The sequence below is a fragment of the Extensimonas soli genome (assembly GCF_029211265.1).
GTDB classification, from domain to species: domain Bacteria; phylum Pseudomonadota; class Gammaproteobacteria; order Burkholderiales; family Burkholderiaceae_C; genus Extensimonas; species Extensimonas soli.
The window spans coordinates 1-203331 of sequence record NZ_JARGEL010000028.1; the positions used below are offsets into that span (position 1 = coordinate 1).

Sequence of the window (203331 nt, forward strand, 5' to 3'; positions counted from 1 at the left end):
CCTCGCACTATCTCTTCGTCGCTGATCTCGTCTGGTTTCATCACGTTGCCCTCCTGGCGTTGCTGGCTTACCCTCTATTGGGACACATCAGTTTGAATCGCACCCCTCTTGCAAGACGGCTTCGCATCGGTCCCGCCAGGCGCCCGCAGGGATACGGGCACCGCGGCATCAATGGAACTGCTCTTCCTCGGTCGAACCGGTCAGGGCCTTCACGCTGGAGCTGCCCCCCTGGATCACGGTGGTCACGTCGTCGAAGTAGCCCGCACCCACTTCCTGCTGGTGCGACACGAAGGTGTAGCCCTTCTCGCGCGCTGCGAACTCGGGCTCCTGCACCATTTCGGTGTAGTGCTTCATGCCTTCGCCGCGGGCATATGCGTGGGCGAACTGGAAGGTGTTGAACCAGTTGATGTGAATACCGGCCAGGGTGATGAACTGGTATTTGTAGCCCAGCGCGGACAACTCATCCTGGAACTTGGCAATGGTCTTTTCGTCGAGGTTCTTCTTCCAGTTGAAGGAAGGCGAGCAGTTGTACGACAGCAGCTTGCCGGGGACGGCGGCATGCACGGCCTGGGCGAATTCGCGCGCAAAGCCGAGGTCGGGCGTGCCGGTTTCGCACCACACCAGGTCAGCGTAGGGCGCGTAGGCCACGCCACGGCTGATGGCCTGCTCCAGACCGTTCTTGACGCGATAAAAACCTTCCTGGGTGCGCTCGCCGGTCAAGAAGGGTTTGTCGTTGGCATCGTGATCGCTCGTGATCAGGTTCGCGGCCTCGGCGTCGGTACGGGCCAGCACGATGGTCGGCACGCCCATCACGTCGGCAGCAAAACGCGCGGCAATCAGCTTCTCGATGGCTTCTTGCGTGGGGACGAGCACTTTGCCGCCCATGTGGCCGCACTTCTTCACGGCGGCCAACTGGTCTTCGAAGTGCACGCCAGCCGCACCTGCAGCGATCATGTTCTTCATCAGTTCGAAGGCATTGAGCACACCACCAAAGCCGGCCTCGGCGTCTGCCACGATGGGCAGGAAAAAGTCGATGAACTCCGGCGAACCAGGCTCGATGCCGCGGCTCCACTGGATTTCGTCGGCACGCTTGAAGGTGTTGTTGATGCGGCGCACCATGGTCGGCACCGAGTCATAGGCGTAGAGCGACTGGTCGGGGTACATGGTTTCGCTCGTGTTGCCGTCGGCCGCCACTTGCCAGCCCGACAGATAGACGGCTTCCAGCCCGGCCTTGGCCTGCTGCATGGCCTGACCTGCGGTGATGGCACCAAAGGCATTGACATAACCTTTTTTGGCACCGCCGTTGATCTTTTCCCACAGCTTTTCGGCGCCGCGCTGCGCGAGGGTGTATTCAGGCTGCAGCGAGCCGCGCAGCCGCACCACGTCGGCGGCGGTGTAGCCGCGCTTGACGTTTTTCCAGCGCGGGTTGCTCGCCCAGTCTTTTTCCAGGGCTTCGATTTGCTGTTGGCGGGTCAATGTGGTGCGAGATTGCGACATGAAATCACTCCGTGGGTTGGGAACAGGTCGGGCAGCAAGAAGTGCGCCGACAAGCTCTACTGTAAGTCTTCTATAAGACCCGAACAACATCTTATGTCTTATACAAGACAAAATTTTTTGTATTGAAAAACAATTACTTATCGCACAGTTTTCTCAATAAGAAAAAACATTTCTCATATCGAGAAATTTTGCGGCAATGCAGCATTTACTTTTCCCGCATTGCGAAAAGTAATTCTCATGATTCAGGATTGCCCAAGGTGCGCGGTCGCTCGGTAACCGTGCGCGTCAGCCATGCAAGGGCCGTGCGCTCACGACGACGCCATCGGCATCGGCATAGAGCCAGTCGCCTGGGCGTATCCAGACGCCCTGGATGCGCACCGCGACATCGCGCAGGCCGGTGTTGCGTTTTTCCGTCGGCATGGGCATCAATCCGAGTGCGCGTATGCCCACAGCAGCGGCGTTGATTTCAGCGAGGTCGCGCACGCAGCCATCGACCACCACGCCCGCCCAGCCGTTGCGCGCCGCAGCAGCGGCCAGGTTGCCGCCGACCAGGGCGCGGCGCAGCGAGCCGCCACCATCGATGACGAGCACGCGCCCCTGCCCCGGCGCATCGAGGGCCGCCTTGACCAGGCTGTTGTCCTCGAAACATTGCACCGTGCTCACCGGGCCGCAAAACGCCGCCACGCCACCAAAGTGCTGGAACACCGGCGGCAGCACGCGGAAGGCGCCGCTGTCGTCGCCTTTGTGAGCGTCGCAGAAATCACAGGTACTGAATGCACAAGCGGAGCTGGTCGTCATGGAATGAAGCCTTTCGTCATGAGAAAAACGCGGGCGATTGTCCTGCAGACAGGCGCTGCGCTGAGGGCGCATCGGCGCCTTTTGCCGATTTTCTGTCCCTTTTTTCACACAAATGGGGGCTTGCGGGGGTTGTCTCGCGTAGGAAAAGGGCTGAATTCCCTATAGGATTGAACATTGCCAGCAACAGACCCGGTCAGACCCGGTTGGCGCTGGCCCAATCCACATCCAACAAGGAATCCCGAGATGGCAACAGCGAAAAAAGCCCCGGCCAAGAAGGCCGCCGCAAAAACCCCCAGCGTCAGCCAAGCGCCTGCCAAGACACCCAAGGCCAAAACTGCCGCGCCGGCCAAGAAGCGCACCCCGAACGCCGCCTTCATGAAGCCCCTCACGCCCAGCCCCGCACTGGCCGCCATCGTGGGCTCGACTCCGTTGCCGCGCACCGAGATCATCAGCAAATTGTGGGTCTACATCAAAGCCCACAACCTGCAAGACGCAGAGAACAAGCGCAACATCAACGCCGACGCCAAGCTGCAGCCGTTTTTCGGCAAGAAGCAGGTCTCGATGTTCGAGCTCGCTGGGCTGGTGGGCAAGCACGCGTCCTAAGCCTTCACCGGGCACACCGCCCGGCACACGCGACACAAAGGCCGGCTCTGCCGGCCTTTTTTGTGGGTTTCGAAGAAATATTAATAGGAATGACTCTCATTTGTAATATTATCTCCTCCTGAGCCGTGCGTCCTCGCTTTTTCAGCAGCTATTACCGGACAGCAAGACCGGCGCATTCCATTCTTTTGCAAGGAGATCCGCTTGACACCGCCCACGCCACCTCATGCTTCGATGGCATTCGCCACCATGCTGAACCCCCGCTCGGAGGACGCTTCCCTGTCAACGGCCCCCCTGACTTGGAGCGACACAAGTCCAGCGCCGGAAAAGCTGCTCGGCGCCCTGATGCTGGCCGCATCGGCATCCATGGGCGCGTGGGCGCAAGAGGCCAGCGACGCCGGCAGCCCCACCCTCTCCACGGTCACCGTGCGCGAGAGTGTGCAAGTCCAGGCCAAGGACACGCTCAAGGTGGAAAAAACGCGCATCGGCAAAGGCGAACAGGAGCTGCGTGACATCCCGCAGACCGTGACGGTGTTCACCGAAAAGCTCATGGCCGACCGCAACCAGGATGACCTGCGCGACGTGCTGCGCAGCACTGCTGGCGTGACCTTCCAGGCTGGCGAGACGGGCGAAGAGGACGTGCGCATGCGCGGCTTTTCGCTGCTGCAGGCGGGCGATCTTTACATCGACGGCATGCGCGACGCGCCGCTGTACGAGCGCGACACCTTCAACGATGACCGTGTGGAGGTGCTCAAGGGCTCGGCTTCTATGCTGTTCGGCAAGGGTTCGACCGGTGGCGTGGTGAACCAGGTCAGCAAAATGCCCCTGCTGATGGACCAAAAAGAGGTCAGCTACACCTTTGGCACGGGGCGTGAGCATCGCCTCACGGGCGACTTCAACATCCAGACCGGCAAGGACGCCGCGCTGCGCCTCAATGCTCTGGTGCACAACGAATACAACTCTGGCGCTTTCAAGAAAAAGCGCGGTATCGCGCCCACCTACAGCTGGGGCATAGGTAGCGCGGATGAATTTTCGGTCGGCGCGTACTACCTCGAAGTGCATGGCAGGCCGCTTTACAACCATCCGTGGCTCCTGAGCAGCAAGGGCACCATCATCCCGACGCTGCCGGCGCGCAATTACTATGGGCTGGCGAGCGACTACCTCGACACTTCGGCCCAGTACGTGAGCTTTTCGCACACGCACCGCTTCGAGGACGAGGGCTTCAACGCCGACGGCACGCTGCAAACGCGCCTGCGCCATGGCCGCTACGAGCGCGACCTCTGGGCCAGCGCGATCCGCTTCGCGCCGGGCACGACGCTCGCCAACCTCAACCCCGACACCGTCATCAGCCGCACGCCCAAAGGCCGCGTGGGCATCAGCGAACTGACGCAGCTGCAAAGCGACTACAGCCGCAATTTTTCGTGGTTCGGCAAGAACAATGCCATCCTCGCAGGGCTGGACTATTACTACGACGATGCACGGCGCAACCAGAATTTTGCAGGCCCGGCGAGCGGCCTGAACACGACGGTAGGCACGCCCAACGACGGCGCCTGGCGGCCCGACACGCGCGGCAACCCCGTCTTCAACACCTATGCGGTGCACGACCTGGGTTTGTATATGCAGGATACGCTGGAGCTCACGGGCGCGTTCAAGCTCGTGGCCGGGCTGCGCTACGACCACTTCTCGGCTTCTTACCGCAGCCCCTCGGGAAAGATCAGCAACGAGCGCAACGACAACCTCTTCAGTCCGCGCCTGGGCCTGCTCTACCAGCCGAGCCCCGTGGCTTCGTACTACGTGTCGTATGGCACCTCGTACAACACCTCGGGCGACGCCTACCAATACGACATCAACCCCAGCGCCAACACGACCAAAACCGCGAATACCGGCCCCGAAAAGAGCCGCAACTTCGAAATCGGTGGCAAGTTCGACCTGTTCGAGCGGCGCGCGGCGCTGGGCGTCGCGCTGTTCTACAGCGAAAAATACAACGAGCGCAACACCGACCCCGACGTCGCCGCCGAGCAGCAGCTGCTGTCAGGCAAGCGCCACGCCGCGGGCATGGAATTCAACCTCGCCGGGCGCATCTCGCCCAAGTGGGAGGCGTTCTTCAACCACACCTGGATCCCCGACGCCAAGATCGACCAGAGCAACCAGGTGCTCGCCGCCAACGGCGGCGGCGCGCAGGTGCAGGGCGACCGCCCCGCGCTCACGCCCAGGCACAGCGGCAGCGTCTGGACGACCTACGCCCTCACGCCCGGGCTGCGCCTGGGCGGCGGCCTGAACTACCGCGGCCGGCAAAACCCCGAAGGCGCACGCAACGTCACTGCGCCCGGCTTTGCCACCATCGATGCGATGCTCGAATACACCATCGACGAGAAGAATTCACTCAAACTCAACGTGAGCAACCTGGCCAACAAGCTCTACGCCGACACGCTGTACCGCGGCTTTTACGCCCCCGGCCCGGCGCGCGCGGCGCAGCTGACGTTCAAAAGCCGCTTTTGACGCACTTCTGACCCGTTTCTGACCCGCACCATGTTCCTGCACATTCCCCGCATCCTGGACGCCGAAGATCTCGCCACGGCGCGCCGTCTGCTCGGCCCCGACGCGCCCTGGATAGACGGGCGCAGCAGCGCCGGCGCGCAGGCGCTGGCCCAGAAAAACAACGCGCAGCTCGCGCAGGCCAGCCCCCAGGCGCAGCAACTGCGCACGCTGGTGCTTTCGGCATTGCAGCGCGCGCCGCTGTTTTTCTCGGCCGCGCTGCCGCAAAAGATCTTCAACCCGCTGTGCAACCGCTACAGCGGCGAGAGCAACTTCTACGGCCCGCACACCGACGGCGCGGTGCTGCACTCACAGGCCACGGGGCAATGGGTGCGCAGCGACATCTCGTGCACACTGTTTCTGAGTGCGCCCGACGAATACGACGGCGGCGAGCTGCTGATCCAGCAGGCGCAGGGCGAGCGCCGCATCAAGCTGCCCGCGGGCGACCTGATCCTTTACCCCGGCAGCACCGTGCACCAAGTCACGCCCGTGACGCGCGGCGCGCGCCTCGCGAGCTTTTTCTGGGTGCAAAGCATGGTGCGCTCGACCACGCAGCGCGAGCTGCTCTACGACATGGACATGCACCTGCTCGCGCTGCGCCAAAGCCTGGGCGAGAGCGACCCCGCCGTGATCGGCCTCACGGGCACCTACCACAACCTGCTGCGCCTGTGGGCCGACACCTGAAAATGTCCTGAAAAATATCATTTCGATAGCTGCTTGTGCTTGATGGATAAGCACTGGAGCCCAATTTAGCTTGAAATTCAACCATGTCCACCACGCCGCAAAGGCACCCCCTGCCCGCCGACCTCTTCACCCTGGCCGACCATGAGCGCCATGCGCGCGCACGCCTGGATGCGCCGGTCTGGGCCTACTTCAGCGGTGGCGCGGCCGACGAGATCACGCTGCGCGCCAACCGCAGTGCCTGGGACGCGCTCACGCTGGTGCCGCGCGTGCTGCGGCCGCTCGCGGGTGGACACACGCGCTGCGAGCTGCTCGGGCGCACGCTCGCGCACCCCATCATGCTCGCACCCGTGGCGTTCCAGCGCCTCGCGCACCCTGACGGCGAACTGGCCACGGCCTACGCCGCCGCAGCGCTGGGCGCGGGCCTGGTGCTCAGCACGCAGGCGAGCCAGCCGCTCGAAGCCGTGGCCCAGGCCATGCTCGGCGACGCGGGCCGCGGCCCGCTGTGGTTCCAGCTCTACCTGCAACCCGACCGCGGCCACACGCGCGAACTCGTGCAGCGCGCCGAAGCCGCAGGCTACGAGGCGCTGGTGCTGACCGTCGATGCCCCGTGCAGCGGCGTGCGCGAGCGCGAGTGGCGCGCCGGCTTTCGCCTGCCGCCCGGCATACGCGCGGTGAATCTGCCTGCGGCGGCTGCGCCCTCGGCCTCTGGCGGAACCGACCCCAGCAACGGCGCCCCAGCGGGCTCCAGCGCCCTGTTCGACGGCCTGCTGCGCCATGCCCCAACCTGGGACGACGTGCAATGGCTACAGTCCAGCACGCGCCTGCCCGTGCTGCTCAAAGGCGTGCTGCACCCCGAAGACGCGCGCACCGCGCTGGCGCATGGCGTGGCCGCCGTGATCGTCTCGAACCACGGCGGACGCACGCTGGACACCACGCCGAGCACGGCCAGCGTGCTGCCGCGCATCGCCGACGCCACGGGCGGCGCGCTGCCGCTGCTCGTGGACGGTGGCATCCGCCGCGGCACCGACGTGCTCAAGGCCATCGCCCTGGGCGCGCGCGCCGTGCTCGTGGGCCGCCCCATCGTCTGGGGGCTGGCCCACTCGGGCGCGGCCGGCGTCGCGCATGTGCTGCGCCTGCTGCGCGACGAATTCGAAGCCGCAATGGCGCTTACGGGCTGCGCCACGCTCGCGCAGGCCGGGCGCGAGATACTTGCGGATGCTGAAAATTTCTGCTCCAGCACAGCAAATGAGACATATTCTCATTAATAATCGGTGCCGAACACCACGACGAGACATGCCTCATGAAACCACTCTCCATCATCACGCTCAGCCTGATCCTGGTGGCCGGCTCGGCCTGGTGGATCCTGCGCAAATGATTTTGATGTTTTTCGGCTGCTAGCAGCCTGTCGGACTTTGGGCGTCGATAGCGAGAATGGGCCCCAGCGAGGCCAGTTTTTGCCGGATTCGCTGCCCCATAGCGGGACTATGGGGCAAGAAGACGGTAAAAAATGGGCCGCTGCGGCGCATTCGCAGCCGACGATTCCAAAGTCCGACAGGCTNCAAAAATCCATCGGTTTTATCTGTCGCATCAAGCGTCGAACACTACACTAGCCCAGATTCCACCTGCGTTGGCAGCTCACTTTTTCATGTTTGAATCGCATTCTTTTCCAGCGCCTGCGGGCGCCCGCCGCAAGGCTGTGGTCGCGCTGCTGGTGTTGCTGCTGCACGGCGCGGCGCTGTGGGCCTTGCAATCGGGCCTGCAGCGCCAGGCGCCGCCCGCGCACGAGCCTTTGATCGTGCCGGCCGAGCTGCTGAGCCAAGTCGCCACCCCACCTGCCCCGCCCGTGCCGCAAAGCACCCCGGCGCCCAAGCCCGCCATCACCCCGCCCGCGCGGCCCACGCCAGAAAAGCCGCGCCCCACGCCACGCCCCCAGCCGGCGCCCAAGGCCCAACCCGCACCGGCCACACAAGCCCCATCGGAACTCGCTGCCGCGCAAGCTTCGACCGCGCCTGCGCCCGATGCACCCGTGGCGCCACATGCAGACGCAGCTGCAGCCGCGCCAGCCCCTGCGGCACCGCCCGCCGCGCCGGCGCCGCCGCGCACCGAACTGCCCTCGAGCAACGCCGCCTACCTCAACAACCCCAAGCCGCCCTACCCCGCCGTCAGCAAGCGCATGGGAGAGCAGGGCAAGGTGGTGCTGCGCGTGCTCATCAGCGCCGAAGGGCTGCCGCAAAAGGTCGAAATCAGCCAATCCAGCGGCTACGACCGGCTCGACCGCCAGGCCCAGGAGGCCGTGCAGCACTGGCGCTTCGTGCCCGGCAAGCGCAACGGCGTGCCCGAGGCCATGTGGACGCTGGTGCCCATTCAATTCGCTCTGGAGTGAGAGACTACTTCGATAGGCAACATACCCCGCGCCATGGCCCTTTGGGTTGCTGTCAGAGGCGATGTCTGCGGCGTTGCAGCGCTTGTCCAGGCCTCCAGCATGGACGGCGCGCTGCGCCTTGCATCCATCCGCCCCTGACCGCAACGCGGGGTATGTTGCCTATCGAAATAGCCTCAAAGGAGAATTTTCATGGAATCCCAATTCGGCATCGCCAACCTCTGGGCACAGGGCGACGGGGTGACGCGCGGCGTCGCCGTGCTGCTGCTGCTCATGTCGCTGGCCTCGTGGATCGTCATCCTGCTCAAGGCGTGGGATGTGCTGCGGCTGCGCCGGCACGCGCGCGCGGCGCAAGATTTTTGGCGCAGCGAAGACTTCAGCGCAGGCCTCGCACGCCTCGGTGACGATCCGGGCAATCCCTTTCGCCAACTCGCCCAGGCCGCGCAGGAAGCCAGCGCACACCACGCGCAAGCCAGCCTGCAAGACCAGCTCGACCGCAGCGAGTGGATCACGCGCAGCCTGCGCAACCACCTCGACGACTGCGGCGCGCGCCTGCAATCGGGCCTGGCCATTCTGGCCTCGGTGGGCTCGACCGCGCCTTTCGTGGGTCTGTTCGGCACGGTGTGGGGCATCTACCACGCGCTGCTGGCCATAGGCAGCACGGGCCAGTCGACCATAGACAAGGTCGCAGGCCCCGTGGGCGAGGCGCTGATCATGACGGCGTTGGGCCTGGCGGTGGCGATTCCGGCCGTGCTCGGCTACAACGCCCTCGTGCGCGGCAACAAGGCCGTGCTGCACCAGCTGCGCCGCTTCACGCACGACCTGCACAGCTACTTCGTCGCCGGCAGCCGCACCGCCACTGCCTCCGGGGCCGAGGCCGCCGGCAAAGTGCTGCCCCTCAAGAAAGGCGCATGAGCATGGCGTTCGGAATCCAGGACGATGCCTTCGGCGACGGCGACGACGAGGTCATGAACGAGATCAACATGACGCCGCTGGTCGACGTCATGCTGGTGCTGCTCATCATCTTCATCATCACCGTGCCCGTGATGAAGCACTCGGTCAACGTCGAGCTGCCGCGCGCAGCCAACCAGCCAGAAGTCGTGCAGCCGACTACCGTGCGCCTGAGCGTCGCCGCCGACGGCCGCTATTTTCTGAACGGCACGCCGGTGTCGGACGAGGCGCTGCCTGCGCTGCTGCAGGCCGAGGCCGCCCGGCAGCCGCAGCCCGACCTGCACCTCAGCGGCGACCGCGCCGTGCGCTACGAGCGCGTGGCCCAGGCCATGGCGCTGGCGCAGCGCGCAGGGCTGCGCAAGATCGGCTTCGTGATCGAGCCGCAAAACCCTTGACAGAAATAGGCAAAGGAGCGTAGGGCCATTGACATCGCACGACATGGCTTTATCTACAATGCCCGCGTCTCTACACAGACCCAGAAGGAGCCATCGATGAACCAACCCCTCTCCACCCTGAACCCCGCACAGGTTTTTGACCTGTCCGCGCAGGAGCAGCGCCGCAAAGTGCTGCGCAACACCTACTGGCTGCTCGCGCTGAGCCTGCTGCCCACGGTGCTCGGCGCCTGGCTGGGCGTGGCCACGGGCATCACGCAAATGCTGCACGGCGGGCTGGGGCTGATCGTCTTCATGGCCGGCGCGTTCGGCTTCATGTTCGCGATCGAAAAAACCAAGCACTCGGCCGCCGGCATCGCCGTGCTGCTCGCCTTCACCTTCTTCATGGGCCTGATGCTTTCGGGCCTGATCGGCATGGTGCTGGGCTTCAGGAATGGCGTTTCGCTCATCACCACCGCATTCGCAGGCACGGCCGGCGTGTTCGTCGTCATGGCGACGCTCGCGAGCGTGATCAAGCGCGACCTCTCGGGCCTTGGGCAATGGCTGTTCGTGGGCGTGCTCGTGCTGCTCGTGGGCAGCGTGGTCAACCTGTTCGTGGGCTCCACGGCGGGCATGCTGGCGATCTCGGTCGCGGCGATAGGTCTCTTCAGCGTCTATATGCTGTACGACCTCAAGCAGATCATCGACGGCGGTGAAACCAACTACATCAGCGCCACGCTGGCCCTGTACCTGGACTTGTTCAACGTGTTCCAGAGCCTGCTTGCGCTGCTGGGCATCTTCGGCGGCGAACGCGACTGAGCGGCTGCTTTTTCCATCCCAGCAAAAGGCTCCGCAAGGGGCCTTTTTGTATTACAGGTTCAAGTCCCGCAGCCCTTTGTCGATAATCCAGGCAATGCCTCGCCCCGCCATCCATCTTTTCAAGCCACGCCTCCTGCTCGTCGCCGCGTTCGGGCTGCTGCTCGCCGGTTGCGACATTCCGGGCCTGGGGCCCGATCCGCGCATTGCCCAGCGCGAGGCCGAGGCGCAGGCCATAGGGGCGGCCTGCCGGCATGCGCAGCGCAGCCTCGAAGACTGCTACGCGCTCAACGCCAAGGCGCCCAAGGCTGCCGTCTTTGCGGGCTGGAAGGACATGGACCAGTACATGCGCGACAACAAGATCGAGGGCATCCCGCCGCAGCTCAGCAAGAGCATTCCGCCAGCGAACGGCGAAGCCAGCGGCAACACCGAAGCGCCTCCCGCGGCGGACGCGGCCAGCAAGTCTTAACCCACTTAGGCCAGGAACTTCAGCCCGGCGCTTCAGACCGGCGGCTCGGGCGCTTGGGTCGAATCGGGCAACTCGAACACCGCCACGCTCTCCACATGCGCCGTGTGCGGAAACATGTTGACCACGCCCGCGGCCGCGCAGCGATAGCCCGCGAGGTGCACCAGCAGGCCCGCGTCGCGCGCGAGCGTCGCGGGGTTGCAGCTCACATAGACGATGCGCCGCGGCGGCGTCCAGCCTGCGGCTGCGGCGGGCAGCGGCGCGGCGCCCTCTGCACCCTGGCGGGCCTGCGCGATGTCGGCCAGCGCCTTGGCAAGCGCAAAAGCCCCTTCGCGCGGCGGATCGACCAGCCACTTGTCGGCCCCGCCGTCGGCTACGAGCTGCTCGGGCGTCATCTCGAACAGGTTGCGCGCTACGAAATTCGTATCTGCTAGCGCTTGTCCCATCTGCCTCAACGCCTGATTTTTCTCATAATTTTCACGCGCCCGCGCAACCAGTGTTGTGCTGCCCTCCACACCCAGCACCGCACGCGCCTGCGTGGCCAGTGGCAGCGTGAAGTTGCCCAGGCCGCAAAACCAGTCGATCACACGCTCGTGCGGCCGCACGTCGAGCAGGCGCAGCGCGCGCGCGACCAGCACGCGGTTGATGTGCGGATTCACCTGCGTGAAGTCGGTCGGTCTAAAGGGCATGGTGATGCCGAACTCGGGCAGGCGGTACGCCAGTTCCTCGCCGCCTTCGTCGAGCAAATGCACCGTGTCCGGCCCCTTGGGCTGCAGCCACCATTGCACGTGGTGCTCTGCGGCAAAGGCGCGCAGCCGCGCGAGGTCGGCCGGCGAGAGCGGCTGCAGGTGGCGCAGCACCAGCGCCGTCACGGTGTCGCCGCAGGCGAGCTCGATCTGCGGGCAGCTGTCGCGCGCATCGAGCGCGGCCACGAGCGCGCGCAGCGGCAGCAGCAGGGCGCTCACGTGCGCGGGCAGCACGGGGCAGACCTGCATGTCGGCCACGTAGCGGCTCTTGCGCTCGTGAAAGCCGATCAGCACGCCGCCCTTTTTCGCCACATAGCGCACGGACAGGCGTGCGCGGTAGCGGTAGCCCCAGGCCGGCCCTTCGATGGGGCGCAGCACCACGTCGGGCCGCACCTTGCCCAGATGCCAAAGGTTGTCTTCGAGCACGCGCTGCTTGATCGCGACCTGCGCGCCGGGGTGCAAATGCTGCATCTTGCAGCCGCCGCAGGCACCCGCGTGCAGGCCGAAATGCGGACAGCCGGGCTGCACGCGCTGCGACGAGGGGCGGTGGATGGCCGTGAGGCTGGCCTGCTCCCACTGGTTCTTTTTGCGGTAGGTCTGCGCGCTCACGAGCTCGAAGGGCAGCGCACCTTCGATGAACACCACCTTGCCGTCGGGCCGGTGCGCGACGCCCTGCGCCTCGAGGTCGAGCGACTCGACAGCCAGCCAGCCTTCTGGCAACGGATCGGGCAAGAGATGAGGGGCGCCCGCAATGGCGTTGGCGGGCATGGATGGGAGGGCGTTTGCAGACGTTTCACTCATGCTGCGATTGTCTCAGACCGCTTTTCGGAACCTTTTTGCGCCAGCCTTGAAGCCAGCCTTGAAATCGGCAGCCTGCGCCCCATCTCTGTGCACGTTGTTCCATCCATAAAAAATCGACATGTCCGACAACGCACCCAACAATCCCCCATCCGACACCTCCGCGGCCACGCCGACGGAAGAAACCATGGCTGCGCACACCTCCGACGAGATCGCGCGCCTGCAGGCCGAACTGGCCGAGCTCAAGGCCAAGAGCGCCGAGCTCGCCGACCAGTTCCTGCGCGCCAAGGCCGAGGCCGAAAACGCCCGCCGCCGCGCCGAAGAAGAAATCGCCAAGGCGCGCAAGTTCGGCATCGAGAGCTTTGCCGAAAGCCTGCTGCCCGTGGCCGACAGCCTCGAAGCGGCACTGGGCGTCAAGGAGGCTACGCCGCAGCAATTGCGTGAAGGCGCCGACGCCACGCTGCGCCAGCTCGCTGCGGCCCTGGAGCGCAACAAGGTGCTCGCCATCCAGCCCGCGGCGGGTGAAAAGTTCGACCCGCACCGCCACCAGGCCATCAGCATGGTGCCCGCCGCGCAGGAGCCCAACACCGTCGTTAGCGTGCTGCAAAAGGGCTACCTGATCGCCGACCGTGTGCTGCGCCCCGCGCTCGTGACCGTGGCGGCGCCCAAATAAAAAAACGGCAATAAAAAACGGCAATCAACCTGCAATAAATCCGCCCCTCTGACTTGAAGCTCAGGCGCTGATCCACAAGTTACGAGCCAAGCAAACCATATTTCAGTTTCAACGGGAGAATTCAACATGGGAAGAATCATCGGTATTGACCTCGGCACGACCAACAGCTGCGTGGCCGTCATGGAGGGCAACACCCCGCGCGTGATCGAAAACAGCGAAGGCGCGCGCACCACGCCGTCCATCGTGGCTTATCAGGAAGACGGCGAAATCCTGGTCGGCGCCGCTGCCAAGCGCCAGGCGGTCACCAACCCCAAGAACACGCTGTATGCCGTCAAACGCCTGATCGGCCGCAAGTTCGACGAAAAAGAGGTGCAAAAGGACATTCACCTGATGCCCTACCAGATCGTCAAGGCCGACAACGGCGACGCCTGGGTCGAGGTGCGCGGCCAGAAGCTCGCCCCGCCGCAGGTCAGCGCCGAAGTGCTGCGCAAGATGAAGAAAACCGCCGAGGACTACCTGGGCGAGCCCGTGACCGAGGCCGTGATCACCGTGCCGGCCTACTTCAACGACGCCCAGCGCCAGGCCACCAAAGACGCCGGCCGCATCGCCGGCCTGGAAGTCAAGCGCATCATCAACGAACCCACCGCAGCGGCGCTGGCCTTCGGCCTCGACAAAACCAGCAAGGGCGACCGCAAGGTGGCCGTGTATGACCTGGGCGGCGGCACCTTCGACATCTCCATCATCGAAATTGCCGACGTCGAAGGCGAAAAGCAGTTCGAGGTGCTCTCGACCAACGGCGACACCTTCCTCGGTGGCGAAGACTTCGACCAGCGCATCATCGACTACATCATCACCGAGTTCAAGAAAGAACAAGGCGTTGACTTGAGCAAGGACGTGCTGGCGCTGCAACGCCTCAAGGAAGCCGCCGAAAAGGCCAAGATCGAGCTCTCGAACTCCACCCAGACCGACATCAACCTGCCCTACATCACGGCCGATGCCTCTGGCCCCAAGCACCTCAACATCAAGCTCACGCGCGCCAAGCTCGAAAGCCTGGTGGAAGAGCTGATCCAGCGCACGATCGAGCCCTGCCGCATCGCGATCAAGGACGCCGGCGTGTCCGTGTCCGACATCGACGACGTGATCCTCGTGGGCGGCATGACGCGCATGCCCAAGGTGCAGGAAAAGGTCAAGGAATTCTTCGGCAAGGAGCCGCGCAAGGACGTGAACCCTGACGAAGCCGTGGCCGTGGGCGCAGCCATCCAGGGCCAGGTGCTCTCGGGTGAGCGCAAGGACGTGCTGCTGCTCGACGTGACGCCGCTGTCGCTGGGCATAGAGACCCTGGGCGGTGTCATGACCAAGATGATCGCCAAGAACACGACCATCCCGACCAAGTTCGCGCAAACCTTCTCCACGGCCGAGGACAACCAGCCCGCCGTGACCATCAAGGTCTATCAGGGTGAGCGCGAGCTCGCGAGCGGCAACAAGCTGCTGGGCGAGTTCAACCTCGAAGGCATCGCCCCGTCACCGCGCGGCCTGCCGCAGATCGAGGTGACCTTCGACATCGACGCCAACGGCATCCTGCACGTGAGCGCCAAGGACAAGGGCACGGGCAAGGAAAACAAGATCACCATCAAGGCCAACTCGGGTCTGTCGGAAGACGAGATCCAGAAGATGGTCAAGGACGCCGAGCTCAACGCCGCCGAGGACAAGCGCAAGGTTGAACTGGTACAGGCCCGCAACGAAGCCGATGCCGCCATCCACAGCGTCAACAAGAGCCTGGCCGAGCATGGCGACAAGCTCGACAGCGCCGAGAAGGACAAGATCACAGCGGCGATCAAGGAGCTCGAAGACGCCATCAAGGGTGACGACAAGGACACCATCACAGCCAAGACCGCCGCCCTGATGAGCGCAAGCCAGAAGCTCGGCGAAAAGATGTACGCCGATGCCCAGGCGGCACAAGCTGCGCAGGCAGCAGGTACGCAAGCAGGCGGCGGCGCGGCAGGCGCATCGTCGGCCCATGCAGACGATGACGTGGTTGATGCCGAAGTGAAGGAAGTCAAGAAAGACTGACCTGCGCAGTAAGCAGCACTCCGCGTTTGAGTGACGATTCACCGCCGCGCCAGGCCCTCGCAAGAGGCGGGCGCGGCGTTTCCATGTTCCACCCCGGCCCTGAAACATGTCCAAAAGAGACTATTACGAAGTCTTGGGCGTTCCCAAGAATGCTTCCGAAGACGAGATCAAGAAAGCCTACCGCAAGCTGGCCATGAAGCACCACCCCGACCGCAATCAGGGGGATGCCGGCAAGGCTGCCGAAGAAAAGTTCAAAGAGGCCAAAGAGGCTTACGAGATGCTGTCCGACCCGCAAAAGCGCGCGGCCTACGACCAGTACGGCCACGCCGGCGTCGATCCGAACATGCGCGGGCCCGGCGGCGGGGAAGGCTTCGGCGGCTTCGCCGAAGCCTTTGGCGACATTTTTGGTGACATCTTCGGCCAGAGCCGGCGCCCCGGCGGCGGGCGCCAGGTCTATCGCGGCAGCGACCTGAGCTATGCGCTCGAGATCACGCTCGAAGAAGCTGCCCACGGCAAGGACGCGCAAATCCGCATCCCCGCATGGGAAGGCTGCGACACATGCCACGGCAGCGGTGCCAAGCCGGGCACCAGCGCCAAGACCTGCAGCACCTGCGGCGGCAGTGGCACGGTGCAGATGCGCCAGGGCTTTTTCAGCGTGCAGCAGACCTGCCCGCACTGCCGCGGCTCGGGCAAGATCATCCCCGAGCCCTGCCCGAGCTGCCACGGCCAGGGCCGCTTGAAGAAGCAAAAGACGCTCGAAGTCAAGATCCCTGCGGGCATAGACGACGGCATGCGCATACGCAGCACCGGCAATGGCGAGCCCGGCGTCAACGGCGGCCCACCGGGTGACCTCTACATCGAAATCCGCATCAAAAAGCACGAAATCTTCGAGCGCGACGGCGACGACCTGCACTGCCAGGTGCCCGTGAGCTTCATCACGGCGGCGCTGGGCGGCGAAATCGAAGTGCCCACACTCGACGGCAAGGCCGCGATCGACATCCCCGAAGGCACGCAGGCAGGCAAGCAGTTCCGCCTGCGCGGCAAGGGCATCAAGGGCATACGCTCGAGCCATGCCGGCGACCTGTATTGCCACATCACCGTAGAAACGCCAGTCAAACTGACCGAACATCAGCGCAAACTGCTGCGTGAACTCGATGAATCGCTCAAGAAAGGCGGGCATCGCCATTCGCCCAGCGCGCAAAGCTGGACCGACCGGCTGAAGAACTGGTTCAGTTGAGCTTTTGCCACGCCGGTGTGGCCGGCGCCTGTTGCCGCGCTCGTTACCATCGGGGGCGAAAGGACTCCTCCCCATGACGGTCAATATCAGCTTTCTCGGTGGCGCTGCCACGGTCACCGGCTCCAAATACCTGGTGCACTACGACGGGCGCCGTCTGCTCGTCGATTGCGGCCTGTTTCAAGGCTACAAGCAGCTGCGCCTGCGCAACTGGCAGCCCCTGCCCGTGGCGCCCGCCGAAGTCGACTCCGTGGTGCTGACCCACGCGCACCTGGACCACAGCGGCTACCTGCCGCTGCTTGCGCGCGACGGCTACCACGGCCCCGTGCACAGCACCTCGGGCACGCGCGACCTGTGCGCCATCCTGCTGCCCGACAGCGGCCATTTGCAGGAAGAAGACGCGGCATTCTTGAACCGCCACCAGCTGAGCGAACACACGCCCGCGCTGCCGCTTTACACCCAAATCGACGCGCAGCGCTGCCTGAAGCAATTTCGTGCCCACGCGTTCCATCAGCCATTCGAGCCGATTTCCGGCTGGCGCGTGCGCTTCATGCCGGCGGGCCACATCCTGGGCGCAGCCAGCGTGCTGCTCGAAGTCGGCGGGCGTCGCATACTGTTCTCGGGCGATCTCGGCCGCCCGGACGATCTCATCATGAACGCCCCCGAGGCGCCCCCGCAGGCCGACACCGTGCTCGTCGAATCCACCTACGGCGACCGCGAGCACCCGCCCACCGACATCCTGCAGGAGCTCGGCCCGGCGCTGCAGCGGCTCGCCGAGCGTGGCGGCGTGGCCGTGGTGCCGGTGTTTGCCGTAGGCCGGGCGCAGACCGTGCTGCATGCGATCCACATGCTCAAGGCGCGCAAAGCCATCCCCGCTTCGCTGCCCGTCTTTCTCGACAGCCCCATGGCCGTGAGCACCACGGGGTTGTTCGAAAAGCACCTGGGCGAGCACCGCCTGAACCTGCGCCAGTCGCAGGCGCTCTCGCGCGAGGCCACCATGGTGCAGACCACCGACGAATCCAAGGCCCTCGCACGCCGCCACGGCCCCATGGTGATCCTGTCCGCCAGCGGCATGGCCACGGGTGGGCGCGTGCTGCATCACCTGGCGCTGTACGCGGGCGACCATCGCAACATGATCATCATCACGGGCCACCAGGCGCCGGGCACACGCGGCGCACGCATTGCGGACGGCGAAAAGCGCATCCGCATCTTTGGCCAGGAAGTGGACATCCGCGCCGAAGTGGTGGCGCTCAGCTCCGCCTCGGCGCACTCGGACGCCAACCAGACGCTGGCCTGGTTGCGCAGCATGGAGCACGCGCCCCAGCAGGTGTACGTGGTGCACGGCGAGCCGGGCGCCGCAGACGCTTTGCGCGGGCGCATCGCCCACGAACTGCGCTGGCGCGCCAGCGTGCCCGAGCACGCCAGCACCTGCCCGGCGTGAGCAGGGTTTGCATGCACCTGCCGACTGCCACTCTGTGCCCATGACGCAGCGCCGATGTTTCGCTCCGCGTCCTAAAATCGCTTTTTCCCCACACCAAGACCTTCTCGAGAACCATCCATGGGACGCACCCTCTACGACAAAATCTGGGACGAACACGTCATAGACACCGAGGAAGACGGCACCGCCCTGCTCTACATCGACCGGCACCTGGTGCACGAAGTCACCAGCCCGCAGGCCTTCGAAGGGCTGCGCCAGGCCGGACGCAAGGCATGGCGCATCAGCTCGGTCGTCGCCACGGCCGACCACAACACCCCGACCACGGGCTGGGAGCGGGGCTACGACGGCATTGCCGACCCGATCAGCAAGGAGCAGATCACCACGCTGGACGCCAACATCGCCGAATTCGGCGCGGCGGCGTTCTTCCCCTTCATGTCCAAAGGCCAGGGCATCGTGCACGTGATGGGCCCCGAGCAAGGCGCCACGCTGCCCGGCATGACCGTGGTCTGCGGCGACAGCCACACGAGCACGCACGGCGCCTTTGGCGCGCTGGCGCACGGCATTGGCACTTCAGAGGTCGAGCACGTGCTCGCCACGCAGACGCTGCTGGCCAAAAAGGCCAAGAACATGCTCGTCAAGGTCGAAGGGCCGCTTGCGCGCGGCGTCGGCGCCAAGGACATCGTGCTCGCCATCATCGGCAAGATCGGCACCGCCGGCGGCACGGGCTACACGATAGAGTTCGCCGGCTCGGCGATGCGCGCACTCAGCATGGAAGGCCGCATGACCGTGTGCAACATGGCGATCGAAGCCGGCGCACGCGCCGGGCTCGTGGCCGTCGATGACAAAACCATCGAGTACGTCAAAGGCCGCCCGCTCGCGCCCACGGGCGCCGAATGGGAGCAGGCCGCGGCCTACTGGCGCACGCTGCACTCCGACCCCGACGCGCAGTTCGACCGCGTGGTTGAACTCGACGCGGGCAGCATCGTGCCGCAGGTCACCTGGGGCACGAGCCCCGAAATGGTGCTCGGTATCGATGCGCGCGTGCCCGACCCCGACAAGGAAAAAGACGCCAACCAGCGCAATGCGATCGAGCGCGCGCTGACCTACATGGGCCTCACGCCCGGCAAACCCATTGCCGACATCCACATCGACAAGGTCTTCATCGGCTCGTGCACCAACAGCCGCATTGAAGACCTGCGCGCTGCCGCCGCAGTGGTCAAGAAATTGGGACAGAAGGTCGCGAAAAACGTCAAGCTTGCAATGGTCGTGCCGGGCTCGGGCCTGGTCAAGGAACAGGCCGAACGCGAGGGCCTGCACGAAATCTTCCGCGCCGCCGGCTTCGAGTGGCGCGAACCCGGCTGCTCCATGTGCCTGGCCATGAACGCCGACCGGCTCGAGCCCGGCGAGCGTTGCGCGAGCACCAGCAACCGCAATTTCGAAGGCCGCCAGGGCGCGGGCGGGCGCACACACCTGGTCAGCCCCGCCATGGCCGCGGCGGCCGCCATCCACGGGCACTTCGTCGATGTACGCCAATTCGCTTGAGGCTTCCACCATGAAAAAAACGACTACTGCTGTCCTCCTTGTCCTGCTGGGTTTTGTGCTCAGCGGCTGCAACACCATCCAGGGCATGGGGCAGGACGTGCAGAAAGCCGGCAACGCCATCGAGCGCGCCGCCAAGTAAGAACCTGTGCCAAGCCCCAGAGACATCGCCATGCAGAAATTCACCGTGCACCAGGGGCTCGTCGCCCCGCTCGACCGTGAAAACGTCGATACCGACGCCATCATCCCCAAGCAGTTCCTCAAGTCGATCAAGAAAACGGGCTTTGGCCCGAACCTGTTCGACGAGTGGCGCTACCTCGACCACGGCGAGCCCGGCATGGATCCGGCCAGCCGCAAGCCCAACCCCGACTTCGTGCTCAACCAGCCGCGCTACCAGGGCGCGTCCATCCTGCTGGCGCGCAAAAACTTCGGCTGCGGCTCGAGCCGCGAGCACGCACCCTGGGCGCTCGAGCAATACGGCTTTCGCGCGCTGATCGCGCCGAGCTTTGCCGACATCTTCTTCAACAACTGCTTCAAGAACGGTCTGCTGCCTATCGTGCTGCCCGAAGGCATCGTCGACCAGCTCTTCGATGAAGTGGCGGCCTTTCCCGGCTACGAGCTCACGATCGACCTGCAGCGCCAGGTCGTCGTGCGCCCGCAAGGCGAAGAAATCCCGTTCGAGATCAACGCCTTTCGCAAATACTGCCTGCTGGGCGGCCTCGACGACATCGGCCTCACGCTGCGTCATGCGGACAAAATCCGCGCTTACGAAGCGCAGCGCCTGGCCACCAAGCCCTGGCTCGCACACACGCTGCTCGCCTGAATTAGTAGTAAAAATAGCCTCTAGCCAATATAAATCAAGCGCTAGTAGCTATCAATAAAGAAGTATTTCATGAAAATCGCGATCCTCCCCGGGGACGGCATAGGCCCCGAAATCATGGCCGAAGCCGTCAAAGTCCTGCAGGCGCTCGGCCTGCGCTTCGAGATGGAAACAGCCCCCATCGGCGGCGCCGCCTACGAGGCCGCCGGCCACCCGCTGCCCGAGACCACGCTGCGGCTCGCGCAGCAGGCCGACGCCATCCTGTTCGGCGCCGTGGGCGACTGGAAGTACGACAAGCTCGAGCGCCACTTGCGCCCCGAGCAGGCCATCCTGGGCTTGCGCAAGCACCTCGGACTGTTCGCCAACTTCCGCCCCGCGATCTGCCACGAACAGCTCGTGGGCGCCTCCAGCCTCAAGCCCGAGCTCGTCGCGGGTCTGGACATCCTCATCATCCGCGAGCTCACGGGCGACATCTATTTCGGCCAGCCGCGTGGGCGCCGCAGCGCCCCCGACGGCGCGTTTGCGGGCGCCGAAGAAGCTTTCGACACCATGCGCTACACCCGCCCCGAGATCGAACGCATCGCCCGCGTGGCCTTCGAGGCCGCGCGCAAACGCGGCAAAAAGGTCACGAGCGTCGATAAAGCCAACGTGCTCGAAACCTTCCAGTTCTGGAAGGACGTGGTCACCGAAGTGCACCAGGACTACCCCGACGTCACGCTCGAGCACATGTACGTGGACAACGCCGCGATGCAGCTCGTCAAGGCGCCGAAAAACTTCGACGTGCTCGTCACCGGCAACATGTTCGGCGACATCCTGAGCGACGAGGCTTCCATGCTCACCGGCTCGATCGGCATGCTGCCCTCGGCCTCGCTCAACGACAAAGGCCAGGGCCTGTACGAGCCCAGCCACGGCAGCGCGCCCGACATCGCGGGCAAAGGCATTGCGAACCCGCTCGCCACCATCCTGAGCGCGGCCATGATGCTGCGCTTTTCGCTAGCGCAGCCAGCCGCCGCCGAACGCATCGAGGCCGCCGTCAAACAGGTGCTGGCCCAGGGCCTGCGCACCGCCGACATCTGGAGCGAAGGCACGACGCGCGTGGGCACACGCGAAATGGGCGACGCGGTGGTCAAGGCGCTGCAAAACCATTGAGGCGCGCGCAGCAAGGATCCTAAAATGCGGCAAACCTCTGCCCAACCCTAGCTACAGCCGCCGCCCATGTCCACCCAAGCCGCACCAGACGCAGCCACGGCAGCGTCTGCCTCTGGGCCTTTCGCCGTCGCCATGATCGCGCGCCAGGCCATCGTGAATACCCAGCAGGCCGTGATTGGCCATGAGCTATTCAACCGCGCGCGCTCGAGCGGCGAACACACGGCGACCAGCGACGTGCTTCTCATGTTCACGGCCTTGTCGCACACGGGCGCCGAGGAACTGCTGGGCAACAAGCTCATCTTCATCAACTGCACGCACGAAACCCTGGCCGGTGGACATCTGGATCTGCTGAACCCGGACAAGGTGGTGCTCGAGATTCCCCCACTGGGCCACACCGCCGTCGATGAGGTCAACGCCCGCCTGCCCATCCTGAGCGCCTTGCGCGAACGCGGCTTTCACCTGGCCTTCAACCACACGGTGCTCGAATCGGCCTACGCGCCCTGGCTGCCGCTGGCCGATTACATCAAGCTCGACCTGTCCGTGCTCGCCCCCGACCAGCTGGCCGTGCTCGTGCGCTACGCCGGGCGGCACTCCAAGGCCGAACTCATCGCCGAAAAAGTCGAAACCGCACAGCAGTACGACTTTGCCGCAGGCCAGGGCATCGCGCTCTTCCAAGGCTATTGGTTCGCACGTCCGGCAGTCATAGAAGCGCGCGTACTCACCCCTGCCCAAGCCTGCATCATCGAGCTCATCAACAAGGTACGCCAGCAAGCCAGCACGGAAGAAATCGAAGAGGTGCTCAAAAAAGACCCGAGCCTGGCCTTCAACCTGCTGCGCCTGATCAATTCGGCAGGCTTCGGGTTGCAGCATGAAATCACCTCGCTGCGCCAGGCAGTGCTGCTGCTGGGCCTCAAGAAGCTGTTCCGCTGGGCTGCTTTGCTGTTCACGGCCACGCGCGCCAGCGGGGCTCCGTCCTCCCTAGGACACACCGCCGTCGTGCGTGGCCGGCTCATGGAACTGCTGACATTGGAAATTCTTTCCCAGGAAGATGCCGACCAAGCCTTCGTCACAGGAATTTTCTCTTTGCTCGACGTGATGCTCGGCATGCCCATGGAAGCTGCCCTGGGCCTGCTGAATCTTCCTGCCGTCGTCGTAGCAGCATTGCTGCGGCACGAGGGCACCCTGGGCGACCTGTTGACGCTGGCCCAAGCCTGCGAGATGAACGACGATGCCGCCTTCGACCGCGCCGCGCACAACCTGCGCCTGACGAGCTCGCAAATCAACCTTGCACACCTGCAGGCATTGGCCTGGGCCGACCAGTTCAGCGAGCAGTAGCGCTCAAGCACAACCAGGTCGCGCGTCGTGGCATGGGCCATAGAATGCCGCTTTCCTGGCCCCTCACTCCGCACGCCATGCCCAGCCCTCACACCACAGACACAGCAACCGCAGACACAGCGGCGACAGAAAATGTAGCCGCCATGGAAGCTGCCGAAGCCACGAATCTGGCCATCATCGCGCGCCAGCCCATCGTCGATGCGCAGCGTGCCGTCTATGGCTACGAGCTGTTCGACCGCACCACGGCCTCGGACCACCATACGGCCGCCAGCGACGCGGCCTTGTTGTTCAATGCGCTGTCCAATGCAGGCACTGAAGCACTGGTCGGCAAAAAAACGGTGTTCATCAACTGCACGCACGAAAGCCTGGCAGGCGGCCACCTGGAGCTCGTCCACCCCGAAAAAGTGGTGCTCGAGGTACCGCCGCTCGCGGGCGAGGCCTCGGCGGAGGACATCGAGGGGCGCGTTGCCACGCTGCAGGCCCTGCGCCAGCGCGGCTTTCGCCTCGCTTTCGACCAGCAGGTGCTGCGCCGCCCCTACGCCAGCTGGCTACCGCTGGCGAGCTTCGTCAAGCTCGACATGCAAGCCTTCAAGCCGGAACTCGCTGCGCCGCTGGTGCAATTCGCGCGTGCGCACAGCCAGGCCACGCTCGTCGCCGAAAAAGTCGAAACCGCAGAGCAATTCCAGCGCATGGCAGACCTCGGCGTGACGCTGTTCCAGGGGTTCTGGTTCGCGCGCCCCGTGCTGGTGCAGACCACCATCGCCCGCCCCTCGCAAGCCATCACCATCCAACTCATCAACCTGGTGCGCAAGCAGGCCAGCACGGCGGAGATCGAGGAACTCCTCAAGCGCGACCCGGCCCTGTCCTTTAACCTGCTGCGCTACATCAACTCCTCGGGGTTCGGACTGTCGTGCGAAGTCACCTCGTTTCGCCATGCGGTGATGATCCTCGGCCTGAAAAAGCTGTTCCGCTGGGCGGCGCTGCTTTTGACGACCTCGCGCGCTGGCGGCCCGCCACCCGTCGTGGGCACCACCGCCGTGGTACGCGGCCGGCTCATGGAACTGCTCGCCGCCGAATTGCTGCCCCCCGAGGAATGCGATAACGCCTTTGTCGTGGGCGTGTTTTCGCTGCTCGACGTCATGCTCGGCATGCCGCTGGAAAAAGCCCTGGAGTCCGTGGCTTTGCCGGATTCCGTGACCGAAGCACTGCTGCATGGAAAAGGGGTGTTCGCGCCTTTTCTCGAACTCACCAAAGCCTGCGAAAGCGGCGACGAGGAGACCTTCGCGCGCCTCGCGCAGGAATTGCATCTCACCAACCGGCAGGTCAACTGGGCGCATCTGCAGGCCCTGACCTGGGCCGAAAGCCTGGACGAAGCAGCGGCCTGACGCGCGGCCGCGGGCCGACCGTCAGCCCGCCGAACGCACCCAGCGCACGATGTCGGCCGCACCCAGCGCGCCCGAGATGCGCGCCACCTCGCGCCCGCCGCGAAACAAAATCATGGTCGGGATGCTGCGAATACCGTAGCGTGCAGCGATGTCCTGCTGCGCTTCGGTATTGAGCTTTGCCAGGCGCACTTCGGGCTCGAGCTGGCGCGCAGCCTCGGCAAAGGCTGGCGCCATCTGGCGGCACGGCCCGCACCAGGGCGCCCAGAAGTCGACCAGCACAGGAATCTGGTTGCGCCCGATATGGCGCTCGAAGCTCTGTGCGTCGAGCTCCAGCGGCGCGCCCGTGAACAGCGCTTGGTGGCATTTGCCGCAGCTGGGCGCGCTGCGCAGCTGCGTGGACTGCACGCGGTTCGTGGTGTGGCAATGAGGGCAAACGATGTGCAAGGCTTCGGTCATGGTGGTCGGGTAGTCGTGGGGTGGATCGCTGCCTTGCATATCGGGTTGCCGGCGCGTGGTTCAATACCAATCCCTACGCCCCCTATCCATAGCGAATTTTCATCGCCAGGATGGCCCCCGCCAGCGCGAGCGTGACCGCATTCGCGGCGACGAGGGGCCAGGCCTGCAGCAGCAGGCCATAGACGAGCCACAGCGCAATGCCCACGGTGAACGCGGCGTACATGCCCAGCGAAATGCCCCGCACGTCGCGCGTGCGGAAGGTGTGCAGGGCCTGCGGCACGAAGCTGCAGGTGGTGAGCGTGGCGGCAAGGTAGCCTATCCAATCCGTCCAGTGCATAGCTCAGGGCTGCGCGCGCACCCACTCGACGAGGCGCTCGAGCGCCGGGCGCGCGGCCGCGGCGCTGGGGTGATTGACGAGCGCCACGAGCACCCAGCGCCGGCCGCTGGGCGCATCGACGTAGCCGGCGATGGCCACCACGTCGCGCAGGCTGCCCGTCTTGAGGTGCGCCTGGCCCGCGGCGCTGGCCTGGTTGCGGCGCAAGGTGCCATCGACGCCAAGAATGGGCAGCGACGCGGCGAGCTCGGGCATCACGGGCGCGCGCCAGGCGCTTTGCAGCATGCGCCCGAGCGCTTGCGCGCTGACGTGCGCGCTGCGGCTCAGACCGGCGCCGTTGTCGAGCTGCGGCGGCGCGGCGTCGGGCAGGCGTTCCTGCCACCACTGGCGCATGATGGCGCGCGCCCCCTCGCGCGTGGCGACGCCGTTTTTTTGCAGCGCAAGCGTGAGGAAAATCTGCTGCGCCATGACGTTGTTGCTGAACTTGTTCACGTCGCGCACCACCTCGGCCAGCGTGGGCGAACTGGCGCTGAAAATGGGCTGCAGCCCCGCCGGCACGCGCCCATCGCGCACGCCGCCGTCCAACGTTCCTCCGAGTTCGCGCCACAGGCCCGCGATCGCCTGCGCGGCGAAGTTCTGCGGATCGGCCGCCGCCACGGGCCAAACGCGCTCGCCGCAGGCCGCCGGGTAGCTGCCGCGAAAGACGGTGCGCCGCGCATCGGAGAGCTCGGCGCGCAGGCCCGCGCGCCAGTCGCCGCAGGGCGTGCCGGCAGGCGCGAGCGGCACCTGCGTCTGGCGCTGCACGCCCGCAAGCGGCAGGTCGTAGTGGATGCGCGCCACGCCCGCGGCCTCGTCGGGGATGAAGCCCATGCCCACGGCCTGGTAGTTGAGCAGCAGCGCATCGGGCGCGGCGTTGTAGGGGCGCAGCGGCTCGCCGTCGAAGTCGGCCGGGTCTTGCGGCGGCAGCTCGAAGGCCGTGCGGTCGAGCACGATGTCGCCGGCGATGCGCACTATGCCTTGCGCCTGCACGCGCTTGAGCAGCAGCCACAGGCGCTCGGCCACGAGCTTGGGGTCGCCCTGGCCGCGCAGGTACAGGTTGCCGTGCAGCGTGCCGCCCTGCACCGCACCGTCGGCATAGACGGGCGTTTGCCAGATGAAGGACGGCCCGAGCAGGTCGAGCGCCGCGTAAGTGCTGACGAGCTTCATGACCGAAGCCGGGTTCATGGGCACCTGCGCGCGGTACGCCAGGCGCGGCGGCTGGCGCGTGTCCTGCGCGTCAGCCACCCAGACGGCCAGCGCCTCACGCGGCAGCTGCGCACGCGCCAAAGCGGCTTCCACGGCCGCGGGCAAAGCCGATGCAGCTACGGAAGCAGGAGCGCCCGCCGCAGGCTGGGCCCTGGCCGCGCCCAGGCACAAGACCAGCCCCGCCGCAGCCACACAAAAAACCCGCGCGGCCCGCAGCAAAACGCCGGTGCCCACGCAGGTGGTGAAAGAAGAAAGCGCACAGCACATGGGGCGAGTGTAGAACGCCCCCACATGGCCCCGCGCTTGCGGATTGCGCCCGCGCTTCACTCCACCGGCACGGTCATGGGCAGTGGTTTGCCGGGTGCGGCCTTGGGCAGCTCGACGCGCAGCACGCCGTTTTTGTACGTGGCACGGGCCGCGTCGGCGCGCACCGGCACGGGCAGCGGCACCTTGCGCTGAAAGCTGCCATAGGCACACTGCATCACGCGCCAGCGGCCTTGCGTACTTTCGCGCTCGAAGCGCTTCTCACCGCTGATGTCCAGCATGTCGCCGTGCACCTCGATGCGCAGGTCGCTCTTTTCCAGCCCCGGCAGTTCAAGACGCACGACCAGGCGCTCTTCATCCTCGAACAAGTCGGCACCGAGCACGGCCCAGTTGCGCGAGGGCAGGAAGAAGTCTTCGTCCATCTCGAATTTGGCCGGCAGTTGCGTCTGCGCGCCAGGCTTGAAGCGCGTCAAGGCCCCCGCGGCAAAGCGCGTGAGACTGCGCCAGCCTTCGGACAGGTTGTCCCACAGGGCGCCCACGTTTTCCTTCAAGGATTCCACTTTCATCGCAACCTCCGTTTTGTAGAAAAAACGCCTGGCAATCTACCAGGCGTATGCGTCTTCACCCCCAGCAAGTAGCTCAGGCCACCTGCACTTCGATGCGCCGCGGCTGGGCATGCTCGGCCTTGGGGATGCGCAGAGTCAGCACGCCTTGCTCGAACTTGGCCTGCGTCTTGGCGGGATCGAGCTCCTTGGAGAGCGTGAACACGCGGCGGTAGCGCGGCAGGCCGACCTCGGCGTGGCTCGCTTCCATACCCTGAGGCACGTCAAGCGCGAGCTCGCCTTCGATCGTGAGCGTGTCGGACTCGATCTGCAGGCTGAGCTTGTCCTTGGGCACGCCAGGCAGGTCGGCGTACAGGCTGATGCCGCCGGCATCCTCGATCACGTCCACGGGCGGCAGCAGCGTGAAGTCCTCTGGCGCCTTGTCTGCCGCTTGGTTCACCGCGTTCGCTGCGGCTTGGGTGACTTGGTTTTCGCTCATGGTGCAAACCTCCTCAATCATTCGATGGTGATGCGGCGCGGCTGGGCTTCTTCCTTGCGCTGTATGCGCACGTGCAGCACGCCGTCGCGGTACTTGGCGGCCACCGAGGCCGGATCGATGTCGTCAGGCAGCGAGACGACACGGCGGAAACGCCCGGCAAAACGCTCGTTGATGTGCACGGTGGCTTTTTCGGGCACATCGGCAGCCTTGCGCTCGCCCGAGAGCGTCAAAATGCCTTTCTCGATCTGCACGTCCAGACTCGCAGGGTCGAGCCCAGGCGCGAAGGCATAGATTTCCACCGACTGCGGCGTGCCGCCGACGTTGAGCGTCGGAAAGCCGCGCGCCAAGCCTCGAATGCTCGGTCCGAGGCCGAACACCTGCTGCACTTCACGCTGCAGCCGGTCGAGGTCCGCAAACACGGAACTCGGAAAGAGAGAGCGGTAATACATGACTCAGGCTCCTTTCTGTGTTTCAGGCATCAGCGCTGCAAGCAGCGCCATCGTCACGCAAACTATGGTGGCCCGCATTTTTTTCAAGATCGAGTCAGCATAGTGCTGCACTGCGCTTTTTGCACTGCATCAAAATGCGCCCTGCGCCGCTCGGATGCACGGCTCCACCCCGGTGCCGACATTGGGCGGTTTTTCAATGATTTTGCGCTCAAGCGCCCATACATAAAGCGTAAGCAGCTATGATTTTTATATTCCTCCCAGCCGCCATCACGCCATGAAGCTGCTCGCCTTCGACACCAGCACCGACACGCTCAGCATCGCCGTGCAGCACGGCACTGCCCTCTGGGAGCACAGCGGCCCGGGCGGCGCGCAGGCGTCTGCGACGCTGATCCCCACCCTGCGCGCGCTGCTCGCGCAAGCGGGGCTGTCGTTCGACACGCTGGACGCCATCGCCTTCGGACGCGGGCCGGGCTCGTTCACGGGGCTGCGCACGGCCTGCGCGGTGGCGCAGGGGCTGGCGCTGGGTGCGCGGCAAGGCCAGGGCGTGCCCGTGCTGCCCATGGACACCTTGCTCGCCGTGGCCGAAGAGGCACGCCACCAGCACGGCTGCACGCAGGTCGTCGCAGCGCTCGACGCGCGCATGGACGAGGTCTATGTCGCACCGTACCGCTGGAGCGCGGGGCACTGGGAATGCACGCTGCCGGCCCACCTGAGCGCCCCCGAAGCCGTGCCGCTGCCGCCCGGCTGGGCGCTCGCCGGCAATGCCGCCGCCGTGTATGGCGCACGCCTTGCGGCCCACAGCCGCCACGAGAGCGTGGCCGCGCCCGTGTTTGCGGTGCTGCCCACGGCCACGGCGCTGCTGCGCCTGGCGCCGGCGCTGCTCGCCGCCGGTCAGGCCGTGCCCGCGCGCGCCGCGCTGCCGCTCTACCTCCGCGACAAGGTCGCGCAGACCACGGCAGAGCGCGCCGCCGCGCGCCACGCTGCTGCCGCTACGCCATGAACGCCCGGCTCCAAGGCCCTGCCGCACCACAAGCGCCGCACGCGCTGCCGCCCGAGGTGCGCCTGGCGCCGCTCTCGCTCGAGCGGCTCGACGCCGTGCTGGCCATCGAAAACGTCGCCTACTCCCACCCTTGGAGCCGCGGCAACTTCATGGACACGCTCGCGGCCGGCTACCAGGCGCAGGTGTTACTCGGCGGCGATGAAGTCATAGGCTATTACGTCGCCATGCTCGGGGTCGATGAGGCGCACCTGCTCAACCTCACCGTGGCACCGGCGTTCCAGCAGCAAGGCTGGGCGCGCGTGCTGCTGGACGCGCTCGGCCTGTGGGCGCGCGCACGCGGTGCGCAGTGGCTGTGGCTCGAAGTGCGCGTGAGCAACCTGCGCGCCCAAAAAATCTATGCCGCGCACGGCTTTCAGCGCGTGGGCGTGCGCAAGCGCTACTACCCCGCGGCCGGCAGCACACGCGAAGATGCCCTCGTGATGAGCCTGCGCTTGTAGTACCGCTGCGTCGCCTCCTGCCTCGGCCGCCACCTTGCCCGCCACCTCGCCATCTTTCTCGCCCCCGCACGTTTACCATCGCCCCATGAGCCTGCACCTCGATGCGCGCCAGCGCGCCATGCTGCAAGAAATGGGCATTGCCCTGTGGCTGCCGCAGCCCGCGGCCCAGCCCCCGCAGCCTGCACCAGCGGCCCGTCCTGTCCGCCCTGCCCTGGCCGGCACCCCCGTGCCCGGCGCCGCGGCAAACGCGGCCGTGGCTGCGGCCGTGGTCGATGCCGGCGCCCAACCAGAGCGCGCAGCAGCGCCCCCCACCCCGCCACCGCAGCCACGGACGGCAGACGCCATACGCCCCGCCGCCCCGGCCGCAGCGCGCTCTGCCGCGCCGCGCAGCCCGCCGGGCGCACCCGCCACTTCCCGCGCCGGTGCAGCCGCCGACACATTGCCGCCCACCCTGTACGTGCATGCGCTGCAGGCGCTGTACCCGCAGGCCGATGCACAGCAGACGCCACCCGAACTCGGAGCCGGCTGGCTCGTCGTGACCGAAACGCTGCCGCCCACCAACCCGCACGCCGCAGCCGCGCGCAAGCTGCTCGACAACATGCTGCGCGCACTGCGCCTGCACCTGCACCCGCGTGTGTTCCTGCTCGCGCTCGAACGCCCCGCGCCGCACGCCGGCACAGCAGCTGCATCCGCCGCTGCAGGTGCCGATCCAGCCCCCGCGTTGACTGGCAACGTCGCCCCTGTCGCCCCCGTCAGCACCTGCGCGCCCAGCCTCGTCGCCAGCGCCGACATCCCCGCCACACTCGGCGCCGCCGTGGCCGAATTGCAGCCGGCGATGGTGTTGCTGCTGGGCCTGCTGCCCGCGCGCGTGGCGCTGGGGCGCACCGACCCCCTGGGCGCGCTGCGCGCCAGCGCGCACCAGATAGGCCCCGCGCCCGCCGTCGTCAGCTACGCGCCGGACTTCCTGCTGCGCTCCCAGGCCAGCAAGGCCGCCGCCTGGGCCGACCTGTGCCACGCGCTGGCCTTGGTGCGGGGGCGTTGCACATAACGCGGGGCTTCGCTTACCCACTCGCGCGGCCCGTTTTGAGCTACGTCAAGCGCCATTCATAGCAGCGCTTGCTTTTCATCGTCTGTTCTCCTTTCCTGACTTACCATCGAGTCCAATTTCCCCCCAAATACCACCAGCGGTACTCCGTGAACGGTCTTCGCTCCGTGTTGCCCATCACCTGAAAGCACTACGATGCCCCAATCACTTACCACGTCAACTGTCACAAAGATCCTCGGAACCATCCCCCTTGTGCTGTTAGGGGCCATTGGTTATGGCAACCTGTTCGCGCAGGGGCAGCCGCAGCCCCGACCAACGCCCGGCCCGCAGTCCTCCCTCAACGCCTCCGCGCCACAGGTCATTGACGACTTGCCCGCAAGTTACGCGGCTGGCCTGGATGCTTCAACCAAGACTTTGGTCGATAAAGGCCGTTACGTTGCACGCCAGGGCGACTGCGTGGCTTGTCATACGGGCGACAAGAGCAAACCTTTGGCGGGCGGACTGGCGCTGACCACACCTTTTGGCAAGTTGTATTCGACCAACATCACCCCCGACCCGAAAACCGGCATCGGCCGCTACAGCTTCGAGCAGTTCGAGCGCGTGATGCGCAAAGGCGTTGCGTCGGACGGCCACAACCTCTATCCAGCCATGCCCTATCCGTCGTATGCCAAGATGTCGACGGACGATCTGAAAGCGCTCTACGCCTACCTCATGAAAGGCGTCAAGCCAGTCGAACAAGCCAACCTGCCTTTGGGTATGTCGTTTCCATTCAACCAGCGCTGGGGGATTGCTCTGTGGAACTGGGCATTTCTCGACGAAAAGCCCTTCGAGTCCAACCCGCAGCAAAGCGCGCAATGGAATCGCGGGGCTTACATCGTTCAGGGCGCAGGCCATTGCGGCGCCTGCCACACGCCGCGGGGCATAGGTTTTCAAGAAAAGGCCATGTCCGAAGCCGGCCCCAAGGGTATTTACTATCTGGCTGGCGAGACAGTGGAAAACTGGCGCGCCCTGAGTCTGCGCGGATTGTGGACCCCGGAAGAAACGGCTGAAATGCTCAAAACGGGGCGCAATCGCCACGGCGCCGTCGCAGGCAACATGGTTGACGTGGTGCAGCACAGCACACAATACTTTACCGATAGTGATCTGCTGGCGATCGGCATCTACCTCAAGTCGCTGCCGCCCAGCGAATATGACAAGCCCATGCAGGTGGCGCCAAATCCCACTTTAGCCATTGCGCCTCCAGCCCGTCAGGGCCCTATAGCGCGGGCCGCGAACGTGCCCGTTGATCTTTATACGAGCCGCGGTGGCCTGGGTTATCTGCAGTTCTGCAACGATTGTCATCGCAGCGACGGCGCAGGGGTGGCAGGAGTATTTCCACCCCTCAGCGACAATCCTGCGTTGCAGCAAGACAATCCCGCAACCTTCGTGCACATCATGCTCACAGGGTCGAAATCGGCACAAACACAAACTTATGCGCGTGTATTGACCATGCCCTCTTTCTCCCGCCTGAGCAACGAGGAAATTGCCGAGATCGGCAATTTTGTTCGCAAGAGCTGGGGGCGCTCCGAGTCCAAGCCGATCACGACAGAAGTGGTGGCCGATATGCGCAAAGAGCTGGATGTCAAAAAAATCGACAACCGCAAATTCGAAACGCCGCGGCTTGCCAACATGCTCAAGGAATCCAATGCACCGCAACTGGTGCAGGGCGCGCGCCTGAATCTCGAAACGCGCGATCTGCTGCCTCACAACGTCGGCAATGCGCTCAATTGCACCAGTTGCCATTTGAACGCTGGCACGGTGGCTGACGGCTCGCCCTACGTCGGCGTCTCTGCCTTCTTTCCGAGTTATGCACCACGTTCTGGCCGGGTGATTACTCTGGCCGATCGCATCAATGGTTGCTTCCTGCGTTCTATGAATGGCAAGGCTTTGCCCGTGGATTCCGCAGAAATGAAAGCCATGATCGCCTACTTCGACTGGATGAAACGCGAAACCAAGCCAGAAGACAAAGTGGAAGGCCGCGGCGTGGGCAAGATTGATACGAAACTCATTCCCAACGTTGCCAACGGCAAGCAAATTTACACAAATCAGTGCGCGCTATGCCATGGCAAGGACGGCGAGGGCATTCAAAATGCAGGGCGCTGGATCTATCCGCCGCTGTGGGGCGACCAGTCTTTCAACATCGGCGCTGGAATGGCGCGCACCTATACGGCCGCTGCCTTCGTCAAACGCAACATGCCCATTGCGTTCCATGACAATTTCCCATTAGGGCAAGGTGGACTGACAGACCAAGAGGCCGTTGATGTCGCCGAATACTTTACCCACATGCCGCGGCCAGACTTTGCCGCCAAGGCAAAAGATTGGCCAAAGGACAAAAAACCTTTCGACGCTCGATATTGAGACCAGCTATTGAGATATGGACGTCTGAATTGGCGCTTGCTTGCGCCTGCCCGACTTGCGCAAGTGGGGAAAGATCATGCCCCTTTCTCACACAGGACACGCAATATTTTTTCAAGCGGCGCTAATGCAGCTTTCGGATTTTTTTCGATCTGCGCGCGCACGATCGCGCCATCCACTGCAATCGCTGCTGCCTGAGCAAGTTCGGCACGTGCTTCATTGGCAGGAAGCAGGGCGGCGATTGCGTCCTCCATGTCTTTTTTATGGCGTAAAACGGTAGCTGTCACCCATGGTTGCGTGCCGCCGAGTTCGACCGCGCTGTTGATGAACGCGCAACCTCGATAGTGGGGATCGCCAAACCATTCGGTCAGCGCAAAAACGACGGGCTCGAGAAGATATTGCCGATTTGTGGGCGCCCGCTCCAACGCCTCCTTGAACCATGCAAGCCATTTTTGGTGCCGATACTCGAGAAAGGCAGCCACCAAGTCGTTCTTGCCTGGGAAGTGCCGATAAAAGGTCACTTTGGTGACCCCGGCCTGCTGGATGACGCGATCCACCCCGGTTGCGCGTATGCCTTCCCGGTAAAACAGATCATGCGCAGCCAGAAGAATGCGCTCACGTGCGGGCAGTCCTGCCGCGGATGGTTTTTCTTGCTGCACTGCTACCTCCCATGTAGACAGACCTGTCCACATCTTCTATCCTCCGCAATGTAGACAGATTCGTCTACATCAAACTCATGCAGGAGGTGGTTCATGTCGTTCATCGAATTCAAAAAAGGGGGCGGCGCGGCAACTGCAGCGGCACCCAGTTGGAAAAACATTGCGCTGGCATGGCTAGGCGGCGCACTCGCCATTGCGGTCATCGCCAAGACGGGGGAATGGGCGTCCCTGCCATTGATCCTCGGCTCCTTCGGCGCGTCCTGCGTGTTGGTGTTCGGCTTTCCAGACTTGCCATTTTCGCAACCCCGCAATGTGCTGATCGGGCATCTTTTGAGCTCTTTCATCGGCTTGGTGTTCCTGAAGCTGCTCGGCGCACACTGGTGGGCATTGGCGCTTGCCGTTGGCACAGCGATCTCTGCCATGATGTGGACGCGCACCGTGCACCCCCCAGCGGGCTCCAATCCGGTCATCGTATTTTTGTCGCAGCCCTCCTGGAGCTTTTTATGGTTCCCGACGCTGACAGGGGCACTCATCCTTGTGGTCGTTGCCCTGGCTTACAACAACGTCACCCGAGGGACGAAATATCCCAAATACTGGTGACCATACTCCGGACGGGGTATGACACGGTAGTCACTCCTGTGAATCCTGCTCCCCGGCGCGCAGGTATCATGCCGCGATCTCACTTTTCAGGAGCGCTCGCATGGCCCTCATGGACTTCATCAAGAAACAGTTCATCGACGTCATCCAATGGACCGAGTCGGGCGACGGCACGCTGGCCTGGCGCTTTCCGATGGCGGGCATGGAGATTCAGAACGGCGCCATGCTCACGGTGCGCGAATCGCAGGTGGCGGTGTTCGTCAACGAGGGGCAGGTGGCCGACGTGTTTGGCCCCGGCATGCACAAGCTCGGCACCCAGACGCTGCCGGTGCTGACCTACCTGAAGAACTGGGACAAGCTCTTCGAGTCGCCCTTCAAGAGCGACGTGTATTTCTTCAGCACGCGCCAGCAGCTCGACCAGAAATGGGGCACGCCGCAGCCCATCAGCATCCGCGACCAGGACTTCGGCGCCGTGCGCCTGCGCGCCTTTGGCAACTATGCGTACCGCATTGCCGACCCCAAGGCCTTCCACATCAACGTCTCGGGCACGCGCGACAGCTACACCACGGCCGACCTGGACGGGCAGCTGCGCGGGCTGGTGCTGCAAAACATCAGCAACGCCATTGCCGCAAGCGGCCTGCCCTTTTTGGACCTGGCGGCCAACCAGAGCATGTTTGCCGAGGCGCTCGCGCGGCAGTTGCAGCCTGAATTTGCCAAGCTCGGGCTGCAGCTCGACGGCTTTACGGTGCAAAGCGTGTCGCTGCCCGAAGAGCTGCAAAAAATCCTCGACCAGAAAATCGGCATGGGCATGGTCGGCAACGACATGGGCAAATTCATGCAGTACCAGACCGCGCAGGCCATCCCCAAACTGGCCGAAACCGCAGGCGCGGGCGGCGGCATTGCGGGCGATGCGATGGGCCTGGGTGCCGGCGTGGCGCTGGGGCAGGTGCTGGCGCAAAACCTGCAGGCCGGGCTGCAAGGGGGTGCCCCTGCCGCCACCGCCGCCCCAGCCGCCGCGCCCGCGGGCGTGAAGCCCGAAGAGGTGATGACCACGCTGGAAAAGCTCGCCGAGCTCCAGTCCAAGGGCATCCTGACGCAGCAGGAGTTCGACGCGAAGAAGGCCGAGCTGCTGAAAAAGCTCGTCTGAGGGCCCGCCGCCGCTGCGCTATTGTTTGAGTAGCTGCTAACCGTTGTCTTACCTTCACTACAGCCCCAAAACGTTCGAAATTTGCCGATGGCCCTTGACGCGACCCAGCGCCACTACCGCGCGCCCTGCCCTGGCTGCGGCGCGCCGGTGGAGTTTCGCAGCGCGCAAAGCACGCATGCGGTCTGCGCCTATTGCCAGAGCACGGTGGTGCGCAGCGGCGAGGTGCTGGCGCGCCTGGGCAAGATGGCCGAGCTGTTCGACGACCACAGCCCGCTGCAGCTGGGCGCGAGCGGGCGCTTTCAGGAGGGCGGCAAGGCGCTGGCCTTCACCCTCGTCGGACGGCTGCAATACAAGTCCTCCACGGGCGTGTGGAGCGAGTGGTACGCGCTGCTGGAAGACGACAGTATCGCCTGGCTGGCCGAAGACAACGGCGCCTACGTCTTCACGTGGCCGCTGGCGCCCACGCGGCCCCTGCCCGACGCGGCACGGTTTCGCGTGGGCACGGGCACGGCGATCGAGGGCAAGCCATTCAGCGTCACCTTCAGCGAGCAGGTCGCGCTGATCGCGGCGCAGGGCGAGCTGCCCAAGCTGCCGCCGCTGGGCGTGCCCTTTGCCGTGGTCGAACTGCGCAGCGCCGACGGCGAGGTGCTGAGCCTCGAATACAACCCGGCAAGCGCGGGCGTGCCGCCCGCCAGTACGGCGGCGCCAGACCTGGCCGCCCCTGCGCCCCCGCAACCTGCCGCACCCAGCGTCTCGCGCGGGCGCGCCGTGCTGCTCGAAGAACTGCAGCTGCAGGGCCTCAAGGACGAATCCGCGCGCGAAGAAAAGGCGCGCCAGTTCAGTTGTCCGCACTGCGGCGCACCGGTGCAGGTGCAGCTCGAACGCAGCAAAAGCGTCACCTGCAGCGCCTGCCACAGCATCATCGACCTGAGCCAGGGCCTGGGCGGCGAGCTGCGCCACGCCCAGCAGGACGAGCCCGTGCAGCCGCTCATCCCCCTGGGCGCGACCGGCCAGCTGCAGGGCGTGCCATGGCAGGTGGTGGGGTTTCAGCACCGCATGGGGCAGGTGGCCGGCGAGGACGAGCTGTTCGGCTGGGACGAATACCTGCTCTACCACCGCCAGCGCGGGTTTGGCTTTCTGGTGGACTCCACCGAGGGCTGGAGCCTGGTGCGACCCACCACGGGCGCCCCCACGCTCGCGGGCAGCAATGCGCGCACCGCCACGTATTTGGGCAGCACCTACACCCTGCAATACAGCTACGAGGCCGAAACCACCTACGTCGCGGGCGAGTTTTACTGGCCCGTGGCGCGCGGCCAAAAAACCTTCAACCGCGACTTCGCCAGCGCCAAGGGCCTGCTAAACATGGAACAGACCGCGACCGAGGTCACCTGGTCGGCCGGCAGCAGGCTCAGCAGCGACACCGTGGCCCAGGCCTTCGGTCTGCAGGGCCAGGCCGCCATGTTCCGGCGCGACGATGTCAAGCCCTTTTCCGCCGCGCCCCAGCTCAGCCTGCGCACCATCGTGATCGTGGTGCTGCTGCTCATCGTGCTGCTCATCCTCCTGCGCTCGTGCGGCCCCGCGTCCGTGGGCAGCGGCATACGCAGCGCGGGCGGCTCGTATGGCGGCTATTCGAGCGGAGGCGGACACAAGTGAGCGCACCCATTTTTTCCCTCTGGACTTACGCAAACAAGGAAGCAGCAAAGTGTTTTGCCATGGGGCGCTCGCTTTGCCTGCCCCCGATTTGCGTAAGTCATGTCCCGTTTCCCAGGAGGTTTCCATGGAACTTGAATGGCTCAAGCCTGCGGCATTCTTCGGCTCGGTGGTGTACGCGCTGATCGGCGTCGTCGTTTTCTGGCTCTGCTTCGTCGTCATCGACAAGATCACGCCCTACGACCTGTGGGCCGAAATCGTCGAAAAGCAAAACCGCGCGCTGGCCCTGGTCGTGGCCGCAATGTGCCTGGGCATATCGATCATCGTGGCGGCGGCGATCCACGGGTGATGATTTTGCTCCGACTGCGCAGACGCGGACGCACGCCCCGCCGCGCCAGCGTGGGCTGTGTCCGGCCTGCCCGCTCTTTCTGACATGAGCCCCGACACCATCACTGCAACCCACCCAAGCGCTGCCTCCGCCCCGCGCCCCGTCGAAATCGCCCTGCTCGCGAGCGTCTTCGTGGTGGCGGCGTGCGGACTGCTGTACGAGCTCGTGGCGGGCACGCTCGCGTCCTACCTGCTGGGCGACTCGGTGCTGCAGTTTTCCACCATCATCGGCAGCTACCTGTTCGCGATGGGCCTGGGCTCGTACCTGTCGCGCTTTTTCGAGCGCCAGCTGCCCGCGCATTTCCTGCGCATCGAGCTGCTCGTGGCGCTCGCGGGCGGCATGCTGCCGGCGCTGCTGTTTCTGGCCAATGCCTACGTGCCGGGCGCGTTCCGCTTTGTGCTCTACACGCTGGTGCTGCTCGTGGGCATGCTCGTGGGGCTGGAGATTCCGCTCGTCATGCGCATGCTGCGGCGCCATGTGGCGCTGCGGGACCTGGTCTCGCAGGTGCTCACCTTCGACTATCTGGGCGCGCTTGCGGTGTCGCTCGCGTTTCCGCTGCTGCTGGTGCCGCGGCTCGGGCTGGTGCGCACGGGGCTGCTGTTCGGGCTCATGAACGCCGGCGTGGCGCTGTGGACGCTGTGGATGTTCCGCCACGAGCTGCGCCACCTGCGCGCGCATGCGCTGGCCGGCCTGCTGACCTGCGCGGCGCTGGGCGCGGCCCTGTTCGGCGCCGAGCGCATCAGCACCCTGGCCGAAGACAAGTTCTACCAGGCCCCCATTGTCTTTGCCGCCTCTTCGCCCTACCAGCGCATCGTGGTCACACACGGGCGCGCCGGCTACCGCCTGTTTCTCAATGGCAACCTGCAGTTCGCGCAGCAGGACGAATACCGCTACCACGAAGCCCTGGTACACCCCGCGATGGCCGCCCACGGCGCCCCGCGGCGCGTGGCCGTGCTCGGCGGCGGCGACGGCATGGCGGTGCGCGAAATCCTCAAGTACCCTTCAGTGCAGGAAGTCGTGCTGGTGGAGCTAGACCCGCGCATGACGCAGCTCTTTTCCACGCACGAGGCGCTGGCCGCGCTCAACCACTACGCGCTGCGCTCGCCCAAGGTCAAAATCATCAACACCGACGCCTTCCAATGGCTGCAGGACGGAAACGATACCTTCGACGTGATCGTGGTGGACTTTCCCGACCCGACGAACTTCGCCATCGGCAAGCTCTACACCCACAGTTTCTACGCCCTGCTCGAGCAGCGCCTGGCCGCGAGCGGCTACGCCGTGATCCAGACCACCTCGCCGCTGGTGGCGCGCCAGAGCTTCTGGACCGTGGTGCAGACCGTCGAATCGGTCGGCCTGCGCGCCACGCCCTACCATGCGCACGTGCCCAGCTTTGGCGAATGGGGCTTCATCCTCGCCAGCCACCGTCCCTGGCGCCCGCCCGAAGCCCTGCCCGCAGGCCTGCGTTTTCTGAGCGTGGCGACGCTGCCGCTGCTGTTCGACTTCCCGCTCGACATGGCGCGCGTGCCCGCCGAGGTCAACCGCCTGTCGAATCAGGTGCTGGTGACGCGCTACGAGCAAGAGTGGGGGAAGGTGGCGAGTCACTGATGCAGCGCCGCGCGTTTTTGCACCTGCCTGCAGCCGCGCTTGCTCTGAGCGGCTGCGAACCCGCGCCCGCCATCACCGGCGGCTTTACCGGCATCAACGTCGCGCGCGGCCATGCGTTGCGCGATCTGGGCACGCCGCCCGCGCCGCGGGCCACACGGCGCACGCAGGTCGTCATCGCGGGTGCGGGCGTGGCCGGGCTCGCGGCGGCGCGGGCGCTGCGCCTGCGCGGCATCGAGGACTTCGTGCTGCTGGAGCTGGAGGACGATGCCGGCGGCAACGCGCGCGGCGCTGCGGTGGGCGGCATCGCCTGCCCGCAGGGGGCGCATTACCTGCCGCTGCCAGGTGCAGATGCGCACGAGGTGCAAGACCTGCTCGAAGAATTCGGCCTGCGCCGGCGCGTGGCCGGGCGCTGGCAGTACGACGAACTCTCCTTGTGCCACAGCCCGCAGGAGCGGCTTTTCTTTCGCGGCGCGTGGCAAGAGGGCCTGCTGCCACTGGCCGGCGTGGGCGCCGACACGCTCGCGCAGTACCGGCGCTTTGCCGCGCAGGTGGATGCGCTTGCGCGCGCGAGCCGTTTTTGCATTCCGGCACTGCGCGCGCCCTTCACTGCGCAGCATGCGGCGCTCGATGCGCAAACGGCCGACGCCTGGCTGCGCGCCCAGGGCCTGACCGATGTGCATCTGCGCTGGTACCTCGACTACTGCTGCCGCGACGACTACGGTGCGGGGCTGCAGCGCGTGTCCGCCTGGGCCTGCATCCACTACTTCGCGAGCCGCCACGGCTTTCGCGCCCCGCAGGCCAGCGCGACCCCCGAAGACCTGGGCGCCCAAGGCGGCGCCGATACCGAGAACGACGCCGTGCTCACCTGGCCCGAGGGCAACGCCTGGCTCACACGCCGGCTTGCCGCGCCCTTGGGCGAGCGCCTGCACACCGGCCACAGCGTGCTGCGCATCCGCACGGAGCGCCACGGCGTGGCCGTCGATGCGCTGCGCCATGCCGACGGCAGCGTCGTGCGCTGGCAGGCCGCGCAGTGCATCGTCACGCTGCCGGCGTTCGTCGCCGCGCGCGTGATCGAGCAGCCGCCGGCCTGGCTCGTGGACATTGCGCGAAACCTGGCCTACGCCCCGTGGCTGGTGGCCAACCTGCACCTGGCGGCGCCGCTGCAAGACCGCCCCGGCGCTGCGCCGGCCTGGGACAGCGTGGTCTATGGCGAGCCCGGCGGGGGCCTGGGCTACGTCGATGCGCGCCACCAGAGCCTGGACCCGCGCCCCGGCCCCACGGTGCTCAGCTACTACCGCGCGCTCGGTGACCTGCCCGGCGCGCGCCAGCAGCTCCTGACGCAGCCCTGGGGCCACTGGCGCGACGCCATCCTGGCCGCACTGGCCGCGCCCCACCCCGATTTGGCGCAGCGCCTCACGCGCCTGGACATCACCCGCTACGGCCACGCCATGGCCATCCCGCAGCCCGGCACGCTGCGCCGGCTGCGTCAACTCTCAGCCGCCATCACGGACGCACGTGGCGCGCAAACCGCAAATGTGCGCAGTGGCCGCCTGCACTTCGCCCACGCCGACTGGTCCGGCTATTCGATCTTCGAGGAAGCCTTCACGCGCGGCCATGCAGCGGGCAGCGCGGTGTGAATCAGCCGATGAGGTGCGCAGGCAAGGTGCCGCGCTGCAGCGCGTGGCGCTCGGCGTGCCGCGGCTCGAACAGCGCGAGCAATTCCGCCATGAGCGCCTGCGCCTTGGCGCTGTGGTCTGCGCCGAAATTGCACACGTACACATCCAGCGTCACGGCCTTGCGCTCGGGCCAGGTGTGCACGCAGACATGGCTTTCGGCAAGCAGCAGGGCCGCAGTCACCCCGCCGGGTCCGTGGCGGGTTGCGGCAAAGGTGTGCAGCAGCTCGCCCACCACCTGCAGCCCCGCGGCCTGGGCCGCATCGCGGCAGGCCGCCCCGAGCAGGCTTGCATCGACGAGCCAGCGCGCGGCGCAGCGGCAGTCGTGAAGGTCGGCGGTCAGGTGCAGGCCGTGCATGCGCGCACTGTAGCGGATCGGCCGTCACGAAAGCCGCAGGCTGCAATGCCATAATCCGCCGCTTTAACCCAGATTGCCCATTAGGACGCGGGATGATGGCGAGGCGGCTGGCGCGGCAGTTTGGTCGCGGCTGAGAAGTCCATGGCCGGTGCCATGGACGCCGAAGCAGCGGCCAAAATGGCCGTCAGCCGTCCGCCAGCGCCCGCGTAGGCGCGCAGCGCCGCCTAATGAACAATCTGGGTTTAACCCAGATTGCCCATTAGGACGCGGGATGATGGCGAGGCGGCTGGCGTGGCAGTTTGGTCGCGGGTGAGAAGTCCATGGCCGGTGCCATGGACGCCGAAGCAGCGGCCAAAATGACCGTCAGCCGTCCGCCAGCGCCCGCGTAGGCGCGCAGCGCCGCCTAATGGACAATTTGGGTTTAACGGAGACATCCCATGGAAACCTACCCTAGTCGGTAGCTTTCAACTCCCGGCCTGCAAAAAGCGTGGAGGGTTGAAAGCACCACATCCCCCCTTCGCCAGTTTTCGCAGACGCACCCCGGGAGTGAGCCCATGCTCAACATTTTCACGCTCGTCAACGGCCGCCTGTTCCAGGAAGAGATCGAATCCCTGGAGGAGCTCGCCAAATTCCAGCCGATCTGGGTCGATCTGGAAGCCCCAACGCTCGAAGAAAAGCGCTGGATCAAGCAGCACTACGGCCTGTCCATCCCCGAGGACGCGATGGACGAGGACATTGAAGAGTCCGCGCGCTTTTACGAGGAAGACAACGGCGAGCTGCACATCCGCAGCGACTTTTTGATCGACGACGACGAAAACCCGCGCTCGGTGCGCACGGCCTTCATCCTGAACCAGCACAACACCGACCTGAAAAGCCGCGGCCTGCTGTTTTCGATCCACGACGAGGACGTGCCGGTGTTCCGCCTGCTGCGCCTGCGCGCGCGCCGTGCGCCGGGCCTGATCGAGGATGCCAAGGACGTGCTGCTCAAGCTCTTCGATGCCGACGCCGAATACTCGGCCGATACGCTCGAAAACATCTACGACGAGCTCGAAAAGGTCAGTCGGCAGGTGCTCGCGGGCGACGTGACCGACGCGCGTGCGGGCGAGGTGCTTTCGGCCATCGCGCGCCAGGAGGACTTGAACGGGCGCATCCGCCGCAACGTCATGGACACGCGCCGCGCCGTGAGCTTCATGATGCGCAGCAAGATGCTCAACGCGAGCCAGTTCGAGGATGCGCGCCAGATCCTGCGCGACATCGAGTCGCTGGACAACCACACGGCCTTTTTGTTCGACAAGATCAACTTCCTGATGGACGCCACGGTGGGCTTCATCAACATCAACCAGAACAAGATCATCAAGATCTTCTCGGTGGCCAGCGTGGCGCTGCTGCCGCCGACGCTGATCGCGAGCATCTACGGCATGAACATGCAGTTCCCCGAGCTCGAACTGCTCGGGCCTGCCATGTACCCCTACGTGCTCGCGCTGATGGTGGTGTCGGCCATCGGCCCGATGTGGTACTTCCGCAAGCGTGGATGGTTGATGTAGGGAATGTCTAAAAAACCCCTTCACCCCTGACTCCACCCATGCTTTATTTTCTGTTCTAACTCACTGTGGTCACGCTGACGGGACAGCGACGATGGATAGCATGGCGGCCTTGCGACCTCCCCAACCGTTGGAGCCCATGCAAAACATTTTCGTCATCGTCTTGCACACCCCACCTTATGGCAGCGCATGCTGTCTGTCAGCCCTGCTCCACTCCAATATGTTGACAGATGAGGTAAACAGGCCCTGAATTTGCCAACATTTTCATACCCTACATGAGCGAGGCTGCCTTTCTCCGTGCACTGGTTGTGCATCCCGAGCCACTGGTCGGGCGGGCTATGGCGCAGTTCCTGCGCCTGCAGGCGGGTGTGGAAGTGGCCGACTTTGTGCGCACCCTTGCTGAAGCGGCGCAACACCTGCGCCAAGCGGGAGCCCCGGCGGTCGTGCTTGTGCATGAGCAACTGCTGACACCCAATGCTGACGCCCTGGCCCGCGACGTCCGGCCATTGGCCCTTGGCAGCCGGTTTTTGCTCCTAGTCGATTCCACACTGAACCAGGCGAGTGGCAATTGCCAGGCTCGTCGCTTGGCGCGTCAAGTCCAACTGGACGGCGTGGTGTTCGGCGACCAACCGCTGGCGGCGCTGGCGCAGGCAGTGGGTGCTGCCGTCAAGAGGCCGACGCAGGATGCGCGCACCAACGCTTCGGTGCCGCCGGAAGATGGCAGGCCAGAGAGCTTTACCCCGCGTCAGCACCAGGTGCTGGAACTGCTGCTGCAGGGGCATTCCAACAAACTCATCGCCCGTCAGCTGAATATCACCGAAAGCACGGTCAAGGAATACGTGAGCGCACTTCTGAAGAAGTTTGATGTGAAGCGCCGGGCTGAGCTGATGGCCCATCTGCAGCAACTGTAGGCCCGGCCCTTTTCCAAGGGCCGGCGGCCCAGACGCTCAGGGCCACAGCGTGATGGGTCCCATCAGCACGTGCCGGTCAGCCGAATCGAGCACGGCAATCTGGATCGATGTGGCGCGGTCCAGTGACCCGTCGGCGATGATCCGCAGGATGGCCGGTTGATTCGTCCAGGTGCCATTCACCAGCAGTTGCGTGGTGCCGGTCAGGAAGGCCTGATGGTTCTCGTCCAGCGCCCACGGGCCCTGAAAAATGAACCTAGCGCACGGCGTGTCGAGCTGTGCCGAATCGGCGGTGAGTTCCAAGCGGGCTGGATAGCAATTGTTGATGTCACCCGTCGGGCTGACTGGCAGCACCAAGCCTGGCGGCACGTTACCTTGAGAGGCATTGAGAGCAGCAAACAGGTGGAGTGGCCCGGTCCCGGTGCCACCACTGCCTGGATAGCCATCGCCACAGGCAGAGAGCGCCAGCACGCATGCTGCCAGCATGGTCCAGCGCCAAGAAACCCCAAGGGTTTCAAACAGCCTGGTCAGAAACTTCATGATCGTCGCTTTCGAAGAAATAGGTGCCGAACCTGGCGCGGTGTGTGCGCTCCGCAGCCGGGGTATGTCGTTGGTCGTTGGCATGCAGCGCGCGGGCCTCGCGCATCACAGTCTGGAACGCCGCTTGCCAGGCCTGAGCAGCACAAACGTGCAGCTGGTAGGCGGAAGCCGCACTGAGCTCCTCGACAAAAATGGCCTGCTCCAGAAAATTGTGACGACCGTCCAGATTCAGCGTGGCCGCCGCAAGATGGTCGCGCACGTTCTCGCTCATCAGTGTGGTCATCTCGGCGAAGCCCTGGCGTGGCACAAAGCCGGGCTCCAGCAGGCGTACGCGGTCACCCTCGACGGCCACCATGCCGAGCCGCTCCAACTCGTTAAGAATGGCGCGCGGACGCACGTCGGTGCTGAGGCTGCTGGCCAGTTCGTCGAAGCTGGCCGGGCGCGCCTGGCCGGTTGTGGTTCCTGCCGACGCCACGCGTGGCAACGTTGCCGGACGGCCATCTCGCGTCAGGTAGCGCTGGTCGCTCAGCCAGCGCGACACCACCTGGCTGGCCAGGTTCAGATCCTGTTGCGCTTGACGGTCCTGGGCGTTAGGCGCGACGGCGAGCTTGCGCACATCGCACCTGTGTATGCCGGAGAGGATAGCCAACGCGCTCAGGTTGACCTGCTGGCCCGCCTGCTCCAGTTCATCGCGCGCCTGTTGTAAAAACAGCTCCTTGGCCGCCGCAGCGAAGGCGGGGTAGGCCACGCCGTGCCGGATCAGAAAGGCGATCGCGGGCCGCAGCAGGTGCACAACCGAAGTCAATGCCAGTAATGAACGAGTGAGCATGAAGATCGAGACCGAACCGGGCACCTCGGAGAAAACGTGGAATATTTTTCCACATAATTTGTGCGACCCGAATCGGGTTCAGCTCAGCATATTCATTAGCAGCCTAAATTGACGCATGGGAGAAATTTTTCCCTTGTTTAGCCTTGTATCCAGGACGGAGCTTCAGTGCAGTCACCTCGTCCGCGGAGCCGGCTGTAGCCCGACGCGCAGGGCCGCTTTCAAATCGTCCGGCAGACTTGATACACCTTTGACGACACCCGGCCCGCCATTGCGCCAGTGAACGCTGAACTCTCTAGATACTGCAAACGCGGGCGCCTGGTACGTCGTGACATACAAAACGACCTCCGTGGCGCCATCCACGAAGGCGGGGAAGCTCAACAACCTGATCACCGGGCCGAGTTCACGCACGCTGATAAGAACGACGGAATCGAACTGCGAAGCAGCCGGATCGAACTGCGTTGCGATGGTTTCTGGCGCCAAGTCAGGAAGGCGCCGCAATTCTGAGCGAGCAAAGCACTGCGACTCGGAAAGAAAGTCTTGCAGTCCTGCGTGCGCCACCGCTTCTCGTTGGGAGGCATCCTTTTGGTCTGGGCGCCATTGCGGCGCCCAGAGAACCAGGGCAGACGCAGCCGAATTGCAAACTGGCGCCTGCGACGGAGGAGTCAGCGTCACGGTGGTGCTGGCACATCCCGCAAGAAGCGCCGTGAGAAGCGCACTGAGGCGCAACTGCCTTTGCATACGAGGTCCTTATCTACGTGCCGTCGCGGTCGATCAGGATGACATTGAAAACGTGTGCGCCTTAGCCAAACCAGTAGTATGTGATGAGCCTGCGCGCCGTTTTCACCCTCACCTCAAGAATTTTGCGGCGAGTTGTGCTCAAACGGGTTCGACATGTCTGCACGACCCCTCACTGCTTGGTATAGCAGGCGCCATTCGGGATCATCAGATTGGCATAACCTTCCACGTCCGCTGCCGTAGGCAGGGCACTCGGAGTTGCATCACCTATTTGGCACAGCTTGCTATTGACCTTGACGGCCCAGATGATGGGGTGTTGCGTGTTCGCAGCGGTCCAAACTCCCCAGTTGGCTGCCAGCGTGGCGGTACTGCCGGAACGCGAAAACACCACCTGTCCAGCGGAAAAGATAGACCCAGGCACGGTTGAACCAGTACCGGAACAATTGATGGCGGCATACGACATCATTCCCTGGTCAAACGTGATGGCGTTGTCCGCCGTTTTGGTGACGCTGACGTACTGCCGATTGCCTTTGCCATTGGCCGCAACACAAAGATCCTGAATCCACACCCCCAGCACGCCTGCCACGCCTTGGATTGGGCTGCCGTTGCCTGTGTCCGGAGGGGTGCTACCCGTCGAACATGCCACGCTGACATTGCTCACGTCGGCTGCAGTGTTGCCGGTGCCATGGGTCACGGTGCACGTTTGACCATCCGGCTGCACTTTTATGGTTACTGCGTAAGCAGCGCCGCCGGTCAGTGATGTCGAAAAGTTGAACGTACCGTTGCTGGTTACGGTCAGGTCATCTCCGCCATTGTTCTGCAACACCACGCGCTTTCCCGTGCCAAGTCCAGACACCGTACCGCCGATTCGGTAGCTGACGACATTTAGTGCGTCGTCGCCGCCCCCGCCACAGGCGGCAAGGCAAGCCGTCGTCAGAATCACGAGGACCAAATTGCAAGAAAAACGCGAAACATGCATGACTCCACTCCTTAGTTTGGTAGAAGTCATCGATTCTGTAGGCCGAGTCTGCCCGGCGAAACCCTACTGAAGTAGGGTTGAACGGAGTGCGCGAGATACGCCATCATCGCGAGCCCCTCGCTTCGGCCGGTGGCATACCAGACCAGTTGTTTCACTTTGCGGCTCGATCAAGTGCAATTTCAGACCTCTGGATGGCGCCGCGCGCTCGAAAGTCTGATTTGACTGCAGCGTGACTTGGTAGCCCTAGCAGGCTGCTGAAATACTGCCAGAAGGTTCGAAAAATAACGGTTGTGAGGGTGCCCTACCCCTTGCCAAGCCCAAGAAAATCGCTTGTAGCCCGTTCTGGGCGGTCATTGCTCTTGGCGGTAGGCAGGCAAACCAGTATTTCAGCAGCCTGCTAGAGAGCGGTAGTCGCGCCCAGTTCGAGGTGCCTGAATGGCGTTTGTCCACGGTCTAGCCGTCGGCGGCGTTCGAAGAGCTCCAGGGTTCACAAGCCCAACAAGCCTTTGGCAAACAGCAGGAGAGCGCAAACAGCTATCGCATTGATAGTTTTCGACTCGATGACCGCGACGAACGGTGGCGGGCTGGGTTGCATGGAGATGTTGTGACACCGTTACTCACCATGCAAAACATTCTCATCATCCTGCTCTTTCCATCTATGGCAGCGAACTCTGCCTGTCGGCCTTGCGTCTAGCCAACATGCTGACCGGGGGGATGACAACCCGAAGGTGCAGGCATACGCCACGGTAACGATGCGAATGATGGTGGTCTTCTACAACATTTAAGCAGCTATTCTTTTCAGAAAACCCTGCACGATCAGCTCGGCGTAGCGGCTGGCCACGGTGCGCACGAATTGCGGGAAGTCGATGTGCGCGCTGTCGTCGGCGCGGTCGGAGATGGTGCGCATTGCTGCAAAAGGCAGGCCGTAGTCGTGGCAGACCTGGGCCACGGCGGCGCCTTCCATCTCCACGGCCAGCACTTCGTGGCCGCCAGTGAGCAGCGCGGCGCGCAGGCCCTGCGCCTCGTGCGCGCTCGCGACGAAACGGTCGCCGCTGGCCACCAGGCCGTGGTGCACGCGCGGGCGCCCGGCCTGGTATTCCAAGCCAAAATGGCCTTCAGCGCTTGATACGCAAGCACAAGCAGCTTCCAATAGCAGAGCAGACAGCGCCGCATCGCAGGCCAGGCGCTGGCGGCCGTAGCCGGGCAGCTCCCAGCGCGCGAACAGCGGTGAGGCGTCCATGTCGTGCTGCACGTAGTCCTGCGCCACGATCACATCGCCCACCTGCACGCCCGCGCCCACGCCGCCGGCCACGCCGGTGAACACGATGCGCGCGACACCGAAGCGCTCGATCAGCGCCGTGGCCGTGGTCGCCGCGGCCACTTTGCCTATGCCCGAGAGCGCGAGCACCACGCGCTGGCCGTGCAGCGTGCCGCGCCAGAAGCTGCGCCCCGCGTGCTGCAGATGCTGCGGCTGCTGCAGCTGCGCGAGCAGGCCGCTTTGCTCCTGCGGCAGGGCGCTGAGGATGGCGGTGGGCATGAAATCAAGCCGCTGCGCGCACGGGCAAGGCAACGCGCAAACGCATGCACAACTTACGCAGATCGGGGTGAGGCAAGGCGCTCGCCCGTGGCCAGACTCTCTGTTGCCTCCTTGTTTGCATAAGTCCAGTCATGTTTTGTGCAGCTCGCGCCGCAGCACCTTGCCCACCGTGGTCTTGGGCAGTTCGTTGCGAAATTCGATCACCTTGGGGCGCTTGTAACCCGTGAGGTTTTCGTGGCAGAAGGCGCGCACCTGCGCTTCGGTGAGGCTGGGGTCGCGGCGCACGATCACGAGCTTGACGGCCTCGCCCGATTTTTCGTCGGGAATGCCGACCACGCCGCATTCGAGCACGCCGGGGCAGCTCGCGACCACGTCTTCGATCTCGTTCGGATAGACGTTGAAGCCGCTCACGAGGATCATGTCCTTCTTGCGATCGACGATCTTGAAGTAGCCGCGTGCGTCCATGGTGCCGATGTCGCCCGACTTGAACCAGCCATCCGCCGTCATGACCTTGGCGGTTTCGTCGGGGCGCTGCCAGTAGCCGGCCATGACCTGCGGCCCGCGGATCGCGATCTCGCCGGGCTGGCCCAGCGTGGTGACGTCGTGGCCGTCGTCGTCGAGCAGCTTCATCCAGGTGCTGGGCAGCGGCACGCCTATGGTGCCCGTGAATGCGTGCGTGGTCACGGGGTTGCAGCTGGCCGAGGGGCTGGTTTCAGAAAGGCCGTAGCCCTCGCAGATCGGGCAGCCGGTCTTTTCGAGCCAGCGCTGCGCCACCGCCCTTTGCACGGCCATGCCGCCGCCCACGCTGACCTTGAGGTGGCGCCAATCGACGGTGTCGAAGTCGGAATGGTGCAGCAGCCCGTTGAACAGGGTGTTGACAGCGGCAAAGATGTGAAAGCGGTGCTGCGACAGCTCCTTGAGCACGGCGGGCAGGTCGCGCGCGTTGGGCACCATGATGACCTTGTTGCCCGTGCGCAGCGGCAACAGCAGGTTCAGCGTGAAGCCGAAGATGTGGTACAGCGGCAGCACGCAGGCCGTGCCGGGCTGCTCGCCGGGCGGAATTTGCGCCATGGCCGGGGCGTTCCAGGCTTCGGACTGCAAGGTGTTGGCGACCAGGTTGCGGTGCAGCAGCATCGCGCCCTTGGGCGTGCCCGTGGTGCCGCCCGTGTATTGCAGCACGGCCAGATCTTCGGGGGCCAGCGGCGGCGGCTGCAGGCGCCCGCGCCGCCCCTGGCGGATCGCCTGGTTGAAGCGCACGGCCGCGGGCAGGCTGAAGGCCGGCACCAGCTTTTTCAGGTGCCGCACCACGAAGTTCACCGCCACGCCCTTGGGCCGGCCCAGCAGGTCGCCGAGCGCACACAGCACGACATGCTGAACGGCGGTCTGCGCGATGCAGTGCTGCAGGGTGTGCGCAAAGTTTTCGAGCAGGATGATGGCCTTGGCGCCCGAGTCCTTGAGCTGGTGCTCGAGCTCGCGCGCGGTGTAGAGCGGGTTCACGTTCACGACCACGCAGCCCGCGCGCAGCACCGCCGCCACGGCCACCGCGTACTGTGGCATGTTGGGCATCATGAGCGCCACGCGGTCGCCTTTGACCAGGCCCAGCCCCTGCAAATAGGCCGCGAGCGCACGCCCGAGGGCGCCGGCCTGCGCGTAGCTGAGCTCTTTGCCCATGAAGCTGTAAGCCGGGCGTTCGGCGTAGCGCGCAAAAGCCTCGTCGAACAGGTGCACCAGCGTGGGAAAGCGCAGCGGGTCGATGTCGGCGGGCACGCCCTCGGGGTAGGCCGCGAGCCAGGGACGGGCTGTCATGGTTTTTTGCCTCCTGTTTCTTCTTGCTTGCTGATCATTCGAGCGCTTTGGTGATGTCCTCGACCACCTTTTTCGCGTCACCGAACACCATCATGGTCTTGTCCATGTAAAAAAGCTCGTTATCAAGCCCTGCATAGCCTGCGGCCATGGAGCGCTTGTTGACGATCACGGTCTTGGCCTTGTACGCCTCCAAAATCGGCATGCCGTAGATCGGACTGCCCTTTTGCAGCGCGGCGGGGTTGACCACGTCGTTCGCGCCCAGAACGATGGCCACGTCGGCCTGGCCGAATTCGCCGTTGATGTCCTCCATCTCGAACACCTGGTCGTAGGGCACCTCGGCCTCGGCCAGCAGCACGTTCATGTGGCCCGGCATGCGCCCGGCCACGGGGTGGATGGCGTATTTCACGTCTATGCCCTTTTCGGTGAGCTTTTGCGCCATTTCCTTCACGGCATGCTGCGCGCGCGCCACCGCCAGGCCGTAGCCGGGCACGATGATCACGCGGTCGGCGTTGCCGAGCACGAAGGCCACGTCGTCGGCGCTGCCGCTCTTGACGGCGCGCTGCTCCCGGGTCGCGCCGCCGGCACTCGCGGCTTCGGCGCCGAAGCCGCCCAGAATGACGCTGAAGAACGAGCGGTTCATGGCCTTGCACATGATGTAGCTCAGGATCGCACCCGAGCTGCCCACGAGCGAGCCCGCGATGATGAGCATGCTGTTGTTGAGCGAAAAGCCGATGCCCGCCGCAGCCCAGCCCGAGTAACTGTTGAGCATGGACACGACCACGGGCATGTCGGCGCCGCCGATCGGGATGATCAGCGTCACACCGATCACGAAGCCCAGCACGCACACCGCGGCAAACGGAATCGCGCCCTGCGTCTGCCAGAACAGCCCCACGCCCACGAGAGCCAGCACGCCCAGCAGCAGGTTCAGCCAGTGCTGGCCCGCAAACACCACGGGTGCGCCCTGGAACAGCCGGAACTTGGACTTGCCCGAGAGCTTGCCCCAGGCGATCACCGAGCCGCTGAAGGTCACGGCGCCAATGAACGCGCCCAGCGCCAGCTCGATGCGGTTGCCCGGCGGGATGCCGCCTTGCTCGCCCGCGCCTTCCATCACGCTGAAGGCCGCGGGCTCGGCCACCGTGGCGGCGGCGATGCACACCGCAGCCAGGCCGATCATGCTGTGGAAAAACGCCACGAGCTCGGGCATCTTGGTCATCTCGACGGTCTTGGCGCGCCAGGCACCGTAGCCGCCGCCCACGACCAGCCCGAGCAGCACCCAGCCCAGGCCCTGGGCCGAGCCAGCGAGCTCGACGATCAGCGCCGCCGTGGTCAGCACGGCGATGGCCATGCCCGTCATGCCGAACACGTTGCCGCGGATCGAGGTGGTCGGGTGGCTCAAGCCCTTGAGCGCCTGGATGAAGCACACGCTGGCGACGAGGTACAGCAGCGTGACGAGGTTCATGCTCATGGGTTTTCTCCTATATTAATAGCTGCTTATGCTTTATTTATGTGCCTCAGAGGCCGATTTCTTCTCTTTTTTCTTGAACATCTCGAGCATGCGCCGCGTGACCAGAAAACCGCCGAAGATGTTGACCGCGGCGAGCGCCACCGCGGCCACACCGAGGAACTTGGCAAAGCCGCCCTGCGTGAGCGCGGCCGCGAGCATCGCGCCGACGATGACGATGGCCGAGATGGCGTTGGTCACCGCCATCAGCGGCGTGTGCAGCGCGGGCGTGACGGTCCACACCACGTGGTAGCCCACGTAGATCGCGAGCACGAAGATGGTCAGGTTGATGAGGGTGGGCGAAACGGCTTCCATGGGGGCCTCCGTAAAAAAGGGTTGGGTTGGGCTGACAACGCGCCCGTGGCGCGCGCCACGGACAAAATCCAGGCACGCGCCGAGCGGGGCGCGGGCGGGTTATGGGCGCCGTACCGCGCCCTGGTGCGCCACCAGGCAGGCGGCGACGATGTCGTCCTGCAGATCGATCTGCACGCCGCCCTCCTTGGGCAGCACCAGCTTCAGAAAGTCGAGCACGTTGCGCGCATACAGCGCCGAGGCGTCGGCCGCGACGAGCGCGGGCAGGTTGGTCTCGCCGATCAGCGTCACGCCGTGCTTGAGCACCGTGCGCCCCGCTTCGGTGAGCGGGCAGTTGCCGCCCTGGTGCGCCGCGAGATCGACGATCACCGAGCCCGGCTTCATCGCGCGCACCATGTCCTCGGTCACGAGCACGGGCGCGGGCCGGCCCGGAATCAAGGCCGTGGTGATGAGCACGTCGGCCAGCGCCGCGCGCTTGGCCACTTCGGCCTTTTGGCGCTCGAGCCAGCTTGGCGGCATGGGGCGCGCGTAGCCGCCCACGCCTTCGGCGGCTTCCTTTTCCTCCGCGGTCTCGAAGGGCACGTCGATGAACTTTGCGCCCAGCGATTCGATCTGTTCCTTGACGCTGGGGCGCACGTCCGAAGCCTCGATCACCGCGCCCAGGCGCTTGGCCGTGGCGATGGCCTGCAGGCCTGCCACGCCCGCGCCGAGCACGAGCACGCGCGCGGCCTTCACGGTGCCCGCCGCCGTCATGAGCATGGGAAAGAAGCGCTGGTAGGCATTGGCCGCGAGCAGCACGGCCTTGTAGCCCGCGATGTTGGCCTGGCTCGAAAGCACGTCCATGCTCTGCGCGCGCGTGGTGCGCGGCGCGGCCTCGAGCGCAAAGGCACTGACGCCCGCCTGCGCGAGGTGCTCGAGCCCCGCGCGGTCGAACGGATCGAGCATGCCCACGAGCACGGCGCCCGGGCGCAGCAAGGCCAATTCGGCCACGCTCGGCGCGCGCACCTTGAGCACCACGTCGGCGCCGAAAGCCGAGGCGGCATCGACGATCTCTGCGCCTGCCGCCTGGTACGCCGCATCGGGCACGCTCGCCGCGATGCCGGCGCCGGCCTGCACGCAGAGATGGTGCCCCTGGGCACTGAGTTTTTTGACTGTCTCGGGGGTTGCCGCGACCCTGGTTTCTCCTGGCATCGATTCTGCAGGCACACCTATGCGCATCTTGTCTCCTGTGCGTGGTTCGTGGATGGGCGAGACACGAGCTTACATGATGCCCTGTCCCGAATCCCTGAAAATGGCTGGAATCGCTTGTTTTGTCATACGTTCGAGCCCCTCTTTGACCTCATCCTATCCTTGCTTTACCACTGCAATGGGGTGCATCCCCACTACTTACTGGAGGCCGGCATGAAAGTCATCGTTCTCGGCAGCGGAGTAATAGGCGTCAGCACCGCGTACTACCTGGCGCGCGCCGGCGCCGAAGTCACCGTGATCGAGCGCCAGAGCGGCCCGGCGCTCGAAACCAGCTTTGCCAACGCGGGGCAGATTTCGCCCGGCTATTCCACGCCTTGGGCCGCACCGGGCATTCCGCTCAAGGCGCTGAAGTGGATGCTGCAGCGCCACGCGCCATTTCGCTTTCGCCCCGACGGTTCGCTGTTCCAGCTGCGCTGGATGGCGATGATGCTGCGCAACTGCAGCAGCGCGCGCTACACCGTCAACAAGGAACGCATGGTGCGCGTGGCCGAATACAGCCGCGACTGCCTGCGCCAGCTGCGCGCCGACACGGGCATCGCGTACGACCAGCGCACGTTGGGCACGCTGCAGGTGTTTCGCACCGCCAAGCAGCTGCAGGCCGCGCAGCGTGACATCGCAGTGCTCGAGGCTTGCCACGTGCCTTACCGCTTGCTCGCCGCCGACGCGCTGCCGCAGATCGAGCCCGCGCTCGCACACGCGCGCGGCCTCACCGGCGGCCTGCACCTGCCGGGCGACGAAACCGGCGACTGCCACCTCTTCACCACACGCCTGGCCGAGATCGCGCGCGGTCTCGGCGTGCAGTTCTCGTTCGACACCACGGTGCGGCGCTTGCTCTGCACAGGCACTCGCATCACGGGCGTCGAAGTGCAGACGAGCGCGCAGGGGGATATACGCAGCCTGCACGCCGACCAGGTCATCGTCGCGCTGGGCTGCGCCTCGCGCGAATTGCTGCAGGCGCTCGGGCTCGACCTGCCGGTTTACCCAGTCAAGGGCTACTCGCTCACGGCGCCCATCGTCGACACCGAGCGTGCACCGCGCTCCACGGTGCTCGACGAGAGCTACAAGATCGCCGTCACGCGCCTGGGCGCGCGCATCCGGGTGGGCGGCATGGCTGAACTCGCCGGCTATGACCTGCGTCTGAACCCACGCCGACGCGCTACGCTCGAAATGGTCACGCAAAGCCTGTTCGCGGGCGCGGCCGACCTGCCCGCCGCGAGCTTCTGGACGGGCCTGCGCCCCATGACGCCCGACGGCACGCCCATCCTGGGCCGCGCGCCAGGCTGGGACAACCTGCTACTCAACACCGGCCACGGCACACTGGGCTGGACCATGGCCGCCGGCTCGGGCAAGCTGCTCGCCGACCTCACGCTCGGCCGCCAGCCCGACATTCGCACCGACGACCTCGGGCCGCAGCGCTACGGCCGCGCAGCGCAGGCTGCCTCCACCGGCGCGCAAGAGCAGCGCTCGGCACGTGCGTGAATACCCCTTCGACGCCCCCTGCAGGCATAGCGCAAAAAAACAGCGCCGGCGGCAAACCAGCCCCACCGGCGCATCGCCATCACGGCAACCGTGAGGCTGCCGCGAGCAAATGGTTCAGCGCACCAACTGCGCGAGCTCGCCGCGCGCGTAGCGCTCGGCCATCACGGAAAGCGGCAGGCCCTTGACCTTGGCGCCCTGGCCTTCGCAGCCGAATTCGAGGTAGCGCTGCTTGCAAATGGCTTTGGCGGCCTCGCGTGCGGGCTTCATCCATTCGCGCATATCGAATTTGTCGGGGTTTTCGGCATGGAATTTGCGCACCGCGCCGGTCATGGCCAGGCGGATGTCGGTGTCGATGTTGATCTTGCGCACGCCGTACTTGATGGCCTGCTGGATTTCTTCGATCGGCACGCCGTAAGTCTCTTTCATCTTGCCGCCGTACTGGTTGATGAGGGCGAGCAAGTCCTGCGGCACGCTGCTCGAGCCGTGCATCACCAGGTGCGTGTTCGGGATGCGTGCGTTGATTTCCTTCACGCGGCCAATGGCCAGAATGTCGCCCGTGGGCTTGCGCGTGAATTTGTAGGCGCCGTGGCTGGTGCCTATGGCGATCGCGAGCGCGTCGAGCTGCGTGGCCTTGACGAACTCGGCCGCCTCCTCGGGGTCGGTCAGCATCTGGCTGTGGTCCAGCTTGCCTGCGGCGCCAATGCCGTCTTCCTCGCCGGCCTCACCGGTTTCGAGCGAGCCCAGGCAGCCGAGCTCGCCCTCCACGGTCACGCCCACCTTGTGCGCCATTTCGACCACCTGGCGCGTGACCTTGACGTTGTAGTCGAACGACGCAGGCGTCTTGCCGTCTTCGAGCAGCGAGCCGTCCATCATCACCGAGCCGAAGCCCAGCGCAATGGCGCCTTCGCAGACCTTGGGGCTGGTGCCATGGTCCTGGTGCATCACGAGCGGGATGTGCGGGTACGCCTCGGCGGCAGCCTGGATCAGGTGCTTGATGAAGCTCTCGCCCGCGTACTTGCGCGCGCCGGCGCTGGCCTGCAGGATCACGGGCGCCCCCACCTCGTCGGCCGCGGCCATCACGGCCTGCACCTGTTCGAGGTTGTTGACGTTGAAGGCTGGAATGCCGTAGCCGTTTTCGGCGGCGTGGTCCAGCAGTTCGCGCATGGAAACGAGTGGCATGGTTTGGCTCCCTGAATCTAGTGGATCGAATATGAAAAGAAAGTGGTACGGTTTTCGAGTTTAGCCGCGCGCGCGGCCTGCACCAGTGTGGGGAAACAGACCGAATGGCCCATCCTACAGCCGGTGCGTGCGGTCGCCGCGCGCAAAGCCCAGCGCATCCCAGGGCGCGCCCTTGGCCAGCGCCAGCACCTTGAACAACTCGCCCATTTCGTGCTCCATGATCAATTTGGCCGCTTGCGCACGCCCCGCCTGCGTGAGCTGCTCCATTTTTGATACCAAGCCGCAATTGATCAGAAAGTGCGCCTGCGTGGTGTAGCCCAGCACCGCAAAGCCCGCTTCCTGCGCCGCGAGCGCGATCCCCGTGAAGTTCACGTGCGCCGTGATGTCTTTGCTGCCCACGTCGGCCAGCGGGTCGGCATCGACCTGGTGCGCGCGGTGGCACACCAACGTGCCCATGTGGCGCTGCGGGTGGTAATACTCGCTCTCGCCAAAGCCGTAGTCGAGCAACAACACCGCACCGCGCGCAAGCCGCTCGCCCAGCGTGCGCACGAAGGCTTCGGCCTGGGGGTGGATTTCGGTCAAATAGTCGTGCGTGCCCGCAATCTCGAGCGGCGGGCGCAAGTCGGTGGGCCGATCGCGCCAGACGAAGCGCGCCGCCGCCGAGCCCCATTCCCAGCCCACGCCACGCTCGTGCCACACGCCGCCGCTGCGCTGCAGCAGCTTGACGGGCATGGCGTCCAGCACCTCGTTGCCCAGCACCACGCCCTCGAAGCGCTCGGGCAGCGTGTCGTGCCACTGCAGCTTGTGCGCATGGCGCGCGAGCAAAGCCTGCTGGCGCACGCGCAGGCTGGCCGAAAGCTCGACGATGTGGTAGTGCTGCACACGCACGCCCAGCGCATCCAGCGCGTCGAGCAGTTGCAAGGCCAGCGCGCCCGAGCCCGCGCCGAATTCCCACAGCTCCTGCGTGCCGGTCTGATCGAGCGCCTCGGCCACCTGCACGGCCAGGGTCTGCCCGAACGCGGGCGAAAGCTCGGGCGCCGTGACGAAGTCGCTGCCCGAATCCGGCAGCAGGCCAAACTTGGGCGCCGCGCCCGCGTAGTACCCGAGCCCCGGCGCATACAGCGCCAGCGCCATGAAGCGGTCGAACGGCAGCCAGCCGCCAGCGGCGGCAATGGCCTGCACGATCTGGGTTTGCAGGGAATTTTGCGGGGCGCTCGCTACACTGTCGGGTTTATTCATCACGCCCCGGATTGTCCCTGAATGTCGCCCCCCGCCCCCCGCCCCCGCACGGTGCTGGTCACCGGCGCCGCCCGGCGCCTGGGGCGCAGCATTGCGCTGGCGCTCGCGGCGGGCGGCTGGCAAGTCGCCGTGCACTACCGCAACTCGGCCCAGGAAGCTCTCGAAACCGTAGCTGCTTGCGCCGATCTGTCGGGCGCAAGCGCCCATTTCGATGCGGATTTTGCCGATGAAACCGCGGTACGCGCCCTGCTGCCGCGCGTGTACGCGCGCTTTGGCGCCGTGGATGCCGTGGTCAACAGTGCCTCGCTGTTCGAATACGACAATGCCGCGAGTTTCGGCTTTGCCACGCTGGAGCGTCATGTGCGCAGCAATACCGGCGCGCCGGTGCTGCTGGCGCAGGCGCTGCACCAGCATGTGCAGGAGCGCGCGGCCGCGGGCGAGGCCGATGCGCAGGGCGTGGTGGTGAACCTGCTCGACCAGAAGCTCTGGAACCAGAACCCCGATTTTTTCAGCTACACGCTCTCCAAGGCCGCGCTCGAAGCCGCGGGCACCATGCTGGCGCTGGCGCTGGCGCCGCGCGTGCGCGTGGTCGGCGTGGCGCCGGGGCTCACGCTCACGAGCCCTTTTCTGAGCGAGGAAAAATTCCAGCGTCTGCACGCTCTGAGCCCGCTGGGGCGCTCTTCGAGCCCCGAGGACGTGGCCGCTGCGGTGCGCTTTGCGCTCGACAACCGCGCCCTCACCGGCACCACGCTGCTGGTCGATGGCGGCCAGCACCTGATGAAGTTCGAGCGCGATTTTTCGCTGATGTGAGCCTGCCATGACCCACGCCGCCGGCACCCAAGTCCTCAGCCTCACGGGCTTGCGCTTCAACGCCAACCTGGGCATCCTCGCGCACGAGAAGAACGCGCCGCAGCCCATCCAGGTCGATGCCGAGCTGCACCTGGGCCTGCAGCCGCTTGCGCCGCGCGACGACCATATCCACAACGTGCTCGACTACCGGCGCGTGCGCCAGATCATCATCGACGAGTGCACGGCCGAGCACGTGAACCTGCTCGAGAGCCTGATCGGCAAGCTCGCGCGGCGGCTGCTGCAGTTGCCCGGCGTGCTCGGCGTGCGCGTGAAAATCGCCAAACTCGAAATTTTTGCCGACTGCGAAGTGGCCATTCGCGTCGAAACCGGACAGTGGTAAACCCATGCACACAGCACACACCTCCACCTGGGGCGAGATCGCGGACGACATCCTCGCCGACGCCCCCAACGACATTTCCAACGACACCGTCACCGCCAGCGCCGACGCCGCGGCCCAAGACGCTGCGGGCGGCGCCGCGCACACCGCGCCGCGCCTGAAGATCGAGCGCGAGGCGCGCAAGCTCGAAAAGCGCCTGTGCCGCGAGGTCGGCCGCGCGATCAGCGACTTTCGCATGATCGAAGAAGGCGACAAGGTCATGGTCTGCCTTTCGGGCGGCAAGGACAGCTACACGCTGCTCGACATTCTGCGCAAGCTGCAGGCGCGCGCGCCCGTGCGCTTCGAGCTCGTCGCGGTCAACCTCGACCAGAAGCAGCCGGGCTTTCCTGCGCACGTGCTGCCCGAATACCTGCGCAGCACCGGCGTGCCCTTTCACATCGAAACCGAAGACACCTACAGCATCGTGCAAAAGCTCGTGCCGCCGGGCAAGACCACCTGCAGCCTGTGCAGCCGGCTGCGCCGCGGCATCCTGTACCGCGTCGCGAACGAGCTGGGCGCAACCAAGATCGCACTCGGCCACCACCGCGACGACATCCTGCAGACGCTGCTGCTGAACATGTTCTTCGGCGGCCGCATGAAGGCCATGCCCCCGAAGCTCGCGAGCGACGACGGCGAGCACGTGGTCATCCGCCCGCTTGCCTACGTGCCCGAAAAAGACACGGCGCGCTGGGCCGCGTACCGCGCATTCCCCATCATCCCGTGCAACCTCTGCGGCAGCCAGGAGAACCTGCAGCGCAAGCAGATCGGCGACATGCTGCGCGAGTGGGACAAAAAATTCCCCGGCCGGCTCGAGAGCATGTTCCGCTCGCTGCAGCAGGTCGTGCCCTCGCACCTGCTCGACGGCGCGCTGTTCGACTTTCAGAACGTACGCGCCACCGGCGTGGCCGATGCCGAGGGCGACAAGGCCTTCGACGCCGAAGAACTGCCCGCCATGCCCGGCCCTTCAGGGCTGCCCGGCGTGCAGGTGGTGCAACTCGGTTGACCGCGGCTTGACCTCTTCGGCATCGGCGCCTACCCTGCAATCCCCATGCCGCCACGAGGAGTTCCCATGCGCCCGCTACGCTCTTTCTTCATGCTGCTGTGCCTTGGCATCTTCGGCTTGCTGCTGGGTGGCTGCGCGAGCACGCGCCTCGTCGATTCGGACGTACAAGCCTTCTCGCAGCTGCAGGCGCTGCCCGTGCCCGCCACCTACCGCTTCGAGCGCCTGCCCTCGCAGCAGGCTTACAGCGCGCAGCAGGACAAGGTGGAAGCGCTCGCACGCGAGGCACTGGCCAAAGTGGGGCTGGTCGAAAACCCGCGCGCACCGAACTTCAGCGCGCAGGTCTATGCGCGCACCGACCGCCTGCTCTCGCCCGACTACTGGTATGACCCGTTCTGGGGTGGGTGGGGTGGGTGGGGCGGCTGGGGTGGTTGGGGCAGCGGTTTTTACGGCGGCATTTCGATGCGCTTTCCGCCGCCGACCGAATACCGGCGCGAGGTCGGCCTGATCCTGCGCGACATCGCGAGCGGCCGCGTGGTCTATGAAACCCACGCCCAGCACGACGGCGTGTGGAGCGACGACCTGCCCGTCTTTGCCGCGATGTTCGACGCTGCGCTGCAGGACTTTCCCATGCCGCCCGCAGGCCCGCGCCGCATCAACGTCGAGATTCCGCGCTGACCACGCGAAGATCGCCCCAAAGATCATCGCCATTCCCATGCAAGCCACCCGCATCCTCGCCATCCGCCACGGCGAAACCGCCTGGAACGCCCAGGCGCGCATCCAAGGCCACCAGGACATCGCGCTCAATGCCACCGGCCTACGGCAGGCGCAGCGGCTCGCGCAGGCTCTGGCCGCCGAACCCGTGCGCGCCATCTACGCAAGCGACCTGCAACGCGCCTACCGCACCGCGCAGGCCGTGGCCGATGCGACGGGCGCGCCGCTCGTGCCCGAGCCCAGCCTGCGCGAACGCGGTTTTGGCGCCTTCGAAGGCCGCACCTTTGCCGAAGTCGAGGCTGCCTGGCCCGAACAGGCGCGCCGCTGGCGCGAACGCGACCCGCACTACGCGCCCGCGGGCGGCGAGTCGCTGCACACGCTGCGCCTGCGCGTGACCGAAACCGTGCAGCGCCTGGCCGCGCGCCACCCCGGCGAACTGATCGTGCTGGTCGCGCACGGCGGCACACTCGACGTGCTCTACCGTGCCGCCACGGGGCAGGACTTGCAGGCCCCGCGCACCTGGCAACTCGCCAACGCCGCGATCAACCGCCTGCTCTGGACGCCGCAAGGCCTTACGCTCGTGGGCTGGGCCGACACGCAGCACCTCGAAGGTGCAGCACGCGACGAGAACGCGGGCTGAAGCCTTGACCTGCACTGCGCAGTGCTACGGATGCGCTTCGGCATACATGCCGCACGCAAGCGGAAGTTTTCTATGACTCGGCTGCGTCTGTCGTCGCCAACGGCACATGCGCGCTTGCCACACCATCGCGGCCGGCTTTTTTGACCTGGTACAGCGCCGTATCGGCTTCTTTCATCCATTCGCCCAGGTCGTCGTGGTGCTTTTCGATGCAGGCCACCCCTACGCTACAGGTGATCTGCAAATCAGGCAGCTTGCGCAGGCGCAGCGTCGCAACGCGTTTGCGTATCCGCTCTGCCATGACCAGAGCATCTTCCAGGCATGTATCGGGCAAGAGGATGATGAACTCATCGCCACCAAAGCGCCCCGCGCAGTCCGTGGCGCGTATGCTGCCGCGGATCACATGGGCCAGCCCGCGCAACACCGTGTCGCCTACGTCATGACCGTAGGTGTCGTTGATCTGCTTGAAATGGTCTATGTCCAGCATCAGCATGCAGGAGGGCGTGCCACTTTGGAAAAATTTGCGCAGCGAGACTGCGGCCTGCTCCTGCCAAAAGGGACGGCAATACAGCCCGGTGAGTGCATCGACGCGCAGCATGGCATGGAGTTTTTCATTCTGCCGCGCAGTTTTTTCAATCAACCCTCGGCTCGTCAGGCTGAGCACGAGGGTGTGCACGATCAGCAGAGGCAGGCACGCCAGAATCACGCGCATCGAACTCTCGGGCGCCCAGTGGTAGCCACCCAACCAGCCGCCGCCCAGGATTCCCGCACACAAGGCCAGCAATGTAGCCAGCCGCAGACCACGGGCACCCGAAGCAATGCGATCCATCAGGTGCAGGGTGACGATGAGCGCGCTGGGCAGCAGGTTGAAACGCATCAGCGGCAGCCCAAGGCCGATGAAAACGGTGTCGAGCACCATGCTGAAAAGCTCGGTGCGGTGGCGATTGCTGCTGAACTTGCTCAGCAGGCAGGCCAAGTGCGGCCAGAGGTAGCAGACAAAAACCAGCAAGATCCAATCTATGGGCGGCGCCCGGACTTCCCATAAAACGGCACCGACCGCCAAGCCGCCCAAGCCCATGCCGAGCACGCGCACCCTGTAGGCTGTCCGGTAAAAATGCCGCCCGTATGAAGGGTGGTTTTCGGACGGTTGCGTAGTATTCGTTTGCTGCATGAGCAAGGCATGAGTGGAGCGACGGCCTCATCGTAACGCAACAAATGGTTACGATGCGCTCTATTTTCGCTCTATTTTTCTATTTTGTATCCTCCCTGCCCTGCACCTGCAGGAAACGGCACTCAGCAAGCCGTCATACCGGCCCCGAAAACAAGCCACCCGCCGCCTGCGGCGGCGCCACGCCCAGGTGCCGGTACGCCGCAAGCGTGGCGGTGCGCCCGCGCGGCGTGCGCTGCAGGTAGCCTTGCTGGATCAGGTAGGGCTCGATCACGTCCTCGATCGTGCCGGACTCCTCGCCTATGCTCGCGGCGATGTTGTCCAAGCCCACGGGGCCGCCGTCAAAGCGGTGGATCACGGCCTCGAGCAGCTTGCGGTCCATCACGTCGAAGCCCAGCGGATCGACGTCGAGCAGGGCCAGCGCGCGGTTTGCGATCTCGGCGCTGATGCGGCCGTCGCCCTTGACCTCGGCGTAGTCGCGCACCCGGCGCAGCAGGCGGTTGGCGATGCGCGGCGTGCCGCGCGAGCGCCGCGCGATCTCCATGCCGCCGGCCGCGTCCATGGGCACGCGCAGCAGGCCCGCGCTGCGCTGCACGATCAGCGCAAGCTCCTCGGGCGTATAAAACTCGAGCCGCGCAACGATGCCGAAGCGGTCGCGCAGCGGGTTCGTGAGCATGCCCGCGCGCGTGGTCGCGCCCACCAGCGTGAAGGGCTGCAGGTCGAGCTTGATCGAGCGCGCCGCGGGGCCTTCGCCGATCATGATGTCGATCTGGTAGTCCTCGAGCGCGGGGTAGAGGATTTCTTCGACCACGGGCGAGAGGCGGTGGATCTCGTCGATGAAGAGCACGTCGTTCTTTTCAAGGTTGGTGAGCAGCGCCGCGAGATCCTTGGGCTTTTCGAGCACGGGGCCGCTGGTCTGGCGCAGCTGAACGCCGAGCTCGGACGCGATGATGTGCGAGAGCGTGGTCTTGCCCAAGCCCGGCGGGCCGAACAGCAGCACGTGGTCCAGCGCCTCGCCGCGCTGGCGCGCCGCGCCGATGAAAATCTCGAGCTGCTCGCGCGCCTTGGCCTGGCCCACGTATTCCTGCAGCAGCTTGGGCCGCAGCGCACGCTCGAGCGCCTCTTCCTGCGGCGAGGCCGGCGCCGCCGAAACCACGCGCCGCGCGGCAGAAGGGGATGGTGCGGAACTGAAATCGTCGGTGTGAATGCTCATGGGCGCAAGCATGCCACGGGACGTGGGTACCGCCGTGGGATTTTGCCGCGCATGCGGCGAGTCAAGGTGATCAGGGCGATCAGGGCGCCTTCGCGCCGCTCACGCAGGCGCTGCTCGCGGGCGCGAGCCACTGCTTGAGCCCTGCCGCAAAAGCCAGATCGAAGCGCCCGAAAAAGTCCGTGCCGCCGCTGACCGAGCAGCTCGCGCTGCCCGCCGTGAGGTGCGCGACCAGATAGCGCGCGCCGTTTTGGCTCGTGAACAATGCGCCGCCGCTGCTGCCCGGCGCCGTGGCGCCGCTGCTCCACTGCACGCCGAGGTAGTTGTCGCTGACCGACGCCGCGCCACTGCAGCTGAAGCTGCTGCCATCGGCCGAGAGCGTGCAGCTGCTGAACTGGCGCAGGCTGCCCAGGCTGAGCTTTTGCCAGTCGCCGTTCGGGTGGTGCAGCAGCGCCGCTGCCTGGCCAAGCACGGGCGTGTGCGCGTCCCAGCCCGCAAAGACGGTGCCGCTCGGCGGGGCATCGTTCAGGCGCATCAGGGCCGTGTCGGTCGCACCGTCGGTGGCGAGCAGCGTGGCCCCGCCTTTGAGGCTGCTCGCGCGTGCGTCCAGGCTGGCGCCGTTGCAGGCCGCCGCGCGGTAGAACCAATACGTGGTGAGCGTCGAAGCCACGGTCTGCGACGCAATGCAGTGCTGCGCGCTGAGAAAATACGGCGTGCCGCTCGAAGCCGTGTCGTTGAGCAGCGTGCCCGTGCACAGATAGCTCGTGCCTTGATCGACGAACAGCATGCGCGCGACGGCGTTGCTCTCATTGGCATAGTCGGCGTTGCAGGCGGTATCGACTTCACAGAAGTCGGCTGTGCCGGCCTTGGGCACGAGCGGTGCAGCGCCGCTCGATCCGGCCGTGGAAGATGCCGCGCCCGCAGCAGCGCCCGCCAGCGCTTGCGGCGCGACGCGAAAGTGCGACAGCTGCGGCACCGCGATGCGCAGCGCGGCGGGGTCTGTGCCCGCGGGCAGCTCGATTTCGAGCACCACCGTGTCGCCGCCGACGTCGGGGCTCCAGTAGGTGCGCGCGGCGGTGCTGGCGTCGCCCGCCTGCTGGTTGCGCGCGATGGCGGCAAGGATTTCGCCGCCCGTTACGCTGTGCAATACAGCCCCATCGGGCGGGTAAAAACGCAGCTGGGCCGCGGCGGGCAACTGCTCCACCACGATACCCAGACGCATGCCCTGCGCGCCTGCCGACTGAAAGCGCAGCGCCGCGACTTGGCTGCCGTCAGCGAGCGTCTGCCAAGTGAGCAGCGCCGCCATCGCCTGCGCGCTCGCGCTTTGCGGCAGGCTGCGCGCCGGGCCTATGGTCTGCACGCCGGGCAGGTCGGCGACGCCGCCTTCTTCGGCGCCCAGCGCCTCCAGCTGCACCGTGCGCAGCGCCGCACCGGCGGGCATGCGCGGGCGGGCGGCGGCGCTGGCCGCCTTGGTCTGGACGATGCTGGGGCGATACGCGTCCACACGCAGCGGCGCCACTGTCGCGGCCTTGCAGGCGGCATCCGTGCCAGAGGCCACATCCGAGCCCCCACCGCCCCCGCAAGCCGCAACCAGCGCTGCGAGCGCGATGCTGCCCACGGCCCTCCACCGCCGCCCACACACCTGCGCAGCGCCACGGGTGGAGCTGGAAGTGGCGAGTTTCATCGTGCGAAGCAAAACGGCGCGGCTGGACATAGGGGGCCTCCGACGAAGAGGGGATGCAAGGGGCAGGCAATCGTACTGCGGGGCGGTGACGCAAGGCGTAAGGATGTAACGCATGCCGCGCCGGAGCCCGTTGCGACAGGGCTTGCGACAGCGCACCTACCGTGCACTGCGGCCAGGTACGGGAGCGGGTTGCAGATCGGCTTAGGCTGCAAGGCCCTCACGCCAGCGTCTTGAGCGCGAGCTTGATGCCCTCGCTCACGCCCACGTCGGGCGGCAGGGCCTTGAGCGCGGCGTTCGCTTCCCTTTCGTTGTAGCCGAGCGCGAGCAGCGCCTGCAGGATGTCAGTGTGCGCGTCGCTGCGCGCCTGCGCGGGCGCCAGGCCCAGATCGGGCGCGAGCTTGCCTTTGAGCTCGAGCAGCAGGCGCTCGGCCGTTTTCTTGCCGATGCCGGGCACCTTGACGAGCCGGCCCGGCTCCTGCTGCGCGATCGCCTGCGCGAGCTCGGCCACGCTCAGGCCGCTGAGCACCGAAAGCGCCGTGCGCGGGCCCACGCCCGCGACCTTGACGAGCTCGCGAAAGGCCGCGCGCTCGGTCGCCGTGGCAAAGCCGTAGAGCAGCTGCGCGTCCTCGCGCACGATGAACTGCGTGAGCAGGCTCACACGCTCCCCCACGCCGGGCAGGTGGTAGAAGGTGCTCATGGGCACGAGCACCTCGTAGCCCACGCCCTGGCAGTCCAGCAGCACCTCGGGCGGGTTCTTTTCGAGCAGGGTGCCGGTCAATTTGCCTATCATTGCGATCCTTTGCCGGTGGCGGCACACGGCGTGCTGCCACCATTTTTGTTCTGATCCTGGCGTCCGAAAGGCTGCGAACAAGCCTTGCAATGGCCGGGAATGCGTCCCAAATTATCCGCGTGATCCTGCGCCATACCTTCACCCCCCACAACAACACCCGGCTCACGCACCTGTGCGGGCCGGCCGACGCGCACCTGCGCACCATAGAAGCGGCGCTGCAGGTGCGCATAGCGCACCGCCACGAGCAATTCAAGGTCGATGGCCCCAAGGCCCAGGCCACGCAGGCGATGGAGCTTTTGCAGGCGCTGTACGAGCAGGCCGAGCACCCGCTGGGCGAAGACCTGCTGCAGCTCATGCTCGCGGGGGACAGCCGCCCGATCGAGCCGCCGCAGGACGCCATCGTGCTCAACACGCGCCGCGCCGACCTGCGCGCGCGCACGCCGCGCCAGGGCCTGTACCTCGACAACATCGCGCAGCACGACATCACCTTCGGCATAGGCCCGGCCGGCACGGGCAAGACCTACCTGGCCGTGGCCTGCGCGGTCGATGCGCTCGAGCGCAGCGCGGTGCAGCGCATCGTGCTCACGCGCCCAGCCGTGGAAGCGGGCGAGCGCCTGGGCTTTCTGCCCGGCGACCTCACGCAAAAGGTCGACCCCTACCTGCGCCCGCTGTACGACGCGCTCTACGAGCTCATGGGCTTCGACAAGGTGCAAAAGGCCTTCGAGCGCAACGCGCTCGAGATCGCGCCGCTTGCCTTCATGCGCGGGCGCACGCTGAACAACGCCTTCGTGATCCTCGACGAGGCGCAAAACACCACGCCCGAGCAGATGAAGATGTTCCTCACGCGCCTGGGCTTTGGCGCCAAGGCCGTGGTGACCGGCGACGTGAGCCAGATCGACCTGCCCAAGGGCGCGCCCAGCGGCCTGATCGACGCCGAACACGTGCTCAAGCGCGTGCAGGGCATCGCGTTCACGCACTTCACGAGCGCCGACGTGGTGCGCCACCCGCTGGTCGCGCGCATCGTCGATGCCTACAACGCCCCACGCAGCCGAGGCGCGCCGGCATGAGCGGGGCCGTTGCGCACGCTCCATGAAACTCTCTTTTCGATAGCTGCTTGCGCACGTCCTACCTGCGCTAGAGGCCATTTTGACCATGAAAAATCTGACCCTGTCCCTGCAGTTCGCGCGCTTTCCCGACGTGGCCGCGCACCGCGCCGCGCTGGCGCGCCACCGCGTGCAGCGCTGGATCCGCCACGCGCTCGCGCGCGACGCCGAGATCACCGTGCGCATCGTCGGCAGCGATGAAGGGCGCGCGCTGAACCGCGACTACCGCCACAAGGACTACGCGACCAACGTGCTCACCTTCGACTACGCGCAGGAGCCCGTGGTGCTGGCCGACCTGGTGCTGTGCGCGCCGGTGGTCGAGAGCGAGGCGCGCGCGCTGGGTAAGCCGCTCGCCGAACACTACGCGCACCTGATCGTGCACGGTACGCTGCACGCGCAGGGCTGGGATCACGAAACCAGCGAGGCCGATGCGCAGGCCATGGAAGCGCGCGAGTCCGACATCCTGCGCAGCCTGGGTTTGGCCGATCCTTACCAGCGCAGCGATCGGTAAGCGCCACGGCGCCGTAAGGCGCGTCGGACAAGGCAGCGCCGCTGGGCGAAGGCGTGTGAGCAGGCCTGCGGGCCTGCAAAATGTTACCGTTATCATCGCGCAACCGCTCTCCCCACTTTTGCCATGTCCTCCTTCGCGCCCGGGCCCACGCGCCGCTGCATGCTGAGTAGCGCGGCGGCTGCCGTGCTGGGCACCTCTTGGCCCGACCGCGCCGCGGCCGCGCTGGGACGCGTGGCAGACCTGCGCATTCTGGCCTGGCCCGGTTACACCGACAGCGGCCTGGTGCAGGACTTCGAACGGCGCCATGGCTGCCGCGTGGCGGTGAGCATCGTGGCGTCCGACGAAGTTCTGTGGCAGCGCATGCAGGCGCGGCAGGGCGGAGACTTCGATGTGCTGGCGCTCAACACGGCCGAGCTGCAGCGCTATATCCAGGCAGACCTGGTGCAGGCCGTGCCGCGCGCGGCGCTGCGCTCGCAGCCCGAATGGCAACCGCGCCTGCGCGATCTTTCGGCCATTGGCGGGCTGGTGCGGGGCGTGCAGGTGTTTGGCGTGCCCTACGTGTTTGCCGACATGGGCCTGATCCACGACCTGCGCCAGATGCCGCAGCCGCCCCAAAGCATCCGGGCGCTATGGGATCCGCGCTGGCGCGGGCGCGTGCTGGCCTACGACAGCGGCACGCACAATTTCTCGCTCACGGCGCAGGTGCTCGGCGCGCCTTCGCCGTTTCGGCTGCGCGCAACCGATTGGGTGCCCGCCGTGGAGCAGCTCGTGGCCTTGCGTCGCAATGCCATGGGTTTTTATGCCCAGCCCGAGGAGTCGGTCGATTGGTTCATGCGCCGGAAAGCGGCGCTGATGTTTGCCAATTACGGCACCCAGCAGTTGCAATTGCTGCGTGCGGCGGGCGCAGAGGTGGGGTACGCCCTGCCGCGCGAAGGCGCGCTGGCCTGGCTGGACTGCTGGGCCATCAGCCGCCAGGCGCGCGACACGCAGCTCGCTGCCGCCTGGATAGACCACATGCTGGGCACCGCTTCCGCCGCGGCGATGGAGCAACGCCATGGCTTGTCGCACGTGCGCACCAAGGCTGCGCCAGACGGCGCGCAAGGCTTGTGGTGGCTGGAGCCCCCCGAGGACACCGCGCGGCGCAACCGGCTCTGGCGCCGCATCCTGGCCGGTGACCGCGTTTCCCGGGTCTTGCTGCCATGAAGCTGCGCATGGCCCACAAGCTCGCCCTGCTGCTGGCGGGCATCGGACTGGCGGCGGCTTTGCTGATGGCCGTGCTGGCCGAGCGCGTAGGCCGCACATTGCTGGTCGAAGGAGCCCAGGAAGCGCTGCTCACCTCCACGCAGGTGTTGGCGCGGCGTGTGGAGGTCATGCAGGCCAATGTGGCGCGCGATCTGCGCATTGTGGCCGAGCACCCGCTGACACTGCGAGTCCTCAAAGACAACGAGGCCGATGCTGCCGACAGGCTCGCACGATGGTTCGAGGTCAGCATGCACAGCCAGCCGGCGTACTTTCAGATGCGGCTCATCAGCGCCGCCGACTACGGCCTGGAGCGCGTGCGCATAGACCGCCACCAAGGCCAGCTGCTACGCATCGAAGATGATGCCTTGCAGGAAAAGGCCCACTTTCCCTACGTGTCCGAGGCGCTCGCGCTGCCCGCGCAGGAGCTGTTCAGCTCCGAGATCGCCATCAACCACGAAGACGGCGCACACGATGGCCTGGAGCAGCCCACCGCGATCTTCTCCATGCCCGTGTACGCACCGAACGCACCAAATGGCAAAGCCCTGGGCGTAGTGGTGATCAATGTGGACTTGCGCAATACCTTCGCCCTGCTGGCGCAGGACCTGCCCAAGCCGTACCAGCTGTTTTTAGCGAATGGAGAAGGGGACATCCTGCTGCATCCCGACGCAGCGCTCACCTTCGGCTTCGACCGTGGCGAACGCCACCTTATCCAAAGCAGCATGCCGGCCCTCGCAGCCGTGGTGGATGGCTCCACCGACCATGCAGTGCTCGACTTCAACATGGATACCAGCCACCCCATGGTGGCCGCATTCACGCGCATGGATGGTGCGCCCCACACAGCGCCACCACGCACGCTGATCCTCGGTCTGGCCCAGCCTGCGCGCGAGATCCTGGCCCGCGCCGAACAGTTGCGCCGCACCTTGCTGGGCCTGGCCGTGCCGGTAGCCTTGGGTGGCCTGGTGCTCGCGTTCGTGCTGGCGCGCACCTTTACCCGGCCGCTTGCGCAACTCGAGCGCGCAGCGCACGGCTTCGGCCAGGGAGACGTGGCCACCGATCTGCCCATCGATCGCCACGACGAAATCGGCACGCTCGCACGCAGCTTCGTCCATATGCAGCACTGCGTGGGCAATCAGCTGCAGACTCTGCGCGAAAACCAGCAAACCCTGGAGCGCCTGTCGCAGCATGACAGCCTCACCGGGCTGCCCAACCGGCGCTTTTTCATGCAACTGCTCGAGCAGGCTCTGGTGCGTGCACAGCGCCACGGGCAGACGGTGGACCTGATGTTCATCGACCTCGACGGCTTCAAGCCCGTCAACGACCAGTTTGGCCACGAATGCGGCGACCAGGTTTTGCAGACCGTGGTCCGGCAATTGCGCGCCGGCCTGCGCGAGGCCGACATCCTGGCGCGCCTGGGCGGCGACGAATTCGTCGTGCTGCTCGACGGCGCGCTGGAGCAGGACACTTGCGCGACCCTGGCCGCCAAGGTCATCGAACTGATCAGTGCCCCGATTGCGATCTGGCAGGGGCACACCACGGTGCGGGTAGGCGCGAGCATTGGCCTGGCGCGCTACCCGCAGGATGGCCGCACCGCCTACGAACTGCTTCGAAGCGCAGACCGCGCCATGTACGCCGCCAAGGAGGCCGGCAAGGGGTGCTGGCGCTTTGCCACCTCGGGCGGCCAGAGCGCATCCTGAAACCTCGACTGCAACTGCCCACTTCAACCCAGACTGCTCATCCGTCTTATTGCTTTATAAATCAAGACATTACGCAATAATCTTCGCGCAGGAAGAGAGTCTTGATGGACGAGTTGCAGGCATTCGATCGCTACCTCAAGCATCTTGGAGCCGGCCTCGGACACGCGCATCGGTAAGCCGGGCTGCGCGGGTACTGCACAGGGCTGATGGACCGCTGGCGCGCAAGAGCGTAGCGCCGATGGCAGCGCATCTGGCCCCACAAGCCACACGCTCGCGCCACCAATCGCTGCACCACTTCGTGGCCGACTCGCCGTGGTCGCACGAACGCCACGTGCCCTCATCGTCGACCACCAGTTTGCGGCTGCGTATCGCCGCAGCCTTGATGCAAACGCTAGTGCAGTGCCCGTGCTGCCTGCACGTCAATGCAAGGTGAGGTTGCGACACAGTAAAACTAGGGCAAACCCCGAGCAAACTAACGATCGTTCAACACTACCATTGCGCCTCCTTCTACGGAGCCTCTTCCTTACGGGGTTCGCGCGTTGGCTTCCGATGCCGCGGCAACGATTGGCCTGTGGCATCGACCGATTTCTTCAACTCTTATAAAAAAGCGGATACCACTACATGCATGCGGAACAGCAGACAGCGGTTCCAGTCCTCGAATGTCGGGGAGTGGAGCGCCGCTTCGGTGGACTGGTTGCCCTCACGGGGGTGAACATGCACATCGAGCGCGGCGAAATTTTTGGCCTGGTTGGGCCCAATGGCAGTGGCAAGACGACCATGACCAACGCCATCACGGGATTTTTCCCGCCCCAGGTCGGCAGCATTTGGCTCAATGGACGCGAGATCACGGGCATGGCCCCGCACAAGGTGGCCGCGCTGGGTGTGGCGCGCACGTTTCAGAACCTTGCGCTCTTCAATGGCATGAGCGTGCTCGACAACATCCTGCTCGGGCGCCACATCCACATGAAGCCAGGCGTGCTCAAGACCGCCTTGTACTGGTGGCTGAGCCGCGATGAGGAGATCGCGCACCGCCGCAAGGTCGAAGAGGTGATCGACTTCATGCAGTTGCAAAGCGTGCGCGACGAGCTCGTGGACAGCATCCCCATCGGACTGAAAAAGCGCGTTGAACTGGCGCGTGCGCTGGTCGCGGAGCCCAGCTTTCTCGTGCTCGACGAACCCATGGCCGGCATGAACCAGGAGGAAAAAGAATACATGGCCCGCTTCATTCTCGACGCACGCGACGAACGCGGTGTCACGGTGCTGCTGATCGAGCACCACATGGACGTGATCACCGGCATTTGCGACCGCATGATGGTGCTGAGCTACGGCGAAACGATAGGCACCGGCATTCCCAGCGAAGTCATCCAAGACGAGCGCGTGATCAAAGCCTATCTGGGGGGTGCGCATGCAACGCGCTGAAAACCGCTCCGCCACCTGGGACCTCGGGGCCGACACCACCCTCGTGCGCATTCTGGCGCGCAACGCCGAATTGCTCGGCGACCATGTCGCCATGCGCGAAAAGCACCTAGGCATCTGGCAAGAGACCACCTGGGCGCAAATGCTCGACGCCACGCTGGCCTTTGCAGCAAGTCTGCAAAGCATGGGCTTTGGCCAGGAAGACGCTTTGCTGGTGCTGGGCGACAACCGCCCCAACCTCTACATGGGCATGCTTGCTGCGGGCGTGCTCGGCGGCTACGCCATGCCGGCATATCCTGACGCCACGCCCGATGAAATCCGCCATTTCATGCATGAGGCGAACGCGCGCTTCGTGCTCGCAGAAGACCAGGAGCAGGTGGACAAGGCGCTGGACCTGGGCGAGGTCAGTTCCACCATCGAGCACATCATCTACGACGAGCCGCGCGGGCTTGCAAGTTACCAGCATCCCGGACTCGTCTCCTGGGACAAGCTGCAAACCCGTGGCATAGAACGCCTGCGCGCCGAGCCCTCCCTGCGCAAGACCTTGATCGAAAGCGCCAAGCCCGAGGGCCCGGCCGTTTTCGTCCACTCCTCGGGCACTACGGGCAAGCCCAAAGGCGTGGTGCTGAGCCACAGGAACATTCTCACCGGCGTGGGCAACGCCTTTCGCGGCGGTGCTTTCGACTTTGGCGAAAGCGTGCTCGCCTACCTGCCCATGGCCTGGGTGGGCGACTTTGCCATCACCATAGGCGCGGGCGTGGCCCTGCACTTCGTCATCAACATTCCCGAACGCCAGGAAACCGTCTTGCATGACCTGCGTGAAGTGGCGCCCTCTTTCTATCTGGCCGCACCGCGCAGTTGGGACAACATGCTGACCACCATCCAGGTGCGCATGGAGGACTCCACGCCGCTCAAAAAGTGGCTCTACGACGTGTTCATGAATTCGGCGCTGACTGCGGAGCGCCAGAAACTCGAGGGCAAGCCCGTCTCCCTCAAGAATCGTCTGCTGCGCCCCCTGGGCGAATGGCTGGTTTTTGGCCCCATCAAGGACCAGTTCGGCCTGACCCGCCTGCGGCACGCCTTCACGGGCGGCGAAGCCATCGGTGAAGACACCTTCGTGTTTTACCGTGCGCTGGGCGTCAAGCTGCGCCAGTTCTACGGCCAGACCGAAAGCAGCGCCTTCAACGCCTTGCAGGACCCCCAGGAAGTGCGCCTGCACACGGTGGGTAAACCCCTGCCTGGCGTGGAAGTCCAAATTGCCGACAACGGCGAAATCATGCTGCGCTCAGGCAGTGTGTTCTCGGGGTACTACAAGCTCGAAAAGGCCACCCAGGAAGCCCTGGAAAACGGCTGGCTGCACACGGGCGACGCGGGCTACCTGGAGCCGGACGGCCACATCGTGGTGCTCGGGCGCCTGTCCGAAGTGGTTTACACCGCCAAGGGCGAGCGTTTCATCCCGAACTACATCGAAAACCGTCTCAAGTTCAGCCCCTACGTCAAGGATGCGGCCGTGCTGGGCAAGGACAGGGACAGCCTTGCCGTCATGATCTGCATCGACAAGGAAACCGTGGGGCACTGGGCCGAAGTGCGTGGGATTTCCTATATGTCCTACGCCGACCTGTCGCAAAACCCCGAGGTCATCAAGCTCATCACGCAAGCGGTGCAACGCGTCAATGGCATCTTGCCCGACGCGCTCAAGCTGCGCCACTTCGTCTCGCTGCACAAGGAGTTCGATCCGGACGACGGCGAAGTCACGCGCACGCGCAAGCTGCGCCGCAACGTGATCGAGCAGCGTTACGCGCCCATCATCGACGCCATTTACAGCGGCAAGCAGTCCGTCACGATGAAGGCGCAGATCACATACGAAACCGGCGAGGTCGGCTCCATAGAGCGCGAACTCACGGTACAGGAGGTTTGAGGCATGGATTTTTCATTGTTTGCCGAGCTGGCCATCAACGGCGCGCTTTCCGGGCTCATGTATGCGCTGGTCGCGATGGGCATCGTGCTCATCTACAAGTCATCCTCCGTGCCCAACCTGGCGCAAGGCGCCATGACCATGCTGGGCGCCTACGTGGTGCTTGCCATTGCCCGCGGCCTCGGCGTCTCGTTGTGGCTGGCCATTCCCTTGGCCATGGTGGTGATGTTTTTCGTGGGCATGGGGATAGAGCGCGTGGCCCTGCGGCGCCTTGCCGGCCGGCCCGTCATCATGATTCTGATGATGACGCTGGGCATAGACATCTTCACGCGCGCGGCCGCCATGTCCCTCTGGGGCAGCACGGGCGCACCGATGGACATCGGCATCAGTGACGAGCCGCTGTTTCTCGGCCCGCTGCTGATCAACCGCGCCTACGTCGTCGGGGCCGTGGTCGCTGTGGCGCTGTTCCTCATCTTTCTGTTTTTCTTCCACACGCGCCGCGGCATCGTGCTGCGCGCCATCTCGGACGACTACATCGCGTCCTGGTCGGTTGGCATCTCGGTGGAACGGGGCATCGCCACGTCCTGGGCCATGGCCTCGGTGCTTGCCACCACGGCGGGCGTGCTCTGGGGCTCGGTGCAGGGTGTGAACCAAGGGCTGGCCTTGCTGCTGCTCAAGGGCCTGACCGTTGCCGTGCTCGGCGGACTGGACAGCATTGGCGGCGCCATCCTTGCCAGCCTGCTGCTGGGGCTGCTCGAGGGTGTGGCCTCCGGCTACCTCGATCCGCTCGTGGGTGGAGGAAGCCGTGAACTGGTGGTTGCCGCCACCTTGATTTTGACCATCATGATTCGGCCCCATGGCTTGTTTGGCCGGCATGACATCGAGAGGATTTAAGCGCCATGATCTTTCGCCAAGCAGGTATTTTTCATACGAGTTACGCGCATGCCCGGGCTGTGTACCCACTGCCCGCAGACCGCTGGATGGTGGGCTTTCTGCTCCTCCTGGCACTGCTCGCGCCCTTTACGCTGAGCTCTCTGACCCTCAACACCCACATGCTGCCCTGGCTGGTGTGGACCTCCGCAGTGCTCGGGCTCAATCTGATCCTGGGATGGGCGGGGCAATTCCACTTCGGCTACGCCGCCATCATGGGAATCGGTGCCTACACCGCCATCCATGCGGCGCGCAACAGTGTTCCGTGGGAGATTGCCATGGTCCTGGGCGGGCTGATGGCCGCCATCATCGGCATCGTGTTCGCCTTCGCGGCCTTGCGGGTCAAGGGCCTGTACCTGGCCCTCAGCACGCTGGCGCTGCAGTTCGTGATGGACTGGGTCATCTCGCACGTGCCGGCGATCAGCGGCGGCACCCAGGCGACACTGCAGGCGCCCGAGCTCAAACTGCTGGGCCAGGCCATCACCTCTGAAGCGGGTTTGTATTACGTGGCGTTGGGGTGGTGCATTTTGGTCACCATGTTCATGCTCAACCTGCGTCGCACCGGTCTGGGCCGTGCCCTGGTCGCCGTGCGTGAAAAAGACTACGCCGCCGCGGTGATCGGGGTGCACAGCCTTTATTACAAGCTGGTCGCTTTCGCCACCTCCTCGTTCATCGGTGGCGTCAGCGGGGCCTTGCTCGTCTTCACGTTCTACCGCGCAGCGACTCCCGAACAGTTCGCCTTCAATATTTCCATCGAATTGCTTGCCATGGTCATCGTGGGCGGGCTCGGAAGCATCATCGGCAGCTTTTTCGGCACGGCGTTCATCTTGCTGATGCCCGGCTTCATGAACAGCCTGATCAACGGCGCGGCCAAACTCGCCGGCGTGTCCCTGAGCGTCGAAAGCCTGGCGCACATTCCGAATGCCGTCTATGGCGCCCTGATCATCATCTTCCTGCTCGTAGAACCCATGGGATTGGGCAAGTTGTACGGCAACGTGCGCAATTACCTGCTGGTTTGGCCTTTTGGCTATGTGCGCAAATAAACGGAAAGAAAACCCATGCAAGAGACATCCAGCCCCACTGCTGCAGGCCAGGCTGCCCACGGAAACACCCCCACCCCGCTGCTCTCGCTGAACAACGTCGAGGTCATCTACGACAGCGTATCGCTTGCGATCAAAGGGGTTTCGCTCGAAGTGCCGCAAGGCGGCATGGTGGCTCTGCTCGGAGCCAACGGCGCCGGCAAGAGCACGACGCTCAAGTCCATCAGCGGCCTGCTGCGCCCGGAGCGCGGCCAGGTGTCGCGCGGCGAGGTGCGCTTCCAGGGGCAGAACATCGACGCCTTGGCGCCCCAGGAGCGCGTCAAGCTCGGCATCGTGCACGTGCTCGAAGGGCGGCGCGTTTTCGAGCACATGACGCCTGACGAGAATTTGATTGCCGCTTCTGCCGTGCGCGGCAACCGCCAGGACATGCTGCGCAACAAGGACATGGTGTATTCGTACTTCAAGCGCCTTTACCAGCGCCGCACGGCGCAGTCTGGTTATCTCTCGGGCGGGGAGCAGCAAATGCTGGCCATTGGCCGTGCCCTGATGACGCAGCCCAAACTGCTGATGCTCGACGAACCCAGCCTCGGCCTCGCGCCCTTTCTCGTGGCCGAGATTTTCGAGATCGTGCAAGACATCAACAAGAAAGAGGGCTTATCGGTGCTCCTCGTCGAGCAAAACGCCATTGCCGCGCTGGAAGTGGTTTCCCATGGCTACCTGATAGAAAACGGCCGCATCGTGATGCACGACAGCGCCGAAGCCATGAAGAAAAACCCCGACATTCAAGAGTTTTATCTCGGCGGCGCCGAAGGCCGGAATTTCCACGAAATCAAGCACTATCGCCGCCGCAAACGCTGGCTCACCTGAAACTGGCAAGTGCGCGCAATTTCCCGTTCATTTCAACCACCCCAAGGAGCATTGCCATGAAGTCCAGGTTTCTCACACTCGCTGCCGGTTTGGGCATGGCCTTTTCGGTCATGCATTCAGCGCAGGCCGCCCCGGAAACCATCAAGTTTGCCGGCTGCTATGACCTGACCAAATCTTATGGTTTCGTCTCTCCGCAAGTTGCGCAGGCCGCACGCGATTATGTAAAACTCATCAATTTGCACGGCGGTATTGAAGGCCATCCGGTCGAAATGCTGATCCAGGACCATGGCAACGAGCCACAACGCGGCATCGAGTGCTATGAAAAAATGAAACGCGAAGGTGCCATGACGTTTGAATTTTTGTCCACCCCGGTCTCGCGCGCCATGGTGCCGCGGGCCATGGCAGACGGCAACGTGATGATCCAGCCCTACGCCGGCCGTGGCGATGCCGTGGACGGCGAGGTTTTCAGCTGGATTTTCCCCATGGGGCCCACGTACTGGGCACAAGTGGCCAACGACATCCAATACATCAAAAACCAATCCAAGGGCAGCCTCAAAGGGGTGAAAATCGCCTTTATTTACCCTGACTATCCTTTCGGCCAGGAGCCCATTGGCGTTCTGAAAACCCTGGCAGAACGTGAAGGCTACGAATTGATGCTGGCACCCCACCCCATGCCCGGAAACGATCAGGCAGCCGCGTGGACGCAAATTCGCCGCTTCAATCCCGATTGGATCATCGGCTGGAATCTGTCCAACATGCACGTGGTGGCCTCGCGCGAGATGAAGCGCAATGGCATTCCCATCAGCAAATACATCGCCGTGAATTGGCTCAATGAAGTCGACATCAACAACCTCGGGGCAGAAAATGCCAAGGGCATCAAGCGTGCGACCAATGTGGTGGGCGGTCAGGACCATCCGCTGATCCAGAAGATCATCAAGGAACTGTACGACAAGGGTCAGGGCAGCGGTGATCGAAAGGTGATGAACGACGTTTATTACAACTCTGGCCTGGCAAGCTATGTGATTGTCGTAGAAGGCGCGCGTCTGGCCATCAAACAATATGGCTGGCCGCTCACGCCCGAAAAGATGAAAAAAGGCCTCGAAAGCATCAAGAATTTCGATGCCGGCGGCTTCATTGCCCCTATCACCATCACCGCCAAAGACCATGGTGGCGGCGGCAAGACCCGTGTCGACATGTGGGACGGCAGCAAATGGGTTCCACAAACCGACTGGCTTTCCGCCTACAGTGATGTCGTGCAATCCATCGTCAAAAAGGAATCCGCAGAATTTGCCAAGACCAAATGAATTTTGAATTTTCCAGAAATCATTCCGACCTCCTAATAAATTAAATTCATATTTTTAATTTTTATGAAACCAAAAATTTTCTCGATCATTGCCGGCATTGGCTTCGCATTTTCCGGCCTGCAATCTGCATACGCCCAATCCGCGCCTATCAAATTTGCCGGCTGCTATGATTTGACCAAGTCCTATGGCTTCGTTACGCCTCAAATCGCCCAAGCCGCAAAGGATTACGCCAAAATTCTCAACCAGAAAGGCGGCATCGAAGGCCATCCTGTCGAATTTTTGGTGCAAGACCACGGCAACGAGCCCCAGCGTGGCATTGAGTGCTATGAAAAGATGAAGCGTGAAGGCGCCATCACATTTGACTTCCTCTCCACTCCGGTTTCTCGTGCGGTGCTGCCACGCGCCATGGCAGACGGGCAGGTGATGCTGCAATCTCTCGTCGGTCGTGGCGATGCGATCAATGGCGACGTGTTCAAGTGGGTCTTCCCGATTGGGCCGACCTACTGGGGCCAGGTGGCCAACGATATCCAGTTTGCCAAAAATCAGGCCAATGGCAATCTGAAAGGCAAGAAAATTGCCTTCATTTATCCAGACTACCCCTTCGGCCAGGAACCGATAGGCATGCTCAAGACCTTGGCCGAGAAGGAAGGCTTTGAATTGCTGCTGGCCCCACACCCCATGCCCGGCAATGACCAGGCCGCGGCGTGGACGCAGATTCGACGCTTCAACCCAGATTGGGTGATCAGCTGGAACCTCTCCAACATGCACGTCGTGGCTTCGCGCGAAATGAAGCGCAACGGCATTCCCATGGACAAATACATTGCCGTCAACTGGTTCAATGAAGTCGATATCAACAACATCGGCCCTGAGAATGCCAAAGGCCTAAAGCGTGGCACCAATGTCGTGGGCGGACAAGATCACCCCTTGATCCAGCAGATCATCAAAGACCTGTATGACAAGGGGCAAGGCAGCGGCGACCGCAAACATCTGAACGATGTTTACTACAACACCGGTCTGGCCATTTATGCATCGGTGTTCGAGGGCGCCCGCCTGGCGATCAAGCAATACGGCTGGCCGCTGACACCTGAAAAAATGAAGAAGGGCCTCGAAAGCCTCAAGAACTTCGATGCGGGCGGTCTGATTGCACCAGTCACGGTGACCGCCAAAGACCACGGCGGCGGCGGGAAAACCCGCGTGGATATGTGGGATGGCAAGAAATGGGTTTCTCAAACCGACTGGATATCCTCCTACCCGGACGTGATCAAGCAGATCGTGGATAAGGAATCTGCTGAATTCGCAAAGGGCAGCAAATAAAAATTTGTGATACTGGTGCATCAGCACCAGCGCACAAACGACAAGGGGCCTTTCGGCCCCTTGTCGTTGTGTATTTCTGAACCCTCAGTTGGATTCCTGGTGCGCCAGAATGCCGTCGAACACGACCACAGAGATCTGCCGCGCAAAATCCTGGAACGAGCCGCGCTGGGGGTTGTACCACTCGACCGTCCAGTTCAATGCGCCAATGACAAAAAGGCGAATGATGGTCGTCGAGGCATCGGTGCGCAATTCGCCCGCTGCCAACGCCGACTGAAGGAGATGATCCCAATAGTCAGCGTATTCGCGCCGCACCACGCGGTGTTTGGCTTTTGCACTTTCGGGAATCTGGCCATAAATGCGCATGTTCGCCGAAGTGAAGTCTCCGTGGTGCAGCATGCCCCACAAGTGGCCTTCGATGCCGGCAGCGATGCGGTCGCGCCAGGGCGCATCCTTGGGCAATGCGTCTATGCGCGCGCGCACCGTCTCATAGACGATTTTGATGCCCTTGTCGAGCACCTCTCCAAGGATTTGCTCCTTGGATTCGAAGTGGTAATAAATGCTGCCGGCCTTCACGCCCGCTGCGTCGGCCACCTCGCGCAAGGTAGTGGCGGCGTAGCCATGCTGGCGGAACAAGCGCGCCGCTTCGAGCAGGATGCGCTCGCGCGTGGCGTTGCCGTCCAGATCATGGCTGGCAGATTTCGAGGCGGATTTGTCGTTCATGAAAATGGTCCATCCAATGGAAAAATGGATCGTTTGTGCGAGTCCACCTCAAAATCATAGCGCCTGCGGCCCGTCCCTCGTGGGGGTGGGCCGCTTTTTCCAGCACGTCTAGCAGCCTGTCGGACTTTGGAATCGTCGGCTGCGAATGTGCCGCAGCGGCCCATTTTTTACCGTCTTCTTGCCCCATAGTCCCGCTATGGGGCGGAGAATCCGGCAAAAACTGGCCTCGCTGGGGCACATTCTCGCTTTCGACGTCCAGAGTCCGACAGGCTGCCAGTGTAGTGTTTGATGCTTGATGCGACAAATAAAACCGATGGATTTTTGGTCTGGGCAAGGCGCAAACCGCAGCGATACCGGGTGGTATCGCGAGGATTTGCAACGCGGCCCGGGCCGAAAAGACGCGGTTTTATGTCGCAGATAGCGTCGAACACTACACTAGCCCGCGCTCACTTCACCCACTGGCGGAAGTCGGGCTTGCGCTTTTCGAGGAACGAGCGCACGCCTTCTTTCGACTCGTCGGTGTTGTAGTAAAGGCTCAGCGCCTGCATGCCCAGGCTGCCGATGCCGCGGATGTGCTCGGTGGAGGCATTGAACGAACGCTTGGCGATGGCGATCGCCGTGGGGCTCTTTTCAACCAGCTCGCGCCCCCACTTGGCCACTTCGGCGTCGAGTTGGTCGTGCGGCACGACGACGTTGCACAGGCCCATGGCGAGCGCTTCCTGCGCGTTGTAGCGGCGGCACATGTACCAGATTTCGCGCGCCTTCTTCTCGCCCACGACGTGCGCAAGGTAGGCCGTGCCCCAGCCCGGATCGACCGAACCAACCTTGGGGCCGACCTGGCCAAACACGGCTTTTTCGGAGGCGATGGTCATGTCGCACAAGGTGGCAATCACGTTACCGCCGCCGATGGCGTAGCCCTGCACGCGCGCGATCACGGGCTTGGGCACGTCGCGGATGGCGCTGTGCAGTTCTTCGATGGGCAGGCCCGCGGTGCCGCGGCCGTCGTACTGGCCCGCGTGCGCCGATTGGTCACCGCCGGTGCAAAACGCACGGTCGCCCGTGCCCGTGAGCACGATCGCGGCGATTTTTTTGTCCCAGCCGGCTTTCATCATGGCCTGGATCATCTCTTCCACGGTCTGGCCGCGGAAGGCGTTCATGACCTCAGGACGGTTGATGGCGATGTAGGCGATTTGGTCGCGCTCTTCGTAAACGATGTCGGTATAGCTCATGTTTGTGTTTTCCGGAATTTCAATTTCAACCGATCATGCTGTAGCCGCCCGACGCAGACAGCACCTGACCGGTGATGTGGCCCGCTGCCTTGTTCGAGGCCATGAAGACCACGGCGTTGGCGACGTCCTGCGGGCGCCCCACTTTGCGCAGCGGCAGAGCCTTGGCGACTTTTTCGAGCTGCTCGGGGGTAAACATGCTCTCGGCATTCGTCCACATGCTGCTGCCGCCCACTTCCTCGGCAGTCGCCGGGATGGTCACGCCGGGGCAGACCACGTTGCAGCGGATGCCGTAGCGGCCGTTTTCTTTCGCGATGGTCTTCATGAAGCTGTTGACTGCGGCCTTCACGCCACCGTACACCGCCTCGCGCGCCTCGCCCTGGCGGCTGGCGTCGGAGCTGATCGAGACGATGGCGCCGCTGTTTTGCTTGATCATGATGTCGAGCGCATGCTTGGTGCAGTTGAGCACACCCACGTAGTTGATGTCGATCACCTTGCGCCAGAATTCGGGCGTGGTCTGGGTGAAGAACATCAGGTTGTCCCAGCCCACGTTGTTGACCAGCACATCGACGCGGCCATGCTTGTCCATCGCAGCCTTGAACAGCGCGCCGACCTGGTCGAACTGCGTCACGTCGGTCTTGACCACCTGGGCCGAAGCCGCGCCCAGCGTGCGCGCAAACTCCGCCGTCTTTTCAGCTTGGGCGGTGTCGATGTCGCCGATGGTGATGTGGGCGCCTTCGCCCGCGAAGCCAAGCACGATGGCGCGGCCGATGTTGGAGCCGCCGCCGGTGACGATGACTGATTTTCCTTTGAGCTCGAGATCCATAATTGACTCCTGGCGCACGCGGCGCATGGTTGATGAAAGGCTCGGGCATTATATAGAGCTGCCAAACGATAGTTAGGTGCGTTGTGATGCCGCCACCCGGCGCCTGTATGGACTTGCGCACTGTTCTTTTTGCCTTCCAAGGACACGACACATGGAGACGACCACCGACTGGGCTGCGATCGCGGCCGAACTCGAGCGGCTTTTGAAGCTGCGCGCCACGCCTTTCGGCATAAAGCTGTTTCGTGAACGTGCGCAGATGGAGGCGATCCCGAAAATCCGCCGCCCCAAGTCCATCCACACCATGGACCAGATCGTCGCGCAGGCCGCGCGCCTGGGCTGGACAGTGGGCGTGTGCGCCGACGACCTCGTGGGCGCACAGTGCCGCGCCGTGGTCGGCCTGGGGCGCGCCAAGGACGCGCAGTGGCAGTCGGGCGAGCAAATGGTGGGTGTGTGGTACAAAACGCTCGAAGACGCCACGCGCCACCAGCAGGCCATGCACTGCGTGCCCGACGGCATGTATGAGGCGCTCGCGGTGTCGCCGCTGGCTTCGGGCAGGCTGGGCACGCCCGACATCGCGCTGTTTTACGCCACGCCGGGCGCGATGATGTATTTCATCAACGGCCTGCAGTGGTCGGGCTACCAGAAGTTCGACTGGAGCGTGGTGGGCGAGTCGGCCTGCGCCGACTCCTGGGGCCGCGCGCTCGCGCAGCGCACGCCCAGCCTGTCCATCCCCTGCTTTGCCGAGCGGCGCTACGGCGGCGTGCTCGACGACGAAATGCTCATGGCCCTGCCGCCGGAATACCTGCCGCGCGCGATCGAGGGCATGCACGCGCTGGCGAAAAACGGCCTGCGCTACCCCTTCCCGCAGTATTCGATCCAGCAGGATGCACGCGCGGGGCTCGCCGTGAGCTACCCCGGCGCGCCGGGGGCCTGAGCATGCGCCTACAAATGCTATTTTTTGAGTAGCTATCAGCGCTCATCCATGCAGCACCAGAGGCCTTTTTGACCCAAAATTTCAGCGCGCTGATCGACTTTGCCAACCCGTACGATGCGGCGGCGCCGCGGCTGCGCCATGCCTTTGCCACGCCACGCGCACTGTGGGTGGCACGGACACCCGACGAGGTGCGCGCCGTGCTCGCGGCCGTGCAGGCGGCGGCGCAGCAGGGCGCCTGGTGCGTGGGCTTCGTGCGCTACGAGGCAGCGCCCGCTTTCGATGCCGCCCTGACCACGCACGCCGCCGACGGGCCGCTGGCCTGGTTTGCCGTGCACGACGCGCCTCTGCCCTGGCCGGCGCAGGTGGCGCACCCTGCCACGCCGGCACATCCACCCGCGCTGCACTGGCAGCACCTGCCAGAGCGTGCCGCCTTCGACCAAGCATTTGCAGCCATCGCGCAGGCCATTGCACGCGGTGAAAGCTACCAGATCAACCTCACGGCGCAGCTGCGCGGCCGCTGGCAGGGGGCCGCAGGTCTGGACACATCGTCCACGGCTTCGTCCGCTGCATCGCCCACCACCACGCGCAGCGCCGCACGTGCGCTGTTCGCCGCGCTGCAGCGCGCCCAGCCCGGCGGTTATGCGGCCTGGCTGGACGCGGGCGAAGAGCAGGTACTTTCCGTCTCGCCCGAACTGTTCTTCGACTGGCAGGGCACGCACATCCTGACCCGCCCTATGAAAGGCACGGCCGCGCGCGGCGCCACGCCCACTGAAGACGCCGCACGGGCCGCAGCGCTGCGCGCATCGCCCAAGGAGCGCGCCGAGAACGTGATGATCGTGGACTTGCTGCGCAACGACCTTTCGCGCATCGCCGAGCCGCACAGCGTGCAGGTGCCGGCGCTGTTTCGCACCGAGGCGCTGCCCAGCGTGTGGCAGATGACCTCGGACGTGCAGGCGCGCACCAGGCCCGGCACCGGCCTGGCCGACGTCTTTGCTGCGTTGTTTCCGTGCGGCTCGGTCACCGGGGCGCCCAAGGTGCGCGCGATGCAGATCATCCGCGCGCTCGAGCCCGGCCCGCGCGGCATCTACTGCGGTGCGATTGGCGTGGTGCGCCCCGCAAACACGGCGGACGGCGGCATCCACGCCACCTTCAACGTCGCCATACGCACCGTGGTACTGCGCGCCGGCGAGGCCCGCTGCGGCATAGGCAGCGGCATCACGGCCGACGCTACGGCAGAAGGCGAATGGCAGGAATGGCAGCACAAACGCGCCTTTCTGACCGGCTGCAGCCCGGCCGCCGAAAGCCCTGGCGGAGCGCATTCCGTGCCCGAACCCGAAAACACCCGATGACCGTGAACCCCACGCCAGAAACCACCCACCCCACAGCCCACCCCACGGGCCCGGCTTCCAGCACCGGCCCGCAGGAGCCCTTGGCCCTGCTCGAAACCCTGGCCTTGCACGAGGGCACGCTGCGCCATGCCGTACAGCACCTCGCGCGCATGGCCGCGGCGGCGGCGCATTTCGGCTACCCCTGGCGTGCCGCAGAGGTCGAGCAATGCCTGCAGACGCTCGCGCAGCGCCACCCGCAGGGCCTGTGGCGCGTGCGCCTGCTGCTGGACGCCGCAGGCCGGCCGAGCGCGCAGGCCTACCCTCTTGCGCCCACCGCGCAGCCCGTGCGCCTGCAACTGGCCACGCAACCCTTGGTCGAGGCGCTCAGCCCCACGCTCGGCACCTTCGTGCGCTACAAGACCACGCGCCGCGCCCACTACGAAGCCCTCGCGCCCACACAGCCGGAGGTTTTCGACACCGTGCTGTGGAACACGGCGGATGAACTCACCGAATGCACACGCGGCAACGTCGCCGTGCGCATCGCGGGGCGCTGGCTCACGCCCGCGGCCGAGTGCGGCCTGCTGCCCGGCGTGGCGCGCGCACTCGCCCTGCAGTCGGGCCAGCTGCAAGAAGCCGTGCTGCGCCGGCAAGACCTGCCGCGCATCGAGGCCTGGGCGTTCTTGAACAGCCTGCGCGGCTGGCTCGGCGCCACGCTGGTATCCGCTCCCGAGCCCGTGCGCCCGGCGTAAGGCAAGGCCAGTGCCGCCGCAGTGCTCTCAGTACCGCCGCCGGCTCAGCTCGGCAAACAGGTCTTTATAGATTTTGTAGCGGCTCGGGCTGATTCCATCGGGACCCGCGTGTCCAACGGCTTGCAAAACGCCGCAACCGGGCTCGTGCAAGTGCGTGCAGTTGTAGAACTTGCACGCCCCGGCGTGCGCGGCGATGTCGGGCATGCAGGCCGCCAGCTGCATGGGCGCGATGTGCTGCAGGCCGAATTCCTGAAAGCCCGGCGAATCGATCAGGGCCGTGCGCCGTGCGCCGTCGCCGTCGCCGTCGCCATCGACCCAGTACCAGCTGGTGCTCGTGGTGGTGTGCTTACCCGAATTCAGTGCCTGCGAGACCTCGCCCGTGAGCGCACGCGCGCCGGGCACGAGCAGGTTCACGAGTGTGCTCTTGCCCGCGCCCGAGGGGCCGAGCACCAGCGTGGTGCGGCCCTCCAGATACGGCATCAAGAACGCGCGCACGGCCTCGGGCGATTGCGTGGTGAGCGACAGCGCCAGCACGGGGTAGCGCGGTGCGTCCGATGGCGTCGGTGCGCTGCCATCTCCCGGCGCATCCGGGTCTTTCATCGTGCGATACGGCAGCAACCGCTCCCAGGCGCGCGCGAAGGGCTCGGCCAGGTCGCTCTTGTTGAGCACGATCAGCGGCCGGATTTGCGCGGCCTCGGCGGCGATCAGCGCGCGCGCAAGCTGGCTTTCGGAAAACACCGGCTCGGCCGCGATCAGGACCAGCACCTGGTCGAGGTTCGCGGCAAACGACTTGGTGCGCAGTTCGTCCTGCCGGTACAACAGGTTGCGCCGCGGCAGCACCTGCTCGATGCTGCCCTCCTGCCCCTGGCCCGGCGCGGGCTGCCAGAGCACGCGGTCGCCCACCACCGCGAGGTTTTTTTTGCCGCGCGGGTGGCACAGGCGGCGCACGCCGTGCGCATCCTCGACCCAGCAATGCCGCCCGTGGCCCGCGACGACCAGGCCCTGCTGCAAGGCGCCGCCCTCAGACACTGCAAGCCTTTTGCCTTGCTACGTTTTCATTAGCTACTGGTGCTTGATACGTCTGCATAACATGGCATTTTGGTTCATGAAATCGCGGCGGGCGCAGGCAGCCGCGCAAGGCGCTCCACAGCCGGCGGATGCGAGTAGTAAAAGCGCACATAGAGCGGATCGGGCGTGAGCGTGGAGGCGTTGTCCTCGTGCAGCTTGAGCAGCGCCGAAGCCAGCGCGGCACCGCTCGCCTGGGCTGCGGCGTAGGCGTCGGCCTCGAATTCGTGCCGGCGCGAAAGCCCGGCCCACAGCGGCGCGAAAAAGTAGCCGAACACCGGCACCACCAAGGCAAACAGCAGCAATGCCAGCGCGTCGTTGGGCATCTGGCTGCCCGAGGCGAGCATGAAGTTCGGGCGCACGCCCAGCCCCGCATAAAACCACGGCTGCGTCGCGAGCCAGCCCAGCAGTGCAAAGCCCGCCAGACTCATGGCAAACAGGGCCACCATGCGCTTGCCGATGTGGTGGCGCTTGAAATGCCCGAGTTCGTGCGCGAGCACGGCCTCGATTTCGTCGGGCGTGAGCCGCTGCAGCAAGGTGTCGAAAAACACCACACGCTTGGCCGCGCCCAGACCGGTGAAGTAGGCGTTCCCGTGTGCGCTGCGGCGGCTGCCGTCCATCACGAACAAGCCTTGGGCGGCAAAACCGCAGCGCGCGAGCAAGGCCGTGATGCGCTGCCTGAGCGCCTCGTCCGCGAGCGGCATGAACTTGTTGAAAAGCGGCGCAATCACCATCGGGTACAGCACCATGAGCAGCAGATTGAAGCCCATCCACAGCGCCCAGGCCCAGAGCCACCACAGCGTGCCCGCAGCGCCCATGAGCCACAGCACCGCCGCCGCCAGCGGCAAGCCCAGCAGCGCGCCCACGAGCGTGGACTTGAGCAAGTCGGCCAGCCACAGGGAGAGCGTCATGCGGTTGAAACCAAAGCGCTGCTCGATCACGAACGTCTGGTACAGCGTGAGCGGCAAGTCGATCAAGCCGTTGATGAGCACGAACGCCGCAAGCAACGCCAACTGCTGCAGCAACCCGCCGCCGCGCTCGCCCACGAGCGCGAGCAGCGCCTGGTTGAGCGCGTCCAACCCGCCGAGCAAAGTCCAGCCCAGCGCCACGGCCGTGCCCAGCGCAATTTCGAGCAAGCCCTGCCGCCCCTTGGCCAGCGTGTAGTCGGCCGCCTTCTGGTGCGCAGCCAGCGGAATGCGCCCGGCAAAAGGCGGCGGCACCTGCGCGCGGTGGCGCGCCACATGGCGCAGCTGCCGCGTGGCCAGCCAGAACTTGAGCAAAAGCTGCACACACAGCGCCAGGGCAAACACCAGCGTGAACGCGAGCGAAGGGGAAAATGTATCGTGGCCTATCATGCGCCGGGAGTTTACGGGCAGTTTGCGCGGAAAATCGGCGCCATGTCCCAAGCCCCTCAAGCCCCCAGCCCCACCGCCAGCCCCGCCCCCGCCCCGGCCGCGGACGCCACCGCCCCCGCTGTGGCCCCCGCCGCGCTGCCCAAGTCCGACCAGAACCTGGTCTGGCTGGACTGCGAAATGACGGGCCTCGAGCCCGACACCGACCGCCTGATCGAAATCGCCGTGGTCGTCACCGACCCCGACCTTGCGCTGCGCGTCGAAGGCCCCGTGTTCGCGATCCACCAGGAAGACGCCGTGCTCGATCGCATGGACAAATGGAACAGGGGCACGCACGGCAGGAGCGGCCTGATCGCGCGCGTGCGCGCCTCCACGATCTCCGAGGCCGAGGCCGAGCGCCAGCTGCTGGCCTTTTTGAGCCACTACGCGCCCAAGGGCAAGGTGCCCATGTGCGGCAACAGCATCGGCCAGGACAGGCGCTTTCTGGTGCGCTACATGCCCAAGCTCGAGCGCTTTTTCCACTACCGCAACGTGGACGTGAGCACCCTCAAGGAACTTGCCAAACGCTGGAAGCCCGAAGCCTACGAGAGCTTCAAGAAGGCGCAAAAACACACCGCGCTCGCCGACGTGCACGAATCGATCGACGAGCTCGTGCACTACCGCACGCATTTCTTGCGCGTGTGATTCCGCGCACGGCCTTGGATGCACGCAAAATTTTTCTGCAGCAAAAAGCCAGCCGTGCCATAATCGCGCCCCTGCCCAGGTACAGCACCTGGGCAGTTTTGTTGCATCTCCCCTCACACTCCCGGGCCGGTACATGCCGTGCTGCTGCCAAGGCGCCATCTGCATTCATTGCACAGCAAGGCGACACGCAGCCCCACCGCATTTGCGAATGTGCCCACCCTCGCGCTACCCAGCCGGCGCCAACCCGGCTCTCCCATTGCGCGCAGGCTTCGTTTGAAGGTGGATGTTTTTAACCACCCGTGAAGCCGTAGCAAGCTGCGCTTGCTATTGTTTTTTATAAAAATCCGTCCATGACCGACACTTCGCAAGTGCGGGGCGAGCGCGCCCCCGTTTCCCCCATCTCCGCCCCTATCTCTCCCTCTGCCGCAGCCTTGGCAAGCGAGTCCGCGCCCGAAAACGGCTTTGCCGCGCTGGGCCTCGCGCCCGAACTGCTGCAGGCCGTGGCCGAGCTCGGCTATACCGCGCCCACCGCTGTGCAGCAAAAAACCATTCCGCTCGCCATGGGCAATGGCGCTGCCGCTACAGGTTTCATAGACCTGATGGTGTCGAGCCAGACGGGCAGCGGCAAGACCGCCGCCTTTCTGCTGCCCGTGCTGCACACGCTGCTGCGCCAGCAGGCCGAAGCCCGCGCCGCACAGGAGCGCGCAACCGCTGACGCCACCAATGCCGCCGTCGCGCACGGTGAGGCTGCCCCGCGACGCGCCAAGCGCAAGAACCCCACCGACCCGCGCAACTTCAAGGCCGCCACGCCCGGCGCACTCGTGCTGTGCCCCACGCGCGAGTTGGCCCAGCAGGTTGCCAGCGACGCCATAGACTTGGTCAAGCACTGCCGCGGCCTGCGCGTGGCCAGCGTGGTGGGCGGCATGCCCTACCAGATGCAGATCGCCAAGCTGCAAAACGCCAACCTCGTCGTCGCCACGCCCGGGCGCCTGCTTGACTTGCAGCGCTCGCAGCAGATCAAGCTCGATCAAATGCAGTTCCTCGTCCTCGATGAGGCGGACCGCATGCTCGACCTCGGCTTTGCCGACGACCTCGCCGAAATCCACCAACTCACCGCGCAGCGCCGGCAAACCATGATGTTCAGCGCCACCTTTGCGCCGCGCATCCAGCAGCTGGCCCTGCGCGTGATGCACGACGGCGGCGCCTCGGTGCAAAAGGTGCAGATCGACACGCCGCAGGAAAAGCACGCCAACATCGAGCAAAAGCTCTACTGGGCCGACAACGCGCAGCACAAGCGCCAGCTGCTCGACCACTGGCTGCGCCACCCGGCGATCGAGCAGGCCATCGTGTTCGCGAGCACCCAGGTCGAGTGCGACGGCCTTGCCAACGATCTGCAGCAAGAGGGCTTTTCTGCCGTGGCCTTGCACGGCGCACTGAGCCAGGGCCTGCGCAACCGCCGCCTGATGGCGCTGCGCAACGGCCAGGTGCAGATCCTCGTGGCCACCGACGTGGCCGCACGCGGCATCGACGTGCCCAGCATCACGCACGTGTTCAACTTCGGCCTGCCCATGAAGGCCGAGGACTACACGCACCGCATCGGCCGCACGGGCCGCGCCGGGCGCGACGGCCTGGCCGTGACCTTTGCCGAATTCCGCGACCGGCGCAAGATTTTCGACATCGAAAACTACAGCCGCCAGCCCTTCCAGGCCGCCGTGGTCCCCGGCCTGGAACCCACGCAGCGCGCCCCGCACCCGAGCCGCCCTTACGGCAATGGGCGCGATGGGCGGGATGGGCGTGACGCACGCCACGGTCGCGACGGCCAGGAGCGCAACGGCTTCGCGGGCCGCGGCCAGCGCGGCGGCCCCGCGCGCGGTCAACAGGCACGCAATGACTTCGAGCCACGCGCCCATGGCCCGCGCCGCGACGGCGAAGGCTACGGGCGCAAGTCCGGCTTCGGCGATTTCGGCGGCCATGGACGGGGTGATTTTGCGGGCCGTGGTGCCGGCAAAGGCCCTGCGCGCACGGATTTTCAGGGGCGCAAACCGTCAGCGGGGGCTCCCGCCGCAAGCCGGGGCAAAAGCTTCGTGCCCCACGTAGCCCAGGAATCCCGCAAGCGCCCCATGCGTTGAGCGTTCCGGCCCCTGCGCCAGTCGCGTCTGGCGTCTGGCGTCTGGCGTCTGGCGTCTGGCGTCTGGCGTCTGGCGTCTGGCGTCTGGCGTCTGGCGTCTGGCGTCTGGCGTCTGGCGTCTGGCGGGGGCGACTATGCCCCCCGCGAGGGTGGAGCCTGGTTTCCACCCTCCGGCCGCGTCGCCGCCAGTTCCTGCCGCCCACTGAAAATCTGCCGCTGTCGGGCATTGCAGCGGAAAATACCCACGCTGCTCCACGCCTCCCGCACCCGTTCCCCGATGCGCCGCCATTACGCCGTTACTTTGCAGCAAGCCAGCGAAGAAGCGCCCAAGCTGGCCCACTTGATGGAGCTCGCGCGCGATTCGAGCGCGCGGCTCCACGCCATCAGGGCGCTGATTCCCGCAGCATTGCACGCAAGCCTGCAGGCCGGGCCTATCGACGGCACCAACTGGTGCCTGATCGTGCCCCACAATGCCGCCGCAGCGAAACTGCGACAGCTCATGCCAGCCTTGCTTGCGCACTTGCGCAGCCAGGGCTGGGATGTAAACACCATCCGCATCAAGATCAAAGAGCGTTGAGGCGCGCAAGAAAAAATGCCGCCAGGGACAACCCTGGCGGCATTTTTTTGAGATTGATTGGTGCCGATTGTCGGATTCGAACTGACGACCTACCGCTTACAAGGCGGGTGCTCTACCAGCTGAGCTAAATCGGCGAAGCGGTGATTCTACTTGCAAATAACGCCCCAAAACTGGTCAAAATGGAGCGCATTCACTCATTTGATGCGCTTAAGTGCGGGCCGCGCGCCACCGCCAGACGGACGGGGCGGCTCGGGGGAATCGTCACCGTCCTCTGCATCGTCTGCCGAAGCCTGCAGCGGCACGAGCTGCACCACACGCTCCTCCGTGTGGTTGTCAGCGCCGGGCGCTGCAGCGCTTGCGCCGCGTGCGGGCTTGGGAGCACGCGAGGGTGCTGCTGGCGTCGTCGTTTCAGCCGGACTTTCCATGGGCGGCGGAAATGCCATGCCCTGGCTGTTTTCGCGCGCATAGATGGCAACGACGCGCTCCACCGGCACCATGATGTCGCGCGGGCGGCCGCCGAAACGGGCTTTGAACGTGATCAGGTCATTGCCGAGCTGCAAACTGCCGGTCGCGTCATAGCTGACGTTGAGCACGATTTCGCCATCCTTGACGTACTCGCGCGGCACATCGACCGTGGCGTCGACACTCACCGCGAGGTAAGGTGTGAAACCGTTGTCCGTGCACCATTCGTGGATGGCGCGGATCAGGTACGGGCGTGTGGAGCTGGGTTCCAGAGAGGTCATGCGAGGCGCCAATCGGAGGTACGGATCGAGTTTTTTATTTGCGCATGACCTTCTCGGACGGAGTCAGCGCCTCGATGTAGGCCGGACGCGAAAAAATGCGCTCGGCATATTTGAGCAGTGGGGCCGCATTCTTGCTGAGCTCAATGCCATAGTAATCAAGACGCCACAGCAAGGGCGCAATGGCGACGTCCAGCATGGAAAAATGTTCTCCGAGCATATATTTGTTCTTGAGGAACACCGGCGCCAGCTGCGTCAGGCGGTCGCGGATATGTGCGCGTGCTTTTTCCAGATTTTTCTCATTGCCCTTGGTGGCGCGCGACTCGAGCGTGTGCACGTGCACGAAGAGCTCTTTTTCGAAATTCAGCAGGAACAAGCGCACGCGCGCACGATCGACCGGATCGCCCGGCATCAGCTGCGGATGCGGAAAGCGCTCGTCGATGTATTCGTTGATGATGTTCGATTCGTACAGGATCAGGTCGCGCTCGACCAGGATGGGCACCTGGCCATACGGGTTCATGACGCTGATGTCTTCGGGCTTGTTATAGAGGTCCACGTCGCGGATCTCGAAGTCCATGCCTTTTTCGAACAACACGAAACGGCAGCGATGCGAAAAGGGGCAGGTCGTACCTGAATAAAGCACCATCATGATGTAGCGGCTCCTGAAAATCAAAAGAGTGGGCACCCGCAAAGCGCCCACTCTGTAAAAACTGGGTACGCCCCAATCGGGGCGCAGCCACTGTATTTGAGGATTACTTCACGTTTTTCCAATAGGCGGCATTGAGCCTCCAGGCCAGCACCGTGAAAAACGCCAGGTACAGCAGCACCCAGACCCCCACGCGCGTGCGGGTCTTTTGCGCGGGCTCGCCCATCCATTGCAGGTAGTTCACCAAGTCGGCCACGGTCTGGTCGAATTGCGCTTCGGTCATCGTTCCAGGGGCTAATTGTTCCCAGCCCTTGAGGACCTCCGTGGCATGTCCATGGCTTTCGACCTCTTCGTAGATCGGCTTGCGCTGACCCTGCAATTGCCACAAGGCGTGGGGCATGCCGACATTCGGGAAGGCCAGGTTGTTCCAGCCCGTAGCCTTGGTGTCGTCGCGGTAGAAAGTGCGCAAAAAGGTGTAAAGGTAATCGGCCCCGCTGCCGCCGGCGCCAGCGCGCGAGCGGGCGATCAGGGTCAAATCGGGCGGATTTGCGCCGAACCATTCCTTGGCCTGACGCGGGTCGATCGCGGCCTTCATGGTCTCGCCCACCTTGTCGGTGGTGAACATGAGGTTGTCCTTGATCTGTTGCTCGGTCAGACCGATGTCGCGCAAGCGGTTGTAGCGCATGAAGGCGGCGGAGTGGCAACCTACGCAGTAGTTGGCGAAAATCTTGGCGCCGTTTTGCAGCGCGCCGAGATCGGTGGTCTTGTTGGGGGCCTTGTCCCAGGCAATGGTGTTACCTGCTGCTTGGGCGGTGCCTGCAGCCAGGCCAAGGGCGGCAATGAGCGCGAGAAGGATTTTTTTCATGGTGTTCGTCTCCGGCTCAGTGGGCAGCGAAGGTCACGCGGTCGGGCATGGGCTTGGGCTCACCCACGCGGCTCCACCAGGGCATGAGCAGGAAGAAGCCGAAATAGAACAGCGTACCCACTTGCGACACGCGCTCGCCAATCGGCGAAGGCGGCTGCACACCGAGGTAGCCGAGGATCAGGAAGTTGATCACGAACAGACCGTAGAGGTACTTGTGCCAGCTCGGCCGGTAGCGGATCGATTTGACCGGGCTGTTGTCGAGCCAGGGCAGGAAGAACAGGATGACCACGGCGCCGCCCATGGCCACCACGCCCCAAAACTTGGCGTCGATCGAGAGCATCATCGCGACCACGGCAATCGCAGCCACGGCGATGATGCCCTTGAGGAAGCCCGCAAGCTTTGTTTTCAGGATACCGAACAGGGCGCCGAGCACCACGCAGGCGATGAGCGCGTACACCATTTCGCTGGTGATGGCGCGCAGCATCGAATAAAACGGCGTGAAGTACCACACCGGCGCGATGTGCAAGGGCGTCTGGAGCGGATCGGCCGGGATGAAGTTGTTGAATTCGAGGAAATAACCACCGGCTTCAGGCGCAAAGAAAATCACGGCCGCAAACACCATCAGGAACACACCGACGCCGAACACGTCGTGCACGGTGTAGTACGGATGGAAGGGCACGCCGTCCAGCGGATGGCCTTTGTCGTCCTTGGGCGCCTTGGGGCCCTTGATCTCGATGCCGTCGGGGTTGTTCGAGCCCACGTCGTGCAGCGCAAGCAAGTGCGCCACGACCAAGCCCAGCAGCACCAGCGGCACGGCGATCACGTGGAAGCTGAAGAAGCGGTTCAGCGTGGCGTCGCTGACCACGTAGTCGCCGCGGATCAGCAGCGAAAGGTCGGGGCCGATGAAGGGAATCGCGGAAAACAGGTTCACGATCACCTGCGCGCCCCAGTACGACATCTGGCCCCAGGGCAGCAGGTAGCCCATGAAGGCCTCGGCCATCAGGCACAGAAAGATCAGGCAGCCAAAGACCCACACGAGTTCGCGCGGCTTTTGGTAGCTGCCGTAGATCAGGCCGCGGTACATGTGCAGATACACCACGATGAAGAAAGCCGAGGCGCCCGTGGAGTGCATGTAGCGGATCAGCCAGCCCCAGGGCACGTCACGCATGATGTATTCGACCGAAGCGAAGGCGAGGTTCGCGTCGGGCTTGTAGTGCATCACCAGAAAGATGCCCGTGACGATCTGGATCACCAGCACCAGCAGCGCGAGCGAGCCGAAGATGTACCAGAAGTTGAAGTTCTTGGGCGCGTAATACTCCGACATGTGCACGCGGTAGGCGTCGAACAGGGTCGGAAAGCGGTTGTGCATCCAGTTGCCGAACTTGGCACCCGCGGAAGCGTTGGGAGAGATTTCCTTGAATTCAGCCATGGGGTGCTCCTTCAGGCCTTCTTGTCTTCACCGATCAGCAGGCGGGTGTCGGAGAGGTACATGTGGGGCGGGATTTCGAGGTTGTCGGGCGCAGGCTTGTTCTTGAAAACACGCCCGGCCAGATCGAAAGTAGAGCCATGGCAGGGGCAGAGCCAGCCGCCGAGCCAATCGTTGGGCAGCGAAGGTTGCGCACCCGGCGTGAACTTGTCGGAGGGCGAGCAGCCCAGGTGCGTGCAGATGCCGATGGCTACGAAGACCTCGGGCTTGATCGAGCGCCACTCGTTGCGCGCGTAGGGCGGCGTGAATTGTTCGGGATGGCGCTCGGACTTGGGGTCTGCGAGTTCGGGATCAATCTTGGGCAACGCAGCCAGTTGCTCGGGCGTGCGGCGCACGATCCAGACGGGCTTGCCGCGCCATTCCACGGTGATCTTTTCGCCCGGCTTGAGGGTGGAGATGTCCACCTCGACGGCAGCGCCGGCAGCCTTGGCGCGCTCCGAAGGCTGAAAAGTGCTCACGAAAGGTACGGCGGTTGCCACGCCGCCCACCACGCCGGCGCAGCTGGTCGCGATCAGCCACGTCCGTTTTTCGGAGTCGATGGGAGTGTCACTCATGGGATCCTCGATGAACATCGCTAGTTGGGGGTCAATCGGTGATTGTAGCGGAGCGCCTGGGGGTATTTGTCCGCATTCCCGGATGCACGATTTAGGCGATACTGGCACCGTTCGGCACTATCGCAAAAGGAGTTTCCATGGGCATGATGCAGGAATTCAAGGAGTTTGCCGTCAAGGGCAACGTGATCGACCTCGCCGTGGGCGTGATCATTGGCGGAGCGTTTGGCAAGATCGTCGATTCGGTGGTGGCCGACCTGATCATGCCCGTCGTGGGGCTGGTGTTCGGCAAGCTCGACTTTTCCAACCTGTTCGTCGTGCTCGGCGAAGCGCCCACGGGCACGGCGCACACGCTCGAGGCGCTGCGCAAGGCGGGCGTGCCCGTGTTCGCGTATGGCAACTTCATCACGGTGGCGGTGAATTTCATCATCCTCGCGTTCATCATTTTCATGATGATCAGGCAGATCAACCGCTTCAAGCGCGAGGCCCCTGCCGCAGCCACGGCACCCGCCGAGCCGCCGCCCACGCCTGAAGAAGTCGTGCTGCTGCGCGAAATCCGCGACAGCCTGCGCAGCGCTTCCAAATAGATAGCTTTTAGCGCAGACTTACAAAGCGCTACCGCCATTTTTTACCCTGAGAGTTGGCGCGCCATGCGCACCGCCGCGATCAGGCTCGCGGCGTCTGCCACGCCTTGGCCGGCGATGTCGAAGGCCGTGCCGTGGTCGGGGCTGGTGCGCACCAGCGGCAGGCCCAGCGTCACGTTCACGCCCTGCTCCACGCCCAGGTATTTGACGGGGATCAGGCCCTGGTCGTGGTACATGGCGACAACCACGTCGAACTCGCCCGCATGCGCGGGCGGCGCATGGCGCGCGCGCATGAACACCGTGTCCGGCGCAAACGGGCCCTGCGCGTCGATGCCCTGCGCGCGCGCCTGCGCGATCGCCGGCGCGATGGCCTCGATCTCCTCGCGCCCAAAGAGGCCGCCCTCGCCCGCATGTGGATTGAGCCCTGCGACCGCGATGCGCGGCGCATGCCCCAGGCTGCGCTGCAAGGCGGCATGCGTGATCTGCAAGGTCTGCAGCACGTTCGCGGGCGTGACGGCGGCTATGGCGGCGCGCAGCGGCACGTGGATGCTCACGAGCACGATGCGCAGCTCCTCATTGGCGAGCATCATGCGCACAGGCAGTTGCTCCAGCGCCACGCCTAGCAGCCTGTCGGACTTTGGAATCGTCGGCTGCGAATGCGCCGCAGCGGCCCATTTTTTACCGTCTTCTTGCCCCATAGCACCACTATGGGGCGGCGAATCCGGCAAAAACTGGCCTCGCTGGGGCCCATTCTCGCTATCGACGCCCAAAGTCCGACAGGCTGCTAGGTGCGCCGCGGCCTCGGCCTGCAGCAGCTCGGTGTGGCCGGGGTAGTGGATGCCTGCGGCGGCCAGCGCCTCCTTGTGCAGCGGCGCGGTCACGAGGGCAGCGACTTCGCCGCGCAAGGCGGCGCGCGCGGCCCACAGCACGCAATCGGCCGCCGCGCGCCCGGCCGCCGCGCTCACGCGCCCCCAGGGCTGCGGCCCCGGCAGGCCCGGCAGCTGCAGCACGGGCAGGCAGCGCGGCGGCATCTGCAGCGCCTCGGCCGGCTCCTGCAGCAAGGCCACGGGCAGCTCGGGCTGGCCTGGCAGCCTGTCGGACTTTGGAATCGTCGGCTGCGAATGCGCCGCAGCGGCCCATTTTTTACCGGCCTCTTGCCCCATAGCACCACTATGGGGCGGCGAATCCGGCAAAAACCGGCCTCGCTGGAGCCCATTCTCGCTATCGACGCCCAAAGTCCGACAGGCTGCGGGGCGCACGAGGCACTGGGCGGCGCGGCGCATGGTGGCCAGATCGCCCACGGCGAAGCAGCCGCGCAGCACCTCGGGCGCGTCGCGGAAAGCTTTGGCGACGATTTCCGGGCCTATGCCTGCGGAGTCGCCCTGGGTGATGGCGATGGGTTTCATCGTGGTTTCGAAAGAAATATGGCCTTGGCGCAGATGCAGCAAGCGCAAGCAGCTACTCTTTATGAAGCACTCTTCATGCCGGATTGTCGATGTCGATGAAGCTGTGCGCGAGGCCCCACTGCTGGGCGACATGCGCGGCCACGGCCGGGGCGCCGTAGCGCTCGGTCGCGTGGTGGCCCGCGGCGAGGTAGGCCACGCCGAGTTCACGCGCCAGGTGCGCCTGCGGCTCGGAGATTTCGCCCGTCACGAAAGCCTGCGCGCCGGCGGCGACGGCGGCCTCGAAATAGCTCTGCGCGCCGCCCGTGCACCAGGCGACGCGCGTGATCGGCTGCGCCGCCTGTGCGCCAGGGCCCGGCGGCACCAGCGTCACGGGGTGGCGCAGCACCTGCGCGACGTGGTCAGCCAGCGCCTGCACATCAGCGTAGTGCACGGCGGCAACGCAGCCGAGGTCTTGCTCGCCAAAGCGCGCCAGGGGCCTCCAGCCAAGCTCGTGCCCGAGGCGCACGTTGTTGCCCAACTCGGCGTGCGCATCCAGCGGCAGGTGGTAGGCGAACAGGTTGATGTCGTGCGCGAGCAGCAATTGCAGGCGCTGCTTCATCCAGCCCGTGACGCGCCCGTCCTGCCCGCGCCAGAACAGGCCGTGGTGCACGAAGATCGCGTCGGCGCGCGCGGCGATCGCGGCCTCGATCAGCGCCCGGCTCGCGGTGACGCCGCTCACGATGTGGCGGATCTGCGCCCTGCCCTCGACCTGCAAGCCGTTGGGGCCGTAGTCCTTGAAACGCTCGGGCTGCAGCAGGCCGTCAAAGGCTTGCAACAGCTGCGTGCGGGAGATGCCGTGTGCACTGGTGTCCATGTGCATGATTGTCGCTTCTGCGCGCCGGCTGCACGCGGGAGATCACGGTATTGGTGCCTGCACCGGGCTTGACCATCCGCAGGTATCCGTGCACGATGCCTTTCCCGACAGTCCGGTTTGCCGCGTGCAGAAAGCAAACCTCTGTGCCGATAAAGTCAGCCAAGGAGACACCCATGGTCCGCCCCGCCCTGATCACCAAGCCGCCCGCGGCCGGCCCTGTGCGGCCCCACATCGCCGATGTGGCGGACTATGCCGCGCAGTGCCGGGCCTTCCGCTGGGAAACGGTGCGCCAGATGCTCGACGGCCTGCCCGGCGGCGGCCTGAATATCGCGCACGAAGCGGTGGATCGCCATGCGCGTGGGCCGCGTGGCAAGCATGTGGCGTTTCGCTTTCTCGGCGCCCAGGGCGCGCAGGATGTGACCTACCTGCAGCTGTCGCAGCAGACCAACCGGTTCGCCAACGTGCTACGGCGCCTGGGCGTGGGCCGGGGCGAGCGGCTGTTCCTGTTGACGGGGCGCATTCCCGCGCTCTACACGGCCGTGCTGGGCAGCTTCAAGAATGGCACCGTGGTCACGCCGCTGTTTTCGGCCTTCGGCCCCGAGCCTATCGCCACGCGCATCAACCTGGCCCAGGCCACGGTGCTGGTGACCACCGAAAGCCTGTACCGGCGCAAGATCGCCCCCATGCGCGACCAGCTGCCTACGCTGCGGCACGTGCTGCTGGTGGGCGACAGCGGGCCTGCTGCCAGCATCGAAGGCACGCACGACCTGGAACGCCTGATGCACGAGGCCTCCGACGTTTTCGACATCGTGCCCACGCAGCCCGAAGACCTGTCGCTGTTGCACTTCACGAGCGGCACCACCGGCACGCCCAAGGGCGCCATGCACGTGCATGGTGCGGTGCTCACGCACTGGGCCGCCGGCTACTTCGCGCTCGACCTGCATCCCGAGGACATTTTCTGGTGCACGGCCGACCCGGGCTGGGTCACGGGCACGTCCTGCGGCATCATCGCGCCGCTGCTGCTGGGCGTGACCTCCATCATCGACGAGGCCGACTTCGACGCCGAGCGCTGGTACCGCATCCTGCAGGAACAGGAGGTGAGCGTCTGGTACACCGCGCCCACCGCGGTCCGCATGCTCATGAAAAGCGGCCCCGAACTGGCGCGGCGCTACCGCTTCCCCAAGCTGCGCTTCATCGCCAGCGTGGGCGAGCCGCTGAACCCCGAGGCCGTCTGGTGGGGGCAGGAGGTGCTGGGCCTGCCCATCCACGACAACTGGTGGCAGACCGAGACCGGCGGCATCATGATCGCCAACCTGCCAGGTCTGCCGATCAAGCCCGGCTCCATGGGCGTGCCGCTGCCGGGCATAGAGGCCGCCATCGCACGCCAGCGCGAAGACGGCTCGATCGAACTCATCGAGCAGCCCGACACCGAAGGCGAACTGGTGCTCAGGCGCGGCTGGCCCGGCATGTTGCGCGGCTACCTGAACAACGAAGCGCGCTTTCAGAAATGCCTGGCTGGCGACTGGTACCTGAGCGGCGACCTCGCACGCCGCGACGCCGACGGCTACTACTGGTTCGTGGGGCGCAGCGACGACGTGATCAAGTCGGCCGGCCACCTGATCGGCCCCTTCGAAGTCGAAAGCGCCCTGATGGAACACCCCGCCGTCGCCGAGGCCGGCGTGATCGGCAAGCCCGACCCCGTGGTGGGCGAGGTGGTCAAGGCCTTCGTGTCGCTGAAGACGGGGTTCGCGCCCGATGAAGCGCTGCGCAAGGAACTGCTGGGCCACGCGCGCAAGAAACTCGGGGCCGCGGTGGCGCCCAAGGAAATCGACTTTCTGCCGGTGCTGCCGCGCACGCGCAGCGGCAAGATCATGCGCCGCCTGCTCAAGGCGCGCGAGTTGGGCCTGCCCGAAGGCGACACCTCGACCCTGGAGGCCGGCGCATGAACGCTGCTGCCACCTCCGCGCCCCCCATAGCCCCGGCGCTGGCGCTGCGGCTGCTGGCCGACATGCTGCGCATCCGCCGCATGGAAGAAAAATGCGCCGAACTGTACGGCGCGCTCAAGATCCGCGGCTTCCTGCACCTCTACATCGGCGAGGAAGCCTGCGCCACGGGCGCGCTGCACGCGCTCGAAGCCGAGGACAACGTCGTCGCCACCTACCGCGAACACGGTCACGCCCTGCTCAAGGGCACGCCCATGAACGCCATCATGGCCGAAATGTTCGGCAAGGCCACGGGCTGCTCGCGCGGACGTGGCGGCTCCATGCACCTGTTCGACGCAGCGCGGCGCTTTTATGGCGGCAACGCCATCGTCGGCGGCGGCCTGCCGCTGGCCGTCGGGCTGGCGCTGGCCGACCAAATGCAGGGCGTACAGCGCGTCACGGCCTGCTTTTTCGGTGAGGGCGCAATGGCCGAGGGCGCTTTCCACGAGTCAATGAACCTCGCCGCGCTGTGGCAGCTGCCGGTGCTGTTCTGCTGCGAAAACAACCTCTACGCCATGGGCACGGCGCTGGCGCGCTCGGAATCGCAGACTGACCTGTGCGCCAAGGCCGCCAGCTACCGCATGCCTGCCGCGCCGGTGGACGGCATGGACGTACAGGCCGTGTACCAGGCCACGCGCGCGGCCGCGCAGCAGGTGCGCGCAGGCAGCGGGCCGCAGTTTCTCGAATACCAGACCTACCGCTTTCGCGCCCACTCCATGTTCGACCCCGAGCTGTACCGCGACAAGGCCGAGGTCGCGCAGTGGAAGGAGCGCGGGCCGATCCACAATTACTCGACCCGGCTCAAGGCGGCCGGCCAGCTGACTGAAGCCGCGTTTCTGGAGCTCGACGCGCAGGCCGAGGCCGAGGTGCAGGCGGCCGTCGCCTACGCCGAGGCAGCCCCGTGGGAGCCCATCGAAGACCTGCTCAAGGATGTCTGCACCCCGCCCCAGGCGCCCCAGGAGAACGCATGAAAATCAGCTACCGTGAAGCCATGCGTCTGGCGCTGCAGGAGGCGCTGGCCGCCGATCCGCGCGTCTTCCTGATGGGCGAGGACGTGGGCCGCTACGGCGGCAGCTACGCCGTCTCCAAGGGCCTGCTGGAACAGTTTGGGCCCGAGCGCGTGCGCGACACACCCCTGTCGGAGCTGGGCTTCGTGGGCGCCGGCATCGGCGCCGCGCTGGGCGGCATGCGCCCCATCGTGGAGGTCATGACCGTCAACTTCAGCCTGCTGGCGCTCGATGCAATCGTCAACACCGCCGCTGCGCTGCGCCACATGTCGGGCGGGCAATTGTCCGTGCCGCTGGTCATTCGCATGGCCACCGGGGCGGGGCGGCAGATCGCGGCCCAGCACTCGCACAGCCTGGAAAACTGGTACGCCCATGTGCCCGGCCTGCGCGTGCTGGCCCCGGCCACGGTGGCGGACGCGCGCGGCATGCTGGCACCGGCCCTGGCCGACCCCGACCCCGTGGTCATCTTCGAGCATGCGCAGCTCTACAACCTCGAAGACGAGCTGCCCGCGGACTGGGGCGGCGACATCGCGCACGCCGCCGTGCGGCGCAGCGGCACGCAACTCAGCCTGATCACCTACGGCGGCAATCTGCCCAAGGCCCTGCAGGCCGCACAGACGCTGGCGGACGAAGGCATCTCGGTCGAAGTGCTCGATCTGCGCGTGCTGCGCCCGCTGGACCTGAGCGGCATCACCGCCTCGGTACGCAAGACGCGCCGCGCCGTGGTCGTGGACGAAGGCTGGAAAACCGGCAGCCTGGCCGGCGAAATCATGGCCACCATCATGGAAAACTGTTTTTACGACCTCGACGCCCCCGTGGTCCGCGTGTGCAGCCAGGAGGTGCCCATTCCCTACGCCAAGCACCTCGAAGACGCCGCCCTGCCCCAGGTGCCCGGCATCGTCCGTGCCGTCAAGGAGGTGTTGAATGTTTGAATTCAAACTGCCCTCGCTCGGCGCCGACATGGACCAGGGCAAGCTGCTGGTGTGGCATGTGCAACCCGGCGACACCGTGCACAAAGGCCAGGTGGTGGCGGTGGTCGATACCTCCAAGGCCGCCGTGGACGTCGAGATATGGCAGGAGGGCACGGTGTGGCAACTGCTCGTGCAGCCCGGCGCAACCGTGCCCGTGGGCACCCCATTGGCCACTTTGCTGGCGCCGGGGGAACAGCCCCCTGCGGGCGGCGCGCCGGCGCCCAAGCCCGCTGCCGTACCCGCGCAGCCCGCCGTGTCCGAAGCCCCGGCGCAGGCGACCCCGGTGCGGGTTGCCGCCGTAGCCGCAGCTGCCGTGGCGACACCACCGCCACCCCCCGGCCGCCGTCCCGCTTCTCCGGCCGCGCGCCAGCGGGCCCAGGCGCTGGGGCTGGAGCTGTCGCACCTCACCGGCAGCGGAGCGGGAGGGGCAATCACCCTCGCCGACGTCGAGCGCGCCGCCGCCCAGGCTGCAAACCAGGTCGCAGGCCAGGCCGGCGCCCCTGCCCAGCCCGCAGCTGCGGTGGCAGCCGCAAAATCTTCCGCCGCCAACCGGCAGGCCGAGATGCGCCGCACCATCGGCGAGGCCATGGCGCGCTCCAAGCGCGAAATCCCGCACTACTACCTGCTCGAAACCATCCCCATGGCGCGGGCCCAGCAGTGGCTGCTGCAGACCAACGCCACGCGGCCGATCACCGACCGCCTGCTCATGGCCGTGCTGCAGCTCAAGGCCGTGGCGCTGGCGCTGCAGCAGTTTCCCGCGATGAACGGCTTTTACCGTGACGGTGCCTTCCAGCCCGCGCGCAGCAGCCACATCGGCGTTGCCATCTCGCTGCGCCAGGGCGGCCTCATCGCCCCCGCCCTGCACGACGTGGCGCAACAGCCGCTCGATCAGCTCATGCGCAATCTTTCCGACCTGGTGCGGCGCGCGCGGGCAGGCTCGCTGCGCAGCTCGGAGCTCTCGGACGCCTCGATCACCGTGACCAATCTGGGCGACCAGGGCGTCGAGGCCGTGCTCGGCGTCATCTACCCGCCCCAGGTGGCGCTGGTAGGCTTCGGCCGGATTGCGCTGAGGCCCTGGGTACAGGACGATGGCCAGCTGTGCGCTGCGCCCACCGTGACCGCATCGCTCGCGGCCGACCACCGCGTTTCCGACGGCCACGACGGCGCCCTGTTTCTGGCCGCGGTGCGCGACGCGCTGCAGCGGCCGCAGGATCTTTGATCAACGGCAGATTGAACCGGAGCACCAACGCATGACCCCCGCCGAACTGCGCAGCCGCGTGCTTGCCACGCTGCAATCGATCGCCCCCGAAATCGAGCCCGCCGAGCTGCGCGACGAAATTCCCCTGCGCCAGCAGGTGGACCTCGATTCGATGGACTGGCTCCACTTCCTGACCGGGCTGCACGAAGACTTGCAGGTGGACATCCCCGAGGCCGATTACGGTCGGCTGGTCACGCTAACCGACGTACTGACCTACCTGCGCGCGCGGCTGGAGCCAAAAAGCGGCGGCTGACGGGAAACTGCACCGCCGTCCATCCCCACGCAAAGACCGAAAGCATCTGGGCGCGCAGGCCAGGCGCGAACCAAATACGCTCCGCCTCCTCTCAGCGCAGCAGCAGCCACTGGCTGCTCGCGCAGGCCAGCACCAGCGCACCGTAGGTGAGCATCTTGCCGTCGCGCCCGAGCAGCACGATCCCGGCCACGAGCACGGCCGCGCCAACTATGAAAAGAATAGCTGCTTGTACCCCCCAGGAGAGCTTTGAAGGCCTTTTCCGCATGAAAACCTGCGTCCCCGCGACGAGCAGCAGCGCCACGCCCGCGGCGGGCGCAAGGAAGTTCAGCAAATGGTCGAGGGCGGCGAGCAGAGACATGAAAAATTGATCGGCATCAAGCCTTTTGCACATACGAGGCACGGCGGGGGCGTCGGCAGGACATCGCTGGATGCACCGGGGGGGCGCAAATTTTATAATCCGCCTCCATGGCAGTCTGGGCCCTGGGCATCAACCACACCACTGCGCCGCTCGATCTGCGCGGCCGCTTTGCCTTTGCGCTCGACCAGATCGCGCCCACGCTGCAAAGCCTGCGCCAGACGCTCGCGGGCGCAGGCCACCATCCGCAGATCGAAACTGCGCTGCTCTCCACCTGCAACCGCACCGAGATTTACTGCGCCGCCGAGCGGCCCGCGCTCGAACACACGCTGGACTGGCTCGCACACAGCGGCGGCGTGCGCCCCGAACTGCTGCGCGCGCACATCTACGCCTTCGAGAACGTGTTGGCCGCGCGCCACGCCTTTCGCGTCGCGAGCGGGCTCGACTCCATGGTGCTGGGCGAGGCGCAGATCCTCGGCCAGATGAAAGACGCCGTGCGCGCCGCCGAGTCTGCGGGCGCGCTGGGCAGCACGCTGAACCAACTCTTTCAGCGCAGCTTTGCCGTCGCCAAGGAAGTGCGCAGCTCCACCGAAATCGGCGCGCACAGCATCAGCATGGCCGCGGCGGCGGTGCGCCTGGCGGGGCAGCTGTTCGAAGACCTGGCAAAAATTCGCGTGCTGTTCGTCGGCGCGGGCGAGATGATCACGCTTGCGGCGACGCACTTTGCCGCGAAAAACCCGCGCACCATCGCCATCGCCAACCGCACGCTCGAGCGCGGCGAGCAGCTTGCCACGCGCTTTGGCGGCGAGGCGCTGCGCCTGGCCGACCTGCCCGAGCGCCTGCACGAATTCGACGCCATCGTGAGCTGCACCGCGAGCAGCCTGCCCATCATCGGCCTGGGCGCGGTCGAGCGCGCGCTCAAAAAACGCCGCCACCGCCCCATGTTCATGGTCGATCTGGCCGTGCCGCGCGACATCGAGCCCGAGGTCAAGCAGCTTGGCGACGTCTATCTCTACACCGTCGATGACCTTGCAAGCGTGGTGCAGACCGGCCAGGCGCAGCGCCAGGCCGCCGTCGCGCAGGCCGAGGCCATCATCGACGCGGGCGTGCAGAGCTTCCAGCGCTGGCTCGAGCAGCGCAACCCCACGGGCGGTGTGGTGCCGCTGATCCAGCAGCTCAACACCCAGGCCGACGCGTGGCGCGCCGTCGAACTCGCGCGCGCCAAAAAGCGTCTGGCCAAGGGCGAAGACCTGGACGCCGTGCTCGAGGGCCTGGCGCGCGGCCTCACGCAAAAAATGCTGCACGGCGCGCTGGCCGAGCTGCACGCGGGCGACGCCGCCACGCGCACGCAGACGGCGCAGACCGTGGCGCGCCTGTTCCTGCGCTCGCAAAGCAAGAGCAGCCTGTAGCGGCCCTGCCTGCTGCTGCGCCCCCGCGCCCGTCTCTTTCTCCCCCCTTTTTTCAAGCCAAAATGGCCTCCAACGCTTGTGCAGCAAGCGCAAGCAGCTATCACTTCAATAGCAAAAGAATGTTCCCTGCATGAAACCCTTTCTCCGCCACCAGCTCGAGCGCTACGCCCAGCGCCTGGCCGAGCTCGACTTTCTGCTCTCGCGCCAAGACATCATGGCCGACATGGCGCAATACCGCCTGCTCTCGCGCGAGCATGCCGAAGTCACGCAGATCGCGGGCCGCTACGCGCGCCTGCGCCAGCGTGAGGCCGACCTGGCCGAGGCGCGCGCGCTGCTTGCCGACCCCGCGCAGGCCGAGCTCGCCGAGATGGCGCAAGAAGAAATCACCGCCGCCGAGGCCGATGTGGCGCAACTCGAGGCCGAGCTGCAGCGCCTGCTGCTGCCCAAAGACCCCGACGACGCGCGCAATGCCTACCTCGAAATCCGCGCGGGCACCGGCGGCGACGAGTCGGCGCTGTTCGCGGCCGACCTCGCGCGCATGTACACGCGCTACGCCACCTCCAAAGGCTGGAGGGTCGAGGTCATGAGCGCCCACGAAAGCGAGCTCGGCGGCTACAAGGAAATCGTGCTGCGCATCGAAGGCGATCATGCCTATGGCGCGCTGCGCTTCGAGTCGGGCGGCCACCGCGTGCAGCGCGTGCCCGTGACCGAGACGCAAGGGCGCATCCACACCAGCGCCTGCACCGTCGCCGTGCTGCCCGAGCCCGACGAAGCGCAGGCCGTGCACATCAACCCCGCCGACTTGCGCATAGACACTTTCCGCGCGAGCGGCGCCGGCGGCCAGCACATCAACAAGACCGATTCCGCGGTGCGCATCACGCACCTGCCCACGGGCATCGTCGCCGAATGCCAGGACGACCGCAGCCAGCACCGCAACAAGGCCAAGGCCCTGCAGGTGCTGCAGGCGCGCATCCAGGAAAAGGAACGCAGCGAGCGCGCCGCCAGGGACGCCGCCACGCGCAAGGGCCTGATCGGCAGCGGCGACCGCAGCGACCGCATCCGCACCTACAACTTCCCGCAGGGGCGCCTGACCGACCACCGCATCAACCTCACGCTCTACAAGCTGCCTATGGTCATCGAAGGCGACCTCGACGAGGTGCTGCAAGCGCTCGCGCACGCGCGCGAGGCCGAGCAACTGGCCGAACTCGAAGCCGTGGGCGCGGCCTGACTGGGCGCGGTGCTGCCATGCAGGATTTCAAGCAAAATTGGCCGCAAGACAAGGCGCATCAAGCGCAGGCAGCTATTGATTCAGAAGCAATCACGCCGCCCACGCCCGCCGCCGCGCTCGCCTGGGCACAGGCGCTCGGGCTCGCGCGGCTGGACGCGCAGGTGCTGCTGCTGCACGCGCTGGGCCGTTCTCCTTCCGACCGCGCCTGGCTGCTCGCGCACGACCGCGACCCGCTGCCCGCCGCCTGCCTCGCGCACTTTGCCGCGCTGTGCCGGCGCCGCGCCGCGGGCGAGCCCGTGGCCTACCTTACCGGCGTGAAGGAGTTTTACGGCCTGCCGCTCGCCATAGACGCGCGCGTGCTCGACCCGCGCCCCGACACCGAGGTGCTCGTCGATTGGGCGCTCGAAGTGCTCGCGGGCCGCGCTGCGCCGCGCGTGCTCGACCTTGGCACGGGCAGCGGCGCGATCGCGCTCGCGCTGCAGCACCAGCGCCCCGACGCCCAGGTGCTCGCCGTCGATGCCAGCGCCGACGCGCTCGCCGTGGCCCAGGCCAACGCGCGGCGCCTCGCACTGCCCGTGCAGTTCATGCAAAGCCATTGGCTCGAAGGCGTGCGCGGCAGCTTCGACCTCATCGTCGCCAACCCGCCCTACATCGCCGCAGACGACCCGCACCTGCCCGCGCTGCGCCACGAACCCTTGGGCGCACTGGTCAGCGGCGCGCAGGGGCTGGACGACCTGCGCCGCATCGTCGCCGACGCGCCGCGCCACTTGGCGCCCAGCGGCTGGCTGCTGCTCGAACACGGCTGGAACCAGGCCGCCGCCGTGCGCCAGTTGCTGCACGCGCAGGGCTTGGCACAGGTGCAATCGCGCCGCGACCTCGGCGGGCATGAACGCTGCAGCGGCGCGCAACAGCCGGCTTGAGCAGCGCGCGTGCGATGAATCCTTACGCGCCGGTAAGCGCAGCGGCCTTTTCCCCTGCAAGCACTTCCTCGATCGGGCGCGGCTTGGCCACCGCGTAGCCTTGCGCGTAGTCCACACCCAGTGCCCGCAGCGCCTGCACATGCGCGGGCGTCACGACGAATTCGGCGATGGTGCGCTGGCCCAGCACATGGCCTATGCGGTTGATCGAATCGACCATGGCGGCGCTCGCGCGGTCTTTGACCATGTCACGAACGAAGCTGCCATCGATCTTGAGAAAGTCCACCTCCAGCTGTTTGAGGTAGCCGAACGAGGACATGCCCGAGCCAAAATCGTCGAGCGAAAAACGGCAGCCGAGCTGCCGCAGCCGCTTGATGAGGCGCACGGCCGTGGGCAAGTGGGCGATGGCGCTGGTTTCGGTGATCTCGAAACACACCTGGCGCGGGTCCACGCCAAAATGGCTGAATTGATCGAGCAGAAAATCCAGCAAGTCCTCACCCCCGAGGCTGGCACCTGAAAGATTGATCGAACAAGTGTGTACCGGCAGCATCTTCGCCTGCCTTGCCTGCTGCGCCAGGCGCGCAAACACATGCTGCACCACCCAGCGGTCGATCTCCGGCATCAGGCCGTAGGTTTCTGCCGCAGGGATGAAACTCCCCGGCGGCACCAGCTTGCCATCTTCGTCGTGCAGGCGCAGCAGCACCTCGAAGTGCAAGCCCGGCGGCTCGGAATGCAAGGGTGCAATCGTCTGTGCATAAAGGCTGAATCGGTCTTGCTCCAACGCCTTGCGCAGTCGCTGCACCCAATGCATGTGGCCCACGCGCTGCAGCACTTCTGCGTCGTCGGGTTGGTACAAATACACCATGTTGCGCCCACGCTCCTTGGCGCGGTAGCAGGCCACGTCCGCCACGCGCAGCACCTCCTGCATGCTATCGAGCTCGGGCGTGAGCTCGACCAGGCCTACGCTCAGGGTGGTCGCTAATTCCTGCACATCCCATTGCAGTTTGCACGCCTGAACCGCCAGCCGCATTTGCTCGGCCAAGCGCAGCGCCACCAGGGGTGGGCAGCCTGGCAGCAAGATGCCGAATTCGTCCCCTCCGAGCCGCGCCAGAACGTCGTCGGCGCGCAGGTTTGCCTGAAGCTCGCCGCTGATCTTGCGCAGCATGGCATCGCCCGCCTGGTGCCCGCAGGTGTCATTGATCACCTTGAATTGGTCGAGATCGACATACAGCACCGCCCCTGCGGGCTGCGCCTGACCCGATGAGATCAGCAGGGCTTCCAGACGCCGCTCGAACTCGCGGCGGTTGGCCAACCCCGTCAGATCGTCATGGCTGGCCTGCCATGTTATTTGATCCAGGTAGTCGTTCTCCCGCGTGACATCGCGCAGCACCAGTCCGACCCCGGAAGGCCGGCCATGAATCTGCAAACGTGCCACGGTGAGCTGCACGATCCGCTTCTTCGCGTCGGAGCGCAATAAATGCCAGGAATGCTTGTCCTCCGGCGCGAGCTCCCCTTGTTGCACATGATCGAGCAGACGCGCCACCTCCTCGGCAGGATGGACGCTGGCGTCAAACCGCAACCACTCCGCAAGCCCCCGCTGATGCACCTTGCGGAACCTTATTCCGAGCATGCGCTTCGCAGCTGGGTTCATGTAGAGCGGAAGACCTTGTGTATCCAAGGCAATCACACCGTCAGCAATCGCGCCCAAGGTCAGTTGTGCCCCTTGCCTTTCGATGGCCATATCGTTTTCCATCTTGCGCTGGCGCTGCAGCAAAATGCCCACCCGCAGCAATGCGAGGCCGACGACCGCCATCGCCGTCAATCCGTTGAAGACCAGCAAGATCACGACGATCCTGCGCGCACTTTCTCCCAGCGACCGATTGAATGCCAGAATCCCTGGCAGCATGAGCCTGTGCAAGGTATCTATCCGACCGCGCCACTGCTGCACCATCGCCGTGTCGACCTGCGAATTGGCTTGGCGCGCCGCCCGGACTTCCTTGGCCAAGGCCTGCACCTGGTCGAGGTACTTTTCGCCTATCGCCCATTGCCTGACCGGCTCGCGCACGAGTTCGAAATTCCAGAAGGTACTCAGCAACCAGATCACGCTGTCGAGATCGTCGGGATGGTTGCCCGCATCGATGAAACCCCTGCGCATCACTTCGTAGCTGGGCACAGGAGACTCCAGAGAAAGCCGCGCATCACGCTCCGCCAAAGGAATCGCCAGGTTGTTCTGGTACGCCCGAAAGTCATCCTCGCGCCCGTATTCGGCAAAACGGTCGAGGTAATACAAAGCGTCCTTCTGCCCCAACACCCACAGGACCTCTCCGCCGGTCAAGGCGCGCACCGCTGACAAGGCATAAATGCTGGCGCCGGCCAACACCGCCTGCAGCAGCGCCAGCAGCAAAAATGGCCAGACCACCCGCAAGGATTCGCGCAGGCGTGTGATGGTTTCAGAGAGAAAAATGGGCATGGTCAATATTTTGTAGCAAAAAGATATTGTTTTTCATGGGCCATTCGGCCTTGTAGCCGCCTCTCATGCCCTTGGGCTGCATGTCAAAGCCGTCGATGAAATAATCATGCATCTCGATTTTTAAAGGACACCCATCCCATGACCGACACCCAGCAACGCATCAACGACCTCGTCCAATCCAAAGACATCGTGCTTTTCATGAAGGGCACGGCGAGCTTTCCCATGTGCGGCTTTTCGGGCCGCGCGATCCAGGTCCTCAAGGCCTGCGGCGTCGATCCGCAGCACCTGGCCACCGTGAACGTACTCGAGGATGAAGCCATCCGCCAGGGCATCAAGGAATACAGCCACTGGCCCACCATTCCGCAGCTCTACGTCAAGGGCGAGTTCATCGGCGGCTCGGACATCATGATGGAGATGTACGAGTCGGGCGAGTTGCAGCGCCTGATCGAACAAGTCCGCTGAAGAGCCGCCCCTTGCCCAAAAGCCGCCAGCAGGCGGCTTTTGTATTGGAGGCGTTTCGGCACAGTTATCCGCCTGGCGCCGCCGTTCACTTTCAGGGTTTTCCTGGCCTGCAAAATGGGCATGTTTTGTGCTTGAATAACTGCATCGTTTGCCAGAGGAGCCGATGATGCAAGAACAAAGCCTTGTTCCCCAGCCCTCCGTTTTGCGCCTGCCGGTGGCGCAGATACGCCACGTGTTTTCTCCCGCCGAGGTCGAACGCAAGCTCGCGCGGCTGCAGGAAGCGGGCAACCAGCGCGACTACGACAACCTGCGCAGCGTCTATGAACGCATGCTCGAGCGCGGCCCGGAGCGCTTCCAGGTCAAGCCCGCGGGCGTGCCCGACATGGCCGGGCTGTACGAGGCGCTGCCCAACTTCAGCGCCGTGCTCGACGACGTGAAGCGCCATGTGGCGCTTGCGCAGGACAGCAGCGACGGCCTCGAAGTCACGCCCATGCTGCTACTGGGCCCGCCCGGCATAGGCAAGACCCATTTCGCGCGCCGGTTGGCCGAGCTGCTTGGCACGGGCATGAACCTGCTGCCCATGAGCTCGATGACGGCGGGCTGGCTGCTCTCGGGCGCCTCGTCGCAGTGGCGCGGTGCGCGCCCGGGCAAGGTGTTCGAGGCGCTGGTCGAGGGGGAATATGCGAACCCCGTGATCGTCGTCGATGAAATCGACAAAGCGAGCGGCGACGCGCAGTACGACCCGCTGGGTGCGCTCTACAGCCTGCTCGAGCACGACACGGCGCAGAGCTTCACCGACGAATTTGCCGAAGTCGCCATAGACGCGAGCCAGGTCATCTGGATCACCACGGCCAACGACAGCCGCAACATTCCCGACCCCATCTTGAACCGCATGAACGTGTTCGAGGTCGATGCGCCCACGCTCGACCAAGCCCGCACGATCGCACACAAGCTCTACCAGAGCATTCGCGCCGGGCACGACTGGGGCCGCCTGCTCGACCCCGAGCCGCCAGACGACGTGCTCGACGTGCTCGCACAAATGCCGCCGCGCGAGATGCGCCGTGCGCTCATGACGGGCTTTGGCAACGCGCGGCTGGAGCGGCGCGCGAGCATGCAGGTCGCCGATCTGCCCAAGGCCGCCGCAGGCCGCAGCCGCATCGGCTTCGTGCAGTGAAAACTGCTGCGCCGCGGGCTGCAGGCAGCAAAGGCACGGGACACTGAGGTTCGCAAACGGCCGTGTGCGGTGTCAGGCCGCCGCGTACATGCGGTCTTCGAACACCCATTTGCGCTGCGCGCCCAGCACCGCCATCGGGTACGGCGCCTGGCCGCGGCTGCCGTTGTAGCGGCCCAGGGCTAAAAAGAGATCGCCGCGCTCGCGCTCGAGGTAGTGGCGCATGATCACGCAGCCAAAGCGCAGATTGGTCTGCATGTGAAACAGCTTGCCCGCGTCGCCATCACCGATCAGGCGCACCCAGAACGGCATGACCTGCATGTAGCCGCGCGCCCCCACGCTGGACACGGCATACTTGCGAAAGCCGCTTTCGACCTGGATCAAACCGAGAACCAGCGACACGTCCAGGCCCGCGCGCCGGGACTCGTACCACACGGTCTGCAGAAAGTCGCGCCGCTGCTCCCATTGCGGCTTGCGGCTGCGCAGGCGGTCGCTCATGGTGCCCAGCCAGCGCAGGTAGCGAATGCGCGCATCGGTGCTCGCAAATTCGGGTTCGGGCGGCGCCGAGTTGCTCACAGCCAGGTGCAGCGCCGTGCGCACCGAGTCCGCGAGCGGTTCCTCGATCTGCCCGCCCGCATGCGCTGCCGTCGGCGCGGCCAGCCAGACCGCAGGCGCACCCAGGGCCGCCAGGCAGGCACGCCGCGACACGCCTGTGGCCAAGGCCCCGTTTGCGCTGCGCCCCGTGCTCATACTGTCATGCCCCCATGCGGCCCTGCAGGTGGGCCAGAATGTCCGCAAGCGCCACCTTGGTAGCCGCCGTGTCGCAGCGGTGCTGGTATTCGACCTGCGCCTCCTTCAAGCCGCGCTCGGACAGCACGATGCGGTGCGGCACGCCGATCAGCTCCCAGTCGGCAAACATCGCGCCCGGGCGCTCGCCGCGGTCGTCGAGGATCACGTCGATACCCGCAGCGCACAGATCGGCATAGAGCTTTTCTGCCGCGGCGCGCACGGCCTCGCTGCGCTCCATGCCTATGGGGCAGATCACGGCCGTGAACGGTGCGATGGCGTCAGGCCAGATGATGCCGCGCTCGTCGTGGTTTTGCTCGATGGCCGCAGCCGGCAGGCGCGTGATGCCTATGCCGTAGCAGCCCATCTCGAAATGCCGTGGCTTGCCGTTTTCATCCAAAAACGTAGCATTCATCGCACGGCTGTATTTGGTTCCGAGGTAAAACACATGGCCAACCTCGATGCCGCGCTCGATCGCGAGCTCGCCTTTGCCGTCGGGCGAGCGGTCGCCCGCAACCACGTTGCGCAGATCGGCCACGGCGTCGGGTTCGGGCAGGTCGCGCGCCCAGTTCACGCCGCGCAGGTGGTGGTCTTCTTCGTTCGCGCCGCAGATCCAGTCGGCCATCAGCGCCACCTCACGGTCCGCCACCACTTTGACCGGCTTTTGCAAGCCGATCGGGCCCAGGTAGCCGGGCTTGCAGCCGAAGTGCGCTTCGATCTCGGCCTGCGTGGCGAAGCGAAAGCCCTGATCCAGCCCCGGCACCTTGCCGACCTTGACCTCGTTCATGTCGTGATCGCCGCGCAGCAGCAGCAGCCAGATCTGCGTGCCGGCGATGTCGCCCGCCTCGTTCGTGCGGTCGGTGGCCAGCACCAGCGACTTCACCGTGTTCGCCAGCGGCACGCCGAGCAGTTCGGCCACTTCGGCGCAGGTGCTCTTGCCGGGCGTGGGCACTTTTTGCCGCGGCTGCGTGGCCGCGGGGCGCGGGCCCTGCGGCGCGAGCGCCTCGGCCTTTTCCATGTTGGCGGCGTAGTCGCTCTGCGGGCAATAGACGATCGCGTCCTCGCCCGTCGCGGCAATCACCTGGAACTCCTCGCTCAAGTCCCCGCCGATGGCGCCGCTATCGGCCGCCACGGCGCGGTAGCGCAGCCCGAAACGGTCAAAAATGCGCCGATACGCCTGCGCCATGGCCTGGTAGCTGGCCTGCGCACCCGCCGGGTCGCGGTCGAAGCTATAGGCGTCCTTCATGACGAACTCGCGCCCGCGCATGAGCCCGAAACGCGGCCGGCGCTCGTCGCGGAACTTGGTCTGGATCTGGTAAAAATTCTTGGGCAGCTGCTTGTAGCTGTGCAGTTCCTGGCGCGCGATGTCGGTCACCACCTCTTCGCTCGTAGGCTGCACGACATAGTCGCGCCCGTGGCGATCCTTGATGCGCAGCAATTCGGGGCCCATGGCGTCGAAGCGCCCCGTCTCCTGCCACAACTCGGCGGGCTGCACCACGGGCATGCACAGCTCCACGGCGCCCGCACGGTTCATTTCTTCGCGCACGATGGCCTCGACCTTGCGGATCACGCGCAGGCCAAGGGGCATGTAGTTGTAGATGCCGGCGCTCAATTTTTTGATGAGGCCGGCGCGCAGCATGAGCTTGTGGCTCACCACTTCGGCGTCGGCCGGGGCTTCTTTGAGGGTGGAAATAAAGAATTGGGAGGCTTTCATCGAGCGGGATTTCAGTCTGTTCAGACCCGTCCTCTTGCCGCGCGCGGGGCGCTGTGCATAATGGACACAGTTCAAAAATTTTGGGGTTTGATTATGCTTGACCGGGACGGCTTTCGGCCGAACGTCGGCATCATCCTGCTCAACCAGAAAAACCAGGTGTTCTGGGGCAAACGCATACGCACCCACAGCTGGCAATTCCCGCAGGGCGGCATAGACCGGGGCGAAAGCCCCGAGCAGGCCATGTACCGCGAATTGCACGAAGAGGTGGGTCTGCACCCCCAGCATGTGCGCCTGGTGGCCCGCACGCGGGACTGGTTGCGCTACGAGGTGCCTGACCGGTACATCCGCCGCGAATCGCGCGGACACTACAGGGGCCAGAAACAGATCTGGTATTTACTGCAACTGCTGGGCTACGACTGGGACTTGAACCTGCGTGCCACCGACCACCCGGAGTTCGACGCCTGGCGTTGGAACGACTACTGGGTGCCGCTGGACGTCGTGGTGGAGTTCAAGCGCGGCGTCTATGAAATGGCGCTGACCGAGCTTGCGCGCTACCTGCCGCGCAACGAGCAGCCGCGCAACCGCTATCTGCGCAGCAGCATGCGCGGCCCCCGCGAAGTGATTGAGCACCGTGAAGGCGGCAACGCACCGCACACCGATGCCTTGCAACGCATGGGCTCTTTGCTGGTCGGGCCCGGCGTGGAACTGCCGCCGGGAGCGAGCTTCGACCCTGATCCGCAAAAGAGTGTGGCAGCCCCCACCACACCACGTGCAGCGGCCAGCCCGCACGTAGCCAAGACTCCCGGCTAACCAACCCTGCCCCGCGCCAGCCTGGGGCCCCGCCCAGTTGACTGGCGCTGGGCCGTCACACCAAGGTCAACCGGCCGTCAGCACCAGATTGTCGCGGTGCACCATTTCGGGCTCGGCCTGGTAGCCCAGCAGCTTTTCAAATTCCGATGAGGGCTTGCGGCACAGCAAGCGCGCCTCGGCGCTCGCGTAGTTTGCGAGGCCGCGCGCGATTTCGCGCCCTTCGGGGTCGCGCACGGCGATCACGTCGCCACGCGAAAAATCGCCCTCCACTGCCGTCATGCCGATCGGCAGCAGGCTCTTGCCCTCGGCGCGCAGTTTGGCCGCGGCGCCCGCGTCCACGGTCACCGCGCCGCGCAGCTGCAGGTGGTCGGCCATCCACTGCTTGCGCGCCTGCAGTTTCGGCGTCTGGGCCAACAGCAAGGTGCCTATGGACTCGCCCTGCGCCAGGCGCAGGAGCACGTCGGGCTCGCGCCCCCAGGCGATCACGGTGCTAGCGCCCGAACCTGCCGCGCGCTTGGCCGCGAGGATTTTCGTGATCATGCCGCCCTTGCCTATGCTCGAGCCCGCGCCGCCGGCCATGGCCTCAAGCGCCGGGTCGCCCGCCTGCGCCTCGTGCACGAACTGCGCCGCAGGGTCGCGGCGCGGGTCGGCGGTGTAGAGCCCTTTCTGGTCGGTGAGGATCACGAGCACGTCGGCTTCGATCAGGTTCGCCACGAGCGCGCCCAAGGTGTCGTTGTCGCCGAACTTGATCTCGTCGTTGACGACGGTGTCGTTTTCGTTGATGACCGGCACCACACCCAGACGCAGCAGCGTCAGCAGGGTCGAGCGCGCGTTCAGGTAGCGCTCGCGGTCGGCCAGGTCGGCGTGCGTGAGCAAGACCTGGGCGCTGCCCACGCCCTGCTCGCGCAGCTTGGTTTCGTACATTTGCGCGAGGCCCATCTGGCCCACGGCGGCCGCGGCCTGCAACTCGTGCACCAGTTTCGGGCGCGTGCTCCAGCCCAGCCGCTTCATGCCTTCTGCTATGGCGCCGCTAGACACCAGCACCACCTCGCGGCGCTCGCCGTCTGCGCCGCGCACCAGCGCCGCGAGCTGGCGGCTCCATTCGCCCATCGCCGCCTCGTCGAGACCGCGGCCTTCGTTGGTGACCAGGCTCGAGCCCACCTTGACCACCCAGCGCCGGGCGTCGCGCAATACATTCGCAGCCATTTTTAATGTTTTTGGGCTCCAGCGCCCTATAGACGGGCGCTAGCAGCTATCAATTTAGGATTCATCGGAATGCGCTGCCGCATCCGCCTCGAAGCGTGGATCACGCTCTGGCTGCGCATTTTCGGCTTTTTGCTCGGCCTGCACGTGCTGGTAGATGGCCTGCATCAAAGGCTCGCAGCCCTCGCGCGTGAGCGCCGAAATCTCGAACACCGGCCCCTTCCAGCGCAAGCGCTTGACGAAGTCCTTGACGCGCGCCGCGCGTTCTTCGACCGGCACCATGTCGAGTTTGTTGAGCACCAGCCAGCGCGGTTTGGCGTACAGCCTGGGGTCGTATTTTTTGAGCTCGGCCGCGATCGCCTTGGCCTGCGCCACCGGATCGACATCGGGGTCGAACGGCGCCAGATCGACGATGTGCAGCAGCAAGCGCGTGCGCTGCAGATGGCGCAGAAACTGGTGCCCCAGCCCCGCGCCTTCGGACGCGCCTTCGATCAGCCCCGGAATGTCGGCGATCACGAAGCTCTGCTCCGGCCCCACGCGCACCACGCCCAGGTTGGGGTGCAGGGTCGTGAACGGATAGTCGGCGATCTTGGGACGCGCGTTCGAGACGGCGGCGATCAGGGTCGATTTGCCTGCGTTGGGCATGCCGAGCAGCCCCACATCGGCCAGCACCTTGAGTTCGAGCTGGAGGCTCTTCCTCTCGCCCGGCCAGCCCGGCGTTTTCTGTCGCGGTGCGCGGTTCACGGCGCTTTTGAAGCGCAGGTTGCCAAAGCCACCATCACCACCCTTGGCGATCAACACCTTCTCGCCCGGCATGAGGAGCTCGTGCAGCACTTCGCCGGTCTCGGCATCGCTGATGATGGTGCCCACGGGCATCTTCAGCGTAATGTCGTCTCCGGCCGCGCCGAACATGTCCGAGCCCATGCCATGCTCGCCACGCCTGGCTTCGAAGCGGCGCGTATAGCGGAAATCGACCAGGGTATTCAAGTTGGGGTCGGCAAGTGCATAGACATGCCCGCCGCGCCCGCCATCGCCGCCGTTCGGGCCCCCGAACTCCTTGAATTTCTCGTGCCGGAACGACACGCAGCCGTTACCGCCGTCGCCGGCGGCAACGTCAATAGAGGCTTCATCGACGAACTTCATGGGAATCCAGTGTACGCAAGTGCAAAAAACAAACGCCGTGGTGGGATTTCACGCCACGGCAGAAACCCTCAAGCTGACACCCGAGCGGCAAATTGCAAGCCGCACGAAGCAGCAAAGAGGTGCGCCGAAAATGCGAAAGCCCCGACCAGGCGGGGCTTTGCCGATTGCAGCGCGGGGAAAGCCGCGCTCAGGCTGCCGATGCTGCAGGGATCACGCTGACCGTGTGCTTGGACATGGCGCCTTTGGTGCCGAACGACACCTGGCCATCGACCAGTGCATACAAGGTGTGGTCACGCCCCACAGCTACGTTCGTGCCGGGATGGAAGCGCGTGCCGCGCTGGCGCACGATGATGGAGCCTGCGCTGATTGCCTGGCCACCGAAGGCCTTCACACCCAGCATCTTGGGCTTGGAGTCACGCCCGTTGCGCGTAGAGCCGCCGCCTTTTTTCTGTGCCATGAGATTCGCTCCTCAGACGGAAATTGCACCGATTTGCAGTTCGGTGAACTGCTGGCGGTGACCTTGGCGTTTTTGGTAGTGCTTGCGACGACGCATCTTGAAAATGCGCACCTTGTCGTGCTTGCCATGTGCCACCACCGTGGCCACAACCGTCGCACCGGACACCAGGGGTGTGCCCACCTTCAGCTCGGCGCCGTTTCCGACGGCCAAAACCTGGTCGATCACAATTTCCTGGCCTACGTCCGCAGCAATCTGTTCTACTTTGATCTTCTCGCCGGAAGCAACGCGATACTGCTTGCCACCGGTTTTTATGACCGCGTACATATGGACCTCTTCTGAATTTTCGATAAAACTCTGCATCTTTTTTGCAGAGCCGAGCATTCTACCACGCTGATCCTTCCAGCGCCACAGCTGTCAATGCAAAGTAGAAATGCCCCCTTCTGAACCAAATAGAAATGTTTCCCTGACCTGCGAGCACGGGGAGGGTGAGTGCTCAACCCGCGTGCCCATAGGCCAAGGGAACATTTGTATTGGGCTCAGAAAGGGACGTTTCTTTTTGGGTTGACACCGAAAGCCAAGGCGCCCACGGCCCCTTGCACCAGCGCATACGCGCCATAGACCAGGGCCACGCCCACAGCGGCCGCGGCAGGCACTCCGAACGGCGCCAACGCTGCGATGCTCGCGGCCTCGCGCGTGCCCCAGCCGCCTATGCTGACGGGCAAGGCCGCCAGCAAAAAAATCGGCGCCATGGCAAAGGCCCAGGCCGCGGCCGGCAAGTGCACACCCAAAGCCAGCCCCCCCACAGCCAGCGCGGTCACAGACAAAACCTGCACCATGGCCGAGGCCAGCGCCTGCAACAGCCATTGGCGCCCCGCGTCGGGGCGTACGGCGGCTTGCATCAATGGTGCCAGCCAGGCAGTGGTGCTGTTGGGCCGCTTTGCGCGCAGCCACAGCAGCAACGCCCACGGGAACGCGAGCAAGAGCAACGCCCCCAGCACGGCCGCCGCGAGCAAAAACAACGGGCTGGCATGCAGCGCCGGCGCCAGGGCAGGTGCCGAAGCCGCCGCGCCCAGGGCGCCGAGCGCGCACAGCATCCACACGCCGCTCAAACGATCGAGCAACACCGACAAGGATGCGGCGGCTTTGGTCGCCGGCAGGGGCGCGGTAGCTGCTTGCAGCACACCGAAAGCCGCTACCGCGCGATAGACATCACCCCCGACCACCGCACCTGGCAGCAGCACGTTCAGCCCTATGGCTTGAAAATACCAGCGCAGCGCGTCCGTCCGGCGCATGGGCAGGCCCAGCCACTGCGACAGCGCGTGCCAGCGCCAGGCTGAGACAACATTGGAAGCGAACGCCGCCACAAGGCCAAGCAGCAGCCAGCGCCCATCGGCCTCGCGCAGCCGCCCGAGCAAGGCCGCCGGGTCCGCCAGGTAGGCCACTGCCGCGAGCAGCGCGAGGCCGACCAGGCCCTTGAGCCAGGCTTTGCGCAAACGGTTCACGTCGAGGCTGCCGCGCGCACCACCGGTTGCGGAACCGGGGCTTGGCCATGGGCGCCTTGCGGTGCTTGCGCTTGCGCCCAGGCCCCGTACTCATGCGCGTGGTATTGCTGCCCGCCGCCCGACTCGTAATAGATGCGCGTGAGCAACTCGCCCACGAGCCCCACGGCGATGAATTGCATGCCCATGAGCACCAGCAGCACGCCCGCGAGCAGCAAGGGCCGCCCGCCAATGTCCGCGCCCAGGAGCTTTTGCACCAGCAGCCAGGCCAGCATCAGCATGCCAGGCACGGCCAGCCACAGGCCCAGGCCACCGAAGGCATGCAAGGGCCGCTGGCGAAAGCGCATGAAAAACACCATGAAGATCAGGTCGAGGATGACGCGAAACGTGCGGTCTATGCCGTACTTGGAGACGCCGCGCGTGCGCGCATGGTGGCGCACGGGCACCTCCGCGATGCGCGCACCCGCATCGCGCGCGAGCGAGGGAATAAAGCGGTGCAGCTCGCCATAGAGCCGGATGCGGTCGATGATGGGGCGGCGGTAGGCTTTGAGGGCGCAGCCGTAGTCGTGCAGCTGCACCTGGGTCGCGCGCGAGATCAGCCGGTTGGCCAGCACCGACGGCAGGCGCCGCGACAAGGCTTTGTCCTGGCGGTTCTTGCGCCAGCCGGAAATCATGTCCACCGAGGGGTCGGCTTCGAGCCGCGCGAGCAGCAGCGGGATGTCGCCGGGTTCGTTTTGCAGGTCTGCGTCCAGGGTCACGACGTAGCGGCCGCGCACGCGGTCGAAGCCCGCCTGCAGTGCACTCGACTGGCCGTAGTTGCGCACCAGACACACGGCCCGCAGCCATGGCCGGGTCTCGGCGAGCTCGCGCAAACGCTGGGCGCTGCCGTCGCTCGAGCCATCGTCCACCGCGATCAGCTCGTAGCTGAGTGGCTGCGTGCGCATGGCGGCGTCGATGCGCTCGACCAGCTCGGGCAGGTTGTCGAATTCGTTGTATATGGGGACGACGATGGAGACGTCGGGATCAGGCGCAGTCACGGAGAGCATGTTCCAAAGGTAAATGGCAGCCGCCTATACTACCCCGTTGCCCCAGCGCTGCGTCCTGGCAACAAACCCCATCTCCCCATGCCTGTCTGGCGCACCCGTGCAGACACCTGTTCTGCCGACGCCCGCAGCTTTTCTTCATGACGTCCGCACACACACCGTCCTCCCGTGACTGGCACGCCCGCCTGTATGAGCATCCGCTTGTCTGGCTCGCGCTGCTGACCGTAGCGCACGTGGTCTCCCGCGTGGCGATTTCACCGGGCATGAAGTGGGACGAATCGGAGCAGATTCTGTGGGCGCAGCAGTTTGCCTTGGGTTATGGGCCGCAGCCGCCGCTCTACACCTGGATGCAATGGGTTGTGTGCCAACTGCTGGGGCCGAGCGTGCTCGCGCTGGCGCTCGTCAAACAGGTGCTGATCGCGCTGAGCTACGTGCTGGCCTGGCTCGCGGCGCGCACCCTGCTCGAGCCACCGGGCGCCTGGCGCGTTGCTGGGGCGTTGGTGCTGATGCTGCCGTTCGGCTGGCACGCGCTGCGTGACCAGACCCACAGCGTGCTGGTCACGGCCATGGGTTTTGGCGCCTGGTGGGCGGTGCTGCGCCAGATTCGCACACCCAAAGCAGCGAATTTTGCCTGGCTCGGGCTGTTTTGCGGCTTAGGGATGCTGTCCAAATACAGTTTTGCATTGTTCCTTGCGGCCTTGCTGCTTGCCGCCCTCACCGTGGCGCAGGCGCGGCGCGCTGTGCTGGCCCCCGGATGGTGGTGGGCGCCGCTCGTCGGGCTGCTGATTTTTGCGCCCCACGGCTATTGGCTGCTCTCGCACTGGCACCAGGCCACCGCGGAAACGCTGCAGAAGATGGACATCTCGGCGCAAAGAACGTGGTTGCAAGGCTTGGCCAGTCTGGGGCTGGCGGTGCTCTCGACACTGGGCCTGTGGCTGCTGGCGGTGCTGCTGAGCTACGGTGGCCGGTTGTGGGGCTCCGGCCCAGGCCGCTACCCCGTCGGCGCCACCGTCCACGCTGCCATCGATGCCCCTGTCTGGCGCTCTTGGGCCTGGCCACTGCTCGGCCGCTATCTGCTCATCGTGTGCCTGGCCCTCACGGGCATGGTGCTGCTGGGAGGCGTGAGCCATTTCAAGCAGCGTTGGGTGCTGCCGCTGCTGTCGATCGCCCCATTGGCCCTGTATGTCTGGCGCCCTGTATGTCTAGCGCCCGCTGCCGGTCGCGGCTATACCACCGCCGTGGTCGGTGTAGCCCTCTTGTTTCTGGTGCTGGCCACGGCACGCCCCTGGATCGCCGGCTGGCGTGGCGATGCCGACGAACTCAACCACCCCGTGCCCGAGCTCGCCGCGCAGCTTGCACGTGCCGGCTACGACGGCCGCGGCGTCATCGTCGGCTCCGACCACATGATCGCGGCCATGTTGCATTCGCGCTTTCCGCAAAGCTTTGCCATCGCCTGCGCGGGGCCCGATCCTTCGCAAGCAGACTGCATCCGCACCGCGCATGCGCGTGCCCATGCGGCGGGCGTGGGCCTGCTGCTGGTGGCGCGCCGCGACCGCGCTCCTGCATCCTGGTGGGATGGCGTCTTTGCCGTGCTGCCGGCCGCAGCGGTGCATGCGCTCGATCTTCCCTTGGACAAAATGCCCCGCAACACGCCGCCCCTGCGCTATGAATATGCATGGCTGCCGGCCCCCATCGCACCATGAGCCCTGTTAGCCCTGTTCTCGTCACCGGCTGCGCCGGCTTCATCGGCATGCACTGCGCGCTGCGCCTGCTCGAGCGCGGTTGCCCTGTGGTCGGGCTGGACAATCTCAACAGTTATTACGACGTGGCGCTCAAGCAGGCCCGGCTTGCGCAACTGCAGCCCTATCCGGGCTTTCGCTTCGTCAAGCTGGACCTGGCCGACCGCCAGGGGCTCGCTGCCCTGTTCGACGAGGTGCGTCCGCAGCGCGTCCTGCACCTGGCCGCCCAGGCGGGGGTGCGCTACTCGATCGAGCACCCGGACGATTACACCGACGCCAACCTGCTCGGCTTTGCCAACCTCCTGCAATGCTGCCGCAGGCACCAAGTCCAGCACCTGGTCTATGCCAGCAGCTCCAGCGTCTATGGCAGCAACGCCAAGATGCCTTTTGCCGAAAGCGACGCGGTGGACCATCCCATCAGCTACTACGCCGCGACCAAAAAGGCCAACGAGCTCATGGCGCACACGTATGCGCACCTTTACAGCATCCCCGTGACCGGACTGCGCTTTTTCACCGTGTATGGCCCCTGGGGCCGGCCTGACATGGCCTTGTTCAAGTTCACACGCGCCATGCTCGCGGGCGAAACCATAGACGTGTATGGCAATGGTCAACTGGTGCGCGATTTCACCTACATCGACGACATCGTCGAAGGCGTGCTGCGCGTACTCGACAAGCCAGCCACTGCTGATGCGCACTTCGACCCGCTGCACCCAAACCCCGCCACCAGCTCCGCGCCCTACCGCATCTTCAACATCGGCAACAGCACCCCCACGGTCTTGCTGGACTACATCGCAGCACTCGAATCTGCACTCGGTATCACGGCCAAAAAACGCATGCTGCCGCGCCAGCCAGGGGACATGCAAAGCACCGCGGCGGACACGCGGGCGCTACAAGCATGGGTTAACTTTGCCCCGGCAACCAGCGTCGGCGAAGGCGTGCGACGCTTTGTGGACTGGTACCGTGGATTTTTCGGCGCGCAGTAAAAATGCCGTCATACGCGCCGCCAATGCGGCCAAAAAGCGCAAACAAGCAAGCCCCCACCAAAAGCCGCCCCCTATAATTTCCGTTTCCCACCACCACAAAACGACATGACCAAATTCGTCTTCGTCACCGGCGGTGTGGTGTCTTCCCTGGGCAAGGGAATCGCCTCTGCCTCCCTTGCCGCGATCCTCGAATCGCGGGGTCTCAAAGTCACCCTCATCAAGCTCGACCCTTACATCAACGTCGATCCGGGCACCATGAGCCCGTTCCAGCATGGCGAGGTCTTCGTCACCGACGACGGCGCCGAAACCGACCTCGACCTGGGCCACTACGAACGCTTCATCGAAACGCGCATGCGGCGCGCCAACAATTTCACCACGGGCCGCATCTACCAGTCCGTGCTCGAAAAAGAGCGCCGGGGCGACTACCTGGGCAAGACGGTGCAGGTGATCCCGCACGTCACGAACGAAATCCAGGAATTCATCCAGCGCGGCGCCGGCGGGGGCGGCGAAGATGCCGTCGATGTGGCCATCGTCGAGATCGGCGGCACCGTGGGCGACATCGAATCGCTGCCCTTCCTCGAAGCCGTGCGCCAGATGAGCCTGCGCCTGGGGCCCAACAACGCCGCCTTCGTGCACCTGACCTACGTGCCCTGGATCGCCGCGGCGGGCGAGCTCAAGACCAAGCCCACGCAGCACACCGTGCAAAAACTGCGCGAAATCGGCATCCAGCCCGACGCGCTGCTGTGCCGCGCCGACCGCCGCATCCCCGACGAGGAGCGCGCCAAGATCTCGCTCTTCACCAACGTACCCGAATGGGGCGTGATCAGCATGTGGGACGTGGACACCATCTACAAGGTGCCGCGCATGCTGCACGAGCAGGGGCTGGACGGCCTGATCTGCGACAAGCTGCGCCTCAACACCCCGCCCGCCAAGCTCCAGCGCTGGGACGCGCTCGTCTACGAAACCGAGCACCCGCAAGGCGAGGTCACCATCGCCATGGTGGGCAAGTACGTGGATCTTTCCGACAGCTACAAGTCGGTCAACGAAGCACTGCGCCACGCGGGCATGCGCAACCACGTGCGCGTCAACATCGTGCACATCGACTCCGAAACCATGGACGCCGAAACGGTGCCGCAGCTTGCCGGCTACGACGCCATCCTCGTGCCCGGCGGCTTTGGCCAGCGCGGCGTCGAAGGCAAGATCCGCACAGCCCAGTTCGCACGCGAGCAGCGCATCCCTTACTTGGGCATCTGCTTGGGCATGCAAGTGGCGACGATCGAATACGCGCGCCACGTGGCCAGCCTCGAAGGCGCCAACAGCACCGAGTTCGACCCGCACACGCCGCACCCCGTGATCGCGCTCATCACCGAGTGGAAAAACGCCGACGGCAGCATCCAAAAGCGCGACGAACACTCCGACCTCGGCGGCACCATGCGCCTGGGCGCGCAAAGTGCCGACGTGCTGCCCGGCACGCTCGCACACCAGATTTACGGCGACGTGGTGACCGAGCGCCACCGCCACCGCTACGAAGCCAACGTCCACTACCTCGAGCGCTTGCGCGAAGCCGGGCTGGTGATCTCGGCCTACACCCAGCGCGAGCACCTGACCGAGATCATCGAGCTGCCGCAGAGCATGCACCCCTGGTTCATCGGCGTGCAGTTCCACCCCGAATTCAAGAGCACGCCCTGGGCCGGGCATCCGCTGTTCAACGCCTTCATCCAGGCCGCGGTGCAGCAGCGCACGCGGCGGCTCGGGAATGCTGCTGCGGCGCAAATCGGTGCCGCAGCCGTGCCCGTCCAAGCCGCAGCCCTTGCGACGGCGGCTTCTCCCGCCACCACCGCCTGAGACCACGAAGGAAGACCCCATGCAACTGTGCGGTTTCGACGTCGGGCTCCAACAGCCGTTTTTCCTCATCGCCGGCCCCTGCGTGGTCGAGTCCGAGCAGCTGCAGATGGACGTGGCCGGGCAGCTCAAGGAAATCACCGCGGCGCTGGGCATCCCTTTCATCTTCAAGAGCAGCTACGACAAGGCCAACCGTTCGAGCGGCACGAGCTTTCGCGGCCCGGGCATGGAACGCGGGCTGGAGATTTTGGCCAAGGTGCGCCGCGAGGTCGGCGTGCCCGTCCTCACCGACGTGCACACCGAGGCCGAGGTACCCGCCGTGGCCGCAGTGGTCGATGTGCTGCAAACACCGGCCTTTTTGTGCCGCCAGACCGACTTCATCCGCGCCGTGGCGCAGTCGGGCAAGCCCGTGAACATCAAAAAAGGCCAGTTTCTCGCGCCACACGACATGAAGAACGTGATCGACAAGGCGCGCGCGGCTGCCCGCGAGGCGGGCCTGTCGGAGGATCTCTTTCTCGCGTGCGAGCGCGGCGTGAGCTTTGGCTACAACAACCTCGTGAGCGACATGCGCGCGCTCGCCATCCTGCGCGAGACCGGCGCGCCCGTGGTGTTCGACGCCACACACAGCGTGCAACTGCCTGGCGGCCAGGGCACGAGCAGCGGCGGCCAGCGCGAGTTCGTGCCCGTGCTTGCACGCGCGGCCGTGGCCGTGGGCGTGGCGGGTTTGTTCATGGAAACGCACCCCAACCCCGCGCAAGCGCTCTCGGACGGCCCGAACGCCGTGCCGCTCGAGCACATGCGCGCCCTGCTCGAAACCCTGGTCGCGCTCGACCAGGTCACCAAGCGCCAGGGCTTTCTCGAAGACGTTTTTCGCCCGTGAACCCAGCGTCGTAAAAGGGTCCATTCGCAACCTCAACCTCGTGGAGACAAAAAATGAGCAGTGCCTACGTCATCGCCTCGGTCACCGTCACCAACCCGGCGCAGTACGACGAATACCGCAAACTCAGCACCGAAGCCATGCGCGTGCACGGCGCCGAAGTGTGCGTGCGCGGCGGCAAGGCCGAGGTGCTCGAAGGCGACTTTGATCCCGGACGCATCGTGGTCTTGAAGTTCCCCAGCGTGGAAGCCGCACGCGCCTTTTATGACTCGCCCGAATACCGCAAGGCCCGCGCCGCACGCGAGGGCGCTGCCGTCATGCGCCTGCTGGCCGTCGAAGGCGTGTGAGCCCAGCCAAAAATCACTTTTTGATAGCTGCTTGTGCAGACTGTACAAGAGCTAGAGCCCTATTTCGCTTATAAACCATTGCAAAGGAAAAAGCCCCATGAGCGCCATCGTTGACATCGTCGGCCGTGAAATCCTCGACAGCCGCGGCAACCCCACCGTCGAGTGCGACGTCCTGCTCGAGTCGGGCGTAATGGGCCGCGCCGCCGTGCCCTCGGGCGCCTCCACGGGCAGCCGCGAAGCCATCGAACTGCGCGACGGCGACAAAAGCCGCTACCTGGGCAAGGGCGTGCTCAAGGCCGTCGAACACGTCAACACCGAAATCTCCGAAGCCGTGCTGGGCCTGGACGCGAGCGAGCAGGCCTTCCTCGACCGCACGCTGATCGACCTCGACGGCACCGACAACAAAGCGCGCCTGGGCGCCAACGCCATGCTGGCCGTCTCCATGGCCGTGGCGCGCGCGGCCGCCGAAGAATCGGGCCTGCCGCTGTACCGCTACTTTGGCGGCATGGGCAGCATGCAGCTGCCCGTGCCCATGATGAACGTGATCAACGGCGGCGCACACGCCAACAACAGCCTCGACCTGCAGGAGTTCATGCTCATCCCCGTGGGCGCACCGAGCTTTCGCGAAGCGCTGCGCTGGGGCGCCGAGGTGTTTCACGCGCTCAAGAAAATCATCAACGACAAAGGCATGAGCACGGCCGTGGGCGACGAGGGCGGCTTTGCCCCCAGCGTGGCCAACCACGAGGCCGCGATCCAGCTCATCCTGCAGGCGATCGACGCCGCGGGCTACAGCGCGGGCGAGCAGATCGCGCTGGGCCTGGACTGCGCGGCGAGCGAGTTTTACCGCGACGGCAAGTACGTGCTCGCGGGCGAAGGCGGCCTGCAGCTCGCGGCCGCGCAGTGGACCGACATGCTCGCGAGCTGGTGCGACAAGTACCCCATCATCAGCATCGAGGACGGCATGGCCGAGGGCGACTGGGACGGCTGGAAGCACCTGACCGAGCGCCTGGGCAAGAACGTACAGCTCGTGGGCGACGACCTGTTCGTCACCAACACCAAAATCCTCAAAGAGGGCATCGACAAGGGCATCGCCAACTCCATCCTCATCAAGATCAACCAGATCGGCACGCTGACCGAAACCTTCCAGGCCATCGAAATGGCCAAGCGCGCGGGCTACACCGCCGTCATCAGCCACCGCTCGGGCGAGACCGAGGACGCCACCATCGCCGACATCGCCGTGGGCACCAACGCGGGCCAAATCAAAACCGGCTCGCTGAGCCGCAGCGACCGCATGGCCAAATACAACCAGTTGCTGCGCATCGAGGAAGACCTGGGCGACGTCGCCCACTACCCTGGCCGCGCGGCGTTCTACAACCTGCGCTGACAGCGCGCCGCGCCAGAGCCAGCATTCGCTGCCGTTGAGCCACCATGGGCGGGCGCTTCGTTCCCTTCGTGCTGCTGGCCTTGCTGGTGGCTTTGCACGCGCAGCTCTGGCTCGGACGCGGCAGCGTCGCGCACGTGCGCAGCCTACAGCAGCAGCTCGCCGCACAAAAAGCCGCGAACGCCCAGGCCCAGCAGGCCAACGACCGGCTCACGGCCGAGGTCAACGACCTCAAGGAGGGGTTGGAGATGGTCGAAGACAAGGCCCGCAGCGAGCTGGGCATGGTCAAGCCCAACGAAATTTACGTGCAGATCGCGCCGCGCTGAAAACACTCGTCATAACGACGCGGGGCGCCGGTTCGGACAAACCGGCGCCCCGTTTTTTCGCTGGATGACTTACACCGGCGTGAACATAGGCACCATGGTGCCGTTTTCGCTCGGCTTCATCACCACCTTGACGCGGTCGCCGATGCGCAGGGCCTCGAAGTCGCAATCGACGATGTTGGTGAGCATGCTCACGCCCTCATCGAGCGTGACGTAGGCTATCACGTAGGGCACGGGGCCGACGCGGCGGTTGATGCTGAAGGTGTAGATCGTGCCGGTGCCGGCGGCTTCCCTCCACTCCGTCTGCTCGCTCATACAAAACGGGCACAGGGGGCGCGGATACCAGTGCGGCTGGTTACAGGCACGGCAGTGTTTGACGAGCAGTTTGCCGGACTGCGCAGCGGCCCAGAATTCCTTGTTGTCGGGCCAGATCTCGGGCGAAGGGATGGTGCGTGTGCTTGCAGTGGTCATGGCTTCAGGCCCTTTCCAAAATCAAAGTGGCGCTGCCGTGCAAAGCGCCGAGTCTGCCGCCGGTGCCTTGCGCGAGCGCCAGCGTGCAGTTTTTCACTTGTACCGCGGGGTGCGCCTCGCCGCGCAACTGGCGCACGGCCTCGATCACCTTGGTGATGCCGCCGCGGTTGGCCGGGTGGTTGTTGCACAAGCCGCCGCCGTCGGTATTGAAGGGCAGCTTGCCTACGCCGGAGATCAGGTTGCCATCGGCGACGAACTTGCCGCCCTCGCCTTTCTTGCAAAACCCCAGGTCTTCAAGCTGCATCAGCACGGTGATCGTGAAGCTGTCGTAGATCGATGCGTATTGGATGTCGGCCGGCGTCACGCCCGCCTCGGCAAACGCGCGCGGGCCCGACCAGGCCGCACCTGAGTAGGAAAGATCGACCTTGCCGCCGTTGAACCCCTTGGGCGCCTCGCCCGCACCCAGCACGTTGACGATGGGACGCTTGAGCGAACGTGCGATTTCAGGCCGCGCGACGATCAGCGCACCACCGCCATCGCTGACCACGCAGCAGTCGAGCTTGTGCAGCGGGTCGGCGATCATGGGCGAATTCACCACGTCCGCGACGCTGACCACGTCACGCAGCATGGCGTTGGGGTTGTGCTGCGCGTGGTGCGAAGCCGCCACCTTGATCCAGGCGAGTTGCTCCGCCGTAGTGCCGAATTCGTACATATGACGCTGGGCAACGATGGCGTACAGGTTCACCGTGACCGGCCCGTAGGGCGCCTCGAACGGCGACTCGGGCACGTTCGGGCCGAAATTGCGCGGTATCGTGCCGCTCGAAGCCTCGGAACGCGGCCGCCCCGCCAGCGTGATCAGCGCGACGTTGCACTTGCCCGCCATGATGGCCTGCGTGGCATGGGCCACGTGCGCGATATACGAGGAACCGCCGGTTTCGGTCGAATCGACGTGGCGCGGGCGCAGGCCCATGTAGTCGACCATGCTCAGCATGCCCAGGCCAGGCGCGTCGCCGGCGCAGAAGTAGCCATCGACGTCACTCAGCGAGAGCCCCGCGTCTTCGAGGGCGCCGCGCGCGGATTCGGCGTGCAGTTGGGCGACGGTCTTGTCCGGCGCCTTGCGGGTGGGGTGCTCGTAGGCGCCCACGATACAGGCTTGTCTTTTGATGCTCATGGGGGAAACTGATCAAAATGGAAAAGGAAGGAAGGACATCGAAGCGATGAACCTGTTATCCTAACAAACGTTCGGATGGCCCAAGTATCGCACCATTCGTTCTCGCTCAAGTCCGAGGCGAATCCAGGCAAAACACGCGATACGCTTTCATTACCCTGCAACGACACCACGGAGACAAGCATGAACATTCGTTTCGACAACCGCGTCGCCATCGTCACCGGCGCCGGTTCGGGCCTGGGCCGCAGCCATGCGCTGCTGCTCGCCTCGCGCGGCGCCAAAGTCGTGGTCAACGACCTCGGCGGCGCCGTCGATGGCAGCGGCGGCTCGCTGACACCGGCGCAGCGCGTGGTCGCCGAAATCGAGGCTGCAGGCGGCACCGCGATTGCCAATGCGGATTCGGTCGCAAGCCCCGAAGGCGCCCAACGCATGGTGCAAGCCGCACTCGACCAGTGGGGGCGCGTGGACATCCTCGTGAACAATGCCGGCATCCTGCGCGACCGCACCATTTTGAAAATGACGCCCGAGGATTTCGACGCCGTCGTGGCCGTGCACCTGGCTGGCTCGGCCTACTGCACCATGGCCGCCTGGCCGCACATGAAAGAAGCCAACTTCGGGCGCATCGTGATGACCACCTCGGCCGCGGGCTTGTTCGGCAACTTCGGCCAGGCCAACTATGCGGCGGCCAAGCTGGGCATCGTGGGCCTCATGAACGCGCTCAAGCACGAGGGCGCCAAGTACGACATCCGCGTCAACACCGTCGCGCCGATCGCGCTCACGCGCATGACCGAAGACCTGATCGCCCCCGACGTCAAGCCACGGCTCAAACCCGAGTACGTGTCATCCATGGTGGCGTGGTTCTGTGCGCCCGAAAACCAGGCCACCGGGGACATCGTCGAAGTGGGCGCGGGCTACTACGCGCGCGTGCAAGTCATGGAAGGCGAAGGCATGCTGCTGGGCAAGGGCCAGGTGCCCACGCCCGAAGAAGTGCGCGACCACTACGCACGCATCTGCGACATGCGCGGCGCCAAGCCCTTTGAGTCGGCCAACGAGGTCATGCGTCGCGTGTTCGGCGAACTCCAGCGTCCGAGCAAATAAAACGAGACTCTGCAGGGCAAACCTGGTGGCTGAAATGCCCCCAGGTCTGTCAATGCTTTACGCCGGTTCGAACTGCGGAATCTTGAAGCCGCCCGCGCGCGTCTCGAAGCACAGCTTCACGGGCATTCCGATATAGACCGACTGCGGATCGCAGTGCAGGATGTTGGTCATGAGGTGCGGCCCCTCTTCGAGCTCGATGATGGCCATCACGAACGGGCAGTCGTCGCGGAACGCCTCATACGGCGGCTGATAGACCACGGTGTAGCTGAATACCGTGCCGCGGCCGCTGGCCTTTTCCCACACGGGGTCGGATGAAAAGTCGAACGGGCTCCAGGGCCGCGGATACAAAAAAGGCTTGCCCGTACCGCGGCAGCGCTGGAACACGAGCTCGCCGCGCTGCGCCGCATCCCAGTAGGGCTTGCTGTGCGGGCTGATTTCAGGGATGGGTTTGGGATTTGCGTGGTTCGTGTTCATGACTGCCTCCCGAGTACGAGGGTCGCGTGTTCGGCCATCATGCCGCCGTAGCAGTGCACGACGCCGAGGTCGGCCTTGGCCAGCTGGCGCTGCGGCCCTGCGATGCCCATGATCTGGCGCGCAGCCTCGACGATCATGGTCTGGCCCGAGGCGTCGCCCACGTGGCCGAAGGACATCAACCCACCGTAGGTGTTGACCGGGAACTCTCCGCCCGGCGCCGTGCGCCCGCCGGCAAAAAAGGCCCCGCCCTGCCCTTTGGGGCACAGGCCCAGGTCTTCGGCGTAGATGATGGGGTTGATGCTGAACGAGTCGTAGAGCTGCGCGAAGTCCATGTCGGCAGGGCCCACGCCGGCCATGCGGTAGGCCTTGGCGCCGGTTTCCTTGGAGCCCAGTGTGGTCAGGTCGTGCGCCTGGCTGATGCTCGAATGGGTGTGCTTTTCGCCGTAGCCGAGCAGGTAGCAGGGCTGCTGGGCGTAGCGCGTGGCAAGCCGTGCGGACACGAGCAACACGGCCGAGCCACCCTCGCAGGGTACCGAGCAGTCGAGCAGGTTGAAGGGGTAGGCGATCGGGCGCGAGGAGAGCACCTTGTCTATGGTCAGCGGGCCTTGCGGCGCCATCAGTGCGTCGGGGTGCAGCAGCGACCAGGCGCGCTGCGACACGGCCACCTGCGCGAGCTGCTCGCGCGTGGTGCCGAATTCGTGCATGTGGCGCGTGGCATTGAGCGCAAAAATCGGCGGGATGTAAGTGCCGTAGGGATATTCGAATTCCGGGTGGCTGATGAGCTTGCTCAGGGTCTCGGCCATGCCGCTGCCGACGTTGGGAAAGCGCCCCGCACCCAGGCACAGCACCGAATCGCACAGGCCGCGCTCTATGGCCAGGCTCGCGCGGATCAGCATGAGCGCGTAGGTGGCGCCGCCCGCGTTGATGGTTTCGCTGAAGGTAGGCTCTATGCCCAGCTCTTCAGCGATTTTTTCGTGCGCGAACACATCGACGCCCTCGGCCGAGGCCATGCCTGCCGGTGCCGACATCAGCCCCTGGATGTCGGACGGGCGCAATTGCGGCCATTCGCGCAGAAATTGCGCGAGCACCTGGCGGTACATCTCCATGCCGTTGTAGTGCGGGTATCGCCCGGGCTTCATCTCGGACACCGCCACGATGGCTGTTTGGGGTTTCATCCCGTCTCCTTCTCGTTTTGGTCAAATGGTTTTACTGCAGTCCCTGCGGCCCTGGGGGCGCAAAAGGTGCATTCGGCACGTCGGGCGGGGCTGCAAAAATCTGCGCCACATCGACGGCGTCGAAGCGGTACTGCTGGCCGCAGAACTCACAGCCCACCTCGACCTCGCCACGCTCGGCCAGAATGCTTTCGGCCTCCGGCTCGCCCAGGCTGCGCAGCATGGCGCTCACGCGCTCGCGGCTGCAGCTGCAGGCAAAACGTGGCCCGCGCGCGCCCTGCAAGGGCTCGAAGCGCAGCAGGTTTTCTTCCCAGAACAGGCGGTGCAGGATGGTGTCGGCGTCGAGCGAGAGCAGTTCCTCGCGCGTGAGGCTCGCGGCCAGGTGCGCAATGCGGTTGTAGTCTTCGTTCACACCGTTCTGGTCTTCGTGCTCCGCGGAACCCCGGCGATGCGCCAGGTTGCCCTCGCCCGCAGCTGGCATGCGCTGAATCAGCAGGCCGGCCGCAAGTTCGTCATTGGCGGCCAGCACCAGCACGGTGTCGAGCTGCTCGGACTGCAGCATGTAGTGCTGGAGCACGTCCGACATGTTTGCAAAGCTGCGGTAGCGCGCATCCTCGAGCGGCACTACGCCCTGGTAAGGCTGTTGCCCTGCCGACTTGTCCTTGGGGTCCAGCGTGATCGCGCAGCGCCCTCCGCCTTCGACGTTGAGCATCTGGCCCAGCGTGGCGTCCTCGGCCACAGTGCCACGCACCGTGGCCGTAGCGCGCAGGCTCAGGTCGGGCTGCACCTCCACCACGGCGAGCTTGACCGGGCCGTCGCCAAACACCTGCAGCACCAGCGCGCCATTGAATTTGATGTTCGACTCCATCAGCACCGCCGCCGCGGCCATTTCACCGAGCAAGGCGCGCACCGGCGCTGGATAGGGGCCGGTGGTGGAATTGGCCGCGCGGCGCTGCAGGATGTCGCGCCAGGCATCGGTCAGCCGCACGAGCATGCCGCGCACGGGCAGGCCTTCGAACAGAAATTTGTGTAATTCGGACACGCGCAACTTTCGTTTTCGAAGCTTCAGCTGGACCTAAGGAAGTGACCACCAGCCGCTCACGCCAGCTTGTGCAGGCTGCGCTGGAAGCGGCGCGCATTCTCGATGTAGTGCTGCGCACTCTGGCGCAACCCCTCGATCTGCTCGGGCGTGAGCTGGCGCACCACCTTGGCGGGGCTGCCGAGGATCATCGAGCCATCGGGAAACTCCTTGCCCTCGGTCACGAGCGCGCCTGCGCCCACGAGGCAGTTCTTGCCGATTTTTGCGCCATTGAGCACCACAGCGCCTATGCCTATGAGCGACTCGTCGCCTATGGTGCAGCCGTGCAGCATGACCATGTGGCCCACGGTCACGCGCTCGCCTACGACCAGCGGCTGGCCGGTGTCTGCATGCAGCACGCTCGCGTCCTGGATGTTGCTGCCCGCGCCTATGGTGATGCTGTCGGCGTCGCCGCGCAGCACCGCGCCGCACCACACGCTCGCCTGCGCGCCCAGCGTCACGCGGCCGATCACCTGCGCACTTTCGGCCACCCAGGCCGAATCGGCCAGCTGCGGCACCATGCCGTCGAGTTCAAACACTGCCATGTTCATGTCTCCTCATGCCAATCATGTGAACGCCCGCGCCGTAGCGCGGCTCCAGGACTAGGCCAATTGTAGGGAGGTCACAGCGCGGCGCGCCTGCGCACCGGAGACATTGCCACTTCGGGCACACCTATTCGGCCACGACATTCGGCCACAACGTGCGCGGCACCTAAAATGAATAGCTGACCGCGCCCATTGCCCCTGCGCTGCCGGCTTTTTTTTTCGTTTTGCCATGAACCAGCTCGAAGCCCTCAAACAGTTCACCACCGTGGTCGCCGACACCGGCGACTTCAAGCAGCTGGCGCAATACCAGCCGCGGGACGCCACGACCAATCCCTCGCTGATCCTCAAGGCGGTGCAAAAACCCGAATACGCGCCGCTGTTGCAGGCCACGGTGGCGCGCTGGCGCGGGCAGCCCATGGACGCGCTGATCGACCGCCTGCTCGTGCGCTTTGGCTGCGAGATTCTGGCCACCATCCCGGGGCGCGTTTCCACCGAGGTCGATGCGCGCCTGAGCTTCGACACCAGCGCCACGGTGGCGCGCGCCGAGCGCCTCGTCGAGCTCTACCAGGCCGAAGGCATCCACATAGACCGCGTGCTCATCAAGATCGCCTCGACCTGGGAGGGCATTCGCGCGGCCGAGCAGCTCGAGCGCCGCGGCATCCACACCAACCTCACGCTGCTGTTCTCGTTCTGCCAGGCCGTGGCCTGCGCGCAGGCCAAGGTGCAGCTGATCTCGCCCTTCGTCGGGCGCATCTACGACTGGTACAAAAAACAGGCCGGCGCGCAGTGGGACGAGGCCGCGATGGCCGGCGCCAACGACCCTGGCGTGCGCTCGGTGCGTGAAATCTACAACTACTACAAGCACTTCGACATTCCCACCGAAGTCATGGGCGCGAGCTTTCGCAACGTAGGGCAGATCATTGCGCTCGCGGGTTGCGATCTGCTCACGATTGCGCCCGAGCTGCTCGCGCAGCTCGCCGCGAGCGAGGCGCCACTGCAGCGCGCGCTAGACCCCGAAGCCGCACGCGCGCTGGACATCGCGCCCGTGCAGTACGACGAGCCGGGCTTTCGCTTGGCGCTCACCGAGGACGCCATGGCCACGGAAAAGCTCGCCGAAGGCATCCGCAGCTTCTGCGCCGATACGCTGAAGCTCGAGCAGCTGATTCTGGCCGCGCAGTAAGCTACTCAAAACGTAGCTGCTTGCGCTTGCTGCATGCGCGTTTGCAGGCAAAAAGAGCTATAAAAACGCTCAAAGCCCCAGCGCCGCGAGACTGCCGCGGCCCTCGCGCAGCACCACGGGCTCGCTGCCTGTGGCCATGGGCACGAGGTCTATCACCGTGGTGGGCTCGGCGGGGCAGGGGCCGGCCTCGACCACGGCGTCGATCGCATGCTCGTAGCGCGCGCGGATGTCCTGTGCGTCGTTGAGCGGCGCGCTCTCGCCCGGCGGGATCAAGGTGGTGGCGAGTAGCGGCGCGCCGTGCAGCTCGAGCAGCATCTGCAGCCCTTTGCGCGCAGGCACACGCAGGCCTATGGTCTTGCGCTGCGGGTGGCTCACGCGGCGCGGCACTTCCTTGGACGCTTCGAGGATGAAGGTGTAGGGCCCGGGCGTGCCGAGCTTGAGCAAGCGATATTGCCGGTTATCGACGCGCGCGTAGTTCGCAAGCTGCGAAAGGTCGCTGCACAGCAGCGTGAGCAGGTGTTTGTCATCGACCTGGCGCACGCGGCGCAGGCGCTCCACGGCCTGCTTGTCGTCGAGCTGGCACACGAGCGCGTAGCTCGAATCGGTGGGCACTGCCAGCACGCCGCCTTGCTGCAACAGCGCCGCAGCCTGGCGCAGCAGGCGCGGCTGCGGGTTGTCGGGGTGGACTTCAAAGAACTGGGCCATGCGGGCTCGGTGTCAAACAGGATGTTGGATGCGCGCTGCGAGCAATTCCCACACCGCAGCGAGTCCTGCAGGCTGGCGCGGCAGGCAGCCGAGGTCGTACGAGGATTCCTCGGGGCTATGGAAGTCGCTGCCGCGCGACGCTGCGAGGCCGAACTCCTGCGCCATGCTTGCATACCTTGCGTATTCGGCCGAGGTATGGCTGCCAGTGACCACTTCCACGGCCTGCCCGCCATGCGCACGAAATTCGGAAAACAGCGCGTACTCCTCGTTCGCCGTGAGGCGGTAACGCGCGGGGTGCGCGATCACAGCCACGCCGCCCGCGCCAGTGATCCAGCGCACCGCGTCGCCGAGCGCGGCCCAGCGGTGCGGCACGTAGCCGGGCTTGCCTTCGATGAGGTATTTGCGGAACACCTCGGGCGTGTCGCGGCACACGCCGGCTTCGACGAGAAAGCGCGCAAAGTGCGTGCGCGAGATCAAGTCCGGGTTGCCCACGTAGCGCAGCGCGCCTTCGAATGCGCCTGCGATGCCGTGCGCGGCAAGCTGCGCGGCCATCTCGCGCGCGCGCTGCTCGCGCCCGCCGCGCGTGGCGGCCAGGCCCTGCGCCAGCGCCGCGTCGTCGGGATCGAACCCCAGGCCGACGATGTGCACCGTCTCGCCCGCAAAGCTCACGGAAATTTCGGTGCCGCAAAGGTAGGCCATGCCCTGCGCGCGCGCCGCGGCAGCGGCGCGGTGCTGGCCGCCGACCTCGTCGTGGTCGGTCAAGGCCCAGAGGTCAACGCCATTGGCGCGCGCCCGCGCCGCCAGCACTTCGGGCGTCAGGGTGCCGTCGGAGACGACGGAATGCGAATGCAGGTCGGGGTTCAGGTACGGTGATGTCACGCAAGCATCTTACGCGAGCGCACGCAGACCGATGGCAGTGGGGTTACCCAGTACGCCGGTGCTTTCATAAAAATAGCTGCTTGCGCTTGATGTACCTTGTCAAAATGCCAAAATCGTTCCAAAAATATGACGCCGCTGCGCCTGCCGCTGGCTTCAGCGCCCCGGCTTGTCCCCCGCCAGGGTGATGCGGTGCAGCACGCGGCGAAAGCCGTGGTAGTCGTTGACCGGGAAGTGGTGCGTGCAGCGGTTGTCCCACAGCGCGAGCGAGCCCACGCGCCAGCGGAAGCGGCAGGTGAATTCTTCCTTCTTCTGGTGCGCGAACAGCCACTGCAGCAGCGGCGCGCTTTCTTCCTCGGTCATGCCGGCAAAGCGTGCCGTATGCGCGTAGTTGACGTACAAGGCCTTGCGCCCGGTTTCGGGGTGCGTGCGCACCACGGGGTGCGTGGCCTCGTACTGGCTCGCGGCGTCGCTGCGCCCGACTTCGGCGAGCCGGTCTTCGCGCGTGCGCGTGACGTCGGCCTTGGCCGAGGTGTTCACGGCGTCGAGCCCGTCGAGTAGCTTTTTCATGCCCTCGGACAGGGTTTCATAAGCGAGGTACTGGTTCGCGAACATGGTGTCGCCGCCGTAGGGCGGCACCTCGCGCGCGAGCAGCAGCGTGGCCATGGGCGGGCGCTCGAGGTAGGCCGTGTCGCTGTGCCACACGCCGCCGAAGTTGACCTTTTCGTGTTCGAGCTTCTTGATCTCGATGATCACGGGGTAGTCCGCGAGCCCCTTGACGAACGGGTATTCGACGGGCGTGCCCCAACCCTCGGCAAAGGCCAGGAATTGCGCGCTCGACAGCGGCTGGTCACGGAAAAAAATGACGCCATGCTCGAGCCACAGCGCGCGCAGCGCGGCGCGTTCGGCGGCATCGAGCGGGCGCGACAGATCGACGCCGAAAATCTCGGCCCCGAGGGCGCCGGCGATACGTTCGACCTTCCAGTTGGCAGTGCCCATGGTTTGCCCCTTTTCTTTCTTACTTGGATTCGTTGTTGGGTTGGTTGAGCTGGCTCGGATCGAAGCCGCATTCGCGCAGCACCTGTTCGGTGTGCTCGCCCAGGCGCGGCGCCGGCGCGAGCGCGCCGACCTCGTAGCCCACCCAGCGCGCGGCCGTCCCGAAGGTAAGCATGGGCCCTTCGCTCGGGTGCTCGACCTGCTGGAAAAAGCCCACGGCCGCAAGGTGCGGGTCGTCAAACAGTTCTTCTATGGTGTTGACCGGCCCCGCAGGCAGGTCGATGCGCGCAAAGAAATCGAGCCAATGCGTGGTGCTGTGCGTGCGCAGCGTCTGCGCGAGAAAGCCATAGACCTCGTCGATATGGCGCGTGCGGCTCGCCAGGCTCGCAAAGCGCGCGTCGGCCAGCAGGTCGGCGCGGCCGATCGCGCGCAAAAAGCGCTGCCACTGGCCGTCGTTGTAAACCATGGCACACAGGTAGCCGTCGCTGGTTTCGTAGGGCCGGCGGCCCGGCGACAACAGGCGGCTGTAGCCGGCCTCGCCCGTGGGCGGCACGAAGCTGCGGCCGTAGAGGTGGTCGGACAGCACCACGCCCACCATGGTCTCGAACATGGGGATGTCGATGCGGCAGCCGCGCCCCGTACGCTCGCGTGCAAAGAGCGCCATGGCCACGCTGTGCGTGGCGTGCAGGCCGGTCATGCGGTCGGCGATGTTGAGCGGCGCGTAGCGCGGCACCTCGGCGCCCGCGCGCTTTTGCAGCGCCGCCACGCCCACGGCACCCTGGATCAGGTCGTCGTAGGCCGGCCGCCCGGCGTAGGGACCCTCTTCGCCGTAGCCATAGACGCCGCACCAGATGATGCGCGGGTTGATCGCGGCGACGCTGTCGTAGTCGAGCCCAAGCCGCGCCACTGAAGCCGGGCGCAGGTTGTGCACGAACACGTCCGCCGTCTCGAGCAGCCGGCGCATCGCGGCCTTGCCCGCGGGCGTCTTCAGGTCCAGCACCACGCTGCGCTTGTTGCGGTTCAGGTGCAAGAACATCGGCCCCATGCCCGCATGGCGCGCCGGCCCGATCGCGCGCGTGGAGTCGCCCTCGGGCGATTCGATTTTGACCACGTCGGCACCGTGATCACCAAGGATTTGTGTCGCATAAGGGCCCATGAGCACCGCGCTCAGATCGATCACGCGCACGCCTGCCAGCGGGCCGGAGCCGCCTCGGTTTTTTGCCGCATCGGTCGTGGATGCTTCTTTTTGATGAGCTTCTGAGGCGCTTTTTGCCTGCATTTCTGCCATATCCGCCATTGTTTTCGGTCTCCTTGTGCCGCACTTCCCGGCATGGGTTTGTACGGACGCCCGGATGAACGCCCCAGCCCTGCCTCTATACTTCGAAAGTGGGTCAGAATACCAAACAATCGTTTGATAGTCTGCTCTTTTTCCAACCAGCACCGCACGGAGACAGCCCCCATGAGCAGCAATGAGCTTCTGTACGAAGTCAAAGACGGCATCGCCTTCATCACCATCAACCGGCCCGAGCGCCGCAACGCCCTGAGCAACGCGGTACGCAAGGGGTTTTTCGACATCTGGCACCGCTTCGAGGCCGATGAGACTGCGCAAGTAGCTATTCTTTCAGGAGCTGGCGAAAACTTTTGCGCCGGCATGGACCTGGTCGAAGCCGCCGACACGCAGCTGCGCATCCCGCCACCGGGCTTCATGCCGGTGCTCGGTGACAACATCGAAGTCACCAAACCCGTGATCGCTGCCGTGCATGGCTACGCCTACGCGGGCGGCTGGCTGCTCGCGCAGATGTGCGACCTGTGCGTGGCCGACGAGACCGCCAAGTTCGCCATTACCGAAGCCAAGGTCGGCCGCGGCATGCCCTGGGCGTCTCCCGTAATCCACATGCTGCCGCAGCGCATCCTCATGGAAGTCGCGATGACGGGTGACGCCTTGAGTGGGCAGCGCGCCTACGAACTCGGCTACGTCAACCGCCTGATGCCCAAGGGACAGGCGCTGCAGGGTGCGATCGAACTTGCGCAAAAACTCATGGCCAACGCGCCGCTCACGGTGCGCGCGGCCAAGGAGATGGTGCGCCTTTCGACCGAAATGGGCCGCACCGCGGCGCTGCGCGCCTCGAACCACGCTTTTGCCACGGTGTACCTGAGCGAAGACGCGCTCGAAGGCCCGCGCTCGTTCCGCGAAAAACGCAAACCCGTCTGGAAAGGACGCTGACATGAGTACGCCCGCCGCCACTGCCCCTGACGTTGCCACAGCGCCCGCGGCCCTGGTGCCCGGGCTCACGCGCGCGCTCGCTGCACGCTGCGCGGCGCTGCGCTACACCGATCTGCCGCCCCCGGTGCGCCTGCTCGCGCGCCAATGCCTGCTCGACTGGATCGGCGTAGCGCTCGCGGGCGCCTGCGAGCCGCTGGTGCACATGCTCGCCGAAGAGGCGCGCGAGCAAGGCGGCCACGCCCAGGCCACGGTAATCGGCCACGCGCTTGCCACCTCGAGCCGGCAGGCGGCGCTGATCAACGGCGCGGCCTCACATGCGCTCGACTACGACGACGTCAACATGGCCTGCACGGGCCACCCATCGGTCGCGCTGATTCCGGCCCTGCTCGCATTGGCCGAGACGCGCGGCGCAAGCGGGCGCGACTTTCTCACCGCCTTCGTCGCCGGTTACGAAACCATGTGCCGCATAGGGCGCACCAGCGGCGACGCGCAATACGCGCGCGGCTTTCACACCACGGCCACGCTGGGCACGCTGGGCTCGGCCGCGGCCTGCGCGCACCTGCTGGGCCTGGACGCCGACGACACGGCCACGGCCCTGGGCATCGCGAGCACCATGGCCGCGGGCCTGAAGTCCATGTTCGGCACCATGTGCAAGCCTTTGCACGCGGGCCGCGCGAGCGCCGACGGCCTGCACGCGGCCCTGCTCGCCGCGCGCGGCTTCACGAGCCGCCCCGACGCGCTCGAATGCCCGCAAGGCCTGATCGCCACGCACGGCGGCACACCGAGTCTGGACATTGCGCTGGCCGCGCCCGCAGGCGGCTGGCACCTGCACCACAACCTGTTCAAATTCCACGCGGCCTGCTACGGCACGCACGCCGCGATCGAGGCTGCGCGCCAGCTACGCACCCAGCACCAGCTCACGCCTGCCAACATCGCCCACGTGCAGGTGCGCGTGGGCGCGAGCAGCGAAGGCGTGTGCAACATCCCCGAGCCGCGCACCGGCCTCGAAGCCAAATTCAGCCTGCGCCACACCGTCGCTATGGCGCTGGCCGGCGTGGACACGGCGGGCCTCGATGCCTACGCCGACGAGGCCGTGGGCCAGCCCGAGGTCGCCGCGCTGCGCCAGCGCATCACGGTCGAGCTCGTGCCCGAATGCCCGGGCCTCACGCTCAGCGAAGTGATCGTGCACACGGCCAACGACGCCACGCTGCGCCAGCAGCACGACAGCGGCCGCCCCACGAGCGACCTGCAGGCGCAGCAACAGCGCCTCGAGGAAAAGTTCCACCGCCTCGTCGATCCGGTGTTCGGCGCCGCGCAAAGCGCGCGCCTGATCACACTGGTGGCGCAACTCGACGAACTGAGCGACCTCTCGCCGCTCGCAGGCATGCTGGCCACGCCCGCTTCGTGCTGCGCGGACTGAACCTCGCCAATCCCTCGCCCAGCGCCCCGGCATGCACTGCCCGCTGCACCGCAGCACGCTTGGCAATGCCGCTCAAGCCTGCTCGATGCGCGCAATCAGCCGCTGCAGTTGCGCCAGCGTCTCGCCGCGTGCGCGCTGCTGCGGGTGGTGCCCCTGCCCTGCCAGCGCGAGCACTTCGAGCGACATGGTGCCCTGCGCGAACAAGGCCAGCGCGCTCGGACGCCAGCCGTATTCGTCCTGGTTGCCGAACAGCGCCGACACCGGGCAGCGCACCGCGGTGATTTCAGCGCTCATGTTCCACTCGAGCGCCTTTTGGCTCGCCCAGGCGTTGAACCAGCCCCAGAACATCGCGTCGGTGCCCGCGCCGTGGTAGCGCTCGAGCTTTTCGCGCAGGCCTTCCTGCTCGTAGGCACGCCGCGCGTTCGCCATGGCATCGACCATGAACTGGTCTATGGCGATGGTGGGCGAGCAACCCATGGCGCCGCAGACCACGTCCGGATGCGCTGCCGCGGCAAGCACCGACATCGCGCCGCCGTCGCTGTGCCCGAACATCAACGCCTTGCCGATGCCGAAGTGGTGCAGCACTTCGCCGAGCACCGGCCCGGCCTCTTCGCGCCGGTAGCTGGGCTCGCGCCCGCCCTCCAGCGGCTCGGAGCGGCCGTAGCCGTAGCGGTCGTAGGCCAGCACCGGCCATCCCGTGGCCTCGGCAATCACCTGCGGCAGGTCTTTCCAGGTGGCGATGCAGTCCAGCCCGCCGTGCATCATCACGATGGTGGGCCGGTCACCACCGACCTCGCCCCAGGTGCTTGCAGCAAGCCGATGGCCGCCTGCCATGAATTCATGGTCTTTCACTTTTCGTCTCCTTGCAGCCTGCTGGCCGCATGCCGGTATTTACAAGTCGACGTGCCCGCCGAGCAATTGGCGCGCAATGGTGCGCCGCTGAATCTCCGCCGTACCGTCGGGGATGCGCATCACCCGTGCGAAGCGGTAGCCCTCTTCGAGCCGCAGCTCGTTCGTCAGGCCCATGCCGCCGTGCACCTGGATGCTGCGATCCATTACGCGCCCAAGCATTTCGGTCGAGAAAGCCTTGACCATGCTGACCTGCGCGGTCGCATTGCGCCCCGTATCGAGGCGCCAGGCGCAGTTCTGGATCATATTCTTGGCCGCGTAGATGTCCATCGCGCTCTCGGCGAGCATGAACTGGACCGCCTGGTGCTCGGCAATCGGCACACCGAAAGTCTTGCGCACCTTGGCGTATTCGGTCGCCTGGTCGAGCGCCCAGCGCGCCAGCCCCAGGCAGGACGCGGCCATGCCCATGCGGCCGGCGTTGACGCCGTCCATGGCCACATTGAGGCCGCGCCCGACTTCGCCGAGCCGGTGGTCGTCGCGCACGCGCACGCCCTCGAGCACGATCACGCCCGTGTCACCGCCCTGATGCCCCATGGTGTTGATGACGCGCGGCACGGAAAAGCCCGGCGCGCGCGTATCGACGAAAAAGCCCGTCACGCCGCCCTTGTGGCGCGCCGCAGCTTCGGGGTCGGTAAGCGCGAACACCATCGCGTAGTCGGCATAAGGCGAATTGGTGATCCACTGCTTGGTGCCGGTGATCACCCATTCATCGCCGTCGCGCACCGCGCGCGTCTTCATGCCGAACACGTCCGAGCCCGCATCGGGCTCGCTCAGGCCGAAGCACAGCGTCTTTTCGCCGCTCGCAATGCCGGCGCCGTAGTGCGCAAAAATCTCGGGCTTCAAATAGCGCAGCACCGGCGACAGGCCGTTGGTGAATGGCGAGGAGATCACCACGGTCTGTACGAGCGGGTGCCCTGGGCCCACGCGGTGGTTCAGCGCCTCCTGGATATGCGCCATCGCCAACGCGCCCTGCCCGCCCCCGCCCAGCGACTCGGCGCCAAACAGGTTGTAAAAGCCCAGCTCGGCCGAGCGCATGCGCACCTGGCGCCGCAGTGCGAGCACCTCGGGCACATAGCGACCCTGCGCGTCGAACATGGTGCGCTCGCTGCCCAGCAGCTCGCGGTGCTGCTCTTCGAGCGGGAGCACTTCGCGCTCGACGAAGCGCAGCAGCGCCTCGGCGATCGCCTGGGTGTCGGCGTCGATCGTAAAGTCCATGGGATATCTCTTGGGGTGACTAGGAGCCTGTCAGAAACCATGTGTGTGCGACAAACATGTCGACACCTACTTCTTCACCAGTGCGCATTTGCCATCGGCCATGGGGCGGAATGCCTTGTCGCCGGGGATGGTCGCAAGGATCTTGTAGTAATCCCATGGGCCCTTGGACTCTTCGGACGACTTGACCTGGGCCAGGTACAGGTCGTGCACCATGCGACCGTCTTCGCGTACATGGCCGTTCTGGCTGAAGAAATCTTCGATTTTTTTGGACTTGAGGTATTTGGCAACAGCGAGGCCATCATCAGAATGGATGGCTGCTATCGCTTTCAGGTACTGGGTGACTGCCGAATACGTGCCTGCATGCACCATGGACGGCATGGTTTTCTTGCCCATGCGCTCAAAAAAGCGTTGCGAGAAAGCGCGCGTCTCAGGTGTACGGCCCCAGTAGAAGGCTGTGGCAAATGTCAGGCCCTGGGCGGTCTTGAGGCCGAGCGAGTGCACATCCTGGATGAACATGAACTGCGGCGCCACGATCTGCTTCTTCATCAGCCCGAACTGGTTGGCCGACTTGATCGCATTGATGGTGTCATTGCCTGCACTCACCATCGTGACGACCGATGCCTTGGATTCCTGCGCCTGCAGCACAAAGGAAGAAAAATCGCTGGCATTGAGCGGGAAGTTAGTGCGCCCCACAATCTTGCCGCCGCCTTTGGTGACGATATTGGTCACGGTCTCGGCCCCTGCTTTGCCAAAGGCATAGTCCACCGCCATGATGTACCAGTCCTTCTTGCCTTTTTCCAGCATGGCATGCGCTACGCCGCTGGCCATTGCGTAGGTGTCGTAGGTGTAGTGAATGGCGGTGGGAATACAGGCCTCGCTGGTCAGCGCATCTGATGCGCCACCCGAAGTGAGGATGAGCTTGTTGCGCTCCTTGGCCAGGTTGTAGACCGCCATGGCAACCGCAGAGTTGTTCATATCCACCACAACATCCACACCTTCGGTGTCGAACCAGGTGCGCGCGCGGCTCGCGCCCACGTCGGCCTTGCCTTGGTGGTCAGCAAAGACCACCTCGATTTTTTTGCCGTCCACCGTGCCGCCAAAGTCTTCGACCGCCATCTTCGTTGCCTCGACCGAACCACGTCCGGCCGTGTCGGCATAGGGGCCGGACATATCACTAAGCACCGCGATCTTCACCACGTCACCCGAGATCCCTTGGGCCTGGGCGGGCAATGCTGCAGTGGCAACAGAGGCCGCAAGTGCTGCGATGGCTTTCAAACGTTTCATGACTAGTCTCCTTGTTGTGGGATGGGCGGACGCTTGCGTTGTTCAACCCAAATTGTTCATTAGGACGCGGGACGATGGCGAGGCGGCTGGCGGGCAGTTTGGTCGCGGCTGAGGAGTGCATGGCCGGTGCCATGAACGACGAAGCCAAAAAAGCCGCCGCACACCCGCCCCCTTGACATCAGGGAGCAGGCGGGGCGCCCGGAGCCGACCTGAGCAAAACCTCAGGCCGTCTTGAACTGCTCTTTGGCCATTTCACGCAAGCGGAACTTCTGCACCTTGCCGCTGGGCGTGCTCGGCAAAGCCTCGGACACGGCCAGGAACTCGGGCCAGTATTGCTTGGCCATGCCGTTATCTTCCAGAAAACGGCGCATCTCCTCCATCGTGAAGCTGCTCCCAGTGCGCAGCAGCACGTAGGCGGCGGCGCGCTCGCCCAGGCGCGCGTCGGGCACGCCGACCACGGCGGCCACCTGGATCGCCGGGTGCTTGTGCAGCAGTTGTTCCACCTCGACCACGGGGATGTTTTCCCCGCCGCGGATGATGATGTCTTTCGCGCGGCCGGTGATGCGCACATAGCCATCGGCGTCGAGCTTGCCCAGATCGCCCGTCTTGAACCAGCCTTCGGCGTCGGTGTCGAACTTTTCCGGGCGTTTGAGGTAGCCCACGAACTGCCCGGGGCCGCGCGACTCTATCTGCCCTTCTTCATCGACGCCCAGCACCTTGCCTGCATGATCGACGATGCGCAGCTCCATCCCCGGCATGGCGGTGCCGTCGGTGCCGAACACTTTCTCGGGCTGGTCTTCGAGCCGGGTCGAGGTGACGATCAGGTTCTCCGTCATGCCATAGGCCGAGATGATGTGCGCCTGCAAGCGCTCGGTAGCACGCTGCACGAGCGCGCGCGGAATGGGCGCACCGGCGGAAATGAAAAATTCGAACGTGGAAATGTCGTATTTGGGCAGCGCCGGATGGTCAGTCAGGTCGGCCATGAAGGGGGTGGCCGCCATCATGAAATTGACACCCTCGTCCTGGATGCGGCCCAGGCCGACCTCGGCGTCCCAGATGTCTTGCAGCACCATCTTTCCACCGAGCGCGAGTGGCAACTCCATGCCCACGAGAAAACCCGTCTGGTGCGCCATCGGCGAGGGCATGAAGAACACGTGGTCACCGGTCAGGTTGAAGCGCCGCACAATCTGCATCAGGTTGGCAATGTGCGTATTGGGCGTGTGCAAAGCGCCCTTGGGCTCGCCCGTGGTGCCCGAGGTGTAGAGCAGTTCCATGATCTCGTTGGGCTGCATGCGCCGCGCCTTGAGCATCTTTTCGGCGTCGGGCGTTTCCTGTTCCCAGCGCCGCTCGAGGAAGTATTTTTCGAACGAGGCATCACCGCTGCCGCCCAGGGCAAACACGTGCTCTAGCTTGGGCAGGTTGGGTTGAATCTCGCGCACCATCGCCAGGTGGTCGAAGCCGCGCCAGTTCTGCGGCACGATCATGACTTTGGTCTCGGCCAGACCCAACATGAAACTGAGTTCGCGGTGGCGAAAGATGGGCATCACGGGGTTGGTGACGGCGCCCACGTGCAGACAGGCCAGGTGCAGCGCAACGAATTCCCACCAGTTGGGCATTTGATACGACACCACGTCACCGCGCTCCACCCCCAGCGAGATCAGGCCCAAGGCGATGCGCTTGGAGGTTTGCAGCAGCTGCCGGTAAGAAATGGAATTCTTGCGCCCCGTCATGCTGTTGATGTCGGTCACCGCGATTTTGTCGAGGCGCGAGGGCGCGACTTCGTCGAGGAAGTCGAGCAGCGTCTTGTTGTGCCAGTGGCCGCTGGCTTGGTAGCGCGCTTGCAGGTGGGGGGGCAGTTGGGATTCGAACATAAGCAAAAGTCTCCTTGGACGATGAAAAAACAAAAATGAAAAAACAGAATGACTGCGCTATTGCGGCACTTTGAACTGCTCTTTGGCCATTTCACGCAGGCGGAATTTCTGGATCTTGCCGCTGGGCGTGCGCGGAACGTCTTCACATACAGCGAAGAATTCAGGCCAATACTGCTTGGCCATCTGGTGCTCGGCAAAAAAGCGCTGCAGCTCTTCCTGCGTGAAGCTGTGCCCAGGGCGCAGGATCACGTAGGCGGCGGCGCGCTCGCCCAGACGCGGGTCGGGCACGCCGACCACCGCTGCGGTCTGCACGGCAGGGTGCTTGTGCAGCAACTGCTCGACCTCGACCACAGGGATGTTTTCGCCACCGCGGATGATGATGTCCTTGGCGCGCCCTGTGATGCGCACGTAGCCGTCGGCGTCTATGCGTGCGAGGTCGCCCGTATTGAACCAGCCCTCGTCGTCCATGCCGTAGAGTTCGGGGCGCTTGTAATAGCCCACGAAGTGATACGTTCCACGGGACTGCAACTCACCTTCCTGATCCGCGCCAAGGGGCTTTCCTGCAGGATCGACCACGCGGACTTCCATCCCAGGCAAGGGTAGCCCATCGGTATTGAACACCTTTTCCGACGGATCATCGAGGCGCGTAGTCGTGACAATCAGGTTTTCCGTCATGCCCCAGACGGACGCAATGCTTGCTTTCAACCGCTCAGTTGCGCGTTGCACCAGCGCGCGCGGAATAGGCGCACCGCCGCACATGAAAATATCGAAACTGGACAGGTCGTACTTGGGCAGCGCAGGATGCTCGGTCAGGTCGGCCAGAAATGGCGTGGCCCCCATCATGAAATTCACGCCCTCATCCTGAATACGGGCGAGCCCCACTTCGGCATCCCACACATCCTGCAGCACCACCTTCGACCCCAGCATCAGGGGCGCCTCCATACCCATGAGAAAACCTGTCTGGTGCGCCATCGGCGAGGGCATGAAGAACACGTGATCGCCCGTACGACCAAAGCGCTTCATCAATGCCACAGCATCAGCAAAATGGGTGTTCGACGTATGCATTGCCCCCTTGGGCTCGCCCGTGGTGCCCGAGGTGTAGAGCAACTGCATCACCTCATTGGGCTGCATGCGCCGCGCCTTGAGCATCTTGTCGGCGTCGGGCGTTTCCTGTTCCCAGCGCCGCTCGAGGAAGTATTTCTCGAACGAGGCATCACCGCTGCCGCCCAGGGCGAACACGTGCTCGAGCTTGGGCAGGTTGGGTTGAATCTCGCGCACCATCGCCAGGTGGTCGAAGCCGCGCCAGTTCTGCGGCACGATCATGACTTTGGTCTCTGCCAGGCCCAGCATGAAACTGAGTTCGCGGTGGCGAAAGATGGGCATCACGGGGTTGGTGACGGCGCCCACGTGCAGACAGGCCAAGTGCAGGGCGACGAATTCCCACCAGTTGGGCAGCTGGTACGACACCACGTCGCCACGCTCCACGCCCAGCGAGATCAAACCCAGTGCGATGCGCCTGGAGGTTTGCAGCAGCTGCCGGTAAGAAATGGAGTTTTTGCGCCCCGTCATGCTGTTGATGTCGGTCACCGCGATTTTGTCGAGCCGCGAGGGCGCGACTTCGTCGAGATAGTCGAGCAGCGTCTTGTTGTGCCAGTGGCCGCTGGCCTGGTAGCGCGCTTGCAGTTGGGGGCTGAGTTGGGATTCGAACATCACTTGTCTCCTTTTTATGGCTCATTGGTCCCTCAAGCGAAAAACGCCGGGGCCTTCATGATGAATGGCTTTCCTTGGGAAGAAAAGTCAGGGTTTCCGTGAAGTCGGCGATCGTCTCGCCATGTTGGTTGAGCACCCAATGCTGCAACTCCATCAGCGTGTAGCCGCGCGAGGTCTTTGGCAGCAGGCGCGGCTCGCATTCCACATGGATGGTGTCGCCGGGGAACAGCGCTCCGCGCAAGCGCGCCTGCAGCCCCGTCATGCCGCCGAACGGGCCCACATCCTGCTCCTTGAGGGTATCCGCGATGATCTCGGACACGTAAGTTGCCAACAGCCCCATACCCAGAGAAATGATCATGGGCCCGGGCGCGAAGCGTTTGCGGTGCGCGCCTTCCATGTTCTTCTGGATGTATTCCATGTCGATGAAAAAGGGCTCATGCAGACCGACGACGTTGACGAAGGTGACGATGTCGGTCTCGGTGATGGTGCGGCAATGGGTTTTGTAGCGCCGGGCGGTGCTCGTTGAAGTCATGGCAAGTCTCCTTTGTGTGGTTGAAAAGTATCTGACGATGGTCAAGAAACAAGCCCAATGAGCGGCAAAGGCATGCGCGACAACCTGCGCAAGCACACAACGCGGCGGCATTTTTTGCCGGGCCGGAATCCGACGCGATCACCGGCCAAACGCTGAGCGTCAATGGCGGTTTGAGCACGCCGGGTTGACATCACCGACTCACAAGCCGCCGTGTGCGGCCTTCACGGCTGCGCGGTTGGTTTTGCCGGCCGCATCCTTGGGAAGCTCCGGCACGAACACCACGTGCTTGGGTTTTTTGTAGCGTGCAATACGCGCACCGACGAATTCGATCAGCGCCTCAGCCGTAACCGTCTGCCCCGGCTGGAGCACACACACCGCCTTGATCGCCTCGCCCCACTGCGCGTCGGGCACGCCGATCACGACGGCCTCGGCGATCGCCGGGTGTTCGAGCAACGTGCGCTCGACCTCGGCCGGATAGACGTTTTCACCGCCGGGCTTGATGAGCTCCTTGGCCGGCGAGCGGCCGCTGTACCACAGATAGCCCTCGGCATCGAGGCGCCCCATGTCGCCCGTGTGGTGCCAGCCGTTGCGAAACGTGAAGGCGTTGTCTTGATCGAGGCGCCAGTAACCCTCGAACACCATGGGGCCGCGCACCACGATTTCGCCCGTTTCGCCCAGCGGCACCTCCTGGTCCAGATCATCGACGATGGCCACGCGGTTCAGACCCGCAGGCCGCCCCGCGCTGCCCGGACATTCGTCGAAAGGCGCCATGCTGACCCAGCCCGAGGTCTCGGTCTGGCCGTAAGCGCTCCAAAAGCGCGTATGCGGGCACACGGTGTGCAAGCGCTGCAGGGTTTCGGGCGTGTCTATGCCCGAGACGATGCGCAGATGCGCGAGCGCCGAACCCTGCGCTGCAGCAGCATCGAGCAAAGCGCCGAGCATGGGCGGAAAGGTGCCGATCAGGCTACCGCCGTCCGCGTCGATGTGGCGCACGAGCGCCGCCGGGTCGAAGCGCGTGAGCAGCAGGGTGCTGCCGCCGGCGAGCTGCGCCGCAAGCCAGAAGCCGATCGCGGCGACGTGAAACAGTGGCAACACGCCCAGGTTCACATCCTTGGGTGTGAGGCCCCAGGCGAGCTGGGTCTGCATCGCAGCAAGCATCAGGCCGCGATGCGACAGCAGCGCCCCGCGCGGGCGCCCGCCCACGGCAGCCGTGTGGATGATGACCACGCCAGCGTCGTCGCCCACCGGGGCAAGCGGAGCAATTGACGCCTTTGCCGCGCCAGCATCGCGCACATACAGTGAGTGCAGCGCCCCCCAAGGCGCCTGCTGCCCACCAAAACCATAGCACGTTACGCCCTCCAGACGTGCCGGAAGCAGGGATTTGAACTCATCTGCCGCGACGAGCAGCTTGGGCGCAACGTCGCCGACGATGTAGGCCACTTCTTCGGCAGACAGGCGCCAGTTGATGGGCACGAGGATCGCGCCCAGGGACGCCACGGCGCCAAATAGGTCCAGGTATTCAGGGCAGTTTTGCGCGAGGATCGCGACGCGATCGCCACGCCCCACGCCCGCAACTGCAAGCCCGGCCGCAAGCTGCGCCACGCGCTCGGCGTACTCGGCGTGGGTCGTGCGCTGCCCCTCAAAAACCAGCGCCGTGCGCGCGCCGTGCACCAAGGCGTTGCGCGCAATCGCATCGTGCAAACCGAAAGATCGCATGTCCATGTTCGTCTCCTCCAAATTCCTGTTTCACACCACGCGCACCTACGTTGCTGCCACTGCCGCGGCCGACGCCGGCGAGGGCGGCATGACCTCCAGCAAAAACTCCCGCACGCTCGCGGTGAAGGCGTCGTTTGCGTCGCCTGCAATCATGTGGCCCGCATCGCGCAGGTCCACGAAGCGCGCCTGCGGCAGGGTTTTCACCAAAGCCTCGGCGTCTTCCTTGGTGATCACGTCGCTGCGCTGGCCGCGGACCAGCAAGGTGGGGGACTGCAGGCCGCGCAGGGCACGCTCGTAGCTTTCGGCATCGCGGCGATGGTTGTGGTTGGCCTCGCTCATCATGAGCGGGTCCCAATGCCAGATCCAGCGGCCCTGCGCATTCAGGCGCAGGTTTTTCTTCAGGCCCTCGAGCGGGCCCGTCATGGGCTTGCCGCGGTAGGCCGCGATGTGCTGCGCGGCCTCTTCGAGCGAGGCAAAGCCTTCTGGCTGGGCGCGCATGAAGCTGACGATGCGCTCCACGCCGGCCTCTTCCATGCGCGGTGCAATGTCCACGAGCACCAGCGCGGCTATGGGCGGCGCGTCGGGCAGGCCCACTGCCGCCATGCTCGCGAGGCCGCCAAGCGAGGCGCCGACCACGGCAAGCGGCCGGCCGAGCTGGCGCCAGACATTGCACATGGTGCGCGCCAGGGTTTCGATGCGGTAGTCGCCGTCGCTCGCCCAGGCACTTTCGCCGTGTCCCGGCAGGTCGAGCGCCACTGTGTACCAGCCCGCCGCGCCCAGCGCCTGGGCCGCGTTGCCCCAGGCATGGCGCGTCTGGCCACCGCCGTGCAACAACAGCACCGCAGGCGCACCCTCGGGACCATACACGTCCGCGACCAGCGGCCCCCCGGCAAAACCGGAAAATTCGCGCCGGCCGCTCACGCCCCTGCCCCCACCTCTTTTTCAAAGTCGGCGCCAGCCTCGGCCGCGACCTGCCCCCACTCCGAGAAGGACTTGTAGTGCTCGCTCCAGGCCTTCAGAAGTTCTTCGCGCGGCAAGTCGGCGTAGCTGCCGCGATCGCGCACGTATTCCATATGCCGGCGCCCGCTCACGTCGAACTCATGGAACACCGAATCTGCACTGCCATCGAATTCAAGCGGATGAATGCCGGCTTTTTCGCACAGCGAGCGGTTGAAGGCCGGCGTGGCCTTGAGCCATTGGCCGTCGATCCACAGCTCGGTGTAGCCATGAAAGACGAACAGATCCGTGCCCATCATGTCGTAGAGCCGCTTGCTCGTGAGATGGTTGCGCACGTCGGCATAGCCCAATCGCGCGGGCACGCCCAGCACACGTGCAGCGGCTGCGAGCAAGGCGGCCTTGGGGACGCAAAAGCCGCGCCCGGCTGCTATCACATGGCTGGCTTTGAGCCCCTGCTCGGAAGTGTCGAAGTAATAAGGGTCGTACATGAACTCGTCACGCACCGCGTAATAGAGCTTGACGGCGATCTCACGCGCAGACATGGCCGGATCGGCCACCCGGCGCGCAAAGGCAACGACCGCTGGGTGGTCGCTGTCGGCGAAGCGCCCTGGCGCCAGATAGGCCGACATGTCTGGGGTATTTTGCAATGGCATGGTTTCAGTCTTTGACGCTCAGGCACTTGGGTGGCTGGGCGAGTAAAAAGCCTTCGAAGGGTTTGGAGCGATCGTGCTGTTGCAGCGTCCAGGTAGGACGCGCATTGGGCACGCCGCCATCGACACGGATGCACGAGCCCGTAATGAACGCCGCAGCCTCGCTGAGCAGGAACACGATGGCAGCGGAAATTTCCGCCTCGGTGCCGTAGCGCTGTAGCGGCACCTTGGTTTTGAGCGAGCGCAGATGGGCCTGCATCTCGGGGCTGTAGGTGTCGAAGCCGCTGCTCGCGATCCAGCCCGGCGCGACCGCATTCACGCGCACGGCCGAGGACGACCACTCGCACGCCGCCGTTTCCGTGAACGACAGCATGCCCGCACGCGCCGCGCCGCTGTGCGCCATGGTGGGCATGCCGCCCCAGATGTCGGCGATGATGTTCACAATGGAGCCGCCGTGCTGCTCCATGCACTGGTTGAACACCTCGCGCGCCACGAGGAAGCCGCCCGTGAGGTTGTTGCGCACCACGGCCTCCCAGCCCTTGAAGCTGATGTCCTTGGCCGGCTGCGGGTACTGGCCGCCCGCGTTGTTCACCAGCCCGTCGATCTTGCCGTGGCGTGCGAGCACATCGGCCACCATGGCCTTGACGCCGGCCTCGTCGCGGATGTCGCACGAGTGGATGCTGACCTTGCCGCCAGCACCCTCGATCTCGGCCTGCACGTTCTGGAGCTTTTCGATGCTGCGCCCCACCAGCGCCACGGCGGCGCCGAGGTTGGCGAGTTCGTGCGCGGTGCAGCGGCCTATGCCGCTGCCGCCGCCGGTCACGATCACGGTCTGGCCGGCAAACAGACCGGGGCGGAAGACGGAACGATAGGTGGCTTGTGCCATGAAAATCTCCTTGATGTGAACTTGTAGTGAGTGCTTAGCCGCGCAGCATGAAATTGCCGTGGCCGAGGGCGATGGGTTTGTCGGGGCTTTCCTGCCAGGCCTGGATGCGCAGGTTGGCAACGCGCTGGCCCTGCTTGACCATCACGACGTTGGCGTAGGTGTCTTTGGGGCGGCCCGAGCGCAGGTAGTCGATGCTGAAATCGATGGTTTTGGGCAGCTCTTGACTTTCCATGTGCCACAGCAGGTAAAAAATCCCCGCGCATTCGAGAAAGCCGCCCGTGGCGCCGCCGTGCAGTGCCGGCAGGATGGGGTTGCCGATGAGCTTTTCCTGGAACGGCAGGATGCAGGTGAACTCTTCGCCCTTCACGTCTATGCGCAGGCCCTGAAAGCGCGCAAACGGCACGGCGTCGATCAGCGGGCGCCAGTCGTTGTTGGCGCGGGCCTGGTTGATGCGCTCGGCCCAGCTCATTGCATGGCCTCCACTTTCTCCGCGATCACCGGACGCCCCGAAGTGAACATGTAAACGCCCACCGCCATGGCGATGGGATCGTCGGGCGTGTCGTGGTAGGCCGCGCCGCGCACGAAGGCGAGCTCGGACGTGAGCTTGTAGCACACCGCCCCGCCGAGGATCGTGCGCCCCGGCGTCGCGGGCTTGAGGTAGTCCATGCGCAAGTCCAGCGTCGCCATGGGTTTGAGCTCCGGCAGCTTCATGAAGATGGAAAGCCCGCAGGCGGCGTCGAGCAAAGAGGTGATCACCCCGCCATGGATCACGCCCGTTTTCGGGTCACCGATCAAAAAGTCCTGGTAATCGATCTTGAGCACGAACCAATCAGGCTGCGCGGCGTGCGGGAGCACACCGAGCTCGCGGTTGTAGGGTGAGGCGTGGATGAACTTCTTCCACCGCACCACCATTTCTTGTTCAGAGGGCGTTGCCGTCGTGTCTGTCATCGCAGTCCTTCAGGAAAGTGCGAGGGTGGTCAATTCTGCGGCCTTCGGGCCAGGGAACCAGCGTGTGAGCGCGGGTGTTTCTTCACGCCGCACATGGCCCTGGCGCTCGAGCCAGAGCAGGTGCGCGAGCGTCTCGCCCATCGCCAAATAGGCATGCAGGACCTCGTGCTGGTCGCCATAGACGGCCAGACCCAGCTCGGCCGCATTCATGCCTTGCGGGCTGAGCTTGGCCATGAATTTGCGCAAGGCGCGCTCGTGGTGCGCCACGAGCGCATGGGCACGCTGCACGCCGGCCTGGTACACGCGGTGGTGCGCAGGCAGCACATGGGCAATGTCGAGTTTGGCGATGGTGCGCAGGCTGTCGAGGTAACGCGGCAGCGGATCCGTCTCGCCATAAGGCCAGACGCCGATGTTGGGCGTGATGCGTTCGAGCAGTTGGTCGCCCGTGAGCAGCAGCTTGAGGTTCGGCTCGTACAGACACACCTGAGCGACGCTATGGCCGCCGAGCACCAGGGCCTCGAAAACGTGGTTTCCTATGGCGATCCTTGCATTGGGTGCTATCGTTTCGAAATGTTCGGGCACGGCGCAGGCCATGCTGGCCTGCAGCACGTCATGCACCACGGCCTTGGCGTCCGCCTCAGACAGGCCATGACGGCAGATGAAGCGCATGCACTCGGCCTGGTCTTCAGCGCGGCGCACGTGCATCTGTTCGGCCACGTGCGCTTCTTCGGGCCGCATCCAGATCGGCGCGCCGGTGCGCTCGTGCAGCCACACGGCCAGCCCCATGTGGTCGGGGTGGTGGTGCGAGACGACGATGCGCGTCAAACCGGCCTGCAGCGGCCCGGCGAGCGCCTGCTCCCACAGCTGGCGCGCCGAGGCGCAGTTCGATCCGGTATCGAACAGGCACCAGCCCGCGCCATCCTGGATCAGATAGACGTTGACGTGGTCTATGCCGTATTCGACCGGCAGGGTGAACATCAGAATGCCGGGCAAGACCTCGCGCAGCGGCAGGCCAGCGATCGTGTTTGCATCCTGTGCCTCGGCGGATGCGGCAACAGCGGGGGGAGTGGCGGGCGCGTTCATAGCCTTTTGGCCACTTCTTCAAGCATCACTTCAGTAGCGCCGCCGCCGATGGCCTGGACACGGGCGTCGCGCACCATGCGCTCGATCGCGGCCTCGCGCATGTAGCCAAAGCCGCCGTGGAACTGCTGGCAGTCGTAGAGCACCTCGTTGACGAGCTCGCCGCACAAGGACTTGACCATGGAGACCTCCTTGATGCATTCGCGCCCCTGCGCATCGAGCCAGGCTGCGTGATAGACGAGCTGGCGCGCCGCGGCGACTTGCGCGGCGCGCATCGCCAGGCGCTGGCGGATCGCCTGCTTGTCCCACAGCGTGGCGCCGAAAGCCTTGCGCTGGCGCACATAGTCCAGCGTCAGCTCGATGCCGCGCGCGGCCTCACCCACGGCCTGCGCGCCGAGCACGATGCGCTCGTTCTGGAAGTTGCGCATGATCTGGTAGAAGCCCTTGTTTTCCTGCCCCAGCAGGTTCGCGGCCGGGATGCGGCAGTTCTCGAACACGAGCTCGGCCGTGTCGCTGCTGAGCCAGCCGCTCTTGTTGAGCTTGCGCCCGACGCGAAAACCCGGCGTGCCCTTTTCGACGATGAAAATCGAGATGCCGCGCGAGCCCTTGGCCGTGGTGTCGGTCTTGGCGCCGACGAAATACAGGTCGGCGTGCACGCCGTTGGTGATGAAGATCTTGCTGCCATTGAGCACCCAGTGGTCGCCATCGCGCACGGCGCGCGTGCGTATGCCGGCCACGTCCGAGCCGGCGTCGGGCTCGGTCACGGCCACGGCGCAGATTTTTTCGCCGCGCGTGACGCCCGGCAGGTGGCGCGCGAGCTGCTCGGGGTTGCCGTAGTTGGCCAGGTGCGGCGAGGCCATGTCGGTGTGCACGAGCACCGTGACGGCAAAGCCGCCGAAAGTCGAGCGCCCCAGCTCCTCGGCCAGGATCGCGCTATAGACCGTGTCGAGAGCAGAACCGCCGTACTGCTCGGGGTAGCGTATGCCCAGGTAGCCGAGTTCGCCCATGGTGCGCAACACCTCGCGCGGCACCATGCCTGCATCTTCCCAGGGCAGGGCCTTGGGCACGATTTCCTGCTCGACGAAGCGGCGCAGGTTGTCGCGGAATTGCCGGTGTGGCTCGTCGAAATAAATCGGGTCGTTGTTCGTCATGGGTTTTCCTCTGTTGTTTCCAGTACCACCAGCACGTCGCCGCCGCGCACGGCGTCGCCCGCGCGGCAGCGCAGTTCGGCGACACGCCCGGGCGCGGGCGCGCTCAGCGTGTGCACCATTTTCATCGCCTCCATCTGCACCAGCACCTCGCCGGCCTGCACCTGCGCGCCGACCTGCACGGGCACCTGCGTGACCATGCCCGGCATGGGCGCGCGCAGGTGGTTGCCGCTGTGCTCATGCTGCCCCGCAGCGCCGCGCAGCGCGCGCTGCCAGCGATCTACGCAGTGCCAGGCGCGCGTGATGCCCGCGCCGGTGAGCCACAGCTGCTCGCCCTGCTCCCCTTTTTGCTGCGCCACCGCATAGCGCACGAAGGCGTCGTCGCTGCGCAACTCGAGCGCATCGGGCGCCCGGCGCGCTTGCACGCGGTAGGTGGTGCCGCCCTCGCCTTCGCTGCGGCCTTCGCCCTCGCCTTCGACGGGCGGCTTGTCAGCCGCCTCGGCCCGGTCGATCCGCACGCACCAATGCTCGCCCTCAGGCCACACCTGGGCTTGCACGATCTGGCCAGCGGCGTTTTGCAGCAGCACGCGGGTGCCCTCGGGCTTGGCGGCCGTGGGCAGGCGCCAGGCGCCCAGCGTCTGCCACGGCGAGGGGCCGGCCGCCGCCTGGCGCGCGAGCACGCCGTGCAGCGCCGCGGCGACGCGCATCAGCTCGCTTGCCGGCTGCGCTGCCCAGCCTTGCGGGAAGGCGCTTGCGATGTAATTCGTCGAGAGCACCTGCGCAAAGTGCGGGTGGCGCACCAGGTCGGCGAGGAACTCCAGATTGCTGTGCACGCCCTGCACCACGGTGCGCTCGAGTGCATGCACCAATCGGCGTGCAGCGCCCGCCCTGTCTGCGGAGTGCGCTATCACTTTAGCTAGCATCGAATCGTAAAACAGCGAAACCTCGCTGCCCGTGCGCACGCCGCTGTCCACGCGGATGCCCGGGCCGCTGGGTTCCTCGTAGTGGATCAGATGGCCGATTTCGGGCGCAAAACCGGCGGCGGGGTTCTCGGCGCACACGCGCGCCTCGATCGCGCAGCCGCTTTGCACAATATCCGCTTGCGTGAACGCGAGCGCCTCGCCCGCGGCCACGCGCAGCTGCCATTCGACCAGGTCCATGCCCACCGTGAGCTCGGTCACGGGGTGCTCGACCTGCAGCCGCGTGTTCATTTCGAGGAAGAAGCTCTCGCCGGTGTGGCTGTCATGGATGAATTCGATCGTGCCCGTGCTGTCGTAACCTATGGCGCGGCCCATGGTCAGCGCGTGCTGCAAGAGCGCGTCGCGCAATTCGGGTGCGAGGTGCGGCGCGGGAGCCTCTTCGATGACCTTCTGGTGGTTGCGCTGGATCGAGCATTCGCGCTCGTACAGGTGCACGAGGTGCCCGTGCTTGTCGCCCAGCAGCTGCACCTCGAGGTGGCGCGGCAGCGTGAGGTAGCGTTCGAGCAGCACGCGGTCGTCGCCAAACGCGGCCTGCGCCTCGCGCCGCACGGTAGCGAGCGCCGGCACGAACTCGGCCGGACTGCGCACCACGCGCATGCCCTTGCCGCCGCCGCCCGCCGACGCCTTGATGAGCACGGGGTAGCCGATGGCCGCAGCCGCTTCGACCAGCGTGGCCTCGTCCTGCGCGTCGCCGTGGTAGCCCGGCACCACGGGCACGCCGGCTGCGAGCGCGATGCGCTTGGACTCGATCTTCGAGCCCATGCGCCGGATCGCTTCGCGCGAAGGTCCGACGAAGGCGATGCCCGCCGCCTCGCAGGCCTCGATCAGCGCGAGGCTCTCGGACAAAAAGCCGTAGCCGGGGTGGATGGCCTGCGCCCCGCTCGCGCGCGCCGCCGCGACGATGGCTGCAGCGTCGAGGTAGCTGCGCGCGGCCTCTGGCGGGCCTATGCGCACCGCCGTGTCGCAGGCGCTTACATGCAGCGCATCGCGGTCGGCGTCGGAATACACCGCCACCGTGCGCAGTCCCATGCGCCGCGCGGTGCGCGCGATGCGGCAGGCGATTTCACCGCGGTTGGCGATCAGCAAGGTGTCAAACATGGCGACCTCCCGTGGTGAAATCGCCTGCCCCGCGCGCCAGGCGCGCCAGGCAATTTGGCTGCGCCGCTGCGCCGGCCAAGGCCGGCTGGCCCCCCCGATTCGCGATCACCAAGGTATCGAACATGCTCACCCCCTGCGCCAGAACGGCGCGCGTTTGGCGAAAAATGCCGTGATGCCTTCGCGGCCTTCGTCGGTTTCCCAGGCGTCGGCGAGCTTGTCGGCGGTGTAGATCATGCTGGTGTCGAGGTCGTGCGCATCGACGTAGGCGATGAGCTTTTTGGTTGCGGCGACGGCGCCGGGCGCGCATTGCAGCAGATCGGCGATTTCGCGCTCGACGGCGGCGTCGAGCTGCTCGGCGCTCACCACGTCGGAGAGCAGGCCCAGGCTGCGCGCCTCGGCCCCGCCCATGCGCCGCGCCGTGAGGAAGGTGCGGCGCGCGTTCGCCTCGCCCATGCGCGCGACCACGTAGGGCGCGATGTTCGCGGGCAGCAAGCCCAGGCGCACTTCGGTGAGCGAATACACGCCTGTTTCGACGCCGATGGCGATGTCGCACACCGAGATCATGCCCACGCCGCCGCCATACGCGGGGCCGTTGATGCGCCCGATCAGCGGCAGCGGCATCTCGTTCAGGGCACGCAGCATGCGCGCGAGGTCGCCGCTTTCGCTGACGCGCTGGGCGCGGGTTTTCTTCGTGTTTTCCTGCATCCAGCCGAGGTCGCCGCCGGCGCAAAAGGTCTTGCCCGCGCCCGTGAGCACCACCGCGCGCACGCCGTCGGCACGGCCCAGCCATTCGGCGGCGCGGTGCAATTCATGGATCAGCGTGGCGTTGAGCGCGTTGTGCGTGTCAGGGCGGTTCAGCGTGAGGCGCGCGATGCCGCGCGCGTCTATGTCGAGCAGCAGGGTTTCGAAATGCGGAGTGGTCATAGGTCGGACTTTCGTTCTTCTGGATGGCTTACATGCGGTACACGGGCGTCGCCGTCTGCGCTACGCTTCGGCGCACCGCGAGCGCGAGCGCCAGGCCCAGCACGTCGCGCGAGGCCGAGGGCTGGATGAGCCCGTCGTCCCACAGGCGCGAGGTGGCGTAATACGGGTCGCTCTGGCGCGCGTATTGCTCGCGCACCTGGCGCTCGACTTCGGCTATGCGCGCCTCGTCGGCCGGGCCGCGCAGGTTGGAGCGCGCGAGTTCGGTCATGACGTTGCTCGCGATGTCGGCGCTCATGGTGGCCACGCTCGCGCTCGGCCAGGTGAACAAAAATTCGGGCTCGAAGCCACGCCCGCACATGCCGTAGTTGCCCGCGCCGTACGAGCCGCCCACGACCAGCGAGAGCTTGGGCACGCGCGCGCACGACTGCGCATAGACCATGTTCGCGCTGTGCTTGGCGATGCCGCCGCGTTCGGCTTCACTGCCGACCATGAAGCCCGCGATGTTCTGCAAAAAAAGCAGCGGCACACCGCGCTGGTTGGCCAGCTCGATGAAGTGCGCGCCCTTGAGCGCCGCCTCGGCGACGAGCGCGCCATTGTTCGCAAGCACGGCCACGGGCTGGCCATGCAGCGCGCCAAAACCCGTGACCAGCGTCTCGCCCCACAACGGCTTGAACTCGTGGAACTCGCTGCCGTCGAGCAGGCGCGCGATGATCTCGCGCGCATCGTAGGGCTGCTTGGGATCGGCGGGCACGATGCCGTCGAGCTCGGCCGGGTCGTAGCGCGGCGGGCGCGGCGGCAGCGGCGGCACGAGCGCGAGCGCGCCCGGCTCGGGCGGCAGTTTGGTCACCACCTGGCGCAGCAGCGCGAGCGCCTGCGCCTCGTCTTCGGCGAGGTAGTCGCTCACGCCCGAAACGCGCGTGTGCATCTCGGCGCCGCCCAGGGTTTCGCCATCGACCGTTTCGTTGATCGCGATCTTCACGATCGAGGGGCCGCCCAGGTGGATGCGCGCGTTGCCACGCACCATGATCACCTCGTCGGAAAGCGCCGGAATGTACGCGCCGCCCGCAGTGCAGCCGCCGAACACGGCGGAAAGCTGCGGGATACCGTCCTGCGACATGCGGCACTGCTGGAAGAAGTTGTTGCCGAAGTGATCGCGGTCGGGGAAGACGCGGTCTTGTTCTGGCAGGAAAGCGCCGCCGCAATCGACGAGGTACAGGCAAGGCAGGCGCAGACGCCAGGCGACTTCCTGTGCGCGCCGGTGTTTTTTCACGGTTTCGTGGAAGAACGAGCCGCCCTTCACGGTCGCGTCGTTGGCGATGAACATGCAGGGCCGCCCGGCCACGATGCCGACGCCGGTGACGATGCCCGCGCCCGGCACCTCGTTGCCGTACTGGCCCCAGGCCGCGAGCGGCGAAAGCTCCAGAAAAGGCGTGCCGTCATCGACGATGAAGGCTATGCGCTCGCGCACCAGCCACTTGCCGCGTGCGCGATGGCGCCGGATGTGCGCGTCGCGCCCGCCCGTCGCGGCCTCGCGCAAGCGCTCTTGCAGCAGCGCAATTTCTGCGCGGTGAAAGCGCAGGTTCTCGGCAAAGTCTGCGCCGCGCACGTCGATGTGCGATTCAAGTACGGCCATGCTCACCACCTCTCTGGCTGCGTGCCCAGTGCTGCAGGGCACGTTTGCGGGCACAGGGATTTGCTATCGTTTTCATTGCAAAAATACAAAAACAAAATTGACATATAGCCTTTTATTTATCTTCGCTAACAGCTTCTTTTTCAATAGCTAAATCCCATTTTTTCAGTGCGCAGCAGCGCCTTCTCGAAAAGCCTTGAGCGAGCCGCTGTGCATGACGTGCCCCGAGAGCGGGCGGCCGATGATGCGCTCGGCCAGGCGCGCGGCCTCGATCAGCGCCTCGAGGTCTATGCCGGTTTCTATGCCCATTTCCTCGCACATGAACACCATGTCTTCCGTGCAGACGTTGCCTGCCGCGCCACCGTGCTTGTGCCCTGCGAACGGGCAGCCGCCCAGGCCCGCGACCGAGCTGTCGAACAGGCGCACGCCCATTTGCAGCGCCGCGTAAACGTTGGCGCCGCCCGCGCCGCGCGTGTCGTGCAGATGCAGGCCGATGGCCGCATCGGGCGCAAGCTCGCGCACCGCGCCTATACGGCGCCTGATCTCTTCAGGGTTGCCCCAGCCCATGGTGTCGGCCAGGTAGAGCGCGGGCAGCGGCACACCGCGATCGGCACAGGCGTCTATGAGCCAGCGAATGTGGTCGGTCACGGCCGACACCGGCACGGGGCCGCCGAGGTTGCAGCCGAAGGCCGTGATCACGTAGGCCTTTTCGACCGGAATGCCCAGCGCGATGTAGCGGTCCAGCCAGCCGAGCTGGCGCTCGCGCATCTCGGCCACGCTGCAATTGTTGTTGCGCTGCGAAAACGGCTCGGTGGTGTAGAACATCAGCTTGCCGTCGAGGTCCACCTGGTCGCAGGCGCGCGCGCGGTCGAAGCCATTGTCGTTGAGCCACAGTGCCGTGTAGCGTGTGCCCGGGCGCTTGGTGATCGCGGCGAACAGCTCGGGCGTGTCCGCCATCTGCGGCACGGCGCGCGGGCTCACGAAGGAAGCCACCTGGATCTGCTTGAGCCCGGCGGCCGACAAGGCGTTGATCAGCGCCACGCGGTCGGCCAGCGGGAAGGTTTGCTTTTCCATCTGAAAACCCTCGCGCGGGCCTTCTTCGTGAAACTCTACGGAACGGGGCAAGTCGCTCATGGCGGTCTCCTTCGGTGATGTTCAACCTCAGACCGGGCTGACCTCGGCCAGCACCTGGTGGCGCTCGACCATGTCGCCCACCTGGCAACGCAGGCTGCTCACATTGCCGTTGAAAGGCGCCGTGACGTGCAACTCCATCTTCATGGATTCGAGCACGACCACGGTCTGTCCGGCGACGACGGCGTCGCCGGCCTGCGCCTTCACGGCCACGACCTTGCCCATCATGGGCGCGAGCAATTGCCCGCCGGCTGCGGCATCGCTCGCGGCACCGCCGAGGTAGGAGGTGGCCGAGAGCACCGCCGTGCCGAGCGCGCTCACCAGCTCGATCTGCTGCGCATCACCGCCAATCGTTACCTCGAGCGCGTGCTCCTTGCACAGCAAAAGATAGCGGCCTGCGCTGATCTGGCGCTGCGTGGCCTCGATTTCTTCCTCAGCGATGCGCAGCCGGTAGTCGCCCTGCGCGGTGATGCCCGAAAAGCGCACCGGCCACTCGCTCGCACCCTGTTTGAGCACGAGCGCAGGCTGCGGCGCGGGCGCCATGGCACCCGTGTTCAAGCGCCAGCCCGTGAGGCCACTCAGCGTCCAGCAGCCGAGCTCAGGCGTTTGCGCGCGCCATTGCCCATGCCAGTAAAGCGCCGCGGCCGCGAGATGTTCGATCGGCACAGCGCTGCCCGGCGCGGCAGCCCCTGCTGCTGCGGCTGCACCCGGCGCATAGCGTTCGTCGATCAGCCGCGTGTGAAAGCTCGCGTCGCGCGTCTGCGGCCATTCGAGCAGCTCTTGCAAAAATTGCAGATTCGTCGGCAGGCCGATCACCGTGCTCGCGCGCAGGCCGGCGAGCAAAGCGCGGCGCGCGGCGTCGCGGTCGGGGCCGTGCGCGATGAGTTTGGCGATCATCGAGTCGTAGTGCGGCGAAATCTCGTCACCACTTTCCACGCCCGACTCGATGCGCACCCCGGCGCGCGCAAAATCCACGAGCTGCAAGCGCCCCGTGGCCGGCAAAAAGCCAGCCGCCGGGTCTTCGGCACACAGCCGCGCCTCGAACGCATGGCCCGTGCAGCGCACCTCGGCCTGGCTGAGCGGCAAAGTGCCGCTGTCGGCGATCTGCAGTTGCAGCGCGACCAGATCGAGCCCCGTGACTTCTTCGGTCACCGGGTGTTCGACCTGCAGACGCGGATTGACTTCAAGAAAGAAATACTCGTCGCCCGCGACGACGAACTCCACCGTGCCCAGACCGCGGTATTCGACACTCGCGGCCAGTTTGACCGCGTCGGCCAGGATCGCCTGGCGCAGCGGCTCGGGCAAACCGGCCGAGGGCGCCTCCTCGATGACTTTTTGGTGGCGGCGCTGCAGCGTGCACTCGCGCTCGAACAAATGGATCGCCTGGCCCTGGCCGTCGCCAGCAACCTGCACCTCGATGTGGCGCACGCGCGGCAGGTAGCGCTCGACGATCAGCTCGCCATTGCCGAAAGCCTTTTCGGCCTCGCGCATCGCGCTCTCGATGCGGCCTTCGAGGCCGTCCAGCGTTTCGACCACGGCCATGCCGCGACCACCGCCCCCGGCCACGGCCTTGAGCAGCACGGGCAGCGGCATGCTTTGCACCAGGCGCAACACCTCGGCCGGGTCTTTCATGCCGCCGGGGCTGCCGGGAATCACCGGCACGCCGGCGCGCTGCGCCTCGATCTTGGCACTGGCTTTGCCGCCTATGCGCTCCATCGTTTCCGCGCGCGGGCCGATGAAGGTCAGCCCCGCGGCGTCGAGCGCGCGCACGAAGTCGGCGTTTTCGGACAAAAAGCCGTAGCCTGGGTGCACCGCATCAGCACCGACGCGGCGCGCGGCCGCCACGATGGCGTCTATGCGCAGATAGCTCTCGGCGGGCGCAGCGCCGCCGATTTCGATCGACTCACCGATCTCGCGCACATGGCGCGCAAAACGCTCCGCGCTCGAATGCACGGTGGCCACTTCGAGGCCGAGCTTGCGGCAGGTGCGCGCGATGCGGCACGCGATTTCGCCGCGGTTGGCAATGAGGACTTTTTTGATCATCTCGTGAAACTCTGTGGATCGAAGAGAACCGACTCAGCGGCACATGAACCCAGGGGCCGTGCGCTGCTCAGAAACGGAAGACGCCGAACGGCGTCGGCTTGGCCGCGGTGCGCGAGGCCAGGTCGAGCAGCAGGCCCATCGCGTCGCGGGTTTCGACCGGATCGAGAATGCCGTCCGCCCACAAGTTGGAAGAAAAGTTCTTCGCGGGCTGGAAGTCCTCGTAAATCTTGCGCACGGGTGCCTTGAAAGCCTCTTCTTCCTCGGGCGTCCACTCCTTGCCCTCGCTCTTGTTGATCTGCCGGCGCACCAGCGCCATCACGGTCGCAGCCTGCTCGGGCCCCATGATCGCGGCGCGGCCCGTGGGCCAGGTGAACATGGCCGTGGGATTGAACGGGCGCCCGCACATGGCCAGATAGCCCGCACCATACGAGGCGCCGATGATGATGGTGTATTTGGGCACGTTGGCCGAGGCCATGGCCGTGATCATCTTCGCGCCGGCCTTGGCAATGCCGGCCTGCTCGGCCGCGCGCCCGACCATGAAGCCCGTGACGTCGGCCATGAACAGCAGCGGAATGTCGCGCTGGCAGCACAGGTCGATGAAGTGCGCCGCCTTCATCGCGCTTTCGGGAAACAGCACGCCCTGGTTCGCGAGGATGCCGATTTCGTGCCCATGGATGCGCGCAAAACCCGTGAGCAGGGTGTCGCCGTACATGGGCTTGAATTCCTGGAAGCGGCTGTCATCGACGAAGCGCGCGAGGATTTCGCGCGTGTCGGTGGGGAATTTGGGGTCGCGGCTGATGATGCCGTAGATTTCGCGCGGGTCGTAGCGCGGCGGCAGCGAGGGCTGGCGCGTCCAGCGCGGCTTGGGTACTTCGCCCAGGTCGCGCACGATCTCGCGCGTGATCGCGAGCGCGTGGCGGTCGTCCTCGGCGATGTGATCCGTCACGCCGCTCACGCTGCAGTGCATCTTGGCGCCGCCGAGCGACTCGGCATCCACGGTCTCGCCAGTGGCGGCAAACGTGAGCTCGGGGCCGCCGAGGTACATGTAGCCCTGCTCCTTGACGATCACGACCTCGTCGCACAGCGCAGGGATGTAGGCGCCGCCCGCCGTGCAAGGCCCCAGCACCACGGCGATCTGCTGTATGCCCTCGGCCGACATGCGCACCTGGTTGTTGAAGATGCTGCCGAACTGCCCGACATCCGGGAAGATGTTGGCCATGTCGGGCAAAAAGGCGCCGCCGCTGTCCACCAGCGTGATGCACGGCAGCCGGTGCTGCCACGCAATCTGCTGCGCGCGCACGTGCTTCTTGCAGGTCATGCCGTAGTAGGTGCCGCCTTTGACGGTGGCGTCGTTGGCGATGATCATGCACGGGCGCCCCTGCACCAGGCCGATGCCGGTGATGATGCTCGCGCCGGGCGGCACGCCCTCGTACATGTCTTCGCCTGCGAGCATGCCGATTTCGAGAAACGGCGAACCCGGGTCGAGCAGCACTTCCACGCGCTCGCGCGGCAGAATTTTGTTGCGCGCCAGATGCTTTTCGCGCGCCTTGGGCGGCCCGCCCGCAAGCGCACGCTGGCGCCGCGCCTGCAGCTCGGCAATCACCGCCTCGTAGGCTTCCTGGTTGCGCCGGAACTCCTCGTCCGACGTGGAAATGCGTGAAGAAAGAATGGTCATGGTGCGGTGTCGAAAAGCACGGTAGCGAAGCGCGCATGGCCCCGGCGAAGGCCGGGGACACCACGCACGCTGCGCGGGACGTCCTGACTCAGGACTTGAAAACAGGCGCGCGGCGCCCCTCGAAGGCGGCCAAACCCTCGCTGACGTCATCGCTGAGCAAGGCACCCGTGACGATGTCTTGTTCGAGCTTGAGGCCATCGGCGAGCGAACCTTCGAGCCCCTCGCGCGCCAGGCGCTTCATGGTGGCGATACCGGCGCGGCTGCGCGTGGTGATCTTGGTGCAGTATTCGAGCGCCGCTTCGGAAAGCTTGTCTGCTTCGACCACATAGTTCACCAAGCCCCACTGCAGCGCCATGTCGGCGTCTATCCAGCGCGCAGTGAAGAACAGGTCCAAGCCCCGGCGCAGGCCCACGATGCGCGGGAAGCGCTGGCTGCCGCCCCAGCCCGGCACCAGGCCAAACTGTGCATGCTGGTCGCCGAAGCGCGCGTCCTTGGCGGCAAAAATCACGTCGCAGGCAAGCATCAACTCGGTACCACCCGCGAGCACCAGCCCCTGGCAGGCTGCCACGATGGGCAAGGGGCTCGCTTCGAGCCGGCGCAGCACGCCGTGGCCGTAGCGGATGAAGTGCTCGATCTTGGCGGGGTCGCTGCGCAGCGACTTGACCTCCTCGAGGTCGGCGCCAGTGCAAAAATGCTTGCCCTGGGCGCGGATCAAGACCGCGCGCACACCGGAGCCTGGCTTTTCGAAGTCATCGATGGCTGCTTCGAGCGCAGCGTGCACGGCCAGCGACAGGCAATTGAACTTGTCGGGCCGCGCGAGCTCGATCACACCCACCGCGCCGCTGCGGCTGACGATCACCGGAGGGGCTTCGCTCATTTATTTGCTCTCCTTCGCGTATTGCACCGCAGCACGGCCCACACGCTCGCGCGCCACGATCAGCTTCATGATCTGCGCCGTGCCGTCGCCGATCTCCAGCCCCATCACGTCGCGCAGGCGCTGCTGGTGCGGCAAGTCCATGGACCAGCCGTAGTGGCCAAACGTCAGCAAACACTGGTGAATGGTGTCGAACGCCGTCTTGGGGCCCATCCACTTGACCATCGCGGCCTCGGCCGTGTGCGGCATGCCCGCGTCGCGCAGCGCGAGCGCGTGGTAGCAGAGCTGGCGGCACGCGGCGATCTGCGTTTCGAACTCGACGAGCGGGAAGCTCACGCCCTGGTACTGCGCCAGCGGCGCGCCCATGGCGTGGCGCTCCTTGGTGTATTCCCAGGCTTCGTCGATCGAGGCCTGCGCTGCGGCGACGCATTGCAGCGCGATCAGCACACGGCTGAAGTCAAAGCCCTGCATCACCTGCGTGAAGCCCTTGCCTTCGGCACCAAGGCGGTTGGCCACAGGCACGCGCACGTCGTCGAAAAAGACCGAACCGCGGCCGATGATCTTGCTACCCAGGTCGTTGAAGCGCGTGCGCTGCACACCCTTTTGGTTCAGATCGACGAGGAAGGCGCTGATGCCGCGTGCGCCATCCTCGGGCTTGCCGGTGCGGGCAAAGAGAATGATGGCATCGGCCTGATCCGCCAGGGTGATGGAGGTTTTCTCACCCGAGAGAACGTAATCATCGCCGTCGCGGCGCGCCTTGAGCTGCAGATTGGCCGCGTCCGAGCCACCGCGCGGCTCGGTCAGGCCCAGCGCCACGATGGCCTCGCCGGCCACCAGGCGGCTGTTCCAATGGCGCGCAAGTTCGGGCGAGGCATTGGCATGAATGATGGCCCCCATCAAGGAGCCGAGCAGCTGCAGGTAGCTCACATTGAAGTCGGCGTAGGCGATTTCTTCGATGATCACGCCCGAGGTCACGCCGCTTTCGCCCAGACCACCATACTCCTGCGGCAGATCGACACCAATCAAACCCAGCGAACCCATTTCGCGGAACAAGGCCCGGTCTATGCCCGGGTCGGATTCCCGCTTTTGGTAATCAGGGCGCAGTTTTTCACGCGCAAAACGACGTGCCACGTCACGCAACGCAATCTGGTCTTCATTCAAAATCATCGTAGGGTCTCCCAGGGGAAATGTTGCTGAAACCACCTGCGGCAACCAGGCCGCCCGGCGCGAAACATTCGCAGCACGGGCGCATGGCTGCAGCGCAAAGCCAGGCCCTATAATAGCATCGAACAGTTGTTAGTTAGACTTGACTCCAGGGAACTTCCGCAATGCACAACGCCACCACCGCCGCCTTCCCGACGCTGCTTTCGTCCCTCCAAGTTGGCGCCCATGTGCTGCGCAACCGTACCCTGATGGGCTCCATGCACACGCGGCTCGAATCGCTCGACCGCCCCATTGAACGCCTGGCCGCGTTCTACGCCGAGCGTGCGCGTGGCGGCGCCGGCCTGATCGTCACCGGCGGCTACGCGCCGTGCAGCGACGGCCGGCTCGACGAAAACGGCCCCATGCTCGTCACGCCCGAGCAGGCCGACGAGCTCAAGCCCATCACCAACGCAGTGCACGCCGTGGGCGGCAAGATTCTTTTGCAAGTGCTGCACACGGGGCGCTACGCCAAAATCGCCCACCCCGTGGGCGCCTCTGCGATTCCCTCGCCCATCAACCCGCGCGCACCGCGTGCCCTGAGCACGCAAGAAGTCTGGCAAACCATAGACGACTACGCGCGCTGCGCTGAACTCGCACAGCGCGCCGGCTTCGACGGCGTGGAAATCATGGGCTCCGAGGGCTACCTGATCAACCAGTTCACCGTCACGCGCACCAACGACCGCACGGACGAATTCGGCGGCAGCATGGAAAACCGTCACCGCCTGCCCGTAGAGATCGTGCGCCGCACCCGCGCCCGCGTGGGCCCGGGCTTTTTGCTCATGTACCGCATCTCTGCGCTCGACCTCGTCGAGGGCGGCGCGCCCGCCAATGAAATCGTGCACCTGGCCCAATCCATCCAGGCCGCGGGCGCCGACCTGCTCAACACCGGCATAGGCTGGCATGAGGCGCGCATCCCCACGATCGCCTATGTGGTGCCGCGTGCGGCCTGGCGCTTTGCTGCGGCGCGCATCAAGAAAGCCGTGAACATCCCGGTCATCGTCTCGAACCGCATCAACACGCCCGCGCTGGCCGAAGAAATCCTCGCGAGCGGCGACGCCGATATGGTGTCGATGGCGCGCCCCTTTCTTGCCGACGCCGACTTCGTGAACAAGGCCGCACAAGGCCGGGCCGACGAGATCGCGCCCTGCATCGCCTGCAACCAGGCCTGCCTAGACTACATCTTTGCCGAGCGTCCGGCCACCTGCCTCGTGAACCCGCGCGCCTGCCATGAAGTCGAGTTTGCGCAACTTCCGCCGCCCCAAGCCAAGCGCAAAGTGGCTGTCGTGGGCGGGGGTGCAGCCGGCCTGGCCTGCGCGATCACGGCGGCCGAGCGCGGCCACGCGGTGACGCTCTACGAGGCCGGCTCCGCAATCGGCGGCCAGCTGAACCTGGCCAAGGCCGTACCCGGAAAAAATGAGTTCGACGAGCTGCTGCGCTACTTTCAGCACAGTATCGAACGCCACGGTATCGACCTGCGCCTGCAATCGCGCCCCGACGCTGCCACCCTGGCCGCGGCCGGCTACGAACGCATCGTCGTGGCCACGGGCGTGCGTCCGCGCACACCGCAGATTCCGGGCATCACCCACCCCAAGGTCGTGGGCTACACCGACATCCTTGCGGGCAAGGTGCAGGCGGGGCGGCGCGTGGCCATCATAGGTGCGGGCGGCATTGGGTTCGACGTTGCGGCTTTTTTGCTGCACGACGCAAACGATGCACACGAGGCACAGCAAAGCGTACAAACCTTTTTCGCCGAATGGGGCGTGGACACCTCACCCGACTCCACCGGGGGGCTCAAGCCGCCAGCCCCCATCAAAGCACCGCGCGAAGTCACGCTGCTGCAGCGCAAACCTGAAAAGCCTGGCCGCTCCCTGGGCCTTACTACGGGCTGGGCGCTCAAGGCCGAACTCGCGCAGCGCAAGCTGCGCGCGCTTTCGGGCTGCAGCTATGAACGCATCGACGACGAAGGTCTACAGCTGAGCGTCCATGGCGCGCCGCAGACGCTCGCCGTGGACACTATCGTGTTATGCGCAGGCCAGGATAGTGAAAACACGCTCGCCGCCGCCTTGCGCGCGCAAGGCATCGCTGCCGACGTGATCGGCGGTGCCGAGCTTGCGTCCGAACTCGACGCGCTGCGCGCCATCAACCAGGGCATGCGCCTGGCATACAGCATCGTTTGACGCCCCAGGAGTGCCCCCATCATGGACTTTTCCGCATCCAAAGAACACGAAGCCATCCGCGAGGCCATAGGCAAGATATGCGCCCGCTTCGACGACGCTTACTGGCTCGAGCGCGACCGCGTCGGCGGCTTTCCGCACGAGCTGCACCGCGCGCTGGCCGATGGCGGCTGGCTGGGCATCTGCCTGCCGACCGAATACGGCGGCGGCGGCCTGGGCATCACCGAAGCCACGGTGATGATGCAGGCCATTTCCCAGTCGGGCGCGGGCCTGTCGGGCGCGTCTTCGGTGCACATGAACATCTTCGGCCTGCAACCCGTCGCGGTCTTCGGCACCGAAGAGCAAAAGCGCCGCATGCTGCCGCCGCTGATCCAGGGCAAGGAAAAGGCCTGCTTCGCCGTCACCGAGCCCAACACCGGCCTCAACACCACGCGCCTCAAGACGCGCGCCGAGCGCGCCGGCGACCACTACGTGCTGAGCGGCCAGAAAGTCTGGATCTCGACCGCGCAGGTGGCCGACAAAATGCTCATCCTTGCGCGCACCACGCCCATCGAAGAGTGCAAAAAGCCCACCTTCGGCCTGAGCCTGTTCTACACCGACCTCGACCGCCGCTTCGTCGAGGTGCGCGAGATCGAAAAAATGGGCCGCAAGGCCGTCGATTCGAACCAGGTCTTCATCGACGGCCTGCGCGTGCCCGTCGAAGACCGCATCGGCGAAGAAGGCCGCGGCTTCGAATACATCCTGCACGGCATGAACCCCGAGCGCGTGCTGATCGCGGGCGAAGCCGTGGGCCTAGGCCGCAAGGCGCTCGAAGTCGCCGTGCAATACGCGAAGGAGCGCGAGGTGTTCGACCGCCCGATCGGCAAGAACCAGGGCATACAGCACCCGCTCGCGCAGTCGTGGATGGAGCTCGAAGCCGCCGAGCTCATGGCCATGCGCGCCGCCTGGAAGTACGACAACCACCTCGAGTGCGGGGCCGATGCGAACGCCGCCAAGTACCTCGCCGCAGAGGCCGGCTTCAACGCCTGCCAGCGTGCCATGGCCACGCTGGGCGGCTTTGGCTACGCCAAGGAATACCACGTCGAGCGCTACCTGCGCGAAATCATGATTCCGCGCATCGCGCCGATCAGTCCACAGCTCATCATGTGCTTCATCGCCGAAAAGGTGCTGGGACTGCCGAAATCGTACTGATTCTTTTGCGTTTCTCCCTTTGCTGCCACCCTGTGGCAGTCCCTTGCAGACTTCATCACCCATGCCAGAACCGATCCGACCATGAGCACATCCACCGACAGCGAACGCGCTGAACAACTCTCCCTTTTGCGCGAAAGCGCTCTCAGTTTCGCCAGCAAGGAATCTCCTCTCGCCCGCGCACGCGCGCTGCGCCAGCAGCTACCCGGCTTCGACCGCAGCTTCTGGGCCGCGCTCGCCGAACAGGGCTGGACGGGCTTGCTGGTGCCCGAGGCACAGGGCGGCTATGCGCAGGGCCTGCCAGAAATGGCCGAAGTGGCCGGCGCGCTCGCAGCGCAAGTGGCGCCCGAGCCCGTGGTGCCCGTGCTGGTGTTTGCTGGCCGCCTGCTTGCGCATGCTGGTCAAGGCGCGCTCGTGAACCAGTTGCTGTCCGACCTGGCCGCTGGCACGCTGCTGCCCGCCGTAGCCTGGCAGGAAGACCTCACCGGCGCCAAAGACCAGCCCGAGCATGCGAGCACCCGGCTCGAGCGCACGGCGGATGGCCTGCAATTGCAGGGCCGCAAGCGCCATGTGCGCCCCGGCGCCGGCGCCGACGGCTTCATCGTCAGCGCAAGTGGCGCGCAGGGTCTGGCACTGGTCTGGGTGCCCGCCAGTACCGCAGGGCTCAGCCTGCACAGCCGCCCTCTGGCCGACGGCAGCTATGCCGCCGAAGTCGAGCTCGCCGACGTGCGTGTGCCAGCGCAAAACCTTTTGGCCGAAGGCCCTGCGGCCGTTGCCGCGCTGACGCGCGCCTACGACGAAACCCTGGTGCTCACGAGCGCCGAACTGCTGGCCCTGGTACGCAGCATGCTGGCCATGACGCTCGAGTATCTGCGCTCACGCGTGCAATTCGGCAAGCCGATCGGCAGCTTTCAGGCGCTGCAGCACCGCGCCGCCGACCTGCTGATCCAGCAGGAGCTGACCGCGAGCGTGCTTGCGCAGGCTCTGGCTCTGCTCGACGACCCTCTCACTTCCGCCACGGCACGCTCGGCCATGGCAAGCCGCGTCAAGGCACGCGCCTCCGACGCCGGCCTGCAAGTGGCGCGCGAGGCCGTGCAACTGCATGGCGCGATCGGTGTCACCGACGAATACGACCTGGGCCTGTACCTGCAGCGCGCCCTGGTGCTCTCGGCTTGGCTGGGCAACGGCACGCAACAGCGCCGCCGCTACGCCGCCCTCACCCGCAACCTCACCGAGCAGGAAAACGCATGAACACCGCAGCAACAGCCCCCTCCAGCACCGACTGGAATGCCATGGATAACGAGAGCTTCCGCGCCACGGTGCGCGCATTTTTCGAAACCGAATACCCGAGCGAACTGCGCTACCCCAAGCGCCGTCTGCGCTGGGCCGAGATCAAGCACTGGTTCCTCAAACTGTCGCAAAAAGGCTGGGTGGCACCAAGCTGGCCCACGCAGTACGGCGGCATGGGCCTGACGCCCGAAAAGCTCATCATTTTCATCGAAGAGCAGGAGCGCTGGGGCGTGGGCCGCGCGCCCGACATGGGCATCACCATGGTCGGCCCGCTGCTGATCCAGTACGGCACCGAAGAACAGCGCGCGCACTACCTGCCCAAGATCCTCGCGGGCGAGAACATCTGGTGCCAGGGCTATTCCGAACCCAACTCGGGCTCGGACCTCGCGAGCCTGCGCACCGAGGCCGTGGTGGATGGCGACGACTTCATCGTTAACGGGCAAAAAATCTGGACCACACTCGCGCAGGACGCAACGCACATCTTCCTGCTCGTGCGTACCGACAAATCCGGCAAGAAGCAGGAAGGCATCAGCTTTCTGCTGGCGGACATGTCCATCCCCGGCATCCGCGTGCGCCCCATCCGCAACATCGCCGGCGGCGAGGACTTCTGCGAGGTGTTCCTCGAAAACGTGCGCGTGCCGCGCGCCAACATCGTGGGTCAGCTCAACAAGGGCTGGACCATCGCCAAGGCGCTGCTCGGTTTCGAGCGCATCTTCCTTGGCAGCCCCAAGCAAAGCCAATACGCCTTGGCGCGCGTGCAAGAGGCCGCCGAACGCCTGGGTCTGCTCGACGACGCGGGTTTCGTCGATCGCTACACCAAGCTCGCGCTCGACGTGGCCGACCTGGGTACGCTTTACGGCCGCTTCATCGAGCAGGTCAAACGCGGCGAAGCCCTGGGGCCGGATGTGTCCATGCTCAAAATTTTCGGCACCGAAACCTATTCGCGCCTGGCCGACCTGCTCGTGGACATCCTGGGTGCCAACGGCGGCACGCCGGGCTCGATCGAATTGCCCGGCGGCCCGGTGGACGCGCTGACTTCGTTCTACAACGCCCGGCCGGCCACGATTTACGGCGGCAGCAACGAAATTCAGCGCACCATCCTCGCTGCCAACGTGCTCAAACTGCCCGCATGAACGCCGCGCAGACCAACCCCTTCGCCGGCCCCGGCCCGGATGCGCGCTTTGCCGCGGCACTGGCTCAGGGGCGCTTCGAAATCCAGCGCTGCGCCGCGTGCGGCCAGCACGTGTTTTACCCACGCGCGCTGTGCACGCACTGCGGCTCGGCACAGCTCGACTGGGTGCAGCCCAGCGGGGCGGGCGTGGTCTATTCGAGTACCGTGGTGCGCCGCAAGCCCGAGGCGGGCGGCGACTACAACGTGGCACTGATCGACCTGGCCGAAGGCCCGCGGCTGATGTCGCGCGTCGATGGCATGGCCCCCACGCAGGTGCGCATCGGCATGCCTGTCCAGGCGCAGGTCATAGACGACCCGGCCCAGGGCAAGCTGCTCGTCTTCGTGCCGCAAACTGCCCCGGAAGCCATACCATGAGCGCAGCATCCTTTTCCGACTCCTTGCTGCGTGGCAGGGCTGCGATCGTAGGCGCCAGTCTGGGCGGCGTGCCCATGGCGCCGGGACGCAGCCCGCTCGAAATCCTGGGCGAGGCGGTACACGGCGCGCTGGCCGACGCTGGCTTGAAACTATCCGATGTCGATGGCCTGTTCACCGGTTCGTCCTACCACTTCCTCGCTGGCCTGTCGGTGGCAGAGTACCTGGGCATACACCCCAAATTCTGCGAGGCCACGATGGTGGGCGGCTCGTCCTACGTCGGCCACCTGCTCACCGCGGCCATGGCGCTGCATACCGGCCAGTGCGAAGTGGCGCTGGTGTGCTACGGCAGCAACCAGGGTTCGGGCCATGGCAAGCTCAAGTCCATGGCCGAGACGCCTTTGTACGAGGCGCCCTACGCGCCGCGCTACCCGATCTCGAGCTATGCCTTTGCGGCTGCACGCCACATGCACCAGTACGGCAGCACGCGCGAAGACCTCGCGCACATTGCCGTGGCGGCGCGCCAATGGGCACAACTCAATCCGCTGGCCTACGCGCGCGACCCCCTGAGCATCGAACAGGTACTGGCCGCGCGCATGGTGAGCGATCCGCTCTCGGTGCTCGACTGCTGCCTCGTCACCGATGGCGGTGGCGCGCTGGTGCTGGTGCGCAGCGAGCGCGCCAAAGACTTTCCCAAGCCGCCGGTGTATGTGCTGGGCGCGGCAGCCGCCACCTGGCACCGCCAGATCGCCTCCATGCCCGACCTCACGGTGACGGCCGCCGCTGAATCCGGCCCACGCGCCTTCGCCATGGCGGGCCTCACGCCCCAGGACGTGGATGTCGTGGAGCTGTATGACGCCTTCACCATCAACACCCTGCTGTTCCTCGAAGACCTGGGCTTTTGCGCCAAGGGCGAGGGTGGCGCCTTCGTGCGCGGCGGGCGCATCGCACCGGGTGGCGCGCTACCGGTCAACACCAACGGCGGCGGGCTTTCCTGTTGCCATCCGGGCATGTACGGCATGTTCTTGCTCATCGAGGCCGTGCAGCAGCTGCGCGGCGAAGCCGGCGCGCGCCAGGTGGCCAATGCGCAAGTCGCGCTGTGCCATGGCAATGGCGGCGTTCTTTCCAGCCAGGTGACGGCGCTGCTGGGCACGGCAGCCACCGTCTGATTTTTTCTCAACAACCAGGAGTCCCCTCATGCACAAAGGCATCATGCTGAAAGACAAGGTCGCAGTCGTCACCGGCTCGGGCCGCGGGATTGGGCGCGACATCGCGCTCGAAATGGCGGCGCAAGGCGCCAAGGTGGTGGTCAACGACATCGGCGCCTCCGTCACCGGCGAAGGCAACGACGCCAGCCCCGGCCAGCAAGTGGTCGATGAGATCAAGGCCATGGGCGGCCAGGCGGCGCTCTCCACCGACAGCGTGTCCGAGTGGAACTCTGCCAACCACATCATTCAGTGCGCGCTCGACAACTTCGGCCGCATCGACATCGTCGTGAACAATGCCGGCATCCTGCGCGACCGCATGTTTTTTGCGATGTCGCCCGAAGAATGGAAGGCCGTCATCGACGTGCACCTGAACGGCAGTTTTTACGTCTCGCGCGCGGCCGCCCCGCACTTCAAGTCGCAGCAGTCGGGTGCCTACGTGCACATGACCTCCACCTCGGGGCTGATCGGCAACCTAGGGCAGGCCAACTACGGCGCGGCCAAGCTCGGCATCGTCGCGCTGTCGCGTTCCATCGCTGGCGACATGAAGCGCTACAACGTGCGCTCCAACTGCATTTCGCCCTTCGCCTGGAGCCGCATGATCGGCTCCATCCCGACCGACACGCCCGAGCAGCAGGCGCGCGTGGCCAAGCTGCAAAAGCTCGGCACGGCGCAGATTGCCCCCATGGCCGCCTTCCTCGCGAGCGACGCTGCCGCCGAGTGCACGGCGCAGATTTTCGCGGTGCGCGGCAATGAAATCTTCCTCATGAGCCAGCCGCGCCCCATCCGCGGCATGCACACCTCCGAAGGCTGGACACCCGAGACCATCGCCGAGCGCGTGCTGCCATCCATGAAGCCCAACTTCTTCCCCCTCGAGACTTCGAACATCGTCTTCTCGTGGGATCCGGTCTGACACGGAGGCCCCCATGGCAATCGACTACGACAAACTGATGGCATGGCGTTTCGAGGACGTGCGCCACCGCTACACGCAGCGCGACACCATGCTGTATGCGCTCGGCGTCGGGCTGGGCACAGACCCGTGCAACGAAACCGAGCTGCGCTTCGTCTACGAGAAAAACCTGCTCGCCCTGCCCACGCTGCCGGTGGTGCTGGGTTACCCCGGCATGTGGCTCAAAGACCCGGCGACGGGTGTCGATTGGGTACGCCTGGTGCACGGCGAGCAAGGGCTGAAGCTGCACCGCCCCATCCCGGCCGAAGGGGATGTGATAGGTCGCACGCGCGTGACCGGCATCATCGACAAAGGCCAGGGCAAGGGCGCGCTGATCTACACCGAGCGCAGCGTCGTCGATGCCGCGAGCGGCGACTTGCTCGCCACTTTGACTTCCACCACCTTCTGCCGCGCCGACGGCGGTTTTGGCGGCCCGTCGGGGCCGGTCAAGAGCGTGCACGAACTGCCGACCCGCGCCCCGGACCACAGCACCGACTTCGCCACGCAGCCGCGCGCGGCGTTGATCTACCGCCTCTCGGGCGACTACAACCCGCTGCACGCCGAGCCCGCCGTGGCGCGCGCCGCCGGCTTCGAGCGCCCCATCCTGCACGGCCTTGCCACCTACGCGATCGCGGGCTGGGCCATCGTCAAGACCGTGTGCGGTGGCGATCCGCATGCCGTAGGCTCCATCGACGTGCGCTTTTCCTCGCCCGTCTATCCGGGCGAGACGATCCGCACCGAAATGTGGGTTGATGGCAAGGTGGTGTCGTTCCGCGCGCTCGCCGTGGAACGCAATGTCGTGGTGCTCAACAACGGCCGTGCCGAGTTGCGCTGAAAGTACCTTCGCCCCTTCGCCCCTTCGCCCCTTCGCTCTTTCTCTTTTTTTACCCTCGTTTCCACATCTCTCCAAGGAGACCTTCGATGAACTACTCAGACTTCCAATTCCTCAAGTTCGAAAACAAGCCCAATGGCGTGCTAGTCATCACCATCAACCGCCCCGAGGTCATGAACGCCACCAATGGCCGCCTGCACTGGGAGCTGACCAAAATCTGGGGCGTCGTGAACGACGATCCCAAGACCCGCGTCGCAGTCATCACGGGCGCCGGTGACAAGGCTTTCTCGGCGGGCGGCGACCTGAGCTGGATCACCGACATGGTCGGCAACCCCAAGACCATCAACAACGTCATGACCGAGGCCTCGGACATCGTCTATAACCTCCTGGCCTGCGACAAACCCGTGATCTCCGCGATCAACGGCGTGGCCGTGGGTGCAGGCCTGGCCGTGGCCATGATGGCCGACATCAGCATCATGGCCGAAGAAGCCAAGATCACCGACGGCCACGTCAAGCTCGGCGTCGCCGCAGGTGACCATGCCGCGATCTGCTGGCCGCTGCTGTGCGGCATGGCCAAGGCCAAGTATTACCTCATGACGGCCGAGTTCGTCTCGGGCAAAGAGGCCGAGCGCATCGGCCTGGTGAGCCTGTGCGTGCCGCGCGCGCAACTCATGGACAAGGCCATGGAAGTCGCAAACAAGCTCGCCACGGGCAGCCAGCAGGCGATCCGCTTCACCAAGCGTTCCTTGAACGGCTGGATGAACGTCGCACGCCCGGTCTTCGAGAGCTCGCTGGCCATGGAAATGCTGTGCTTCCTCGGCGAAGACGCCAAGGAAGGTGTGACTGCAGTGCGCGAAAAACGCGCGCCCAAGTTCCCCTCGGCACAGGATTGAAGCCGGTACTGCCGCCCCCCAAAAGGCTTCCTTCCGGTGCATTGCCGGACGGAGCCTTTTTCCCCAGCCCCCCAACAAACCCCTCAAGGAACGACCGTCATGGACTTTCAACTCACCCAAGAACAGCGGATGATTTACGAGTACGGCGACCGTATCTCGCAGCAGTTCGACCACAGCTACTGGCGCACCTACGCCGAGAAGAACGAGCCGCCGGCCGAACTCTACAAGCAGATTGCCGATGACGGCTTCCTGGGCATCATGGTGCCCGAAGCCTACGGCGGTGCCGGTCAGGGCATGACGGAAATGCTGCTGTTCATGGAAGGCCTCTCGAACAATGGCATCCCGCTGCTGAACCTCGTGGTCGGCCCCACCATGACCATGGGCCTGATCGCCAAGCACGCGAGCGAAGACATGAAGCGCCGCCTGTTGCCCGGCGGCTGCGCCGATGAAATCAGATTCTGCTTCGCCATCACCGAACCCAACGCTGGCTCAAACTCGATGGAAATCACCTCCATCGCCAAATCCGATGGCAAGGGCGGTTTTCGTCTTACCGGGCAAAAGGTGTTCATCACCGACGCGAACCGCGCCGACTACGCCATGGTGATCACGCGCACCACGCCGCGCGCCGAAGTCAAGAAAAAGACCGACGGCTTCACGATTTTCATGGTCGACATGAAAAAGAAGGGGATCAGCAAAACGCTAATCCCCGTCAGTTTTCCTGTCCCCGAAACCCAGTGGCAACTGTTCTTCGACGACGTGGAGCTGACCGAAGACGACGTACTCGGCGAAGTCGGCAAGGGCTTCGGCATTTTGTTCGACACCCTGAACCCCGAGCGCATCATCTTGTCAGGTCTGTGTACCGGCGTCGGTCGTTTCGCGCTCAAAAAGGCCGTGGCCTATGCCAATGACCGCAAGGTGTTCAACAACACCCCGATTGGCGCGCACCAGGGCGTGCAGCACCCGCTGGCCATCGCCTACAGCGAGATCGAAATGGCATCGCTGATGGCCCGCAAGGCCGCCTGGGCCTTCGACCAGAATCTGCCCTGCGGCGAATACGCCAACATCGCCAAGTACGCGGGCGCCGAAGCCGGTATCCACGCGGTCGATGCCGCCATCCAGACGCACGGCGGCAATGGCTTCACCAAAGAGTACGGCATTTACGATCTCTACGGTTTGGTTCGCCTGCTGCGCACGGCACCGCTGAACCGTGAGATGGTGCTCAACTACATCGGGGAGCACGTGCTGGGGCTGCCGCGCTCGTACTGATTCTGCACGACTCTCTTTCTGGTACTTACGCCAACAACGATGCGACCGGGTGCTTCACCAAGGTGTTGCGCTACCGCGCGCACACCTTGTGCGGGCCCGGCCTGCATCCGTGGCGTTTCTTTTTCGCCTATCCATGAGTTCTTTCTCTCCTCTACCGAGCTTTGGCGCCCTTGCGGGCCTGAAGGTGCTGGACCTGTCGCGCGTTCTCGGCGGCCCGTATTGCGGGCAGATCCTGGCCGACCATGGCGCCGAGGTCATCAAGGTCGAGCCGCCCGCGGGCGATGAAACCCGCTCCTGGGGGCCGCCCTTTGCCGCGGACGGCACTGCGGCCTACTTCAACGGGCTCAACCGCAACAAACGCGCCATCGTGATCGACTTGTCCCAGCCGGCAGGGCAGGAAATCGTTCTCAAGATACTGGAAGACTGCGACGTGCTGATCGAAAACTTCAAGATCGGCACCCTCGAGCGCTGGGGCATGGGTTATGAACAGCTGCTGCGTGAGCGCTTTCCACGCCTCGTTCATTGCCGCGTGAGCGGCTTCGGCGCCGACGGCCCGCTCGGCGGCGCTCCGGGCTACGACGCCGTGGCGCAGGCGCTGGGCGGCCTCATGAGCGTCAACGGCACCCCCGAAACCGGCCCACTGCGCGTCGGCGTTCCCGTGGTGGACATGACCACGGGCCTTTCTGCCGTGATCGGCGTGCTGCTGGCAGTGATCGAGCGCGAGCGTTCCGGGCGCGGCCAGTTCGTCGAAGCCACGCTCTACGACAGCACCGTGGCATTGCTGCACCCGCAAAGCGCCAATTGGCTCGAATCGGGCAAGACGCCGCAACTCAGCGGCAATGCCCACTCCAACATCGTGCCCTACGACAAATTTCCGACCAGGACCTGCGAGGTGTTCCTCGGCATAGGCAACAACGGGCAATGGAAAAAACTCTGCGAATTTCTCGGCCACCCTGCGCTGGCCGACGACCCGCGCTTCGTCACCAACGCCGAGCGCTTTCGCCATCGCCCGGAACTGCGCACCCTGCTCGAAGGCCATTTGCAGCAGGTCGATGGCGAGGAGCTGTGCCGCAATCTGCTCGCCGCGGGCATCCCGGCCGGCGCGGTGCGCCCGGTCCCGCAAGTGCTCACCGACCCTCACACCCTGCACCGCAAAATGGTCGTCGAGGTCGAGGGCAAGCGCGCCATCGGCATCCCCATCAAACTGTCGCGCACGCCAGGCCAGGCCCACAGTGCACCGCCCCGCTTCGGCCAGCACACGCGTGCCTTGCTCGCAGAATACGGCTTCGATGCAGCTGCCATCGATGCCCTGCTGGCACAAGGCACGGTCATGGATGGATCGCCCGGGTAGCCCGGGTAGCCCTACGCAAAACGCCGGGGGACAGTGGATGGCACAGCGGAACGCAAGGAAATTCTTGTTGTCTCGTGACCTTGTTAGAGTCCGGTTTCATCCCCTCTTTTGTCCCCAAAGGCCGGCTCCATGACCCTAGAAATTGTCCTGATCACCGGCATGTCCGGATCGGGAAAGTCCGTGGCCCTGAACGCGCTCGAGGATGCGGGCTACTACTGCGTGGACAATCTGCCCCCGGAATTGCTCGGCGCCTTCGTCGCACTCGAACACGAGCACCATGGCAACCGCGTCGCGATCGCCATGGACGTGCGCAGCGCCTCGTCACTGCCGCAATTGCCGCAGCAACTGCAAAAACTGCGTGCCCAGGGCATCCCTGTGCAATCACTCTTTCTCGACGCATCCACCGACACGCTGGTGCGTCGCTTCTCCGAAACGCGCCGACGCCACCCATTGTCCAACGAAGACTCCCCGCTCGGCAGGGGGGCGCTCGTGCAGATCATCGAGCGCGAGCGCGAGTTGCTGGCCCCTCTGCGCGAGCAGGCCCATGTCATCGACACCAGCACCCTACGAACGGCGCAGCTGCAAAGCTACGTAAAGAGCCTGATGGCCGTCCCGCCGAGTGCGCTGTTGCTGGTGTTTCAGTCCTTCGCCTTCAAACGCGGTATCCCGCTCGATGCCGACTACGTGTTCGACGTGCGCATGCTGCCCAACCCTTTTTATGAACCCGAGCTGCGCGAGCTCACGGGCCTCGATGCGCCCGTGATCGAGTTTCTGCGCGAACACGACGACGTGGCACGGATGCAGGAGCACATCACGCAGTTTCTGGACCACTGGCTCGATGCTCTCGCCAGCGGCCAACGCAGCTACGTCACCGTGGCCATTGGGTGCACAGGCGGTCAGCACCGCTCGGTGTATCTGGTGGAGCAGCTTGCCAAAACCTTCAGCACACGCTGGAAGGTGCTGCGGCGCCACCGCGAACTGGACGGCGCGAAATAGGCTTACGCAAGCCCATCCAGCAGCCTGCGTACCGGCGCCGGCAAGCCCAATGCGCTACTTTGCTGCACGGTGAACCATGCGCCCGCACCGCCCATGGCCGCGCACGCACCACGCGGTGACTGCCGCTCGTCCAGGCACGCGAGCACGGGGTGCAGGTGCAAGTCTCTGTGCGTGAGCACGTGCACGAAAGGCGCTAGCTCTTGTGGCGCGACATGCGAGACATGTTCGTTCAAAGCCGCCATCAGCTCGGCGCGCGAAGCAAACACTGGCACGCAGTGCAGCCCGGCCCAAATGCCGCGCGCCGGCCGCCGTTGCAGCCAGATGCGCCCACCTGCATCACGCAGCACCAGCAACCACCAGGGCTGGGCCCGCCGCGTCAGCCTGCGCGTCTTCACGGGGTAGCGCTCGGGCGCGCCCTCCTGCCTGGCCACACACAAGTCCTGCACCGGACACTGGTCGCATGAAGGATTGCGCGGCGCGCACAGGCTCGCCCCCAGGTCCATCAAGGCTTGGGTGTAGCGCGGCATGGTGGATTGCAAGTCGGTATGGGGCAGCAGCGCCTCGGCGCGGGTCCACAAAAGACGCTCGTTGCGCGCACTCGACAGGTCTGCGCCGAAGCCGAGCAGCCGCGTCAGCACACGGCGCACGTTGGCATCCAGAATGGGCACGCGCTGGCCATGGCAAAAGGCCGCAATGGCCCCCGCGGTGGAGCGCCCTATGCCCGGCAGGCGCGCCAGTTCCTCGGCCGTGCGCGGAAACGCGCCTGCATGCTGCGCCACCACCTGCTGCGCGCACCGGTGCAGATTGCGTGCGCGGCTGTAGTAACCAAGCCCGCTCCACAGCGCCATGACCTCGTCCGGGTGCACTGCGGCCAGCGCCTGCACATCGGGGAAGCGCTCGAGAAAGCGCGCGTAATAGCCCAGCACGGTCGTCACCTGGGTCTGCTGCAGCATGATCTCGGAGAGCCAGACGCGGTACGGATCGCGGGTTTGCTGCCAGGGCAGATGCTGGCGGCCATGCGCCAGCTGCCAGTGCAGCATGCGCTCGGCAAATTCGCTGGGGGCGGACTTCATGCCAGCGAGAAACGCGCACCTTCCGCGGCTTGCCCGGGAGCACCCAAGGCGGTGAGCAGCGCCACACGCTGGGCAAGCTCGCGCTCCAGGTCGATCAACTCCTGCTCGCTGGCCTCGATCTCGGCGATGCGCTCCACGAGCCCGCTCGCGGCCTGCTGGATGCGCTCCACCGCCTCCATGCGCCTGGCAAAACTGCGTCGGCGCTCACGCAACTGGGCATCGAGTTGCGCTGTGGCCGACTTGCTCCAAAGCTCAAGGTCGTTCGCCGCGGATTCATAGACCGTGCGCAAGCGCGTACCCAGTGCGCGCACCAGCCGCTCGGCAAACGCGCCCTGCGCCAGCCTCAGCGCATTGCCCACACTCAGATACTGCACGTGGCTTTCTTCGATGCGCGCGAGCTCCTGGGCAAAAGCGCCGAGTTGCGGCGTCGGCGGCACCTGCAGCGAAAAACCAAACTCGGCGTTCAGCTGACGGAACGTGCCTTCGAGCATGGCCTGGATTTCTGCCGCGCCAGCCTGCGCCTTCTCGAGCGTGACGCGCAAGTGCTCGAAAGTCTGCGCGTAGATTTTGCGCACGCCAAGCTTGATCCCTTTGTGCTGCAGCGCTTGCGTCAATTCGGCCAGCTCTGCTTTGAGCGCTTTCGTGCCGAGCTGCTGAAAAATGTCGCGCAGCAGTTTGAGGTGCACGGAACGCACGGCCTGGATCCTGGCCGTGCTCTGATCGAATTCATGCTGCTCCTGCTCGATGCGCTTGCGCATGACGCCTATGACCGAGGCGTTTTTGCCGCGCAGACTGCGCAGCTCGGCCATTTGATCATCGAGGTCGCGCTGGCGGATATGGAGGAGGCGCACCGCCTGGGCCTGCAGCTGAGCCACCCCTGCAGAGACGGCTGCGCGCAAAATGGTCTGGCGCTGCCCCATGATTCCTCGCGCCAGGGCATCTTCGAGCACCGGCAGACCGCTGGATTCGAGCAACAGGTCATCGCAGGCAATCTTGGCCATCAGGCCTTTTTGTGCCGAGATGGGCACCACCTGGGCGCGCGGCACATCGAGCGTCTGCGCCACGGTTTCACATTGGCGCTCCAGCTGTGCCTGCACCTGGGCGGGGGAATCGAGGCTGTCCCACAAAGTGTCTATCTTGTTCAGCACGACCAGCCGCGCCGCCGCACTTTCGGCCGCCGGCGCCAGGTGCTCACGCCAGATCGCCAAGTCCGAGCGCGTGACGCCCGTATCCGCCCCAAGGATGAAAACCACGGCATGGGCTTGGGGAATCAGGCCCACGGTCAACTCGGGCTCGGCCCCGACGGCGTTCAGGCCGGGCGTGTCGAGGATGACCAGCCCCTGCTTGAGCAGAGGGTGCGGAAAATTGATCAGCGCATGGCGCCACATGGGCACTTCGACCAGGCCCTGTGCATCGGGCAAAGGGTTTTCTTCGGGCAGGTCATCGTGCCAGAACCCCAAGGCCCGGGCCTCGCTCTGCGCGACCTTGCGCACCTGCGCCACCTTGGCGATGGCCTGTGCCATCTGGTTGGCGTCGTTGGGGTCGAGCGCCAGCTGGGTCCAGCGCTCGGGCCGCTGGCGCCATTCCGTCAGCCCCTGCGGCCGCAGGCGGGTTTCGATCGGCAGCAGACGCAAACTAGCGGGCACTGCCGGGTCGTAAGCCAGCTCCGTAGGACACATGGTGGTGCGCCCTGCGCTGGCGGGCATGATGCGGCGCCCATACCCGGCAAAGAAAATGGCATTGATGAGCTCGGACTTGCCGCGCGAAAACTCCGCGACGAAAGCCACCATCACCTGGTCGCTGCGCACTTGCGACTCGAGCCGCTGCAGCTGCTCTTCGATGGCCGCATCCATGAGCTCATGGTCCGCCAGCCAGGTGGACAAGGCACGCAACTGCTGCGCGAAGCCGCGCCGCCACACGCCATGCTGATCGAACTGTTCGTTGAAGGAAGGCCCCACGTTGCTCCCGACTTGGATGAATGCCGACTATGCTGAGGTTAACCCAATAGTTAACGCAATAGTCAACGCAATATATAGCATCCAGCCCTTTCATTGCGCGGCCGAACGCAGAATATTAGAGCCTGCTCAGAGTCTTAGCCACGCTGACAACGCGGACAGAAATAACTGCTGCGCTGGCCTTGCTGGAGCCAGCGAATCGGCGTACCGCACACCCGACACGGCGCGTCTGCACGGCCATAGACCTGTGTCGCATGTTGAAAATGCCCGGCCGCCCCTGCCGCATTGGAAAAATTGCGCAAGGTGGTGCCGCCCAGCGCAATGGCCTGCGCCAGCACCTCGCGGATCGCCGCATGGAGCTTGCGCACGCGTGCGGGCCCCAGCCGCATGGCGGGCGTGGTGGGCCGTATCCCCGCCAGGAACAAAGCCTCGTTCGCATAGATATTGCCTACGCCCACGACCAGCCGCCCCGCGAGCAAGACCTGTTTGATCGGCGCCCGGCTCTTTTTGAGTCCGGCGGCGAATTGCTCCACGGTAAAGGCATCGGATAGAGGCTCCACACCGAGGCCCCCAAGCAGCTTTTGCGCCACGGAGTCTTGCTCGCTCGGCGCATACACCACCGCCCCAAAGCGCCGTGGATCGTGCAGGCGCAAAACGCCCTGCGAGGTCACGAGATCGAAGTGGTCGTGGCTTCCTGGCGGCGGCAGGCCCGCGGCAAAACGCAGACTGCCCGACATGCCCAGATGCAGGAGCAAAAGCCCCTGCTCCAGGTCGACGAGCAGGTACTTGCCACGCCGGCGCACCCCCAGCACCCGCAAGCCCACGAGCGCCTGCGGCGCGCACCCGAGCGGCCAGCGCAGGGGCTTGCCCAGCCACAGCCCTTGCACTTGTGCGCCGACGATGGCATCGGCAAAACTGCGGCGCGTGGCCTCGACTTCGGGCAACTCAGGCATGCGGGGACATTCGGATTCAGTGGGATTCAGCGGGATGCTTCGATTATTATGGCCCGATGATTCGATCCCTTCGCTTGCGCACCACCGCCTTCGCCGCAGCCTTTGCGCTGGCTGCTTTTGCGGGTTTGACCCACCCTGCCCATGCGGCCGCGGAAAAGCACGACAAGCGCGTCGCTGCGCCCAGCGCCTCCGACGCAGAGGCGGCGCTGGACGCCGAGCTTTTTTACGAAATCTTTCTGGGCGAATTGAACCTGCGCACCGGCGACCCGGGTGCCGCGTACGCGCTCATGCTCGAAGCCGCGCGCCGCAGCGGCGACGAGCAGCTCTACCGCCGCGCAGCCGACATCGCCCTGCAGGCGCGCTCAGGCGACTATGCGCTCCAGGCCGTGCAGGCCTGGAAGGAGGCACACCCCGACTCGCGCGAGGCCAACCGCTACCTGCTACAAATTCTGGTAGCACTCAACCGCATCGAAGAAACCCCGCAACTGCTACGTCAGGAACTCGCACAGGCTGCGGCACACGACAAAACAGCGCTGCTCACGATGGTGCCGCAGCTTTACGCGCGTGCCAGCGACAAAACCCTGGCCGCGCAGGTGGTGGAGCAGGCACTCGCAGACGTGCTCGCCGAACCTGCTTTTGCGCCGGCCGCCTGGGTGACGGTGGGGCGCATGCGGCTCGCCGCCAAGGACAGCGCCGGTGCGCTCGAGGCCGCACAACGCGCGCAAGCGCTCGCCCCTGCGAACGACGGCGCCATGCTGCTCGCACTGGAGTTGCTCGAATCCGGGGAAACCCAGGCGCAGGCCTTGGTCAACCGCTATCTGGCCGGCCAGCCCAAACCCGAATTGCGCATGGCCTACGCCGGGGTGCTGCTGAATTTACAGCGCAATGCGGAAGCGGAAAAAGAGTTGCAGGCCGTGACCCGCGCCAAGCCGGACTTTCCCGACACCTGGCTGCTGCTCGCGGCGCTGCAACTGCAAAGAAACCAGCTGAGCGACGCCGAAAAATCTTTGCAGCGCTTTCTGGAACTCGTCCCTGGCGCCGACGTCGACCCCCAGACCCGGCAGCGCGGCCTGACCCAGGCTTATTTGATGCAGGCGCAAATTGCCGAGAAAAAGCACGACTACGCTGCCGCGGAGTCCTGGCTCAAACGCATAGACAACGCGGATGAGATGTTCAGCGTGCAGCGCCAGCGTGCCTCCGTGCTCGCACACCAGGGCAAGATCGAGCAGGCGCGCGCACTCCTGCGCAACCTGCCCGGCGCGACGCCGCAGGCCGCGCGCCTGAAGCTGCAAGCCGAGGTGCAGCTGTTGCAAGAGCTGCGCATGTACCGCGAAGCCTTCGAGGTGCAAAGCCAACTGGTGGCGCAAAACCCGCAGGACGACGACCTCGTCTATGACCAGGCCGTGCTCGCCGAAAAGGCCGGCAACCCGGAGCTCATGGAAAAGCTCCTGCGCGACCTCATCGCGCGCCGTCCCAACTACTTTCATGCCTACAACGCGCTCGGCTATTCGCTCGCCGATAGAGGCGTGCAGCTCGAAGAGGCCAAGCACTTGGTCAACAAGGCGCTCGAATTTGCGCCTGGTGACCCCTACATCACCGACAGCCTGGGCTGGGTGGAATTCCGCCTCGGCCACCATGCCGAGGCGGTGCGCCTGCTCGAGTCGGCCTACAAAACCCGCCCCGACGCGGAAATCGCCGCGCACCTCGGCGAAGTCCTCTGGAGCATGGGCGAGCACCACCGAGCCTTGAGCATCTGGAAGGAAGGGCGGCGCCTGAACCCCGACAATGAAACTTTGCAATCGACCCTCAAGCGCCTGGGTGTGCGCCTCTGAGGCGGCGTGAACCGCCTCCTGCGCCCCATAAGCCTCCCATCCGCCAACCATGCTCCCCCCAGCCAGCCAGCGCGCACACCTGCCTGGGCGCATTGCCCCAGCGCGCGTGGGAGTGTGGGCGCTTTGCCTGGGTCTGCTGCTCGCCTTCGCAGGCTGCGCGCAGCCGCCTCGCGCCAGCGCACCGGCAGGAGCCTCCTCCGTGTGGACCGGGCGTCTGGCGCTGCAGGTGCAAGGCGACGAAGCGCAGTCTTTTTCCGCGCTGTTCGAGTTGCGCGGCTCACCCGCGCAAGGTGAGCTCGTGCTTTCCAGCCCGCTTGGCAGCACCCTCGCCGTGCTGCGCTGGCAGCCTGGCGAAGCCGCACTGCAAACGGGCCAGCAAACGCGGCAGGCCGCATCGCTAGATGCCTTGCTGCAAGACGCCGCCGGCAGCCGCATTCCCGTGGCGGCCCTGTTCGACTGGCTGCAAGGCATCAACACGCCAGTGGCGGGCTGGCAGGTCGATCTCTCGTCCCTGCCCGAGGGCCGTGTGCTCGCGCAGCGCAGCGACCCTCCCCCGCCCGCAACGCTGCGCATCGCGCTCACGCGCTAAGGCTCTCAGCTGCCCTGCCCCATGCAAGCCCTGTACGACGTACCCGCCCCGGCCAAGCTCAACCTCTTTTTGCACGTCACGGGCCGCCGGGCCGATGGCTACCACTTGCTGCAATCCGTTTTCATGCTGATCGACTGGTGCGACACGCTGCATTTCGAGCGCCGCACCGACGGCCGCATCGCGCGCACCGACCTTGGCGAACCGCTGCCCGCGCTCGACCTCAGCGTGCGCGCTGCGCAGGCCCTGCAGGCTGCCACGGGCTGCGACGCAGGCGTGCAGATCTGCGTGTTCAAGCGCATCCCCGCCCAGGCCGGCATGGGCGGCGGCTCCTCGGATGCCGCCACCACGCTGCTGGCGCTCAACCGGCTGTGGGACCTGCGCCTGCCGCGCGCGGCGCTCGAGCGCATTGGGCTGGCGCTGGGCGCGGACGTGCCGTTTTTCCTGCGTGGACACAATGCCTGGGTCGAGGGCATAGGCGAACAGATCACACCGCTCGCGCCCACGGTGCAATTGCCCGCGGCCCGCTTCGTGGTGGTCAAACCCACGGCGGGGCTGGACACGCGCGAAATTTTTTCCTCGCCAGGCCTTCAACGAAACTCCGAAGCTGCTACAATCTTGGGCTTTGCTGCAGCACCCTACAGCTACGGTCGCAATGACCTGCAACCGGTTGCCCAGGTACTGTGTCCCGAGATAAACCAAGCCATTGCATGGCTACAATCGCGGGGCTTGCAGGCCAGGATGACAGGCTCTGGCAGTGCGGTGTTTGCGCAATGGGCCCATACGCCAGACCCTGACGACGTCTTTGTGGACGTCGCCCAGACCCCAAAAGGGTGGCAGGTCAAAGTATGTAAAAATCTGATGCTCCATCCACTGGTGGACTGGGCGTCCGATGAAAGTTTGCGGTGAGCTGCCTTCGGCAGTTGACCTGTGTAGGGGAGTCGCCAAGTTGGTCAAGGCACCGGATTTTGATTCCGGCATGCGAGGGTTCGAGTCCTTCCTCCCCTGCCAAATCTTCTAAAACCTGTAGAGCACACGCAACCATGTCGGATCCGCTTGTGGCAACGGGCTTCGCGCTGCAAGAGCGCCCAGCGTTGCACCCGTTGTGATCTGCGCGCGGGCCCTCTCACTGATTGCTGGGACGCACATGCAAGCCAATCAACCCGATTTCATGGTTTTCACGGGCAATGCCAACCCCGGCTTGGCCGCTGAAATCGTCCACCACCTGGGCACGCGCCTGGGCGCAGCCGATGTGGGACGCTTTTCCGACGGCGAGGTGGCCGTCGAAGTCAAGCAGAACGTGCGTGCGCGCGACGTCTTCGTGGTGCAGTCCACCTGCGCGCCCACGAACGAAAACCTCATGGAGCTGCTGGTCATGGTCGATGCGCTCAAGCGCGCCTCGGCCGAGCGCATCAGCGCCGTGATCCCCTATTTTGGCTATGCGCGCCAGGATCGCCGTCCGCGCTCCTCGCGCGTGCCGATTTCGGCCAAAGTGGTCGCCAACATGCTGCAGGCCGTGGGCGTGGCGCGCGTGCTCACCATGGACCTGCACGCCGACCAGATTCAGGGGTTTTTCGACATCCCGGTGGACAACATCTACGCCTCGCCGGTGCTGCTGCGCGACTTGCGCCAGAAAAACTACGACGACCTCATCGTCGTTTCTCCTGATGTGGGTGGCGTGGTGCGCGCGCGCGCGCTCGCCAAGCAGCTCAACTGCGACCTCGCCATCATCGACAAGCGCCGGCCCAAGGCCAACGTGTCCGAAGTCATGCACGTGATCGGCGAGATCGACGGGCGCAACTGCGTCATCATGGACGACATGATCGACACGGCTGGCACGCTGGTCAAGGCCGCCGAAGTGCTCAAAGAGCGCGGCGCCAAAAACGTCTACGCCTACTGCACGCACCCGATCTTTTCGGGCCCGGCCATAGAGCGCCTCAGCCAGGGGCGGGCGCTCGACGAGGTCGTGGTCACCAACACCATTCCCTTGAGCGATGCGGCCAAGGAGTGTTCCAAGATTCGCCAACTCTCCGTCGCGCAGCTGATCGCCGAGACGATCCAGCGCATCGCCACGGGCGAGTCGGTCATGAGTTTGTTCTCCGACCAGGAAAATCTTTTCTGATTTTCTCTGCCTGTCCGCTTCATCGGTCAGGCAGATGCGAGAACGGCACGCAAGCCTGCAATGCTGCAGGTTTTTCAGCAACGGGGTGAGGCTGGTCGCGGCCCACCCATTTTTCAGGAGTCAGTCATGCAATTCGTCGCTTTCGAGCGCAGCAAGCAAGGTACGGGTGCGAGCCGCCGCCTGCGCAACACGGGCAAGACACCCGGCATCGTCTATGGCGGTTCGGCCGAGCCGCAAATGATCGAGCTCGACCACAATGCCCTGTGGCACGCGCTCAAAAAAGAAGCCTTCCATTCGAGCGTGCTCGACATGGAGCTCAACGGCCAGACCAGCAAGGTGCTGCTGCGCGACGTGCAATACCACCCTTTCAAGCAACTGGTGCTGCACATCGACTTCCAGCGCATCGATGAAAAGACCAAACTGCACATGAAGGTGCCGCTGCACTTCAGCGGAGCCGAAGAATCGCCCGCCGTGAAGGTAGACAAGTGCATGGTCACGCCCATCGTGACCGAACTCGAAGTCACTTGCATGCCCGCGGACCTGCCAGAATTCATCGCCGTCGATCTTTCCACGCTGCAAAAAGGCGCTTCCTTGCATCTGCAACACGTCAAGCTGCCCAAGGGCGTGACGGCCGTGGTGCGCGGCAGCGACCGCAATCCGGTGCTGGTGTCGGTGGTGGCGCCCGCAGCCGAAATCGAGACCCCGGCCGAGGCTGCACCTGCTGCCGAAGCCAAGGGCAAAGGCAAGGGCAAGAAGTAATCGCTTCCCGGCTTCGCCAGCGCCAGCCTTCAGGCTGTCGTCAGACGGAAAACGGCCCACCGCTGCGTGGGCCGTCGTCGTTTTTGTCCCGATAATCTTTGCATGATCAAACTCTTCGTCGGCTTGGGCAACCCCGGCCCGGAATACGAGAGCACACGCCACAACGCGGGCTTTTGGTGGCTGGACGCGGCGGCGCAGGCGCTGGGGGTGCAACTGGTGCCGGAGCGCAGCTACCACGGGCTCGTCGCGCGCACCAACATCCAGGGGCGCAGCGTGTGGCTGCTCGAGCCGCAGACCTTCATGAACCTCTCGGGCAAGTCGGTGGCTGCGCTCGCGCGCTTTTACAAGATCGCGCCCGAGGAAGTCCTCGTCGCGCACGACGAACTCGACCTGCCCGCGGGCCAGGTCAAGCTCAAACGCGGGGGCGGCCACGCCGGCCACAATGGTTTGCGCGACATCCATGCGCAGCTGGGCGCGTCCGACTACTGGCGCCTGCGCATAGGCATAGGGCATCCGGGCGTGAAAGCGGAGGTGATCCACTGGGTGCTGCAAAAGCCCTCGCCCGAACAACGCCGGCTGATCGAAGCCGCCATCGCACACAGTTTGCAGGCCTTGCCCGCGCTACTGCATGGCGACATGGCAAAGGCCACGCTGCTCATCCACACCACCGCTGCGCCACGCCCCAAACCCCAGCGGCCCAAGCCAGGCCCCTCGGCAGCGCCCGAGGCGGACACTTGAAATTTCTATTTTGATAGCAATAAGCGCTTGTCCATCAAGCGCTAGAGGACAAAAACATCCTCAGTTTTCGAGCTTGATCGCGCGCAGACGCAGGTATTTTTGCCACAAGGCTTCGCGGCTTTCGACGTGCGCGGGGTTCACGGGGATGCAGGACACGGGGCAAAGCAGCGCGCACTGCGGCTCGTCGAAGTGGCCCACGCATTCGGTGCAGCGCGCCGGGTCGATCACGTAAACCTCGGGCCCGAGCGAGATCGCCTCGTTCGGGCACTCGGGCTCGCAGACGTCGCAGTTGATGCACTCGTGCGTGATCATCAGCGCCATGGTCGTCCTCGTAAGGTTCAGCTGCTCGCAAGCCGCACGGCGAGCCCCAGAAACACCAGCCCCGCGACGCGGTTGAGCGCCGTGCGTGCGCGCGCCGAGCGCTGCAGCAAGGCGCCGAACGCGCCCGAGAAGCACGCGATGGCGCCAAACACCAGCAAAGTGGCGAGCATGAAGACCAGACCCAGCACCATGGTCTGTGCGGCCACGCTGCCGCGCGCCGGATCGGTGAACTGCGGCAAAAAGGCCAGAAAGAACATCAGCACCTTGGGATTGGTGAGGTTCATGAGCATGCCGCGACCGACCATGCGCACGAGACCAGGCACGGCGGCCGACTCGGCCTGCGGCGCCGCGGCCGGGTCTTGCCCGCCGCGCGCTGCATCGCCTGCATCGGCCGCATCCTGCGTCACCCCTTGCGCCGCGCCAGTAGGCACGCGCAGCGCCTGCCAGGCGAGCCAGGCAAGGTAGGCCGCGCCGCAGAATTTGAGCACCGTAAAGGCCGTGGGCGAGGCCGCGAACAGCGCCGCCAGCCCCAGCGCCACGGCCGCCGTGTGCACCACCAGCCCCAGGCACAAACCCAGCACCACCGCCATGCCCGCGCGCCAGCCGCGCTGCGCGGATTGCAGCAGCACGAACAGGTTGTCAGGGCCCGGCGTGAGTGCGAGCAGTACGGCCACGCCGAAAAACGTGCTCAAAGTATGCAGGCTGGGCATGGCAGGCAGGAAAAGAAGATGAAGGGATCGCTTGCCCGTGAGCTCTCAGGCGCGCCCGATGATGGACGCCGTGGCCATGAGCTCCTCGAGCAGCGCGAGCGCCACCTTGCCCGACATCGCGTACGGGTCGAGCTCGGGCTTTTCGGAGTATTTGAGCAGGATGGAGTGGTTGATTTTGGCGAGGTTTGCCTGCCCCATGGTCCAGCCACCGAAGCGGCGCTCGCAGATTTCCTCGTAGGCCAGCAGTTCGACCTGGCGGTGGCGCGCATCGTGCAGGATGTGGCTGTAGAGCCTGTTGACCGCAGCGCGGCCGCCCTCTATGGCCTGCAGGAAAATGCCGCCGCCATAGCACAGGATGCCCGTGATGCCGCTCGCGGGGTTGTGGCTGCGCGATTCGGCAAGAATGGCCTCGATCGCGTCGGGGGAAGGATCGACCGCGCGGCTCGCATACACCAGGCGCACCAGCATGTTCAGCTCCGGCCAGGGATGAGCGAAAGGAATTCACGGCGCAGGTTCGCGTCCTTGAGGAACACGCCGCGCATGACGGAGTTGAGCATCTTGCTGTCCGGCTCGCGCACGCCGCGCCAGGACATGCAAAAGTGGCTGGCCTCCATGACGATGGCCAGGCCGTCGGGCTGGGTTTTTTCGATGATGAGGTCGGCGAGCTGCACCACGGCCTCTTCCTGGATTTGCGGGCGGCCCATGACCCAATCGACCAGGCGCGCGTATTTCGACAGGCCGATCACGTTGGTGTGTTCGTTGGGCAGGATGCCGATCCAGATTTTGCCGATCACCGGGCACAGGTGGTGGCTGCAGGCGCTGCGCACGGTGAGCGGGCCGACGATCATGAGCTCGTTGAGGTGCTCGGCGTTGGGAAATTCGGTGAGCGCTGGTTGCGACGCGTAGCGGCCCTTGAACACCTCATTGAGGTACATTTTGGCGACGCGGCGCGCGGTATCGCGCGTGTTGTGATCGCCGTCGGTGTCTATGACCAGGCTGTCTAGCACACCCTGCATCTTGAGTTCGACTTCATCGAGCAGTTTTTCGAGCTCGCCGGGTTCGATGAATTCGGCGATGTTGTCGTTGGCATGAAAGCGCTTGCGCGCGGCAAGGAGGCGCTCGCGGATCTTGACGGAAACAGGCGTGCCTTCGTCTTCGGTCATAGGCGGTGGCGTCATGGTGGCGGCAAGGGGTCTGAGCATGACAGGGATGTTAACAGCGATCGCAACCCCCTGATTACAAGGGTTTTTGAGCGCTCACGCATACGTAGAAAGCGCAAGCAGCTACTTAAATGATAGCTACCGAGGTCAATAGCGCTTGCCCGTGACCCAGAGCGCCAGACGCATCAGGCCGTAGGCGAGCCAGTCGAGCACGCGCTCGCGCAAGGGCCTTTGCAGGTAGCGCGCCGGATCGACCCGCTGCCCCGCGTGCTCCATGGCGTGCACGAGGCGCGCGCGCAACGCGCACGCAAACGCGCCGTCCTCCACCACCACGTTGGCCTCGCGCGCGAGCAGCAGGCTCAAGGGCTCGAGGTTGGACGAGCCCACCGTGGCCCAGGGCTTTTCGCCCTGCGCGTCGATCACGGCCACCTTGGCGTGCAAAAAGCTGGGCGCGTATTCGTGCATCTCCACGCCGGCTTCGAACAGCACGCCATAGACAGGCTTGGCCGCGTGGTACTGCATGAAGTATTCGTAACGCCCTTGCAGCAGCAGACGCACGCGCACGCCGCGCCGCGCTGCAAGCACGAGTGCGCGGCGCAGCTTGTGTCCGGGGATGAAGTAGGCGTTGGCAATGATGATCTCCTGCCGCGCCGCAGCGATCGCGCGCAGGTAGGCTTTTTCGATGTGGCCGCGGAAGCGCAGGTTGTCGCGCAGCACCAGCGCAGCGCGCACGCCGGGCGCATCACGCTGCAAGCGCGCAGCGTGCCGCGTCGCACTGGCCGCGCGCAACGCACGCACGGCCTCGGGCAGGTCGCGCCGGCGCAGGTCGCGCACGGCCTCGATGCGCCACCAGAGCTGCTCCATCGCCTCGCTTGCCTGCGCCACCAGGCTGCCCGCGACTTCCACGGCAAAGTCCAGCCGCGGCGCGGCGAGCGGCCCGTGGTTGGGGTCATGAAAATCGTCGAGGATGTTGATGCCGCCGCAAAACAGCAGCCAGCCATCGACCACGCAGAGCTTGCGGTGCAGGCGCCGCCAATGGCGCGGCGAGAGCAGGCCAAACCATCCGGGCGGCGCATAGACGCGCCACTGCACGCCAGCCTCCTTGAAGCGGCGCGCCCACTCTTGCGGCAGGCGGCCCGTGCCTAAGCCGTCAACCACCACGTGCGTGCGCACGCCGCGGCGCGCAGCGCGTTCGAGCGCCTCGGCCACCGCCACGGCAGCGCCCGTGAAGTCGAAGATGTAGGTTTCGAGCTGGATGTCCGACAGCGCCGCGTCCATGGCCCGCACCAGCGCCGGAAACAGCTCCTGCGCACCTTGCAACAGACGCAAGTGGTGGTCTTTTGCAAAAGTGGCCGCGGGCGCCATGGCTGCTCAGGGCGGATCGAGCCGGAATTCAGCGATCAGCGGCAGGTGGTCGGACATGCGCCACCACACGCGCCCGCGCGGCACGAGCAGGCCCAGCGGCTGCAGGCCGCGCGCGTAGATGTGATCGAGCTGCACCAGCGGCAGGCGCGCGGGGTAGGTATAGGCGCGCGGCGCGTCGAGCTCCATCAGGCCAAACTCCGCGAGCATGTGCCTGGTCTGCACGCCCCAGTCGTTGAAATCCCCCGCCACCACCAGCGGATCGCCCGCAGGCACCTCGCGCGTGATGAATTCCTGCAATTGCTGCGTCTGGCGGATGCGGCTGCCCGGAATCAGACCCAGGTGCACCACGATGCCGTGCAGGCGACGCCCATGCACCTCCACCTCGACGTGCAAGAGCCCGCGCTGCTCGAAGCGGTGGTCGGAAATGTCCTGATGCTGATGCCCCAGCACGGGCCAGCGCGAAAGCAGCGCATTGCCATGTTCGCCGTGGCGCGTGATGGCGTTGGTGCGGTACACCGCGTGGTAGCCCTCGGGCGCGAGAAAATCGGCCTGCGGCAATTCGGGCCAGTGCGGAAAATGCTGCGCATAGCGCCGGTGAAGTTTGCGCACTTCCTGCAAAAAGACGAGGTCGGCGTCGAGCTGCTGCACCGCCTGCCCGAGGTTGTGGATTTCGAGCCGCCGCGCCGGCCCCAGGCCCTGCACACCCTTGTGGATGTTGTAAGTGGCGACGCGCAGGATGCGGCCGCTGTCGTGGCTGTGTTTGTGCATCGATGGCCGTGGTTTCAGGGTTTTTGTCTCAAAAAAAGGAGCTGCCTGTGCTTGTCCATTAAGCGCTGGTGGTCGATTTGACGATTGGATTTTCGCTATCGACAAAGTAGCACTCACGAAGGCTGCACGGCAACGCGCGGCAGCAGCAGGATCGCTTCGGCGTTCGACGGCGAAAAGCAGCGCTCGGCGGCCTCGCGCCAAGGCAACCATGCAAATGCGGTGTGCTCGCGCGGATTCAATACCACCGGCGTGCCTGCGGGCACCTGCAGGCTGAAGAGGTGCTCGGTGTTGCGCCACACACCGGGCGCGTAGCGGTGCTGCCATTGCGGATAGATCGCATAGACATTCTCGAGCTGCCAGTCGCGCAGCACGCCGCCGGGCGCAAGCGCATCGATGCCTGTCTCTTCACGCACCTCGCGCACAGCGGTGTCGTGGAAGCTCTCGTGCGGGTGGTCTTTGCTGCCGGTCACCGACTGCCAGAACAGCTCGGCGTCGGCACGCCGGATCAAGAGCACCTCGAGTGCCGGCGTGTGGATCACCACGAGCACGGACTCGGGGATTTTGTGAGGGCGGGGATCAGACACCGGAGATCACGGCATCCAGCGCCGCAACGATATCGCTTGCGTAAGCGCTGAGAGAACCCAGCGCCGCCCCCAGATCGCGCACCAGAAACGACGCCACCTGTGGCGCCAGTAGGTATAGGCGTTCTCCCTCGAAATCCACCGCTGGGCACAAATTGCGCGGAATGTCACCTGGAACGAGGGCGTGCCTGACCAGTGGCATCAGCAAGCGCGTGGGCAAAGCCTCGAGCAGGTCACTTTGGATGTTGACCATGTAGGGCATCGCATCGCGCTGCCGCTGACTGGGGTTGCGATGCACGTCGAACTGCGCCATGCGACTTCACCAGGGTCGGAATTCTTCGCCGAAGACGCCGCCCTTTTCTACCAGGGCATGCTGCGCGGCAATCCACTCTTTATAAGTTTCATTGAACTCCTGGCGCCGCTGCGCCAGCGATTTGGGTGGTGCCGCGGCCTTGAGCGCCTCGAACTGCTCGGCCGAGAGAATGACCGAATCGACGCGCCCGCCCTTTTCCACGAACACGGGCGCGCGCTTGGCCTGGGCGCAAATCTGCCCAAAGCGGTTCTTGGCTTCGGTGGCGGTGACGTGCATAGCGATCTCCAGCGGGTGAATGGCCATTTTAGCCAATCATCCTGAATCTCCCTGCACCCATCAAACCACGATCAGGCGACCTTGGGCGCCTCGACGCTGCGCAGGCGGATGTGCAGCTCGCGCAGCTGTTTTTCATCGACGGGCGAAGGCGCGTGGGTCAGCAGGCACTGGGCGCGCTGGGTCTTGGGGAAGGCAATCACGTCGCGGATCGACTCGGCGCCCGTCATCAGCGTGATCATGCGGTCGAGCCCGAAGGCCAGGCCGCCGTGCGGCGGCGCGCCGTACTGCAGCGCGTCGAGCAGGAAGCCGAACTTGAGCTGCGCTTCTTCCGGCGAGATCTTGAGCGCGTCGAACACTTTTTGCTGCACGTCGGCGCGGTGGATACGCACCGAGCCGCCGCCGAGCTCCCAGCCGTTGAGCACCATGTCGTAGGCCTTGGAGAGGCATTTTTCGGGCGCGCTCACCATCCAGTCCTCGTGCCCGTCCTTGGGCGCCGTGAACGGGTGGTGCACGGCATTCCAGCGCTGCTCGTCCTCGTCGAACTCGAACATCGGAAAGTCCACCACCCACAGCGGCGCCCAACGGTCTTCGAACAGGCCGTTCGTCTTGCCGAACTCGCTGTGGCCGATCTTGATGCGCAGCGCGCCGATGGCGTCGTTGACCACCTTTTCCTTGTCGGCGCCGAAGAAAATCAGGTCACCGTCTTGCGCCCCGCTGCGCGCGAGGATGGCTTCGAGCGCCGCATCATGAAGGTTCTTGACGATGGGCGACTGCAGGCCGTCGCGCCCCTTGGCGACTTCGTTGACCTTGATCCAGGCCAGGCCCTTGGCACCGTAAATCTTGACGAATTCGGTGTAGCCGTCGATCTCGCTGCGGCTGATTTCGGCGCCGCCGGGCACGCGCAAGGCTACCACGCGGCCGCCGGCCATGTTCGCCGCGGCGCTGAAGACCTTGAAATCAACCTCTTTCATCACGTCGGTGAGCTCGGTGAACTCGAGCTGCACGCGCAGATCGGGCTTGTCCGAGCCAAAGCGCCGCGCCGCCTCCTGGTAGCTCATGACCGGGAAGCTCCCCAGGTCTATGCCCAGCGTGTTCTGGAACACGCTGCGCACCATGTGCTCGAACAGCGCGCGGATGTCCTGCTCGTCCATGAACGAGGTTTCGATGTCGATCTGCGTGAATTCGGGCTGGCGGTCGGCGCGCAAGTCTTCGTCGCGAAAGCACTTGGTGATCTGGTAATACCGGTCGAAGCCCGCGACCATCAGCAACTGCTTGAAGAGCTGCGGCGACTGCGGCAGCGCGAAGAACATGCCCGGATGCACGCGGCTGGGCACGAGGTAGTCGCGCGCGCCTTCGGGCGTGCTCTTGGTGAGCATGGGCGTTTCGATGTCGACGAAGCCGTTGGTGTCGAGGAACTTGCGCACCTCCATCGCGACGCGGTAGCGCAGCATCAGGTTGTGCTGCATGTAGGGGCGGCGCAGGTCGAGCACGCGGTGCGTGAGGCGCGTGGTCTCGGAGAGGTTTTCCTCGTCGAGCTGAAACGGCGGCGTGACCGAGGGGTTGAGCACCTTGAGCTCATGGCACAGCACCTCGATCTGGCCGCTCTTGAGCTTGTCGTTCGTGGTGCCGGTCGGACGCGCGCGCACCAGGCCCGTGATCTGCACGCAATACTCGTTGCGCACCTCTTCGGCGGTATGGAACATCTCGGCGCGATCGGGGTCGCACACCACCTGCACCGCGCCTTCGCGGTCGCGCAGGTCGATGAAGATCACGCCGCCATGGTCACGGCGGCGGTTCACCCAGCCGCACAGGGTAACGGTTTGGCCCAGCAGGGCTTCGGTCACGAGACCGCAATAATGGGAACGCATGGCCATGGCAAAACTTCCGGCGCCGCTGCGGGCGCGTCAACAGATAAAAATGAAGAAAAAGAATCGGTGGGCGCGCTGAAAAGGCGAACTCAGACGCTCAATGGGCAGCGTCCCGTGCAGTATCAATGTCGGCAGGCGGCGCGACCACGCCCATGGAGATGATGTATTTGAGCGCTGCATCGACGCTCATGTCGAGCTCTATGCACTCGCTCTTGCGCACCATCACGAAGTAGCCGCCCGTGGGGTTGGGCGTGGTGGGCACATAGACGCTCACATACTCGTCGCGCAGGTAGGCCGCGACCTCGCCGCTGGGCGCTCCGGTGATGAAAGCCAGCGTCCACACACCTTCGCGCGGCCACTGCACCAGCGCCGCGGTGCGAAAGGCATTGCCGCTTTCGGAAAACACCGTGTCCGACACCTGCTTGACGCTCGAATAAATGGAGCGCACCACGGGGATGCGGCTCACGATGGCGTCGCCCCACTGCACCAGCTTGCGCCCGGCAAAGTTGCTTGCCGCGGCGCCGACGATCAGCAAAATCAGCAGCGTGAGCAACACGCCAAAGCCCGGAATGTGCAGACCAATCAGCCGGTCGGGCTGCCAGGCTTCGGGCAGGATCAGCAGGGTCTGGTCGAGCGTGCCCACGATCCAGTGCAGCACGGCCAGCGTGATCGCGCCCGGCACGATCACCAGCAGGCCGGTCAAAAACCATTTGCGCAAGGCAGCCATGCGCGGGTCTTCAGGCTTGCGGCGCCGCCGCAGCAGGCGTGGTGCCCGCGGCGCAGCCTGCGCAGGGAGCCGCGGCAGCAGCACCATCCTTGCCAGATTCGGCAGCCGCACAGGCCGCACCCTCTGCCGCGGATTCACTCGCCGGCGCAGATTTGCCCGCGCCCTTGCCGCTGTCACGGAAGTCGGTCGCGTACCAGCCCGAGCCCTTGAGCTGGAAACCCGCTGCCGTCACCTGCTTGGTGAACGTGGCCGCGCCGCAGGCCGGGCAGACCGAAAGCGGCGCATCGGAGATTTTTTGCAGCACATCCTTGGCATGGCCACAAGTGCCGCATTTGTAGGCGTAGATAGGCATAGTGTTGGAGGAAGTGAAATGCAAAGCCCTCAATTATAGGCGGGGGTGTTTTTTGCAATATCCATGCACCGCCTGCCCATGCAATGCCTGCCGCCGCCGCGCGGTTCAAAACAACCGCATCCGCACCAGCCACTGCATCAGCAGCAAGCCCAGCACGAAACCAAGTCCGCCATAAATCAGGCTTTGCAACAGACGATTCGTGCGCTTTTGCGCTTCGAGCAGTTCGCGCACCAAGGGCGTGGGCTCGGTGCGGCGCTGGCGCAGGTATTGATGCAGCAGCAGCGGCAGCTCGGGCAGCATCTGCGCGTAGTGCGGTGCCTGCGCGCGCAGCTCGCGCCACAGGCGCTGCGGGCCCATCTGCTCGAGCATCCATTTTTCGAGGAAGGGCTTGGCCGTGCTCCACAAGTCGAGGTCGGGGTCGAGCTGGCGCCCCAGGCCTTCGATGTTGAGCAGGGTTTTTTGCAGCAGCACGAGCTGCGGCTGGATTTCGACATTGAAGCGCCGCGAGGTCTGGAACAGGCGCATGAGCACCATGCCGAGCGAGATTTCCTTGAGCGGGCGGTCGAAGTACGGCTCGCACACGGTGCGGATCGCCGCCTCGAGCTCGTTCACGCGCGTTTCGGGCGGCACCCAGCCGCTTTCGATGTGCAGCTCGGCCACGCGCTTGTAGTCGCGCCGGAAAAAGGCCGTGAAGTTTTGCGCGAGGTATTCCTTGTCGAACTCGGTGAGCGTGCCGACGATGCCGAAGTCGAGCGAAATGTAGCGCCCGAAGCTCGTCGGATCGAGGCTGACCTGGATGTTGCCGGGGTGCATGTCGGCGTGGAAAAAGCCGTCGCGGAACACCTGGGTAAAAAAGATCGTCACGCCGTCGCGCGCCAATTTGGGAATGTCCACGCCCGCCACGCGCAGGCGCTCGACCTGGCTGATGGGCACGCCGTCCATGCGCTGCATCACCATCACCTCGGGGTGGCAGTAGTCCCAGAAAATCTCCGGGATCAGCACCAGGTCCAGCCCCGCCATGTTGCGCCGCAGCTGGGCGGCATTGGCGGCCTCGCGCACGAGGTCGAGCTCGTCGTGCAGGTAGTTGTCGAATTCGGCCACCACCTCGCGCGGCTTGAGGCGCCGGCCGTCGGCCGACAGGCGCTCGACCCAGCTTGCCATCATGCGCATGAGGCTCAGGTCTTTTTCGATCACAGGCAGCATGCCGGGGCGCAGCACCTTCACGGCCACTTCGCGCTGCTGACCCGTGCGGTCGCGCAGCGTGGCAAAGTGCACCTGCGCGATCGACGCGCTGGCCACGGGCACGCGCTCGAAATGCTCGAACACCTCGGCGATGGGGCGGCGAAAGGCGCGCTCTATGGTCGCCACGGCGATGTCGGCCGCGAACGGCGGCACGCGATCCTGCAAGAGCGCGAGTTCGTCGGCGATGTCAGGCGGCAGCAGGTCGCGCCGCGTCGAAAGCACCTGGCCGAACTTGACGAAGATCGGCCCCAATTGTTCGAGCGCTTCGCGCAGGCGCTGGCCGCGCGGCTTGTGCAGGCGCCGCCCCAGCGTCAGCGCTCGCGCGAGCCAGCGCAGCCCGGGCTTTTGCAGGCCATCGAGCAATAGCTGGTCGAGGCCATTGCGCCACACCACCCTGACGATGGTCGCACCGCGCGCCCAATGTTTCATGGGTTGGTGAGCGAAGAAGCGGCTGCAGGCGCGCTGCGCGCCGCGGCGAACTGCCGCAGCGCCTGCGCGGCGCGGCGCGCGACATCGCCCACGACGTGCGCGGGCGCGTCGCCAATGAGATGCGCGAGGTCGTCCTCCAAATCCCAGCGCACGTGATCGACGAGCCAGTTGATTTCGGCCGCGAGCTGCACGTCGCCTTCGATGCGCAGCGGTGGCTTGTCGCCGCGCAGCGCCGTTTGCGCGAGCGCGAGCGGCGAAGTCTCGGTGACTTCCAGATGCAGATCGGGCTCGGCCTGCGCGGACGCGAGGTCGAGCAGGCCCGCGGGCGTGACGCCGAGCGCGAGCACATACGCACGCCAGCGCAGCTGCGCCACGCGCCCGCGCTGGCGCACGAGGCGCTCCATGGCCTCGGGCTCCTGCATCAGCACGTGGTTGAGCAGCAGCACCACACGGTGCTGCACCTCATGCACCAGCCACTGCGGCGCCTGCGGGCCGGCGGCGAAACGCTCGAACAGGCCGTCGAGCAAAGAGAAAGGGGAAGGTATTGCCATGGCTGGCGATTATGGCCGCGCTGCAGCGCAGGAACGCCGCAGCAAGCAAATGGCGGCAAGCATCACTGCAGCGCCTGCACCCCCGCGACCAGCCAACCGCTCGCGCCCGACTTGGGCTTGGTCATGTTCCAGACTTCGCGGAACGGGCTGGGGCCGGCCGAGGGCTCTTCGCGGATCATGCCCGAGAACTCCACGCTGGCCATGTAGCCGTCGCCCAGGTCTTCGATGCCCAGCAACTGCGCCTCGAGCATGAGCACGTCGGTCTGGTTGGGTTGGCTGGACTGGCTGGACTGGCTGGACTGGCTGTTGCGGTGTGCCTCGCGCTCGGCGAGCTGGGCGCGGATTTCGGCAAGCATTTCGTCGGTCATCATGGAGCGCAGCGTGGCGATGTCGGCGCGATCCCAGGCGGCCTGCAGGGTGGTGAAGTTGCGCTTGGCCGCGGTCAGAAAGCCCGCCACGTCGAAGCCTTCGGGAATGCCCCAGTTCTGCGAACCGGAAAGCGCCGAACCTATGACCACGCCCGAGGCTTGCGCAGCCTGGGACGTATTCGCTGCTTCGAAAGCCGTGCCACTACGCTCCCAGGGGCGCGCCGAGGCGTCGTTGCCGACCTTGGCGGGGTTGTATTGCGCAGGCGCCTGCGCGGCGGCGGGCGAGCCCGCGCCCTGCAAAGCCCAGCGCGACGAATTTGCCGCCGGGCGCGAACGCAGGAACATGCGCAGCACGAAGAAGGCCACGAGCACGAGCAGCGCGATCAGCAGAAACTGCCCCATCCCGGCCCCGAGCCCGAGCGAATGCGCGAGCCAGGCGAGGCCAAGACCCGCCGCGAGGCCGCCAAGCATCGCGCCCCAGGGCTTCTTGGGGGCGGCGGATGCGGGGTTGGGCGCGGTGTTCGGCGCGGCATTGGGCGCCGCTGCTGGCTTGGCGGGCGTGGCCTGTCCGGGGCTTTGCGGCGCGGCGTAGCGCTGCGTCACGTTGCTCGACTGTTTGCCCGTCGAACGCCCGCCGCCCAGGCGCGCGGCATCGGCGTTGGCATGTGCGGCAACCAGGGCCAGCACCAGAATCCAGGACCATCGTTTCATGTTCGTCGTCTCCAAAGGTTGCTTCATAACAGCAATAAATCGCTCAGCACTTGATTGCAACATGCAAAGCCACGATGCCGCCCGTGAGGTTGTGATAGTCCACATGGCCAAAGCCATTTTGTTGCATCAGGGCTTTGAGCTCCTCCTGCCCCGGGTGCATGCGGATGGACTCGGCCAGGTAGCGGTAACTCGCCTCGTCGCCTGCCACCCACTTGCCCAGGCGCGGCAGCACCTGGAACGAATACCAGTCGTAGAGCTTTTCGAGCGGCTGCGCCACCTTGGAAAACTCCAGCACCAGCAGCTTGCCGCGCGGCTTGAGCACGCGGCACATCTCGGCCAGGGCACGTTCTTTGTGCGTCATGTTGCGCAGGCCGAAGGCGACGCTCACGAGGTCGAACTGCGCGTCGGCAAAGGGCAGCTGCTCGGCGTCGCAGACCAGCGTGGGCAGCACCACGCCGGCGTCGAGCAGGCGGTCGCGCCCGGTGCGCAGCATGGCTTCATTGATGTCGGTGTGCACCACGCGGCCCGTGGGCCCCACTTTTTTGGCAAACGCCAGCGCCAGGTCGCCCGTGCCGCCCGCGATGTCGAGCACCTGCTGGCCGGGGCGCGGGTTGGCCACCATCACGGTGTAGGCCTTCCAGGCGCGGTGCAGGCCCGCGGACATGAGGTCGTTCATGAGGTCGTAGCGCGGCGCGACCGCGTCGAACACACCGCGCACGCGGCGCGCCTTTTCGTGCTCCTCGACCGATTCGAATCCAAAATGGGTAGTGCTCATGGGGCGGGCATGTTAGGCGCTCTGCTGCGCCGCGTACAGCGACAACCCTGCATTGGCGCAGGGCATAGCGACAATTCGTTGCAAAAATGGGGCTTGGCGCGAATGGCACTTACTTTAGCCGAGCGCCCGCTGCTGGCGCTGGCAATGCAATGATTCTGAGAAGGAAGCTGACGGCCGGGCAAACTGTTGGTACGACCCCAACAG

General features: G+C 65.2%; 193 protein-coding genes, 2 tRNA genes and 3 pseudogenes. 97 read left to right on the top strand and 101 right to left on the bottom strand.

All coding sequences use genetic code 11. The features are described 5' to 3' along the window. Positions 1-168: 168 nt before the first annotated feature. Positions 169-1497, bottom strand: coding sequence for an isocitrate lyase (gene aceA / locus PYV55_RS12815; RefSeq protein WP_275851838.1), 1329 nt, complete (start codon positions 1495-1497; stop codon positions 169-171). Between the two features lie 285 nt (positions 1498-1782). Further along, the gene (rraA, locus tag PYV55_RS12820) at positions 1783-2295 is read right to left on the bottom strand and encodes a ribonuclease E activity regulator RraA (protein ID WP_275851842.1); all 513 of its coding nucleotides are present in this window, start codon (positions 2293-2295) and stop codon (positions 1783-1785) included. A 243-nt stretch (positions 2296-2538) separates the two neighbouring features. On the opposite strand from rraA, the gene PYV55_RS12825 reads away from it, so the two are divergent. The 9 genes from PYV55_RS12825 (at position 2539) to PYV55_RS12865 (ending at position 11101) form a co-directional block, all read left to right on the top strand. Continuing rightward, positions 2539-2898 (top strand): SWIB/MDM2 domain-containing protein, encoded by a 360-nt coding sequence (locus tag PYV55_RS12825; protein ID WP_275851845.1) that lies wholly within the window; start codon positions 2539-2541, stop codon positions 2896-2898. A gap of 246 nt (positions 2899-3144) precedes the next feature. Next, complete coding sequence (locus PYV55_RS12830) at positions 3145-5394, top strand: TonB-dependent receptor (RefSeq protein ID WP_275851848.1); 2250 nt, start codon at positions 3145-3147, stop codon at positions 5392-5394. Positions 5395-5424: 30 nt separating this feature from the next. After that, positions 5425-6114 carry a Fe2+-dependent dioxygenase gene (locus PYV55_RS12835; protein WP_275851851.1) on the top strand — a complete coding sequence of 230 codons (690 nt, stop codon included), beginning with the start codon at positions 5425-5427 and terminating at the stop codon, positions 6112-6114. Positions 6115-6197: 83 nt separating this feature from the next. After that, positions 6198-7379 (top strand): alpha-hydroxy acid oxidase, encoded by a 1182-nt coding sequence (locus PYV55_RS12840; RefSeq protein WP_275851853.1) that lies wholly within the window; start codon positions 6198-6200, stop codon positions 7377-7379. A gap of 380 nt (positions 7380-7759) precedes the next feature. Further along, the gene (locus PYV55_RS12845; protein ID WP_275851855.1) at positions 7760-8497 is read left to right on the top strand and encodes an energy transducer TonB; all 738 of its coding nucleotides are present in this window, start codon (positions 7760-7762) and stop codon (positions 8495-8497) included. A gap of 189 nt (positions 8498-8686) precedes the next feature. Further along, positions 8687-9409, top strand: coding sequence for a MotA/TolQ/ExbB proton channel family protein (locus PYV55_RS12850; RefSeq protein ID WP_275851857.1), 723 nt, complete (start codon positions 8687-8689; stop codon positions 9407-9409). 2 nt (positions 9410-9411) lie between these two features. Continuing rightward, positions 9412-9840: an ExbD/TolR family protein gene (locus PYV55_RS12855; RefSeq protein ID WP_275851860.1), complete on the top strand. Its 429-nt coding sequence runs from the start codon at positions 9412-9414 to the stop codon at positions 9838-9840. Between the two features lie 96 nt (positions 9841-9936). Continuing rightward, a complete protein-coding gene (locus PYV55_RS12860) occupies positions 9937-10635 on the top strand; it encodes a Bax inhibitor-1 family protein (protein WP_275851862.1) in 699 nt (232 codons plus the stop codon). Positions 10636-10729: 94 nt separating this feature from the next. After that, positions 10730-11101: a hypothetical protein gene (locus tag PYV55_RS12865; RefSeq protein WP_275851864.1), complete on the top strand. Its 372-nt coding sequence runs from the start codon at positions 10730-10732 to the stop codon at positions 11099-11101. Between the two features lie 32 nt (positions 11102-11133). Here PYV55_RS12865 and rlmD read toward each other — a convergent pair whose 3' ends face one another. Together rlmD and PYV55_RS12875 are read right to left on the bottom strand one after the other, a co-directional pair. Beyond that, positions 11134-12645 (bottom strand): 23S rRNA (uracil(1939)-C(5))-methyltransferase RlmD, encoded by a 1512-nt coding sequence (gene rlmD, locus PYV55_RS12870; RefSeq protein ID WP_407066805.1) that lies wholly within the window; start codon positions 12643-12645, stop codon positions 11134-11136. 12 nt (positions 12646-12657) lie between these two features. Then, positions 12658-12831 carry a hypothetical protein gene (locus tag PYV55_RS12875; RefSeq protein ID WP_275851866.1) on the bottom strand — a complete coding sequence of 58 codons (174 nt, stop codon included), beginning with the start codon at positions 12829-12831 and terminating at the stop codon, positions 12658-12660. Here PYV55_RS12875 and grpE point away from each other — a divergent pair. From grpE to PYV55_RS12925, 10 genes are all read left to right on the top strand, one after another. Further along, positions 12764-13315: a nucleotide exchange factor GrpE gene (grpE, locus tag PYV55_RS12880; RefSeq protein WP_407066806.1), complete on the top strand. Its 552-nt coding sequence runs from the start codon at positions 12764-12766 to the stop codon at positions 13313-13315. The genes PYV55_RS12875 and grpE overlap by 68 nt on opposite strands. A gap of 126 nt (positions 13316-13441) precedes the next feature. Further along, the gene (gene dnaK / locus PYV55_RS12885) at positions 13442-15385 is read left to right on the top strand and encodes a molecular chaperone DnaK (protein WP_275851869.1); all 1944 of its coding nucleotides are present in this window, start codon (positions 13442-13444) and stop codon (positions 15383-15385) included. A gap of 106 nt (positions 15386-15491) precedes the next feature. Next, positions 15492-16622 (top strand): molecular chaperone DnaJ, encoded by a 1131-nt coding sequence (gene dnaJ, locus PYV55_RS12890; protein WP_275851871.1) that lies wholly within the window; start codon positions 15492-15494, stop codon positions 16620-16622. A gap of 73 nt (positions 16623-16695) precedes the next feature. Next, positions 16696-18060, top strand: coding sequence for an MBL fold metallo-hydrolase RNA specificity domain-containing protein (locus PYV55_RS12895; RefSeq protein ID WP_275851873.1), 1365 nt, complete (start codon positions 16696-16698; stop codon positions 18058-18060). Between the two features lie 117 nt (positions 18061-18177). Then, positions 18178-19599, top strand: coding sequence for a 3-isopropylmalate dehydratase large subunit (gene leuC / locus PYV55_RS12900; RefSeq protein ID WP_275851875.1), 1422 nt, complete (start codon positions 18178-18180; stop codon positions 19597-19599). A gap of 10 nt (positions 19600-19609) precedes the next feature. Then, positions 19610-19738: an entericidin A/B family lipoprotein gene (locus PYV55_RS12905; RefSeq protein ID WP_275851877.1), complete on the top strand. Its 129-nt coding sequence runs from the start codon at positions 19610-19612 to the stop codon at positions 19736-19738. Positions 19739-19768: 30 nt separating this feature from the next. Further along, on the top strand, positions 19769-20419 hold the full coding sequence (gene leuD, locus PYV55_RS12910; RefSeq protein WP_275851880.1) for a 3-isopropylmalate dehydratase small subunit: 651 nt from the start codon (positions 19769-19771) through the stop codon (positions 20417-20419). A 69-nt stretch (positions 20420-20488) separates the two neighbouring features. Beyond that, positions 20489-21565: a 3-isopropylmalate dehydrogenase gene (leuB, locus tag PYV55_RS12915; protein WP_275851883.1), complete on the top strand. Its 1077-nt coding sequence runs from the start codon at positions 20489-20491 to the stop codon at positions 21563-21565. 66 nt (positions 21566-21631) lie between these two features. Continuing rightward, complete coding sequence (locus tag PYV55_RS12920) at positions 21632-22900, top strand: EAL and HDOD domain-containing protein (RefSeq protein ID WP_275851885.1); 1269 nt, start codon at positions 21632-21634, stop codon at positions 22898-22900. A gap of 143 nt (positions 22901-23043) precedes the next feature. Continuing rightward, a complete protein-coding gene (locus PYV55_RS12925; RefSeq protein ID WP_275851887.1) occupies positions 23044-24285 on the top strand; it encodes an EAL and HDOD domain-containing protein in 1242 nt (413 codons plus the stop codon). Between the two features lie 21 nt (positions 24286-24306). Here PYV55_RS12925 and trxC read toward each other — a convergent pair whose 3' ends face one another. The 6 genes from trxC to PYV55_RS12955 all read right to left on the bottom strand — a co-directional run bounded on the left by trxC (position 24307) and on the right by PYV55_RS12955 (position 28074). Next, entirely contained in the window at positions 24307-24741 is a 435-nt protein-coding gene (gene trxC, locus PYV55_RS12930) for a thioredoxin TrxC (protein ID WP_275851889.1), read from the bottom strand. 82 nt (positions 24742-24823) lie between these two features. Then, positions 24824-25078 carry a SemiSWEET transporter gene (locus tag PYV55_RS12935; protein WP_275851891.1) on the bottom strand — a complete coding sequence of 85 codons (255 nt, stop codon included), beginning with the start codon at positions 25076-25078 and terminating at the stop codon, positions 24824-24826. Positions 25079-25081: 3 nt separating this feature from the next. Next, on the bottom strand, positions 25082-26587 hold the full coding sequence (gene dacB / locus PYV55_RS12940; protein WP_275851893.1) for a D-alanyl-D-alanine carboxypeptidase/D-alanyl-D-alanine endopeptidase: 1506 nt from the start codon (positions 26585-26587) through the stop codon (positions 25082-25084). 56 nt (positions 26588-26643) lie between these two features. Next, entirely contained in the window at positions 26644-27150 is a 507-nt protein-coding gene (locus PYV55_RS12945; RefSeq protein ID WP_275851894.1) for an Hsp20/alpha crystallin family protein, read from the bottom strand. 73 nt (positions 27151-27223) lie between these two features. Continuing rightward, positions 27224-27625 carry an Hsp20/alpha crystallin family protein gene (locus tag PYV55_RS12950; RefSeq protein WP_275851896.1) on the bottom strand — a complete coding sequence of 134 codons (402 nt, stop codon included), beginning with the start codon at positions 27623-27625 and terminating at the stop codon, positions 27224-27226. A gap of 17 nt (positions 27626-27642) precedes the next feature. Continuing rightward, a complete protein-coding gene (locus PYV55_RS12955; protein WP_275851898.1) occupies positions 27643-28074 on the bottom strand; it encodes an Hsp20/alpha crystallin family protein in 432 nt (143 codons plus the stop codon). 274 nt (positions 28075-28348) lie between these two features. Here PYV55_RS12955 and tsaB point away from each other — a divergent pair, with 274 nt between their 5' ends. The 4 genes from tsaB to PYV55_RS12975 all read left to right on the top strand — a co-directional run bounded on the left by tsaB (position 28349) and on the right by PYV55_RS12975 (position 33013). Beyond that, positions 28349-29074, top strand: a complete 726-nt coding sequence (gene tsaB / locus PYV55_RS12960) for a tRNA (adenosine(37)-N6)-threonylcarbamoyltransferase complex dimerization subunit type 1 TsaB (protein ID WP_275851900.1) — start codon at positions 28349-28351, stop codon at positions 29072-29074. Then, positions 29071-29571 carry a ribosomal protein S18-alanine N-acetyltransferase gene (rimI, locus tag PYV55_RS12965; protein WP_275851901.1) on the top strand — a complete coding sequence of 167 codons (501 nt, stop codon included), beginning with the start codon at positions 29071-29073 and terminating at the stop codon, positions 29569-29571. Before tsaB ends, rimI begins: the two co-directional genes overlap by 4 nt. An 85-nt stretch (positions 29572-29656) precedes the next feature. Then, on the top strand, positions 29657-30619 hold the full coding sequence (locus PYV55_RS12970) for a uracil-DNA glycosylase family protein (RefSeq protein ID WP_275851903.1): 963 nt from the start codon (positions 29657-29659) through the stop codon (positions 30617-30619). A 192-nt stretch (positions 30620-30811) separates the two neighbouring features. Further along, positions 30812-33013, top strand: a complete 2202-nt coding sequence (locus tag PYV55_RS12975) for a c-type cytochrome (RefSeq protein ID WP_275851905.1) — start codon at positions 30812-30814, stop codon at positions 33011-33013. A 74-nt stretch (positions 33014-33087) separates the two neighbouring features. Here the strand turns inward: PYV55_RS12975 and PYV55_RS12980 are convergent, their stop codons facing one another. Next, complete coding sequence (locus PYV55_RS12980) at positions 33088-33669, bottom strand: TetR/AcrR family transcriptional regulator (protein WP_275851908.1); 582 nt, start codon at positions 33667-33669, stop codon at positions 33088-33090. A gap of 93 nt (positions 33670-33762) precedes the next feature. On the opposite strand from PYV55_RS12980, the gene PYV55_RS12985 reads away from it, so the two are divergent. The 6 genes from PYV55_RS12985 (at position 33763) to PYV55_RS13010 (ending at position 40693) form a co-directional block, all read left to right on the top strand. Then, positions 33763-34269 carry an HPP family protein gene (locus PYV55_RS12985; protein ID WP_275851911.1) on the top strand — a complete coding sequence of 169 codons (507 nt, stop codon included), beginning with the start codon at positions 33763-33765 and terminating at the stop codon, positions 34267-34269. Between the two features lie 100 nt (positions 34270-34369). Further along, positions 34370-35413, top strand: coding sequence for an SPFH domain-containing protein (locus PYV55_RS12990; protein ID WP_275851912.1), 1044 nt, complete (start codon positions 34370-34372; stop codon positions 35411-35413). A gap of 87 nt (positions 35414-35500) precedes the next feature. Next, entirely contained in the window at positions 35501-37066 is a 1566-nt protein-coding gene (locus tag PYV55_RS12995) for a DUF4178 domain-containing protein (protein ID WP_275851915.1), read from the top strand. 124 nt (positions 37067-37190) lie between these two features. Further along, entirely contained in the window at positions 37191-37412 is a 222-nt protein-coding gene (locus tag PYV55_RS13000) for a DUF350 domain-containing protein (RefSeq protein ID WP_275851918.1), read from the top strand. 84 nt (positions 37413-37496) lie between these two features. Further along, complete coding sequence (locus PYV55_RS13005) at positions 37497-39056, top strand: polyamine aminopropyltransferase (protein WP_275851920.1); 1560 nt, start codon at positions 37497-37499, stop codon at positions 39054-39056. Next, on the top strand, positions 39056-40693 hold the full coding sequence (locus PYV55_RS13010; protein ID WP_275851922.1) for an FAD-dependent oxidoreductase: 1638 nt from the start codon (positions 39056-39058) through the stop codon (positions 40691-40693). The genes PYV55_RS13005 and PYV55_RS13010 overlap by 1 nt, the downstream gene beginning before the upstream one ends. 1 nt (position 40694) lies before the next feature. Here the strand turns inward: PYV55_RS13010 and PYV55_RS13015 are convergent, their stop codons facing one another. After that, positions 40695-41087 (bottom strand): S-adenosylmethionine decarboxylase family protein, encoded by a 393-nt coding sequence (locus tag PYV55_RS13015; RefSeq protein ID WP_275851924.1) that lies wholly within the window; start codon positions 41085-41087, stop codon positions 40695-40697. 554 nt (positions 41088-41641) lie between these two features. Between PYV55_RS13015 and corA the strand changes: the two genes are divergently transcribed. Then, positions 41642-42631 carry a magnesium/cobalt transporter CorA gene (gene corA / locus PYV55_RS13020; protein WP_275851926.1) on the top strand — a complete coding sequence of 330 codons (990 nt, stop codon included), beginning with the start codon at positions 41642-41644 and terminating at the stop codon, positions 42629-42631. A gap of 272 nt (positions 42632-42903) precedes the next feature. Continuing rightward, the gene (locus PYV55_RS13025; RefSeq protein ID WP_275851927.1) at positions 42904-43539 is read left to right on the top strand and encodes a helix-turn-helix transcriptional regulator; all 636 of its coding nucleotides are present in this window, start codon (positions 42904-42906) and stop codon (positions 43537-43539) included. 36 nt (positions 43540-43575) lie between these two features. Here the strand turns inward: PYV55_RS13025 and PYV55_RS13030 are convergent, their stop codons facing one another. The 9 genes from PYV55_RS13030 to PYV55_RS13070 all read right to left on the bottom strand — a co-directional run bounded on the left by PYV55_RS13030 (position 43576) and on the right by PYV55_RS13070 (position 52993). Continuing rightward, on the bottom strand, positions 43576-44076 hold the full coding sequence (locus tag PYV55_RS13030) for a hypothetical protein (RefSeq protein WP_275851929.1): 501 nt from the start codon (positions 44074-44076) through the stop codon (positions 43576-43578). After that, the gene (locus tag PYV55_RS13035; RefSeq protein WP_275851931.1) at positions 44051-44905 is read right to left on the bottom strand and encodes a DUF6502 family protein; all 855 of its coding nucleotides are present in this window, start codon (positions 44903-44905) and stop codon (positions 44051-44053) included. Before PYV55_RS13035 ends, PYV55_RS13030 begins: the two co-directional genes overlap by 26 nt. Positions 44906-45076: 171 nt before the next feature. Further along, positions 45077-45643 carry a hypothetical protein gene (locus tag PYV55_RS13040; RefSeq protein WP_275851934.1) on the bottom strand — a complete coding sequence of 189 codons (567 nt, stop codon included), beginning with the start codon at positions 45641-45643 and terminating at the stop codon, positions 45077-45079. A gap of 169 nt (positions 45644-45812) precedes the next feature. Beyond that, positions 45813-46619, bottom strand: coding sequence for a hypothetical protein (locus PYV55_RS13045; RefSeq protein ID WP_275851936.1), 807 nt, complete (start codon positions 46617-46619; stop codon positions 45813-45815). A gap of 781 nt (positions 46620-47400) precedes the next feature. Beyond that, positions 47401-48156, bottom strand: coding sequence for a 5'-methylthioadenosine/adenosylhomocysteine nucleosidase (locus tag PYV55_RS13050; RefSeq protein WP_275851938.1), 756 nt, complete (start codon positions 48154-48156; stop codon positions 47401-47403). Positions 48157-48285: 129 nt separating this feature from the next. Further along, a complete protein-coding gene (locus tag PYV55_RS13055; protein ID WP_275851941.1) occupies positions 48286-49962 on the bottom strand; it encodes a long-chain-fatty-acid--CoA ligase in 1677 nt (558 codons plus the stop codon). Positions 49963-49996: 34 nt separating this feature from the next. After that, positions 49997-51427: an NAD(P)(+) transhydrogenase (Re/Si-specific) subunit beta gene (locus PYV55_RS13060; protein WP_275851944.1), complete on the bottom strand. Its 1431-nt coding sequence runs from the start codon at positions 51425-51427 to the stop codon at positions 49997-49999. Positions 51428-51460: 33 nt separating this feature from the next. Continuing rightward, positions 51461-51778 carry a proton-translocating transhydrogenase family protein gene (locus tag PYV55_RS13065; protein ID WP_144734010.1) on the bottom strand — a complete coding sequence of 106 codons (318 nt, stop codon included), beginning with the start codon at positions 51776-51778 and terminating at the stop codon, positions 51461-51463. Positions 51779-51877: 99 nt separating this feature from the next. Then, positions 51878-52993, bottom strand: coding sequence for a Re/Si-specific NAD(P)(+) transhydrogenase subunit alpha (locus tag PYV55_RS13070; protein WP_275851948.1), 1116 nt, complete (start codon positions 52991-52993; stop codon positions 51878-51880). Positions 52994-53176: 183 nt separating this feature from the next. Here PYV55_RS13070 and PYV55_RS13075 point away from each other — a divergent pair, with 183 nt between their 5' ends. After that, entirely contained in the window at positions 53177-54502 is a 1326-nt protein-coding gene (locus PYV55_RS13075; protein ID WP_275851950.1) for a D-amino acid dehydrogenase, read from the top strand. Positions 54503-54616: 114 nt separating this feature from the next. Here PYV55_RS13075 and fba read toward each other — a convergent pair whose 3' ends face one another. Both fba and PYV55_RS13085 read right to left on the bottom strand, forming a co-directional pair. Then, positions 54617-55681, bottom strand: a complete 1065-nt coding sequence (fba, locus tag PYV55_RS13080; RefSeq protein WP_275851953.1) for a class II fructose-bisphosphate aldolase — start codon at positions 55679-55681, stop codon at positions 54617-54619. Between the two features lie 114 nt (positions 55682-55795). Then, complete coding sequence (locus tag PYV55_RS13085; protein ID WP_275851955.1) at positions 55796-56920, bottom strand: class I SAM-dependent methyltransferase; 1125 nt, start codon at positions 56918-56920, stop codon at positions 55796-55798. Positions 56921-56941: 21 nt separating this feature from the next. Between PYV55_RS13085 and PYV55_RS13090 the strand changes: the two genes are divergently transcribed. The 5 genes from PYV55_RS13090 to PYV55_RS13110 all read left to right on the top strand — a co-directional run bounded on the left by PYV55_RS13090 (position 56942) and on the right by PYV55_RS13110 (position 60499). Next, on the top strand, positions 56942-57730 hold the full coding sequence (locus PYV55_RS13090) for an SDR family oxidoreductase (protein WP_275851957.1): 789 nt from the start codon (positions 56942-56944) through the stop codon (positions 57728-57730). Positions 57731-57737: 7 nt separating this feature from the next. Continuing rightward, a complete protein-coding gene (locus tag PYV55_RS13095) occupies positions 57738-58109 on the top strand; it encodes a dihydroneopterin aldolase (protein ID WP_275851959.1) in 372 nt (123 codons plus the stop codon). Positions 58110-58113: 4 nt separating this feature from the next. After that, a complete protein-coding gene (ttcA, locus tag PYV55_RS13100; RefSeq protein WP_275851962.1) occupies positions 58114-59148 on the top strand; it encodes a tRNA 2-thiocytidine(32) synthetase TtcA in 1035 nt (344 codons plus the stop codon). A gap of 66 nt (positions 59149-59214) precedes the next feature. Further along, on the top strand, positions 59215-59823 hold the full coding sequence (locus tag PYV55_RS13105; RefSeq protein ID WP_275851964.1) for a DUF4136 domain-containing protein: 609 nt from the start codon (positions 59215-59217) through the stop codon (positions 59821-59823). A 37-nt stretch (positions 59824-59860) separates the two neighbouring features. Beyond that, on the top strand, positions 59861-60499 hold the full coding sequence (locus PYV55_RS13110) for a histidine phosphatase family protein (RefSeq protein ID WP_275851966.1): 639 nt from the start codon (positions 59861-59863) through the stop codon (positions 60497-60499). 70 nt (positions 60500-60569) lie between these two features. On the opposite strand, the gene PYV55_RS13115 is transcribed toward PYV55_RS13110, so the two are convergent. From PYV55_RS13115 to ruvA, 4 genes are all read right to left on the bottom strand, one after another. Next, complete coding sequence (locus PYV55_RS13115; RefSeq protein WP_407066807.1) at positions 60570-61667, bottom strand: sensor domain-containing diguanylate cyclase; 1098 nt, start codon at positions 61665-61667, stop codon at positions 60570-60572. Positions 61668-61800: 133 nt separating this feature from the next. After that, complete coding sequence (ruvB, locus tag PYV55_RS13120; RefSeq protein WP_275851968.1) at positions 61801-62877, bottom strand: Holliday junction branch migration DNA helicase RuvB; 1077 nt, start codon at positions 62875-62877, stop codon at positions 61801-61803. 79 nt (positions 62878-62956) lie between these two features. Beyond that, on the bottom strand, positions 62957-64558 hold the full coding sequence (locus tag PYV55_RS13125) for a trypsin-like serine peptidase (RefSeq protein ID WP_275851971.1): 1602 nt from the start codon (positions 64556-64558) through the stop codon (positions 62957-62959). A 217-nt stretch (positions 64559-64775) separates the two neighbouring features. Beyond that, positions 64776-65348, bottom strand: a complete 573-nt coding sequence (gene ruvA / locus PYV55_RS13130; protein ID WP_275851974.1) for a Holliday junction branch migration protein RuvA — start codon at positions 65346-65348, stop codon at positions 64776-64778. 119 nt (positions 65349-65467) lie between these two features. Between ruvA and PYV55_RS13135 the strand changes: the two genes are divergently transcribed. The 12 genes and pseudogenes from PYV55_RS13135 to PYV55_RS13190 all read left to right on the top strand — a co-directional run bounded on the left by PYV55_RS13135 (position 65468) and on the right by PYV55_RS13190 (position 78684). Continuing rightward, positions 65468-66415 (top strand): PhoH family protein, encoded by a 948-nt coding sequence (locus PYV55_RS13135; protein ID WP_275851977.1) that lies wholly within the window; start codon positions 65468-65470, stop codon positions 66413-66415. 85 nt (positions 66416-66500) lie between these two features. Beyond that, positions 66501-66962, top strand: a complete 462-nt coding sequence (gene ybeY / locus PYV55_RS13140) for an rRNA maturation RNase YbeY (RefSeq protein WP_407066808.1) — start codon at positions 66501-66503, stop codon at positions 66960-66962. Between the two features lie 123 nt (positions 66963-67085). Further along, positions 67086-68165: an ABC transporter substrate-binding protein gene (locus PYV55_RS13145; protein WP_275851982.1), complete on the top strand. Its 1080-nt coding sequence runs from the start codon at positions 67086-67088 to the stop codon at positions 68163-68165. After that, positions 68162-69898, top strand: coding sequence for a diguanylate cyclase (locus PYV55_RS13150; RefSeq protein WP_275851985.1), 1737 nt, complete (start codon positions 68162-68164; stop codon positions 69896-69898). The genes PYV55_RS13145 and PYV55_RS13150 overlap by 4 nt, the downstream gene beginning before the upstream one ends. A 104-nt stretch (positions 69899-70002) precedes the next feature. Continuing rightward, positions 70003-70217: pseudogene (locus PYV55_RS16365) on the top strand (transposase); the annotation flags it as partial. A gap of 302 nt (positions 70218-70519) precedes the next feature. After that, complete coding sequence (locus PYV55_RS13160) at positions 70520-71317, top strand: ABC transporter ATP-binding protein (protein ID WP_275851987.1); 798 nt, start codon at positions 70520-70522, stop codon at positions 71315-71317. Further along, positions 71304-73232 (top strand): AMP-dependent synthetase/ligase, encoded by a 1929-nt coding sequence (locus PYV55_RS13165; protein WP_275851989.1) that lies wholly within the window; start codon positions 71304-71306, stop codon positions 73230-73232. Before PYV55_RS13160 ends, PYV55_RS13165 begins: the two co-directional genes overlap by 14 nt. A gap of 3 nt (positions 73233-73235) precedes the next feature. Beyond that, positions 73236-74123 (top strand): branched-chain amino acid ABC transporter permease, encoded by an 888-nt coding sequence (locus PYV55_RS13170; RefSeq protein ID WP_275851991.1) that lies wholly within the window; start codon positions 73236-73238, stop codon positions 74121-74123. Positions 74124-74128: 5 nt separating this feature from the next. After that, positions 74129-75202 (top strand): branched-chain amino acid ABC transporter permease, encoded by a 1074-nt coding sequence (locus PYV55_RS13175; protein ID WP_275851993.1) that lies wholly within the window; start codon positions 74129-74131, stop codon positions 75200-75202. 15 nt (positions 75203-75217) lie between these two features. Next, positions 75218-76066: an ABC transporter ATP-binding protein gene (locus tag PYV55_RS13180; protein ID WP_275851995.1), complete on the top strand. Its 849-nt coding sequence runs from the start codon at positions 75218-75220 to the stop codon at positions 76064-76066. A gap of 56 nt (positions 76067-76122) precedes the next feature. Continuing rightward, positions 76123-77370: an ABC transporter substrate-binding protein gene (locus PYV55_RS13185; RefSeq protein ID WP_275851998.1), complete on the top strand. Its 1248-nt coding sequence runs from the start codon at positions 76123-76125 to the stop codon at positions 77368-77370. 63 nt (positions 77371-77433) lie between these two features. Continuing rightward, the gene (locus PYV55_RS13190) at positions 77434-78684 is read left to right on the top strand and encodes an ABC transporter substrate-binding protein (RefSeq protein WP_275852001.1); all 1251 of its coding nucleotides are present in this window, start codon (positions 77434-77436) and stop codon (positions 78682-78684) included. A gap of 84 nt (positions 78685-78768) precedes the next feature. On the opposite strand, the gene PYV55_RS13195 is transcribed toward PYV55_RS13190, so the two are convergent. From PYV55_RS13195 to PYV55_RS13205, 3 genes are all read right to left on the bottom strand, one after another. Next, entirely contained in the window at positions 78769-79404 is a 636-nt protein-coding gene (locus PYV55_RS13195) for a TetR/AcrR family transcriptional regulator (RefSeq protein ID WP_275852003.1), read from the bottom strand. Positions 79405-79850: 446 nt separating this feature from the next. After that, positions 79851-80633, bottom strand: a complete 783-nt coding sequence (badI, locus tag PYV55_RS13200) for a 2-ketocyclohexanecarboxyl-CoA hydrolase (protein ID WP_275852006.1) — start codon at positions 80631-80633, stop codon at positions 79851-79853. Between the two features lie 25 nt (positions 80634-80658). Then, a complete protein-coding gene (locus PYV55_RS13205) occupies positions 80659-81456 on the bottom strand; it encodes an SDR family NAD(P)-dependent oxidoreductase (protein WP_275852009.1) in 798 nt (265 codons plus the stop codon). Positions 81457-81607: 151 nt separating this feature from the next. Here PYV55_RS13205 and PYV55_RS13210 point away from each other — a divergent pair, with 151 nt between their 5' ends. The 3 genes and pseudogenes from PYV55_RS13210 to PYV55_RS13220 form a co-directional block, all read left to right on the top strand. Beyond that, entirely contained in the window at positions 81608-82390 is a 783-nt protein-coding gene (locus PYV55_RS13210) for a DUF169 domain-containing protein (RefSeq protein ID WP_275852011.1), read from the top strand. A 68-nt stretch (positions 82391-82458) separates the two neighbouring features. Continuing rightward, a pseudogene (locus PYV55_RS13215) lies at positions 82459-83672 on the top strand (chorismate-binding protein); the annotation flags it as partial. A gap of 135 nt (positions 83673-83807) precedes the next feature. Beyond that, a pseudogene (locus tag PYV55_RS13220) lies at positions 83808-84467 on the top strand (aminotransferase class IV); the annotation flags it as partial. Between the two features lie 27 nt (positions 84468-84494). On the opposite strand, the gene rsgA reads toward PYV55_RS13220, so the two are convergent. Both rsgA and PYV55_RS13230 read right to left on the bottom strand, forming a co-directional pair. Continuing rightward, positions 84495-85496, bottom strand: a complete 1002-nt coding sequence (rsgA, locus tag PYV55_RS13225; protein ID WP_275852014.1) for a ribosome small subunit-dependent GTPase A — start codon at positions 85494-85496, stop codon at positions 84495-84497. A gap of 74 nt (positions 85497-85570) precedes the next feature. Then, positions 85571-86887, bottom strand: a complete 1317-nt coding sequence (locus PYV55_RS13230) for a M48 family metallopeptidase (RefSeq protein WP_275852017.1) — start codon at positions 86885-86887, stop codon at positions 85571-85573. Positions 86888-86929: 42 nt separating this feature from the next. Here PYV55_RS13230 and orn point away from each other — a divergent pair, with 42 nt between their 5' ends. From orn to PYV55_RS13245, 3 genes are all read left to right on the top strand, one after another. Beyond that, positions 86930-87568, top strand: coding sequence for an oligoribonuclease (orn, locus tag PYV55_RS13235; protein WP_275852018.1), 639 nt, complete (start codon positions 86930-86932; stop codon positions 87566-87568). Between the two features lie 350 nt (positions 87569-87918). Further along, positions 87919-89697 (top strand): DEAD/DEAH box helicase, encoded by a 1779-nt coding sequence (locus PYV55_RS13240; RefSeq protein ID WP_275852020.1) that lies wholly within the window; start codon positions 87919-87921, stop codon positions 89695-89697. A gap of 276 nt (positions 89698-89973) precedes the next feature. Further along, positions 89974-90273, top strand: a complete 300-nt coding sequence (locus PYV55_RS13245) for a DciA family protein (RefSeq protein WP_275852022.1) — start codon at positions 89974-89976, stop codon at positions 90271-90273. A gap of 58 nt (positions 90274-90331) precedes the next feature. On the opposite strand, the gene PYV55_RS13250 is transcribed toward PYV55_RS13245, so the two are convergent. The 6 genes from PYV55_RS13250 to petA form a co-directional block, all read right to left on the bottom strand. Further along, positions 90332-90407: transfer RNA gene (locus PYV55_RS13250), tRNA-Thr, on the bottom strand. 60 nt (positions 90408-90467) lie between these two features. Then, positions 90468-91016 (bottom strand): ClpXP protease specificity-enhancing factor, encoded by a 549-nt coding sequence (locus PYV55_RS13255; RefSeq protein ID WP_275852023.1) that lies wholly within the window; start codon positions 91014-91016, stop codon positions 90468-90470. A 34-nt stretch (positions 91017-91050) separates the two neighbouring features. Further along, entirely contained in the window at positions 91051-91662 is a 612-nt protein-coding gene (locus PYV55_RS13260) for a glutathione S-transferase N-terminal domain-containing protein (protein WP_275852025.1), read from the bottom strand. A 103-nt stretch (positions 91663-91765) separates the two neighbouring features. Continuing rightward, positions 91766-92524 carry a cytochrome c1 gene (locus PYV55_RS13265; protein WP_275852026.1) on the bottom strand — a complete coding sequence of 253 codons (759 nt, stop codon included), beginning with the start codon at positions 92522-92524 and terminating at the stop codon, positions 91766-91768. 16 nt (positions 92525-92540) lie between these two features. Further along, complete coding sequence (locus PYV55_RS13270) at positions 92541-93953, bottom strand: cytochrome b (RefSeq protein ID WP_275852028.1); 1413 nt, start codon at positions 93951-93953, stop codon at positions 92541-92543. 11 nt (positions 93954-93964) lie between these two features. Beyond that, complete coding sequence (petA, locus tag PYV55_RS13275) at positions 93965-94564, bottom strand: ubiquinol-cytochrome c reductase iron-sulfur subunit (protein WP_275852030.1); 600 nt, start codon at positions 94562-94564, stop codon at positions 93965-93967. 137 nt (positions 94565-94701) lie between these two features. Here petA and mscL point away from each other — a divergent pair, with 137 nt between their 5' ends. Continuing rightward, positions 94702-95148 carry a large conductance mechanosensitive channel protein MscL gene (gene mscL, locus PYV55_RS13280; protein ID WP_275852033.1) on the top strand — a complete coding sequence of 149 codons (447 nt, stop codon included), beginning with the start codon at positions 94702-94704 and terminating at the stop codon, positions 95146-95148. A 41-nt stretch (positions 95149-95189) separates the two neighbouring features. On the opposite strand, the gene PYV55_RS13285 is transcribed toward mscL, so the two are convergent. After that, positions 95190-96551: a PdxA family dehydrogenase gene (locus PYV55_RS13285; RefSeq protein ID WP_345803596.1), complete on the bottom strand. Its 1362-nt coding sequence runs from the start codon at positions 96549-96551 to the stop codon at positions 95190-95192. 73 nt (positions 96552-96624) lie between these two features. Beyond that, positions 96625-97410, bottom strand: coding sequence for a Nif3-like dinuclear metal center hexameric protein (locus tag PYV55_RS13290; RefSeq protein WP_275852035.1), 786 nt, complete (start codon positions 97408-97410; stop codon positions 96625-96627). A 167-nt stretch (positions 97411-97577) separates the two neighbouring features. Here PYV55_RS13290 and acsA point away from each other — a divergent pair, with 167 nt between their 5' ends. Genes acsA through PYV55_RS13315 form a run of 5 tightly spaced genes read left to right on the top strand, consistent with a single transcriptional unit; the run spans position 97578 to position 102875 of the window. After that, positions 97578-99350, top strand: coding sequence for an acetate--CoA ligase (gene acsA / locus PYV55_RS13295; RefSeq protein WP_275852037.1), 1773 nt, complete (start codon positions 97578-97580; stop codon positions 99348-99350). Then, on the top strand, positions 99347-100357 hold the full coding sequence (gene pdhA / locus PYV55_RS13300; RefSeq protein WP_275852039.1) for a pyruvate dehydrogenase (acetyl-transferring) E1 component subunit alpha: 1011 nt from the start codon (positions 99347-99349) through the stop codon (positions 100355-100357). Before acsA ends, pdhA begins: the two co-directional genes overlap by 4 nt. Beyond that, the gene (locus tag PYV55_RS13305; RefSeq protein WP_275852041.1) at positions 100354-101325 is read left to right on the top strand and encodes an alpha-ketoacid dehydrogenase subunit beta; all 972 of its coding nucleotides are present in this window, start codon (positions 100354-100356) and stop codon (positions 101323-101325) included. The genes pdhA and PYV55_RS13305 overlap by 4 nt, the downstream gene beginning before the upstream one ends. Beyond that, entirely contained in the window at positions 101318-102583 is a 1266-nt protein-coding gene (locus PYV55_RS13310; protein WP_275852043.1) for a dihydrolipoamide acetyltransferase family protein, read from the top strand. Before PYV55_RS13305 ends, PYV55_RS13310 begins: the two co-directional genes overlap by 8 nt. Positions 102584-102614: 31 nt before the next feature. Continuing rightward, positions 102615-102875 carry an acyl carrier protein gene (locus PYV55_RS13315; RefSeq protein WP_275852045.1) on the top strand — a complete coding sequence of 87 codons (261 nt, stop codon included), beginning with the start codon at positions 102615-102617 and terminating at the stop codon, positions 102873-102875. A 91-nt stretch (positions 102876-102966) separates the two neighbouring features. Here PYV55_RS13315 and PYV55_RS13320 read toward each other — a convergent pair whose 3' ends face one another. After that, the gene (locus PYV55_RS13320) at positions 102967-103233 is read right to left on the bottom strand and encodes a hypothetical protein (RefSeq protein WP_275852047.1); all 267 of its coding nucleotides are present in this window, start codon (positions 103231-103233) and stop codon (positions 102967-102969) included. A gap of 107 nt (positions 103234-103340) precedes the next feature. Between PYV55_RS13320 and hemA the strand changes: the two genes are divergently transcribed. The 3 genes from hemA (at position 103341) to prmC (ending at position 106787) form a co-directional block, all read left to right on the top strand. Then, positions 103341-104639: a glutamyl-tRNA reductase gene (hemA, locus tag PYV55_RS13325; RefSeq protein ID WP_275852049.1), complete on the top strand. Its 1299-nt coding sequence runs from the start codon at positions 103341-103343 to the stop codon at positions 104637-104639. 130 nt (positions 104640-104769) lie between these two features. Beyond that, on the top strand, positions 104770-105867 hold the full coding sequence (gene prfA, locus PYV55_RS13330) for a peptide chain release factor 1 (RefSeq protein WP_275852052.1): 1098 nt from the start codon (positions 104770-104772) through the stop codon (positions 105865-105867). Positions 105868-105884: 17 nt separating this feature from the next. After that, positions 105885-106787 (top strand): peptide chain release factor N(5)-glutamine methyltransferase, encoded by a 903-nt coding sequence (prmC, locus tag PYV55_RS13335; RefSeq protein ID WP_407066809.1) that lies wholly within the window; start codon positions 105885-105887, stop codon positions 106785-106787. A gap of 22 nt (positions 106788-106809) precedes the next feature. On the opposite strand, the gene PYV55_RS13340 is transcribed toward prmC, so the two are convergent. Further along, entirely contained in the window at positions 106810-109254 is a 2445-nt protein-coding gene (locus PYV55_RS13340; protein ID WP_275852055.1) for a putative bifunctional diguanylate cyclase/phosphodiesterase, read from the bottom strand. Positions 109255-109392: 138 nt separating this feature from the next. Between PYV55_RS13340 and grxD the strand changes: the two genes are divergently transcribed. Both grxD and PYV55_RS13350 read left to right on the top strand, forming a co-directional pair. Beyond that, positions 109393-109716, top strand: coding sequence for a Grx4 family monothiol glutaredoxin (grxD, locus tag PYV55_RS13345; protein WP_275852056.1), 324 nt, complete (start codon positions 109393-109395; stop codon positions 109714-109716). Positions 109717-109882: 166 nt separating this feature from the next. After that, entirely contained in the window at positions 109883-110890 is a 1008-nt protein-coding gene (locus PYV55_RS13350) for an AAA family ATPase (protein WP_275852058.1), read from the top strand. Between the two features lie 72 nt (positions 110891-110962). Here PYV55_RS13350 and PYV55_RS13355 read toward each other — a convergent pair whose 3' ends face one another. After that, positions 110963-111637, bottom strand: coding sequence for a lytic transglycosylase domain-containing protein (locus PYV55_RS13355; protein ID WP_275852060.1), 675 nt, complete (start codon positions 111635-111637; stop codon positions 110963-110965). 4 nt (positions 111638-111641) lie between these two features. Next, a complete protein-coding gene (locus PYV55_RS13360; RefSeq protein ID WP_275852062.1) occupies positions 111642-113387 on the bottom strand; it encodes a proline--tRNA ligase in 1746 nt (581 codons plus the stop codon). Positions 113388-113480: 93 nt separating this feature from the next. On the opposite strand from PYV55_RS13360, the gene PYV55_RS13365 reads away from it, so the two are divergent. Beyond that, on the top strand, positions 113481-114197 hold the full coding sequence (locus PYV55_RS13365; RefSeq protein WP_275852064.1) for an RNA pyrophosphohydrolase: 717 nt from the start codon (positions 113481-113483) through the stop codon (positions 114195-114197). A 66-nt stretch (positions 114198-114263) separates the two neighbouring features. Here the strand turns inward: PYV55_RS13365 and proB are convergent, their stop codons facing one another. From proB to PYV55_RS13395, 6 genes are all read right to left on the bottom strand, one after another. Next, on the bottom strand, positions 114264-115403 hold the full coding sequence (proB, locus tag PYV55_RS13370; RefSeq protein WP_275852066.1) for a glutamate 5-kinase: 1140 nt from the start codon (positions 115401-115403) through the stop codon (positions 114264-114266). A gap of 54 nt (positions 115404-115457) precedes the next feature. Then, positions 115458-116543: an Obg family GTPase CgtA gene (gene cgtA, locus PYV55_RS13375; protein WP_275852068.1), complete on the bottom strand. Its 1086-nt coding sequence runs from the start codon at positions 116541-116543 to the stop codon at positions 115458-115460. 187 nt (positions 116544-116730) lie between these two features. Then, positions 116731-117000, bottom strand: coding sequence for a 50S ribosomal protein L27 (gene rpmA / locus PYV55_RS13380; RefSeq protein ID WP_275852070.1), 270 nt, complete (start codon positions 116998-117000; stop codon positions 116731-116733). Between the two features lie 12 nt (positions 117001-117012). Next, positions 117013-117324: a 50S ribosomal protein L21 gene (rplU, locus tag PYV55_RS13385; protein WP_144728791.1), complete on the bottom strand. Its 312-nt coding sequence runs from the start codon at positions 117322-117324 to the stop codon at positions 117013-117015. Between the two features lie 212 nt (positions 117325-117536). Next, positions 117537-118502 carry a lysylphosphatidylglycerol synthase transmembrane domain-containing protein gene (locus tag PYV55_RS13390; protein WP_275852073.1) on the bottom strand — a complete coding sequence of 322 codons (966 nt, stop codon included), beginning with the start codon at positions 118500-118502 and terminating at the stop codon, positions 117537-117539. Beyond that, on the bottom strand, positions 118499-119545 hold the full coding sequence (locus PYV55_RS13395; protein WP_275852075.1) for a glycosyltransferase family 2 protein: 1047 nt from the start codon (positions 119543-119545) through the stop codon (positions 118499-118501). The genes PYV55_RS13390 and PYV55_RS13395 overlap by 4 nt, the downstream gene beginning before the upstream one ends. Positions 119546-119682: 137 nt before the next feature. Here PYV55_RS13395 and PYV55_RS13400 point away from each other — a divergent pair, with 137 nt between their 5' ends. The 7 genes from PYV55_RS13400 to PYV55_RS13430 all read left to right on the top strand — a co-directional run bounded on the left by PYV55_RS13400 (position 119683) and on the right by PYV55_RS13430 (position 127037). Beyond that, positions 119683-121245, top strand: a complete 1563-nt coding sequence (locus tag PYV55_RS13400; RefSeq protein WP_275852077.1) for an ArnT family glycosyltransferase — start codon at positions 119683-119685, stop codon at positions 121243-121245. Continuing rightward, the gene (locus PYV55_RS13405) at positions 121242-122264 is read left to right on the top strand and encodes an NAD-dependent epimerase (RefSeq protein ID WP_275852079.1); all 1023 of its coding nucleotides are present in this window, start codon (positions 121242-121244) and stop codon (positions 122262-122264) included. The genes PYV55_RS13400 and PYV55_RS13405 overlap by 4 nt, the downstream gene beginning before the upstream one ends. Before the next feature lie 105 nt (positions 122265-122369). Beyond that, a complete protein-coding gene (locus PYV55_RS13410) occupies positions 122370-124109 on the top strand; it encodes a CTP synthase (protein ID WP_275852082.1) in 1740 nt (579 codons plus the stop codon). A 19-nt stretch (positions 124110-124128) separates the two neighbouring features. Then, positions 124129-124986 (top strand): 3-deoxy-8-phosphooctulonate synthase, encoded by an 858-nt coding sequence (gene kdsA, locus PYV55_RS13415; protein WP_275852085.1) that lies wholly within the window; start codon positions 124129-124131, stop codon positions 124984-124986. A gap of 53 nt (positions 124987-125039) precedes the next feature. Then, positions 125040-125330 (top strand): DUF1330 domain-containing protein, encoded by a 291-nt coding sequence (locus PYV55_RS13420; protein WP_275852087.1) that lies wholly within the window; start codon positions 125040-125042, stop codon positions 125328-125330. 97 nt (positions 125331-125427) lie between these two features. Beyond that, on the top strand, positions 125428-126714 hold the full coding sequence (eno, locus tag PYV55_RS13425) for a phosphopyruvate hydratase (RefSeq protein ID WP_275852090.1): 1287 nt from the start codon (positions 125428-125430) through the stop codon (positions 126712-126714). Positions 126715-126758: 44 nt separating this feature from the next. Next, entirely contained in the window at positions 126759-127037 is a 279-nt protein-coding gene (locus PYV55_RS13430; protein WP_275852092.1) for a septum formation initiator family protein, read from the top strand. A gap of 69 nt (positions 127038-127106) precedes the next feature. Here the strand turns inward: PYV55_RS13430 and PYV55_RS13435 are convergent, their stop codons facing one another. After that, positions 127107-127505, bottom strand: a complete 399-nt coding sequence (locus tag PYV55_RS13435) for a Zn-ribbon domain-containing OB-fold protein (RefSeq protein WP_275852094.1) — start codon at positions 127503-127505, stop codon at positions 127107-127109. A 4-nt stretch (positions 127506-127509) separates the two neighbouring features. Further along, positions 127510-128676 carry a thiolase domain-containing protein gene (locus PYV55_RS13440; protein WP_275852096.1) on the bottom strand — a complete coding sequence of 389 codons (1167 nt, stop codon included), beginning with the start codon at positions 128674-128676 and terminating at the stop codon, positions 127510-127512. Between the two features lie 180 nt (positions 128677-128856). Here PYV55_RS13440 and PYV55_RS13445 point away from each other — a divergent pair, with 180 nt between their 5' ends. After that, positions 128857-129771 (top strand): SDR family oxidoreductase, encoded by a 915-nt coding sequence (locus PYV55_RS13445; RefSeq protein ID WP_275852098.1) that lies wholly within the window; start codon positions 128857-128859, stop codon positions 129769-129771. A gap of 57 nt (positions 129772-129828) precedes the next feature. On the opposite strand, the gene PYV55_RS13450 is transcribed toward PYV55_RS13445, so the two are convergent. The 4 genes from PYV55_RS13450 to PYV55_RS13465 are packed head-to-tail and all read right to left on the bottom strand — an operon-like array spanning position 129829 to position 133040. Further along, complete coding sequence (locus PYV55_RS13450) at positions 129829-130245, bottom strand: Zn-ribbon domain-containing OB-fold protein (RefSeq protein ID WP_275852100.1); 417 nt, start codon at positions 130243-130245, stop codon at positions 129829-129831. Next, complete coding sequence (locus tag PYV55_RS13455; RefSeq protein ID WP_275852103.1) at positions 130242-131420, bottom strand: thiolase C-terminal domain-containing protein; 1179 nt, start codon at positions 131418-131420, stop codon at positions 130242-130244. Before PYV55_RS13455 ends, PYV55_RS13450 begins: the two co-directional genes overlap by 4 nt. A 31-nt stretch (positions 131421-131451) precedes the next feature. Beyond that, entirely contained in the window at positions 131452-132459 is a 1008-nt protein-coding gene (gene hslO, locus PYV55_RS13460) for an Hsp33 family molecular chaperone HslO (protein WP_275852105.1), read from the bottom strand. A 56-nt stretch (positions 132460-132515) separates the two neighbouring features. Further along, positions 132516-133040, bottom strand: coding sequence for a gamma carbonic anhydrase family protein (locus tag PYV55_RS13465; protein ID WP_275852107.1), 525 nt, complete (start codon positions 133038-133040; stop codon positions 132516-132518). Positions 133041-133269: 229 nt separating this feature from the next. Between PYV55_RS13465 and tal the strand changes: the two genes are divergently transcribed. After that, on the top strand, positions 133270-134220 hold the full coding sequence (gene tal, locus PYV55_RS13470; protein ID WP_275852109.1) for a transaldolase: 951 nt from the start codon (positions 133270-133272) through the stop codon (positions 134218-134220). A gap of 69 nt (positions 134221-134289) precedes the next feature. On the opposite strand, the gene PYV55_RS13475 is transcribed toward tal, so the two are convergent. The 4 genes from PYV55_RS13475 to PYV55_RS13490 form a co-directional block, all read right to left on the bottom strand. Further along, on the bottom strand, positions 134290-134925 hold the full coding sequence (locus PYV55_RS13475; protein ID WP_275852111.1) for an L-threonylcarbamoyladenylate synthase: 636 nt from the start codon (positions 134923-134925) through the stop codon (positions 134290-134292). 12 nt (positions 134926-134937) lie between these two features. After that, entirely contained in the window at positions 134938-135804 is an 867-nt protein-coding gene (locus tag PYV55_RS13480) for a 3',5'-nucleoside bisphosphate phosphatase (RefSeq protein ID WP_275852113.1), read from the bottom strand. Positions 135805-135957: 153 nt separating this feature from the next. After that, entirely contained in the window at positions 135958-136800 is an 843-nt protein-coding gene (locus PYV55_RS13485) for a TauD/TfdA dioxygenase family protein (protein WP_275852115.1), read from the bottom strand. A 19-nt stretch (positions 136801-136819) separates the two neighbouring features. Further along, positions 136820-138076 carry a CaiB/BaiF CoA transferase family protein gene (locus PYV55_RS13490; protein WP_407066810.1) on the bottom strand — a complete coding sequence of 419 codons (1257 nt, stop codon included), beginning with the start codon at positions 138074-138076 and terminating at the stop codon, positions 136820-136822. Positions 138077-138256: 180 nt separating this feature from the next. On the opposite strand from PYV55_RS13490, the gene PYV55_RS13495 reads away from it, so the two are divergent. Together PYV55_RS13495 and PYV55_RS13500 are read left to right on the top strand one after the other, a co-directional pair. After that, positions 138257-139021 carry an enoyl-CoA hydratase-related protein gene (locus PYV55_RS13495; protein WP_275852119.1) on the top strand — a complete coding sequence of 255 codons (765 nt, stop codon included), beginning with the start codon at positions 138257-138259 and terminating at the stop codon, positions 139019-139021. 1 nt (position 139022) lies between these two features. Further along, positions 139023-140441: an MmgE/PrpD family protein gene (locus PYV55_RS13500; RefSeq protein ID WP_275852121.1), complete on the top strand. Its 1419-nt coding sequence runs from the start codon at positions 139023-139025 to the stop codon at positions 140439-140441. A 72-nt stretch (positions 140442-140513) separates the two neighbouring features. Here the strand turns inward: PYV55_RS13500 and PYV55_RS13505 are convergent, their stop codons facing one another. The 22 genes from PYV55_RS13505 to PYV55_RS13610 all read right to left on the bottom strand — a co-directional run bounded on the left by PYV55_RS13505 (position 140514) and on the right by PYV55_RS13610 (position 166869). Further along, positions 140514-141293, bottom strand: a complete 780-nt coding sequence (locus tag PYV55_RS13505; protein WP_275852123.1) for an alpha/beta fold hydrolase — start codon at positions 141291-141293, stop codon at positions 140514-140516. A gap of 39 nt (positions 141294-141332) precedes the next feature. Continuing rightward, a complete protein-coding gene (locus tag PYV55_RS13510) occupies positions 141333-142565 on the bottom strand; it encodes an acyl-CoA dehydrogenase family protein (protein WP_275852125.1) in 1233 nt (410 codons plus the stop codon). A gap of 66 nt (positions 142566-142631) precedes the next feature. Next, a complete protein-coding gene (locus PYV55_RS13515; RefSeq protein ID WP_275852127.1) occupies positions 142632-143849 on the bottom strand; it encodes an ABC transporter substrate-binding protein in 1218 nt (405 codons plus the stop codon). 221 nt (positions 143850-144070) lie between these two features. After that, positions 144071-145720 carry an AMP-binding protein gene (locus tag PYV55_RS13520; protein ID WP_275852129.1) on the bottom strand — a complete coding sequence of 550 codons (1650 nt, stop codon included), beginning with the start codon at positions 145718-145720 and terminating at the stop codon, positions 144071-144073. Between the two features lie 57 nt (positions 145721-145777). Further along, the gene (locus tag PYV55_RS13525; protein WP_275852131.1) at positions 145778-147430 is read right to left on the bottom strand and encodes a cyclohexanecarboxylate-CoA ligase; all 1653 of its coding nucleotides are present in this window, start codon (positions 147428-147430) and stop codon (positions 145778-145780) included. A gap of 55 nt (positions 147431-147485) precedes the next feature. Continuing rightward, complete coding sequence (locus PYV55_RS13530) at positions 147486-147962, bottom strand: MaoC family dehydratase (RefSeq protein WP_275852133.1); 477 nt, start codon at positions 147960-147962, stop codon at positions 147486-147488. Between the two features lie 198 nt (positions 147963-148160). Then, complete coding sequence (locus PYV55_RS13535; RefSeq protein ID WP_275852135.1) at positions 148161-149684, bottom strand: AMP-binding protein; 1524 nt, start codon at positions 149682-149684, stop codon at positions 148161-148163. A gap of 39 nt (positions 149685-149723) precedes the next feature. Further along, positions 149724-150599: an alpha/beta fold hydrolase gene (locus tag PYV55_RS13540; RefSeq protein ID WP_275852137.1), complete on the bottom strand. Its 876-nt coding sequence runs from the start codon at positions 150597-150599 to the stop codon at positions 149724-149726. After that, entirely contained in the window at positions 150596-151288 is a 693-nt protein-coding gene (locus tag PYV55_RS13545; protein ID WP_275852139.1) for a transglutaminase-like domain-containing protein, read from the bottom strand. The genes PYV55_RS13540 and PYV55_RS13545 overlap by 4 nt, the downstream gene beginning before the upstream one ends. Before the next feature lie 4 nt (positions 151289-151292). Beyond that, positions 151293-152171, bottom strand: a complete 879-nt coding sequence (locus tag PYV55_RS13550) for an SDR family oxidoreductase (RefSeq protein WP_275852141.1) — start codon at positions 152169-152171, stop codon at positions 151293-151295. A gap of 34 nt (positions 152172-152205) precedes the next feature. Further along, entirely contained in the window at positions 152206-152640 is a 435-nt protein-coding gene (locus PYV55_RS13555) for a PaaI family thioesterase (protein ID WP_275852143.1), read from the bottom strand. Next, a complete protein-coding gene (locus PYV55_RS13560; RefSeq protein WP_275852145.1) occupies positions 152637-153119 on the bottom strand; it encodes a PaaI family thioesterase in 483 nt (160 codons plus the stop codon). Before PYV55_RS13560 ends, PYV55_RS13555 begins: the two co-directional genes overlap by 4 nt. A gap of 9 nt (positions 153120-153128) precedes the next feature. Then, positions 153129-154202, bottom strand: a complete 1074-nt coding sequence (locus PYV55_RS13565) for an MBL fold metallo-hydrolase (RefSeq protein ID WP_275852147.1) — start codon at positions 154200-154202, stop codon at positions 153129-153131. After that, positions 154199-155350: an acyl-CoA dehydrogenase family protein gene (locus tag PYV55_RS13570; RefSeq protein ID WP_275852150.1), complete on the bottom strand. Its 1152-nt coding sequence runs from the start codon at positions 155348-155350 to the stop codon at positions 154199-154201. Before PYV55_RS13570 ends, PYV55_RS13565 begins: the two co-directional genes overlap by 4 nt. Continuing rightward, on the bottom strand, positions 155347-157425 hold the full coding sequence (locus PYV55_RS13575; RefSeq protein WP_275852153.1) for an ATP-binding protein: 2079 nt from the start codon (positions 157423-157425) through the stop codon (positions 155347-155349). Before PYV55_RS13575 ends, PYV55_RS13570 begins: the two co-directional genes overlap by 4 nt. A gap of 126 nt (positions 157426-157551) precedes the next feature. Further along, positions 157552-158349 (bottom strand): crotonase/enoyl-CoA hydratase family protein, encoded by a 798-nt coding sequence (locus PYV55_RS13580; protein WP_275852156.1) that lies wholly within the window; start codon positions 158347-158349, stop codon positions 157552-157554. Positions 158350-158377: 28 nt separating this feature from the next. After that, a complete protein-coding gene (locus PYV55_RS13585) occupies positions 158378-159982 on the bottom strand; it encodes a carboxyl transferase domain-containing protein (RefSeq protein WP_275852159.1) in 1605 nt (534 codons plus the stop codon). A 162-nt stretch (positions 159983-160144) separates the two neighbouring features. Continuing rightward, positions 160145-161113, bottom strand: a complete 969-nt coding sequence (locus tag PYV55_RS13590; RefSeq protein WP_275852162.1) for a hydroxymethylglutaryl-CoA lyase — start codon at positions 161111-161113, stop codon at positions 160145-160147. A 27-nt stretch (positions 161114-161140) separates the two neighbouring features. Then, entirely contained in the window at positions 161141-163153 is a 2013-nt protein-coding gene (locus tag PYV55_RS13595) for an acetyl/propionyl/methylcrotonyl-CoA carboxylase subunit alpha (RefSeq protein WP_275852164.1), read from the bottom strand. Between the two features lie 67 nt (positions 163154-163220). Further along, positions 163221-164828: a carboxyl transferase domain-containing protein gene (locus PYV55_RS13600; protein WP_275852166.1), complete on the bottom strand. Its 1608-nt coding sequence runs from the start codon at positions 164826-164828 to the stop codon at positions 163221-163223. Positions 164829-164916: 88 nt separating this feature from the next. Then, entirely contained in the window at positions 164917-165705 is a 789-nt protein-coding gene (locus tag PYV55_RS13605; protein WP_275852168.1) for an enoyl-CoA hydratase/isomerase family protein, read from the bottom strand. Then, the gene (locus PYV55_RS13610; RefSeq protein ID WP_275852170.1) at positions 165706-166869 is read right to left on the bottom strand and encodes an acyl-CoA dehydrogenase family protein; all 1164 of its coding nucleotides are present in this window, start codon (positions 166867-166869) and stop codon (positions 165706-165708) included. A gap of 161 nt (positions 166870-167030) precedes the next feature. Between PYV55_RS13610 and PYV55_RS13615 the strand changes: the two genes are divergently transcribed. The 12 genes from PYV55_RS13615 (at position 167031) to rapZ (ending at position 180592) form a co-directional block, all read left to right on the top strand. Next, a complete protein-coding gene (locus PYV55_RS13615; protein WP_275852172.1) occupies positions 167031-169082 on the top strand; it encodes an NADPH-dependent 2,4-dienoyl-CoA reductase in 2052 nt (683 codons plus the stop codon). A 21-nt stretch (positions 169083-169103) separates the two neighbouring features. Further along, positions 169104-170270 (top strand): acyl-CoA dehydrogenase family protein, encoded by a 1167-nt coding sequence (locus PYV55_RS13620; protein WP_275852174.1) that lies wholly within the window; start codon positions 169104-169106, stop codon positions 170268-170270. 81 nt (positions 170271-170351) lie between these two features. Then, entirely contained in the window at positions 170352-171518 is a 1167-nt protein-coding gene (locus PYV55_RS13625; RefSeq protein ID WP_275852176.1) for an acyl-CoA dehydrogenase family protein, read from the top strand. Beyond that, entirely contained in the window at positions 171515-172690 is a 1176-nt protein-coding gene (locus PYV55_RS13630; protein WP_275852179.1) for an acyl-CoA dehydrogenase family protein, read from the top strand. The genes PYV55_RS13625 and PYV55_RS13630 overlap by 4 nt, the downstream gene beginning before the upstream one ends. After that, on the top strand, positions 172687-173103 hold the full coding sequence (locus tag PYV55_RS13635; protein ID WP_275852181.1) for a Zn-ribbon domain-containing OB-fold protein: 417 nt from the start codon (positions 172687-172689) through the stop codon (positions 173101-173103). The genes PYV55_RS13630 and PYV55_RS13635 overlap by 4 nt, the downstream gene beginning before the upstream one ends. Then, a complete protein-coding gene (locus PYV55_RS13640; RefSeq protein ID WP_275852184.1) occupies positions 173100-174269 on the top strand; it encodes a thiolase in 1170 nt (389 codons plus the stop codon). The genes PYV55_RS13635 and PYV55_RS13640 overlap by 4 nt, the downstream gene beginning before the upstream one ends. Before the next feature lie 28 nt (positions 174270-174297). Beyond that, on the top strand, positions 174298-175218 hold the full coding sequence (locus PYV55_RS13645; RefSeq protein WP_275852187.1) for an SDR family NAD(P)-dependent oxidoreductase: 921 nt from the start codon (positions 174298-174300) through the stop codon (positions 175216-175218). 13 nt (positions 175219-175231) lie between these two features. Beyond that, positions 175232-176089: a MaoC/PaaZ C-terminal domain-containing protein gene (locus PYV55_RS13650; protein WP_275852188.1), complete on the top strand. Its 858-nt coding sequence runs from the start codon at positions 175232-175234 to the stop codon at positions 176087-176089. An 86-nt stretch (positions 176090-176175) separates the two neighbouring features. Continuing rightward, complete coding sequence (locus PYV55_RS13655) at positions 176176-176979, top strand: enoyl-CoA hydratase/isomerase family protein (RefSeq protein ID WP_275852189.1); 804 nt, start codon at positions 176176-176178, stop codon at positions 176977-176979. A gap of 99 nt (positions 176980-177078) precedes the next feature. Further along, entirely contained in the window at positions 177079-178245 is a 1167-nt protein-coding gene (locus PYV55_RS13660) for an acyl-CoA dehydrogenase family protein (RefSeq protein WP_275852191.1), read from the top strand. A gap of 133 nt (positions 178246-178378) precedes the next feature. Next, positions 178379-179596, top strand: a complete 1218-nt coding sequence (locus tag PYV55_RS13665; RefSeq protein WP_275852193.1) for a CaiB/BaiF CoA transferase family protein — start codon at positions 178379-178381, stop codon at positions 179594-179596. Positions 179597-179725: 129 nt separating this feature from the next. After that, positions 179726-180592 carry an RNase adapter RapZ gene (gene rapZ, locus PYV55_RS13670; RefSeq protein WP_275852195.1) on the top strand — a complete coding sequence of 289 codons (867 nt, stop codon included), beginning with the start codon at positions 179726-179728 and terminating at the stop codon, positions 180590-180592. Between the two features lie 2 nt (positions 180593-180594). Here rapZ and mutY read toward each other — a convergent pair whose 3' ends face one another. The 3 genes from mutY to mutM all read right to left on the bottom strand — a co-directional run bounded on the left by mutY (position 180595) and on the right by mutM (position 184573). Next, on the bottom strand, positions 180595-181665 hold the full coding sequence (mutY, locus tag PYV55_RS13675; RefSeq protein ID WP_275852197.1) for an A/G-specific adenine glycosylase: 1071 nt from the start codon (positions 181663-181665) through the stop codon (positions 180595-180597). Next, a complete protein-coding gene (locus PYV55_RS13680) occupies positions 181662-183623 on the bottom strand; it encodes a dynamin family protein (RefSeq protein ID WP_275852199.1) in 1962 nt (653 codons plus the stop codon). Before PYV55_RS13680 ends, mutY begins: the two co-directional genes overlap by 4 nt. Positions 183624-183757: 134 nt before the next feature. Then, positions 183758-184573: a bifunctional DNA-formamidopyrimidine glycosylase/DNA-(apurinic or apyrimidinic site) lyase gene (gene mutM, locus PYV55_RS13685; protein WP_275852201.1), complete on the bottom strand. Its 816-nt coding sequence runs from the start codon at positions 184571-184573 to the stop codon at positions 183758-183760. 56 nt (positions 184574-184629) lie between these two features. On the opposite strand from mutM, the gene PYV55_RS13690 reads away from it, so the two are divergent. The 7 genes from PYV55_RS13690 to pth all read left to right on the top strand — a co-directional run bounded on the left by PYV55_RS13690 (position 184630) and on the right by pth (position 190610). Continuing rightward, on the top strand, positions 184630-186405 hold the full coding sequence (locus PYV55_RS13690) for a tetratricopeptide repeat protein (RefSeq protein WP_275852203.1): 1776 nt from the start codon (positions 184630-184632) through the stop codon (positions 186403-186405). Between the two features lie 49 nt (positions 186406-186454). After that, positions 186455-186994, top strand: coding sequence for an outer membrane lipoprotein LolB (locus PYV55_RS13695; protein WP_275852206.1), 540 nt, complete (start codon positions 186455-186457; stop codon positions 186992-186994). 21 nt (positions 186995-187015) lie between these two features. Next, positions 187016-187900 (top strand): 4-(cytidine 5'-diphospho)-2-C-methyl-D-erythritol kinase, encoded by an 885-nt coding sequence (gene ispE / locus PYV55_RS13700; RefSeq protein WP_275852208.1) that lies wholly within the window; start codon positions 187016-187018, stop codon positions 187898-187900. A 25-nt stretch (positions 187901-187925) separates the two neighbouring features. Then, a tRNA-Gln gene (locus tag PYV55_RS13705) sits at positions 187926-188002 on the top strand. A 136-nt stretch (positions 188003-188138) separates the two neighbouring features. Next, positions 188139-189113 (top strand): ribose-phosphate pyrophosphokinase, encoded by a 975-nt coding sequence (locus tag PYV55_RS13710; RefSeq protein WP_275852211.1) that lies wholly within the window; start codon positions 188139-188141, stop codon positions 189111-189113. A gap of 126 nt (positions 189114-189239) precedes the next feature. Continuing rightward, positions 189240-189872 carry a 50S ribosomal protein L25/general stress protein Ctc gene (locus PYV55_RS13715; RefSeq protein ID WP_275852212.1) on the top strand — a complete coding sequence of 211 codons (633 nt, stop codon included), beginning with the start codon at positions 189240-189242 and terminating at the stop codon, positions 189870-189872. A 102-nt stretch (positions 189873-189974) separates the two neighbouring features. Beyond that, positions 189975-190610: an aminoacyl-tRNA hydrolase gene (pth, locus tag PYV55_RS13720; protein WP_275852214.1), complete on the top strand. Its 636-nt coding sequence runs from the start codon at positions 189975-189977 to the stop codon at positions 190608-190610. 60 nt (positions 190611-190670) lie between these two features. Here pth and PYV55_RS13725 read toward each other — a convergent pair whose 3' ends face one another. From PYV55_RS13725 to ubiE, 16 genes are all read right to left on the bottom strand, one after another. After that, a complete protein-coding gene (locus PYV55_RS13725; RefSeq protein ID WP_275852216.1) occupies positions 190671-190931 on the bottom strand; it encodes a YfhL family 4Fe-4S dicluster ferredoxin in 261 nt (86 codons plus the stop codon). A 17-nt stretch (positions 190932-190948) separates the two neighbouring features. Beyond that, positions 190949-191641, bottom strand: coding sequence for a LysE family translocator (locus PYV55_RS13730; RefSeq protein ID WP_275852218.1), 693 nt, complete (start codon positions 191639-191641; stop codon positions 190949-190951). Between the two features lie 45 nt (positions 191642-191686). Continuing rightward, positions 191687-192109, bottom strand: coding sequence for a BLUF domain-containing protein (locus PYV55_RS13735; RefSeq protein ID WP_275852220.1), 423 nt, complete (start codon positions 192107-192109; stop codon positions 191687-191689). Between the two features lie 2 nt (positions 192110-192111). Next, complete coding sequence (gene folE, locus PYV55_RS13740) at positions 192112-192819, bottom strand: GTP cyclohydrolase I (protein WP_275852223.1); 708 nt, start codon at positions 192817-192819, stop codon at positions 192112-192114. 129 nt (positions 192820-192948) lie between these two features. Further along, the gene (clsB, locus tag PYV55_RS13745) at positions 192949-194166 is read right to left on the bottom strand and encodes a cardiolipin synthase ClsB (protein WP_275852225.1); all 1218 of its coding nucleotides are present in this window, start codon (positions 194164-194166) and stop codon (positions 192949-192951) included. Positions 194167-194172: 6 nt separating this feature from the next. Then, positions 194173-194934, bottom strand: coding sequence for an endonuclease/exonuclease/phosphatase family protein (locus PYV55_RS13750; RefSeq protein WP_275852227.1), 762 nt, complete (start codon positions 194932-194934; stop codon positions 194173-194175). 113 nt (positions 194935-195047) lie between these two features. Next, positions 195048-195518: a dihydroneopterin triphosphate diphosphatase gene (gene nudB, locus PYV55_RS13755; RefSeq protein ID WP_275852230.1), complete on the bottom strand. Its 471-nt coding sequence runs from the start codon at positions 195516-195518 to the stop codon at positions 195048-195050. Further along, positions 195511-195828, bottom strand: a complete 318-nt coding sequence (locus PYV55_RS13760; RefSeq protein WP_275852232.1) for a CcdB family protein — start codon at positions 195826-195828, stop codon at positions 195511-195513. The genes nudB and PYV55_RS13760 overlap by 8 nt, the downstream gene beginning before the upstream one ends. A 6-nt stretch (positions 195829-195834) precedes the next feature. Further along, positions 195835-196104 (bottom strand): type II toxin-antitoxin system Phd/YefM family antitoxin, encoded by a 270-nt coding sequence (locus PYV55_RS13765; protein ID WP_275852234.1) that lies wholly within the window; start codon positions 196102-196104, stop codon positions 195835-195837. A gap of 71 nt (positions 196105-196175) precedes the next feature. Then, complete coding sequence (gene aspS / locus PYV55_RS13770) at positions 196176-197978, bottom strand: aspartate--tRNA ligase (protein ID WP_275852237.1); 1803 nt, start codon at positions 197976-197978, stop codon at positions 196176-196178. 91 nt (positions 197979-198069) lie between these two features. Beyond that, on the bottom strand, positions 198070-198699 hold the full coding sequence (locus PYV55_RS13775) for a DUF502 domain-containing protein (protein ID WP_275852240.1): 630 nt from the start codon (positions 198697-198699) through the stop codon (positions 198070-198072). Positions 198700-198709: 10 nt separating this feature from the next. Beyond that, complete coding sequence (locus PYV55_RS13780; RefSeq protein ID WP_275852243.1) at positions 198710-199051, bottom strand: FmdB family zinc ribbon protein; 342 nt, start codon at positions 199049-199051, stop codon at positions 198710-198712. Positions 199052-199156: 105 nt separating this feature from the next. After that, entirely contained in the window at positions 199157-200722 is a 1566-nt protein-coding gene (ubiB, locus tag PYV55_RS13785) for a ubiquinone biosynthesis regulatory protein kinase UbiB (RefSeq protein ID WP_275852246.1), read from the bottom strand. Continuing rightward, positions 200719-201273 (bottom strand): hypothetical protein, encoded by a 555-nt coding sequence (locus PYV55_RS13790; RefSeq protein ID WP_275852248.1) that lies wholly within the window; start codon positions 201271-201273, stop codon positions 200719-200721. Before PYV55_RS13790 ends, ubiB begins: the two co-directional genes overlap by 4 nt. 62 nt (positions 201274-201335) lie before the next feature. After that, positions 201336-202352: a Tim44 domain-containing protein gene (locus PYV55_RS13795; RefSeq protein ID WP_275852250.1), complete on the bottom strand. Its 1017-nt coding sequence runs from the start codon at positions 202350-202352 to the stop codon at positions 201336-201338. Positions 202353-202395: 43 nt separating this feature from the next. Beyond that, entirely contained in the window at positions 202396-203127 is a 732-nt protein-coding gene (gene ubiE / locus PYV55_RS13800) for a bifunctional demethylmenaquinone methyltransferase/2-methoxy-6-polyprenyl-1,4-benzoquinol methylase UbiE (protein ID WP_275852253.1), read from the bottom strand. Positions 203128-203331: the final 204 nt, after the last annotated feature.

Excerpts from the sequence above, each read along its gene's own strand:
- PYV55_RS13405 (WP_275852079.1), top strand. The coding sequence starts at position 121,242 with ATGAGCCCTGTTAGCCCTGTTCTCGTCACCGGCTGCGCCGGCTTCATC.
- PYV55_RS13045 (WP_275851936.1), bottom strand. The coding sequence starts at position 46,619 with ATGCATGTTTCGCGTTTTTCTTGCAATTTGGTCCTCGTGATTCTGACG.
- PYV55_RS13545 (WP_275852139.1), bottom strand. The coding sequence starts at position 151,288 with ATGCCATTGCAAAATACCCCAGACATGTCGGCCTATCTGGCGCCAGGG.
- PYV55_RS13475 (WP_275852111.1), bottom strand. The coding sequence starts at position 134,925 with ATGGCCCAGTTCTTTGAAGTCCACCCCGACAACCCGCAGCCGCGCCTG.
- PYV55_RS13170 (WP_275851991.1), top strand. The coding sequence starts at position 73,236 with ATGGATTTTTCATTGTTTGCCGAGCTGGCCATCAACGGCGCGCTTTCC.
- PYV55_RS13010 (WP_275851922.1), top strand. The coding sequence starts at position 39,056 with ATGCAGCGCCGCGCGTTTTTGCACCTGCCTGCAGCCGCGCTTGCTCTG.
- mutY (WP_275852197.1), bottom strand. The coding sequence starts at position 181,665 with ATGAAGTCCGCCCCCAGCGAATTTGCCGAGCGCATGCTGCACTGGCAG.
- PYV55_RS12845 (WP_275851855.1), top strand. The coding sequence starts at position 7,760 with ATGTTTGAATCGCATTCTTTTCCAGCGCCTGCGGGCGCCCGCCGCAAG.
- PYV55_RS12850 (WP_275851857.1), top strand. The coding sequence starts at position 8,687 with ATGGAATCCCAATTCGGCATCGCCAACCTCTGGGCACAGGGCGACGGG.
- PYV55_RS13115 (WP_407066807.1), bottom strand. The coding sequence starts at position 61,667 with ATGCAGCAAACGAATACTACGCAACCGTCCGAAAACCACCCTTCATAC.
- ruvA (WP_275851974.1), bottom strand. The coding sequence starts at position 65,348 with ATGATAGGCAAATTGACCGGCACCCTGCTCGAAAAGAACCCGCCCGAG.
- PYV55_RS13260 (WP_275852025.1), bottom strand. The coding sequence starts at position 91,662 with ATGATGGTGCTTTATTCAGGTACGACCTGCCCCTTTTCGCATCGCTGC.
- PYV55_RS13600 (WP_275852166.1), bottom strand. The coding sequence starts at position 164,828 with ATGACCATTCTTTCTTCACGCATTTCCACGTCGGACGAGGAGTTCCGG.
- PYV55_RS13005 (WP_275851920.1), top strand. The coding sequence starts at position 37,497 with ATGAGCCCCGACACCATCACTGCAACCCACCCAAGCGCTGCCTCCGCC.
- PYV55_RS13455 (WP_275852103.1), bottom strand. The coding sequence starts at position 131,420 with ATGAAACCCCAAACAGCCATCGTGGCGGTGTCCGAGATGAAGCCCGGG.
- PYV55_RS13355 (WP_275852060.1), bottom strand. The coding sequence starts at position 111,637 with ATGAGCACGGGGCGCAGCGCAAACGGGGCCTTGGCCACAGGCGTGTCG.
- leuB (WP_275851883.1), top strand. The coding sequence starts at position 20,489 with ATGAAAATCGCGATCCTCCCCGGGGACGGCATAGGCCCCGAAATCATG.
- PYV55_RS13710 (WP_275852211.1), top strand. The coding sequence starts at position 188,139 with ATGCAAGCCAATCAACCCGATTTCATGGTTTTCACGGGCAATGCCAAC.
- PYV55_RS13320 (WP_275852047.1), bottom strand. The coding sequence starts at position 103,233 with ATGTCTCTGCTCGCCGCCCTCGACCATTTGCTGAACTTCCTTGCGCCC.
- leuD (WP_275851880.1), top strand. The coding sequence starts at position 19,769 with ATGCAGAAATTCACCGTGCACCAGGGGCTCGTCGCCCCGCTCGACCGT.
- PYV55_RS12975 (WP_275851905.1), top strand. The coding sequence starts at position 30,812 with ATGCCCCAATCACTTACCACGTCAACTGTCACAAAGATCCTCGGAACC.
- PYV55_RS13025 (WP_275851927.1), top strand. The coding sequence starts at position 42,904 with ATGAGCGAGGCTGCCTTTCTCCGTGCACTGGTTGTGCATCCCGAGCCA.
- PYV55_RS13575 (WP_275852153.1), bottom strand. The coding sequence starts at position 157,425 with ATGTTTGACACCTTGCTGATCGCCAACCGCGGTGAAATCGCCTGCCGC.
- PYV55_RS13625 (WP_275852176.1), top strand. The coding sequence starts at position 170,352 with ATGAGCACATCCACCGACAGCGAACGCGCTGAACAACTCTCCCTTTTG.
- PYV55_RS13735 (WP_275852220.1), bottom strand. The coding sequence starts at position 192,109 with ATGCTGGTGCGCCTGGTGTATGCGAGCCGCGCGGTCGATCCTTCCCCC.
- PYV55_RS13190 (WP_275852001.1), top strand. The coding sequence starts at position 77,434 with ATGAAACCAAAAATTTTCTCGATCATTGCCGGCATTGGCTTCGCATTT.
- ubiE (WP_275852253.1), bottom strand. The coding sequence starts at position 203,127 with ATGAGCACTACCCATTTTGGATTCGAATCGGTCGAGGAGCACGAAAAG.
- dacB (WP_275851893.1), bottom strand. The coding sequence starts at position 26,587 with ATGTGCTGTGCGCTTTCTTCTTTCACCACCTGCGTGGGCACCGGCGTT.
- pdhA (WP_275852039.1), top strand. The coding sequence starts at position 99,347 with ATGAACGCTGCTGCCACCTCCGCGCCCCCCATAGCCCCGGCGCTGGCG.
- PYV55_RS13395 (WP_275852075.1), bottom strand. The coding sequence starts at position 119,545 with ATGCTCTCCGTGACTGCGCCTGATCCCGACGTCTCCATCGTCGTCCCC.
- PYV55_RS13550 (WP_275852141.1), bottom strand. The coding sequence starts at position 152,171 with ATGGCACAAGCCACCTATCGTTCCGTCTTCCGCCCCGGTCTGTTTGCC.
- acsA (WP_275852037.1), top strand. The coding sequence starts at position 97,578 with ATGGTCCGCCCCGCCCTGATCACCAAGCCGCCCGCGGCCGGCCCTGTG.
- rplU (WP_144728791.1), bottom strand. The coding sequence starts at position 117,324 with ATGTACGCGGTCATAAAAACCGGTGGCAAGCAGTATCGCGTTGCTTCC.
- PYV55_RS12825 (WP_275851845.1), top strand. The coding sequence starts at position 2,539 with ATGGCAACAGCGAAAAAAGCCCCGGCCAAGAAGGCCGCCGCAAAAACC.
- PYV55_RS13620 (WP_275852174.1), top strand. The coding sequence starts at position 169,104 with ATGGACTTTTCCGCATCCAAAGAACACGAAGCCATCCGCGAGGCCATA.
- rpmA (WP_275852070.1), bottom strand. The coding sequence starts at position 117,000 with ATGGCACAGAAAAAAGGCGGCGGCTCTACGCGCAACGGGCGTGACTCC.
- tsaB (WP_275851900.1), top strand. The coding sequence starts at position 28,349 with ATGAAGCTGCTCGCCTTCGACACCAGCACCGACACGCTCAGCATCGCC.
- PYV55_RS12865 (WP_275851864.1), top strand. The coding sequence starts at position 10,730 with ATGCCTCGCCCCGCCATCCATCTTTTCAAGCCACGCCTCCTGCTCGTC.
- PYV55_RS13445 (WP_275852098.1), top strand. The coding sequence starts at position 128,857 with ATGAACATTCGTTTCGACAACCGCGTCGCCATCGTCACCGGCGCCGGT.
- pth (WP_275852214.1), top strand. The coding sequence starts at position 189,975 with ATGATCAAACTCTTCGTCGGCTTGGGCAACCCCGGCCCGGAATACGAG.
- tal (WP_275852109.1), top strand. The coding sequence starts at position 133,270 with ATGAACCAGCTCGAAGCCCTCAAACAGTTCACCACCGTGGTCGCCGAC.
- PYV55_RS13365 (WP_275852064.1), top strand. The coding sequence starts at position 113,481 with ATGCTTGACCGGGACGGCTTTCGGCCGAACGTCGGCATCATCCTGCTC.
- PYV55_RS13510 (WP_275852125.1), bottom strand. The coding sequence starts at position 142,565 with ATGGACTTTACGATCGACGCCGACACCCAGGCGATCGCCGAGGCGCTG.
- PYV55_RS13285 (WP_345803596.1), bottom strand. The coding sequence starts at position 96,551 with ATGAAACCCATCGCCATCACCCAGGGCGACTCCGCAGGCATAGGCCCG.
- PYV55_RS12895 (WP_275851873.1), top strand. The coding sequence starts at position 16,696 with ATGACGGTCAATATCAGCTTTCTCGGTGGCGCTGCCACGGTCACCGGC.
- ubiB (WP_275852246.1), bottom strand. The coding sequence starts at position 200,722 with ATGAAACATTGGGCGCGCGGTGCGACCATCGTCAGGGTGGTGTGGCGC.
- PYV55_RS13075 (WP_275851950.1), top strand. The coding sequence starts at position 53,177 with ATGAAAGTCATCGTTCTCGGCAGCGGAGTAATAGGCGTCAGCACCGCG.
- PYV55_RS13035 (WP_275851931.1), bottom strand. The coding sequence starts at position 44,905 with ATGCTCACTCGTTCATTACTGGCATTGACTTCGGTTGTGCACCTGCTG.
- PYV55_RS13520 (WP_275852129.1), bottom strand. The coding sequence starts at position 145,720 with ATGTTCGAATCCCAACTGCCCCCCCACCTGCAAGCGCGCTACCAAGCC.
- PYV55_RS12935 (WP_275851891.1), bottom strand. The coding sequence starts at position 25,078 with ATGCACTGGACGGATTGGATAGGCTACCTTGCCGCCACGCTCACCACC.
- PYV55_RS13270 (WP_275852028.1), bottom strand. The coding sequence starts at position 93,953 with ATGGCTGAATTCAAGGAAATCTCTCCCAACGCTTCCGCGGGTGCCAAG.
- PYV55_RS13430 (WP_275852092.1), top strand. The coding sequence starts at position 126,759 with ATGGGCGGGCGCTTCGTTCCCTTCGTGCTGCTGGCCTTGCTGGTGGCT.
- PYV55_RS13070 (WP_275851948.1), bottom strand. The coding sequence starts at position 52,993 with ATGCGCATAGGTGTGCCTGCAGAATCGATGCCAGGAGAAACCAGGGTC.
- PYV55_RS13315 (WP_275852045.1), top strand. The coding sequence starts at position 102,615 with ATGACCCCCGCCGAACTGCGCAGCCGCGTGCTTGCCACGCTGCAATCG.
- PYV55_RS13340 (WP_275852055.1), bottom strand. The coding sequence starts at position 109,254 with ATGCCCATTTTTCTCTCTGAAACCATCACACGCCTGCGCGAATCCTTG.
- PYV55_RS13605 (WP_275852168.1), bottom strand. The coding sequence starts at position 165,705 with ATGAGCGAAGCCCCTCCGGTGATCGTCAGCCGCAGCGGCGCGGTGGGT.
- PYV55_RS13515 (WP_275852127.1), bottom strand. The coding sequence starts at position 143,849 with ATGAAACGTTTGAAAGCCATCGCAGCACTTGCGGCCTCTGTTGCCACT.
- PYV55_RS13240 (WP_275852020.1), top strand. The coding sequence starts at position 87,919 with ATGACCGACACTTCGCAAGTGCGGGGCGAGCGCGCCCCCGTTTCCCCC.
- PYV55_RS13040 (WP_275851934.1), bottom strand. The coding sequence starts at position 45,643 with ATGCAAAGGCAGTTGCGCCTCAGTGCGCTTCTCACGGCGCTTCTTGCG.
- PYV55_RS13015 (WP_275851924.1), bottom strand. The coding sequence starts at position 41,087 with ATGCACGGCCTGCACCTGACCGCCGACCTTCACGACTGCCGCTGCGCC.
- PYV55_RS13590 (WP_275852162.1), bottom strand. The coding sequence starts at position 161,113 with ATGAGCGACTTGCCCCGTTCCGTAGAGTTTCACGAAGAAGGCCCGCGC.
- trxC (WP_275851889.1), bottom strand. The coding sequence starts at position 24,741 with ATGACCGAAGCCTTGCACATCGTTTGCCCTCATTGCCACACCACGAAC.
- PYV55_RS12945 (WP_275851894.1), bottom strand. The coding sequence starts at position 27,150 with ATGAAAGTGGAATCCTTGAAGGAAAACGTGGGCGCCCTGTGGGACAAC.
- PYV55_RS12950 (WP_275851896.1), bottom strand. The coding sequence starts at position 27,625 with ATGAGCGAAAACCAAGTCACCCAAGCCGCAGCGAACGCGGTGAACCAA.
- PYV55_RS13360 (WP_275852062.1), bottom strand. The coding sequence starts at position 113,387 with ATGAAAGCCTCCCAATTCTTTATTTCCACCCTCAAAGAAGCCCCGGCC.
- PYV55_RS13065 (WP_144734010.1), bottom strand. The coding sequence starts at position 51,778 with ATGGAAGCCGTTTCGCCCACCCTCATCAACCTGACCATCTTCGTGCTC.
- PYV55_RS13635 (WP_275852181.1), top strand. The coding sequence starts at position 172,687 with ATGAACGCCGCGCAGACCAACCCCTTCGCCGGCCCCGGCCCGGATGCG.
- fba (WP_275851953.1), bottom strand. The coding sequence starts at position 55,681 with ATGCCACTCGTTTCCATGCGCGAACTGCTGGACCACGCCGCCGAAAAC.
- PYV55_RS13265 (WP_275852026.1), bottom strand. The coding sequence starts at position 92,524 with ATGAAAAAAATCCTTCTCGCGCTCATTGCCGCCCTTGGCCTGGCTGCA.
- rraA (WP_275851842.1), bottom strand. The coding sequence starts at position 2,295 with ATGACGACCAGCTCCGCTTGTGCATTCAGTACCTGTGATTTCTGCGAC.
- PYV55_RS13160 (WP_275851987.1), top strand. The coding sequence starts at position 70,520 with ATGCATGCGGAACAGCAGACAGCGGTTCCAGTCCTCGAATGTCGGGGA.
- PYV55_RS12985 (WP_275851911.1), top strand. The coding sequence starts at position 33,763 with ATGTCGTTCATCGAATTCAAAAAAGGGGGCGGCGCGGCAACTGCAGCG.
- PYV55_RS13350 (WP_275852058.1), top strand. The coding sequence starts at position 109,883 with ATGCAAGAACAAAGCCTTGTTCCCCAGCCCTCCGTTTTGCGCCTGCCG.
- PYV55_RS13665 (WP_275852193.1), top strand. The coding sequence starts at position 178,379 with ATGAGTTCTTTCTCTCCTCTACCGAGCTTTGGCGCCCTTGCGGGCCTG.
- PYV55_RS13105 (WP_275851964.1), top strand. The coding sequence starts at position 59,215 with ATGCGCCCGCTACGCTCTTTCTTCATGCTGCTGTGCCTTGGCATCTTC.
- PYV55_RS13090 (WP_275851957.1), top strand. The coding sequence starts at position 56,942 with ATGTCGCCCCCCGCCCCCCGCCCCCGCACGGTGCTGGTCACCGGCGCC.
- hemA (WP_275852049.1), top strand. The coding sequence starts at position 103,341 with ATGGCAGTCTGGGCCCTGGGCATCAACCACACCACTGCGCCGCTCGAT.
- clsB (WP_275852225.1), bottom strand. The coding sequence starts at position 194,166 with ATGGCGCCCGCGGCCACTTTTGCAAAAGACCACCACTTGCGTCTGTTG.
- PYV55_RS13775 (WP_275852240.1), bottom strand. The coding sequence starts at position 198,699 with ATGGCTGCCTTGCGCAAATGGTTTTTGACCGGCCTGCTGGTGATCGTG.
- PYV55_RS13660 (WP_275852191.1), top strand. The coding sequence starts at position 177,079 with ATGGACTTTCAACTCACCCAAGAACAGCGGATGATTTACGAGTACGGC.
- PYV55_RS13725 (WP_275852216.1), bottom strand. The coding sequence starts at position 190,931 with ATGGCGCTGATGATCACGCACGAGTGCATCAACTGCGACGTCTGCGAG.
- aspS (WP_275852237.1), bottom strand. The coding sequence starts at position 197,978 with ATGGCCATGCGTTCCCATTATTGCGGTCTCGTGACCGAAGCCCTGCTG.
- PYV55_RS13410 (WP_275852082.1), top strand. The coding sequence starts at position 122,370 with ATGACCAAATTCGTCTTCGTCACCGGCGGTGTGGTGTCTTCCCTGGGC.
- PYV55_RS13530 (WP_275852133.1), bottom strand. The coding sequence starts at position 147,962 with ATGACTTCAACGAGCACCGCCCGGCGCTACAAAACCCATTGCCGCACC.
- prmC (WP_407066809.1), top strand. The coding sequence starts at position 105,885 with ATGCAGGATTTCAAGCAAAATTGGCCGCAAGACAAGGCGCATCAAGCG.
- PYV55_RS13500 (WP_275852121.1), top strand. The coding sequence starts at position 139,023 with ATGAGTACGCCCGCCGCCACTGCCCCTGACGTTGCCACAGCGCCCGCG.
- ruvB (WP_275851968.1), bottom strand. The coding sequence starts at position 62,877 with ATGAGCATTCACACCGACGATTTCAGTTCCGCACCATCCCCTTCTGCC.
- PYV55_RS13165 (WP_275851989.1), top strand. The coding sequence starts at position 71,304 with ATGCAACGCGCTGAAAACCGCTCCGCCACCTGGGACCTCGGGGCCGAC.
- PYV55_RS13580 (WP_275852156.1), bottom strand. The coding sequence starts at position 158,349 with ATGACCACTCCGCATTTCGAAACCCTGCTGCTCGACATAGACGCGCGC.
- badI (WP_275852006.1), bottom strand. The coding sequence starts at position 80,633 with ATGAGCTATACCGACATCGTTTACGAAGAGCGCGACCAAATCGCCTAC.
- PYV55_RS12925 (WP_275851887.1), top strand. The coding sequence starts at position 23,044 with ATGGAAGCTGCCGAAGCCACGAATCTGGCCATCATCGCGCGCCAGCCC.
- PYV55_RS13490 (WP_407066810.1), bottom strand. The coding sequence starts at position 138,076 with ATGCAGGCAAAAAGCGCCTCAGAAGCTCATCAAAAAGAAGCATCCACG.
- PYV55_RS13610 (WP_275852170.1), bottom strand. The coding sequence starts at position 166,869 with ATGATTTTGAATGAAGACCAGATTGCGTTGCGTGACGTGGCACGTCGT.
- PYV55_RS12955 (WP_275851898.1), bottom strand. The coding sequence starts at position 28,074 with ATGTATTACCGCTCTCTCTTTCCGAGTTCCGTGTTTGCGGACCTCGAC.
- dnaK (WP_275851869.1), top strand. The coding sequence starts at position 13,442 with ATGGGAAGAATCATCGGTATTGACCTCGGCACGACCAACAGCTGCGTG.
- PYV55_RS13085 (WP_275851955.1), bottom strand. The coding sequence starts at position 56,920 with ATGAATAAACCCGACAGTGTAGCGAGCGCCCCGCAAAATTCCCTGCAA.
- PYV55_RS13420 (WP_275852087.1), top strand. The coding sequence starts at position 125,040 with ATGAGCAGTGCCTACGTCATCGCCTCGGTCACCGTCACCAACCCGGCG.
- PYV55_RS13655 (WP_275852189.1), top strand. The coding sequence starts at position 176,176 with ATGAACTACTCAGACTTCCAATTCCTCAAGTTCGAAAACAAGCCCAAT.
- PYV55_RS13690 (WP_275852203.1), top strand. The coding sequence starts at position 184,630 with ATGATTCGATCCCTTCGCTTGCGCACCACCGCCTTCGCCGCAGCCTTT.
- PYV55_RS13440 (WP_275852096.1), bottom strand. The coding sequence starts at position 128,676 with ATGAGCATCAAAAGACAAGCCTGTATCGTGGGCGCCTACGAGCACCCC.
- PYV55_RS13615 (WP_275852172.1), top strand. The coding sequence starts at position 167,031 with ATGCACAACGCCACCACCGCCGCCTTCCCGACGCTGCTTTCGTCCCTC.
- dnaJ (WP_275851871.1), top strand. The coding sequence starts at position 15,492 with ATGTCCAAAAGAGACTATTACGAAGTCTTGGGCGTTCCCAAGAATGCT.
- PYV55_RS13255 (WP_275852023.1), bottom strand. The coding sequence starts at position 91,016 with ATGACCTCTCTGGAACCCAGCTCCACACGCCCGTACCTGATCCGCGCC.
- PYV55_RS13485 (WP_275852115.1), bottom strand. The coding sequence starts at position 136,800 with ATGGGCACTGCCAACTGGAAGGTCGAACGTATCGCCGGCGCCCTCGGG.
- PYV55_RS13715 (WP_275852212.1), top strand. The coding sequence starts at position 189,240 with ATGCAATTCGTCGCTTTCGAGCGCAGCAAGCAAGGTACGGGTGCGAGC.
- PYV55_RS13650 (WP_275852188.1), top strand. The coding sequence starts at position 175,232 with ATGGCAATCGACTACGACAAACTGATGGCATGGCGTTTCGAGGACGTG.
- rapZ (WP_275852195.1), top strand. The coding sequence starts at position 179,726 with ATGACCCTAGAAATTGTCCTGATCACCGGCATGTCCGGATCGGGAAAG.
- PYV55_RS12990 (WP_275851912.1), top strand. The coding sequence starts at position 34,370 with ATGGCCCTCATGGACTTCATCAAGAAACAGTTCATCGACGTCATCCAA.
- PYV55_RS12830 (WP_275851848.1), top strand. The coding sequence starts at position 3,145 with ATGCTGAACCCCCGCTCGGAGGACGCTTCCCTGTCAACGGCCCCCCTG.
- PYV55_RS12920 (WP_275851885.1), top strand. The coding sequence starts at position 21,632 with ATGTCCACCCAAGCCGCACCAGACGCAGCCACGGCAGCGTCTGCCTCT.
- PYV55_RS13640 (WP_275852184.1), top strand. The coding sequence starts at position 173,100 with ATGAGCGCAGCATCCTTTTCCGACTCCTTGCTGCGTGGCAGGGCTGCG.
- PYV55_RS13645 (WP_275852187.1), top strand. The coding sequence starts at position 174,298 with ATGCACAAAGGCATCATGCTGAAAGACAAGGTCGCAGTCGTCACCGGC.
- PYV55_RS13560 (WP_275852145.1), bottom strand. The coding sequence starts at position 153,119 with ATGACAGACACGACGGCAACGCCCTCTGAACAAGAAATGGTGGTGCGG.
- PYV55_RS12855 (WP_275851860.1), top strand. The coding sequence starts at position 9,412 with ATGGCGTTCGGAATCCAGGACGATGCCTTCGGCGACGGCGACGACGAG.
- PYV55_RS12875 (WP_275851866.1), bottom strand. The coding sequence starts at position 12,831 with ATGGTTTCTTCCGTCGGCGTGGCCGCGGAGGTGTCGGATGGGGGATTG.
- PYV55_RS13595 (WP_275852164.1), bottom strand. The coding sequence starts at position 163,153 with ATGATCAAAAAAGTCCTCATTGCCAACCGCGGCGAAATCGCGTGCCGC.
- PYV55_RS13050 (WP_275851938.1), bottom strand. The coding sequence starts at position 48,156 with ATGCCCACCGCCATCCTCAGCGCCCTGCCGCAGGAGCAAAGCGGCCTG.
- PYV55_RS13055 (WP_275851941.1), bottom strand. The coding sequence starts at position 49,962 with ATGACAGCCCGTCCCTGGCTCGCGGCCTACCCCGAGGGCGTGCCCGCC.
- PYV55_RS12905 (WP_275851877.1), top strand. The coding sequence starts at position 19,610 with ATGAAAAAAACGACTACTGCTGTCCTCCTTGTCCTGCTGGGTTTTGTG.
- PYV55_RS13780 (WP_275852243.1), bottom strand. The coding sequence starts at position 199,051 with ATGCCTATCTACGCCTACAAATGCGGCACTTGTGGCCATGCCAAGGAT.
- PYV55_RS12835 (WP_275851851.1), top strand. The coding sequence starts at position 5,425 with ATGTTCCTGCACATTCCCCGCATCCTGGACGCCGAAGATCTCGCCACG.
- mscL (WP_275852033.1), top strand. The coding sequence starts at position 94,702 with ATGGGCATGATGCAGGAATTCAAGGAGTTTGCCGTCAAGGGCAACGTG.
- PYV55_RS13185 (WP_275851998.1), top strand. The coding sequence starts at position 76,123 with ATGAAGTCCAGGTTTCTCACACTCGCTGCCGGTTTGGGCATGGCCTTT.
- PYV55_RS13790 (WP_275852248.1), bottom strand. The coding sequence starts at position 201,273 with ATGGCAATACCTTCCCCTTTCTCTTTGCTCGACGGCCTGTTCGAGCGT.
- PYV55_RS13750 (WP_275852227.1), bottom strand. The coding sequence starts at position 194,934 with ATGCACAAACACAGCCACGACAGCGGCCGCATCCTGCGCGTCGCCACT.
- PYV55_RS13495 (WP_275852119.1), top strand. The coding sequence starts at position 138,257 with ATGAGCAGCAATGAGCTTCTGTACGAAGTCAAAGACGGCATCGCCTTC.
- PYV55_RS13730 (WP_275852218.1), bottom strand. The coding sequence starts at position 191,641 with ATGCCCAGCCTGCATACTTTGAGCACGTTTTTCGGCGTGGCCGTACTG.
- PYV55_RS13150 (WP_275851985.1), top strand. The coding sequence starts at position 68,162 with ATGAAGCTGCGCATGGCCCACAAGCTCGCCCTGCTGCTGGCGGGCATC.
- ybeY (WP_407066808.1), top strand. The coding sequence starts at position 66,501 with ATGAAAAATCTGACCCTGTCCCTGCAGTTCGCGCGCTTTCCCGACGTG.
- PYV55_RS13175 (WP_275851993.1), top strand. The coding sequence starts at position 74,129 with ATGATCTTTCGCCAAGCAGGTATTTTTCATACGAGTTACGCGCATGCC.
- rimI (WP_275851901.1), top strand. The coding sequence starts at position 29,071 with ATGAACGCCCGGCTCCAAGGCCCTGCCGCACCACAAGCGCCGCACGCG.
- PYV55_RS13230 (WP_275852017.1), bottom strand. The coding sequence starts at position 86,887 with ATGATAGGCCACGATACATTTTCCCCTTCGCTCGCGTTCACGCTGGTG.
- PYV55_RS13570 (WP_275852150.1), bottom strand. The coding sequence starts at position 155,350 with ATGACGAACAACGACCCGATTTATTTCGACGAGCCACACCGGCAATTC.
- PYV55_RS13195 (WP_275852003.1), bottom strand. The coding sequence starts at position 79,404 with ATGAACGACAAATCCGCCTCGAAATCTGCCAGCCATGATCTGGACGGC.
- aceA (WP_275851838.1), bottom strand. The coding sequence starts at position 1,497 with ATGTCGCAATCTCGCACCACATTGACCCGCCAACAGCAAATCGAAGCC.
- PYV55_RS13060 (WP_275851944.1), bottom strand. The coding sequence starts at position 51,427 with ATGAGCATGAACCTCGTCACGCTGCTGTACCTCGTCGCCAGCGTGTGC.
- PYV55_RS13435 (WP_275852094.1), bottom strand. The coding sequence starts at position 127,505 with ATGACCACTGCAAGCACACGCACCATCCCTTCGCCCGAGATCTGGCCC.
- PYV55_RS13630 (WP_275852179.1), top strand. The coding sequence starts at position 171,515 with ATGAACACCGCAGCAACAGCCCCCTCCAGCACCGACTGGAATGCCATG.
- PYV55_RS12840 (WP_275851853.1), top strand. The coding sequence starts at position 6,198 with ATGTCCACCACGCCGCAAAGGCACCCCCTGCCCGCCGACCTCTTCACC.
- PYV55_RS13760 (WP_275852232.1), bottom strand. The coding sequence starts at position 195,828 with ATGGCGCAGTTCGACGTGCATCGCAACCCCAGTCAGCGGCAGCGCGAT.
- PYV55_RS13310 (WP_275852043.1), top strand. The coding sequence starts at position 101,318 with ATGTTTGAATTCAAACTGCCCTCGCTCGGCGCCGACATGGACCAGGGC.
- PYV55_RS13585 (WP_275852159.1), bottom strand. The coding sequence starts at position 159,982 with ATGGCCGTACTTGAATCGCACATCGACGTGCGCGGCGCAGACTTTGCC.
- PYV55_RS13290 (WP_275852035.1), bottom strand. The coding sequence starts at position 97,410 with ATGCACATGGACACCAGTGCACACGGCATCTCCCGCACGCAGCTGTTG.
- proB (WP_275852066.1), bottom strand. The coding sequence starts at position 115,403 with ATGGCTGCGAATGTATTGCGCGACGCCCGGCGCTGGGTGGTCAAGGTG.
- PYV55_RS13095 (WP_275851959.1), top strand. The coding sequence starts at position 57,738 with ATGACCCACGCCGCCGGCACCCAAGTCCTCAGCCTCACGGGCTTGCGC.
- PYV55_RS13125 (WP_275851971.1), bottom strand. The coding sequence starts at position 64,558 with ATGAAACTCGCCACTTCCAGCTCCACCCGTGGCGCTGCGCAGGTGTGT.
- PYV55_RS12995 (WP_275851915.1), top strand. The coding sequence starts at position 35,501 with ATGGCCCTTGACGCGACCCAGCGCCACTACCGCGCGCCCTGCCCTGGC.
- PYV55_RS13210 (WP_275852011.1), top strand. The coding sequence starts at position 81,608 with ATGGAGACGACCACCGACTGGGCTGCGATCGCGGCCGAACTCGAGCGG.
- PYV55_RS13555 (WP_275852143.1), bottom strand. The coding sequence starts at position 152,640 with ATGAGCTGGGCCGAGCGCATCAACCAGGCCCGCGCCAACAACGACTGG.
- PYV55_RS13305 (WP_275852041.1), top strand. The coding sequence starts at position 100,354 with ATGAAAATCAGCTACCGTGAAGCCATGCGTCTGGCGCTGCAGGAGGCG.
- petA (WP_275852030.1), bottom strand. The coding sequence starts at position 94,564 with ATGAGTGACACTCCCATCGACTCCGAAAAACGGACGTGGCTGATCGCG.
- PYV55_RS13180 (WP_275851995.1), top strand. The coding sequence starts at position 75,218 with ATGCAAGAGACATCCAGCCCCACTGCTGCAGGCCAGGCTGCCCACGGA.
- PYV55_RS13565 (WP_275852147.1), bottom strand. The coding sequence starts at position 154,202 with ATGAACGCGCCCGCCACTCCCCCCGCTGTTGCCGCATCCGCCGAGGCA.
- orn (WP_275852018.1), top strand. The coding sequence starts at position 86,930 with ATGTCCCAAGCCCCTCAAGCCCCCAGCCCCACCGCCAGCCCCGCCCCC.
- rlmD (WP_407066805.1), bottom strand. The coding sequence starts at position 12,645 with ATGAGTGAAACGTCTGCAAACGCCCTCCCATCCATGCCCGCCAACGCC.
- PYV55_RS13145 (WP_275851982.1), top strand. The coding sequence starts at position 67,086 with ATGTCCTCCTTCGCGCCCGGGCCCACGCGCCGCTGCATGCTGAGTAGC.
- PYV55_RS13695 (WP_275852206.1), top strand. The coding sequence starts at position 186,455 with ATGCTCCCCCCAGCCAGCCAGCGCGCACACCTGCCTGGGCGCATTGCC.
- PYV55_RS13795 (WP_275852250.1), bottom strand. The coding sequence starts at position 202,352 with ATGAAACGATGGTCCTGGATTCTGGTGCTGGCCCTGGTTGCCGCACAT.
- grxD (WP_275852056.1), top strand. The coding sequence starts at position 109,393 with ATGACCGACACCCAGCAACGCATCAACGACCTCGTCCAATCCAAAGAC.
- PYV55_RS13400 (WP_275852077.1), top strand. The coding sequence starts at position 119,683 with ATGACGTCCGCACACACACCGTCCTCCCGTGACTGGCACGCCCGCCTG.
- ispE (WP_275852208.1), top strand. The coding sequence starts at position 187,016 with ATGCAAGCCCTGTACGACGTACCCGCCCCGGCCAAGCTCAACCTCTTT.
- PYV55_RS13245 (WP_275852022.1), top strand. The coding sequence starts at position 89,974 with ATGCGCCGCCATTACGCCGTTACTTTGCAGCAAGCCAGCGAAGAAGCG.
- PYV55_RS12970 (WP_275851903.1), top strand. The coding sequence starts at position 29,657 with ATGAGCCTGCACCTCGATGCGCGCCAGCGCGCCATGCTGCAAGAAATG.
- PYV55_RS13205 (WP_275852009.1), bottom strand. The coding sequence starts at position 81,456 with ATGGATCTCGAGCTCAAAGGAAAATCAGTCATCGTCACCGGCGGCGGC.
- mutM (WP_275852201.1), bottom strand. The coding sequence starts at position 184,573 with ATGCCTGAGTTGCCCGAAGTCGAGGCCACGCGCCGCAGTTTTGCCGAT.
- PYV55_RS13000 (WP_275851918.1), top strand. The coding sequence starts at position 37,191 with ATGGAACTTGAATGGCTCAAGCCTGCGGCATTCTTCGGCTCGGTGGTG.
- grpE (WP_407066806.1), top strand. The coding sequence starts at position 12,764 with ATGTCCGACAACGCACCCAACAATCCCCCATCCGACACCTCCGCGGCC.
- PYV55_RS13465 (WP_275852107.1), bottom strand. The coding sequence starts at position 133,040 with ATGGCAGTGTTTGAACTCGACGGCATGGTGCCGCAGCTGGCCGATTCG.
- ttcA (WP_275851962.1), top strand. The coding sequence starts at position 58,114 with ATGCACACAGCACACACCTCCACCTGGGGCGAGATCGCGGACGACATC.
- PYV55_RS13535 (WP_275852135.1), bottom strand. The coding sequence starts at position 149,684 with ATGGACATGCGATCTTTCGGTTTGCACGATGCGATTGCGCGCAACGCC.
- PYV55_RS13765 (WP_275852234.1), bottom strand. The coding sequence starts at position 196,104 with ATGCACGTCACCGCCACCGAAGCCAAGAACCGCTTTGGGCAGATTTGC.
- PYV55_RS13450 (WP_275852100.1), bottom strand. The coding sequence starts at position 130,245 with ATGAACACGAACCACGCAAATCCCAAACCCATCCCTGAAATCAGCCCG.
- PYV55_RS13030 (WP_275851929.1), bottom strand. The coding sequence starts at position 44,076 with ATGAAGTTTCTGACCAGGCTGTTTGAAACCCTTGGGGTTTCTTGGCGC.
- corA (WP_275851926.1), top strand. The coding sequence starts at position 41,642 with ATGCTCAACATTTTCACGCTCGTCAACGGCCGCCTGTTCCAGGAAGAG.
- leuC (WP_275851875.1), top strand. The coding sequence starts at position 18,178 with ATGGGACGCACCCTCTACGACAAAATCTGGGACGAACACGTCATAGAC.
- prfA (WP_275852052.1), top strand. The coding sequence starts at position 104,770 with ATGAAACCCTTTCTCCGCCACCAGCTCGAGCGCTACGCCCAGCGCCTG.
- cgtA (WP_275852068.1), bottom strand. The coding sequence starts at position 116,543 with ATGAAGTTCGTCGATGAAGCCTCTATTGACGTTGCCGCCGGCGACGGC.
- folE (WP_275852223.1), bottom strand. The coding sequence starts at position 192,819 with ATGACGCCACCGCCTATGACCGAAGACGAAGGCACGCCTGTTTCCGTC.
- PYV55_RS13525 (WP_275852131.1), bottom strand. The coding sequence starts at position 147,430 with ATGTTCGAATCCCAACTCAGCCCCCAACTGCAAGCGCGCTACCAGGCC.
- PYV55_RS12860 (WP_275851862.1), top strand. The coding sequence starts at position 9,937 with ATGAACCAACCCCTCTCCACCCTGAACCCCGCACAGGTTTTTGACCTG.
- kdsA (WP_275852085.1), top strand. The coding sequence starts at position 124,129 with ATGCAACTGTGCGGTTTCGACGTCGGGCTCCAACAGCCGTTTTTCCTC.
- eno (WP_275852090.1), top strand. The coding sequence starts at position 125,428 with ATGAGCGCCATCGTTGACATCGTCGGCCGTGAAATCCTCGACAGCCGC.
- PYV55_RS13110 (WP_275851966.1), top strand. The coding sequence starts at position 59,861 with ATGCAAGCCACCCGCATCCTCGCCATCCGCCACGGCGAAACCGCCTGG.